The sequence below is a fragment of the Achromobacter sp. EG18 genome (assembly GCF_059759395.1).
Genome location: NZ_CM186213.1, coordinates 501,548 through 726,505, shown reverse-complemented (window position 1 = coordinate 726,505; position 224,958 = coordinate 501,548). Strand labels below are relative to the sequence as shown.

Genomic DNA, 224,958 nt, shown 5'->3' with positions numbered 1-224,958 from the left:
CTTTCGACCATGTCCAGGCATACCGCCTGGTCCTTGACGGCCACCAGCAGGCCGATGGTCTCGCCCGACGCCGCCGCCAGGGCGGCCATGTCCGGCTGCGCTTCGTGGATCAGGAAAGAGGACTGGTCGAAGCCCCAGGCCAGTTGCACGCACAGCGGGCCGGGGCCGTATTCACCCTCATGCTCGGCGACGAAGCCCCAGCGCTTGAGCAGCGCCACCTGGCGGTACAGGGTGCTCTGGGCCAGGCCGGTCTTTTCCGCCAGCGCGGCGATGCTCAGGGGGCCGTCGTGCCGGGCCAGCGTGGCCAACACGTACAGCACGCGGTCCGCGCCCGCCCCTACCGACTGATCCATCGAAAAGCACTCCAGATGTTGATGGCCGCCAGATTATCAATTCATGGTGCAAAAACGACCTATATTTCCCATAAATTGAGAATAACAAGGGAAAACCCCGAACAAAGGAGGCGAAAAATCCGACGCGGCACGGCTTGAGTCGGTCTCGCGGGGCCATGCGCGGGAAGCCGTCGATCCTCGCGCCCTCCCCGCGCACCGGCCGGACGGGCAAGAAAAAACCCGCCATCGGGCGGGTTTGCAAGGAAGCGGGACCGCAGGCGCTCAGGGCGCCGCAGGCTGGTCGTAGTTGTTCAACCGCACGCCCGACACGCCACCGACGCTGGGCGCGGACTTCGGGCTGGCGTCCTGCGCAGCGGGGGCTGGCGGGGACGCCTGCGCCGGCGCGGCGGGCGTTGCGTCCGTGGCAGCGGGCATCGCGGCGCCCGCGACGTCGCCGTCCGCGGCTCCCGGCACCGGCGTCTCGGGTTCGGGCGGCGCGCTGGCGCGGCGGGCCCGTTTGGCGTCCTCCTGCTGGGCGATCAGGGTCTTCAGTTCCGCGGCCAGCTTGGCGGACTTGCCCGTGGTCGCCCAATCGGACGCGTCCTGGCCCTTGGTGTCGCGCGTGGTGACGTCGGCCCCCGCCTTCAGCAGCAGGTCCACCATTGCCCTGTTGCCCGACAGCGCCGCCATCATCAACGGCGTCTCGCCGTTGGGCGCGGGTGCGTTCACCATGGCCTTGTTGTCCAGCAACAGCCGCGCCATCGCCAGCTGGCCCTTGGACGCGGCATAGTGCAGCGGCGTCCAGCCCAGGCGGTTGACCTGGGCCCCGCGCGCCATCAGGCTGCGGGCGCGGTCTACCTGGCCGGCGATGGCCAGGTACATCAGCGGGGTCTCGCCCGCCGGATTCTCGGCATTGACGTCGGTGCGCGGATTGGCCGCCAGCGCGTCGAAGACTTTCCAGGCGCCATCCACCACCGCCCGCATCAGGGCCGGCTGGCCGTTGCGGTAGCGCACGTTGGGATCGGCGCCCCGGGCCAGCAGTTCATTGATCTCGTCGGGGTAATCGTTGGCAACGTAGACCCACCAGTCCGAGGGATTGGCCGCCGCCTGGGCGGCCGGCGCCGCCACGGCGACACACAGCGCCAGCAGCGCGCCGCGGCAATGGGAAACAAGGCGGTGACGGGAGAACGCGTTGCGGGCAGCCATGGTCATCCTGATAAATTACTTTAGATATTCGACTTTAAATTATCTCTTTATCTTACTGAAAAGATTAAAGAAATTATCGGTTGACGCCCGCGCCACCTCGGCCACGCTGATACCCTTGAGCTCGGCGATCTTCTCGGCCACGTGGATCACCTTGGACGGATCGTTGAGCTTGCCCCGGTACGGCACCGGCGCCAGGTACGGCGAATCGGTCTCGATCAGCAGCCGGTCCAGCGGCACCTTGGCGGCGACCTCGTGCACCACGTGGGCGTTCTTGAAGGTCACGATGCCGGACAGGGAGATGAGGAAATTCTGGTCGAGCGCGGCCTGGGCCACTTCCCAGGTCTCGGTGAAACAGTGCATCACGCCGCCGACCTCGGCCGCGCGTTCCTCGCGCAGCATCCGCACCGTGTCCTCGGCCGAGGAACGCGTATGCACGATCAGCGGCAGCCCGGTGTCGCGCGCCGCGCGGATGTGGCGGCGGAAACGCTCGCGCTGCCAGTCCAGCGGCTCGGACAGGCGGTAATAGTCGAGCCCGGTCTCGCCGATCGCCACCACCTTGGGATGCGCCGACAGGCGCGCCAGTTCCTCCGGCTCCGGATCCGGCGTGTCTTCGTAATCGGGATGCACCCCGACCGAAGCCCACAGGTTGGGCTGCGGCTCGACCAGCGACATCAGGCCCGGCCATTCGGGCATGTTGACGCTGACCACCAGCGCGTGGGTCACCTGGTTGGCGGCCATGCGATCGAGGATCGCGGGCAGGTCGGCCGCCAGCTCGGGAAAGTTCAAATGGCAGTGTGAATCGACGTACATGAGGCTTGGATCAGGGATGGCGCGACGCCGCCGCGGCCACCCGGGCGGGGTGGCGGCCGGCGGCGTCACGACGGGTTATGCCTGGCAGGATAGCACCACGCGCTGCAGCGTCGCATGGGCGAAAAGCTTGCCGTTCAGGGGGTGCGTGGCCAGCGCGCGCTGGCGCGTGAGCCAGCGCGCCGCTTCGGCGGCACGCGCGGTGTTCATGCGCCCCGCCACCTCGGCCACGGCCGCCGCCAGCGTCGGGAAATAACGCACCGGCGCCCCGGCGGCGGCCAGCATCAGATCGGTGTACAGGCGCTGCAAGGCGTCGATCCACTCGGCGGGCGCGGCCTTTTCCAGGGCCTCGGCCAGGGTGCCGACGTCCGGCGTCTGGCCCTTGGCCAGGGGGCCGACCAGTTGCGTCAGCCATGGCGGGCAGGCCGTTTCCGCATGCTGCGCCAGCCGCAGCGCCGCCAGCGGCGCACCGCCCGCGGCGGCCAGCCATTCGCGCGCCGGTTCCACGTTCTGGTCGCGCAGCCATTGCAGCGCGGTGTCGGGATCGGGCGCCGGCAGCGGCAGGCGGCGGCAGCGCGACACCAGCGTCGGCAGCAGGCGATCAGGCGCGTCCGCCACCAGCAGGAACACGGTGTGCGGCGGCGGCTCTTCCAGCACCTTGAGCAGGGCATTGGCCGACACCACGTTCAGCGCGTGCGCCGGATACAGCAGCGCCACGCGCCAGCCGCCCCGGTGCGTGGCGGTGTTGAACCAGGATTCCAGCGAGCGGATCTGATCGATGCGGATTTCCTTGGACGGCGCCTTCTTGGCCGCGCCGGCGGCGGGTTCGGCGTCTTCCGAGACCTCGGCGGCGTCGGCCCCCTCCTCGACCGCCACGGCCTCGGGCCGGATGCGGCGCAGGTCGGGGTGGTTGCCGCTGGCGAACCAGGCACAGGCGGCGCAATGACCGCAGGCCAGGCCGTCCTGCGGCGTCTCGCACAGCAGGCTGGCGGCGGCGGCCACCGCGAAATCGAGCTTGCCGATGCCAGCCAGGCCATGCACCAGCCAGGCATGGGCGAAGCGCTCGCGGTTGCCGAGCCAGGCGCGCGCCGTCTCCATCTGCCAGGGCAGGAACTGGGGCGCGCTCATGGCCGGACCGCCACCAGTTCGCGCAGCCCGGCTTCGAGTTCGGCGCGGATCGCGGCAATCGCGCGGGTCGAATCGATCACGCGGATGCGGTCGGGTTCGGCCGCGGCGCGGGCCTGGTAGGCCGCGCGGGTGCGTTCGAAGAAGGCGGCGCCTTCGCGCTCGAAGCGGTCCGGCTCGCGGGCGTCGGCCAGGCGCGCGCGCGCCACCTCCAGCGGCACGTCGAACAGCCAGGTACGGTCGGGCCGGCCCGCCTGCATCCAGGTTTCCAGCGCGGCCACGCGTTCGGCGCCCAGACCACGGCCGCCGCCCTGATAGGCGTAGGTGGCGTCGGTATAGCGGTCGCACACCACCCACGCGCCGCGCGCCAGCGCCGGCTCGATGACCTGGTGCAGGTGCTCGCAGCGGGCCGCGAACATCAGCAATGTTTCTGTGTCCAGGCCCATCGGGTCGGTCAGCACCAGCGCGCGCAGCTTTTCGCCCAGCGGCGTGCCGCCGGGTTCGCGTGTGGACACCACCTCCAGGCCCTGGCCGCGCAGGAACTCGGCGATCCACTCGGTGTGGGTGCTCTTGCCGGCGCCGTCCACTCCCTCCAGCGTGATGAAACGTCCGCGTGAGGTCATTGCTCTTGTCCTTCTGCTGGCGCCGGATCGCTGTCCGGCGCGGGGGTGGATGCGGGTTCCGGGGCCGGCGCGCCCGAGGGCGCGGCTGGGGCCGGCGGCTTGCCGGCGGGGGCCGGCCGCGCCGCCGGCGTCTGGCCCAGGATATAACGGGAGACGTTGCGATTGTGCTCGGACAGGTTCACCGAGAACTCGCTGGTGCCATTGCCGCGCGACACGAAAAACAGGAACTTGTGCTGCTCGGGCTGCACCGCGGCCAGCAGCGCCGCGCGGCCGGCGGCCGCGATCGGCGTGGGCGGCAGGCCCGGACGCGTGTAGGTGTTCCAGGGCGTGTCGGTCTGCAGGTCGCGCTTGCGGATGCGGCCCTGGTAGGCATCGCCCATGCCGTAGATGACGGTGGGGTCGGTCTGCAGCAGCATGCCGATCTTGAGGCGATTGACGAATACCCCCGCCACGCGGCGGCGGTCGGGACCGTGTCCGGTTTCCTTCTCGATGATGGAGGCCAGCACCAGCGCCTCGTACGGCGTGGACAGCGGCAGGCCGGATTGGCGCTTGGCCCAGGTGTCGTCCAGGATGCGCTGGCCTTCCTGGTAGGCACGGCGCAGCAGGTCGTAATCGGTGCTGCCCGGCGTGAAGATGTAGGTATCGGGGAAGAACAGGCCTTCCGGATGCTTGATGTCCGAGCCCAGGCGTTCCATCAGCGCCTCGTCGCTGATGTCGCCCAGCGTCTGCTTGACGTCCGGGTTCTCGCGCAGCGCCTGGCGGATCTGGCGGAAGGTCCAGCCCTCCAGGAAGGTGATCTGGCGCTGGGTCATGTCGCCGCGCGCCATGCGTTGCAGCAGCAGCCACGGCGTATCGCCGTTGATGGCCTGGTAGCCGCCCGCCTTGAGCAGCTTGTCCTGTTCCGACAGGCGCGCCATCCACACGAACCCCGGCTCCCAGACCGGCACGCCGGCCGCATTGAGCGCGCGCGCGACCGTGCGCGGGCTGCTGCCCGGGTCCACCACGAAATCGATCCTGTCGGCCGACAGGGGAATGGGTCGGTGCATCCAGTGCCAGGCCGCGCCGACAGCCGCGGCGGCGGCCAGCACGATGAGCAGGAAAGACCACAGGACGTAAAAACGGAGTCGCTTCTTCATAAGTGTGGGAAGTTTAATGGATCGCGCGCCCCTGTCGCTGCAAAACAAGGGCCGGAGCGCGTCACGCGCCCCTTTGCCCGTCGCGGGCATGGGCCTGCCGGAATGAGAACACAGCTATCATCAAGCCTTTGATGACGAGTCTCGGGCCTACCCAGCCATGCATGCTTTCTTTGCTTCGATCCCGGCGCGCGCCGAAGGTTGCGCGCAATGCGCCCCCCTGGAGGATTTCGCGGTTTTCGGTGCCAGCGGCGCCGACGCGCTGACCTTCCTGCACGGCCAGCTGACGCAGGACGTCACCGGCTTGCCGGCCGACGCCGCCCGCCTGGCCGGCTATTGCACCGCCAAGGGCCGCCTGCTGGCCACGCTGGTCATGTGGCGCGGCGCCGATCCGGCCGAAGACGCGCCGCGTCTCTACGGCCTGGTGCGCCAGGACCTGGTCGCGGCCCTGGTCAAGCGCCTGTCCATGTTCGTGCTGCGCGCCAAGGCCAGGCTGGCCCCGGCCGCCCTGCACATCGCTGGCGTGCAGTCCGCGCCGGCGCAGGTGGCCGCGCTGGAAGCCGCCGCCGGCGCGCTGCCGCGCACCCCGTGGCAGCGCGCCGAGCTGCCCTCGGGCACCTGGATCGCCGCCCCCTCCGCCGATTCCGCGCTGCGCTGGTGGTGGATCGCCTCCGACGCGCAGCTGGCGGCGGCCGCGCCGCTGGCCGCCGTGCTCGGGCTGGCCCCGGCCGCCCAATGGCACGCCGCCGACCTGGCCGCCGGCATTCCCTGGATCACCACCGCCACCCAGGATGTCTTCATCCCGCAAACGGTCAACCTGGACCTGATCCAGGGCGTCAGCTTCACCAAGGGCTGTTATCCGGGCCAGGAAGTGGTGGCGCGCAGCCACTACCGCGGCACGGTCAAGCGCCGCATGGCCTTCGGCACCATTGCCGGCGCGGACCTGCCAGGCGCCGAGCTGGCCGGCAAGGACGTGTTCGACGCCACCCAGCCCGGCGAACCCGCCGGCCGCATCGTCGACGCTTCCCGCGCGCACGACACGGTATCAGTGCTGTTCGAAACCACGTTGGCCGCCCTGCCGGAAGGCGACCTGCGGCTGGGCGCGGTTGACGGCCCGCGCATCGCCACGGCGCCGCTGCCCTACGCCATCACGCCGTAACGGGCGTCAGACCACGGTGCCGAACAGGGCGCCGACGCCGGCGGTCACCGCCATCGCCAGCGCCCCGAGCACGGTCACGCGCAGCGCCGCCGGCGCCTTGGGCGCTCCCCCGGCCCCGGCGGCCAGGGCCCCCAGACAGGCCAGACAGGCCACCGACGCGGCGATCACCGAGCCGATCAACGGCGCCCCCGGCACCAGCGCGGCCACTACCAGCGGCAACGCGGCGCCGCCGGCAAAGGAAGCCGCCGACGCCACCGCCGCCTGCACCGGCCGGGCACGATTGTGCAGGGAAATGCCCAACTCATCGCGCGCGTGGGCATCGAGCGCGTCGTGGCGCGTCAACTGCCGCGCCACCTGTTCCGCCAGGTCGCGCGACAGGCCGCGTTCAACATAGATCTCGATCAGTTCCTCCAGTTCCTCGCCCGAATTGCGCTTGAGCGAGCGCTGCTCCATGCGCAGGTCGGCGGCCTCGATATCCGATTGCGACCGCACCGAAACGTATTCGCCCGCCGCCATCGATAGCGCGCCGGCCACCAGCCCGGCCAGGCCCGAGGTCAGCACCGCCTCGTGCGAGGCCTGGGCGGCCGCCACGCCGGTGATGAGGCTGGCGGTGGACACGATGCCGTCGTTGGCGCCCAGCACGGCGGCGCGCAGCCAGTTGCTGCGGAAAATCCGATGGTGTTCTTTGGAAGGCATTGCCGTAGACCCGATCAAGGTGCGACAAGGCTTGCGGCGGCCCCCGCCGCAAGCGGCTCACCGCGGCGTCACGCGCACCGCGGTGAGCAAGCCTATCACGCAAAGCGTGGCCTGTTCGCCCTCGTAGGCATGCACTTCGACCTGGCAGATCGACAGGCGCTTGCCCGGCTTGACCACGCGGCCGCTGGCCACGTAGCGCTCGCCCTTGGCCGGCGCCAGGAAGTTCATCTTGAATTCCGAGGTCAGCACGTCCTCGCCCGGCTGGAACAGGCTGAAGGCGGCGTAGCCGCCGGCCGAATCGGCAATGGTGGTGGAGATGCCGGCATGCAGGAAGCCGTTCTGCTGGCACAGGTCGGCGCGGTACGGCAGCACGATGTCCACCCTGCCCGGCTCGACCACGTCCAGGCTGGCGCCGAGCAGCCGCATGATGCTCTGCCGCTCGAAGCTCGCCTGGACCCGCCCGGCCGGATCGGCGCAAGTGGCGGGCGTGGCCATGTCAGTCCTGGTCGCGCTTGACCAGGTTGACGATGCTGGAGAAATCCAGCCGGCCCGAGCCGCCCGCGCTGTGCAGCGAATACAGGTTGCGCGCCAGCTCGCCCAGCGGGATCGAGGCGCGCGCCGACAGCGCCGCCTCGGCCGCCAGGCCCAGGTCCTTGAGCATCAGGTCGACGCCGAAGCCGCCGGCATAGCCCTTGGAGGCCGGGGCATGCTCCATCACGCCGGGCCACGGGTTGTACAGCTCGGTGGCCCAGTTGCGGCCCGAGCTCTTGGCGATGATGTCCGACAGCACCTTGGGATCCAGGCCGTTGGCCACGCCCAGCGCCAGCGCCTCCGAAGTGCCGGCCATGAGGATGCCGAGCAGCATGTTGTTGCAGATCTTGGCGACCTGGCCGGCGCCCGCGGGGCCGGCGTGGAAGATGTTCTTGCCCATCTTCTCCAGCACCGGGCGGGCGCGCTCCAGCGCCGCGGCCTGGCCGCCGACGATGAAGGTCAGCGTGCCGGCGGCGGCGCCGCCGGTGCCGCCCGAGACCGGCGCGTCGATCATGGCGATGCCGCGAACCTCGGCCGCCTGGGCCACCTTGCGGGCCGAGTCCGGCGCGATGGTGCTGCACTCGATCACCAGCGCGCTGGACGGGATCTTGCCCAGCAGGTCCTGGTCCAGGTACAGGCCTTCGACGTGCTTGCTGGCCGGCAGCATCGAGATCACCACCTCGGCGCCCTTGACCGCCTCGGCGGCCGAGGCCGCCGACTTGGCGCCCGCGTCGGTCAGCACCTTGACCGCCGCCGGCACCAGGTCGAACACCGTCAGGCTGTGGCCGGCCTTGACCAGATTCAATGCCATGGGCGCGCCCATGTTGCCCAAACCGATAAACGCGATACTGCTCATGATGTCCTGTCTCCTGTTGCTATTGCTGTAGGTATGAAATCAGTGATGCGACGCGATGCCGGCCCGCTCCGCGGCGGGCGTCAGCGGCCTTCCTTGCCCAGGTCGTCCAGCGGATGCGGCTGGCCTTCGGGCCAGGGCTCGTCGAAGAACTTCTGCACCCAGGCCTCGGTGGCCATGTCCAGCACCGCGGGGTTCCAGCGCGGCGTCTTGTCCTTGTCGATCAGCAGCGCGCGGATGCCCTCGGCGAAATCGCCATGCGCGGTGCAATGCAGCGCGGCGATGTATTCGGCGCGGAACACGTCGTCCAGCGACCGCAGCCGCATGCGCTGCTGCAGCGCGAACGACAGCCGCAGCGAGCCGGGCGAGCCGGCCAGCATGGTGCTGGCGGCGCGCGCCAGCCACGGATCGGCGTGGTCCTTCAGGCCGGCCAGTTCCTCGTAGATCTCGTCCAGGCGGTTGCCGCTGCACAGGCTGTTGATCAGGAACGAATGCTGGCGCAGGTTGCCGCCTTCCAGCGGCGCCTGCGGCTCCAGCGCAGTCAGGGCCCGGCGCAGCAGGCCGTCGTTGATCGAACGCGGTGGAATCGCGTCCTCGGCGCCGCCGCTGGCCTGGCCGGCCCAGGGTTGCTCTTCGAGCGAGGCCAGCAGCTTGGGCCAGTCTTCGTGGTTCAGGCGGAAATCCGCCAGCCCGGCGAAGAACGCGTCGGCGGTGTTGATCTGCGCGCCCGTCAGCGCCAGGAACACGCCAGTGCGGCCCGGCATGCGGTTCAGCAGCCAACTGCCGCCCACGTCCGGGAACAGGCCGATGGAGACCTCCGGCATCGCCAGCCGCGAGGTCTCGCTGACCACGCGGTGGCTGGCGCCCATCATCAGACCGATGCCGCCGCCCATGACGATGCCATGGCCCCAGCACAGCACCGGCTTGGGGTAGCTGTGGATGCGGTAGTCCAGGCGGTATTCGTGTTCGAAGAAGCGGCGCGCGTAGGCATTGCCCCAGGCGCCCTTGCCGGCGTTCTCGGTCATGCTGCGGTACAGGCCGTGCAGGTCCCCGCCGGCGCAGAAGGCCTTTTCGCCGGCGCCCTGCAGCACCACCAGCGCCAGGCCCGGGTCACGCGCCCAGGCGTCCAGGCGCTCGGCCAGCAGGTCGACCATCTCCAGCGACAGGCCATTCAGGGTCTGCGGCGAATTCAGCGTCGCGATCCCGAAGCGCATTCCATTGGCGGCGGCCCTTTCTTCGAACAGCACCGGTGCATTCATCTTATGTCGGCTCCTTTTTCCAACAATTGGCGGGCGATGATCACGCGCATGATCTCGTTGGTCCCCTCCAGAATCTGATGTACGCGAGTATCGCGCACCAGACGCTCCAAGGGATAGTCCCGCAGGTATCCGTAGCCGCCATGGATCTGCTGCGCGTCCAGGCAGACCTGGAAGCCCATGTCGGTGGCGAAGCGCTTGGCCATGGCGCAGTAGGTGGCCGCGTCGGGTGCGCCCGCATCCAGCTTGCAGGCCGCCAACCGCACCATCTGGCGCGCCGCCACCAGGTGGGTGGCCATGTCCGCCAGCTTGAACTGCAGCGCCTGGAATTCCGCCAGGCGGCGATTGAACTGGCGCCGCTCGTCCATGTAGCGGCGGGCCGCATCCAGCGCGCCCTGGGCCGCGCCGACCGAGCAGGTGCCGATGTTGATGCGGCCGCCGTCCAGGCCCTTCATGGCGATCTTGAAGCCCTCACCTTCTTCACCCAGCAGGTTGCCGGCCGGCACGCGCACGTTCTCGAACACGATCGGGCGGGTGGACTGGCTGTTCCAGCCCATCTTCTCTTCCTTGCGGCCGTAGCTGATGCCCTCGCTGTCGGCCGGGACGGCAAAGGCGCTGATGCCGCCCGCGCCCTCGCCGCCGCTGCGCGCCATCACCACCAGCAGGTCGGTGTCGCCGCCGCCCGAGATGAAGGCCTTGGCGCCGTTGAGCACGTAGTGGTCGCCCTGGCGCTGCGCCCGGGTCGAGAGCGAGGCGGCGTCGGAGCCGGCGCCCGGTTCGGTCAGGCAGTACGAGGCCAGCTTCTGGCCGCTGGCCAGCAGCGGCCCCCAGGTCTCGCGCAGGGCCGGCTGGCCCCACTTGCCGACCATCCAGGTGGCCATGTTGTGGATCGTCAGGAACGCGGTGGTCGAGGGATCGACGGCGGCCATTTCCTCGAACACCAGGGTGGCGTCCAGGCGCGGCAGCCCCAGGCCGCCGATGTCCTCGCTGGCGTAGATGGCGCAGAAGCCCATCTCGCCGGCGCGCGCGAACGCCTCCTTGGGGAAGATGCCCTCGGCGTCCCAGTGTGCCGCGTGCGGCGCCAGCTCGCCTTCGGCATAGTCGCGCGCGGCCTGCGCGAACGCGCGCTGCTCGTCGGTCAGTTCCAAGTCCACAGCCTGTCTCCTGATGTAATCGGTATTGTCTGTTGGCGTTGCTGCCGTCTCGTGAACGCCAGCCAGGCCATTTTGACATGACGTTGACGTAAACGTAAGTGTGCGGCGCAGTCAATCTTACGCCGGAAGCGCCGGCGCGATTTGTCCTATTGATGACAATGTGGCGGCGTCGACCTGCCGCCGCCGGGCACGGCCGCCCCGTCGCGCCGGCTACAGCAGCCCGGCCGGACGCACTCGCCCGTTGCGGGCGGTCCTGGCGCGGCGATGCTCGGCACGGCGGCGGCGCGATTCCTTGGGATCGAAGCTCAGCCCGCGATAGATCTCGACCCGGTCGCCGTCACGCAGCGGCGTGCCGGCCTCGACCACGCGGCCGAACACGCCCACGCCCCGCTCCCAGGGCTGGACCACCGGGAAGGCCTGGGCAAAGCCGCTCTCGCGCAGGGCGTCGGCCACCGTCGCGCCCGCCGGCAAGCGCAGTTCGCGCAGCCAGACCTGGGCTGGCAAGGCATAGCAGACCGATACCGCGATCCGCCCGTCCGCGCACGCCTCATTCCCCATACTTGGCCTGCGCGCGCTTGGTGAAGGAATCGATGAAACTGGTGGCAATGCGGTTGAACACCGGCCCCACCACCATTTCCAGCGCCCGGTTGGAGAACGCGTATTCCATGGTGAACAGCACCTTGCAGGCGTCCTCGGCCAGTGGCTGGAACTCCCAGTGCCCCACCAGGCTGGAAAAAGGCCCGTCGACCAGTTCCAGGTCGATGCGGTCGGGGTAGACATGCCGGTTGCGCGTGGTGAAGCGCTGCTTCATGCCCGCGAAGCTGATCAGGATGGACGCCTGCATGCCGTGCTCGTCGCGCGTCTGCACCTCGGCGCCGCCGCACCACGGCATGAACTCGGGGTACTTCTCCACGTCGGCCACCAGGTCGAACATCTGGGCGGCGCTGTAGGGCACCAGGACGGATCGCTGTACTTTGTGCATCGACTATCGCAAATGGCTAGAATGATAGGATTTTACCGGCACCGCGCCATCCGGGGCGCAAACGAGCACAAACGAAGAACAAACGGGCATATTGGGCCCCACAAGATGAGCATTATCGATAACCGCAAGGCCACGCACGACTACTTCATCGAAGACCGCTACGAAGCCGGCCTAGTTCTCCAAGGCTGGGAGGTCAAGGCGATCCGCGACGGCCGCGTGCAGCTCAAGGAAAGCTACGTCATCGTGCGCGATGGCGAACTGTTCCTGCTGGGCATGCACGTCAGCCCCCTGCCCACCGCTTCCACCCACATCCACCCCGACGCCATGCGCACGCGCAAGCTGCTGCTCAAGGCCGAGGAAATCAGCAAGCTGATCGGCAAGGTCGAGCAGCGCGGCTACACGCTGGTGCCGCTCAACCTGCACTACAAGAACGGCCGCATCAAGCTGGATTTCGCGCTGGGGCGCGGCAAGAAGCTGTTCGACAAGCGCGACACGGCGCGCGAGAAAGACTGGCAACGCGAGAAAGAACGCATCATGAAGCACGATACGCGCGCCTCGCGCAAGGACAGCTGAACCGTATCGCCACGCCGCCCCGCCGGGCGCAACGCCAGGTCAGGCGGCCACCGGCAGCGGCGCGCGCTCGGCCTGGTGCATGCCCGGCCCCAGCACGCGATTGCGTCCGGCCTGCTTGGCCGCGTACAGCATGCGGTCGGCGCGCTCGAAGAACGCCTGCAGGTTCTCGCCCGGCAACCAGTCCACCACCCCGGCACTGAAGGTATACGCAATGGTACTGCCGCCGTGGGCGCAGGGCGTGCGCCGCACCGAATCCAGCAGCCGTTGCGCCACCTCCAGCACCGCGTCGCTGCGCATGTCGGCGAACAGCACGCTGAATTCCTCGCCCCCCACCCGGCCCAGGTGATCGCCGGTGCGCAGCGTGGCCGTTGCCAGCAGGCCGAAATGGCGCAGCACGGCGTCGCCGGCGGCGTGCCCGTGGGTGTCGTTGATGCGCTTGAAATGATCGATGTCCAGCAACAGCAGCGACAGCGGCCGCCGCGTGCGCAGCGCCTGGGCGCAATAGCGTTCGGCCTGCAGCCACCACGCCTTGCGCGACATCAGCCCGGTCAGGAAGTCAGTGCTGGCCTCGTGCTCGCGATCGGCCAGCATACGGTCGTGGATGATCATGATGGTGCCCAGCGTCAGGCACGGCATCGCCAGCACGCCCAGTGTCATGAACACGATGTTCCAGGTGGTCGGCTGCAACAGGAAGTCGGCCTGCGCCACGCCCGTCGCGAACAGTATCGAACGCAACGCGCAGGTCAGGCCCGAGATCATCGCCACCGACCAGACGAAGTAATAGCTGTAGCGTGAGCGGTTGGCCGGCACACCGCGCGCCACCGCCACCGCCACGGCAAACATGAAGCCCATCTGCAACGTCGACATGGCGACGATGCGCGGCGCCACCTGGCTGTCCAGGTAGGTGTATCCCACCAGCGCCAGCCAGGCCGCGGCGCATGCCACGCCCATCAGGCGCCTCGGCACCCGTTGCCCCAGCAGGCGCCGCACGCCCGTGTAATAGGCGCACAACGCCAGGCTGATCAGCATGTTAGGCAGGAGGATCGAAGCCCAGCGCGGCGCCTCGGTGGCCTGCAGCCCGAACAGAAAAAACGCCAACAGCGTGAGCAGGTTGGCGCGTATGGTCTCGCGGATGCCGGCCATGCCACTGCGCGCCAGTGACCCCAGCACGCACAGCGACAGCACTCCCGTCAGTACTGCGATCGACAGCAAATGCACGGGAGCGATCATGGGCGGTGCGCCTTGCGGCGCGCGGTTCAGCTGTTGCGGGTGGATTTGACGATGGTCATGGCCGAGGCGATCATGCCGCCCACATCCGACAGGTTGGCCGGCAGGATCAGCGTGTTGCCTTCCTTGGCCACGTTGCCGAAGGCCTCCACGTAGCGCTCGGCCACCTTCAGGTTGACCGCTTCCATGCCGCCCGGCTGGCGCACCGCGTCGGCCACCTGGGTGATGGCCTTGGCGGTGGCCTCGGCGATCGCCAGCACCGCCGCGGCCTCGCCCTGGGCCTGGTTGATCTGCGCCTGCTTCTCGCCTTCGGAGCGGGCGATGGCGGCTTCACGTTCGCCCGTGGCGATGTTGATCTGCTCCTGGCGGCGGCCTTCCGAAGCCGCGATCAGCGCGCGCTTCTCGCGTTCGGCGGTGATCTGCGCCTGCATCGAGCGCAGGATCTCGTTGGGCGGCGTCAGGTCCTTGATTTCGTAGCGCAGCACCTTCACGCCCCAGTTCAGCGCCGCCTCATCCAGCGACGACACGATGGTGCTGTTGATGGCGTCGCGTTCCTCGAAGGTGCGGTCCAGTTCCATCTTGCCGATCACCGAGCGCAGCGTGGTCTGCGCCAGCTGCGTGATGGCCGAAATGTAGTTGGACGAACCGTAGGACGCGCGCATCGGGTCGGTCACCTGGAAGTACAGCACGCCGTCCACCTGCAACTGGGTGTTGTCGCGCGTGATGCAGACCTGGCTCGGCACGTCCAGCGGGATTTCCTTGAGCGAATGCTTGTACGACACGCGCTCGATGAACGGGATCACGAAACCGGCGCCCGGCGACAGCACGCGGTCGAACTTGCCCAGCCGCTCGACCACCCAGGCGTGCTGCTGGGGAACGATGGCGATCGCCTTGATGACGATCAGGATCGCCAGCGCGACGATGACGAGCAGGACGATAGTGGAAGTGTCCATCATGGTGTAGTGCCTCTTCTGGGTGAATGCGGTGACGCGCCTGCCCGCGAGAGCCAGGGCGCCTGCTGCGGCCGGCCCGCGTACCACCGGGCCGGGTCCTGCGCGGGGAATGCGAAGTCCGCTTCCCCTTTTGTCAGCGCGGAACGCCGGCCGCGCCGCCCTTGGGCGTCAGGACCAGGCGCGTGCCGCGCAGTTCGGTAATCGTGTGTTCGCCGCCATGGGCCGGCTGACCGGCCGCCAGCTCGGCCTGCCAGTGCGCGCCGCGGTACCAGACGCGTGCCGTGCCGTTGTCGGCCCAGGCCTCGACGTTGACCGTCTGGCCGATGTCCAGGTTGACGTCGGCATTGCTGGCCGCATCGACCTCGCGTTTTTTCAGCACGCGCGTCTTGCGCAGGACCAGCAGGCCCAGCAGCAGCACCGCGCCGCAAGCGACCAGTTGCCACTCCAGGCCCGCCAGCAACCACGCGGCGATGCCGCCGGCGGCCAGGCCGAGCGCCACCAACAGCAGATAGAACGTTCCCGTCGCCAGTTCGCCGATGAGCGCCAGCGCGGCAAGTCCAAGCCAGATCCACATAGTTGAGTTTTACCTGAAAGGATGAGTCGGTCAGCGGATTGTACGTATTTCCATGCCGCAGCGGTGACACCCGGCCTGCGCCTCGGACAATCGCCCTGGATTATGATGTGCCCTGGCATCCCGTCCGACCCGGTCGCGGCGCCCTGCATTTTCAACGCACATACCCCATGACCGCTGCAATACCCCCCGCCCGTCCCGTCCTCATCCTGCACACAGGAGACCCGGACGACACGCTCAAGAGCCAGTTCGGCGGCTATGCCGAACAACTGGCGCGGGCCTCGGGCCTGGCGCCGGACGACCTCGAAGTCGTCGCGGTGCACGCGGGCCAGCGTCCGCGCGCCCCGGACCAATACCGCGCCGCCCTGATCACCGGTTCCCCGGCCATGGTCACCGACCTGGAACCCTGGAGCGAAGACACCGCCGCCTGGCTGCGCGAGGCCGCCGCCGCGGGCCTGCCCATGTTCGGCATCTGCTACGGCCACCAGCTGCTGGCCCATGCCATGGGTGGCAAGGTCGGCTACAACCCCGCCGGCCGCGAAGTCGGCACCCAGACGGTCGAACTGCTGCCCGCGGCCGCCGGCGACAAGCTGCTGGCCGGCCTGCCACCCACCTTCCCGGCCCAGATGCTGCACGCGCAGACCGTGCTGCAGCCGCCGCCCGGCGCCGCCGTGCTGGCGCGTTCCGACCTCGACGCGCACCAGATGATCCGCATCGGCCGCAATATTTTCTCGACCCAGTTCCACCCCGAATTCGGCCCGGATTTCGTGCGCGCCCACCTGGAGCGCTTCGGCCGCCGCTATGCCGCCGAAAACCTCGACGTGCCGGGCCTGTCGGCCAACGTGCGCGCCACCCCGGTGTCCGGCGACCTGGTGCGGCGCTTCCTGGACGCCTACGCGCCCGCCTGAGGCGCACGCCGGGCAAAAACCGGAGTGCGGCGGCGGCCGGTCCCTGAGAACATTGCCGAAAGCGCGCGAACCTGCGCGCCCCAGGAGCCAGACATGACCCACGCCGCCCCCTTGAGCAAACAGCACACCGCCGCCGTCGAACGCGCCTGCCGGGCGCTGGAGGCCGAACAGCCGCCCGACCTGAACACCCTGGCCGAACAGGCCGGCATGAGCCGCTTCCACTTCCACCGCATCTTCAAAGCGGCCACCGGCATCACGCCCAAGGCCTACGCCAACGCGTTGCGGGCCGACCGCGCCCGCCAGCAGTTGCGCCAGAGCGCCAGCGTCACCGACGCCATGTACGGCGCCGGCTTCAATTCCAGTGGCCGCTTCTACGAAGCCGCCCCCGCCATCCTCGGCATGACGCCCACCGCCTTCCGCAAGGACGGCGAAGGCGTCGAGATCCGCTTCGCCGTGGGCCAGTGCGCGCTCGGCGCGCTGCTGGTCGCGGCCAGCGACACCGGCATCTGCGAAATCGCATTGCACGAGGATCCCGAACAGCTGGTGCGCAACCTTCAGGACCGCTTCAAGGCCGCCAGACTGATCGGCGCCGACCGCGAATTCGAGCAATGGATGGCCGCGGTGGTCGGTTTCGTCGAAAACCCGTCGGTGGGCCTGCACCTGCCACTGGACGTGCGCGGCACCGCGTTCCAGCGCCGCGTCTGGGAAGCGCTGCGCGAGATCCCCGTCGGCACCACCGCCACCTACACCGACATCGCCGAACGCATCGGCTCGCCCCGCTCGGTGCGCGCGGTGGCGCGCGCCTGCGCCACCAACAACATCGCCCTGGCGATCCCCTGCCACCGCGTGGTGCGCACCGACGGCTCGCTGGCCGGCTACCGCTGGGGCATCGAACGCAAGCGCGAACTGATCGAGCGCGAGGCCAAGGCGGCCTGACACCGCCTCCAGGCCCGCCGCGCCCCGCCTCCCCGCCGCCATCGTGGCGGCCCGAAAAAAAAGCCCGCGCCATCCCTGGCGCGGGCTTTTTGCATGGACGCGGGCGACTTACTGCTTCGCCAGGCGCTGCCAGGTGTCGACCACGGTGTCCGGGTTCAGCGACATCGACAGGATGCCTTCGTCCTTGAGCCACTGCGCGAAATCCGGATGATCGCTGGGGCCCTGGCCGCAGATGCCGACGTACTTGTTGGCCGCCAGGCAGGCCTTGATCGCGCGGCGCAGCATGAACTTCACGGCGTCGTCGCGTTCGTCGAAATCGGCCGCCAGCAGTTCCATGCCGGAGTCGCGGTCCAGGCCCAGGGTCAGCTGGGTCATGTCGTTCGAACCGATCGAGAAGCCGTCGAAGTACTGCAGGAACTCGTCGGCCAGGATGGCGTTGGACGGCACTTCGCACATCATGATCAGCTTCAGGCCGTTCTCGCCGCGCGCCAGGCCGTGCTTGGCGAGCAGGTTGACCACCTTTTCCGCCTGGCCCAGGGTGCGCACGAACGGCACCATGATTTCGACGTTGGTCAGGCCCATTTCATCGCGCACCTTCTTGAGCGCTTCGCATTCCATGCGGAAGCACTCGGCGAAGTCGTCGGCGATGTAGCGCGAGGCGCCGCGGAAGCCCAGCATGGGGTTCTCTTCCTCGGGCTCGTAGCGCGAACCGCCGACCAGCTTGCGGTACTCGTTGGACTTGAAGTCCGACATGCGCACGATCACGGGCTTCGGGTAGAAGGCCGCCGCGATGGTGGCCACGCCTTCGGCCATTTTCTCGACGAAGAAGGCGCGCGGGCTGGCATGGCCGCGGGCGGCCGATTCCACGGCCTTCTTCAGCTCGCCGTCGACGTTCGGGTAGTCCAGCACCGCCTTCGGGTGGATGCCGATGTTGTTGTTGATGATGAATTCCAGGCGCGCCAGGCCGACGCCGCCGTTGGGGATCTGGGCGAAGTCGAACGCCAGCTGGGGGTTGCCCACGTTCATCATGATCTTCAGGTCGATGGCGGGCATCTCGCCACGGCGCACTTCCTCGACCTCGGTCTCGATCAGGCCGTCATAGATGCGGCCTTCGTCGCCCTCGGCGCACGACACGGTCACGGCCTGGCCTTCCTTGAGCAGGTCGGTGGCGTTGCCGCAACCCACCACGGCCGGAATGCCGAGTTCGCGCGCGATGATGGCCGCGTGGCAGGTACGGCCGCCACGGTTGGTCACGATCGCCGAGGCGCGCTTCATGACGGGTTCCCAGTTGGGGTCGGTCATGTCGGTGACCAGCACGTCGCCGGGCTGCACCTTGTCCATGTCGGAGATGTCGCCCACCACGCGCACCGGGCCCGAGCCGATCTTCTGGCCAATGGCGCGGCCGGTGATCAGGACCTGGCCGGTGGCCTTCAGGCGATAGCGCTGCTGCACGTCGTTGGCGCCCTGCTGCGACTTCACCGTTTCCGGGCGCGCCTGCAGGATGTAGATCTTGCCGTCGACGCCGTCGCGGCCCCACTCGATGTCCATCGGACGGCCGTAGTGCTTCTCGATGATGACGGCGTAGCGCGCCAGCTCATTGACCTCGTCGTCGGTCAGCGAGTAGCGGTTGCGCTCGGACACCGGCACGTCGACCGTGCGCACGGCGCGGCCTTCCGGACGCTCGGGGTCGAATTCCATCTTGATCAGCTTGGAACCGATGCGGCGGCCGACGATGGGGAAATGGCCCTGGGCCAGCGTGGGCTTGAAGACATAGAACTCGTCGGGGTTGACGGCGCCCTGCACCACCGTTTCGCCCAGGCCGTACGACGAGGTGATGAACACCACGTCCTGGAAGCCCGATTCGGTGTCGATGGTGAACATCACGCCGGCGCTGCCCTTGTCCGAACGCACCATGCGCTGGATGCCGGCCGACAGGGCCACATCGGCGTGGGCATAGCCCTTGTGCACGCGGTAGGAGATGGCGCGGTCGTTGTAGAGCGAGGCGAACACGTGGCGGATCTTGTCCAGCACGTCGTCGATGCCGACGACGTTCAGGAAGGTCTCCTGCTGGCCGGCGAACGAGGCGTCGGGCAGGTCTTCGGCGGTGGCGGACGAACGCACCGCGAACGAGCCCTTGCCATCGGCGTCGAGCTTGGCGAAGGCGTCGCGGATCTGGGCTTCGAATTCGGCCGAGAACGGCGCTTCGACGATCCATTGGCGGATCTGCGCGCCGGCGTTGGCCAGCTCGCGCACGTCTTCGGGGTTCAGCGTGGTCAGGCGCTCGGCGATGCGCTTGTCCAGGCCCGAGGCCTTGAGAAAGTCGCGAAAGGCGTCAGCGGTCGTGGCAAAGCCGCCCGGCACGCGGACACCCGCGCCAGACAGCTGGCTGATCATTTCGCCTAATGATGCGTTCTTGCCTCCTACCGAGTCCACGTCCGTCATGCGGAGCTGCTCGAACAAAACAACATACGACATTGAAGTCACCTTTTACAATGGAATGAAAGCGAGTTTGGTCAATGCAGATTCGACGCCAGCTACCGCCTGGATTTCGCCGATCCGCCTGCGCTGACCAAACTGGCCTTGGACCGCCCTTGGGGTGACTTATAGGGGCCTGATTGTACTCGGAGGAGCACATCCGGCCATCCGCCTGGTTGGAATTTTTACATATGACATCTACCCCGATCGTACGCACGGTATACATCGTTTCCGACAGTACCGGCATCACTGCGGAAACCTTCAGCCAGTCGGTGCTTTCCCAGTTCGAGGAAGTCGATTTCAAGCCCGTGCGGCTGCCGTTTGTCGACACGCTGGAAAAAGCCGCCGAAGTGGCCATGCGCATCGACCGCAGCGCCCAGGAAGCCGGCGTTCCGCCAATCGTCTTCAGCACCCTGGTCAATCCTGACATTCTGGCGCGTGTTCGCCAGGCGAACGGAATTTTCCTGGACCTGTTCGGCACCTTCGTCAGCCACATCGAGCAGGCGCTGGGGCTCAAATCCAGCCATTCCATCGGCCGCTCGCACATGCAGGCCAATTCCGAAAAGTACCGCAACCGGATCGACGCCATCAACTTCAGCCTGGCGCACGACGACGGCCAGTTCGTCAACCAGCTCGACCAGGCCGACGTCATCCTGGTGGGCGTGTCGCGCTGCGGCAAGACCCCGACCAGCCTGTACCTGGCCATGCAGTACGCCATCAAGGCCGCCAACTTCCCCCTGACGCCGGACGATTTCGAGCGCGGCACCCTGCCCTCGACCATCGCGCCGCACCGCGCCAAGCTGTTCGGCCTGTCGATCCAGCCCGAGCGCCTGGCCGAGGTGCGCAACGAACGCCGTCCCAACAGCCGCTACGCGCAGCTGGAGCAGTGCCGTTACGAAGTGGCCGAGGCCGAACGCATGATGCGCCGCGAGGGTATCTCCTGGCTGTCCACCACCACCAAGTCGATCGAGGAAATCTCGACCACGGTGCTGCAGGAAGTGGGCCTGGATCGGGGCTGAAAACGATCAGGGCGCGCCGTTGGCGCGCCCTGACCCGCAAATCCGGCCGCGCGCGGCGGTCAGCGACGCAGCTTCACGCGTTCGCGCGAGCCGGCGCCCCAGTACTTCAGGGGCGCCATTTCCTGCTGCGCCAGCGTCTCCGAGTCTTCCATGCGCATGACCTGGGTGCCGACGCTGGACGAATTGCCGCCGACGCCCTCGATACTCAGGCGCACGTAGCGCGTCTGCCCCGGCGCCAGGTCGAAGGTCACGAATTCGTTCTCGCGCATCGTGTCGACGCGATAGGTACCGGGCGGACGGTTGATGAAAAAGAAACTGCCCGGCTTGGAACGCCCCACCTTGGCGCCGTTGACCCGCAGGTAAGGTTGGCTCGACAGCACGCTGCCCGGCGCCGGCGGCTGGTAGAAGTAAATCCGGCCGGTATCCGGCACCATGATCGGAATGTTCGCCGCCACATCCCGGTAACGCGCGCCACCGCACCCCGCCAACAACCCTACCGCGATCGCGGCGCTGGCCAACATCCTGATGCCGCGCTTCATATCCTTCCTTGTTTTGAGATTTACAGGCCTGACACCTGCTCCGACGAGGCCGCGCCCCAATAACGCAACCGGCGCATTTCACGCTCGGCCATCTCGGGAGGATCGACCAGCTCCATCATCAGCTTGCCCGACGCGCTGGTACTGCCGAGCGACTCGGCCATGATGCGCACGTAGCGCGTCTGCCCGGCATCCAGCATGAAGCTCACTCCATCGCCGGTCCAATACAGGTTGGTCACCGTGTAGCTGCCCGCCGGCCGGTCGACGAAGAAGAATGCGCCCGGCTTGTTGCGGCCCACCACCACCCCATTGACGCGCATCTTCTGCTGCACCGACGACATCATTTCGGGCTGCGGCTGATAGAAATAGATGCGGCCCTTGTCCTGCGGGACCGGCGGGAACCGCGTGACGGCGTTTTCGTACTTGGATCCGGCACACCCAACCAGGACCATTGCCGCCAGCATCATGGCGGCCATTCTCACCAGGCTCATTGGCGCATCTCCACCGGCAAGGTGACAGGGCGCGACAGCGCGATATAAGACCCCTCGCCGGGCAGGTAGAACCCCACCAGCTTGCCCGAAGCGGCCACCGGGTAGGCTTCGTTCTGCCGGCGTGTCTGGATCGTGAACAGGCGCCCCTGCGCACGGTAGACATCACCCTGCAATATGGCGCCGACTCGCTGCCATTGCGATCCCGACGGCAACGTCACCGCCCCCTCGTTGGGCAGCGTCGCGATCACCGCCCGCGACAGCTGGATCGTGCTCACAGGCTCCGAGGCGGCAACAGGCACCAGCGACACTCGTTCCGACCTCACGGCCATGCAGCCGCCCAGCACGATCACGCATGCGCCCACGACAAACCACACACGGACCATGTGGTCCATGTAGCCCAATATCCCGCCCTTGACCTGAGATGACGCCATGAATACCTCGAATGGCAAAAGCTCCGAGTATATATAAACGCGACATATTTTTACAGAATTTAGCGCCTCTTCCGACGGTGCAGTCGACAGCGAGCGCCCTACCCTACGTTAGTAGCGCAGCTTCTCGCGGTCGCGCCAGCCCGCGCCCCAATAGCGCAGGCCGCTCATGTCCTGCTGCGCCGTCTCGGCCGAGTCCTCCAGCCGCAGCACCTGAGTGCCGCTGACAATGTCCGTGCGCACATAGCGAGTCTGGCCGGCTTCCAGCGGCACCGGCAGCTCAGCCCTGCCCGCCCTCTTGTCGTGCGCTGTGGCGAGCGTGTGCGCTCCGGCCGGCCGGTCGACGAAGAAGAAGCGCCCCGGCTTGGAACGGCCGACCTTGCGGCCATCAACCAGGATTGGAGGCTCTGCCGCGCTGGGGCCATCGGCCTGGGCCGGCTGGTAGACGTAGATCCGTCCATTGCCGGCCTCGATCGCCGGGATCTGGGCCACGATCTCACCGTAGCGCGGTCCGGCGCAGCCTGCCAGCAACAACGCGGTGGTCGACATCACAAGCATCCTTCCGATCTTCATGCGGGCTCCTGGGGCTGTCGTGTTCGGAAGCCGATAGCGGCATCCGCATCATGAATATCGCGAAAGTATATGCGGGGACGGGCCCCGTTAGCGGCGCCGCGGTGAAGGTGGGACGGTATCAGCGCGCGCTGGCCGCCAGCGCCTGGCGGCGCTGTTCGAACAGGCAGATGGCGGCGGCCGCGCCCACATTGAGCGATTCGACCGCGGTCATGTCATGGGGAATACACAGCTTGAGCCGCGCCGCCGCCAGCAGATCGGCCGCCACGCCCTGCCCTTCATGACCGAAAACCCAAGCGCAGCGCTCGGGCAGGCTTCCCGCGTACAGGTCCCGGGCCCCATCCAGCGCAGTCGCCACCAGCGGCACGCGCAGGAGCCGCAGCAGCGCCTGCAAGTCCACGTGCTCGTGGATCGCCAGCGCGAAATGCGCCCCCTGGCCGCTGCGCAGCACCTTGGGCGACCAGGCGGCCGCGGTGCCGGTGGCCAGGAACACGCGCTTGATGCCGGCCGCGGCGCTGGTGCGCAGCAAGGTGCCGACATTGCCGGGATCCTGGATGCGATCGAACAGCACGCAATTCTCGTCCACCGCGGCGGGCAGGGACAACGGCGGCGGCGTCACCACGAAGGCAACGCCCTGCCCGCTTTCGACACTGGCCAGCGCCTGCATCAGGCGCGCATCCAGCGCCAGGCAGCGGACGTCCGGCACGGCGGCCGCCAGCGCCGCGATATCGGGCTGGGCCAGCCGTTCGACGTCGAAGATGGCATGGTCCGGCGCGCCATGATGCTGCAGCCAGGCCTGGCACAGGTGCACGCCGTCCAGCAGCACGGGCGCGCCGCGCTTGCCGGCGGTGCCGGCAAGCTTGACCAGCGCCTTGACCGCGGGATTGTCGCGGGAACTGATGTGCTTCATGGGATCAGGCCAAAGGCCTTGATGGGCGCGAAACTGCGGCGGTGCTCGGCGCAGGGGCCGTGTTCGCGCAGCATCTGCAGGTGCAAGGCGGTGCCGTAGCCCTTGTGCTGGTCGAACGCGTACTGCGGATACAGCGAATGCAGGCGCAGCAGGTCGGCGTCGCGCGCGGTCTTGGCCAGGATGGAGGCGGCCGAAATGGCGGGCACCAGGGCGTCGCCCTTGATCACGGTCTGCACCGTGCAGCCCAGCTTGGGCGCCTGGTTGCCATCCACCAGCGCCAGCTGGGGCGCCAGCGAAAGCCCCTCGACGGCGCGGCGCATGGCCAACAGGGTGGCGCGCAGGATGTTCAGGCTGTCGATCTCGGCCACGCTGGCGCTGGCCACGCACCAGGCCAGCGCGTGCGCCTGGATCTCCAGCGCCAACGCCTCGCGGGTGGCGGCCTTGAGCACCTTGGAATCGGCCAGTCCATCGATGGGCCGGGCCGGATCCAGGATCACCGCGGCGGCATACACGGCGCCGGCCAGGGGACCGCGGCCCGCCTCGTCGACACCGGCTGTAACCAAGGCCGGTTGGGCCGGCGCGGCAAACAGGTCAGGCTGCTCCACCCGCCACCTCCAGGATCGCCTGGGCCGCCAGCGCCGGCGTATCACGCAGCAGTTCCTGGTGCAGCGCCGTGAAGCGGGCCTCGATACGCGCCGCCAAGGCCTCGTCGGTCAACGCCGCCCAGGTGGCCTCGGCCAGCTTCTCGGGCGTGGCGTCGTCCTGCAACAGCTCGGGCACCGCGAAGTCCCGCAGCAGCACGTTGGGCAGCCCCACCCACGGCAGATAGGGCCGTTCCTGACCGGACTTCCAGGCCATGATGCGACGCATCAGCGGCGACAGCACGTAGGAAATCACCATGGGCCGCTTGTACAGCGCGGTTTCCAGGGTGGCGGTGCCGCTGGCCACCAGCACCGCGGTGCTGGCTTCCATCACCGACCACGCCACCGGCGCCTGGCGATCGCCATCCGCGCCGTGCAGATCCTGAGCGGTCACGCAGCGCAACCCCGGCACGGGATACTTGGCCAGGATCGCCTGGAATTCGGCACGGCGCTGGTCATTGACCATCGGCACCACGCATTGCAGCGCCGGATCGCGCTTCTGCAGCATCTGCGCGGCCTGCAGGAAGCGCGGCGCCAGCAGGCGAATCTCGGACGAACGGCTACCCGGCAGGATCGCCAGCACGCGCGCGTCCTGATCGATGCCCAGCCGCGCGCGCGCCGCCGCGCGGTCCGGCTGCATCGGCACCGCGCCGGCCAGCGGATGGCCGACATAGGTGACCGGGATGCCTTCCTTGCGGTAGATCTCTTCCTCGAACGGGAACAGCACCAGCATGTGCGACACCGAATCGCGGATCTTGTGGATGCGGTCGTAGCGCCATGCCCAGATCGACGGCCCGACGAAATGCACGGTGGGCGTGCCGGCCTGACGCAGCTGGTGCTCCAGGCGCAGGTTGAAATCGGGCGCGTCGATGCCGACGAATACCGACGGCGGCTCAGCCAGCCAGCGCCGCGATACGTCGCGGTAGGTGCGCAGCAGGCTGGGCAGGCGCTTGAGCGCGTCGACGTAGCCGAACACCGTCAACGCATGCATCGGATGCCAGGTATCGAAATCGCGGGCCTGCATCTGCGGGCCGCCGATGCCTTCGCACAGGACGCCCGGGGCGCGTTCCTGCAGACCGGCAATGATGCGGCCGGCCAGCAGATCGCCCGAGGGCTCGCCGGCCACCATGCCGATCCGCATGTTCATGGACGGATGATGCCGCGCGAAGCGACGTCGAGGAAATCCAGCAGCGTCTGCAGGTGCTCGGCGACTTCGGGCTCGGCCTGCTGGCGGGCGCGCAGTTCGGCGCGGGCCGTGTCCAGCGGCAAGCCGCGGCGGTAGATGATCTTGTAGGCGTCGCGCAGCGCCGACACCTGCGCCGGCGTGAAGCCGCGGCGCTTGAGGCCTTCGACGTTGACACCCACCGGACGGCAGGGATTGCCTGCGGCCAGCACGAACGGCGGCGTGTCCTGCATCAGCGAGCTGTTGCCGCCGGTCATGCTGTGCGCGCCGATGCGCGAGAACTGGTGCACGCCGGTCAGGCCGCCGACGATGGCCCAGTCGCCCACATGGACGTGGCCGCCCAGTTGCACGGAGTTGGCCAGGATGGTGTTGTTGCCAACGTGGCAATCGTGCGCGATGTGCACGTAGGCCATGATCCAATTGTCATCGCCCAGCGTGGTGGCGCCGCCATCCTGCACCGTGCCGGTGTTCAGCGTGACGAATTCGCGCACCGTGTTGCGGTCGCCGATGATCAGCCGGGTCGGCTCGCCCTTGTACTTCTTGTCCTGCGGCATCCCGCCGATCGAGCAATACCGGTAGAACCGGTTGTCGCGCCCGATGGTGGTCACGCCATCGACCATGCAATACGGGCCAAGCTCGGTGCCGGCGCCGATCGTCACGTCGGGTCCCACGACGCAAAAGGCGCCGATGACCACGCTGGGGTCGATTTTCGCCGCCGGATCGACGACGGCGGTAGGATGGATGTTTCCTGCCATTTACTCTTCCAGGCTGCGGATCGCGCACATGAGCTTGGCCGACGCCACTTCCTGACCGTCCACGGTGGCGCGCGCTTGGTATTTACAGATGCTGCGGCTCAGGCGTTCGGCTTCGACTTCGATGCGCAACTGGTCGCCCGGCACCACGGGACGGCGGAAACGCGCGCCGTCGATGCCCACCAGGTAGTACGCCGTCTTGGCGCCTTCGCACTTCAGGCCGCCGTTTTCGTCGGTGAACGAGAACAGCGCCGAGGCCTGCGCCATGGCTTCCACGATGAGCACGCCCGGCATCACCGGGTGGTGGGGAAAGTGGCCGTTGAAAAACGGTTCATTGATCGAGACATTCTTGATGGCGACGATGGACTTGCCAGGCACCATTTCGACGACGCGATCAATCAGCAGCATCGGGTAACGATGCGGCAGCCTCTCCATGATCCCCTTGATGTCGAGTTCCATTTTTCTGTGAATTCCTGCGAAATGAGATAAATCTTGCGGCGCCGGACGCGCCCAGGGCAGCGAGGGTGCGCCCTAGTCTTTTTCCAGCGTCCGCACGCGGCGGCGCAACTGCGCCAACTGTTGTATCACGGCGGCGTTGCGCTGCCATTCACCGTGATCCGCATACGGGTACACCCCGGTATAGCGTCCAGGTTTGGAAATATTGGACGTCACCGCAGTGCCGCCCGAAATGTGCACGTCATCGGCCAGGGTCAGGTGTCCCGAGAGCATGGCGGCGCCGCCAATGGTGCAGCGTTCGCCGATGGTGGTCGAACCCGCCACGCCCACGCACGCCGCGATGGCCGTGTATGCGCCGATGCGGCAGTTATGGGCCACCATGATCTGGTTGTCCAGCTTGACGCCGTTGCCCACGACGGTATCTTCGAGCGCGCCGCGGTCGATGGTCGTATTGGCGCCGATTTCGACGTCGTCGCCCACCGTCACCCCGCCCAGCTGCGGAATCTTGCCCCAGGCGCCCTGGCCCAGCGACGGGTCCGGCGCGAAACCGAAGCCGTCGGCGCCGAGCACCGCACCGCTGTGGATGATGGCACGTGCTCCGACCTTCACGCCTTCGTACAGCGTGACATGGGCATGCAGGCGGCTGCCAGGGCCCACCGAGGAGCCGGCGCCGATGACGCAGCCTGCGCCCAGCACGCTGCCGCGGCCGATGCGCGCGCCCGACTCGATCACGCAATTCGGACCAATACGCACGTCTTCCTCGATGTGCGCGTCAGGCGCGACCACCGCGGACGGATGCGTGGCGGCCGGCAGGGCCGGACGCCGAGCGGCGTCGAACCACTGGGCCACCCGGGCGTACAGCAGATAAGGATGCTTGCAGGCGACCAGCGTGAATCGCGGCCGGTCGGCGCCAGCGGCTTCCAGCGCCTCGGCCACGTCGGTCGAGACGATCACCGCTCCTGCCTGGGTGGCGGCGAGCTGGCTCTGGTACTTGGGATTGGCCAGGAAACTGATTTCCTGGCCGCTGGCCGACGCCAGCGTGCCGATGCCACGGACCCGCAAGGGCTCCGCGGCGCCAGCGGGCGCGCTGATACGCCAGCCCATGCCCTGCGTATCAGCCGCGCTCAGCAGCGCTTCAAGCGTCGGCGCGCGGGCAAGATCCAGTAGAACCGGCATACGGCGACTGCAGCTTACTTGCCCAGGCTCTGGATCACCTTGTCGGTGATGTCGATGCGCGGGTTGACCGTCACGGCGTCCTGGATGATCAGGTCGTAGTTTTCCTGCTCGGCGATGCGCTTGATGGCCTCGTTGGCCTTCGTCACGATGCTGGAAAACTCTTCGTTGCGGCGGCGGTTGAAGTCTTCCTGGAATTCACGGCGCTTGCGCTGCAGGTCCGTATCCAGGTTGGACAGTTCACGCTGGCGCTTGACGCGGTCGGATTCCGACAGCACCGGCGCGTCCTTGTCGAACTTTTCGGCTTGCGAGCGCAGGCTGGTGTTCAGGCGCTGCAGCTCGTCGTCGCGCTTCTTGAATTCGGCTTCGATCTTGCTTTGCGCCGTCTTGGCCGGACCGGACTCACGCAGGATCCGCTCGGTATTGACGAAGCCGATCTTGGTGTTCTGAGCCTGAGCGGGCACCGCCGCAACGGAACCGAGAATGAGCGCACCCACCAGGGCAATGGAGCCGCCCAGCTTGCCACGGCGCGTGGCGCGCAGCGAATTCGATGATTTAAGTGCGAAGTCAGACATCATGAAAATCTCACCTTCCAGTAAGGCAAAGCCAAAGTGTGTATTGTGCCACTAAACGGCAAAAGGGCCGGGCCGGCGGGCCCCTCCCTTGTTTTCAAGCGTAACGCCGATCAGAACCCGGTCCCGATCTGGAACTGGAAGCTCTGCTTGTCGTCGCCCGGCTTGGAATTGAGAGGACGGGCATACGACAGTTGCAGCGGCCCCATCGGCGACTGCCACGACAGGCCGATACCGGCCGAGAAACGCCAGCCGCAGGGATCCTCGACCTCGCTGCCCGGCTTGCCGTTGGTGCACGACAGGCCGCTGCCGGCGCTGACCTGGCCCGCGTCGCTGAATATGAACCAGCGTAGCGTGCGATCCTTGGATGCGCCCGGGAACGGCAGGTATAGCTGGGCGTTGGCCACGATACGGCGCGAACCGCCCAGGTAGTCGCCCGTGACCGAGTCGCGCGGACCCAGCGACGAACCCTCGTAGCCGCGCACCGTGCCGATGCCGCCGGCGTACACGTCCTTGATGATCGGGTAGTCCTTGCCGCCGTAGCTCTGGCCCCAATCGACCATGCCGTTCAGCGCCAGGGTGTACGAGTTGCCCAAGGGGATGAAGTACTGCTGTTGGCCCGTGAGCATGTAGTACTTCAGGTCGACCGTCGAGAAGTCGCTCTTCAGGCGGGTGTACGAACCCTTGGTCGGCGCCAGCGCACTGTCGCGGGTGTCGTTGGACCAGCCGGCGGTGAAGATCACCGAGTTGGTCGCGTCGCCGTACTGGTCGACAAAATTGCGATAGGCGAGCGGCGAGTTCGAGAACAGGTCGATCTGGTTGCGCTCGATGTTGGCGCCCAGGAAGATCCGGTCGTATTCCGAGATCGGCACGCCGAAGTTCATGCCCAGGCCCATCGACTTGACGCGGTAGTCGCCGTCGTTGTTGTTCCAGGGCTCGGTCACGCGGTAATAGGCGGACGTGGTGCGGCTGATGCCGTCCTTGGTCCAATACGGATCGGTGTGCGACAGCACGATCGCGCGGTTGGTCTTGCTGGTGTTCAACTGCAGCGTCAGGTTGGTGCCGCTGCCGAACACGTTGTCTTCGCTGATGCCGGCCGACAGGATCGCTTTTTCGGACGAACCGTAACCCACACCCAGGTTGATCATGCCGGTGGGCTTTTCCTTCACGTCGACGTTGACGTCGACCTGGTCGGGCGAACCCGGCACCGGATCGGTCTTGACGTTGACGTCGCTGAAGTAGCCCAGGCGGTCGACGCGGTCACGCGAGGTCTTGATGTCCTTGGCGTCGTACCAGGCGGCTTCCTGCTGGCGCATTTCGCGGCGCACGACTTCGTCGCGCGTGCGGGTGTTGCCACCGATCTGGATGCGGCGCACGTACACGCGGCGGCTCGGGTCGACGTAGAACGTCAGGTCGGCCTCGTGCTTGGCGCGGTCCAGCTGCGGGTTCGGGTTGACGTTGGCGAACGCGTAGCCCAGTTCGCCCAGGTAGTCGGTGATCGCCTTGGCCGAATCGTTGGCCTTGGCCGCCGAGAAGGTTTCGTCCGGCTTGATCTTGACCAGGTCGTTGATTTCCTTGTCCAGGCCGATCAGGTTGCCGGCCAGCTTGACGCTGCGCACCTTGTACGGCTCGCCTTCATGGACAGTGATGGTGATGCGGATGTCCTTGCGGTCCGGCGAGATCGTGACCTGCGGCGGCTCGACGGTGAATTCGAGGTAGCCGCGGTCGAGGTAGAACGAACGCAGGCGTTCGAGATCGCCCTCGAGCTTTTCGCGCGAATACTTGTCGGTATCGGTGTACCAGGTCAGCCAGCCCGGCGTGGTCAGCTTGAATTCGTCGAGCAGGTCGCTTTCGGAGAAGGCCTTGTTGCCGACGAAACGGATTTCCTGGATGCGGGCGACTGACCCTTCGAACACGTCGAAGCTGACGCCGACGCGGTTGCGCGGCAGCGGCGTGACGGTGGAGGTCACTTCCACGCCATACTTGCCCTTGGACAGGTATTGCTGCTTGAGTTCGTATTCGGCACGCTCGAGCATCGAGCGGTCGAAAATACGGCCTTCGGCAAAACCCACCTGCCCCAGCGATTTGGTAATGGCCTTGGAATCGAATTCGCGCATGCCGTTGAAATTCACGGATGCGATCGTCGGGCGTTCCTGCACCACCACGACCACGACATTATTGTCGGTCTGGATCTGCACGTCGGTGAAAAAGCCGGTGCCATACAGGCGGCGGATCGCCTCGGTGGCCTCTTCCTCGGTGAATTTCTCGCCCACCTTGACCGGCAGATAACCGAAGACGGTGCCGGCGTCGGTGCGCTGGATCCCCTCTACGCGGATATCCCGCACGACAAAAGGGTCGAAGGCGTGAGCCATGCCTGGCAGCAGCAATGCGGCGATCAGACTCGGCACTACGCCCGGCAGTACACCCTTTTTGTGATGAAACATCCGGCGAAAAGACATCCTTGAGTATCCTCGGTCGTGCAAATGGCGGGGGATTTTATGCTAATTGGCGCTTAAGTAAACAGGCGCGTGAAATCGTTGAACAGCGCAAGCCCCATCAGGCTTGCCAATAAACCAATGCCTGCGCGCTGTCCGATATCGATCCACCGTGCGGGCGGTGGACTGCCCCGCACAATTTCGACGAGATAGTACAGCAGATGCCCCCCGTCCAGCATAGGAATGGGCAGCAAATTTAGTACGCCCAGGCTGATACTGATCAACGCGATATAGGCGATGTACGCAACAATACCGATCCGGGCCGTCTGGCCGGCATAATCCGCGATGGTCACCGGACCGCTGACATTGCGCCAGGAAACGTCGCCCGTCACCATGCGGCCCATCATGCGCAACGAAAACAGTGCCGTGTCCCAGGTGCGGACCGCCCCGCGCCAGAGGCTGTCGAACACCCCGTAGCGCACGGTCACCATGGGCACGTCGCCACCCAGCTGGACGCCGAGGCGGCCGATGACCTGGCCGTTGACCGTTTCGGCGCGCGGCGTGACGTTGATCGAGATCTGGGCGCCGTCGCGCGCCAGGGTCAGGGCCAGGGGCTTGCCGGCGCTTTCCTGGATCTGCTTGACCAGCGCGCCGGTATCGGGGGTGGGCTGGCCGTCGACGGCCAGGATCAGGTCGCCCTGGCGCAGGCCGGCCGCCTGCCCTTCGCCGCCGTCGTTGACGACGCGCACGGCGGGCTTGGGCTGGGCCAGGCGGATGCCGGCGGCCGCCAGCGGATCGCCGCCAGCCGGATCCATGGCATTGGCCGGCAGGATCAGTTCGCGCTGCTGCGCGGAGCCGCCCGGCGTGCCGACCTCGACCAGCGCGCGGCCGCCCGTGGCCATCACGTCCATCAGGCGCCAGCGGGCATCGGACCACGACGCCACTTCCTGGCCATCGATGGCCAGGATGCGATCGCCAGCGGCCAGGCCGGCGCGCGCGGCGGGCGTATCGGCCGCGGGCGGCGCGATCACGGCCACCGGCTCCTCGGTGCCCGCCATGTTCAGGCCGGCATAAAGGAAGACCGCGAGGATGAGATTGAAAATCGGACCGGCCGCCACGATGGCGATACGCTTGCCAACCGGCTTGTTGTTGAAGGCGCCCGCGGCTTGTTCTGCGGTGGCGCCCGCCGGGGCATCGTCCTGCATCTTGACGTAGCCGCCCAGCGGCAGGGCCGACAGGGCCCATTCGGTGCCGTGACGGTCGGTGCGGCGCAGGACGACCTTGCCAAAGCCCACCGAAAACCTCAGCACCTTCACGCCGCAAAGGCGCGCCACCCAGTAATGCCCCAACTCATGGAAAATGATCAGGGAGCCAAGCGCGACGGCAAAGGCCAGCAGGGTGAAAAGCATCGGGGTCAGGAAATCCAGGAATCAGGGACGAGGCGGGCCGGAGCGCTGATACGCAATCGAGCGCGGTTACGCCAGGCCCAGATTGCCGGCATAGGCGCGCGCGGCGGCATCCAGCGCCAGCACATCGTCAAGACTGTTGAGCGTAACAGATGATTGCCCCCCCTGCCACTCCAGGGTCGCCTCGATGACGCGCGCAATCCAGGTGTAGGCCAGCCGCCCTCCCAGGAACGCCTCCACCGCCACTTCGTTGGCCGCGTTCAGCGCAATGCAGGCGGCCTGCCCGGCCCGCAGCGCCTCGAACGACAGAGCCAGGCACGGGAACCGCGCCAAGTCCGGTTTTTCAAAATCCAGACGTCCCAGGCGCGTCAGGTCCAGCGGCCCCACGCCGCTGTTCAGGCGTTCGGGAAAACCCAACCCGTAGGCAATCGGCGTGCGCATGTCGGGCTGACCCAGCTGCGCCAGGACCGACCCGTCGTCGTATTCGACCATCGAGTGCACCACGCTCTGCGGATGCACCACGACTTCGATGCGGTCCGGCGGCATGGCGAACAACCAGTGCGCCTCGATCACTTCCAGTCCCTTGTTCAGCATGGTGGCGGAATCGACCGAGATCTTGCGGCCCATGCTCCAGTTGGGATGGGCGCAGGCCTGCGCCGGCGTGACCTCATGCAGGTCCTCCAGGTCACGGCCACGGAACGGACCGCCGGACGCGGTCAGCAGCAGGCGGCGCACGCCCGGCGCGGGGGCATCGGGCGCGCCGGCGCGTCCGCCGTGCGGCATGCATTGGAAAATGGCGTTATGTTCACTGTCGATCGGCAGCAATTCGGCGCCGTTGTCGCGTATTGCCTGCATGAACAGCGCGCCCGCCGCCACCAGCGCTTCTTTATTGGCCAGCAACACGCGCTTGCCCTTGCGGGCGGCCGCCAACGCGGCCGGCAGGCCGGCGGCGCCGACGATCGCCGCCATCACCGAATCACACTGCGGATCCGCGGCCGTGTCGGCCAGCGCTTGCGCGCCCACGCGGATTTCCGGCGGGGTTTCACCGGCGGGCCAGGCGGCCACGAACCGGGCACGCGCCTCGGTATCCGGCACCACCACCACCGCAGCGCGACTGGCCAGCGCCTGTTCGGCCAGCCGCTGCATGCGGCTGTAGGCGGACAGCGCGTACACCGCCAGGCGATCCGGGTGGCGGGCGATGACATCCAGCGTGCTTTCGCCGATCGAACCGGTCGACCCCAGCACCACGACGCGTTGAAAAGCCGTCAAAACAACACTCCAGACAAAATGAATGCGAGCGGCGCAACCGGGAGGATCGCGTCGATCCGGTCATAGACCCCGCCATGGCCGGGCAGCAGCGCGCTGGAATCCTTGCGGCCGGCGCGGCGCTTGAGCAGGGACTCGAACAGGTCGCCGATGATCGACAGCACTCCGAGCAAGGCGGCGATCGGCAGGGCCAGCCAGAAGCTCCAGCGCGCGACCAGGGCGTGGCCATAGGTGCCGTCCCACAGACTGGACAGGCCGATCCAGATCACCGCGCCCAATACGCCGGCCACCGCGCCCGCCACTGTCTTGCCGGGGCTGACCCGCGGCGCCAGTTTACGCTTGCCGAACGCGCGGCCGGCAAAATAAGCGGCGATGTCGGCCACCCAGACCAGCGCCAGCAGCGACACCACGAAGCCGGCGCCATGGGTCATGAACATCTGCGCCAGCACCGCCCAGGCCGTGAAGGCGGCCGGCACGGAAAACAGCGACCAGGCCAGGCTGGCCGGCGCCGCGTCGGAACGGCCGCGCATCACCGCGGCGGTGGCGCCCAGCAGCCATACCGCGGCAACCAGCGGCGCCGCATAGCGCAGGACCCAGGCGGGGTCGGTGACGCCTTCGCGTCCGCCCGAGAGCCAGGCCGACGTCAGTGCCAGCATGGCCGCGAACAACAGGACCGGGATACCGGCGGCGATCAGCGGCGACGGCGGCTGCGGCAACGTCAGGCGCAGCCACTCCCAATTGGCGCAGGCGGCGGCCAGCGCGAGCAGCGCCACGAACCACCAGGGATTGGCACTCATCATCGCCGCCGCCAGGATGGCGAGCAGGATGACGGCGGTAACGATACGCTGACCCAACATGTGACGGTCTCCTCGAGGTCGGCTCAGGGCCGCCGCGCGCCGCGCGGCTGGCGGCAAGCCGTTATTTGTCGCCGCTTGCGGCGAGCTGTGCGCTGGTGCGGCCGAAGCGGCGCTCGCGCGTGCGGTACCAGTCGAATGCCTCGCGCAACTCGTCGGCGCCGAAGTCGGGCCAGTAGCGGTCGGTGAAATAGAACTCGGCGTACGCCATCTGCCAGATCAGGAAATTGGAAATGCGCTGCTCGCCGCCGGTGCGGATGAACAGATCGGGCTCGGGGGCCCAGGACATGGACAGGTGCCGCGCCAGCCGCTCTTCGTCGACCAGCTGGGGCTGCGTCGCGAGGGCCGGCTCGGCCGCCAGCATGGCGCGGGTGGCCTGCAGGATGTCCCAGCGGCCGCCGTAGTTGGCAGCCACCGTCAGGTGCAGGCGGTCATTGTGGGCGGTGCGGGCCTGGGCCGCGAAGATCAGTTCCTGCAGGCGCGGCTCGAAGGCCGACAGGTCGCCGATGACGTGCAACCGCACCCCCTGCTCTTCCAGCTTGCCGACCTCGCGCTCCAGCGCCTGCACGAACAGGCGCATCAGCAGCGACACTTCCTCGGCGGGCCGGCGCCAGTTCTCGGAACTGAAGGCGAACAGCGTCAGGTAGCGCACCCCGGCGCGACCGCAGGCCTCGACCACGCGCCGCACCGCCTGCACGCCCTTGGCATGGCCCGCCGTGCGCGGCAGCAATCGCCGCGTCGCCCAGCGACCGTTGCCATCCATGATGATGGCCACGTGCTCCGGGATATCGCGGGTAGCGGGAACCGCCTGGGTAGAACTGGTTGCCATGGGTCTGGGGAGCGCCGTCGACCGGCGTAAAACAGGGAATACGGGAAAAATCCGCGCCGTCGATCCACTGCTGCGCCAGCGACCTGCGAGGCAATGGATGGGACGGCGCGCGAAGGCAGCAATCCTGGCGCCGGGCGTGGCTAGCCGCCCCTGCCCGGCACTGCAAGGATTATACGGTCATGATTTCCGCTTCTTTTTGCGTGACCATCTTGTCGATGTCGGCCACGCTGCGGTCCGTCAGCTTCTGGACGTCATCCTGCGCGCGACGCTCGTCGTCCTCGGAGATTTCCTTGTCCTTGACCAGCTTCTTCAGCCCTTCGTTGGCTTCGCGGCGCAGGTTGCGCACGGCCACCTTGGCGTCCTCGCCCTCGCTGCGCACGACCTTGGTCAGGTCGCGGCGGCGCTCTTCGGTCAGGGCCGGCATCGGCACGCGGATGCTGTCGCCCATGGACATCGGGTTCAGGCCCAGGTCCGATTCGCGGATGGCCTTCTCGATCGCGGCGGCCATGCTCTTTTCGTAGGGCTGGACGCTGATGGTGCGCGCGTCGATCAGGTTCACGTTGCCGACCTGGCTGATCGGCACGGGCGAACCGTAGTACTCGACCTGCACATGGTCCAGGATGCCGGTGTGGGCGCGGCCCGTGCGGATCTTGGCCAGGTTGGTCTTGAGCGTGTCAAGCGACTTGGCCATCCTGGCTTCGGCGGATTTGCGGATTTCTGCGACGCTCATGGATTTTCCTTTTCTTTAAACGTGTACCAACGTGCCTTCGTCTTCGCCGCTGACGACGCGCTTGAGCGCGCCCGACTTATTGATCGAAAACACCTTGATCGGCAGCTTCTGGTCGCGGCACAGGGCGAACGCCGTGGCGTCCATCACTTCCAGGCGACGGACGATGGCCTCGTCGAAGCTGATGCGCGCATAGCGCGTGGCGGAAGGATCCTTGTTGGGATCCGCGCTGTAGATGCCGTCGACCTTGGTGGCCTTCAGCACGATCTCCGCGCCGATCTCGGCGCCACGCAGGGCGGCCGCGGTGTCGGTCGTGAAGAAGGGGTTGCCGGTGCCCGCGGCGAAGATGACGACCTTGCCTTCTTCGAGATAACGCAGGGCCTTGGGGCGGATGTACGGTTCGACGACCTGATCGATGTTCAGGGCCGATTGCACGCGGGTGTCGATACCCTTGTGCTTGAGCGCGTCCTGCAGGGCAAGCGCGTTCATGATGGTGGCCATCATGCCCATGTAGTCGGCGGTGGCACGGTCCATGCCCTGCGCACCCGGGGCGACGCCACGGAAGATGTTGCCACCGCCGATGACGATGGCCAGCTCGACGCCGGTGGCGGCGACTTCGGCGATCTCATCGGTCATGCGGACGATGGTGGCGCGATTGATGCCGAATGCATCGTCGCCCATCAGCGCCTCGCCGGAAAGTTTGAGAAGAACCCGTTTGTATGATCTGCTGCTCATAGGTGATATCCCGAAGAACAATCCGACGAAAGTTTAAGACAAGAAATAGGCCGGACTAGAAAATATCTAGCGCCGGCCTGTAAGGACTACCCTGAGATCAGGCGCGGCCGGCGGCGGCGGCGGCAACCTCAGCGGCGAAGTCGCTGGTCTTCTTCTCGATACCTTCGCCGACGACGAACAGCACGAACTTGCTGATCGAGGCGCCCTTGGCCTTGAGCATCTGTTCGACGGTGTTCTTGTCGTCCTTGACGAACGGTTGCGACAGCAGCGTCACTTCCTTCAGGAACTTCTGCACCGAGCCTTCGACCATCTTGGCGACGATTTCAGCCGGCTTGCCCGATTCGGCGGCCTTCTGCTCGGCGACCGAGCGTTCGGCGGCGATGTCGGCCGGGTTCACGCCGTCGGCGTTCAGGGCCTTCGGCTTGGTCGCGGCGATGTGCATCGCCAGGTCCTTGCCCACTTCCTCGGCGCCGGCGTATTCCACCAGCACGCCGATCTTGCCGCCGTGCACGTAGCTGGCCAGGGCGTTCGGGGTCTGGATGCGCTCGAAGCGGCGGATCGAGATGTTTTCGCCGATCTTGCCGATCAGGGCGGTACGGGTCGATTCGATGGTGCCGTCGCCGTAGGGCAGCGCCGACAGGGCGGCCACGTCGGCGGGGTTCTGGGTGGCGACCAGCTCGGCCAGCTTGTTGACGAAGGCGACGAAGTCGTCGTTCTTGGCCACGAAGTCGGTTTCGCAGTTCACTTCGATGACGGCGCCTTGCTTGGCGTCGGCCGAGATGAACAGGCCGATCAGGCCTTCGGCGGTGACGCGGGCGGCAGCCTTGCTGGCCTTGTTGCCCAGCTTGACGCGCAGGATTTCCTCGGCGCGGGCCAGGTCGCCTTCGGCTTCCGTCAGGGCCTTCTTGCACTCCATCATGGGCGCATCGGTCTTTTCGCGCAGTTCCTTGACCAGGGCGGCGGTAATTTCAGCCATGTTAGCTCCAAATTTTGCTAAGACATGCCCCGGCGGGCCGGGGCATTGGTGTGATTCGATGAGACGTCCGCAAGCAGCGGATGAGGAAGGCGGGAGTCCGCCTTCGCACTGCCGGCGAGGCGGGGGCACGCCGCTTTCCGCGACCGCCCCCAGACACTAACCGCCGGACATGACAGCAGGCTTTAGGCCTGGTTGTCCTGCACTTCGACGAACTCTTCCTGGCCTTCACCGATTTCCTCGACCAGACCGTTCAGGTTCTGTTCGCGGCCTTCCAGCACGGCGTCGGCGATGCCCTTGGCGTACAGCGCGATGGCCTTGGCCGAGTCGTCGTTGCCGGGGATCACGTAATCGATGCCTTCGGGCGAGTGGTTGGTGTCAACCACGGCGACCACGGGGATGCCCAGCGTCTTGGCTTCGGCGATGGCGATCTTGTGGTAGCCGACGTCGATCACGAACATGGCATCGGGCAGGCCGTTCATGTCCTTGATGCCGCCGATCGACTTGTTCAGCTTTTCCAGTTCGCGCTGGAACAGCAGGCCTTCCTTCTTGATCATGCGCTCGGCGCCGCCTTCGGCGACCACGGCTTCCATGTCCTTCAGGCGCTTGACCGAGGTCTTGACCGTCTTGAAGTTGGTCAGCATGCCGCCGAGCCAGCGGGCGTCGACGAAAGGCATGCCGCAACGGGCGGCTTCGGCGGCGACCAGCTCGCGGGCGGCGCGCTTGGTGCCGACGAACAGGATGTTGCCACCGCGAGCAGCCAGCTGCTTCACGAACTTGGTGGCTTCCTGGTACTTATCAACCGTCTTTTCCAGGTTGATGATGTGAATCTTGTTGCGATGGCCGAAGATGAAGGGGGCCATCTTGGGGTTCCAGTAGCGGGTCTGGTGACCGAAGTGGACACCCGCTTCCAGCATTTCGCGCATCAAAGACATAACTTTCTCCAAGGGTTGATTTCTTGCGCCGCACCTGCATCAGCCTGTGGCTGACACCCTGGGTGGTGTTGCGCGCGATTTCCCGCACCTGCGGGATGAACAGAATTTTAACCGGGCCGGCCGATCACTGCCGCACTACTCCGACGTGCCGGGCATGTGCCCCGCGCGCCTTGCTGCCACGCTGCCGCGATAAACCCAGACGGCCGCCACGACGAAGCGCCTTGCCCCGCCTGCACGCATCGCGCCGTCCGACCCGCCAGGAAATCCCTGGCAGTTTCTTCCAGCGCACCCGGACCTGTTTTGTTGGCAGCGAAATCCAGTTCCCTCGCGTCCTGGTTTTCAACCAGGATCTTTCAACCCTGGTTTCAATCATCACGCGCATCAGTCGCCGGAGGCATTTCTTCAGGAAAACAGGGTTTCAAAACCCGGGTTTTCCAAGAACTTAGACCGGCAGCCACATCGAACCTGCATCGCTGCTCGAAAACATGACCGGGCTTGCGAGCACGCAGCGCCCCAGCCTGAGGGATGTACACGCCCAACCTTCCCGGCCCGCCGCCCTCGCCCGCCTGCCGCGCCGCCTCGCCCCCGGAACCTCGCGACTGGCCCGAATTCCCACCACAACCTTCGCTTGCGATGAAACTCCAGGACCCGCCACCGATCTCACAAGATGCGGTGCGACCCAACATGCAGGGTCGAACAACCAACCGGGTGGCCAGGATGATTCCATCCCCACCCGCCGGGATCGGCGCTTGCCGCTACCCAGATTGCTCCCCAAAATTTTAGGGAAGCCTATAATTCTACTATTCTTTCAAGCAGACATTCAAGCGAGATCCGTCAGTCATTCCATGGGCACCATTACCAATCCGGCCGACCTGGCCAAAATGCGCGCGGCCTGCCAGGACGCCGCCAAAGTCCTCGATTTCATCACTCCCTACGTCAAGCCTGGCGTCACCACCGGGGAACTGGACCGCCTCTGCCTGGAATACCTGACCGACGAGCTCAAGGTGAAGTCCGCCACGGTGGGCTACGCCCCGCCCGGCTACCCGCCCTTCCCCGGCGCCATCTGCACCTCGGTCAATCACCAGGTGTGCCACGGCATCCCGGGCGACAAGGCGCTGAAAAACGGGGACTCCCTCAATATCGACGTCACCATCATCAAGGACGGCTGGTTCGGCGACACCAGCCGCATGTACGCCGTGGGCGAGCAGTCGATCCTGTCGCGCCGCCTGACCGACATCACCTTCGAGTGCATGTGGAAAGGCATCCAGCAGGTCAAAAACGGGGCCACACTGGGCGACGTCGGCAACGCCATCCAGAAGCACGCCGAGGCCAACGGCTTCTCGGTGGTGCGCGAATTCTGCGGCCACGGCATCGGCCAGCGCTTCCACGAAGACCCGCAGGTGCTGCATTATGGCAAGCCGGGCACCGGCGTGGAATTGGTGACGGGTATGTTGTTCACCATCGAGCCCATGATCAACGCCGGGCGCCGCGAGATCCGCCAGTTGTCCGACGGCTGGACGGTCGTGACGCGCGACCATAGCCTGTCGGCGCAATGGGAGCATGCTGTCTGCGTCACCGACACCGGCTACGAGGTCCTGACCCTGTCGCCCGGCATGCCCAAGCCGCCCGCCTTCATCACCGAACCGATCGTCATTCCCGCCGTCTGACCCCGGCCAGTCCGCCACCATGACCGCCGATATCCTCAGCACCCTGCGCGAACGCATCCAGGAATCCCGGCGGGCCGCGGTGGCCCAGTTCCGCGAACACGAGCGCCCCGACACCCTGCTGGGCGACCTGCGCCGCATCGTCGACGCGGCGCTGCGCGACCTGGTCAAGCACACCCCCCTGCCGGCCGGCGCCACGCTGGCGGCGGTCGGCGGCTACGGCCGCGGCGAGCTGTATCCGCATTCGGACGTCGACCTGCTGATCCTGCTGCCGCACGCGCCCACCGCCGAAGACGAGTCCGCCATCGAGCGCCTGGTCGCCGCGCTCTGGGACCTGGGTCTGGAACCCGGCCATAGCGTGCGCACCATCGAGGACTGCGAACGCGAGGCCGACGCCGACATCACGGTCGAGACCGCGCTGCTCGAATCGCGCTGGCTGGCGGGCAGCCGCGCGCTGATGAAGAAGTTCGAAACCGCCACCCAGTCGCGACTGGATGCGCGCGCCTTCTTCCGCGCCAAGCGCGTCGAGATGCAGCAGCGCCACGCGCGCTACCAGGACACGCCCTACGCGCTCGAACCCAACTGCAAGGAATCGCCCGGCGGCCTGCGCGACCTGCAAGTGATCCTGTGGATGGCGCGCGCGGCCGGTTTTGGCGAGAACTGGCGCGCGGTGGCGCAAGCCGGCCTGTTGACGCCGTCCGAGGCGCGCGACCTGCGCAAGGCGGAACAGGCCTTCAAGCGCCTGCGCATCGAATTGCACCTGCTGGCCAACCGGCGCGAGGACCGCGTGCTGTTCGACCTGCAACCGGCCCTGGCCGAGGTCTACGGCATCCACGCCACCGCCACGCGCCGCGGCAGCGAGCTGCTGATGCAGCGCTACTACTGGGCCGCGCGCCTGGTGACCCAGCTGAACGGCATCCTGGTGCAGAACATCGAGGAACGCCTGTTCCCGCGCCCGGACAGCGACGCGCGCGACATCGACGACGATTTCCGCAACCTGCGCGACCGCCTCGACATCATTCGCGACGATGGTTTCGAGCGCAATCCCACGCTGCTGCTGCGCGCCTTCCTGGTGATGCAGCAGCACCCCGAGCTGACCGGCATGTCGGCGCGCACGCTGCGCGCCATCTGGCATTCGCGCCATCGCATCGACGCGCAGTTCCGCCGCAATCCGGTCAACCGCAAGCTGTTCCTGCAGATCCTGCAGCAGCCGCGCGGCATCGTGCATGAACTGCGCCGCATGACCATGCTGAACATCCTGCCGCGCTACCTGCCGGTGTTCCGCCGCATCGTCGGCCAGATGCAGCACGACCTGTTCCACGCCTACACGGTGGACCAGCACACGCTGGCGGTGGTGCGCAACCTGCGCCGCTTCACCATGCCCGAGCATGCCCAGGAATATCCGCTGGCCAGCCAGTTGATCGCCGGCCTGGACCGCCATTGGCTGCTGTATGTGGCGGCGCTGTTCCACGACATTGCCAAGGGCCGCGGCGGCGACCATTCCGAGCTGGGCGCGCGCGAGGTGCGCAAGTTCGCCCACGACCACGGCATGGAACCCGAGGACACCAGGCTGGTGGAATTCCTGGTGCGCCAACACCTGCTGATGTCGGCCGTGGCGCAGAAGCGCGACCTGTCCGACCCGACCGTGATCCAGGAATTCGCCGCCACGGTCAAGGACGAACGCCACCTGACGGCGCTCTACCTGCTGACGGTGGCCGATATCCGCGGCACCAGCCCCAAGGTCTGGAACGCCTGGAAGGGCAAGCTGCTCGAGGACCTGTACAAGCTGACCCTGGCCGCGCTGGGCGGCGCCCATGCCGACGCCCACACGGTGCTGACCGAGCGCAAGGAAGAGGCCGCGCGCCTGACGCGCCTGGCCGGCCTGCGCGACGACGCCCGCGAAGCCTTCTGGAACCAGCTCGACGTGGCGTATTTCCTGCGCCACGACGCTTCCGACATCGCCTGGCACACGCGCCATCTATATCACCAGGTGACGCCGGCCCATGCGGTGGTGCGGGCCCGCCCCACCGAGCAGGGCGAAGGCCTGCAGATCATGGTCTATACGCGCGACGTGCCGGACCTGTTCGTGGCGATCTGCGGGTATTTCGACGCCAAGTCGCTGTCGGTGCAGGACGCCCGCATCCACACCACGCGCCACGGCTGGGCGCTGGACAGCTTCATCGTGCTGCTGCCCGAGGGCGCCAGCGACCTGCGCGCCCAGGCCACGCTGGTCGAACACGAACTGGCCGAGCGGCTCAAGGACATCCAGGCCGCCGCCCAGGCCACCACGGGGCGCGGCGGCTACTACGGCCGCGGGCGCCAGTCGCGCATGTCGCGCGTGTTTCCCATCATGCCGCAGGCGGAACTGCAACCCGACGAGCGCAGCACCTCCTGGCGGCTGTCGGTCACGGCGACCGACCGTCCCGGCCTGTTGCACGCCCTGGCGCGGGTCTTTGCCCAGCACGAAGTCAACCTGCTGATGGCCAAGATCATGACGCTGGGCGACCGGGTCGAAGACGTTTTCATCGTCGACGGCGCGGCGCTGGCGCGCCCGCGCAGCCAGATGCAGTTCGAGCGCGACATCCTGGACGCGCTGGCCGGCGACGAGGCCCGGCAACAGGCCGCCTGAGGCTCGCCCGCGGGCCGTCGCCAGACGGCCGCCGACCGCATACAATCCGGTTTTCGGCCTGGCGATACGGTGCGATGGAGCTAAACGAATACTTGCGGGTACTGGGGACCAGCTTCTTCTTCGCGCTGGCCACGCTGTTGCCGTTCCTGAATCCGCCCGCGATCGCCCCCATCTTCCTGTCGCTGACCGAAGGCGCCTCGTCGTCGACCCGCACGGTGCTGGCCAAGCGCGTCGCCATCAATGTCGGACTGATGCTGATCGTGGCGATGGTGGCGGGCAACGTGCTGCTGAGCTTTTTCGGCATCTCGCTGTCGATCGTGCGCGTGGGCGGCGGCATGCTGGTCATCGCCAGCGCCTGGCGGCTGGTCAATTCCCCCGACGCCGACACCGAGCGGGTCGCCCGCATGGCGGAATCGTTCACCCCGGAAATGGCCAAGACGCGGGCCTTCTACCCGCTCACCTTCCCCATCAGCTGCGGCCCCGGCTCGATCGCGGCGGCCATCACCGTGGGCGTGTCGCTGCGCGACCAGAACCACGTGCTGAGCCTGCTGCGGCTGGGCGGCTCGATCCCCGGCATCGTGGTCGTTTCGCTGACTTTGTACGTCTGCCTGCGCTTTGCCGCGCAGATGCTGCATCGGCTGGGCGATAATGGCACCGCCGTGTTCATGCGCATGTCCGCCTTCATCATGCTGTGCCTGGGCGTGCAGATCTTCTGGGAAGGCTCGCGCGAACTGCTGCTCGGCGTGTTGCAGCAGGTCATGCAACCAATTCCGATTCCCAAGGCCTAACGCCTGGCGGCCGGACTGGCCATCCCCGGGGGCCACGCCCCTGCGAACCCTTATCTTGCAACAACCATGACTTCTCGCTCAGAACGCCTGCTCCGCCTGATCGCCCTCTTCTGCTTCGGCGCCGTCGGCATCGCCCTGGTTTCCCAGTATGCCTTTGACATGCCGCCTTGCGCCTGGTGCGTGCTGCAGCGCCTGATCTACCTGGTGATCGGCGTCATCGCCCTGGTCGGTGGTTTCGGCGGCGGCCGCGCGCTGACGCGCGTTTGCGCGTCCCTGGCCGCCCTGCTGTCGATCAGCGGCATCGCCGCGGCCTGGTACCAATACACCGTGGCCGCCAAGATGCTGTCGTGCGACCAGACCTTCGCCGACCGCTTCATGACCGGCATCGGCCTGGACGGCGGCGTGCCGTGGCTGTTCGGCATCTACGCCACCTGCATGGACGCGGTGGTGCCGGTGCTGGGCATCGAGTACGCCCTGTGGAGCCTGGCGCTGTTCGTGATCCTGCTGTTCATGGCCCTGCCCGCCGCCTTTGGCCGCGGCCGCGCCGCCTGAGCCGCGCCCCCGCCGTTGGACGGCCCCCACGCCAGACGCCTGCGCGCCACGGACGGCAACGGAAAATGGCCGGGCCCGCGCGGGCGGGCCTCGATCCATGCCTGACATCATGAAATACCTGACCGGTTATCCGGAATCGCTGCTGGCGCAGGCCCGCGCGCTGCTCGACCAGGGCAAGCTCGGGCCGGCGCTGCGCGCCCGCTATCCCGCCGGCGCGCACGACGTGCGCACCGACAAGGCGCTGTACGACTACGTGGTGGACCTGAAGAACACCTATATCCGCAACGGCGCGCCGCTCAGCAAGATTGCCTTCGACAGCAAGATCCACGTGATCCAGCATGCGCTGGGCCAGCACACCTTCATCTCGCGGGTGCAGGGCGGCAAGCTCAAGGCCAAGCACGAGATCCGCGTCGCCACGCTGTTCAAGGCGGTGCCGCGGGAATTCCTGAAGATGATCACGGTCCACGAACTGGCGCACCTGAAGGAAAAGGACCACAACAAGGCCTTCTACAACCTGTGCCGGTTGATGGAGCCGCAATACCACCAGTATGAGTTCGACCTGCGACTCTACCTGACCCATCTGGAGGCCACCGGCGAGAGCCTGTGGTGAAGCTCCCAGCCGCGCGAGCCGACGGACAAAAAAAAGCCGCTCCCCAGGGAGCGGCTTTTGCATGGGGCGCGTCGACTTCAGGCGTCGTTGGCGGCGTAGCCCATGTTGAATTGCAGGCCGCTGGCGCCTTCGCCGTCGCCCGACTCCGCGCGCGACTGGCCCAGGCGCGCCAGGTATTCCGCGGTGATGTCGCCGGTGATGTACTCGCCATCGAAGCACGACGCCTCGAAGCGCGACAGCTTCGGGTTGAGGTCGCGCACCGCCTGCTGCATGTCGTGCAGGTCCTGGTAGACCAGGCTGTCGGCGCCGATCGCGCGGGCGATTTCCTCGTCGCTGCGGCCGGTGGCGATCAGTTCGCTCTGCGTCGGCATGTCGATGCCGTAGACGTTGGGGAAGCGCACCGGCGGCGCGGCCGAGGCGAAGTACACCTTGTTGGCGCCGGCAGCGCGCGCCATGTCGACGATCTCGCGGCTGGTGGTGCCGCGCACGATGGAGTCGTCCACCAGCAGCACGTTCTTGCCCTTGAACTCCATGCCGATGGCATTGAGCTTCTGGCGCACCGATTTACGGCGCACGGCCTGGCCGGGCATGATGAAGGTGCGGCCGACGTAGCGGTTCTTGATCAGGCCTTCGCGGTAGTCCAGGTTCAGGCGCGCGGCCAGTTGCATGGCGGCCGGGCGCGAGGAATCGGGAATCGGCATGACCACGTCGATGTCGCCCAGGCGCATGTTGCGCGCGACTTTGTCGGCCAGGTATTCACCCATGCGCAGGCGCGCGTCGTACACCGACACGCCGTCGATCAGCGAATCGGGGCGGGCGAAATAGACGTATTCGAAAATGCAGGGCACCAGCTGCGGATTGTCGGCGCACTGGCGGCTGACGAAGCGGCCGTCCAGGTCGACGAAAACCGCTTCGCCCGGCTCGACGTCGCGCACGAAGGCGAAGCCGCTGCCTTCCAGCGCCACCGATTCCGACGCCACCATCCACTCGACGCCTTCGTCGGTTTCCTGGCGGCCGATGCACAGCGGACGGATGCCGTTGGGATCGCGGAAAGCCAGCAGGCCGTAGCCCGAAATCTGCGCCACCACCGCGTAGGCGCCGCGCACGCGCTTGTGCACGGCGGCGACGGCGCGGAACATTGCGTCGTCGTCGAGCGAGACGCCGCTGGCGGCCGACTGCAGCTCGTGGGCCAGCACGTTCAGCAGCACTTCCGAGTCGGAATTGGTGTTGATGTGGCGGCGGTCGACGCGGTAGAGCGATTCACGCAGCTCGCGCCAGTTGGTCAGGTTGCCGTTGTGGGCGAACATGATGCCGAACGGCGCATTGACGTAGAACGGCTGGGCCTCTTCCTCGCTGGCGCTGGAGCCGGCGGTGGGATAGCGCACCTGGCCCACGCCCGAGGTACCCGGCAAGGCGCGCATGTTGCGCGTGCGGAATACGTCGCGCACCAGGCCGTGCGCCTTGTACATATTGAACTGGTTGCCTTGCGACGTCGCAATGCCCGCGGCGTCCTGCCCGCGATGCTGCAACAGCAGCAAGCTGTCATAGAGCAGCTGGTTGACCGGCCCGCGCCCGATGACCCCTACGATTCCACACATGGTGAGATTTCCTGGTTGATGTAAAGCCAATCAATACGGCAGCCACGTCGCCAGGGATGGCGGCAGCCACGTCTTGATATGTTTGATGGCCTCGATGGCCGAATGCGAAAACATGGCGTCCTGCCACCACGGCTCCTGCGGCAGCGGCGTGTAGCCGGCGGCGGCGACCAGCGCCAGCACGATCAGCAGACCCCGAGCCAGCCCGAACATGCCGCCCAGGCCGTGATCGGCCGGGCTCAGTCCGGTGCTGCGGATCAAGGCGGCAAGCGTCATGTTGACCAACCCCACGCCGAGCAGCACGATAATGAAGACCACCGCGTACGAGACACCCATGCGCAGCAGCGTTGTTTCGATATAGGGCTCCAGCCAGGTATAGACCGTGGGCCCCCACCAGATCGCGGCCACGAAGGCCAGCAGATACGCGACCAGCGACAGCACTTCCTTGAGCAGGCCGCGCACCAGGCCCAGCACACCCGATACCACCAGGATGGCCAGCACGACGAAGTCGAAGCCGGTCACTACTGGGCGGCAATGAAACCGTTGTCATAGCCCAGGGTGCGCAACCGCGCCTGGGCCGCCTGCGCCGCCTCGCGCGAGGGGAACGGCCCCACCCGCAGACGGTACTGCTGCTTGCCTCCGATGGAAGCCTGCTCGACGAATGCGTTGGTCACCCCGGCCTGGTGCAGCTTGCTGCGCCGCGACTGGGCGTCCTCGGACGTGGTGTAGGCCGCGATCTGCAGCACGAAATTGCCCTTGGCGGCCTGCGGCTTGGGGGCAGGCGTGGCGGCGGGCGCCGAGCGGCCTTCCAGCAGCGCCAGGGCGCGGGCGCCGTCATCCGAGCGGGTCTCGGGCTTGGGCGTGGCCGGCTTGGGCTCGGGCTTGGGTTCCGGCTTGGGCGGCGTGGCCGGCTGCGTGCGCGGCGGCGTGGTGGCGGCGACCTGCGGCGGCGTGGCCGCGGGCGGCGTCACGGCCGGCGGGGTGGCAGTGGCGGGCGGCGTGGTGGCCTGCGGCTGCGCCGAGGTGACCGGCGGCGGCGTCTGAACGGCGGCCGGATCGGTGGGCGCGGCGCCCGGGGCCGGCGTGGCGGCGGGCGCGGTGGCCTGCGGTTCGCTCACTTGCGGCTGGAACGGCGTGTTGCGCTCCGGCACCTTGATGGGAATGTTGTCGGCAACGGGCACCGGCTGCGAGTCCAGCACCATGGGCAGGATGATGACGGCGGCCAGCACCAGCGCGATGGCGCCGGCCAGCCGGCGCCGGGCGCGCCCGCGCAACTCCGCCGCCTGGACCTCGCTGGGCACCGCCGCTCGCTTGGAGGGCTGCGCCTGGTCGGCAGGATCTTTGCGTTTGAAAAAACCCATGGGAGAGAATTCCTTGCGGCGCCTTGCGGCGGGGCGGGTATGGCGGCGGACCGCCACGACGCTGCACCCGGTTTTGCTATGCCGCTTTTACCTACGCCTTGCGACCCAGAGACTGCAAAACCGAGGCCACGGTGAGAAATGATCCGAACACCACGATTCTATCATTCTCGCCCGCCCGTTCGCGCGCCGCGGCGAAGGCCTGGGCGGGATCCGCGTAGGCCGAGACACCCGGCGCCTCGGCCCCGGCGGGCGCCGCCGGCAGCGCGGCAGCCACCTGCTCGGCCAGGCGTTCGCCCGTGCCGCCGCGCGGCCCCGGCAAGCCGGCGCAGAACCAGTGGTCGACCCGGGTGCCGAGCTTGGCCAGCACACCGGCCAGGTCCTTGTCGTTGAGCATGCCGAACACCGCATAGGTGTAGGGATGGAAACCCATGTTGTCCAGGTTCTGGGCCAGCACGGCGGCGGCGTGGGGGTTGTGGGCGACGTCCAGGATCACGGTAGGCTGGCCCGGCAGGATCTGGAACCGGCCCGGCAACGAGGCCTGCAGCAGCCCCTGGCGCACCGCCTGCTGCGGCACCGGCAGGCGGTCGCGCACCGATTCCAGCGCGGCCAGCGCGGCCGACGCGTTCAGCAGCTGGTTGGCGCCACGCAGCGCCGGATAGGCCAGCGCGCTGCGGCGCTGTTCGCGCCCGCCATAGGCCCATTGCTGGCGATCGCCCGAATAGTTGTAGTCGCGGCCGAACAGCCAAAGGTCGGCGCCGATCTGCTCGACATGGTCCAGCAGCGATTGCGGCGGCACCGGGTCGGCGCACACGGCGGGCCGGCCGGGACGGTAGATATGGGCCTTCTCGAAGCCGATCTTCTCGCGCGTGTCGCCGAGATAGTCGATGTGGTCCAGGTCGACGCTGGTGACGATGGCACAGTCGGCGTCGACGATATTGACCGCGTCCAGGCGGCCGCCCAGGCCGACTTCCAGCACCACAGCGTCCAGCCGCGATTGCGAGAACAGGCGCAGGATCGCCAGCGTGGTGAATTCGAAGTACGTCAGCGAAGTGTCGCCGCGGGCGGCCTCGACCGCGGTGAACTGTTCGATCAGGGCCTCGTCCGAGGCGATCTGGCCGTTGACACGGGCGCGTTCGTTGAAATCGATGAGGTGCGGCGAGGTGTACAGGCCGACCTTGTAGCCCGCGGCCAGCAGGATGGCCTCGAGCATGGCGCAGGTCGAGCCCTTGCCGTTGGTGCCGCCGACCACGAACTTCACGCCGGGCAGTTCCAGGTTCATGCGCGCCGCCACTTCCCGCACGCGCTCCAGGCCCATGTCGATCGCGACGGCGTGGATGGATTCCAGGTACTGGAGCCAATCGGACAGGGAGGCGCCTGCGGCAGGCTTGAGGGCAGAAGGCATGACGGGATCGCAAAGATGGACAGCCCGTGATTTTAGCAGCGCGTGCCCGGTGTTTTCCCTAATCCCCCAGGGCGCGGCACGGGTTCTCCGGGAAAAACCGCTTGCCGATGTTTTTCTCATACGTAAAAATGAATTCACATATGAGAATTCAAAAGGAAGGAACATGACGCAGCAGAAGACCCCGGCCTGGCTGGTCCGCGAAGCCGACGTGCCCGGCTACCACCCGGCCAACCACACCGGCACCCTGAACCGCCGCCTGATCGGTCCCGACACCGTGGGCGCGCGCGGCGTGGAGGTGCTGCTGGGGGTGATCGACAAGGGCAAGGGGGCACTGCCGCACGCCCACCCCGGCATCGAGCAGGTCTGTTACCTGCTTTCCGGCACGGCCCGCGCCCAGGTCCAGGACGAATGGGCCGACATGGGGCCGGGCGATTGCTGCTACTTCCCGCCGGACATCCCGCATGTGTTCACCGTCACCAGCGACGAGCCGGCGCGGCTGCTGGTGATCTACACGCCGCCCTACGAAGAATCGCCCGACCGCGTCATCCGCGGTTTTCCCGCGCCCGCAACCGGCGCCTGAGGCGCCGGAGCCACCGGCATCCCCGGGCAGCGGCCGCAGAAGCCGCGCCCGGTTTCCCACCATCTGGAGAGACAAACCATGCAACTTCACCGCCTGTTGCGCGCCGCCCTGCTTGGCGGCGCCAGCCTGCTGGCCTTGCCCGCGGCCCATGCCGCGGACTATCCGAACAAACCCATCACGCTGATCGTGCCGTTCCCGGCCGGCTCGGGCACCGACGCCGTCGGGCGCATCTTTGGCGCCGAGCTGTCGACCATCCTGGGACAGCAGATCGTGGTCGAGAACAAGCCCGGCGCCAACGCCACCATCGCCGCCAGCTACGTCGCGCGCGCCAAGCCGGACGGCTACACGCTGTTCGTCACCACCAACACCTCGCACTCGGCCGCGCCCTGGCTGATGAAGAACATTCCCTACGACCCGGTCAAAGACTTCACGCCCATCGCGCGCGGCGGCAACCTGCCCTTCATCCTGGTGGCCAACCCCAAGCGGCCCTGGAAGACCGTGGCCGACCTGGTGGCCGATGCGCGCCAGCACCCGGGCCGCATTACCTACGCCAGCGGCAACAGCACCGGCATCGTGGCCGGCGCCACGCTGGCCAACCGCGCCAGGATCGACATCCTGCACGTGCCCTACAAGGGCACGCCGCAAGGCCTGACCGACGTGGTCGGGGGCCAGGTCGACTTCATGTTCACCGACCTGGCATCCGGCCTGCCGTTCGTGCAATCGGGCCAGTTGCGGGCGCTGGCGGTGTCCACCGCCGAGCGCAGCGCCATCGTGCCGGACCTGCCGTCCATGGCGGAGTCGGGCGTGCAGGATTTCGACCTGAACTCCTGGAACGGCTACTTCGGTCCGGCCGGCATGCCGCCCGAAGTGGTGGCCAGGCTCAACGACGCCATCAAACAGGTAGTGGCCAAGCCCGACGTGCGCAAGCGCCTGGCCGGCCTGGGCTTTGACGCCTTCTCCAGTTCGCCCGAGGCCTTCGCCCAGTTCGTCAGCGAGCAGCGCGACCTGTGGGGCAAGCTGATCCGCGACGCGGGGATCGAGCAGCAATGACGACGCCCCACGCAACGCCCCCGCAGGCCGCCGGCCCCCTCGCCGGCGTGCGCATCCTGGACCTGAGCTCGGTCGTGATGGGTCCCTACGCCACCCAGGTGCTGGCCGACCTGGGCGCGGACGTCATCAAGGTGGAGTCGCCGGCGGGTGACAACATGCGCGCCGTCGGCCCCATGCGCAACCCGGGCATGGGGCACCTGTACCTGCACCTGAACCGCAACAAGCGGTCGGTGGTACTGGACCTGAAGACGCCCGAGGGCCGCGAGGCCTGCCTGCGACTGGCCGAGAGTTGCGACGCCCTGCTCTACAACATCCGCCCCCAGGCCATGGCGCGCCTGGGCCTGTCGTACGAGGCGGTGGCCGCGCGCAACCCGCGCATCGTCTACCTGGGCGCCTACGGCTTCGGCGAGACCGGCCCCTACGCCGGCCGCCCGGCCTACGACGACCTGATCCAGGGCCAGACCGGCATCGCCGCGCTGTCCGCGCAGCAAAGCGGCGACGTGCCGCGCTATGCGCCGCTGACGCTGGCGGACCGCGCGGTCGGCCTGCACGTGGGCATCGCCCTGGTCTCGGCGGTCCTTCACGCCCGCGCCAGCGGCCAGGGCCAACAGGTTGAAATCCCCATGTTCGAAGGCATGGCCCACCTGGTGCTGGGCGACCACCTGGGCGGCGCGACCTTCGAACCGCCGCTGGGCCCCACCGGCTATGCGCGGCTGCTGGCGCCGCACCGCCGCCCGTACGCCACGGCCGACGGCTACATCTGCCTGCTGATCTACAACGACAAGCACTGGCGCAACTTCTTTGCCCTGATCGGCCAGCCCGAACTGGGCCAGGACCCGCGCTTCCACACCCACGGCGCGCGCGCGGCGCACATCGACGAGGTCTACGCCTTCGTCGCCGACGTGATCCGCACCCGTCCCAGCCAGGACTGGCTGCGGGACCTGGCGCAAGCCGACATCCCCGCCTCGCAGCTCTACACGGTCGACGACCTGCTGGGGGACGAACACCTGGCGGCCACCGGCTTCGTGCAGCAGCAGGACCACCCCACCGAAGGCCGCCTGCGCACCCCCGCCCCCCTTGGCCGCTACCAGGGCACGCCGACCTCCATCCGCCGCCCGGCGCCCACGCTGGGCCAGCACAGCCGCGAAGTGCTGGCCGAGGCCGGCTACGACGACGCGGCCATCGACGCCCTCTTCTCCCATCGCATCACCCAGGACGGAACCCACTGATGGACTTCGAATTCACCCCCGACCAACTGGCCCTGCGCGACGCCGTGTCGCGCATCTGCGAACGCTATCCCGACGACTACTGGCTGGAACGCGACCGCGAGGGCGGTTTCCCCGAGCCGCTGCACGCCGACCTGGCGCGCGACGGCTGGCTCGGCATCGCCATGCCGCAGGAGCACGGCGGCGCCGGCCTGGGCATGACCGAGGCCGCCCTGATGATGCAGACCATTGCCGCCTCGGGCGCCGGCTTCACCGGCGCCTCGGCCGTGCACATGAACATCTTCGGCCTGAACCCGGTGGTGGTGTTCGGCAACGACGAGCAGCGCGCCCGCTGGTTGCCGCCGTTGATCTCGGGCCGCGAGAAGGCCTGCTTCGCCGTGACCGAGCCCGATGCCGGCCTGGACACCACCAAACTCGGCACCCGCGCCGTGCGCCAGGGCGACGAATACGTGGTGCATGGCCGCAAGATCTGGATCTCGACCGCCCAGGTGGCCGACAAGATGCTGCTGCTGGCGCGCACCACGCCGCTGGCGGACGTGGCCAAGCCGACCCAGGGGCTGTCGCTGTTCTATACGGACCTGGACCGGGCCAAGGTCGAGGTGCGCGAGATCGAGAAGATGGGCCGCAAGGCGGTGGACTCGAACATGCTGTTCATCGATGGCCTGCGGATTCCGGTCGCCGACCGCATCGGCGAGGAAGGCCGCGGCTTCGAATACATCCTGCACGGCCTGAATCCGGAACGCATCCTGATCGCCGCCGAGGCGGTCGGCATCGGCCGCGCCGCCCTGGAGCGGGCGGTGCGCTATGCCGGCGAGCGCAAGGTGTTCGGCCGGCCGATCGGCCAGAACCAGGGCATCCAGCATCCCCTGGCGCAGGCCTGGATGCAGTTGGAGGCCGCCGACCTGATGGTATTCAAGGCCGCCAGCCTGTACGACGCCGGCCAGCCCTGCGGCCCCGCCGCCAACGCCGCCAAGTACCTGGCGGCCGAAGCCGGCTACAACGCCTGCCAGACGGCGGTGATGACACTGGGCGGCATGGGCTACGCCAAGGAATACCACGTGGAACGGCTGTTGCGCGAAAGCTTCATTCCGCGCATCGCGCCGGTCAGCCCGCAGCTGATCATGTGCTTCATCGCGGAAAAAGTGCTGGGGCTGCCGAAGTCCTATTGAACCCGCGCCCGTTCGAGCCGGCCGGCCACGGCCGGGCTCAGGATTGCTGTTCCAGCCCGGTGCAGGCCGAGCGCAGAATGCGGGCGTATTCCTCCTGGCACGGCTCGATCCGGTAGATCGGGCCGCCCACCGAGATGGCGTAGTGCTCGCCCGACAGCGTCACCGGCCAGGCGATGGCGCCGACATCGGGAATCGATTCGCCGCTGTTCATGAACCAGCCGCGCTGGCGCGACCGGTCGATGTCCTGCAATACCGCGTCGCGGGTGACCAACGTGCGCTCGTTGTAGCGCGTCAGCGGCGTGGCCGCCAGGAGCGCGTCGCGGGCCGGCTCGTCCATCAGCGACATGAGCGCTTTTCCCAGCGAATTGGCGTGTACGTCCTTGAACTCGCCGGCAACCGGCGCGTATCGGATCGTATGGGGCGAGTCCAGCACATCCAGGTATACCACCCGGCCGTCCTGCGCCAGCTTGGCGAACACGACGGTTTCGCGGGTCGCGTCGCGCAGCTCGACCAGGCTGGGGTAGACCCGGTCCAGCACCGGATCGGCGCGGGCGATGCGCTGCGCCATCGCCAGCAGGCGGCCGGTCGGATAGTACCCCTGGCGGCGGCCGGTTTCATAGAGATAGCCCAGCCCGGTCAGGGTGCGGATCAGCGCCAGGCAGCTGGATACCGGCACGTCCAGCAGCCGGGCCAGTTCCGACAGGGGCAATGCGCGCTTCTCCCGGGCGTAGGTTTCGATGATTTCTATGACTCGCAACGCCGTCTTGACACTCATTGCCCGATCCCAACTTGTTAGCACATGAAACATCCGTCCGCGCCCGGGCCTAAAGTTCCCTGCGGGACTGCCGTAATCGTAGCTGAGAATTCCCTGAAAACAGCGCGTTCCTCCGAGACGCCCACATCGCCGTTGGAGTGATCATGGCCGTAACCCCCTTAGCCCCCGCTACGTTCGCGCCGACGCCGGTCGCGCCCGTGCCGGTCGCCGTCGATCCGTCGGTCACCGTCGCGCCGCCGGTCGCCGGCAGCCAGAGCGGCGGCGCCGACACCGCCACGTCGGAGCAGTCGACTTCCCAGAAGCTGCCCCTGGATAAGGCGCTCGATGAAATCAACGAGCAAATGAAGGCCTGGTCCACCCAGCTGCAGTTCGAGGTCGACCCCGACGTGCACCAGGTGGTGGTGTCCGTGGTTGACGCCGAATCAGGGGACGTCATACGCACCATCCCGAGTGAAGCCGTACTGAAGATCGCCAAAATGATCGTCAACATGCAAGGAAACGGCATCAAAACCACGGCTTGATATGGCACCCGATATTTTCTGCTGTGCCCGTTTTGGCGCCAATCGATGATGGAAGCATCGAATTAGGCCCGCCTTATGCCCTTACCCGGCCAATCGCCGGCACCCTATTTTTGACAGAATCGCATCGCTAGGAAGGAATTTCACATGGCCTCTATCACTAACCTCGGTTCGGTTTCCGGTCTGCCCCTGGAAAAGATCCTGTCCGACCTGCAGACCGCCGAGGATAAGAAGCTCTCGATCTACACCACCCGCGCCGAAAGCTACAAGACCCGCATCGACGCCTACGCGCAGTTGCAAAGCGCGCTGGAAGCCCTGCAGAAGTCGGCCGGCGTGCTGGGCAAGACCGAGACGATGGCTGCCATCAAGGGCAGCGTGACCGGCGGTAACGCCTTGACGGCCACCGTGGCCGCCGAGGGCGCCGTCGCGGGCCAGTACACCATCACCGTGAACAACCTGGCCCGTGCCCAGAGCCTGCAATCGGGCGCCGTGGCCGACCGCACCGCCAAGCACGGCGACACCGGCTCGTTCGAGATCGAACTGGCCGACGGCACCAAGCGCACCATCGACCTCAAGGGCGACACCTCGCTCAACGGCATCGTCAAGGCCATCAACGCCGACGACAAGTCCGGCCTGCGCGCCACCGTCATCAACGACGGCAACGGCAACAACTACCTGATGCTGACGGCCAAGGACACCGGCGTCCAGGCCTCGGTCAAGAACATCACCGTCACCGGCGACCAGTCGCTCAAGGACATCCTGTCCTTCAGCACCGCCGCCGACGGCACCACTACCGGCATGGCCAACACCAAGGCCGAAGACGCCGAAGTGGTCATCAACGGCATCACGGTCAAGAGCGGTTCGAACAACGTGTCCAAGGCCATCGACGGCGTCACGCTGAACCTGACCGAGAAAACCGAGGCCGGCAAGCCGATCACGCTCAAGCTCGAATCCGACACGTCGGTCGCCAACAAGGCCATCCAGGACTTCGTCAAGACCTACAACGCGCTGCAGACGACCATCAAGAACCTGACGGCCTTCGACGCAAAGGCCGCCACCAACCAGCCGCTGACCGGCGACGGCACCACGCGCTCGATCCAGTCGTCCGTGACCAACGCGCTGCAGGCCGTGCTGGGCGAAGGCACCGTCCGCTCGCTGGCCGACCTGGGCATCACCACCGACCCGCAGACGCGCCAGCTCAAGCTTGACCAGACCAAGCTGGACAAGGCGCTGACCGGCAACCCCGCCGACGTCACCAAGCTGCTGACCGGCGAACACGGCCTGGCCAAGAACTTCGAAGCCGCCTTCAAGGACGTGCTGGGCAGCACCGGTTCGCTGAAGACGCGCACCGACGGCCTGGCCAAGACGATGAGCGACCTGGACGCCCAGCAAAAGCGCGCCAAGGCCGCCAGCGACGCGGAAATCGACCAGATGCGCACGCGTTTCGTGGCGCTGGACAAGTTCTACATGCAGATGCAGACCACCGCCAACTACCTGACCCAACAATTTGCGGCGATGAACAAATCGAGCAAATAACCTGTAGAAGATGCATTAATGACTTACGCCGCCCGCCGCCCCACAGGGTCCCAATCCGTCCGCTCCTACGCCGATATTGGCCTGGAAACCCAGGTGCTGGGCGCGAGCCCCGAGCGGCTGATCACCCTGCTGTACCTGGGTGCCCGGGCAGCGATCGGGCAGGCGCGCATCCACCTGCAGGAAGGTCGGGTCGCCGAGCGCGGCGCGGCTATCTCGAAAGCGATCAAGATCGTCGATGAAGGCTTGAAGACCGGGTTGAACATGGAGGCCGGCGGCGACATCGCCGCCAACCTCGCCCGGCTCTACGATTACATCGTCCGCACCTTGCTGACGGCAAATCTGAAAGCGGATACCGAGCAACTCGATATCGCCGACCGCCTGCTGGCGGACCTGGCCGAGGCTTGGCAGACCTCCATCGACCGACCGGCTGGCATAGCGCAGCCCTGATGGCCCAGAAACACAAATCCAGCCAGCCATCGAACGCCCGAGATTTCCATGACGTCCCTTACCCAGTACTCATCCCCCATTCTGGAACACTACCAGGAGATCGCTCTCATCACGGGCGAGATGTTGACGGCCGCCCAGGCCGGCGACTGGGATACGGCGATGGCCCACGGGCAGCAATACTGCGAGCTGGTCGAACGCCTGCGCATCGCGGAACCGACCGCGCCGCTGGATGAGGCCGGCCGCGCCATGAAATACGACCTGCTGGTGCGCATCCTGGAAAACGACGCCATGACGCGTGACCTGGCGCTGCCGCAACTGGCCCGGCTGGGCGAACTGCTGGGCCGCATGAAGCGCCAGCAGACCCTGCTCTCGGCCTACGGCTACCAGGCGCCTGAAGCATGAGCGTAGGTCCCGCGGCACTCGGCAATGTCCTAGTGCAGCGGTTGGACGCCGTGCTTGGCACGACGATGTCCGCCGCCAGCGCCAACCAGGTGTCCGGCGCGCGGCCGGATGCGGTCAGCCAGCCAGGCAACCTGGACAAGCCCGGCTCGGCCGACGGCTCCAATCGCGACCCCCGGCAAGGCATCCAGACCGGCGGCGCCCGCGGCGATCGCCCGGCCACCGTCATCGATGCCAAGACCGCGGCCGCCCTGGCGCTGGCCGCGCGCGGCCTGGTCACCAGCAGTGACACCACCGCCTCGGCGCCCACCACCCTCGGCACCACCGCACGCGCGATCCTCGCCCTGCTGGCCCAGTACCCCGAAGCCGCGCCCGCCGTGCAAGGCCGCGCCCCCCTCTGGACGGCGCCCCCCTCTGCGCAACCGACCGGCGCGCCGGCCCCGCAGGCCGGCCAACCCGCCAGCCAGCCGGGAGCCCCCGGACAACCCACGGCCGCCCCCGCTGCCGGACAGGCGGCAGCGCCAGCGCCTGCCCCCACCACCGCGGCGGCACTGGCCGCGGCTGCCGCGGCCAGTGCCGACCCCGCCGCCGAGACACCGTCCACCAACCGGCCCGCGCGCCCAGCCGGATCGGGCGAAGGCGCCACCGGCGCCAGGAACGCCGAAGCCACGACCCACGCCACCCTGGCTCCTGGCGCGCCGTCGGCCAAGATCCTGGGCCAGGCGTTACGCGCCGCGTTGCAGACCAGCGGCCTGTTCTACGAATCGCACCTGACCGACCTGGTCTTTGGCCGCAGCAACCCGTCCCAGCTGCAGCAGGAACCCCAGGCCCGGCTGACTCGCAGCGGAGTCCCCACGGACGCGGATACCGCGCGTCCGCGCGCCGAGTCCCAGGCCGGCGGCGGCCGCGCCGGCGACGCCAACGCGGCGCCCGGCAACACCAATGCCCCGGCGCCCGGCACGCCGGTCAGCGGCATCCACCAGGACCTCACCCTGCTGGTGCGCCAGCAACTGGACGTGCTCGCCAACCAGGCCCTGACCTGGCAAGGCGAGGCCTGGCCCGGCACGCCGATGGAATGGGAGGTGGAACGCGACCCCTACGGCGGCGATCCGGAATCGGCGGTGTCCACCTGGGCAACCCGCCTGAAACTCGATCTGCCGCGGCTGGGCCTGGTGGACGCGCGCTTGAACCTGGCCGGCGACCAGATCGTGCTGCAACTGGTCGCGCCCCATAGCGCCGCCGAAATCAACGACTCCTCGGACCAGCTGCGCTCACGCCTGCTGGCTGCCGGCCTCACGCTCAGCCACCTGGTGGTGAACGTGGTGGACCCGCGTCCCGTCATACCCGCGGATATCTGATGCGCACCGCTCCGCCCCCCGAACAGGGCCCCAACGCCAACCGCAACGCCGCGGTCGCCATCTCGTATGACGACAAGGACGCCGCCCCGCGGGTGGTGGCCAAGGGCTACGGCCAGCTGGCCGACACCATCGTGCGCGCCGCCGAAGAGAACGGGCTGTACGTGCACGAATCGCGTGAACTCGTCGGCCTGCTGATGCAGGTGGACCTGGACGCGCATATTCCTCCCCAACTCTACGTGGCGGTGGCAGAATTGCTGGCCTGGCTCTATCGCCTCGAATCGCGCGAACTCCCCGAGGCCGCGCCGCCCGCCCCCACTCTCTAAGGACAAGCACCGTGTTGGACGCCAGCGATCCGGAATTCCTGCTCACCCGGCCGGAAGACATGCGCGCCGCCCTCTTCGAACTGACGCACCCCGACAGCCACATCCTGGTGCGCGACGCCGCGGACCGCGAAATGGCCGTGCTGGTGCTGGGGGCGGACAAGCAGACGCGGCAGTTCTTCTGGCGTCCGCGCGACTATGCCGGCGCCGATTTCGAGCAGTCGGACAGCATGGGCCTGCTGAGCGGCACCACCTTCCATTTCAACGCCACCGCCTATGGCGGCGTACAGATCCGCTTCCGGGTCTCGCGCCCGGAGGTCATCCACTTCGATGACGGCAGCGCGGCGCTGATGTCGCCCTTCCCCGACCGCCTGGCGCGCATCCAGCGCCGCAAGATGTTCCGGGCCTCGCTGGTCTCCAGCGCCAGCCGCTGCCACGCCTCGTGGCGTCCGGCGCCCGCCGCGAAACCCATCAGTTTCTCGGTGCGCGACATTTCGGTGGATGGCGTCGGCCTGCGGGTGGAACTGGCGGTGCCGACGTTGCCGCAACGCGGCGCGGTACTCGAGGACGTGCAGCTCGACTTTGGCGAGCTGGGCAAGCTCAACGCGAACCTGGAAGTGCGCAATGTGTATCCGGTGTCGGGCCAACCCATGATCCAGGCCGCCAGTCCGGACGAACCCGCGCCAACGCATGTGTCGCTGACCGGCGAGCCGCCCCTGAGCCATGTGGGCGCGGTGTTCCTGAACCTGGATGCGCGGCAGGAAAACTGGCTGCAGCAGGTGGTCTGGCGCCTGGAGAAAAACGCCCGATAGGCGCACTGCGAGCCAGGAGCGCCGCCGGACGGTTGCTTGTGCCGGAACGGCTGAAGATGCGGCGGATCCAACGCCGCTGGCGGATCCGCTTGGCGGGGCTGCGGCATGATCCGCCACCCCGCTGTCCTGCCCGTGGTTACACGGCCATCGACGAGATTTCCTTGTAGGCCGCAACCAGCTTGTTGCGCACCTGCACGGCCGTCTGGAAGCCGATGCTGGCCTTCTGCAGGTCGATCATGACATCGTTGAGCGAAACGTCGGGCGCGCCCAGTTCGAAGGCCTTGGCCTGCGCGGTGGCGGCGTTCTGCGCCGAGGTGACGCGGCGGATGGAACGCTGCAGTTCGGCGGCGAAACCATCGGGCTGGGCCACGGCTTCGCCCGCGGCGAGATTGCCGGTTTCCGCCTTGGTCACCGCCACGCGCATCTGCTGGAGCATGCTCTCGATGCCGGACAAGCCTGATACAGCCATTACGTTATTCCTTGCTGGTAGGACGAGGGACTACGCCCAGGATGGATGCAGCGTAACCCGGCATCGTCCGCGCCATAGCGCCTAAAAGCCGCCAAAACACCCGATATTTCCGCGAATGCGGCGAGCCCGCCGGCACGGTCCGCGAGCCGCTCCGGGGGGCCGGCGCGCCCGCTTGTCGACATAGGGGATAAGTAACGCCAAAAAACCGCTGTTTTCGACGATTGGGTTTGCTAACTCAGCAGCAATAATCCAGGCTCTCCCCAGACCAGAAGCACGTTGCATGTGTAATCTGCCCTACCCGAACATGAAGTCATTTTCCCTGCTCCGCGAAGCCAGCGGGAGCCGCCAATGAATCAGCAGGCTACCCTGAGCGCGTCGCTTCTGGCGAAGTTTCCCGTGTTGGAAAAGATACGCGCCCTGCCCAAGCCGGTGCTGCTTGGCGCGGCCGCCGCGCTGGTCGCGCTGATCGTCGCCGTGGCGATGTGGAGCAGCGAGCCCAAGTACAAGGTGCTGTTCTCGAACCTGGACGACCGCGACGGCGGCGCCATCGTGACCGCCCTGGGCACCATGAACGTGCCCTACAAGTACAACGACACCGGCACCGCTCTGCTGGTGCCGGCCGACCGCGTCTACGACGCCCGCCTGCAGCTGGCCTCGCAAGGCCTGCCGCGCGGCGGCTCGGTCGGCTTCGAACTGATGGACAACGCCCGTTTCGGCGCCAGCCAGTTCGCCGAGCAGATCAACTACCAGCGCGGCCTGGAAGGCGAGCTGGCGCGCTCGATCGAATCCATGCACACCGTGCAGCACGCCCGCGTGCACCTGGCCATGCCGCGCCAGTCGCTGTTCGTGCGTGAACGCCAGCCGCCGACCGCCTCGGTGCTGCTGAACGTCTACCCCGGCCGCAGCCTGAGCGATGCCCAGGTCTCGGCCATTTCCTGGCTGGTCGCCTCCAGCGTGCCGGAACTGACCGCCGAAAACGTCTCGATCGTCGACCAGAACGGCCGCCTGCTGTCCGCCCCCACTGGCGAAGGCCGGGGCATGGACGCCGACCAGATGCGCATGGTCCGCGAGACCGAGCAACGCACCGTCGAACGCATCCTCACCATCCTCAATCCGCTGGTCGGTCCGGGCAACGTGCACGCCCAGGCCAGCGCCGAAATGGACTTCTCGCGCCGCGAGGAAACGTCCGAGGTCTACCGCCCCAACCAGGAGCCCGGCCAGGCCGCCATCCGCAGCCAGCAGACCAGCGAATCGAACCAGCGCGGCATCAATCCCGCGCAGGGCGTGCCTGGCGCGCTGTCCAACCAGCCGCCGGCCAACGCCCAGGCGCCGATCGCCAATCCGCCGCAGACTCAACCGCCCCGTCCCGGCCAGCCGCAGCAGCAGGGCCAGCAGCAACAGCAACAGACCGCCACCGGCGCCGGCGCCCAGGGCGCCGGCGGCACCGTCAGCGATCGCCGCGACGCCACCACCAACTACGAAGTCGACCGCACCATCAGCCACATCAAGCAGCCTGTCGGCATGCTCAAGCGCCTGTCGGTGGCCGTGGTGGTCAATTACGTGCGCGACAAGGACGGCGAACCCCAGGCCTTGCCGCCCGAGGAACTGAGCAAGCTCACCAACCTGGTGCGCGAGGCGATGGGCTATTCCGAAAGCCGTGGCGATTCGCTGAACCTGGTCAACAGCCAGTTCAACGACGGCCCGCCGGCCGTGCCGATGTGGCGCGATCCGGAAATGATCTCGCTGTTCAAGACCATCCTGGCCTGGCTGGTGGGTGGCGTGCTGGCCCTGTGGCTGTACCGCAAGGTCCGCCGCTCGGTGGGCGACTACCTGTACCCGCCGGTCGATCCCGAAGTGGCCGAGGCCGAGCGCATCGAAGCCCAGCGCGAGGCCCAGGACCTGGCCCGCGCCAAGGAAACCGACCGTTACCAGGACAACCTGGAACGCGCCCGCACGATGGCGAACAAGGATCCGCGCGCCGTCGCGATGGTCCTGCGCACCTGGATGACCAAAGATGAAAAATGATTCCAAGCCCATGGACGGCATGACGCGCAGCGCCGTCCTGATGATGTCGCTGGGTGAAGACGCCGCGGCCGAGGTCTTCAAGTACCTCACCGCCCGCGAAGTCCAGCAGGTCGGCGCCGCCATGGCCAGCCTCAAGCAGGTCACCCGCAACGACGTGGCCGTGGTGCTGGAGGAATTCCGCCAGGAAGCCGACCAGTTCATGGCCGTCACGCTGGGTTCGGACGACTACATCCGCACCGTGCTGACCAAGGCGCTGGGCAGCGACCGCGCCGCCGGCCTGATCGAAGACATCCTGGAAGCCGGCGAAGGCGGCAGCGGCATCGACGCCCTGAACTGGCTCGATCCGCATACCGTGGCCGAGCTGATCGGCGACGAACACCCGCAGATCATCGCCACCATCCTGGTGCACCTGGAACGCGACCGCGCCGCCGGCGTGCTGGCGCTGCTGACCGACCGCCTGCGCAACGACGTCATGCTGCGTATCGCCACCTTCGGCGGCGTGCAGCCCGCGGCCCTGTCGGAACTGACCGAAGTGCTCAATTCCGTGCTGGCCGGCCAGGGCGCCAAGCGCAGCAAGATGGGTGGCGTGCGCACCGCGGCCGAGATTCTCAACATGATGAATTCGGCCGAAGAGGAAACCGTGGTCGCCAGCCTGCGCGAACGCGACAACGACCTGGCGCAGAAGATCATCGACGAGATGTTCGTGTTCGACAACCTGCTCGACATCGAAGACCGCGCGATCCAGCTCATCCTCAAGGAAATCGACAACGACACGCTCATGGTCGCGCTCAAGGGCGCCCAGGAAGAACTGCGCGCCAAGTTCCTGCGCAACATGTCCAGCCGCGCCGCCGAAATGCTGCGCGAGGACCTGGAAGCGCAAGGCCCGATCCGCATGTCGAAGGTCGAGACCGAGCAGAAGAAGATCCTGCAGATCGCCCGCCGCCTGGCCGAGAGCGGCCAGATCGTGCTGGGCAACTCCGGAGACGACGCGTATGTCTGAAGCGGATACCGGCCAGTCGACGCTCATCTCGCGCAGTGCCGCCTGGCGGCGCTGGCAGATGCTGTCGTTCGACGAGCCGCCGCCCGTCGAAGTCGAACCCGAGCCCGAACCCGACCCGGGCCCCGACCCGGAAGTGGTGATGGCCCAGTTGCGCGCCCAGGCCATCGCCGAAGGCCGCGAGGAAGGCTACGCGCAGGGCCATGCCGCCGGCCTGGAAGCCGGTCGCGCCGAAGGCCATGAAGCGGGCCTGGCCGCCGGCCGCGAAGCCGGCTACGCCGAGGGCCTGGCCCAGGCGCGCGAACAAGGCGCGCAGGAAGCGCAACACCTGCACGCGCTGGTGCAGGCCTGCGCCGAATCGGTCGGCTCGCTGGAAGAAAAGATGGGCCAGAGCCTGCTGACGCTGGCCCTGGACATCGCCCAGCAAGTCGTGCGCACCACCCTGGCCGAACAGCCCGAGACCGTCGCCAGCGCCGTGCGCGAAGTGCTGCACATCAATCCCACCGCCGGCGGCCAGATGCGCCTGTGGGCCAACCCCGCCGACATCGAACTGATCCGCCTGCACCTGGCCGACGAGCTCAAGGAAGGCCACTGGCGCGTGCTGGCCGACGAATCCATCGCCCGCGGCGGTTGCCGCGCCGAGACGCCGTTCGGCGACATCGACGCCACCCTGCAGACCCGCTGGCGCCGCGTCGCGGCCTCGCTGGGCCGCAACGTCAACTGGGAGGAGCCGGCGTGAGCGCCAATCCGGCCCCCGCGCAGCCCGGCCAACCGGCCGTGCCCGTGATCGACCGCTGGCAGACGCAGCTGCAGATCGGTTCGATCCGCGCCGCCTCGACCGACCCCTGGCTGGTCAGCGGCAAGATCACGCGCGCCACGGGCCTGGTGCTGCACGCCACCGGACTGCGCCTGCCCGTGGGGGCCGCCGCCCGCATCGAGATCGCGCGCGGCCACGACCACTGGGCCGATGCCGAAGTGGTCGGCTTCGACGGCCACACCCTCTACCTGATGCCGCAGGCCGACATTTCCGGCCTGCCGCCCGGCGCCCGCGTGGTGCCCGGCGAACCGCCGGTGCAGCGCCAGATCCCGCTGCCGCGCAAGGCCGAACTGAACGGCAACGCCAAGCCGCAGCTGGGCCGCCACCTGCCGGTGGGCAACGCCCTGCTCGGCCGCGTGCTGGATGGCGCCGGCCGGCCGCTGGACGGCCTGGGCCCGCTGACCGGCGCCGAACTGGCGCCGCTCTCGGCCCAGCCGATCAATCCGCTGTCGCGCGCCCCGATCGACACCGTGCTCGACACCGGCGTGCGCGCCATCAACGGCCTGCTCACCGTCGGCCGCGGCCAGCGCATGGGCCTGTTCGCCGGCTCCGGCGTGGGCAAGAGCGTGCTGCTGGGCATGATGGCCCGTTACACCAAGGCCGACATCATCGTGGTCGGCCTGATCGGCGAACGGGGCCGCGAAGTCAAGGAATTCATCGAGCACAACCTGGGCCCGGAAGGCCTGGCGCGCTCGGTGGTGGTGGCCGCCCCGGCCGACGTCTCGGCGCTGCTGCGCCTGCAGGGCGCGGCCTACGCCACGCGCCTGGCGGAACACTTCCGCGACCAGGGCCTGGACGTGCTGCTGATCATGGATTCGCTCACCCGCTACGCCATGGCGCAACGGGAAATCGCGCTGGCTATCGGCGAGCCGCCCGCCACCAAGGGCTATCCGCCTTCGGTGTTCGCCAAGCTGCCGACCCTGGTCGAACGCGCCGGCATGGGCGCGCCCGGCCCGAACGGCAAGGCCGGCTCGATCACCGCGTTCTATACCGTGCTGGCCGAAGGCGATGACCAGCAGGACCCGATCGCCGACTCGGCCCGTGCCATCCTGGACGGCCACGTGGTGCTGTCGCGCCACCTGGCCGAAGCCGGCCACTACCCCGCCATCGACATCGAGGCGTCGATCTCGCGCGCCATGACCTCGCTGATCACGCCGCAGCAGTTCTCGGTGGTGCGCCGCTTCAAGCAGACGCTGTCGCGCTACCAGCGCAACCGCGACCTGATCGCCGTGGGCGCCTACGCCGCCGGCAATGACCCGCAGCTGGACGATGCCATCGCGCGCTACCCGCGCCTGGAAGCCTTCCTGCAACAGGATATCGGCGAAAACGTCGGCTACGAGGATGCGGTGGAACAACTGCGCGCCAGTTTCGAATTGAGGGATACCTATGCCTAGCCAATTGCCCCTGGACATGCTGATCAACCTGGCCAAGGAAAGCACGGACGAAGCCGCGCGCCTGCTGGGCCGGCTCAGCACCGAGCGCACCAATGCCGAACGCCAGCTCGGCATGTTGCAGGACTACCGCCAGGACTACCTCGAACGCCTGCAGCAGGCCATGACGACCGGCATGTCGGCCAGCGACTGCCACAACTACCAGCGCTTCATTGGCACCCTGGACGATGCCATCGGCCAGCAGCAGAACGTGCTGCGCCAGGCCGACGAGAACCTGGCCAAGGGCCGTCTGTACTGGCAGCAGGAAAAGCGCAAGCTCAACTCGTACGACGCCCTGGCGCAGCGTGAATTGCGCGCCCAGGCCGTGGTGGAATCGCGCCGCGAGCAGCGCGCCAACGACGAATACTCCGCCCGCCTGGTCCAGCGCCAGGCCGGAATGCATTAATTGCCCACAGGAAGCCCGATATGACCGCTCCCCTGCCCACCCCCGCCATCGCGCCCGCCGCGCCGGTCTCGATCGCCGACACGCTCGGCGCCAAGTCCGCGGCCGCCTCGACCAAGAAGGGCCCGTCGTTCTCCGACGTGCTGGCCCAGCAGCGTCCCAACCCGTCCGCCGACGCGCGACCGGCCAATAACAACGGCGTCAAGACACCCGCGTCCGGCGGCAAGACCTCCGGCGATGCCGCGGGCAACGCCGAAGACGCCGCCGCCTCGGCCATCGACAACGCCGTGCAGACCGCGGCCCAGGCCGAGGCCGGCGCGCTTGCCGTCGCCGCCACGCAGCAACCGGCCACGCCGGTCGTGTTGCCGGAGCAGGCGCTCGAGATCGCCGCCCAGGCCGCCGAGCAGGTCCAGTTGGCGCGGGGCAATGCCCAGGCCGCCGCCACGGCCATCGGCAGCGGCGCCGCCGTGGTGCAGGCCGCGCTCACCGCCAACGATGCCATCGCAACGCCGCGCACGCCGGTGCCGGCCACCGCGCAGCAGGCCGAGGCCGCGGCCGCCCTGGCCAGCCGCGACGCCCAGGTCGCGCAGCCGGTGATCACCGCCGCCGTCAAGGCGGGCTCCGCGCCCGCCGTCGAAGCAGCCCCCGTCAAGACTGCGCCGGCAGCCGAGCTGCCGCGTCCGGCGCCCGAAGCCGCCGCCCCGCGCGCGGCCAACCCGCGTGTCGCCGCGCCCGAAGCCGCGCCCGCCTTGCCGCAACACGCCCGCACCGAAGAAGACCCGGCCGCGCCGTTGCCCAGCACCGCGCAACAGTTCCAGCTGCCGCAGCACGCCACCAACGCCCAGGATCACCTGGCGCAGGCGATCGCCGCTGCCAGCCAGCGCCAGCAGCCGGCTCCCGTCTCCAACCCCGCCAGCGTCGCCGTGCCCAACGTGCCGGTCATGCTGCAGGTCGCCACGCCGGTCGGCGGCACCCATTGGGGCACCGAACTGGGCCAGCAGATGGTGGTGATGAGCAACAACGTGCGCCAGGGCACCCAGACCGCCGAACTGCGCCTGGACCCGCCCGACCTCGGCCCGCTGCGCGTCAGCATCAACCTGGCCGACGGCGTCGCCAGCGCTTCGTTCGTGTCGGCCCACGCCTCGGTGCGCCAGGCCATCGAAACCGCGATTCCGCAATTGCAGCAGGCGCTGGCCCAGGCCGGCATCTCGCTGGGCCAGACCAGCGTCGGCGAACAGGCCGCGCAGCAGGAATTCGCCCAGCACAATGGCGGCGGTTCGCAACGCCAGGGCGGCGGCAATGGCGCCGCGGTGGCCGATGCCGCGATCGATGGCCAGGCGGCCACCGTGACGGCTGCGCGCAACGCCAATGCGCTGGTCGACACCTTCGCGTAACAATCACGCGGCCCGCGGCTGGCAACGGTTGCGGGCGGTGCAGCAATAGCTTGAGATACACGGCTTTCGCCCTGTTTTTCGCCTCCAATCGGGGGCGCGATTTCGGGCAGAATGCTTTCATCCACTAAGAATCCGTTTTCATCAGCGGCAAAACACGCATCGACACCGAGATGGCGACTTCCAAACCCACAACCATGCCGCCGCGCGGCCCGCTTCCGACACGCTCCGGCGGCATAGGCCGCATTCTTCGTCCGCTGCTCATGATCCTGGTGCTGCTGCTGGTGGCCGCCGCCAGCGCCGGCGCGACCTGGTTCATCGCGCAGCGCATGCAGCCGCAAGGCGGTGGCGCGCCGGTGCAACTGGGCGTGGGCCAGACCGGCAACCAGCCGGGCCAGCCCGGCGCCGCCGGCCCGCAGGCCACGCCGACCACGTTCGTCGCCCCGCCCACGACGCCGGCCGCCGTGCCGGCGCCGATCTTCGTGCCGATCGAGGCCTTCACGGTCACGTTGCAGAACGCCGACACCGAACGCATCATGCACGTCGGCCTGACCCTGCGCGTGAGCGACGAACAGACCCGCATCCGCCTGGAAAAGTACATGCCTGAAGTGCGCAGCCGCATCCTGATGGTGCTGTCTTCGCAATCGCCCACCGGCGTGCAGACGCAACAGGGCAAGACCGACATGGCCAACGCCATCAAGCAAGCCGTCAATCGCCCGTTCGCGCCCCTGCCGGACGGCCAGTATGTCACCGACGTACTGTATACGGCGTTCGTGGTGCAATAAGCATGGCCTACGAGGCGTTTCTTTCGCAGGACGAAGTCGACGCGCTGCTGGCCGGCGTCACGGGCGAGAGCGACAGCAAAAAGGAATCCGCGGGCCCCAACGACGGCGCCCGCGCCTATGACCTGAGCTCGCCGGACCGCGTGGTGCGCCGGCGCATGCAGACGCTGGAGCTCATCAACGAACGTTTTGCGCGGCAGATGCGCAGCGTGCTGTTGAACTTCATGCGCCGCAGCGCCGACATCACCGTCGGTTCCATCAAGATCCAGAAGTACGCGGACTTCGAACGCAACCTGCCGGTTCCCAGCAACCTGAACATGGTGCAGATGAAGCCGCTGCGCGGCACCGCCCTGTTCACCTATGACCCGAACCTGGTGTTCCTGGTCATCGACAGCCTGTTCGGCGGCGATGGCCGCTACCACACGCGCGTCGAAGGCCGCGACTTCACCACCACCGAGCAGCGCATCATCCGGCGCCTGCTCAACCTGACCCTGGAAAGCTACGGCAAGTCCTGGGATCCCGTCTATCCGATCGAATTCGACTACGTGCGCTCGGAGATGCACACCAAGTTCGCCAGCATCACCGGCAACAATGAAGTGGTGATGGTCACCTCCTTCCACATCGAATTCGGCGCGACCGGCGGCGACCTCAACATCTGCCTGCCCTACTCCATGATCGAGCCGGTGCGCGACCTGCTCACGCGGCCGCTGCAGGAAACCACGCTCGAGGAAGTCGACCAGCGCTGGTCGCAGCAGCTCTCGCGCCAGGTGCGCAGCGCCGACATCGACGTGGTCGCCGAATTCGCCCGCATTCCGTCCAGCATCCGCGAACTGATGCGCATGAAGGTCGGCGACATCCTGCCCGTGGATGTGCCGCAGACCGTCATCGCCCACGTCGACGGCGTGCCGCTGATGGAATGCGGCTACGGCGTCTTCAACGGCCAGTACGCCCTGCGCGTGCAAAACATGTTTACCCACGATACCGAATCAAACGAGGCCCCCGACCATGACTGACAAGAACGAGCCCGGCTCCGGCTCGTCCCCGGCCGACGACTGGGCCGACGCGCTCGCCGAACAATCCCGCGCCAATCCGCCCACCCAGGCGGACGGCCTGAAGCCCGCCCAGGACGACTGGGCCGCCGCCATGGCCGAGCAGACCGCGGCCACGCCGCCCGCGGCCGCCGCGCCGGCGCCCGCTGCTGCTGCTCCGGCCGCACCGGCCCCCGCCGCGCCTGCCGCCCAATCAGCCGCGCAATCGGTGTTCAAGCCGCTGGCCGGATCGGCCGCCGGCAATGGCACCGACATCGACCTGATCATGGACGTGCCCGTCCAGCTGACGGTGGAACTGGGCCGCACCCGCCTGACCATCAAGAACCTGCTGCAACTGGGCCAGGGCTCGGTGGTGGAGCTGGACGGCCTGGCCGGCGAACCGATGGACATCTTCGTCAACGGCTACCTGATCGCCCAGGGCGAAGTGGTGGTGGTGGAAGACAAGTACGGCATCCGCCTGACCGACATCATCACCCCGTCCGAACGCATCAACCGCCTCAACAACCGCCGTTGAAGCCACGCCCGTGATGAACGATTCCGCCCTGCTGCGCGTCATCATCGGCCTGGTGCTGGTGCTGGCGGCCATCCTGGCCGCGGCCTGGCTGGCGCGCCGCGCCGGCCTGACGCAGCGCGGCGGCGGCAACCTGCTCAAGCAGGTCGCCAGCCTGCCGATCGGCGCGCGGCAGAGCATCGTCGTCGTCGAGATCGAGAACACCTGGGTGGTCGTGGGCGTCAGCCCCGGCCAGCTCAACACCCTGCATACCCTGCCCGCCGGCGAACTGCCGCAGGCCGCGCCCTTGCCCACCGCCGCCTTCGCGGCCAAACTGGGCCAGGCGCTCAAGCGCCGCTAGCCGGCGCGCGCGTTTTCACACCATGAGCTTGCCCAACTCCCCTCGCGCCCGCCGCGGCGCGCTGCCCCTGCTGGGCGCCGCCGCCCTGCTGGGCCTGGCCCTGTTCCCCGCCGGCGTGGTGGCGCAGGCGACGCTGCCGGCCCTGACCGCGACGCCGGGCCCGGGCGGTTCCGAAACCTATTCGCTCAGCATGCAGACGCTGCTGCTGATGACGTCGCTGTCGTTCCTGCCCGCGGCGCTGCTGATGATGACCGGCTTCACCCGCATCATCATCGTGCTCGGCCTGCTGCGCAGCGCCATGGGCACGGCCATGTCGCCGCCCAACCACGTGCTGATCGGCCTGGCGCTGTTCCTGACCTTCTATACGATGTCGCCGGTGTTCGACAAGATCTACACCGACGCCTACAAGCCGCTGTCCGAGGGCTCGATCCAGTTCGAGGCCGCGGTCGAGCGCGCCGCCGGTCCGCTGCGCACCTTCATGCTGCACCAGACCCGCGAGAACGACCTGGCGCTGTTCGCCAACCTGGCCAAGCAGCCGGCGCTGGAAGACCCCTCGCAGGTGCCGCTGCGCATCCTGGTGCCGGCCTTCATCACCAGCGAACTCAAGACCGCCTTCCAGATCGGCTTCACCATCTTCATTCCGTTCCTGATCATCGACCTGGTGGTGGCCAGCGTGCTGATGGCGCTGGGCATGATGATGGTGCCGCCCGTCACCGTGGCGCTGCCGTTCAAGCTGATGCTGTTCGTGCTGGCCGACGGCTGGAACCTGCTGATGGGCTCGCTGGCCCAGAGCTTCTACCAATAGGGAATCGCCATGACCGCCGAAACCGTCATGACCATGACCTACCAGGCGATGAAGATCGCGCTGGCGATGGCGGGTCCGTTGCTGGTCATCACCCTGATCGTGGGCCTGGTGATCAGCATCTTCCAGGCGGCCACCCAGATCAACGAAATGACCCTGTCGTTCATCCCGAAGCTGCTGGCCATGTGCGGCGTGCTGGTGCTGCTGGGTCCGTGGCTGATCGGCATCATGGTCGACTACATCCGTCAGTTGATCGGCCAGATTCCCGGCCTGGTGTCGTAGCGGCGCGCGCCGCCGCACTCCGGGACGCGCCCGCATGTTTTCCTTCACCATCGAACAGCTCAATGGCTGGATCGGCCAGTTCCTCTGGCCGTTCGTGCGCATCCTGGCGCTGGTGGGCACCGCTCCCCTCTTCTCCGAATCCACCGTTCCCGTCAAGGTCAAGATCGGCCTGGCCTTCGTGCTGGCCGTGGCCGTCAGCCCTGCGCTCGACCCGGCGCCGCCAATCGCGCCCGGCTCGTTCGCGGGCCTGTGGATGGTGATGCAGCAGGTGCTGATCGGCATCGCCATGGGCTTCACGATGCGGCTGGTGTTCGCGGCGGTGCAGACCGCCGGCGAATTCGTCGGCCTGCAGATGGGCCTGTCGTTCGCCTCGTTCTTCGACCCCAGCACGGGCGCCAACACCGCCGTGCTGTCGCGTCTGTTCAACATCGTCGCCATGCTCACTTTCCTGGCGCTGGACGGCCACCTGCTGGTGCTGGCGGCCCTGGTACGGTCGTTCGACACGCTGCCGGTGGCCGCGATCCAGCTGCACCAGAACGGCTGGGGCGTGGTGGTGGAATGGGGCAAGACCGTGTTCGTATCCGGCCTGCTGCTGGCGCTGCCGCTGATCTGCGCGCTGCTGACCATCAACCTGGCCATGGGCATCCTGAACCGCGCCGCGCCGCAGCTGTCGGTGTTCTCGGTGGGTTTCCCCGTCAGCCTGATCGTCGGCGTGGTGCTGCTGACCGTGGTGCTGCCGAACTCCGGCCCCTTCCTGGAATCGTTGTTCGAATCCGGACTGTCGGCCATGAGCCGGGTGACCGACGCGCTGGCGGGACGCTAGCTTCCGGCGACACGCCGGCAAGTTCGGCACGGATTCCCGGCCGCCTTGGCGGGCGCATAAAAAAAAAGGCCCGCGCGGGCCGTTTTTTTCGATGGCGCAGACGTCACTGCTGTCCGGTCAGGCGGAACACCCGGATGGTCTCGCGCAACGCGCCCGACTGGTTGCCCAGTTGCAGCACCGCCCCGCCCAGCTCCTGCACCAGCGCCGTGTTCTGCACCGTCATCACGTCCATTTGCGACACGGCGCTGTCGACCTGCTCGATGCCGCTGGACTGCTCCTGCGAGGCCTGCGAGATCTCGCCGATGATGTCGGTGACGCGATGCACCGCATCGACGATCTCCTGCATCGTCGCGCCCGCCTGCTCGGCCTGCGCCGAGCCTTCGCTGACGCGCTCGACGGAGTCCTCGATCAGGCCCTTGATCTCCTTGGCGGCTTGCGCGCTCTTCTGCGCGAGGCTGCGGACCTCCCCTGCCACCACCGCGAAGCCCTTGCCGGATTCGCCGGCGCGCGCCGCTTCCACCGCCGCGTTCAGCGCCAGGATGTTGGTCTGGAAGGCAATGCCCTCGATGATGCTGACGATGTCGACGATCTTGCGCGAGCTGTCCGAAATGCCATGCATGGTGTTGACCACCTGCCCCACCGCCACGCCGCCGCGCCGCGCCACGTCCATGCTGCTGGCGGCCAGTTGGTTGGCCTGCCGCGCATTGTCCGCGTTCTGCCGCACGGTGGAGGTCAGCTGTTCCATGCTCGCCGCCGTCTGTTGCAGCGAGGCGGCCTGGCCTTCGGTGCGGCCCGCCAGTTCCTGGTTGCCGCGGGCGATATGCACCGCCGCCTGCGTGGTGCCTTCGATGCCGCGGTACACGTCCTGGGCGATGCCGACCAGGCTCTTGCGCATGACTTCCAGCGAGAAATTCAGGCTGCCGATCTCGTCGTCGGACTCGGCCACGATCTGGGTGGTGAGGTTGCCCGCGGCAACCTGGCGCGCCATGTTCGCGGCCTCGACCATGGGATCCAGCAGCGACCGGCTCAGGCGCCAGCCCAGCGCGAAGATCCCGGCCACGCCCAGCGCCAGCAGTCCACAAGCCACCCCGGCGCCGGTCGCGTCCAGCGTATCCCAATTGGCCCGCAGGCCATAGACGCCCGCCGCCACCACGATACCCGAGGACAGCAGCGCGTGGCGGAACATGCGGCCGCGCACATTGCGCCGGAACGGGAAGGCCAGCAAGTCCAACCCGCGGCGCCAGCCCGCCCGCACCGGGCGGCCGCGCAGGATGCGCACGCCACGGGCGCGGCCTTCGCGCATGCGCGCGTAGAGTTCCTCGGCCATTTCGATCTGGGCGTCGCTGGGCCGCACCCGCACCGACGAATACGCCACCACCTCGCCGTTCTCGACGATCGGCGTGGCGTTGGCCAGCACCCAGTAGTAGCCGCCGTCCTTGCGGCGATTCTTGACCAGGCCCAGCCAGGATTCACCCGCCTGCAGGGTACGCCACAGGTCCGCGTAGGCTTCCGGCGGCATGTCCGGATGGCGGACGACGTTGTGAGCCTTGCCGATCAGTTCCTCGCGCGAAAAGCCGCTGACTTCGATAAAGGCCGGATTCGCGTAGAGGATGCGACCCTTGGTATCGGTGCGTGAGATCAGGTATTGATCTTCGCGCAGCTTGGTTTCCACATCATTGACAGGAAGGTTCACACGCACAGCGGGTCTCCGTTACATCGTATGGGGCGGCGAACGGTCAGCCACGGCGGGCGTCGGGCCTGGCGCCCGGCCGCTATCCACCCGTCCGGCCTCGCGACGTGCGCATGCCGATGCCGTGCGGTCCTGCCGAAATTTTTCGCCGCCCGTATTTTGGGCGTTATGACTATGAACGGCAATATTTTCGAAAACTTAAGCCATCGAGGTATAAGGTCCGACCGGCGGACAGCATTCGACCCGGCGTCCGCGAACGGGCGTCGGGTCGGCTGGGGTGACGGCCGTTGCGGCCGCGCGCCTTGTCCGACGGGGCGCCGGCCCCGTCTGGATCAGTCTTGCGTCAGGGTCGGAGCCTGATAGCCGCCCAATTGCTGGGCCGGCACTTCGATGACCTCACCGGCGTTGATCTTGAACACCGCCACGGCTTCGGCCAGGCGCTGCGCCTGCTCCTGCAGCGAACCGGCCGCGGCCGCCGCCTCTTCCACCAGCGCCGCGTTCTGCTGCGTCACTTCGTCCATCTGCGACACCGCGCGGTTCACCTGGTCGATGCCGCTCGATTGCTCCTCGGACGCCGCCGAGATCTCGCCCATGATGTCCGTCACACGCTTGACCGACGCCACGATCTCCTGCATCGTCGCGCCCGCGCGCTCGACCTGCTGCGAACCGGCGCCCACCTTGCTCACCGAGTCCTCGATCAGGCCCTTGATCTCCTTGGCCGCCTGCGCGCTGCGCTGCGCCAGCGAGCGCACTTCGCCCGCCACCACCGCGAAGCCCTTGCCCTGCTCGCCCGCGCGAGCCGCTTCCACCGCCGCGTTCAGCGCCAGGATGTTGGTCTGGAACGCGATGCCGTCGATCACCGACACGATTTCCGAGATCTTGCGCGAGCTGGCCGAGATGCCCTGCATCGTGTTGACCACCTCGGCCACCGCCGAACCGCCGCGCTCGGCAACGTCCGACGCGCTGGCCGCCAGCTGGTTCGCCTGGCGCGCGTTGTCGGCGTTCTGCTTGACCGTCGAGGCCAGCTCTTCCATCGAGGCCGCGGTTTCCTCCAGCGAAGCCGCCTGCTCTTCGGTGCGGCTGGACAGGTCGGTGTTGCCGGCCGAGATCTCGCGCGAACCGACCGTGATTTCATCGACGCCGCGGCGCACCGTGGATACGGTGCGGGTCAGGCTTTCCTGCATGCGCTTGAGGGCCGCGAACAGCTGGCCGATCTCGTTGTGCGAACGCACCTCGACGCGGCTGGTCAGGTCGCCCGCGGCGATCTTGTCGAAATGCTGGCCAGCCTCGACCAGCGGGCGCACCACCAGGCGGCCAAACAGCACCCGGCAGAACACCATCAGCGCCAGTGCCAGCGCCACCGCAACCGCCACGGCAACCATGGCACGGTTGAAATTGGCCTCGGCCTGGTCGATCGTGGCCTGCTGCTGGGCGTCGATGTACTTGCTGAACTCGGCGATGGCCTCGATGAAGGCCGCGCTGCGGGGCGTACCGTACTCGTTGTTCACCATGTAGAAAGTGGAATAGTCCTCGCTGCGCAGCGCCTCGACCATGGTGTCGACGCCGTCATCGATATACGAGCGGTAGCGGCGGACCAGGTTCATCGACAGCTGGCGGCCGGTGTCGTCCTGCAGCATGTTCTTCTGGAATTCCGCGAAACGGCTGCGCACGCCCGTCAACAGATCGGTGGCGCCCTTGAGCGCGGCGGCGGCGTCGCGCGCCGAGTTCTCGCCACTGCCCCAGCCGGATTCCTGCAGGTGGCGGGCGGCGACCATCAGGCTGACGCGGGCGCGCAGCATGTCGCTGTTGATGACTTCAACCTGCTTGGCGCGTTCGGTCAGCTCATTGACCTGGCGGATCGATTCATAGTTGTGCTGCAGGAAGAAGGCAGCCAGTCCGCCCACAGCCGCGATCAACACGGCGAAGAACGCCATCACCCACAGCAGCATCGTGCCGACGCGGGCATCGCGCAGCCTCATCTTGCGTTTCACCTTGGGCGCGCGCGCGGCCTTTTTCTTACCGACCTTGCCGGACTTCGCTCCGGATTCCAGACTCGCTTCCATATTCTTTCCCCATCCCTCAGGTACAGCTCTGACCAAATGAAAAACCACCCTGGCGCGCCATCCTTGCGGAGCGGGCACGCTTCAGGGCGACGTACGCGCCGGCCCGGGGGCCGGCACGCTCTCCGCGGAACGGGGCCTATCGCCCCTGGCGCGTCGGTTCGGGCGGCGCAGCCGGCACCGGAATGACGATGGTTTCCACCTGGGGGGCCGGCGCCGGCTGCTGCGCCCATTCCTGACTGGCGTCAGGCGCGGGCGCGGGGCCGAGCAGTTTCTGGCGTTCCCAGGGTTCCAGCAGAATATTGGTGCTGTCGACGAGGCGCATCAGGCGGCCGTCCGGGCCGAACTGCAGCAGCGCTTCCTTGCGGCTGTACAAGCCGTCGGCGACAAACGTGATCTTGAAGGACCAGAGGGCGAGGAAGGTGCCGTCGGTCTGTTTGTAGAACTTGTCAGGAGGCGCGGTAAGCGCCCGCGAGGCCTCTTCCAGCGTCGTCTGCCCGGGGGTCAGCGTCGACAGCTTGCCCGGGTCGAAATTGTGGCCCGTCGCCGCGCAGCCCGTGATCAGCGCCGTGATCGCCGCTGCTGCCAGAAGATGTTGTAGATAGCCTCGCATACCTGCCCATTTACCGGTCTCGACCGGCGTCAAAAAGATTCCCAGTCATCGTCGGCCGGCGCCTGGCGGCGGGTGGCCGCCGGCGCCGGCTTGGCGTCGTTGGCCGCCGCGCGGGGGGCCGGGCGGCGCGGCGGACGCGCCGCGCTGGCCGCCTCCGCCGTCGCCGTCTTGGCGCGCGGCGCGCTGTGCGTCAGGCGCGCCGCGGGCGCGGTCTGGCGTGCCGCGGGTGCGGCGGCTGTCGGGGCCGGCGCCGGCGTCGGCGCAACCGTTTCAGCTTGCGGCGCGGCAACCCGCGGCGCACTGCGGTGCTGCGCCAGTTGGCGCGCCGGCACCTCGATCACGTCGCCCGCGTTGATCTTGAACACCGCCACCGCCTCGGCCAGGCGCTGCGCCTGTTCCTGCAGCGAACCGGCCGCGGCCGCCGCCTCTTCCACCAGCGCCGCGTTCTGCTGCGTCACTTCGTCCATCTGCGACACCGCGCGGTTCACCTGGTCGATGCCGCTCGATTGCTCCTCGGACGCCGCCGAGATCTCGCCCATGATGTCCGTCACCCGCTTGACCGAGGCCACGATCTCCTGCATCGTCGCGCCCGCGCGCTCGACCTGTTGCGAACCGGCACCCACCTTGCTCACCGAGTCCTCGATCAGGCCCTTGATTTCCTTGGCCGCCTGCGCGCTGCGCTGCGCCAGCGAGCGCACTTCGCCCGCCACCACCGCGAAACCCTTGCCCTGCTCGCCGGCGCGGGCCGCTTCCACCGCCGCGTTCAGCGCCAGAATGTTGGTCTGGAACGCGATGCCGTCGATCACCGACACGATTTCCGAGATCTTGCGCGAGCTGGCCGAGATGCCCTGCATCGTGTTGACCACTTCGGCCACCGCCGAACCGCCGCGCTCGGCAACGTCCGACGCGCTGGCCGCCAGCTGGTTCGCCTGGCGCGCGTTGTCGGCGTTCTGCTTGACCGTCGAGGCCAGCTCTTCCATCGAGGCCGCGGTTTCCTCCAGCGAGGCCGCCTGCTCTTCGGTGCGGCTGGACAGGTCGGTGTTGCCGGCCGAGATCTCGCGCGAACCGACGTTGATCTCGTCCACGCCGCGGCGCACGGTCGCCACGGTGCGCGCCAGGCTTTCCTGCATGCGCTTGACGGCAGCCATCAGCACGCCGATCTCGTTGGTCGACTGGACATCGACGCGCGTGGTCAGGTCACCGCCGGCGATCCGGTCGAAGCTCTCGCCGACCATACGCAACGGACGCAGCACCACGCGGTTCATGAACAGGAACGCGCCCAGCGAGACCGCCAGGATCACCAGCACCAGCGCCAGATACACATAGGTCATGACCGCGCCATTGGCGCGCGACGACGCCACCTGCTCTTCGCTGTAGGCGGTGATCGTGTTGGCGAATTCGGTCAGCTGCTTGGAGAACGCGCCGCTGGCCGCGGCGGTCTTGGTGTTCTTCAGCTTGAGGTACTCGGCATTGTCGCCGCGGTCCAGGGCGCCCAGCATGGCCTGCAGGCCTTCGGCAAAGCCATTGAACGACGCCAGCAGCTGCCCTTCGGCCTCGCGGCCGATATCGGTGGTTTTCGGAATGGCCTTGAAACGTTCGAGCTTGGCTTTGCCATCCGTCAGCAGTTGCTGCACGATGCGCGTGTTCTCGGCGGCCCCCGCCTTGTCACCGGCCGCCCGCTGCGCGGCGGCGATGTCGGCACGGATGGTGGCGCGCAGCATCTGCACGTAAGAGTCCTTGACCAGATTGCTCTGTTGGACACTCAGGCTATCCAAAGCGTTGATCGCTTCGGCGTTGGATCGCATGCTGCTCCAACCCAGGGCAATGGCAACCAGCGCGGCCACGGCAACTGCCAATTGGGCAAGCATCAAGCCCGTGCGCACCTTCAGATTGCTTAACATTTTCCGATATTTCCGGTAACCGTCGGGGCGACACGCTGTCGTCGCCCCGCCGTAAAAGGGATGTGTTTTCTACTGCCTATTCAATGCATTGCAATACACCGGCGGATCACTCCGTCAGAAGGACTCCCAATCGTCGTCGGCCGGCGGCGCACGGCGGGCAGCCGACGGTGCCGGTTTGACGGGTTTGACATCGGTGGCATCGGAGGTCTTGACGACCGGCCGGCGCAGGGGCCTGGCCGCCGTCGCGCCGCTGTTGGCCGTCGGTCGGGCACGGACCGGCTGGGCCAGCCGCGGCGCCGGCGCCGCGGGCGGCGTCACCGGGGAATGATCCGGCTCTGCCGCGGGTTCCGGCTTGGCAGCCGCCTGAGCGGCAGGCTTGGCGGTCCTGGCGGCCGAAACCTGCGCTTCGGTCTGCGCTGCGGCAACCCGCGGCGCACTGTGTTGCTGCGCCAGCTGGCGCGCCGGCACCTCGATCACGTCGCCCGCGTTGATCTTGAACACCGCCACCGCTTCGGCCAGGCGCTGCGCCTGTTCCTGCAACGAACCGGCCGCGGCCGCCGCCTCTTCCACCAGCGCCGCGTTCTGCTGCGTCACTTCGTCCATCTGCGACACCGCGCGGTTCACCTGGTCGATGCCGCTCGATTGCTCCTCGGACGCCGCCGAGATCTCGCCCATGATGTCCGTCACCCGCTTGACCGAGGCCACGATCTCCTGCATCGTCGCGCCCGCGCGTTCGACCTGTTGCGAACCGGCGCCCACCTTGCTCACCGAGTCCTCGATCAGGCCCTTGATCTCCTTGGCCGCCTGCGCGCTGCGCTGCGCCAGCGAGCGCACTTCGCCCGCCACCACCGCGAAACCCTTGCCCTGCTCGCCGGCACGGGCCGCTTCCACCGCTGCGTTCAGCGCCAGGATGTTGGTCTGGAACGCGATGCCGTCGATCACCGACACGATTTCCGAGATCTTGCGCGAGCTGGCCGAAATACCCTGCATCGTGTTGACCACCTCGGCCACCGCCGAACCGCCGCGCTCGGCAACGTCCGACGCGCTGGCCGCCAGCTGGTTCGCCTGGCGCGCGTTGTCGGCGTTCTGCTTGACCGTCGAGGCCAGCTCTTCCATCGAAGCCGCGGTTTCCTCCAGCGAGGCCGCCTGCTGCTCGGTGCGGCTGGACAGGTCGGTATTACCCGCCGAAATCTCGCGCGAACCGACGTTGATTTCGTCCACGCCGCGGCGCACGGTCGCCACCGTACGGGTCAGGCTCTCCTGCATGCGCTTGATGGCGGCGAACAGTTGGCCGATTTCATTGGTGCTGCGCACCTCGATACGGCCGGTGAAGTCACCGCCCGAGATCTTCTCGAAATGATCACCCGCCTCGTGCAGGGGCTTGAGCACCGTGCGGTTGATGAATATCCAACAGCCGATCGCCAACACCAATGCGATCACCAGCAAGGCGATGGTGACGCTGCGAGATACGCCGTGGTCGACCGCTGCCTGCGCCGCGAACTCGTCGGTGCGCTTGTCGATGAAGCTGAGGTAGTTATCGACAGCTTCGCGGAACTTGGTATTGACGTTGCTGGCGGAGTCATTCAGGTTCAGATAGTCCTGTATCGCCATATTGGACAGCGCGGCCGCCTGCCCCTTGAGGACGGTGTCGTACTCCTTGAGCGCGGCTTCCAGCGCCTGGCCGAGCGCTTCCGTGCCCTCCAGCGGCGGCGCCTTGCGGAAGGCATCCATCATCTTGAAGGCATCCTGCATCAGGCCTTCGGAACGCTTGGCCTGCGCGGCCGCCTGTTCGGTCTTGCCCTGCTGCATGTCCATCAACGACGTGGACAACAGCAGGCGCGCGCGCAGGAACACGGTGTAGGCGCGGTTGAGCGGCACCGCCCGGTCCGTATAGGCGCTGTTGATCTGGTCCAGCTTGGTGTTGCTGGAATTCAAGCCCATCCAGGCCACGCCATTGGACAGGAACATGGCACCCGTGAAGAGCAACAACACCAGAATGATGCAGGTGCGAACTTTCAAATTGACAAGCATGAAATACCCGACGTTATGCGAGGTGAAACGACAAAATTCCTACCCTGTACGCACACACGGACGCTCCGGTATCCACCGGAAGCGTCCGTAAGGGCGCGCAACATGCCGCGCCCATGGGCACGGCCTATGGACTCACCGCGTTATTTGCGGCTGAACAGACTGGATCCTTGAATGGTCATGAACGCGGCCGACGCGGCCTGCAAGGCCACCTGGCGCAGCGCCAGCTGGCTGGCGCCGGAGTAGTAGTCCAGGTCCTCGAGATCCGACAGCGACTTCGAATAGGACAGGCCCTTCTGCGTGCCGGTGGCGTCCAGCGCGTCCAGTTCGTTCATGCGGGCGCCCACCGACGCCGCGACCGTCTGCACGTTGTCGTAGTTGGTGGACAGCTTCTTGTTGGCCGTGGCCAGTTCGTTGTTCAGCTTGGCCAGGGCGACCGGGTCGCCGGCAATCGGCGAATCCAGCGTCTTGATGAGGCTGTCCAGCGTATTGAACATGTCCACGTCGGCCGACTGCACGCTCTGCACGTCGATCACGTCGCCGTTCTGGGGCGTGCCTTTGATCACCACCGACACGCCGCCGAAATCGATGGCGGCATCCGGCGTGTACACGGTCGGCGCGGCCGGCGGCGCCGGCGTGGTGACGGGCGGCACCGGCGGGTTGGCATTGGGATCGGTCGTGATGACGCGGTAGCCCATGTTGCCGGTGGCCGGATCCGATTCGAACTGCAGGCGGAAATCCTTGCCGATGTTGGGGCTGCCCGGCGTCACCGACACGGTGCTGAACTGGGCGGTGCCGGTGTTGGCCTGCGCGGCGGTGCTGACGTAGGCCTGCGAACCCGGGTTGGCGCGGTTGAAGATGTCGCTGCCGATGTCGCTGGTGGACATCTGGCGCGACTGGTCGACCTGCACGGTGCGTTCGCCCGTGGCGCCGCTGTAGACGATCTTGCCGTTGGTGTCCTGCGAATAGGGCACCACGCCGCCCTGGTAACCCGAGAACAGGTATTGGCCGTTGCCATCCGTGCTGTTGGCCAGGCCCAGCAGTGCGTCGCGGGCGTTCTTCAGGGCGGTGGACAGCGCCTGGCGGTCGCTGTCGGCGAAGGTGCCGTTGCCGGCTTGCACCACGCGGGTACGCACGTCGGCCAACGCCGTCGTGATGGAGTCCAGGACGTTGTTTTCCTGGCCGAGGTTGGTCTTCGCCGTGTTGCGGTTGAGCTGGTACGTCGAGTTCATGCTCTGCGTCTGCGCCACGTTGATCGCCAGCGAGGCGGACAGCGGATCGTCGGCCGGCGTCAGGAATTTCTTGCCGCTGCCCACCTGCTCGACCAGGCGGTTCATGTCGGATTCCTGAGCGAGGACGCCCTTCAGGCCGTTCGAATACATCATGGAGGTGCTCAGGCGCATGGGGAAGCTCCGATTTTTTCTTGATAGGTCACGATTTCAACGATCCGATCAGCCGCGCAGGCCCAGCAGCGTATCGAACAGCGTGCTGGCGACGTCGATGATGCGGGCGCTGGCCTGGTATTGCTCCTGGTAGAGCGACAGGCTCACGTATTCTTCGTTCAGGTTCACGCCCGAAACGGCCTGCTGCGCGGCGGTCTTCTGGGCGATGAGGTTCTTCTGCGCGGTGTTGGCCGATTGAATCTGCGCGGTCTGCACGCCGACGGTGTTGACCACCTGCCCGAACATCTCGGTGATGCTCATGGTGCCGTGGCCCAGCACCTTGGTGTTCTGCAGTTGCGCCAGCTTGAGCGCGTTCTTGCCGTTGGCGTCACCGCCCTCGGTGTCGGCCGCGGCCACTTTCTCCGGGTCGGTGATGATCACCTTGATGTCGCGCGCGGCATCGCGGGTGGGCGACAGCGCCCACTTGTCGCCAGCCTGCGGCGGCGAGTCGATCGTCAGCGTGACGCCCATCTCGGCGTTCAGGTCCAGGGTGGCGGTGGGCGGCGTGCCGGTGGCCGGGCCGTTGTAGACCTGGGTGCCTTCCGGCAGGCGCGTCACCATGTAGTTGGTGCCGTCGAAACTGATTTCGTAGTCTTTGGCGTTGATATTGTTCACGTTGGTGAACTCGCCGCTGATCTGCGCGCCGCTCTTGTTGCCGGCGTTCGGCACGCCTTGCGGCTTGCCGATGCTGAAGAAATCGGTGCCGGGATTGCCGGCGGTGTCCAGGCCCTGGCGGTGCTGCTCGTTGAACGACAGCGCCAGGCCCACGGCCATCTGGCCCAGTTGCGCCTGCATGAAGTCCAGCGAGGTGGCGCGGAACTGCAGCAGACCGCCCAGCTTGCCGCCGGTGACTTCGGCGTCGTTCAGCTCAACCGCCACGGTCTTGCCGCCGGAACCGGCCGGCAACGTATAGGCGATGACGGTGCGGCTGACGTCCTTGGCGGACGACACGGCCTGCAAGGGATAGACGGTGTCGCCCGACAGCAGCGCCTGGCCGCCCGAAGCCAGCGAGATGCTGAGCTTGTCGCCCTGCTCGTAGGTGGTGACGCCGATCAGCTGGTTCAGTTCCGACACGGCCTGGTCGCGCTGGTCCAGCAGGTCGTTGGGCGGATTGCCGCCGGCCTTGGCGCGGGCGGTGGAAATCTGGCTGTTCAGGTCGTTGATGCGGGTCAGGTAGCTGTTGACCTGTTCGACCGTGGTGGTGATCTGCGTGTTCAGGCCCAGGCGCTGGTTCTGCATTTCCTGGTAGGCCGAACGGATCTGGGTGGTCAGGCTGTTGGCCTTGCCCAGCAAGTCCTGGCGCGCGGCGGGATCCGCGGGCTTGCTGGCCACGGTATTCATGCTGGTGAAGAAATTGGTCAGCCCCGGGGCGATGCCCACGGTGCGGTCGGCGAACAGGTTGTTGACCTGCGACACCTGGTCGAGCTGCGCCTGCAGCTGGGCGCCGCTGCCCTGCGCGCCCACCAGTTGCTTGTACAGGAAGCTGTCGTAGCTGCGCACGACGGTGTCGACCTGGACGCCGCGGCCGATGTAGCCGTTGGTGGTGGCCTGGGCGCCGGCGGTCGAGATCATGACGCGCTGGCGGTTGTAGCCGACCGTGGTGGCATTGTTGATATTGTGGCCGGTGGTCGCCAGGCCTGCCTGGGACGCATTCAGCCCGCCCAACGCCAATTTATACAGATTCATGCTGACAATGCCCCGTATGTAACCGCAACTGATATGTCTGGATACCCGGTTAACGGCAACCGGCCGTCCAAATTTAGAGTCCTTCCAACATCTGGCGCGAAATATCCACCTTGGCGGCGGCGCCACGCAGCTGGCTCATGACACCGATCAATTTCTGCGCATACTGCGGATCGGTGGCATAGCCGGCGCTCTGGATGCGGCGGGCCGCCTCGATCTCGTTGCGCGCCTGCGTCACGGCTTCGTAGCGCGGGCTGTTGCCGATCAGGCGGGCGTAGTCGGCGAACGATTCCTCGTAGGACGAATAGGCCCGGAAAGGTTGCGTCACTTTTTTCGCGACACCGTCTTCGTATTCGGTGGTCAGCACGTTGACGACCTTGCCCTTCCAGCTGGGGCCGGCCTTGATGCCGAACAGGTTGTAGCTGGTGCGGCCATCCTCGTGCTTGATTTCGCGCTGGCCCCAGCCGGACTCCAGGGCCGCCTGGCCCATGATGAGGCGGGCCGGCACGCCGCTTTGCTGCGAGGCCAGCGTGGCCGCGCGCGACATCTTCGAGACGAAATTGATGACGTGCTCGGGCGCGCCCTCGGCCGCGGCCAGGGCGCGGTCGCTGGCGCGGTTGTTGCGCATCACGTCCATCAGCGCCGACACCTGCCGCGAGCCGCCGGTCTGGAAGTCCAGGTCGGTGCCCTGCCCCAGGCGCTGCACGGCCTCGGCCGGCAGATCGCCCGGCTTGCCCTGCTGCATCTGCGCCAGGATCGATTGCGACAGACCGATGCCGGGCGTGGCCAGGTGCAGCGCCAGCTGCTCATCGGCCATGGATTGCAGCATCTGCGTCTGCTGCGAGTCGAACAGCCCCTCTTTCGGGGTCGCCTCGCGCATGCGCTTGAGCATCATCTGCAGGAACAGCGCCTCGAACTGCTTGGCGACCTGCTTCTGCTGTTCGGTCCCGGGATTGGCCGGGTCCTTGGTCACATCGCGCTTCAGGTCCGACAGGCGCCCCATGTCGAACACGGAATCCTGGCGGCTGCCCAGGCGCGCGCTGTTGTTGGTGTACGCCATGGCGGTCAGATGATCTCGAGCTCGGCGCGCAAGGCGCCGGCGGTCTTCATGGCCTGCAGGATCGCCAGCAGGTCTTGCGGCGTGGCGCCCAGGGCGTTCAAGCCCTTGACCACGTCGGCCAGGTTGGCGCTGGTGGTGACGCGCTGCAGCGAGCCGTTGTCCTGGCGCACTTCGATCTGGGTATTCGGCACCACCACCGTCTGCCCTTCGGTGAACGGCGTGTCCGGCTGCGACACCTGGTTCTGGCGATTGATGATGACCGACAGGTTGCCGTGCGCCACGGCGGCCTCTTCGATCATGACCGTGCGGTTCATGACCACCGAGCCGGTGCGGGCATTGATGATGACCTTGGCCACGGTGGGCGCGCGCGTCACCTGAAGGTCCTCGACCTGCGACAGGAAGCGCGCCTGCGACGCCTGCTCCATCGGCGTGCGCACCTGCACCACCCGGCCATCCAGCGCGGTGGCGGTGCCCTGCCCGAACTTGCGGTTCAATGCGTTGACCACGTTCTGGGCGGTGCCGAAGTCGGTGTTGTTCATCTCCAGGTAGATGTAGCCGTCGCGCGCGAAGGTGGTCGGCACGCCGCGCTCGACGATCGCGCCGCCGCTGATGCGGCCGCCGTTGAGCTGGTTGATCTGCACGCTGGAACCGCCAGCCGAGGCGCCGGCGCCGCCCACAAGGATGTTGCCCTGGGCGATCGCGTAGACCTGGCTGTCGGCGCCCTTGAGCGGCGTCATCAGCAGCGTGCCGCCGCGCAGGCTCTTGGCGTTGCCCATGGACGACACCACCACGTCCAGCGTCTGGCCGGGCCGGGCGAAGGCCGGCAGGGTCGTCGTCACCATGACGGCCGCCACGTTCTTGAGCTGCATGTTGCTGCCGGCGGGCACGGTGATGCCCAGCTGCGACAGCATGTTGGTCAGGCTCTGCTGCGTGAACGGGGTCTGGCGCACCTGGTCGCCGCTGCCGTCCAGGCCCACCACCAGGCCATAACCGATCAACTGGTTGCCGCGCACACCCTGGATGGAAGCCAGGTCCTTGAGCCGTTCGGCATGCGCCGCCGAAGCGCCGGCCAACAGCCCCGCCGCGACACAGACGCGCGCCAGCAGGGACAGCAAGGCGGAAATCGGAGTGGGTTGTTTCATGTTCAGAACGGCGAAGCGATCAGGAAGAAGCGTTGCAGCCAGCCCATGGTCTGGACCTCGTCCATGACGCCCTTGCTGCGGTATTCGATACGGGCATCGGCCACCTGGGTGGACGACACGGTGTTCGTCCCGGTGATCGAGCGCGGATCAACCACGCCCGAGAAGCGCACGTATTCGCTGCCGCGGTTGATGGCGATCTGCTTTTCACCGGCCACCTGCAGGTTGCCGTTGGACATCACCCCCACCACGGTGGTGGTGATGGTGCCGGTGAAGGCATTGTTGGCGGTGCTGTCGCCCTTGCCCTGCGCCACGTTGCCGCCCTTGGCGTCGGTGTTCAGGTTGGCATTGGCCCAGCTGTCCATGAAGGACGGCGCGGCCGTGATGCCCAGGCTGGCGCTGCCGCTGCGGTTGGTGTTGGTGGCGACGTTCTTGGAGGCGTTGGTCTTTTCGTTCAGCACGATGGTGACGATATCGCCAACATTGCGCGGACGGCGGTCCTCGAACAACGGGTAATTGCCGTAAGTCGTGGGCTGGTAGATCGAACCGGTGGGCTGCGCCGCCGGCATCGGCGGCGGCGGCGGCGCCGCCGTCGTCGGCCCGGTCACGATGGGTTCGGGCGGGATCATGGCGCAACCGGCCACCAGCAAAGCCAGGGCAGCACTCGAAACCAGACGCAGGACAGACGACATGGGCATCACAGTTGGGTCAGGCGGGCCAGCATTTCGTCCGAGGTCTTGACGGCCTTGCTGTTCATTTCGTAGGCGCGCTGGGTCGTGATCATGTTGACCAGTTCCTCGGCGACGTTCACGTTGGAAGTTTCGACGTAGTTCTGCATGAACGTGCCGGCGCCGTCCACGCCGGGCTGCAACAGGTTGGCCGGACCCGAGGCGTCGGTTTCCAGGTACAGGTTCTCGCCCACGCTCTGCAGGCCCGTGGGGTTGATGAAGGTGGCGATCTGCAACTGGCCGATCTGCACGTTGACGCCGGCCGCGCCCGGCTGCGTCACCGAGACGATGCCGTCCTTGCCGATGGAGATCGACAGGGCGTTGTCGGGCACGTTCATGGGCGGCTGGATCACGTAGCCGCTGACGGTGGTCAGCTGGCCGTTCTGGTCGCGCTGCAGCGCGCCGTCGCGCGTATAGGCCTGGGTGCCATCGGGCAGCTCGACCTGCAGGAAGCCGCGGCCATTGATCGCCACGTCCAGCTCGCCGCCGGTGTTGTTCAGGCCGCCGGTGGTGTGGATGCGCTCGGTGGCGGCCACGCGGGCGCCGGTACCGAGCTGCAGGCCCGACGGCAGCTGCGTCGCGTCGCCGACCTGGGCGCCGGGCTGGCGCAGGGTCTGGTACATCAGGTCCTGGAACACGGCGCGGCCACGCTTGAAGCCGTTGGTCGCGACGTTGGCCAAGTTGTTGGAAATCACGTCCATCGAGGTCTGTTGACCTTCCAGGCCCGTCTTGGCAATCCACAGCGAACGCATCATGATGAAGTACTCCTGGTGCGGCGGCCCGGCCGCGCGCGAAAATTATTTGGTTCGGATCGGCTGACCGGATCAGGAAACCGAGAGGATGCCGTTGGCGCGTTCGGCGTTGCGATCCGCCTGCTGCACCACCTGCATCTGCTGCTCGAAGCGGCGGGCGTTTTCGATCATGCCCACCATCGCCGCCATGGGATTGGTATTGCTGCCTTCCAACACGCCCGACAGCACCCGCAGGCTGGGATCGGCCGGCACCGGCGGGGCCGGCTGGCCGTTGACCGGCGCCAGGCGGAAGACGCCGTCGTCGCCATGCACCAGTTGCGCCTCGGGCGGGTTGGCCAGCTTGATGCGGCCCAGGTTGAGGATGTTGTTGGGCGCGTCGCCGGCGCCGATGGCGGTGATGGTGCCGTCCGAGGTGATCGTCAGCGCGGCCTGGTCGGGCACGTCGATGATGCCGTTCTGGTCGGACATCACCGGCTGGCCCAGCGAGGTCTGCAGCAGGCCGTTCACGCCCACCTGCAGGCTGCCGGCGCGGGTATAGGCCTCGCCCTGCGGGGTCTGCACCGCGATCCAGCCGTTGGAGCTGGCCAGGGCCACGTCCAGGTCGCGGCCGGTGGTCTGCATATTGCCCATTTCGAAGTTGTTGCGGGGCGTCGACGCCACCGTCGAGACACGCGTCGGCAGGCTCACGCCGTCATTCACCGGAACCGACCGGTACAGCGCGATCTGCTCGCGAAAGCCCGGCGTGTTCACGTTGGCCATGTTGTTGGAGAGCGCGGCCTGGTGCTCCGTGATCCGCGCTGCGCCATTCATGGCGGTGTAGATGATTCGATCCATTGCCTATTCCGTCGGTGTCGTCGCGTGCCCGTCAGGCATTACTTCAGGTTCATCAGGACTTGCATGATCTCGTCCTGGGTCTTGATGGTCTGCGAGTTGGCCTGGTAGGTGCGCTGGGCGATGATCATGTTGACCAGCTCCTTGCTCATGTCGACGTTGGACGACTCGGTCGCCTGGCCCACCACCTTGGACAGGCCGTTGCTGCCCGGCTGGCCGAGGATCGGCTGGCCCGACGTGGCGGTTTCCTTCCAGGCGTTGTTGCCCACCGGCTGCAGGCCCTGCAGGTTGGCGAAGTCGGCCAGCACGATGGTGCCGACGATCGAGGTCTCGCCGTTGGTGTATTGCGCCACCAGGCTGCCGTCGGCGCCGATGTTGATGCCGCGGAATTCACCCGAGGTGTAGCCGTCCGGCACGGCCTTGAGCGCGTAGGCGCTGCCGTACTGGGTGGTGCCGGCATAATTCACGGAGACAGCCAGCGGATCGGCCGGCGTGGTGCCGCCGCCCGGGGCCGCGAACGACAGGTTGACCGTGGTGGCGCTGGTCATCACGCCCGCCTTGTTGAAGGTGAACTGGGTCGGGTTGCCCCACACGCCGCCCGTCTCGGTGGTCGGCGCCATGGCCTGGCCGTCAATCGAGTAATAGACGTCGTAGACGCTGTTGCCCGCGGCGTCGGCGGCGCGCTTGACGAAATACTGCATCACCTGGTGCGAGTTGCCCAGCGAGTCGTAGACCGTCATGGGCGAGGCGTTGGTGTAGCTGGTGGTGACCTTGGGGTCGAACGGCTTGCCGACCTCCGTCACGGCCGCGGTGTAGTCCTTGTAGCCGGGCACCTGGGCCAGGTTGCCGGTCGTGACGGCGCCGGCGGCGTCGATCGTGATCAGGTTGGGCGCGGCGCCATAGGTGCCGGCCGGCGGCTGGTTCACCCAGACGATGTTGCCGGTTGCGTCGCGCGTGAAGTTGTATTGCGTAGCGGGCGACGGCGGCGTGTCGCCGGTCATCGTCACCGAGCCGTTCACGGCCGGCGCGGTCACCGTGTCGACCTGGTAGATGACCTTGGCGTTGGCGTCCAGGTTGGCGACCGTGGTGGCCGTGGTGGTAGCCTTGGGCGCGACGTTGGCGGTCGGCAACTGCAGTTCGACCGGGTTGGCGCCGATCGCGCCCGCGGGGTAGCCGGTCAGGCGATAGCCCTGCGCGTTGACGATGAAGTTGTTCTTGTCGACCAGGAATTCGCCGTTGCGCGTGTACATGATCGCGCCGCTCTCGTCCGTGACGCGGAACATGCCCTTGGCGCCATCGATGGCGATGTCGTATTCGCCGCCACCGCCGTTGACCGTGCCCACCGTGAAACGCTGGGTGATGGCCGCCACCTTGGTGCCCAGGCCGACGCGCGAACTGGCGTAGACGTCGGCGAACGAGGCGGTCGACGACTTGAAGCCGACGGTGCCCGAGTTGGCGATGTTGTTGCCGATGACGTCCAGGTTCTGCGCCGCGGCGTTCAAGCCGCTCAATCCTTGTCCGAAGCCCATGTTTTCTCTCGCTGATCTCTAAATTTTGAAACCGCCGCCGTGGCGCCGGCTGATAATCAAACCGGCCCGCTTCAGCCGATCACCTTGCGCACGTCCAGCATGCTGGTCTGGCCATCCAGGCCCATGTCCAGGCGCAGGCCGTTGGTGGAGTACGCCACGCTCTTGACCTTGCCGTACTTCAGTACTTCGGCGGCCACCTTCTTGTCGTCGCCGTCCGTGGCCAGGACGGACACGGTGTACGCGCCCGCGTCCAGCGCCACGCCGGCGTCGTTCTTGCCGTCCCAGTCCAGCGTGTACACGCCGGCCTTCTGCTCGCCCAGTTCGATGGTGCGCACGACCGCGCCGTTGCTGTCGGCAATGCGCACCTGCACCTTGACCGCATCCTTCTGCAGATCGATGCCGTAGGGCGTGACCACGCGCTCGGCGGGATTCTCGGTACTGACGCCCACCTTGACGTTCGAGCCAGGCACCAGCACGCCCTTGCCGATCATCGCCACGGCGTTCATCGATTGCGACACGTCGATCTGGCCGCTGATGGCCAGCATGGTGTTCTTGAGATTGGTGATGCCTTCCACCGTGGAGATCTGCGCCAGCTGCGAAGTCAGCTCGGCGTTCTGCATGGGGTTCAGCGGATCCTGGTTCTTGAGCTGCGTCACCAGCAGCTTCAGGAACTGGTCCTGCAGGCCCTGCGCGGTACTGGCGCTGTTGGCGCCGGTTTGCGCCAGGCCCATGGCGGTCTTGCTTGTGGTTTGGTCGACAGTGGTCATGAGTTCGCTTGATCAGGAGTCATTTCCGCGCGGGCGGCGCGGGCGCGCAGAGTTCTTGAATCAGGATTGGCCGATGGTGAGCGTCTTCTGCATCAGGCTCTTGGCGGTGTTCAGCACCTCGACGTTGGCCTGGTACGACCGCGACGCCGCGATCATGTTGACGGTTTCCGCCACGGGGTCGACGTTGGGCATGCTGACATAGCCCTGGGCGTCGGCCAGCGGATGCTTGGGGTCGTAGACCTGCTTGAGCGGAGACTGGTCCACCACCACGCCGGCCACCCGCACGCCGCCGATCTCGCGGCCCAGCGCCTGACCGGCCGGCGGATTGACCTGGAACACCACCTGGCGGGCGCGGTACGGCTGGCCGTCCGGGCCGACCACGCTGTCTGCGTTGGCCATGTTGCTGGCCGCCACGTTCATGCGCTGCGATTGCGCGCTCAGCGCCGAACCGGCGATATCGAAAATGCTCAACAAGGACATTGCCTGCGGTTCCCTATGAAAATCAATCCTGGATGGCGGCCATCATGGTGCGGATACGCCCCGACAGCAGCTGCATCGTGCTTTGGTAGTGCAAGGTGTTGTCGGCGAACTGGACCCGTTCGATGTCCATGTCGACCGTGTTGCCGTCCATGCTGGGCTGGTAGGGCAGCCGGTACAGCATCTGGGTCGGCCCTTCGGACACGGCCTTCGCCGGGATGTGCCGCGCCGAGGTCAGCGTCAGCGACGTGTCGGGCAGGCGCTTGGAGCCTTCCATGGCGTTCTGCATCGCCGCCTTGAAATCAAAATCGCGCGCCTTGTAGTTCGGCGTGTCGGCGTTGGCGATGTTCGAGGACAGCACTTCCTGGCGCTGCGCGCGCAGCCCCAGGGACTGCTGGAAGAAGCGGAAATCTTCGTTAAGCCGGTCTAGCATCGGGTCGCCTTCAATACGGATGAAACCCGGGACAGCGGACGCACCGTTATCCCATTGGATGACGGCATCATAGGGTCGGGTGGCACAACACAATCAGCCAAATAACCCGTCATTTCTCATCCAATTCACGTATTGCCAAGCGACGCGGCCTTCTACAATTCAGACATCATGAAATCCCCCGCAAACCTCCGCGCGCGCGCCGCCTGCCTGGCCGCCCTGCTGCTGGCTCCCGTTGCCGCGGCCCGGGCGCAAGAGGCCGCCGTCCAGGCGCCCGAGGCCATCACCATCGCCGCGCGGGCCTATTTGCTGGAACAACTGGCCGGCCTGCCCGGCGAGCCTTCGGTCGCCATCGACCCGCCCCGGGCCGAACGGCTGGCCCCTTGCGATGCATTGTCCCCATTTATGCCGTCAGGCATGAAGCTCCGTTCGCGCATGACGGTGGGCGTGCGCTGCAACGGCCCCAAGGCCTGGACCACCTATGTGCAGGCCACGGTCAGCGTGCCGGGCCATTACTATGTCGCCTCGCGCATGATCGCGGCAGGCCAGGCCCTGACGCCCGCCGACCTCGCCCCGCGCGACGGCGACCTGGTGGCCCTGCCCCCTGGCGTCATCACCAATCCCCAGACCGTGGTCGGCATGACGGCGGCCTACCGCATCAATGCCGGCCAGCCAGTCAAGGGCGCCGCGCTGCGCAATGCCCAGTCGGTGGTGCGCGGCTCGAATGTGCGCATCAACGCCCGCGGCAAGGGTTTCGTGGTCAGCAGCGAAGGCCAGGCGCTGGACAATGCGGCGCCCGGCGCCACGGTCCAGGTGCGCACGGCCAGCGGACAGGTGGTCAGCGGCGTGGTGCGCAACGCGGGGTTGGTCGAAATACAACTATAGGTACTGTTACATATCGCGTTGCGGCCAGGCGCCGCCTACCCTAAAGTTCCTTCCGACCTTGTCGTTACAGAGGCATAAGTAGGCGGATCCGTCGCAAATCGACCCAGGACGCCCTGCGGAGAAAACCTTGAAAATCAATTCGACCACCAACCGGCCCATCTCGGCCGACGCCGTCAGCCCTCGCGCCGAATCCTCGGTCGCCCAGGCCTACGGCGCCGGCGGCGGCAGCGGCGCCAGCAGCTCGCAAGTCGCGCTGAGCTCGGCCTCGCGCAAAATGCTCGCCCTGCAGGACGGCTCGAACGACATCAACGTCGAACGTGTCGCGGCCATCCGGGCGGCCATCGCCTCGGGCCAGCTCAAGATCGACACCAGCCGCATCGCCGACGGCCTGATCGCCAGCGCCCGCGACCTGCTGAAGTAACCCCATCGCCTTCCGACCGTACGCCAGAGCATGACCATGAGCCCAGTCGAGTCCCTGCAAGCCTGCCTGCGGCAGGAAGACACCTTGATCACCGAGTTTTCTTCCATCCTCGAAGAAGAGACCAAAGTGCTGGTCGGGCCGGGCAACGTCGACGCGCTGCATGACATCACCGAACGCAAGAGCCAGGTCGCCCAGCAGCTGGTCGACCTGAGCCAGACGCGCGACGGCCTGCTGGCCGAGATCGGCCTGCCCGCCGGGCACGCCGGCACCGAACAGGCCGCCGTACTGCATCCGCAGCTGTCCGGCGTCTGGCAGGCACTGCTGGCCAAGTCCGCCTCCGCCAACGAGATCAACCTGCGCAATGGCGCCCTGATCGACGTGCACCTGCGCTACACCCAGCAATCGCTGGACGCGCTGCGCAACCTGGGCGGCATGGGCGGCCCGTCCACCTACGACGCGCAGGGCCGCGGGGCCCGCGCCACGCCGGGCCGCAAGTCGATCGTCGCCGGCTAGCCTCTCCCTGCTTCAAAAACAAACAGCCCGCATCCGCGGGCTGTTTGCTTTCGAGGCCCCGCAGGGCATGCGGGAACCGTTCAAACGCCTCCGGCCATTTCCAGCATCGCGAACATCTTCAACAGCGCCACCGGCAATAGCCGGCCCGTGAGCTTGCGCTCCGGACTGACCACGCCCGACAGGGTGGCGCGCACGCCGTCCGCCGTCGGCGCGTGCGCCAGCTGCCAGCAGGCCGCGCCGAGCTGGCCTGCCATGAGCGACTGCCGCGCCAGCGTGTGGGCGCCGTCGACCGCGGGCAACGCCTGCCAGGCGTTGGCCATGTAGCGAAAGCCCGCGCGCGCTTCTTCCTGCAGCACCAGCCAGCGGGCCACCGTGGCGGCATCCGCCTGGCTGGCCGCAAGGTTGGTCAGGCCGAACAGCTGGCCCGCGACCTCGCCGCTGGCGGTATCGATCAGCCGCGCGCACACCAGGCGCAGGCGTGTTTCTTCGCCCCGGCCGGGCAGGCCGATCTCAGTGCCCGAGGCCCACAGCGCCAGCGGCGCCGGGCGGGTGCCCGGCACGGCCCGCAGGCCCGGCATGTCGCCCGGCTGCCCCACCGGCAGGTAGCCGACGCTCTTGCCGACCGCATTCAGGTTGGTCGGACATTCATCCTGGATCACGCGCATGCCGCCCGGACTGCGCGCCACCCATGAGGCCCCCTGCCCGCTCAGGCTCTGCCACAGGGCCGAGGTGCCCGCTTCCAGCATATGCACCAGCGGCAGGCGGGCCAGTTGCTCGCCCAGCCAGCGCACCCGCGCCTCCAGCGCCAATGCCGTATCCGGCTGCGCCGCCGCCGCCGGCGCGAACGAGGACAGCATGCCATGCGGCAGCACCAGTTGCTGCGCCGGCGCCGCCAAGGCCGCGCCCCGGTCGCTCATCAGCATCGTGCTGAGCAGCGTGCCACCGGGCAAACCCTCGCCCTTCATGCTGGTCTTGCCGTGCATCGCCAGCAGATGCCGGCCGCAGGCCGTGGGGAACTCGCGCCGCGCCATCGCCAGCGGCGTTTCACCCAACGCCGCCAGGCTGGAGCCGGCGCCGTCGCTGACATACTCGCGCCAGGAAGCGCGCGCCTGCACGCAGGCCGGATCGCTATCGAGCCAGCCCAGGGTGTCGTCCAGGTTCTGGGCGGCTTCGATCGAGCCCGCGCCGGCTTGCGGACGCAGGATGGCGGACGCCAGCAGTTGCCGCCGCCGCGCCGGATCGACGGCCTCGGTCTCGCGCGGCGTCGACCACAGCGACGCCATGTCGGCCTCGCTGGGCGCATACAGCGCGCGGGCGCGCTCGACCATGGCGAAGGCCCGGTCGATCAGCGCATCGGCGCGCGCCAATTCAAGGTGCTCGGGCACCTTCTGGCCGATCGACGAATAATGGATCGGCAGCCGGTGGCGGATCGCCGTGTCCAGCGCCGCGCCCAGGCGCGAGGCCTCGTCCAGCTTGGTGATGATGCAGCCGGCCACGTCCTCGCCCACGCCATTGCGGTAGGCATGCGCGACTTCGTCCAGCGTATCGCCCTGGCTGGCGGCATTGAGCACCAGCAGCCGGCGCACCGGCTTGCCGGCGTTACACAGCATCGAGGCCTGCTCCGCCACCTGGCGATCGCGCTGACTGATACCCGTGGTGTCGATCAGCACGATCTTGCGGTTGCCCAGTTCGCCCAGGATGCGGCGCAGTTCGCCCGCGTCGCGCACCGAATGCGCCGGCACGCCCATCAGGCGGCCATAGATCTGCAATTGCTCGAGGGCGCCGATCCGGAAATTGTCGGTGGTCAGCATCGCCACCTGTTCGCGGCCCTCGCGCGCCACGCAGCGCGCCGCCAGCTTGGCCAGCGTGGTGGTCTTGCCCACGCCGGTCGGTCCGACCAGCGCATACACGCCACCGCCCAGGAATTCATCTTCCGAACCCAGCACGGGCAGGTGCGTGACGAGTTCATTGCGGGCCCAGGCCAGCGCCGCCTCGGGCGTCGCGCCCGCCGGCATGCGTTCGACCAGCGTGCGCACCAGCTTGGTGCTGAAGCCGGCATCCAGCAGGCTGCGGAACAAGGCGGCGCCCGCCGGCTCGCGGCCAGGCCCCTGCCGGCCGCCCCAGAGCAGCCCGTCCATACGGCTTTCCAGCGCGCCGCGCAACGCGCTGATGGCGTCCTGCAATCCGGCCGCCGCGTCGTTGGGCAGGGCCGCGGGCGGCATCGCCGGGCCATTGCGCAACGGCGCGTCCGGCATGCGCGCCATGGGCGATGGCCCAACCGACGGCGCCGGGCGTTCCATTGGCGCAGGCGCCGCGGGCGGCGCCGGGCGCGCCGGCGGCAAGGCCGGCATCTCCATCCGCACCGGCCCGGCGGGGGCCGGAGCCGCCACGACCGGCGCCGCCGGCGGCACGGCTGCGGGCGGCGCCTGGCGGGCGACGGGCTCCTGCAGGACTTCCTGCTCCGGCACGCCTGGCGTGGCGTAGGCCGACTGATAGGCGGCAATCGAGCGCGACGGCACGGCGTAACCGGGCTGCGGCGCGGCGGGCGGCGCGATCGACGCGTTATGGGGAGGAGGCGCCATGGCGGCATGCGCGCCCAGGCCATAGGACGCGGGCATGGCCGGCGGCGGTTGCAGGCGCGGCGCGGCCGGGGCCGGCGGGACCTGCGGGGCGGGCGTGCCGGCCGCGCGCGCGTAGCCGTCGGCGTAGCCGCGCGGCGCGGGTTCCTGCGCGTGCTGCTGCGCATCATCGAAAGCGCCTTCGACGGTGGCCAGCACTTCGATGCCGCCATCGACACTACGGTTCGACACGATCAGCGCGTCGGGTCCGAGCACCTGGCGCACCTGGCGCATCACGTCCCGGCTGTTGGCTCCAAAGAAGCGGCTTATTTTCATTGCCCATTACCTCCGCCGATGAGCGCGGTCACGCGGACCATGCGTTCATCGGGAATTTCCGTATTCGACAGCACGCCCAGCTGCGGCAGATGGTGGCGCAGGAAGCGCGACAACGGCGCGCGCAGCACCGGCGACACCAGCAGCACCGGCGCGTTGCCCTGCGACTCCTGGCGTTCGACCGCCGCCTGGGTTTCGCGCAGCAGCGTATCCGCCAGGCCTGGTTCGAGGCCGCCGCTGGTCGTCAGCGCCTGCGACAGCACGCGTTCGAGCTTGACGTCCAGGCCGATCACGCGCAACTCGCCCTCGCCCGGGAACCACTGCTGGGTGATGGCGCGGCCAAGCGAGCGGCGCGTCAGCGCGATCAGCTCGTTGATGTCGGGTTGGCCGCCCGAACCCGCCGCCAGCGCCGCCAGGCGCGGCCCATGCTCGGACAGCGTATCGATGATGGTGCGCATGTCGCGGATCGGCACTTCCTCGGCCAACAGACCCTGCAGCACCTTCTGCAGCGCCGTGAGCGACAGCGTCTTGGGCACCAGGTCCTCGACCAGCTTGGGCGCGTCGCGGCCGATGCGGTCCAGCAACTGCTGCACTTCCTGGCGGCCCAGCAGGTTGGAACCGTGGCGGTGCATCAGGTGGTTCAGGTGGGTGGCGACCACGGTACCGGCATCCACCACCGTGTAGCCCACCACCTGGGCCTGGTCGCGCAGGCTGCCGTCGATCCACAGCGCCGGCAGGCCGAAGGCCGGATCGGTGGTGGGCGTGCCCTTGATCTGCATGGTCACGCCGCCCGGGTCGATCGCCAGCCACTGGCCCGGCATGGCCACGCCGTGGCCGATCTCGACGCCGGACAGCAGGATGCGGTAGTCGTTGGGCTTGAGTTCCAGGTTGTCGCGGATGTGCACCACCGGCGGCAGGAAGCCCACGTCCTGGGCAAATTTCTTGCGCAGGCTGCGGATGCGGTGCAGCAGTTCGCCGTTCTGGGCGTGGTCGACCAGCGGGATCAGGCGGTAGCCGACTTCCAGTCCAAGCTGGTCCACCATCGAAACGTCATCCCAGCTGGCTTCGGCCGCTGCCGCCTGCGCCTGCGTCACGGCCTGCTGCGGCACCTCGCTGGCCGCCACCTCGGCGGCCTTGCGCCGCTTGTGCATGGCCCAGCCGCCCCAGGCCAGCGCGCCGGCCAGGGTCAGGAAGGCGATGTGCGGCATGTTGGGGATCAGGCCCATGATGCCGATGATGCCGGCGGTCAGGAACATCACGCTGGGGTTGGAGAACAGCTGGCTGATGATCTGCTGGCCGATGTCCTGGTCGGTCGACACGCGCGACACCACCACGCCGGCGGCGGTCGAGATCACCAGCGCCGGGATCTGCGCCACCAGGCCGTCGCCGATGGTCAGCAGCGTGTAGACGCGGGCCGAATCGCTCATCGACATGTCGTGCTGGGCCACGCCCACGATCAGGCCGCCGATGATGTTGATGGCCATGATCAGCAGGCCGGCGATGGCGTCGCCGCGCACGAACTTGCTGGCGCCGTCCATCGAGCCGAAAAAGTCGGATTCCTGCGACACCTCGGCGCGGCGCTTGCGCGCCTCGTCCTCGCCGATCAGGCCGGCATTCAGGTCGGCGTCGATCGCCATCTGCTTGCCGGGCATCGCGTCCAGCGTGAAGCGCGCGCCGACTTCGGCGATCCGCCCGGCGCCCTTGGTGATGACGATGAAGTTGATGATGGTCAGGATGATGAAGACGATGATGCCGACGGCGAAGTTGCCTCCCACCAGGAAGTGGCCGAAGGCCTCGATCACCTTGCCCGCCGCGTCCGGGCCGGTGTGGCCGTGCAGCAGCACCACCCGGGTCGAGGCGACGTTCAGCGACAGGCGCAGCAGCGTGGCGAACAGCAGCACGGCCGGGAAGGCGGCGAAATCCAGCGGCTTGCGGGTGAACATGGCCACCAGCAGGATCATCACCGACAGCGCGATGTTGAAGGTGAACAGCAGGTCCAGCAGGAAGGTGGGCAGCGGCAGCACCATCATGCCCAGCACCATCACGATCAGGATGGGGCCGGCCAGAAGCCGCGCGTGCGTGGCTCCGTTGCTTTTCAACATGGTGAGCAGAGCGCTCATTCCTTAAGCTCCTTGTGCTGCGGTTTTGGCCTGCGGGTCCAGCGCGGCCGGCACGGCCAGGGACGTCGGCGCCGTCGGTTCGGCCCCCCATCCCGAGCGCCACGAGCGCAACTGGAATACCCACGCCAGCACTTCCGCGACCGCGGTGTATAGCTCGGCCGGGATTTCCTGCCCCAGCTCGACGTGTTGATACAGGGCGCGCGCCAGCGGCGGCGCCTCCAATGTGGGAATGCGATGTTCGGCGGCCAGTTCGCGGATCTTGGCGGCGATCAGCCCGGTGCCCTTGGCCAGCACCCGCGGCGCGCCGTTCTTGTCTTCCTCGTACTTCAGCGCCACGGCGTAGTGGGTCGGGTTGGTCACCACCACGTCGGCCTTGGGCACTTCGGACATCATGCGGCGGCGCGCGGCCTGGCGCTGCTGCTGGCGGATGCGGGCCTTGGTATGCGGGTCGCCTTCGCTTTCCTTGTGTTCCTGGCGCACGTCTTCCTTGGACATGCGCAGCTTCTTGAGGTGGCTCCAGATCTGCCATGGCACGTCCAGCAGCACGATCACCAGCAACGAGGCGACGATGAAGGCGCAGCACATCGCCACCAGGCTCAGCGCCTTGGTCAGCGCGGCCGATGGCGCCACGTGCATCAGGCCCAGCATGTCGTCGTGGTAGCGCCACAGGATCCACACCGCCACGCCACCCACCAGCATCGCCTTGGCCAGCGCCTTGATGAGCTCGACCACGGTCTGGGCCGAGAACATCCGCTTGAGTCCGGCGAACAGGCTCAGCTTGGAGAAATTCGGCGACAGCGGCTTGCCCGAGATGACGATCCCGCCCAGCAGCACGCTGGACAGCACCGCGATCACTGCCAGCAGGCCGAAGATCGGCAGGATCACCATCAGCGCATGGCCGAAGCCGTTGACGGCCTGTTCGACCATCACGCCCGGGTCGGCCACCACGCGCTGGTCGAACGCCAGCCCGTTGCGCAGCACCCCGCTCAGTCCCTTATAAATCGTGCCGCCGCCGGCCCAGATCGCCCCGACACCGACGGCCAGCATCATGAACGTGCCCAATTCCCGGGAACGCGCAATCTGCCCCTCCTCGCGCGCCTTTTCCAGGCGCCTGGGAGAGGCGGCTTCGGTTTTCTCGAGGTCGCTTTCTTCGGCCATGCTCTGCGGTATCGTTGCGGCTCGCGGATTTTCGGATTACGAGCTGCCCGCCGAGATTCTAGGAGGCCTGGCCCTTTGGCGATAAGCCAAGAAACGGGGGGAAAGCGGCGCTATTCCCGGATGCGCCAGGCCTGGCCCCGGCCCGGGCGCCGGCGGACTCGTCCGCCCCACCCCGCCCGTCCCGCAACGGCGCCGCTCAGCCGGTCGCCGCCACCGCGCCGCGGGGCGCCGCGCCGGCCTCCAGCGCGGCCTGGAAACGCACGTAATCCAGCCCGATGCGCACCGCGCCCCAATGCTCCCCGTCCAGATACAAAGGCATGGAAATATCGTTGACGATCTCCCCCGTGTCACGGGAGTAGGTCTGAAACAGCAGGGTGTCCGTGTTCGCGGCCAGGCGCGCCCCGACCGGATCGTCGAAGATCCGCTTGTGCCGCACCCGCGCGATATCCTGCGCCGGATCGCCGCTGGGAGGGTGCGAATAGCGGCTGTTGTGGGCCGGCGCATAGCCCCGCGCATCCACCAGCAGCGCGTAGCTGCCGCCAGGCACCGCCTCCAGCACGCTGTCCAGCAACTGTGTCAGCGCCTCGTCGATGCCGCGGTCATAGGCCGTGTGGTAGCGCGGCGGCTCGCTGCCCGCGATCCGCTGGTAGTGGCGATCGAACACATCCAGGCCGCGCGCCCGCGCCTGTTCCAGCAGCCGGGTCGCGGCCGCTCGGAAGGCGTCCAGCGCCTCGGACAGGCGGTCGAACGCGGTATTGCCGGTCCGCATGTCCGACAGCACCTCCTGCACGCTTTCGGTCTGGCGCCGGATCCGATCGATCTCACCGGACATGCTCGCCACCCGCTCGCGCACGTCGGCGCTCAGCGCCGCGATACGGCTCACGTCCTGGCTCATTCCGTGGTTGGTGGCATCGACCTCGCCGATGGCCTGCACCACCTCGCCCACCTGGCGATTCATGCTGTCGAAATCCCGCACGAAATGCTGGAAATCCTGGCGCGTCTTGTCCAGCACCGCGCCCGAGGCGTCCACATCCTCGCGCAGCGTGCCGGTCTGGCGCTGGGTCGAATCCACCAGCCCCAGCATTTCACCGGTGTGGCGGCCGATATCGCTGGTGGCCGCATTGACCCGTTCGGCCAGGCGGCCGACCTCGCTGGCCACCACGGCGAAGCCGCGGCCGGCGTCGCCGGCGCGGGCCGCCTCGACCCCCGCGTTCAGGGCCAGCAACTGCGTCTGCAACGCGATGTCCTTGATCAGCTTGCTGATATCTCCCACCGACCGGGCCCGATCGGTCAGCTGGCCCACCACATCGGTGAAGGCGGCCATCTCCCGGGTCATACGGTCGACCCGCTCCTTGACCTCGGACAGCTCCGCCAGCGCCTGCTCGGCGGCGCGCAGATTCTGGCCGGACACGTCGGCGATCTCGCGCGCGTGGGTGGACGTGGATGCCGACAGCGCCGCGATCTGCGCGCCGCTGGCCGCCAGCGCCTCGGCCGCCCGCGCCTGTTCCTGCGCCAGTTGCGCGCAGCGGCCGGCCTGGAACTGGGTCCGGGCGGTATTCAAGGCGATCTCGATGCTGGATTGCCGCACCGTGGCGATCCGGCCGCGGATGCCGGCCAGGAAGCGATACAACGGCCATGCGGCCGGACTGAACGACAGCGGGCGTTCCGAGAGCGTGGCGCGGCCGTGGTTGAGCCGGCGCAACAACCCCCAGATGCCTCCGAATCGGAATGTGGATCTGGCCAAGATGGCACCTCCTTGTGCGGCCCGGATCGTCTTCTATGGACATCCGTTGCCTGGGCGCGCGCGCCCGTCTCCTACTGCTGGGCCCCGATTCTTATTGTTTTGCAGTCTACCCAAGGGCGCCGCTTCGCACCCTTAGGGAATACGTCCATGCCCGGCCTCGCGGCGGTGGCCGGCGGGCCCTGGCGGCCCGCCCTCGCCCGCCGGATCAGAAGCCCAGGCTGGCCAGCAGGTCGTCGACCTGGTCCTGGCTGGTGACCACGTCGGTCTTGCCCTGCGGGCTGACCTGCGGGCCGTTGAGCAGGCTGTTGGCCTCGTCGCGGCGTTCCTGCGGCACGTTGTCCAGCAGCACCTGCAACAGCTCGCGCTCGATCGCGCCGACCACGTCCATCATGCGCATGATGACCTGGCCGGTCAGGTCCTGGAAGTCCTGGGCCATGATGATTTCCATCAGCTTGGACTGGGTCTGCTGCGTCTGCTTGGGCACGTCCTGCAGGAACGCGCGCGTGTCCTTGACCAGTTCACGGGCCTCGGGCAGTTCCAGCGGCTGGTCGTACCATTGCTGCCAGCGGCCATCGAGCGCCTGCGCCGAGCGCGACATGCCGTCCTGGATCGGGCCCGCGGCCTCGGTCGCGTTCAAGACCCGGTTGGCGGCCTGCTCGGTCATCTGCGCCACGTAGCGCAGGCGGTCGCGGGCATCGGGAATCGCGTTGGCGGCGTCCTTGATCGCCTGGTCCAGGCCCAGTTCGCGCATGCTGTCGCGCAGCATGCGCGTCAGCGAGGCGATACGGTGAATCAGGTCGGGCGATTCGGTCGAGTCATCATTCTGCGTCGTGCTCATTGCACACCTCAGCCGCCAATTTTCTCGAAGATCTTGACCAGCTTCTCTTCCAGCGTCGCCGCGGTGAAAGGCTTGACCACGTAACCGTTGGCGCCGGCCTGGGCCGCCGCGACGATGTTTTCCTTCTTGGCCTCGGCCGTCACCATCAGCACCGGCAGCGAGGCCAGGCTGGCGTCGGCGCGGATCTGCTTGAGCATTTCCAGGCCGTCCAGGTTGGGCATGTTCCAGTCGGACACCACGAACTGGAAGCCGCCGTTGCGCAGCTTCTCCAGGCCGATCGCGCCGTCCTCGGCCTCGTCCACGTTCTCGAAACCGAGTTCCTTGAGCAGGTTGCGGATGATCCGCCGCATGGTGGGGAAGTCATCCACCACCAGAATCTTTATGCCCTTGTCTACCATCTTTTACTCCAGAAGAAATTTGCTTGAGATCGATCGGGACCGCATCCGCGTCACACGCGGTGCCCCCGGTCGCCCAGGCGAGTCAGAATGCGCTCACTCATCGCCGACAGCGGCACTACTTCGTCAGCCGCACCGATTGCGATGGCCTCCCGGGGCATGCCGAAGACCACGCAACTGGCTTCATCCTGCGCGATGGTATGGGCGCCGGCGCGGTGCATGGCCAGCATGCCGGCCGCCCCGTCCTTGCCCATCCCGGTCAGGATGACACCGATGGCGTTCTTGCCCGCCGCCACGGCGGCGGAATTGAACAACACGTCCACCGACGGGCGGTGGCGATTGACCGGTTCGCTGGCCTCCAGCTCGATCACGTAGTTGGCGCCGCTGCGCCCTAGGCGCATGTGCGTGTCGCCGCCCGGCGCCAGGTAAACGTGGCCCGGCAGCACGCGTTCGCCATGCACTGCCTCGCGGACGGTGACGGCACAGAGCGCGTCCAGCCGCTGCGCGAACGAACGGGTGAAGCCCGCCGGCATGTGCTGCGTGATGAGAATCGCCGGGCTGTCCGGCGGCAGCGGTTGCAACACCTCGCGGATGGCCTCGGTGCCGCCCGTGGAAGCGCCCACGATCACCAGCTTTTCCGAGCTGGACAGCGGGCGGCGCAACATCGGCGCGGGCGCCGCGGCCGGCGCGTGCGGGCTGGGCGCGCGCAGCTTGGCGCGCGAGGCCGCGCGGATCTTGTCGGCGATGATCTCGGTGTATTCGAGCAGGCCGTCGCGGATGCCCAGCTTGGGCTTGGTCACGAAGTCGATGGCGCCCAGTTCCAGCGCGCGCAGCGTGATTTCGCCGCCGCGCTCGGTCAGCGACGACACCATCACCACCGGCATCGGCCGCAGGCGCATCAGCTTCTCGAGGAAATCCAGCCCGTCCATGCGGGGCATTTCCACGTCCAGCGTCAGCACGTCGGGATTGTGCTTCTTGATCAGCTCGCGCGCCACCAGGGGGTCGGGCGCGGTCGCAACCACTTCCATATCGGGCTGGCTGTTGATGATCTCGGTCATCAGTCCGCGCACGAGCGCGGAATCATCCACACATAAGACTCTGATTTTCTGCATTTTTTACCGCCTAAGTCTGGCCGCAAGCTCGCCGCAAGGGCGCGCCTAGGCCTTACCTGCGCATTCGTAGACTGTCTGCCCGCGCAGACGGAAATCCCGACTGATATAGGTGAAGTTCTCGGAATGGCCCGCAAACAGCAGCCCGCCCGGCTTGAGCAACGGCACGAACCGCTCAAGGATCTTCGCCTGGGTCGGCTTGTCGAAATAAATCATGACGTTGCGGCAGAAGATCACGTCGAACTTCTCGCTGATCGGCCAGGACGGCGCCAGCAGGTTCAACGTTTCATACCGCACCATGTCGGCAATCTCGGGGCGCACCCTGACCTGCCCGGCATTGGCGCCGCGGCCCTTCAGGAAGAAGCGCTTGAGCCGGCTTTCCTCCATCTTGGCCACGCGTTCGGCCGGATAGACGGCGGTGCGCGCCCGGTTCAGCACATTGGTGTCGATGTCGGTCGCCAGCACCGAGCAGGCACTGGCCCGCGGTCCCAGCGCTTCGGCCAGCGTGATGGCGATGGAGTACGGCTCTTCGCCCGTCGAAGCGGCGCAGCACCACACCGACACCGGACCGCCGCGCTTCTGCGCGAAATCGGCCAGGATCGGAAAGTGATGCGACTCGCGGAAAAACGCTGTCAGGTTGGTCGTCAGGGCGTTGACGAAATCTTCCCATTCAGCCGCGTCGGGCTCGTTTTCGAGCTGGTCCAGGTAGCTGCCGAAGTCCTGCCGCCCCAGCGCGCGCAGGCGCCGCGCCAGGCGGCTGTAGACCATTTCCCGCTTGTGCGCGCCCAGCGAAATGCCGGCGCGCGCGTGGATCATCTTGCGGACACGGGTGAAGTCCGCATCCCGGAAATCGAATTGGCGGTCCACCGGAATGGACGGCGCCATGTTTGCCGCTGTTGCCACCGCCGCCCTCAGTGTCCAAGGGCAAGCGCGTCAGGCGCTTGCAGCCGCGAGTCATCGGCGGCGGAGGATCGGCCCGAGGACAGGCGCTGGGCCGGCACCTCGATGACTTCACCGGCGTTGATCTTGAACACCGCCACGGCTTCGGCCAGGCGCTGCGCCTGTTCCTGCAGCGAACCGGCCGCGGCCGCCGCCTCTTCCACCAGCGCCGCGTTCTGCTGCGTCACTTCGTCCATCTGCGACACCGCGCGGTTCACCTGGTCGATGCCGCTCGATTGCTCCTCGGACGCCGCCGAGATCTCGCCCATGATGTCCGTCACCCGCTTGACCGAGGCCACGATCTCCTGCATCGTCGCGCCCGCGCGCTCGACCTGCTGCGAACCGGCGCCCACCTTGCTCACCGAGTCCTCGATCAGGCCCTTGATCTCCTTGGCCGCCTGCGCGCTGCGCTGCGCCAGCGAGCGCACTTCGCCCGCCACCACCGCGAAACCCTTGCCCTGCTCGCCGGCGCGGGCCGCTTCCACCGCCGCGTTCAGCGCCAGAATGTTGGTCTGGAACGCGATGCCGTCGATCACCGACACGATTTCCGAGATCTTGCGCGAGCTGGCCGAAATACCCTGCATCGTGTTGACCACCTCGGCCACCGCCGAACCGCCGCGCTCGGCAACGTCCGACGCGCTGGCCGCCAGCTGGTTCGCCTGGCGCGCGTTGTCGGCGTTCTGCTTGACCGTCGAGGCCAGCTCTTCCATCGAAGCCGCGGTTTCCTCCAGCGAGGCCGCCTGCTGCTCGGTGCGGCTGGACAGGTCGGTGTTGCCGGCCGCGATCTCGTGCGAACCGGTATTGATTTCGTCAACGCCGCGGCGCACCGAAGAAACCGTGCGCGTCAGGCTTTCCTGCATGCGCTTGAGGGCCGCGAACAACTGGCCGATCTCGTTGGTGTTGCGAACCTCGACACGGGCGGTCAGGTCGCCGCCGGCAATGCGGTCGAAATGATGGCCGGCGTCCTTGAGCGGCTGCAACACGCGGCGGCGCAGGAACACGTAGGTGGCGAAAACCAGCAACGCGGCGATCACGCCGCCCGCCCCGACCGCCATCAACACGAACTGGTAGCGCACCTGGGCCACTTCGAAAGCGTCCAGCATCTTGCTGGCGCGCCAGAAATCGAAACCTTCGACGGCGCGGGCGAAACGCCCTTCAAGCGCGTCCTGCACCTTCTGCACCTGCGTCTGGTAGGCCGGCATGTCGGCCTTTTCCAGCGCCGCCGTCAGCGGCAACAGGCCTTGCTGGACCAGCGCGCCGTAGGACTCCTCGACCTCCTTGAGCGAGTCGGCCGCCTCGGCCGGCTTGGGCAAGGTCTTGAAATAATCGAACTCGGCCTGGCCCTTGTTCTGCGACGCCTTGGCGCGCTCGAGCAGCCCGGCGGCCTCGCTCGACAGGCCCTGGGTCAGCACCGTCGGCTGGCCGACGCTGCGCACGATATCGGCGTAGTTCGCCGACGCCGCGCGCCCCAGCCCGTTCAGGCTGTCCTTGTAGCTGGACACGACGCGGCCGAGCGCGTCGTTCAGTTCTTGCGATTGCTTGATTTCCGCCAGTGTCGTGTTGCTGATACGCAACGACAGCACGCCCAGCGCCGCTCCAATCACCAACATGAATGAGAAGAACGCCAGCACCCACAACAGGCTGCTGCGTATCGTCATGTTCGCGAAAAACTTGCGCATCACAAGCACCACTCCAGACAGAAATCGTTAACAAAAGCGCCATATCGAATCCAATATGGCGCGCCCATCTTCCTGGGGTGCGCAACCGCCATGGCCTCTCGCCTGGCCGGCCGCGCGCCCGGACCCCGCAGCTCCGATCAGGAGGCGACCTTCTCCACCAGGGCCATTTCATCGCTGGTCATCATCTTTTCGATGTCGACCAGGATCAGCATGCGTTCGTCGACCGTGCCCAGCCCGGTCAGGTATTCGGTGGACAGGGTGGCGCCGAACTCCGGCGCCGGACGAATCTGGCCGGCGTTGAGCATCAGCACGTCAGAGACGCCGTCGACCACGATGCCGACCACGCGGCGATCGAGGTTGAGGATGATGACGACGGTCTGCTCGTTGTATTCGACGCTGCCCAGGTTGAACTTGATGCGCAGGTCCACGATCGGCACGATGATGCCGCGCAGGTTGGTCACGCCCTTGATGAACGGCGGAACATTGGCGATACGGGTCACCGTGTCGGCGTCATAGCCGCGGATTTCCTGCACCTTCAGGATGTCGATGCCGTACTCTTCATCGCCCAGCGTGAACACCAGGAACTCGTTGCCGACATCTTCATTGCGCGCGGCTTGCGCTTGCGGTTTGGCTGCCATGGGGCTATTTCTCCATCAATTCAGAATGGCTTCGGGCTGCGACCAACGCTCACGGTTGGCGCGCGCAAGCGCAAATACGTCGACGATCAGCGCCACGCTGCCATCGCCCAGGATGGTGGCGGCGGAGATGCCGGGGACCTTGCGGTAATTCGACTCGAGATTCTTGACCACCACCTGGTGCTGACCAATCAGGTGATCCACCAATAGTGCAAAGCGGCGGTCCTCGGCCTGCATGATGACGGCAATGGCCTGCGTGGGATCGGTCTGCGCATCGCTGACCGAGAACACGCGATGCATTTCCACCAGCGGCAGGTATTCGCCGCGCACGTGCATGACGCGCTCGTTGCCGGCCACCGAGTAGATCTGGTCATTGGTCGGCTGCAGCGATTCGGTCACGTGGTTCAGGGGCAGGATGAAGGTTTCCTCGCCCACCCGCACCGACATGCCGTCCAGGATCGCCAGCGTCAGCGGCAGCACGATGCGCGTGGTGGTGCCGTTGCCCGGCTCGCACGAGAGCTGCACGTGGCCGCCCATGTCCTGGATGTTCCGGCGCACCACGTCCATGCCGACACCGCGGCCGGAAATGTCGGTGACCTTTTCAGCCGTGGAGAAGCCCGGCGCGAAGATCAGCTGCCAGATTTCGTCGTCGGGGGAATTCTCGTTGACCGGCAGGCCCTGGGCCATGGCCTTCTTGAGGATCTTCTCGCGGTTCAGGCCGGCGCCATCGTCGCTGACCTCGATCACGATGTTGCCGCCGTTGTGCTGGGCCGACAGCACCAGTTGGCCGACCGGGTCCTTGCCGGCGGCGACACGCTTCTCGGGCGTCTCGATACCGTGGTCCAGGCTGTTGCGCACCAGGTGCGTCAACGGGTCGATGATGCGTTCGATCAGGCTCTTGTCCAGTTCGGTGGCGCGGCCGTAGGTCTGCAGTTCGATCTGCTTGCCCATCTTGCCGGCGATGTCGCGCACCAGGCGGGGGAAGCGGCTGAACACGTAGTCCATGGGCATCATGCGGATGGACATGACGGCTTCCTGCAGGTCGCGCGCGTTGCGCTCGAGCTGCTCCATGCCGTTGAGCAGGCGGTCGTGCAGCACCGGATCCAGCGTCGACGCGGTCTGCGCCAGCATGGCCTGGGTGATGACCAGCTCGCCCACCAGGTTGATGACCTGGTCGACCTTTTCCACGCCCACGCGGATCGAGGTGGACTCCTTGTCGGCGTGGGCCGGTGCGGCGGCGGCGCGGCTGGTGCGCGCGGCCTGCGAGATGGCCTCGGCGGCGGCGGCGGACTCGGCCACGGCGGGCGCGGCCGCGACCGGCGCGGCCTCGGGTGCCGCGGCGACCGGCGCAGCGGCCACGGCGGGCGCCGCCGCGGCAGGTTCGTCCGCGGCGGCCGGAGGCGCTTCGCGCGCAATGCTGAGCTGGTCGGCGTCGACGATGAAGCAGCAGACGGCCTCGATGTCATCCGGGGTGCAGGTGCTGTCGACCCAGACGGTCAGCACGCCGTTGGCGCGCTCGCTGGCCTTGACCTGCCCCAGGTTGCCCATTTCCTCGAGCAGCGAGGCTGCGTCCTTGTCGGACACCTTGGTGATGCGCACGCGCAGCGGCAGGCCGGCGGTGTCGGCGGACTCGGCCACCGGAGCCGCCTCGGCCACGGGCGCGGCCGCCGCCACCGGCTCGGGTTCGGGCGCGACCTGCGCCACCGGAGCAGGTGCGGGGGTGGGGGCCTGCGCCGGCGCGGCCGCCGCGGCGGGGTCCTTGTGCTCCAGGGCGAGCTGTCTCAACACCGCGCAGATACGCTCAAACACGGCTTCATCGGGCTCTTCGGAGGCCCGGTAGGCATCCAGTTGGCTTTTGAGCACGTCTTTCGTTTCCAAGAAAATATCAATCATGTCCGTGCGCAGCGCCATTTCGCCGCGACGGATCGCATCCAGCAGGTTTTCAAGCAGGTGGGTGGTGCCCGCCAGCTGGTTGAAACAGCCGAACGTCGCCGCGCCGCCCTTGATGGAGTGCGCCGCGCGGAAGATGGCATTGAGCTGTTCGATGTCGGGCGCGCCCACGTCGAGCTCGAGCAGAAGCTGCTCCATTTGCGCGAGCAGCTCGTCCGCCTCGTCGAAAAAGGTCTCGTAAAACTGACTGAGGTCCAATCCAGAACTCATGACCCGTACGCCTTCATAAATGAACTCGCCTATGCGCCGGACTGCTCGTCGAGCAGTTCAGACGCCAATTCCACCAGCACATCGGGATCGACCGGCTTCGAGAGCCAGCCGCATACGCCCAGATCCCGCGCGGCCATCTTGCTGTCCACGTCGTCCTCGGTGGTCAACACCAGCACCGGCACATCCAGGTACTGTTCCTGTTCGCGCAGGCCCTGGATCAGCTGCAGTCCGCCCATCACGGGCATGTTCCAGTCGCTCACCACCAGGTCGACGGGATGGCTTTTCGCCACTTCCAGCGCCTCCTGGCCGTTGCCGGCCGTCAACACCTTCCATCCCGCGCCCGTCAGCGTGGCCTGGACGATCATTCGCATCGTCGCCGAATCGTCCGCCACCAAAATCGTTGCCGCCATTGCTATCGAGCCCCTTCGGCCACCGGCGTCGCCGCCGGTTCGCCTTGCTTGGTTGCCGTCGTGGCCTGGGCGGCGGCATTCACCGCCTCCACGGCCGTCCCAACCTCGCGGGCATCCTTGGCGCTGACGTCCGCGGCCGCGGCGTTCTCGTTTTCGATGCGCCGCTGGGTGCTCTGATTGAGCACCACCAGGCTGATACGTCTATTAACGGCCGCATACGGATCATCTTTAACCAGGCTCATGCTCGATGACAGGCCCTGGATGCGCATGACCTTGCTTTCGTTCATGCCGCCGGCCACCAGTTCCTGGCGCGAGGCATTGGCACGATCGGCCGAGAGTTCCCAGTTGCTGTAGGCGCGTTCGCCGCGCGCATACTGCGACGCGTCGGTGTGGCCCGAGATGCTGACCTTGTTGGGCAGCTCGTTCAGAACCGGCCCCAATTCCCGCAGGATGTCGCGCATGTACGGCTGCACTTCGGCGCGGCCGGTGGCGAACATGGGGCGGTTCTGGTTGTCGATGATCTGGATCCGCAGGCCTTCGGTGGTCATGTCGATCAGCAATTGGGGCCGGAAGCTTTTCAGCACCGGGCTGTTCTCGATGACGTTTTCCAGCCGCTTCTTGAGGTTTTCCAGCCGATGCTGGTCGCGCCGCTCGGCATCGCCCTTGGGCTGGGCCTCGACCCGGTTGCCCTGGGCGCGGCGCTCGTCGCCGTCGTTGCGCAGGGGGTCGCGTCCGCCGCCGGGAACCGCGCTGGTCTCGGCCGAGCTGCTGGGGCCGCCGGTCAGCGCCACGCGCAGGGGCATGCGGAAGTACTCGGCAATGCCCTTCAGTTCCTCGCGCGGCACGATGCTGATCAGCCACATCACCAGGAAGAACGCCATCATCGCCGTGATGAAGTCGGCGTAGGCGATCTTCCAGCTGCCGCCGTGGTGCCCGCCGCCGTGGACCTTCTTGCGGCGGATCACCACACGGTGGTTGTTTACCGTGCTCATGGCCCGCTCCGTCAGGCCTTGGCGGTGGACTTGGTCTGCCGGACGTGTTCTTCCAGCTCACCGAAAGTCGGACGCACCGACGAGTACAGCACCTTGCGGCCGAATTCCACCGCCAGCTGGGGCGGATAGCCGTTCATGCTGGCCAGCAGCGTGGTCTTGATACATTCCAGCACCTTCATGGCCTCGTCGGTGCGGCGCTCGATGCGCGAGGCCAGCGGGCCGACGAAGCCGTAGGCCAGCAGGATGCCCAGGAAGGTGCCGACCATGGCCTTGGAGATCAGGTCGCCGAGAATCGCGGGCGGCTGGTCCACGGCGGCCAGCGCCTTGATCACGCCCAGCACCGCGGCCACGATACCGAACGCGGGCAGGCCGTCGGCCATCTGCCGGATCATGCTGGCAGGCACTTCACGTTCGTGGCGGTAGGTTTCGATCTCCTCGTCCATGAGCGTTTCGATCTCGAACGAGCTCATGTTGCCGCTGATCATGATGCGCAGGTAGTCCGTGATGAACTCCATGAGCTTCTCGTCCTTGGCGATGCGCGGATACTCGCTGAAGATCGGACTGGAGGCCGGATCCTCGATGTGCGATTCGATCGCCATCAGGCCTTCGCGGCGCGCCTTGTTCAGCAACACGTACAGGAGCGCCATGAGCTCCATGTAGACGTCCTTGCCGTAGCGCGAGCTTTTCAGCGTGTCGGGCAGTGCCTTCTTGACGAGCATCAGCGATTTCTTGCTGTTGCCGGCCAGGAAGGCGCCGAAGGCCGCGCCGAAGATCAGCGTCAACTCGAACGGCTGGTAGAGCGCGCCCATGTGGCCGCCCAGCGCTACGAAGCTGCCGATGACCGACACGATCACCACTAGAAAACCGATAACAATCAACACATCAGGCCCCTGCCAACGAAGTCTAAAACCGGCGTCAATGATCCCCTGTTCCCCCCGTCCCAAAAAGGCGGGTTACGGGGAGTTTTCCAGGGCTTTTGATGTATTTGGACGCGCCGCTCAGGAACGGGCGGCGTCTACGGCTGGCACGGATCGGCTGCCCGCGCGCGCCTTGGCGGCGGCGCGGGTCTTGCCGGCCCGGGGTGGCGGACGGCAGATCGCGCACACGAAATCCGACTGGGGATCATGCGCATGCGCGATGAAATGCCCGCCGCACTGGCGGCAGGCGGAAAGTTGCAGCATGCCGCTGTCGAAAAATCGCACCAGCATCCAGGCGCGGGTGAAACTGAGCACCGGCTCGGCCGATTCGGCGTTGTCGACGCCGGCGTTCTCGAGATACAAGCGGTAGGCGTCGATGATGGCGCGGATACCCTTGCTGCTGGTACGCGCGTTCAGGAACGAATACACGTTGTAGAACAACGACGAATGAATGTTCGGCAACCAGGTCATGAACCAGTCGACCGAAAAAGGCAGCATGCCCTTCGGTGGCGAGCAGCCGCGGATTTCGCGGTAGAGACGGGCCAGGCGGTCATGGCTGAGGCTGGTTTCCGCCTCCAGCACCTGCAGCCGCGCACCCAGGGTGATCATGGAGCTGGCTAGCAGGATGTCATCCGCTTCCTGCGAAACGCTCTTGGTGGCCATTGCACGTATCCGAGTGGGAGTCGACCGGCCGTCAGGCCAGTTCTTCAACAGGTTGCTTGGCCAGCAGGATCGTCGCGTGCGCTTGCTGCAGCGCACCACCCAGCACGTCGTGCGTCAGGGCAGACAGCAGGCTGTAGTCGTCGAAACGGAAGCGGCACAGGAGCGAACTGGAGCTGGCCAGCTTCACCAGCTGGGCCGGAGAAAGACGCATCAGGATATCGGCAACCTCGTTGCTGAAACCCAGGCGGAACATCGATGCAGCATAGTCATCGCGCAGCATGCGCTGCGCGAGAAGTAGATAGGACAGATTCACTTCACGGATATCTGCCAGCAAAGAATTTTCGACTTGTTGCACGCCCGACTCCCTATTCCCTATCCCACCGAAGGGGCTTGATAACCAAAAGCATTTGGCAACATCTGTTGCACCCTGCCCGCTGCATCCTGTTTTAATGCGAAATGTATCATTTGTTCGCAATTTAAGTAAAATTTACCACAGGTCATGTCATTTTCTATGACTTATATGACAAATCTTTGTTGATATTGCGCAACTTGAGACTTTAGATACACCTTGACATAGAAAGTCCTCACAAATGTACGTCAATTTGGCAAATAAGCATTCAAAACGTTGCGTGCTTTAAGGAATGAAATACCGTCTTTTACCGACAATGACACCTTGCCGATGACAGAATCTTGCTAGCTTTAGCGCAGCCGCGCGTTTGTCGACAATGTCGCAAATTGACAACAACCGACAATGCGTCACGATGGACACCGCCTGACACTCCCGCAATGCCCCACGCAGATGACAGCTTGGTCGAATATGCCCCGCTAGTGCGGAAGCTGGCCCTGCAATTGCTCGCCCGGCTGCCCGCCAGCGTCGAACTGGACGACCTGATCCAGGCCGGCATGATCGGCCTGCTGGACGCCGTGCGGCGCTACCAGGAAACGGCCGACGCGCAGTTCGAGACCTACGCCACCACCCGCATCCGCGGCGCCATGCTCGATGAGCTGCGCGGCCAGGATTGGCTGCCGCGCAGCGTGCGCGCCAAGGCCCGCAAGATCGAACAGGCCATCCAGTCGCTGGAACAGCGACTGATGCGCGCGCCCACGGAAGCCGAGATCGCCCAGCAGATGGAGATCCCGCTGAACGAATATCAGACGCTTCTGCACGACGCGCAGGGTGTGCAGATCGTTCACTACGAGGATTTCGCGACCGAACCCGATACGGGCTCGGGCTCCGGCCAGTCCGACTGGACCGCCACGCTGAACCACGGCGCGGCCAGCGGCAATCCGCTCGATTCCCTGCTGGCCGGCGATTTCCGCCAGGCGCTGATCCACGCCATCGACTCGCTGCCCGACCGCGAGAAGCTGTTGTTGTCGTTGTGCTACGAGCAAGGCCTGAACCTGAAGGAAATCGGCGCGATCATGAACGTGACCGAGGCCCGCGTCTGCCAGTTGCGCTCGCAGGCCACCGCCCGCATCCGCGCCAAGCTGCGCGAACAGGCCTGGCAGGACCTGCCCCAGGAAGGGCAGATCGCGCAGATCATCTGAGGCGCGACGGCCCGCCCCTTTTTCGGGCCGGTGCGCCACGCCCGGCCAGGCACGGCGCCAGCCAGGCCGGATCGCCCTACCCCGCCGGCCACTCCTTGACAGAGACGGCAAGCGCATCCGCCCCAGGGCGCGACACTCGCCGTCAGGCGGTTCGGCCGGGCAAGGCACCCCGCCCCGCCTCCAGGGAAGTCGGCCAGTCCTCCCGAATGCGCTCAAAAAAAACAAATACTCAAAAAAACTCCTAAAGATTGTTTTTGGCCTGCCGTAATCCTGGCAACGGAGAAATTCGCAGACGCAAGAACCCGAATTCTTCCCGTTACAACGATGGGCGGCCCCGCTGCCCGGTTTGAAGAAGCCTTTCTCTCTTGGGAGCCTAAACATGGCTGCAGTTATCAACACCAACTACTTGTCGCTGGTTGCTCAGAACAACCTGAACAAGTCGCAATCTTCCCTGGGTACCGCCATCGAACGCCTGTCGTCGGGCCTGCGCATCAACAGCGCCAAGGACGACGCAGCCGGTATGGCCATTGCCAACCGCTTCACCGCCAACGTGAAGGGTCTGACCCAAGCCGCTCGTAACGCCAACGACGGCATCTCGCTGGCCCAGACGACGGAAGGCGCCGCCTCCGAAATCAACACCCACCTGCAGCGCGTTCGCGAACTGTCGGTGCAAGCCGGTAACGGCAGCTACTCGCAAGAGCAGCTGAACTCGATGCAAGACGAAATCAAGCAACGCCTTGACGACATCGACCGCATCTCGCAACAGACCGACTTCAACGGCGTGAAGGTCCTGTCGGCCAACGCCAAGCCCCTGACGCTGCAAGTCGGCGCCAACGACGGCGAAACCATCACCCTGAACCTGTCGGAAATCAGCGTCAAGACGCTGGGTCTGGACGGCTTCAACGTCAACGGCTCGGGCGTGACCCAGAACCGTTCGGCCACCGTGTCCGACCTGCAAGCCGCTGGTGGCACGACCGTCGCCGCCAACGAATGGCAAGTGACGACCACGCACGCCGCCGCCACCGCCGACCAAGTGTTCGGCAAGCTGGAAAACGGCAACAAGGTCACCGTCGGCACCGCCACGAGCGGCACGACCTACACCTACGACGCCGCCAACAAGAACTTCACGTTCACCGACAAGTCGGCCTCGGACGCCGCCTCCGTCAACGCCCTGGCTGACAAGCTGCGCCCGGCCACCGGCACCACCACCGGCACCTACACCCACAGCAACGGCGCCGCTTCGACGTCGTTCGAAGTGGATGCGACCGGCAAGGTCACCATCGGCGGCCAAGCTGCCTTCCTGGACGCCGCCGGCAACCTGACCACCAACAGCGCCAGCGGCACCGCCGCCACCATCCGTGGCGTCATGACGGCTGCTGCCCAGAACACCGGCGCCGCCGGCACCTCGTCGGTCGCCATCGGCGGCAAGACGTACTCCAACGTTGGCGGCGCGGGTGGCGCAGACCAGCTGCAATTCACCAACACCATCGCTTCCGACGCACTGCTGGCCAACGTCAAGGCCAACACCACCGCCGGCGACGTGACGATCACGCTGGGTTCGGGCATCACCAGCGCGACGGTTGCCTTCAACGCCGGCAACTCGACCAACACGTACGTCGACGACAAGGGCACGTTCACCTCGACCCAGACCTACACCACCAACTACCTGGTCGACCCCAACACGGGCAAGGTCACGGTCAAGAGCGGCACGGGCACGGGCGACTACGCTCCCAAGATCGGCGCCGAAGCCAAGGTCAACAGCTCGGGCAAGCTGACCACGGAAGACACCAGCAAGGGCACGCTGACCGCCGACCCGCTCAAGACGCTGGACGCCGCCTTCACCAAGCTGGACAAGCTGACCGGTGAACTGGGTGCCGTGCAGAACCGTCTGGAATCGACGATCGCCAACCTGAACAACGTGGTCAACAACCTGTCCAACGCCCGTTCGCGCATTCAAGACGCCGACTACGCGACGGAAGTGTCGAACATGTCCAAGGCTCAGATCCTGCAACAGGCTGGCACCTCGGTTCTGGCGCAAGCCAACCAAGTGCCGCAAACCGTGCTGTCGCTGCTGCGTTAATTCACGGCAAGCAGTACGGACGGCTGGGGAAGCTCCGGCTTCCCCTCCCGGCCAGCCGGCCACGGCCCTCGCGCCCTGGCCGGCCACCCCGAACCCGCCTCACGGCGGGTTTTTTCATGTCCGCGGCTGCACGCGGTTTCAACCAAACTGGCGGCGAATTGCCATGCTGATTCGCTGAATGGACGCTCCCCCGCGTCCATAGAATGAGCGCAATAGTCTCCCGAGGCTCGTCCCTCCTTCGCAAGCCACATGTCTTATCCGGCCCATACCCACCGACAAGCCAACGCCGATCCCGGACGCCTGGCCCCCAGCCATTCCCCTGCCCGGTTGCGCGCCACCGCCTACCTCTACGGGGTGGAAACCACTCCCCTGGAAAACGCCCGTGTGCTGGCCATTGGCTGCGGCGACGGCGCCGGCCTGCTGCCCTTTGCCCTGGCCTATCCGCAGGCGCAGGCCGTCGGCATCGATACGGCCGAGGCTCTGGTCTCCCAAGGCACGGTCGCGGCCGAGCGACTGGGCGCGGCCAACCTGAAACTGTACGTGGGCGAGGCCGCCGACATCGGCACCCAACTGGGCCTGTTCGACTACGTCATCGTCACCGGCCTCTATAGCTACCTGCCCGCGCCGGCCCAGCAGGCGTTGCTGCAGACTTGCGGACAACTGCTGTCGCCACACGGCATCCTGTACCTGGACAGCCACGTGTATCCGGGCGCCAAGTCGCTGGAAGTGGTGCGCGACGCCATCATGCTGCATGGCCACGCCGCGCAGGACGACACGGAATTGCGCCAGAGCGCCACGGCGACACTGTCGCTCTTCAAGAACGGCATGGCGGCGACCAATCCCCACGCCTCGACGCTGGCGGCGGCGGCCGAACAATTCGCGCGCGCCCTCGGCGACACCGCGACCGGCGTCAACCCGCTGGCCTGCAACCCCAGTTATTTCGTCGAACTGGCCGGCGCCGCCGCCGAGGCCGGGCTCGCCTACCTGGGCGACGCCCAGCCGCTCAGCGAATTGCCACTCTCGTTCGGCCAGGCGGTTTCGCTCAATCACAGCCTGTTGGCCATGGGACAGCCGGCCACCGTCCGCCAGCAGTACCTGGATTTCGCCACGGGACGCGGGTTCCGCCAAGGCCTGTGGCTGCGCGAGGAACGGGCCGGCGAGGTCCGGCGGCCAGACCTGACCCGGCTGCGGGACCTGCGCTTCGCATCCGGCCCGGTCCGGCTTGCCGCCAACGGCCAGGAACAGGGCGCAACCTATGTGAACCACCTCGGCCGCGCCTTGATCACGCACGACGTCGACACGGTGACCGTGGTGGATACGCTGGCGCATGCCTGGCCTGGCTCGTTGCCCTACAGCACCCTGCAGGCGGTCTTGCTGTACCGCAACCAGATCGACAGCGACGCCGCGGACAAGATCCTGAGCCGCATCCTGCAGACTTTGCTGGAACATGATCTGGTGCACTATTGCCTGGATCGCGGTCCCTATGAAACCGAGGGTGGCGGCGCCTTCCACCTGTTGCCGTTCCTGACGCAACCGGCGGCCGTGGGTGACGAACCCGCGTTGCCCCGCTTCAATCTGTGGCACGAAACCGTCAATTACATGCCACCGCCTGAGCAGGCGGCCGTCGTGGCCAACCTGGCGGCGGGCCGCCTGCCCAGCGCAGCCGCCGACGGCAGCCCCGCCCCCGAGCCGATGGAAGTGGCGGAAACCCTCGCCCTGCTCAAACGCTATGCGCTGACCCAGGGGGGGGCCAAGGCCTGGGCCGACCTGCTGCGGCGCACGCTCGAAGCCGCGGCGGAGAGCTACATGCCGCTCGTGGGCATGTACGCCAGCGCCCTGGCCTGCCTGAGCCTGAATTCGCGCGTGCTGCAGGCCAGCGGACACCAGCCCAAACCGCCCGCCGCCATCATGGCGCCGGTCAAGCGCATGCATGAGTTGATGCTGCAGAAGGCCTACCTCGAGGCAGAGCCGGTTGCGCGTCAGCTGACCAAACTGTCTCCGCGCTTCTGGGACGCCTGGGAAGCGCTGACGGTCGCCTTGTTCAGCACCTTCCGTAGCCCCCAGGCCCTGCTGCCGGGCCTGACCATGCTGGACCTGGCTCCCGCCGACCCCCAGAGCCACATCGTGCTTGCCGCCGTGCTGACCCAGTTGGGGCGCACCTCCGAGGCGATCGGCGTGGCCCGCCGCGCAATCGAGCTGGACCCGCGCAGCGCCGAAACACACTCCGCCCTGGCCGACGCGCTGGCGGCCGAGCGCCGCTACAAGGAAGCCGAGACCTGCAACCTGAAGGCTCTCTCCCTCAATCCGACCCACCGCAAGGCGCTCATCAACCTAAGCAAGATCTACATCGATTCGGGCGAGGTGACGCTGGCCGAGCAGATGACCCGCAAGACCCTGGAGCATTACCCCACGGCGGCCGTGCCCCGCAACAACCTGCTGTTCGCAATGAACTATTCGGACGACCGCACGGCCGAGGAAGTATTCCAGGCCTACCGCGATTACGATACCGACCTGTGCGTGCCACTGCGTTCGACCTGGAAGCCGCATACCAACAGCCGCCAGCCGGGGCGCAAGCTCAAGGTCGGCTATGTATCGCCCGACTTCCGCCAGCATTCCGGCAACTACTTCATCGAGCCGGTGTTCGCACACCATGATCGCGAGCGCTTCGAATTGACGGCGTACGCGGAGCTGGTGACCGAGGATGCGACCACGCCCCGGCTGAAGGCCTATTTCGACCACTGGGTACCCACGGCGGCGCTGACCGACGCGCAATTGGCCGAACGCATCCGCGCCGACGGCATCGACATCCTGATCGATGTGGCGGGCCACACCGCGGGCAACCGCCTGGGTGCGTTCGCGCGCAAACCGGCGCCGGTATCGCTGACCTGGCTGGGCTTCGGCTACACGACGGGGCTGTCGGCGATCGACTACATCATGACCGACGCGGTCATGCTGCCGGAAGGCTACGAACACCTTTTCTCGGAAAAACCCTGGCGCCTGCCGCAAGGCAATTTCATCTATCGACCGGCCAACGACATGGGTGATCCGGGCCCGCTGCCTGCCCAATCCAACGGTTACCTGACCCTGGGAACGCTGACCCGCGCCATCCGCATGAACGACCGCACGGTACGCGTGTGGTCCGAGATCCTGCGTCGGCTGCCGACCGCGCACCTGGTGGTCAACAGCACCAGCTACCGCGACGGTCCCATGTGCGAGCAGTTGATCCGCCGCTTCGAGGCCCATGGCATCGAACGCCAGCGCCTGGAAATCGGCTGCACCAGTCCGGCCTGGGACGTGCTGCGCGCCATGGACATCGGCCTGGACTGCTTCCCCCACAACTCGGGCGTGACGCTGGTTGAAACCCTGTACATGGGCGTTCCCTACGTGACGCTGGCCGACCGCCCCAGCGTCGGCCGCATCGGCGCGTCGGTGCTGCAGAGCATCGGCCATCCGGAATGGATCGCCGACAACGAAGATGCGTATATCCGCAAAGTGGTGGAACTGGCCAGCGACCTTCCCGCCTTGCAGGCGACCCGCAATACGCTGCGCGCCGAAATGCACGCCAGCCCCCTGATGGACGAACCGGCATTCGCCCGCAAGTTCGAAGCCGCCCTGCGCGGCATGTTCACGAATTGGTGCGAGACCCAAAAATGAAAGCAATCATCCTGGCCGGCGGCCTGGGCACCCGCATTTCCGAAGAAACGCATACGCGCCCCAAGCCGATGATCGAGATCGGCGGCCGTCCGATCCTGTGGCACATCATGAAGACCTACTCCGCCCACGGCGTGAACGAGTTCGTGATCTGCTGCGGCTACAAGGGCTACATGATCAAGGAGTATTTCGCCAACTACTTCCTGCACATGTCCGACGTCACCTTCGACATGGCCGACAACCGCATGGAAGTGCACCAGCGCAAGGCCGAGCCGTGGCGCGTGACGCTGGTCGATACCGGCGAGAACACCATGACCGGCGGCCGCCTCAAGCGCGTGGCCGACTACGTCAAGGAAGAAGAGGCGTTCTGCTTCACCTACGGCGACGGCGTGGCGGACATCGACATCAGCGCCCTGCTCGCGTTCCACCGCCGCCATGGCGGCCAGGCGACCGTCACCGCGGTGCAGCCCCCCGGCCGCTATGGCGCCCTGCGGCGCGAAGGCGACCGGGTCACCGGCTTCACCGAGAAGCCGCGCGGCGATGGCGGTTTGATCAATGGCGGCTTCTTCGTGCTATCGCCCAGCGTGCTGTCGCTGATCGAAGGCGACGACACCAGCTGGGAAGCGGCGCCGCTCGAAGCCCTGAGCCGCGACGGCCAGTTGCACGCCTACGAACACCTGGGCTTCTGGCAGCCGATGGACACGCTGCGCGAAAAGAACCTGCTGGAATCGCTGTGGAACACGGGCAAGGCGCCCTGGAAGGTCTGGTGAAAAGGCGGGCGCCCGCTTTTCACTTGATCACCATGCCCTGCCCGGTGGGCAGTTCCAGCACCCGGTAGCCGCGCCGCGCAAACCAGGGGTCCTCGACGTCCTTCTGCGCCCGGTAGTACAGCCAGCCATAGTCGTCCAGGATCAGGACCGCCCCCGGAACCATGCGGTCGAACAGCATGTCCAGCGCGCCGATTTCGGCCTCGGCATTGTTCAAGTCCAGATGCATGAAGGCGATCTGCCGGGGGGCCGCCTCGTGCAGCACTTGCGGGACCTTGCCCTGGCTGACCGTGACGTTGGGCAGATCCGAAAACCGCTGCCGCACCCAGCCATACAACTGCTTGCTGTGCTCGGGCATGGCGTGATGCGGCAGGGACGGATCGTAATCGAACAGGTCATAGAGGTAATAGCGCCGATCGGCCTGCGTCCCAAAATCGACCGCGTCGCAAACTATCCGCGCCGTCGTCCCCTTGTAGCAGGCGCATTCGACGAAATCCCCCGCCAGGCGCAGGCCGTTGCGCACGCCCCAGAGCACGACGGCGATCCGCCACAGCACCGCCTGTTCGACGTCGGTGGCCGCGTGACGGCGGAACGCCTGCATCAGGGCCTCGTCCTCCAGGAACCCGAGGTTGCGATGGTAGGTAAAGATATTATCGCCGGCATAGGCGCCCCCGCCCGGCCCGATGGCATCCAGCGCCGACTGGATCCCCCGGTAGAACAATGGCTGGTCCCTCAGCCCGAAGAAAACCGATTTGATGTGATTGTTGGCCATGATGGAAATGTTCAAAGTGAGTCATTGATACTGGCATCCGACCTTACGGAAAATTGCATGGTCCCGTGCCTGAAAATGCCCCGACTCAAGTGGCAACTGGCCCATCGCGAAACTGGAAGCAAAACTAAGGGGCGATTTCTCGCCTGATCTTTCTATTGCTGCGCATATGGGTCTCTAGAATGGACAGCATCCCGAAAAACGTCTCTGGCCCCCATCGTCACCACTTCCCGCATTTGATCTTTCATTGGTACCCATGAGCGGCTCTGCCCTACCTTCCCCCGCCTTTTGGCGCCAAAAGCGCGTCCTGCTGACCGGCCACACCGGCTTCAAGGGCAGCTGGCTGGCGCTGTGGCTGCAGCGCCTGGGCGCCCAGGTCACCGGCGTGTCGTTGCCGCCGGCCACCGCCCCCAGCCTGTTCGAGGCCGCCCGTCTCAAGCTGGCCGTCGACCATCATGAAATCGACATCCGTGACGCAGCCGCGCTGCGGGCTCGGGTGCGCGATGCGCGACCTGAAATTGTGCTGCACCTGGCGGCGCAGGCACTGGTGCGGCCCAGCTACGCCGAACCGGTGGACACGTTCGCCACCAATGTGATGGGCACCACGCACCTGCTGGACGCGCTGCGATCGGCGCCGGACGCCAAGGTGGCCGTCATGGTCACCACCGACAAGGTCTACCGCAACAACGAATGGCCCTACCCGTACCGCGAGCACGACACGCTGGGCGGTCACGACCCCTATAGCGCCAGCAAGGCGGCCAGCGAACTGGTCATCGCCTCGTACCGCGACGCCTTCCTGAAACAACAGGGCCTGGCGGTCGCCAGCGCGCGCGCCGGCAACGTGATCGGCGGCGGCGACTGGTCGATCGACCGCCTGCTGCCCGACGCCGTGCGCGCCTGGCGCGATGGCGGCGAGTTGCTCGTGCGCCGGCCCCAATCGGTGCGGCCCTGGCAACACGTGCTGGAACCATTGGCCGGCTACCTGACCCTGGCGGAGACGCTATGGCGGGATCCGGCGCTTGCCGACGCCTACAACTTCGGACCCGATGCCGCCGAGGCCGCGCCGGTGCGCACGGTCATCGATCTGGCGCAGGCCGCCTATGGCCGCGGCCGCACGGTCTATGCCGAGCAGCCGCAGGGTCCGCACGAAGCCGGCCTGCTGACGCTGGATACCTCGAAGGCCCGCGCCGTGCTTGGCGTGGCGCCGCGCTGGCCGCTGGCCACGGCGGTGACGCGCAGCATGGACTGGTACCGCCGCTTCGACGCGGGCGAGGACGCGCTGGCGCTGTGCCAGGCCGACATCGACCGCTACGCGGGGCCGCGATGAGCCTGGAAATCCACGACACGCCGCTGGCCGGCCTGAAACGCGTGCGGCGCCACCCGCGCGGCGATACGCGCGGCTTCCTGGCGCGCGTGTTCGATGCCGAGGCCCTGCGGGCCGCCGGCTGGGACGGCGCCATCGCGCAGGTCAACCACACCCATACCGCCCAGACCGGCACGGTGCGCGGCATGCACTACCAGTTGCCTCCGCACGCCGAGATGAAGCTGGTCAGCTGCATCCGCGGCGAAGTCTGGGACGTGGCGGTGGACCTGCGCCGTGGCTCGCCCACCTTCCTGCAATGGCACGCCGAACGCCTGTCCGCCGACAACGGCTGCGCCCTGCTGATCCCGCGGGGTTTTGCCCATGGCTTCCAGACGCTAGCCGACGACGTCGAGATGCTGTATTGCCATTCCGCGGCCTATGCCCCGCAGGCCGAGGCCGGCCTGCATTTCCAGGATGCCCGCCTCGGCATAGCCTGGCCCCTGCCCCCTACCCTGGTGTCCGAACGCGATCTGAACCATCCGCGCCTGGACGCCGCCTTCCCGGGAGTCGCACTGTGAAGTGCCGCCACTGCCAGGCCGAATTGAGCCTGCCCTTCCTCGACCTGGGCCACGCGCCGCCGTCCAACGCCTACCTGAGCGCGGACGCGCTACGCGGCCCGGAGACCTGGTTCCCGCTGCGCCTGCTGGTCTGCGAATCGTGCTGGCTGGTCCAGACCGAGGACCACGCCGGCCGCGAAGCCCTGTTCACCGACGACTACGCCTACTTCAGTTCGTTCTCGTCGTCGTGGCTGGCGCATTCGCGTCACTACGTCGACGCCATGATCGGCCGCTTCGGCCTGGGCCCGCAGAGCATGGTGTGCGAGATCGCCGCCAACGACGGCTACCTGCTGCAATACGTCAAGGCCGCCGGCATCCCCTGCTACGGCGTCGAACCCACCGCCAGCACGGCGCAGGCCGCGCGCGAACGCGGTATCGACATCGTGCAGCGCTTCTTTGGCATCGAACTGGGCGACGAGCTGGCCAGCACCGGCCGCGCGGCCGACCTGATCGCCGCCAACAACGTGCTGGCGCACGTGCCCGACATCAACGATTTCGTCTCGGGCTTCGCCGCGCTGCTCAAGCCCCAGGGCGTGGCCACCTTCGAATTCCCGCACCTGCTGCGCATGGTGCGCGAGAGCCAGTTCGACACGGCCTATCACGAACACTATTCCTATCTGTCGCTGACCGCGGTCGCGCGCATCTTCCAGGCCAACGGCCTGGCGGTGTTCGACGTCGAGCACCTGCCCACCCACGGCGGCAGCCTGCGCGTGTATGCCCAGCGGCTCGATACCGGCAAGCACGAGGTGACGGCGGAGGTGGCGCGCACGCTGGACGAGGAGCAACAGGCCGGCATGACCGGCGCGGCCTTCTACGAGCGCTTCCAGCAGCAGGCCGAGCGCATCAAGAACGACCTGCTGGCGCTGCTGGTGGAGCTGCGCCGCAACGGCAAGCGGGTGGCCGCCTATGGCGCCGCCGCCAAGGGCAACACGCTGCTGAACTTCGCCGGCGTGCGGCCTGACCTGCTGCCCTACGTGGTGGACCTGAACCCGGCCAAGCAGGGCAAGTACCTGCCGGGCAGCCATATCCCCATCGTCGCCGAGGAAGTCCTGCGGCAGGACCAGCCCGAGTACATCGTGGTGCTGCCCTGGAACCTGAAGACGGAGGTCTCGCAACAGCTGGCCTACGCGCGCGAGGGCTGGCACGCCAAGCTGGTCACGGCCGTGCCCGGCCTGGCGATCGACGGCGGCCACGACGCATGAACACCGCGCCGGTCACCGTCCTGGGGGCAACCGGCTTCATCGGCCGCCACCTGCTGGCGCGCCTGCGCGCCGACGGCATCGCCTGCGAAGCGCCGGGGCGCAATGACGCCGGGCTGTTCGACCGCCCCCTGGGGCACGTGATCTACGCCATCGGCCTGACCTCGGATTTCCGCGGCCGGCCGCTGGAGACGGTGGAAGCCCATGTCTGCCTGCTGCGGCGCCTGATCGCGGGGGGCAACTTCGACAGCCTCACCTACCTGTCCAGCACCCGCGTGTACGCCGGCGCCAGCGACACCCGCGAGCAGGCCGCGCTGACGGTCAATCCGAACCACGCCAGCGATCTCTACAACCTGTCCAAGCTGATGGGCGAATCCCTGTGCCTGCACGGCGGCCATCCGCGGGCCCGGGTGGCACGCCTGTCCAATATCGTGGGCCTGCGCGACGCGCCCGACAGTTTCATCGACCAGTTGCTCGAGGAAGGCGCGCGCGACGGCCGGATCACGCTGCACACCACGCTGTCCTCGCGCAAGGATTACCTGTACATCGACGACGCCGTGGACCAGATCCTGGCCCTGGCGCAATCGGATGCCACCGGCATTTTCAACGTGGCGCACGGCCAGGGCGTGGACAACCGCGCCATCGCCGACTGCCTGGAAGCTGCCCTGGGCTACCGCGTCACCGAAGCGCCCGACGCGCAGCCCTGGGCCTTCGCCGATATCGACACCCAACGCATGCGCACCCGCTTCGGCCTCGCGCCGCGCGCGTTCGCCGACTATTTCCCGCTTTTTCTGGCGCAGTACCGCCAACGCAAAGGAATCTGAATGTCCTACCTTGAAACCACGCCCGACGCGCATCCCGAATACCGCCAGGAAAAGGCCGCTCGCATCGGCTCGTTCGCGACCGACCAGGAATTCCGCGAACTGTCGATCGCCTGGCGCCAGATGGCGCTGGAGCGCAAGTACATGAACAATTTCTCGTGGGCCGGCCGGCCGCTGATCCAGCTGCCCATGGACGCCATGGCCATGCAGGAACTGATCTGGGCGGTCAAGCCGGACCTGATCATCGAGACCGGCATCGCCCATGGCGGCTCGCTGATGCTGTCGGCCTCGATGCTGCAGCTGCTGGGCGCCGGCGAGGTGGTGGGCGTGGACATCGAGATCCGCGAACATAACCGCCGCGCCATCGAGGCCCACCCGCTGGCCGGCCGCATCCACCTGATCGAAGGCTCCAGTATCGATCCGGCCACCATCGCCCAGGTCCGCGCCCATGCCGAGGGCAAGAAGAACATCATGGTGTGCCTGGATTCGAACCACACGCACGACCACGTGCTGGCCGAACTGAACGCCTATGCCGACCTGGTCAGCGTGGGCAGCTACTGCGTGGTGTTCGACACCTTCGTCGAGGACATGCCGGCCGACTACGAATGGCCGGGCCGCCACTGGGGCAAGGGCAACAACCCCAAGACCGCCGTCTGGGAGTGGATCAAGAGCCACCCGGAATTCGAGATCGACCGCTCGGTCGAGGACCGACTGCTGGTGACCTCGGCGCCCGACGGCTTCCTGCGCCGCAAGGCCTGACCAAGCCAAAGGCCGCACCATGATCGAGATTGCCCCGAGCGCCCGCGTGTCGCCGTTGGCTGACATCGAGGATTCCACCCGCGGCACGCGGATCGTGATCGGGCCCGGCGCCGTGGTGGATTCCTTCGTCAAGATCAAGCCCGCTGGCGGCGCGGGCGACGTCATCATCGGCCCCGACTGCGTCATCAATTCCGGCTGCGTGCTCTATACCGGGCACGGCATCCGCATGGGCGCGCGCGTCGCGGTCGCGGCCAACTGCACCTTCGCCCCCGCCAACCACGAGTTCCGCCGGCGCGACCTGCCGATCCGGCAACAGGGATTCCGCCCCAGCAAGGGCGGCATCGTCATCGAGGACGACGTCTGGATCGGCGCCAACTGCGTGCTGCTGGACGGCGCCATCCTGCGCGAAGGCTGCGTCATTGCCGCCGGCAGCGTGGTGCGCGGCGAAATCTCCGCCTTCTCGATCCAGGGCGGCAACCCCATGAAAGTCCTGGGCTGGCGCGAAGAAACCGGCGACTGAGACAGGCCGGCAACAGGCGATCCTTCCGTACAGACTGCAACAGAAAAACGAGCGAACGCATATGCGCGAAAGATTTGAAGCCGACGGTTATCTGGTCCTGAAGGACTTCTGGCAACACGGCGAACTCGACGAACTGGAAGAACAGCTGGGCGAACTGGGGCGGCGCATCGTCGGCCCGCAATTCAACATGCACGATTTCGACCGCTACGAACTGGACCCGGCCACGCAGTCGCTGCTGTATGACCGCCTCAAGTACCTGCCCGCGCTGTCTCGCCTGTCGGGCAGCGCTGCCGTGGACCGGCTATGCCGCGAACTGGGCCTGGCCCACCCCGGCCTGATGGGCTGCTGCAACATGCGCCTGGACAAGCCGGCCGACGCCCGCCACCTGTTCGCCTGGCACCAGGACACGCTCTACCTGCTGGGTTCGGAGAACGCGGTAACGCTCTGGATACCGTTCCAGGACGTCAACCTGGCGTCGGGCACCATCCAGGTCATTCCCGGCAGCCACAAGCGCGGCCTGTATCCGTTCAAGCGCATCAGCGACAAAGTGATCGCGCCCTACGTGCCGTTCCTGCAGCGCGACCTGAGCCTGGACTATGACGTGACCGAAACGCCCGAAACCATCACTGCCGCGCGCGGCGACGTGGTCATCTTCAAGCAATTGCTGCTTCATCGCAGCACGCCGAACCTGGGCCGGCAGATTCGTTGGACCACGCAACTGCGCATCACGGACCTGGCCGATGCCGAATACCGTCGCCAGCGCTATCCCACCGGCGACCGCAGCAACATCTTCTATGTCGACTACCCCGGGCACGATGCCCAGCGTCGTCGCGAACAGGAATCCGAGAGAACCGCAGCATGAACGACACCACCGATCCCTCCCGCTTCCGCCAGGATGGCCGCAGCACCACCCGCGAAGTGGGTTACCGCGCGGAACTGGGTGCGCTCTTCGACGCGGCGGGCGGCAGCACCGTCGAAAAGCTCGAGAACTTCGCCAATTTCGTGCCACGCCAGAGCCTGGCGCGTTTCCTGTGCCTGACCGAGCTGTTCAAGATGGCCTTGCATGTGCAGGGCGACATCATGGAATGCGGCGTCAACTGGGGCGGCGGCCTGATGACCTTCGCCCAGTTGAGCGCCACGCTGGAGCCGGTCAATCTGCAACGCCGCATCGTCGGCTTCGACACTTTTTCCGGCTTCACCGGAATCGCCGACCAGGATCGCCATGCCGTGGTGCAGACCACCGAGCGCCGCGAACACGGCTACCAGGCCGACAGCTACACGGATTTGCAGCGCGCCATCGCGCTGTTCGACGCCAACCGCTTCATCGGCCACATCCAGAAGGTCGAACTGGTCAAGGGCGACGTCGCCCACAGCGTGCCCGAGTACCTGGCGCGCGAGCCGCAGACTGTGGTGTCGCTGCTGCATCTGGACCTGGACCTGTACGAACCCACCAAGATCTGCCTGGAGCATTTCCTGCCGCGCATGCCCAAGGGCGGCGTCATTGTCTTCGATGAACTGAACAATCGGACCTGGCCAGGCGAGACGCTGGCCGTGATGGAAAAGCTGGGCCTGAACCGACTGCGGATCCAGCGTTTCACCTACGAACCGCATATCAGCTACGCCATCCTGGAATAGTCGGCTGGCGCGCGCCGCGACATGATTGGTCGGAAGCCGGCATTTTTGCCGGCTTATTCCTTTTTTGCCCGGCGTGACAGGCGGTCATAATTGCATTCGTACGCTTTTGTATCTATATTTTTCGTAACATGACCACCACGCCTCCCGATCCACTCGCTACGCGGCATGACGGCACCACGGATCCAGACGACCAGGCGCCGGTGGATGTGCACACCCAGCGCCTGCGCGAAGAAAACCGCGCCTTGCGCGAGCTGTTGGCCGCGCAGGTCCAGGCCTCGATCCCGCGCCCCGGTCCGCTCAAGCGGCTGGGCTGGTGGCTGATCAGCGCGCCGGGCGCCGCGCTGGTCGGGTGGCGCAGCCTGGTGGGCCGTGAAGATACCACGCCGATCACCGGCAAACGGGTGGGCTACGCCACGCTGACGGTGCTCTACACCCTGGCGATCTATGGCGCCCTGGTGCTGTTGGTGGTTTCCTGGAGCACGCCCGATGCCGGGCGCACGGGCGCATCCGCCGCCGGTCCGGTGCGCGTACCCCTGGGCGCGCCGCCGGGCGTGGGACCGGAGGCCGCCCGGCCGTCGGACCCGCGCTCGCCCGCGGCTCCGATTGCGCCGCGCACCGCCGATGCGCCCCCGCCGCAGCCGGGCGCCACGGACAGCGTCCCCCCTTCCGCCGCGCCGTCGCCTGACGACGCCGCGCCGACGCCGCACACCCAGGGCCAGTCCGCCGCGAGCGCGGCGCCCGCCGCAGCCGCCATCCCGGCCCGCGAAGGCGCCGCTCCACACGCGGACAGCCCCGCCATGCCCAAGCCCACGTTGCGCATCACCGAGATCCCCGCCGAGAATCCGCATGCCTGGGTCGACAACCTGAAAGCCGAACTGGCGCGCTGCGCCACGCTGGGTTTTTTCGAACGCCCCGATTGCGCCTGGGCGGCGCGCAAGCTGTATTGCGGCCCGAACCAGGGCTGGGGCGCCGTCAAGGAGTGCCCGGCCCAACCCTGACCCTGCGCAATCTTCGTCCGAGAATTTCACCGCGAGACGTTGAAGTACGCAATAATCACGCATAATCCATCTGTCCCGGACGCCGTCCGGCAAGCCTCACAGGACTCCCCACCATGGATCTTTCCGTCAGCAACACCGTGAACACCGGCCTGGCCATGCGTGATGCGCAGCTGATGCAGGAAGTCCAGGCCCGCGTCACCAAGAAAGCCATCAACGCCCAGGCCGACACGGTCGCCACGCTGATGCAGTCCCTGCCGGTCGTCGCCATCGACGGCAAGATCGGCACCCGCATCAATACCCAGGCATAAATCGCCCTGGCGCGCGGCAACGATTGCCGCGCTCCCTTCGCTTTGGCGCGCCCTCTTCGTGCGCAACCCTTTCGCGCCGCCCTTTCGCGCCCCCTTTCGCCTCCCCTGTCAGCCCCGGCTCACGCCGTCAGGCCTCCAGGTGCCTGCGCATCAATTCCTCGAACCACTCCAGGAACACCGCCAACCGGCGCGAACGCTGCCGCCGGTGCGGATACAGCAATGCCACCGGCATGGGCGCGGCGCGATGCGCCGGCATGACTTCCACCAGTTCGCCCGCTTCCAGCAGGTCCTGCACGTCGAAGCGCGGAATCTGGATCAGCCCCAGGCCCGCCAGGCAGCAGGCGATATAGCTTTCGGCGTTGTTCACCACCACCCGGCTGGGCACCGCGATGAGCCGGCGGCCGCCGTCGTCGGCCACCACCTCCCAGGGTAGTTCGCGCCCCGTGGTGGGCGAGGCGTAGCCCACCATCCAATGCCCCGCCGGCAATTCGTCCGGCGCATGGGGCACGCCCTGGTCGCGCAGATAGGCGGGACTGGCGCAATTGACCAGGCCGATATTGCCCAGCGGCCGCGACACCAGGCTGCTGTCGTGCAGCGCGCCGACGCGCACCGCGCAGTCGACGCCTTCCTGGATCAGGTCGATGGCGCGGTCGCTGGACCCCAGCGCCAGTTGCAATCGGGGGTGGCGCCGCAGCAGGCCCGGCAGCGCCGGCGCCACCAGGCGGCGCGCGATGCGGCTGGGCACGTCGACGTTGAGCCGGCCGGACACCTGGCGCTGGCTTTGCTGGAACAGGTGGTCGATGTCCTCGACTTCGGACAGCAGCGGCCGCAAGCGCTCCAGCAACTGGGCGCCATCGGCGGTCAGGCGCACCTGGCGCGTGGTCCGGTGCAGCAGCCGCGCGCCCAGTTGCGCTTCCAGCTGCTGGACGGCGGCCGAGACGGAAGCGCGCGGCAGCTCCAGCGCGTTGGCGGCCTTGATGAAACTGCCCATCTCCGCCACTTGCGCGAAGACGCGATACTGTTCGAACCTGTCCATGCTCCCCCGGTTTGCGGCAGTGCCGGCGGCACCCCGCCGCCCGTGACAGCATAGCCGCTCCGGCAGCCGTCGCGGGCATCCGACGGCGGCTTCGCCCAGCATGCTTCGCCCAGCACGCGGCGCCAGGCACGCCCCAAACCGGCGCGTGGGCGGCGGCCCGGGGCTCGATGGTTACTTGGTGGTGTAGCCGCCGTTGATCAGGATGGTCTGGCCAGTGATCCACCAACCGTCGCTGACCAGGTGGCGGATGAACGGCACCACGTCCTCGATGTCGGTCAGGCCGGTCTTGGAGAACGGCGACAGCGCGGCGGCGGTCTTGTGGTACGCCACCGCGTCGGCGCCTTCGGCCGGATAGAAGAACGGCGTATCCATCGGGCCCGGCCCGACCGCCGTGACCGAAATGCCGCGCGCGCCGAACTCCTTGGAGGCCGCGCGGGTGTAGTGCTCGACCGGCGCCTTGGTGCCGGCATAGGCGGCGTAGAACGGCGTGAACGCGCCCAGCAGCGAGGTCACCAGGGTGCAGACCTTGCCGTTGTCGTTGACGTGGCGGCCAGCCTCTTTCAGGAAGAAGAAGGCCGTCTTGGCGTTGACCGCGCTCATCTCGTCGTACTCGGCCTCGCTGATCTCGGTCAGCGGCTTCTTCAAGACCTTGCCGACGGTATTGATGGCGATGTCGGGCCGGCCCACCGCCGCCACCGCGTCGGCGAACAGCTTCTCGACCGCGCCGGCGGTGGTCAGGTCGGCCTGCAGCGCCACCGCCTTGGCGCCGGCGGCCTGGATCGCGGCCACGGTGGCGTCGGCGTCTGCCTTGGACGCCGCGCTGTTGTAGTGGATGGCGACGGCCTTGGCGCCGTGCTGCGCCAGGTCGCGGGCGATCAGGCCGCCCAGGTTCTTGGCGCCCCCGGCGATCAGTACGACTTTGCCCTTGATGGAATGGTCTGCCATGGAAAATCTCCCGCATGTGTCGATGGAGATTCGATTCTAGGCAGCCGCGCGGGCCGGATCAGCCGGGTGCGACCGGATAGATTATCCAGAAAACCGTACCAATCATGGCCCGGCCGGCGGGTGGTTCGCGGCTCGCGCCTCGCCCTGCGCGCGGTGATCGCGGGCGTCACGGCAAGGGGACCCCAATGAAAACAGCCCGAAGGCCGTTGGGCGCTTCGGGCTGCGGTGCCGGCGTCCGGATCCGAAGATCCGGCAAGCCCCGGCGATCTACTTCTTCTTCATCGGCGGCAGGTCGGTGCACACGCCTTCGGCCACTTCGGCCGCCATGCCCACCGATTCGCCCAGGGTCGGGTGCGGGTGGATGGTCTTGGCGATGTCGATGACGTCCGCGCCCATTTCCACGGCCAGCGCCACTTCGCTGATCAGGTCGCCGGCATGGGTGCCGACGATGCCGCCGCCCAGGATGCGGTGCGTCTCGGCGTCGAACAGCAACTTGGTGAAGCCTTCGTCGCGGCCGTTGGCGATGGCGCGGCCGGAAGCGGCCCACGGGAACACGCCCTTCTCGACCTTGATGCCCTGCTTCCTGGCTTCGTCTTCGGTCAGGCCGACCCAAGCCACTTCCGGATCGGTGTAGGCCACCGACGGAATCACGCGGGCGTCGAAGAACGACTTCTGGCCGGCGGCGGCTTCGGCCGCCACGTGGCCTTCATGCACCGCCTTGTGCGCCAGCATCGGCTGGCCGACGATGTCGCCGATGGCGAAGATGTGCGGCACGTTGGTGCGCATCTGGCGATCGACCTCGATGAAACCGCGGTCGGTCACGGCCACGCCCGCCTTGTCGGCGCCGATCTTCTTGCCGTTGGGGCTGCGGCCCACGGCCTGGAGCACCAGGTCGTAGCGCTGCGGTTCCTTCGGCGCGCCCTCGCCCTCGAACGTGACGTAGATGCCGTCCTTCCGGGCCTCCGCGCCGACCGTCTTGGTCTTGAGCATGATGTTGTCGAAGCGGCCGGCGTTCTTCTTCTGCCAGACCTTGACCAGGTCGCGGTCGGCGCCCTGCATCAGGCCGTCCAGCATTTCCACCACGTCCAGGCGCGCGCCCAGCGTGGAGTACACCGTGCCCATTTCCAGGCCGATGATGCCGCCGCCGATGATCAGCATCTTCTTGGGGATTTCACGCAGCAGCAAGGCGCCGGTGGAATCGACGATGCGCTCGTCCTGCGGCAGGAACGGCAGCTTCACCGACTGGCTGCCGGCGGCGATGATGGCCTGCTTGAAGCGGATGGTCTGCGACTTGCCGTCGGCGCCCTTGACCGCCAGGTGGTTGGCATCGGCGAATTCGCCCACGCCGGTCACCACGGTGACCTTGCGCGCCTTGGCCATGCCGGCCAGGCCGCCGGTCAGCTTGGCGACCACGCTGTCCTTGTAGCCGCGCAGCTTGTCCAGGTCGATCTTGGGTTCGCCGAAGCTGATGCCGTGGGCGGCCAGCTCGCGCGCCTCGTCGATGATGGCGGCGTTGTGCAGCAGCGCCTTGGACGGAATGCAGCCCACGTTCAGGCAGACGCCGCCCAGCGTGGCGTAGCGTTCGACCAGCACCACGGACAGGCCGAGGTCGGCGGCGCGGAAGGCGGCCGAATAGCCGCCGGGGCCCGCGCCCAGCACCAGCATGTCGTATTCGGCGTCGACCGAGCCCTTGAAGGTCGCGGCGGCGGGGGCCGCTGCGGCCGGCTTGGCCTCGGCCTTGGGGGCTTCGGCCTTCGGCGCGTCAGCCTTGGGCGCTTGCTTGGCGGCCGGTGCGGCGTCGGACGCCTCGACTTCCAGGACCACCGAGCCTTCGGCGACCTTGTCGCCGACCTTGACGTTGATGGACTTGACCACGCCGCCCGTGGAGGCGGGAATTTCCATCGAGGCCTTGTCGGACTCGACCGTGATCAGGCTCTGCTCGGCTTTGATCGTATCGCCCACGGCGACCAGCACCTCGATGACCTCGACTTCCTTGAAGTCACCGATGTCCGGCACTTTGATTTGAACGGTATTGCTCATGGGGCTCCCCGTTTACAGCGCGATGCGGCGGAAGTCGGCCAGCAAGGCGCCCAGATAGGCGTTGAAGCGGGCAGCGGCGGCGCCGTCGATGACGCGGTGGTCATAGGACAGCGACAGCGGCACGATCAGGCGCGGCACGAATTGCTTGCCGTCCCAGACGGGCTTGTGCGACGAACGCGACACGCCCAGGATGGCCACTTCGGGCGCATTGATGATGGGCGTGAACGACGTGCCGCCGATACCGCCCAGCGACGAGATCGAGAAGCAGCCGCCCTGCATTTCGGCGGGCGAGATCTTGCCTTCGCGCGCCTTCTTGGACAGGTCGGTCATTTCCTGGGCGATCTGCAGGATGCCCTTCTTGTCGGCATCGCGGATCACCGGCACCACCAGCCCGTTGGGCGTATCGGCGGCAAAGCCGATGTGGTAGTACTGCTTGAGCACCAGGTTGTCGCCGTCCAGCGAGGCGTTGAACTCGGGGAACTTCTTCAGGGCCGCGACCACGGCCTTGATCAGGAAGGCCAGCATCGTGACCTTGATGCCCGACTTCTCGTTTTCCTTGTTCAGCGTGACGCGCAGCGCTTCCAGGTCGGTGATGTCCGCTTCGTCGTTGTTGGTGACGTGCGGGATCATGACCCAGTTGCGGTGCAGGTTCGCGCCGGAGATCTTCTTGATGCGCGACAGCGGCTTGGCTTCGATCGGGCCGAACTTGGTGAAGTCGACCTTGGGCCACGGCAGCAGGCCCAGCGCGGCGCCATCGGCCGAACCGCCGGCGGCGGCCGGGGCGGCGCCCGAGGCCAGCGCGGTCTTGACGAAACCGCGCACGTCGTCGGCGGTGATGCGGTCCTTGGGACCGGTGCCCTTGACCTTGCTCAGGTTCACGCCCAGTTCGCGGGCGAACTTGCGCACCGACGGCGAGGCGTGCGGCAGCTGGCCGGGCTTGAGGTTGGCGTCTTCCAGCGCGGCGGCCGGGGCCGGGCGCGAGCCGACGGCGGGCGTGGCCGGGGCCGCGGGCGCTTCCGCCTTGGCGGCCGGGGCTTCCGACCTGGCCGGCGCGGCTTCGGCCTTGGCGGCCGGCGCGGCCGCGGCGGCGGGCGCGCTGCCTTCCACCACGACCACGACCGAGCCCTTGGCGACCTTGTCGCCGACCTTGACCTTCACTTCCTTGACCACCCCGCCCTGCGAGGCCGGGATCTCCATCGAGGCCTTGTCGGACTCGACGGTGATCAGGCTCTGCTCGGCCTTGATCGTGTCGCCCACGGCGACCATGACTTCGATGACTTCCACTTCCTTGAAGTCGCCGATGTCCGGCACTTCGATCTCGACCGGACCGCTGCTGGCGGCCGGCGCGGCGGCCTCGGCCTTGGCGGCGGGCGCGGCGGCGGCAGCCTGCCTGGGCGCCTCGGCCTTGGGTTCTTCCTTGGCGGCCGGGGCAGCGGCGGCGTCGGCCGCTTCCACCTCGAGCACCACGGCACCTTCGGCGACCTTGTCGCCGACCTTGACCGCGATCGACTTCACCACCCCGCCCTGCGAGGCGGGGATTTCCATCGAGGCCTTGTCGGATTCGACGGTAATCAGGCTCTGCTCGGCCTTGATCGTGTCGCCCACCGCCACCAGCACTTCAATGACTTCCACTTCCTTGAAGTCGCCGATGTCGGGAACCTTGATTTGCACGACGTTGCTCATGTCTCTTTACCCTCAGGCGTATTGCGGGTTGGCTTTGTTCGGGTTGATGCCGTACTTCTTGATGGCTTCGGCCACCTTGGCAACCGGCACCTTGCCTTCGTCGGCCAGCGCGCGCAGGGCGGCGACCACGACGAAGTGGCGGTCCACTTCGAAGTGCTCGCGCAGCTTGGCGCGGAAATCCGAACGGCCGAAACCGTCGGTGCCCAGCACCTTGTACTCGCGGCCCTTGGGCACGAACGGACGGATCTGGTCCGCAAACAGCTTCATGTAGTCGGTCGACGCGATGATCGGGCCTTCCGTCTTGGCCAGCTGTTCCGTGACGTAGGCCACCTGCGGCTTCTTCTCGTCAGGGTGCAGCATGTTGTGGCGCTCGGCGTCCAGGCCGTTGCGGCGCAGTTCGGTGAAGCTGGTGACGCTCCACAGGTCCGAGGCCACGCCCCAGTCGGCTTCCAGCAGTTCCTGGGCCGCCATGACTTCGCGCAGGATCGTGCCCGAGCCCATCAGTTGCACGCGGTTCTTGCCCTTGCCGTGCGACTTGAGCTTGTACATGCCCTTGATGATGCCTTCCTCGTCGCCGGCGGTCAGGCCAGGCTGCGGGTAGTTTTCGTTCATCACCGTCAGGTAGTAGTAGACGTTTTCCTGGTCTTCCACCATGCGCTTGAGGCCATGCTGGATGATCACGGCCAGTTCGTGGCCGAAGGTCGGGTCGTACGAGACGCAGTTGGGGATGGTCGAAGCCAGGATGTGGCTGTGGCCGTCTTCGTGCTGCAGGCCTTCGCCGTTGAGCGTCGTGCGCCCGGCGGTGCCGCCCAAGAGGAAGCCGCGCGCCTGCATGTCGCCGGCCGCCCAGGCCAGGTCGCCGATGCGCTGGAACCCGAACATCGAGTAGTAGATGAAGAACGGGATCATGATGCGGTTGTTCGAGGAGTACGACGTGGCCGCCGCGATCCACGAGCTCATCGCGCCCGCTTCGTTGATGCCTTCCTGCAGGAGCTGGCCGTCGGCCGCTTCCTTGTAGTACATGACCTGGTCCTTGTCGACCGGGGTGTACTTCTGGCCTTCCGGCGCGTAGATACCGATCTGGCGGAACAGGCCTTCCATGCCGAAGGTGCGCGATTCGTCGGCCAGGATCGGCACGACGCGCGGACCCAGCTGCTTGTCGCGCAGCACCTGGTTCAGGATGCGCACGAAGGCCTGGGTGGTGGAGATCTCACGGCCTTCGGCGGTGGGTTCCAACACGGCCTTGAAGGCGTCCAGCGCCGGCGCCTTGAGCTGTTCGTCGGCCTTGGCGCGGCGGCGCGGCAGGTAGCCGCCCAGCGCGGCGCGGCGCTCGTGCAGGTACTTCATTTCGGGCGAGTCGTCGGCCGGCTTGAAGTACGGCAGGTCGGCCAGCTTGTCGTCCGGGATGGGGATGCCGAAGCGGTCGCGGAATTCGCGGATCGAGTCCAGTTCCAGCTTCTTCTGCTGGTGGGTCGGGTTCTTGGCCTGGCCCACGTGGCCCATGCCGTAGCCCTTGATGGTCTTGGCCAGGATGACGGTCGGCTGGCCTTCATGCTTGGAGGCGGCGTCGAACGCGGCGTAGACCTTGTGCGGATCGTGGCCGCCACGGTTCAGGCGCCAGATGTCTTCGTCGCTCATGCGCGACACGGCTTCCAGCAGCTTGGGGTGCTTGCCGAAGAAATGCTCGCGCACGAACTTGCCGTCGTTGGCCTTGTACGCCTGGTACTCGCCGTCGACGGTTTCTTCCATGATCTTGCGCAGAATGCCTTCCTTGTCGTGCGCCAGCAGCGGATCCCAGTAGCCGCCCCAGATCAGCTTGATCACGTTCCAGCCCGAACCGCGGAAGTCGCCTTCCAGTTCCTGGATGATCTTGCCGTTGCCGCGCACCGGGCCGTCCAGGCGCTGCAGGTTGCAGTTGATGACGAAGATCAGGTTGTCGAGCTTTTCGCGGGCCGCCAGGGCGATGGCGCCGAGCGACTCGGGTTCGTCCATTTCGCCGTCGCCGCAGAACACCCAGACCTTGCGCTTGCTGGTGTCGGCGATGCCGCGGGCGTGCAGGTACTTGAGGAAACGGGCCTGGTAGATGGCCATCAGCGGGCCCAGGCCCATCGACACCGTGGGGAACTGCCAGAAGTCCGGCATCAGCTTCGGATGCGGGTACGAGGACAGGCCCTTGCCGTCCACTTCCTGGCGGAAGTGGTTCAGTTGGTCTTCGGTCAGGCGGCCTTCGAGGTAGGCGCGGCCGTACATGCCGGGCGAGGTGTGGCCCTGGAAGTAGACCAGGTCGCCGCCGTGGTTTTCGTCTTCGGCGTGCCAGAAGTGGTTCTGGCCGCAGCCGATCATGGTGGCCAGCGAGGCGAACGAGGCGATGTGGCCGCCCAGGTCGCCGCCGTCCGGCGGATTGTGCTTGTTGGCCTTGACCACCATGGCCATGGCGTTCCAGCGCACGTACGAGCGGATGCGCGATTCCAGTTCCAGGTTGCCCGGGTGCGCCGGCTCCAGGCCGGGCGGAATCGTGTTGACGTAAGCGGTGTTGGGCGAGAACGGGATGTGGGCGCCGGAACGACGGGCTTCGTCGATCAGGCGTTCCAGCAGGTAGTGCGCGCGCTGCGGTCCTTCGCGATCAAGGACTGCCGCCAGGGCTTCGAGCCACTCCTGGGTTTCTAGGGTGTCTTCGTCGTTGGCAGCCTGCACGGCGCCAGCCTGGGCGAAAGAGGACATCGTGTGTCTCCTGTTGGGGTTCGTTCGTGACCGCACCCGCTTATTTATCTACTCGCGGACATGCCATGGTAGTCGGGATCATCCGGGCTACCATGCCATGCATGGGTCGGGGTGTTGTGCTAGAGACCAGCTACTCGGGAGCGGTTTCCCTATCAGCCGGCATTCTAAGAAAGAAGATTAACCGGTCGCAAGGAAAATTTCATGTTGCGGTACGGCATTTCATAATGCGAAAATATGAACAGAAGCTGAAAAGGATGGAAGGCACTTTTTTAGCCCATCTCCCTTCTGAAGGGCTTGATTCCCGGCAATTCCCGCCGACACGCACTAAAATGCCCCCCACGCCGCGCCTTCGGCTTGCTGCCCCGCGGGGCCGTTTTCATCTTGAGGCGGCCTGGCGATGAAAAATGCCCGGCCTATCCGGCCCAAATTACATGTCCAGCGCGCCCAAGTCCAATATACCCACGCCGTTCCACGACCACGCCCGCACGCGCCGCCGCGGGGTGTACTGGGTCACGCCCGCGATGGTGCTGATCCTCTATATCTGTGTGATGGGGGTGTTCTTCTGGTTGCAGCGCATCCATGACGACAGCGTCATGTTCGTGACCATCGACCAGGAAATGCGGCAGCAGCGCCTGATCTGGGTGGTGCTGGCGCTGTCGTGCGTGATCGTCATCAGCCTGCTGATGCTGTGGCGCTATACGCGCTTCCGTTCCGCCGCCGAGGCCGCCCTGATCGCCGAGACCGGTTTCCGCCGCGCCATGGAGAACTCCATGTCCACCGGCATGCGCGTGCTGGACATGGAAGGCCGCATCGCCTACGTCAATCCGGCCTTCTGCCGCATGATCGGCTGGAACGAGGCCGACCTGATCGGCCGCAGCCCGCCCTTCCCCTACTGGGTGCCGGGCCGCCATGAACAGCACCAGCACACCCTGGACGTGCTGATGTCCGGCAAGACGCCCAGCAGCGGCCTGGAAGTCGAGGCCCAGCGCCGCGACGGCTCGCGCTTCACGGCGCGCATGTACGTGTCGCCGCTGCTGGACCCCAACGGCAACCAGATCGGCTGGATGACGTCGATGACCGACATCACCGAGCCCAAGCGCATCCGCGAGGCCCTGACCGCCGCGCACGAGCGCTTCATGACGGTGCTGGAAGGCCTGGACGACGCCATCTCGGTCACCGCCGACACCCACGACGGCCTGGAGCTGCTGTTCGCCAACCGCACCTACCGCCGCGTGTTCGGCGCCCAGACCGGCGGCCACGACGAGCTGCTGGCCGGCCGCCGCGGCCGCTTCACGGATGAATCCGTGGAAGTCTTCGCGCCTTCGGTGCAGCGCTGGTTCGAGGTGCATCACCGCATGCTGGCCTGGACCGACGGCCGCCGCGTGCGCATGCAGGTGGCGCGCGACATCACCGAGCGCCGCACCCACGAAGAAGCCTCGCGCGTGCAGCAGGAAAAGATCCAGCTCACCAGCCGCCTGACCACCATGGGCGAGATGGCCTCGTCGCTGGCGCACGAACTGAACCAGCCGCTGACCGCCATCGCCAACTACAGCATGGGCGCGGTGGCGCTGGTCAAGGCCGGCCACACCAGCCCCAACATGCTGCTGCCGGCGCTGGAAAAGGCCGCCTCGCAGGCCGAGCGCGCCGGCAAGATCATCAGCCGCATCCGCGAATTCGTGAAGCGCAGCGAGCCGCGCCGCCAGCGCGTGGCGATCGGCCGCATCGTCGACAACGCCATCGGTTTCGCCGAGATCGACGCCCGCAAGCGCCGCATCCGCATCGACAGCTTCGTGCCGTCGAATGCGCCGGACGTGCTGGCCGACCCGATTCTGATCGAACAGGTGCTGCTGAACCTGCTCAAGAACGGCCTGGAAGCCATGGAAAAGAGCGAGTCCGACGAGCTCAAGGTGGCCGTGATCCTGCACGAGCAGCACATCGAGGTCGCGGTGGTCGACCGCGGCCATGGCCTGGCCGAGCCGGAACGCCTGTTCGAACCCTTCTTCAGCACCAAGACCCAGGGCCTGGGCATGGGGCTGAATATCTGCCGTACCATTATCGAATCGCACCACGGCCGCCTGTGGGCGGACCCGAACCCCGCCGGCGGTACTATTTTCCGCTTTACCCTGCCCTGCGCTGCGTCCCAGACGCAGGCCCAGAATGACCAGTCAGAGGAGTTGCACGCATGAACACGCCCCACCTGTCGAGCACGGTATTCATTGTTGATGACGACGAAGCGGTCCGCGATTCGCTGCGCTGGCTGCTTGAAGCCAACGGCTACCGCGTTCGCGCCTACGCCAGCGGCGAGTCGTTCCTGGAAGACTACGACCCCAGCCAGATCGGCGTGCTGATCGCCGACGTGCGCATGCCGGGCATGAGCGGCCTGGAGCTGCAGGAACAGCTGATCGCCCGCAACGCCCCCCTGCCCATCGTCTTCATCACCGGCCACGGCGACGTGCCGATGGCCGTGTCGACCATGAAGAAGGGCGCCGTCGACTTCCTCGAGAAGCCGTTCAACGAATCCGATCTGCGCGAAATCGTGGCGCGCATGCTGGAGCAGGCCACGCAGCGCGTGAGCAAGCACCAGGCCCAGAAAGACCACGAAGCCATGCTGGCGCGCCTGACCGCGCGCGAGCAGCAGGTGCTGGAGCGCATCGTCGCCGGCCGCTTGAACAAGCAGATCGCCGACGACCTGGGCATCAGCATCAAGACCGTCGAGGCGCACCGCGCCAATATCATGGAAAAACTTGAAGTGACCACCGTTGCCGATCTGATGAAAGTGGCCCTGGCCAAACCCGAGGCACACGCATGAGCCGCCGGGCCGTTCCCAAGGCGAATACCGTAGCGCACCGCGCGGAGGTTGCCTGATGTCCGCCAGGATCATTGACGGCGCCGCCCTGTCGCAGCGCATTCGCGAAGAAGTCGCCCAACGCGTCGCCGCCCTGGCCGCCAAGGGCACCCGCCCCGGCCTGGCCGTGGTGCTGGTGGGCGAAGACCCCGCCTCCCAGGTGTACGTGCGCAATAAAGTCGCGGCGTGCGAGAAGGCCGGCCTGCATTCCGTCAAGGAACAGTACCCCGCCGACATGACCGAGGCCGAACTGCTGGCCCGCATCGACAAGCTGAACCGCGATCCGTCCATCCACGGCATCCTGGTGCAGCTGCCGCTGCCCAAGCACATGGACGCGCACAAGGTCATCGAAGCCATCGCCGCCGAGAAGGACGTGGACGGCTTTCACGTCAGCAACGCCGGCCTGCTGATGACCGGCCAGCCGCTGTTCCGCCCCTGCACGCCGTACGGCGTGATGAAGATGCTGGAATCGGAAGGCGTGGCCCTGCGCGGCGCCGAGGCCGTGATCGTCGGCGCCAGCAACATCGTCGGCAAGCCCATGGCCATGCTGCTGCTGGCCGCCGGCGCCACCATCACCATCTGCAACTCCAAGACCCGCGACCTGGCGGCGCAGACCCGCCGCGCCGACGTGCTGGTGGTGGCCACCGGCAAGCCCGGCATGATCAACGGCTCGATGATCAAGCCCGGCGCGGTCGTCATCGACGTGGGCATCAACCGCGGCGCCGACGGCAAGCTGTGCGGCGACGTCGACTTCGCCTCCGCCAGCCAGGTGGCCGGCGCCATCACCCCCGTGCCGGGCGGTGTCGGCCCCATGACCATCGCCATGCTGCTGGTCAACACCGTCGAAGCGGCGGAACGGGCCGCGGCCTGAAGACCGGTCCTGCGGCCCGCCGTGGCACCCCTGTGGGTTTGCCCCGCGCCCTTTCGGGGGCCAGTGGGGCAAACCCACAGTCGTCTCTGGACGCGGCGCGCGGAACCGGCCGCTCCTGGGGACTGCACTTGCTTTTCGGCCTGCCGCCCCAACCTGATCCCTTATGCCCGCCGGCGCGCTCGCGTGCTGCCCGCTCTCCTCTCACGCTATTGGTAACACCATGACCCAGAATCCCCTGCTCGCCCCCGTCTCAGAACTGGTCGACTACCAGGCGGTCAAGCCCGCCCACGTGGTGCCCGCCATCGAGGAACTGCTGGGCATCGCCCGCCAGGCCGTGGACCGCGCCGCCGATCCCGCGCTGGCGCCCACCTGGGAAGCCGTGGTCGAGCCGCTGGATACCGCGTCCGAGCGGCTGTGGCGCGCCTGGTCGGTGGCCGGCCACCTGAACGCCGTGGTCAACACGCCCGAACTGCGCGAGGCCTACAACGCCGCCCTGCCGCTGGTAACCGAGTTCTCGACCTGGGTCGGCCTGCACGAAGGCCTGTACCAGCAGTACCAGCGCCTGGCCGCCGCGCCCGATTTCGCGTCGTGGTCGCCGGTGCGCCGCCGCATCGTCGAGATGGCCCTGCGCGACTTCCGCCTGAGCGGCGTCGAACTGCGCGGCGCCGACCGCGAGCGCTACGCCGCCATTTCCGACCGCGAGGCGCAGGCCTCGCAGAAATTCTCCGAGAACGTGCTGGACGCCATCGACGCCTGGTCGCTGCTGATCGAGGACGAGGCCCGCCTGGCCGGCATTCCCGCCGACGTGCGGGCCGCCGCCCGCGCCGCCGCCGAGGAAGACGGCAAGCCGGGCTGGAAACTGACGCTGAAGATGCCCTGCTACCTGCCCGTCATGCAGTACGCGCAGGACCGCTCGCTGCGCGAAGCGCTGTACCGCGGCTACGGCACGGTGGCGTCGGAACAGGGCGATGCCCGGTTCGACAACTCGCCCCTGATCGAGGAACTGCTGTCGCTGCGCGCCGAGGAATCCACCCTGCTGGGCCTGGGCACCTTCGCCGCGCTGCGCCTGCAGACGCGCATGGCGCGCGACGCCAAGGAGGTCACCACCTTCCTGCGCGACCTGGCCGCGCGCGCCAAGCCGTATGCCCAGCGCGACCTGGCCGAGCTGAAGGCCTACGCCGCCGCCGAACTCGGCCTGGCCGAATTGCAGCCGTGGGACGTGGCCTATGCTTCCGAGCGCCTGCGCGAGTCGCGCTACGCCTACTCCGAAGACGAGGTGAAGCAGTACTTCACCGAGCCGCGCGTGCTGTCCGGCCTGTTCGAAGTAATCGAGACTCTGTTCGACGTGCGCCTGGCCGAAACGCCGGTGTCGTCGTGGCACCCCGACGTGCGCGGCGTGCGCGTCGAGAGCCCCAAGGGCGACTTGATCGGCTACCTCTACCTGGACCTGTACGCCCGCGCCGGCAAGCAGAGCGGCGCCTGGGTCGACAGCGAGCGCACCCGCCGCGTGGTCGCCGGCCGCGTACAGACGCCGATCGCCTACCTGACCTGCAATTTCTCGCGCCCCAACGGCGACCGCGCCGCCGTGCTGACGCACGACGACGTCATCACCCTGTTCCACGAAACCGGCCACGCCCTGCACGCGCTGCTGTCGGAAGTGGACGAGCCCGGCGCCGCCGCCTTCGCCAGCGTCGAATGGGACGCCATCGAACTGCCCTCGCAATTCATGGAGAACTTCTGCTGGGAATGGGCGGTGGTGCAGAAGCTGTCGGCCCACGTCGACAGCGGCGAACCGCTGCCGCGCGCGCTCTACGACCGCCTGGTCGCGGCCCGCAACTACCAGAGCGGCATGCAGACCGTGCGCCAGATCGAGTTCGCGCTGTTCGACATGCTGATGCACGACCGCGCCAAGGGTGCCAGCATCGACGAAGTGCTGGCCCTGCTGCAGGAAGTGCGCGCCGAGGTCGCGGTGCTGTTCCCGCCCGCCTGGCACCGCCTGCCGCATGCCTTCTCGCACCTGTTCGCGGGCGGCTACGGCGCCGGCTACTACAGCTACAAGTGGGCCGAGGTGCTGTCCGCCGACGCCTACGAGGCATTTGAAGAAGCCGCGGCAAGGCAGGCCGGCAACGCCCTGGGCACGCTCGATCCGGCCACCGGCGCGCGTTTCCGCCGCGAAGTGCTGGCCGTCGGCGGCTCGCGCCCCGCCGCCGAATCGTTCGCCGCCTTCCGCGGCCGCGCCCCGCGCATCGACGCGCTGCTGCGCCACAGTGGCATGAGCGCGGGCTGAGCGATTCGCGCATGATTCATGGCCCGCTTGCGAGCGGGCCATTTTTTTTGGCTGGCCGCGCTAGCGCTCCCCCGGCCGGCGCGCCGATACCACCAGCCAGTTCCCATGCGCCGACGGTTCCGAACCGGCCTGGCGCCAGAAGTGGCGGCTGTCCTCGTCCTGCGCGTGTTTCAAGCGCGCCTGGCAATAGCGCCGCGCGGGCCAGGCCAGCAGATGATCTAGCCAGCGCGCTTGCCCGGTTTCGACCACGGAATGCAGGGTGATGTCGTGGAATCCATGATGCGCCAGCAATTGATGCAGCTGGGCAAAACCCAGGGGGAACAGCGCGCCTTCCGTGCGCGCCGCGGCGCTCCAGGGATCGACATGCACACCGCGCAGCAGCGCCCGCAGGCGGACCCGCACACGGCCCGCGTTGGGCGTGGTCAGAACCAGCGTGCCGCCTGGGCGCAGCGCGTCATGAAAGCCGCGCACCAGCAGGCCGGGGTTGGACGCCAGGTGGATCGCTTCGCTGCAGACCACGGCGTCGTAGGGGGCGGCCGCGGGCAGCGGCGTTTCGAGGTCATGCACGGTCAGGCGCCGGTAGCCATTGGCCGACGCCGGCAACCCGGCCGGACCGACGCCATCGAGTTCGACATCGCGTCCGGTCGCCGGGCGCACCATGTCGCCCAGCCAGCCGCGGCTGCAAGGCGCTTCCAGCACACGCTCCGCCAGGCGGCTGCGCAGGATGTCGAGCACCACGGGGTAATACGGAAAATAGGGGTAGCCCAGCGCGTGGCTGGCCGCGGTGTTCATAGGGTGGCACCTCGCCGGTAACTGACAATATCCTGACTGTAGCTGTCAACAACCGTTCGCATGGCCCGATTTGCCACTTCTCCAACAATATTTCGACAAAGCTTCACAAGTGCGCCGCGCGCGCCTTGCGCCGGGACAAACCGCACCGTTGGCGGCGCACGGCCAGCGCGCCGCCAACGGGTAGAATCGACGGGTTTATCCCTCCAACCGGCGATGGAACCCATGCGACACCTGCTTACCGGACGCGCCTGGCGCGGTCTCTTCCTGGCCCTGTGCATGCTGCTTGCCGCCTGCGGCGACCGCAATGTCGATTGGACGCTCTACAACGTCAAGGGCCACCTGCCCGACCTGAAGTTCTCGCTACCGGGCGCCGGCGGCAAGACCGTCAGCAGCGACGACCTCAAGGGCAAGACCGTGCTGCTGTTCTTCGGCTACGCCAGTTGCCCGGACATCTGCCCCACCACCATGGCGCAGTTGACGGCGGTGCTGCAGAACCTGGGCGACAAGGCGCGCGACGTGCGCATCGTGTTCGTCAGCGTCGATCCGCATCGCGACACCCCGGACATCCTGCAGGCCTACGTCAATGCGTTCAACAGCCAGGCCATCGGCGTCACCGGCAATGAAAAGCAGGTGGCCGACCTGGCGCGCCGCTACCGCGTGGCCTACCAGATCGAAAAGCCCCGGCCCGGCGACGACGCCGACCAGTACGAGGTGACGCACAGCCGCGGGGTGTACATTTTCGACAATCAGGGCCGCGCCCGTCTGCTGGCTTCGGACACCGACAGCATCGAGGCGATGACCAAGGACCTGCGCCAGCTCATCGACCTGACCTCTTAGGGGCGCCTTGCAACATTGCTGCACGGACGACGCGGCGCAGCATGTTGCGTGCTTGCCCCACACACCAGTTGTTACAGCCCCGGCGGCACGCGCGTGAGTAATATCAGGGCACATCGCCCTTTACCCTCGCAAGGAGTACGCGCATGAGCATCATCATCATGATCATCGTCGGCTTCATCGTCGGGCTGATAGCCCGCGCGATCATGCCCGGAGACCAGAACATGGGGATCATCATGACCACCATACTGGGCATCGTGGGCGCGGTCGTGGCCGGCTTCCTCGGCCAGAACCTGGGCTGGTATGCCCCGGGCGAACCGGCCGGCTGGATCGGCTCGGTGGTCGGCGCGATCATCGTGCTGTTCGTGGTCGGCCTCATCGCCAAGAAGCGCGGCTGACGCGCTGGCGCGCGCCACGCAAAGCGGGCCGATCGAAAGATCGGCCCGCTTTTTTTGCCACTGCCGGCGCGCCGCGAGGCTCAGCCCGGCTGCCCGCCAGGCGCGACCGCCGCGTCCGGCGCGGGCTGCGCCGCCGTGACGGTGCGCTCGGTCCAGCCACCGCCCAGCACCTTGTACAAGGTGACCAGGTTGGACAGGCGCGACAGGCGCGTATCGACCAGCGCCTGCTGCGCGGTGTAGAGCGAGCGCTGCGAATCCAGCACCGTCAGGTAGTCGTCGATGCCCTGGCGGAAACGCTGCTCGGACAGGTCATAGGCGCGCTGGTTGGCGGCCACCAGCAGTTGCTGGGCCTGGATCTGTTCGTCCAGCGTGCCGCGGCCCGCGAGCGCGTCGGCGACTTCGCGGAAACCGGTCTGGATCGTCTTCTCGTACTGCGCGACCTGGATGTTCTTCTGCACCTTGGCCAGGTCCAACCCAGCCAGCAGCGAGCCGCCGGCGAAGATCGGCACCGTGATCTGGGGCACGAAACTCCAGGCGCCCGAGCCCGCGTCGAACAGCCCGCCCAGGCTGGCGCTGGCGGTGCCGGCGTTGCCCGTCAGGCTGATGGTCGGGAAGAACGCGGCGCGGGCCGCGCCGATGTTGGCGTTGGCGCCCTTGAGCTGGTGCTCGGCCGCGCGGATGTCCGGGCGGCGCGCCAGCAGTTCGGACGGCAGACCGGCCGGCAGCGCGGTCGGCAGCATGCCGTCGTCGAGCTTGACGGCGTTGTCCAGCGCCGCCGAGATTTCCGGCGACAGCGGCTGGCCCACCAGCAGCACCAGCGCGTTGCGGTCCTGCGCGGCCTGGCGCGTGTACTGCGACAGGTTGCGCTGGGCGGTGCGCAGCGACACTTCGGCCTGGCTCAGGTCGAGCGCCGTGGACAGGCCCTGGTCGTAGCTCTGCTTGGTGAGCTTGTAGGAGTCGTCCTGGCTCTTGAGCGTGTCGCGCGTCAGGCTCAGCAGCTCCTGGTCGGCGCGCAGCGTCAGGTAGGCGTTGGCCACTTCGGCGATCAGCGTCAACTGGGTCGCGGTGCGGGTTTCGTCCAGCGCCAGGTACGATTCCAGCGCCTTGTCGCTCAGGCTGCGGATGCGGCCGAACAGGTCCAGCTCCCACGAGGACAGCGCGGCGCCGACCTGGTAGTTGTGGCTGGTGCTGGCCTGGCCGCTGGGCGACAGGTCGGCCGGTGTGCGCTGGGCGGTTTCCTTGCCGGCGATGCCGACGCTGGGCAGCAGGTCAGCGCGCTGGATGCGGTACTGCGCCCGCGCCGCCTCGACGTTCAGGGCCGCCACGCGCAGGTCGCGGTTGTTGGCCAGCGACTGCTCGATCAGTTGCTGGAGCAAGGGATCGGCGAAGAAGTCGCGCCAGCCGATGTCGGCGGTGGCCACCGGACCGGCGGCATCGGCCTTGTAGGCCGGGCCGGCCGGATAGGCCGCCGAGACCGGCGCGTCGGGCCGTTCGTAGGTCGGGGCCAGCGAGCAGCCCGCCAGGGCCGCCGCCAGGGAAAGGGAAACCAGGGTTCTCATCTGCAGCTTCATTGCGGTTTTCCTTCGACGGACACGTCCTGCGCATCGTTGGCGCTGGGGTCGTGCGGATCGCGCCGCGCGCTCATGCGTTCCACCTTGAACAGGCGCAGCATGATCACGAAGAACGCGGGGACGAAGAAGATGGCCAGGAAGGTCGCGGTCAGCATGCCGCCGATCACGCCCGTGCCGATGGCGTTCTGGCTGCCCGAACCGGCGCCCGAGGAGATCGCGAGCGGCACCACGCCCAGGATGAACGCCAGCGACGTCATCAGGATCGGGCGCAGGCGCTGGCGGGCGGCGTGGATCGCCGACTCCGTCAGGCTCGCCCCAGCCTCGTAGTGCTCCTTGGCGAACTCCACGATCAGGATGGCGTTCTTTGCCGCCAGGCCGATGGTCGTGAGCAGGCCCACCTGGAAGTACACGTCGTTGGACAGGCCGCGCAGCATGGTCGCGCCCAGCGCCCCGATGATGCCCAGCGGCACCACCAGCATGACCGCGGACGGGATCGTCCAGCTTTCATACAGCGCCGCCAGGCACAGGAACACCACGATCAGCGAAATCGCGTACAGCGCCGGCGCCTGGGCGCCCGACAGGCGTTCTTCGTACGACATGCCGGTCCATTCGAAGCCCACGCCCACCGGCAGCTTGCTGGCGATGCGTTCCATTTCCTCCATCGCCGCGCCCGAGCTGTAGCCCGGCGCCGCCTGGCCCTGGATGTTGTAGGACGGCACGCCGTTGTAGCGGTTCAGCTTCTGCGGGCCGAAGCTCCAGGTGGCCTTGGCGAAGGCCGAGAACGGCACCATGTCGCCATCCTTGTTGCGCACGTACCATTTGTCCAGGTCTTCGGGCAGCATGCGGGCCGAGGCCTCGCCCTGCGCGAACACCTTCTTGACGCGGCCGCGGTCGATGAAGTCGTTGACGTACGACGAGCCCCAGGCGGTGGACAGCGTGCTGTTGATGTCCGACACGGCCACGCCCAGCGCCCGCGCTTTCTCGCGGTCGATGTCGAGTTGGTACTGCGGCGCGTCCTCGATGCCGTTGGGGCGCACGCCCTGCAGGATCTTGCTTTGCGCCGCCTCGCCCAGCAGCTGGTTGCGCGCGGCCAGCAGTTTTTCATGGCCCACGCCGGCGCGGTCCATCAGCTGGAAGTCGAAACCATCGACGTTGCCCAGTTCCATCACCGAGGGCGGCGGCACCACGAACAGCATGGCGTCGCGCTCGGTCTTCCTGAAGTGGGCGTTGGCGCGCGCCGCCACGGCGGCCGCCTTGAGCTTGGCGTCGCCGCGGTCTTCCCAGTCGCGCAGCTTGATGAACAGGATCGAGGCGTTCTGGCCGCGGCCGCCGAAGTTAAAGCCATTGACCGCGAACACCGAGGTGACCGCGTCCTTCTCTTCGGTCAGCAGGTAGTTGGTGGCCTCGTCGATGACGGCCTTGGTGCGCTCGGCGGTGGCGCCGGCGGGCGTCTGGATCTGGGCGAACAGGATGCCCTGGTCCTCGGCCGGCAGGAACGCGGTCGGGATGCGGGTGAACATCCAGCCCATGGCGATGACGATGGCCAGGTAGACCACCATCAGGCGCTTGGTGCGGCCCAGGCCGCGCGCCACGGTATTGGCGTAGCCATGGCTGCTGCGGTCGAAGGCGCGGTTGAACCAGCCGAAGAAGCCGCGCTTGGTGCCGTGGTGGCCCTTGGGAATCGGCTTGAGCAGCGTGGCGCACAGCGCCGGCGTGAAGACGATGGCGACGATCACCGACAGCACCATCGAGGACACGATGGTGATGGAGAACTGGCGATAGATCACGCCGGTCGAGCCGCCGAAGAACGCCATCGGGATGAACACGGCGGCCAGCACCATGGCGATGCCGATCAGCGCGCCGGTGATCTGGCTCATGGACTTGCGGGTGGCCTGCTTGGGCGTCAGGCCCTCTTCGGCCATCACCCGCTCGACGTTTTCCACCACCACGATGGCGTCGTCCACCAGCAGGCCGATGGCCAGCACCATGCCGAACATGGTCAGGGTGTTGATGGAATAGCCGAATGCGGCCAGCACGCCGAAGGTGCCCAGCAGCACCACCGGCACCGCCAGCGTCGGGATCAACGTGGCGCGGAAGTTCTGCAGGAACAGGTACATCACCAGGAACACCAGGATGATGGCTTCCACCAGCGTCTTGAACACTTCCTCGATCGACAGGCTGACGAACGGCGTGGTGTCGTACGGATAGACCACGTCCATGCCCGGCGGGAAGTACGGCTTCAGGTTATTGATGGTGTCGCGCACCGCCTGCGCCGTGTCGAGCGCGTTGGCGCCCGGGGCCAGCTTGATCGCCAGGCCCGAGGCGGGCTTGCCGTTGTAGTAGCTGTCGATGGCGTAGGTCTGGCCGCCCAATTCGATGCGGGCGACGTTGGCCAGGCGCACCTGGGAGCCGTCGGCATTGACCTTGAGCAGGATGCGGCCGAAGTCTTCCGGCTTTTCCAGGCGCGAGGGGCCGATGATGGTGGCGTTCAACTGCTGGCCGCGCACCGCGGGCAGGCCGCCCAACTGGCCGGACGAGACCTGGACGTTCTGTTCCTTGATGGCGTTGACCACGTCGACCGTGGTCAGGCCGTAGTTCACCAGCTTGGCCGGATCCAGCCAGATGCGCATGGCGTACTGCGAACCGAACAGCTGGAAGTCGCCCACGCCCTGCGTGCGGCTGATGGGATCCTGGACGTACGAGGCGACGTAGTCGGCCAGGTCGTCCTTGGTCATCGTGCCGTCGGTGGACACGAAGCCCGCCACGATCAGGAAGTTCTTGGTGGCCTTGGTGACGCGGATGCCCTGCTGCTGCACTTCCTGCGGCAAGAGCGGCTGCGCCAGCGACAGCTTGTTCTGCACCTGCACCTGGGCGGTGTCGGGGTTGGTGCCCTGGCGGAACGTCAGCGTGATGGACATGCTGCCGTCGGAGTTGCTTTCCGAGGAAATGTACTCCAGGCCGTCAAGGCCGTTCATCTGCTGCTCGATCACCTGCACCACGGTGTCCTGCACCGTCTGCGCCGAGGCGCCCGGGTAGGTCACCGCGATGCCGATGGCCGGCGGCGCGATGTTCGGATACTGCGAAACCGGCAGCTTCAGGATGGACAACGCGCCGGCCATCATCAGCACGATCGCGATCACCCATGCGAAAACCGGTCTATCGATAAAAAACTTTGCCATGCAAGGCTCCCTGACTACTGCTTGGCCGCCGCGGCGCCCGCCTGCGGTTGCTGCGCCGGCTTGGCGCTGGCTTCAGAGGCAACCACCTCGACGCCCGGGCGCACCATCTGCACGCCTTCCACGATGACCTTGTCACCGGCCTTCAGGCCGTCGGTGACCAGCCACTGGTCGCCGATGGCGCGGTCGGTCTTGATTTCACGCAATTCCACTTTGTTCTCGGCATTGACCACCAGCGCCGTCGGCAGGCCGCGCTGGTTGCGCGTCACGCCGCGTTGCGGCACCAGCAGACCGTCGGCGGCAACGCCGTCGACCAGGCGGGCGCGCACGAACATGCCCGGCAACAGGCGGCGGTCCGGATTGGGGAACACCGCGCGCAGCGTGACCGAGCCGGTGCCCGGGTCGACGGTGACTTCGGAGAACTGCAGCTTGCCCTGCTGGGTGTATTGCGAGCCGTCTTCCAGCGTCAGCGTGACCAGCGCGGCCTGCTCGCCCTCGGCCTTCTTGAGCTGGCCGCTGGAGAGCGCGTTCTGCAGGCGCAGCAATTGCACGCTGGACTGGGTCACGTCGACGTAGATCGGGTCGATCTGCTGCACGGCGGCCAGGGCCGTGGCCTGGTTGGCCGTGACCAGCGCGCCCTCGGTGACCGAGGAACGGCCGATGATGCCGCTGATCGGCGACAGCACCTTGGTGTAGACCAGGTTGATGCGCGCGGTGTCGAGCGCGGCCTTGGCCGACAGCACGTCGGCGACGGCCTGGTCGCGCGCGGCCACGGCGTTGTCATAGGTCTGTTGGCTGACGGCGCGGGTGGCCACCAGCGGCTTGTAGCGCTCGGCCAGCAGCGCGGCGGTCTTCTGCTGCGCCTGGGCGCGCGCCAGGGCGGCCTTCTGGCTGTCGAAGCTGGCCTGGTAGAGCGCGGGGTCGATCTGGTAGAGCTGCTCGCCCGCCTTGACCTCGCCGCCCTCGGTGAACAGGCGCTTCTGCACGATGCCGTTGACCTGCGGCCGCACTTCGGCGACGCGGAACGGCGAGGTGCGGCCCGGCAATTCAGTGGTCAGGGAAACCGGCTTGGTGGTGAGCGTGACGACCGTCACCTGCGGCTTGCCCGCCTGGGGTGCTTCCTGCTTCTTGCCGCAAGCGGCCAACGTCAGGGCCGATGCCGTCAGCGTGACCACCGCCGCGCCGCGCCACATAGCGCTTTTCTTGTTCATAGATTGCATTCCCGATTTCCAACTAAAAAGGTAGCCCTCACACCCGCCCACCGGGGCCTGCGCCCGCCGGGATTCCGGCGACAACGACGGCGCAAGCCGAACCATGCATCGGTTCGGCTCGTGAGGATTGACTGGGGTGGTTTCGCCTCAGACATTCAGGCAGGGCTTCGACGCTTTGCTGCATTGCAGAATCGGCATTTTGCGTTATCCCGCCCGAGAAACAAAGAGGCATATTACGAAAACATCATTCCAGATATGGGACAATAATTCGCCCCGCCATGTGACAGAATTCCTTCCATGAAACGCTTACAAGGCATGGAGCTCTTCGTGGAGGTCGCCAAGACGCACAGTTTTAGCCGTGCGGCGGCTGCCCTGGGAGTGCCCAAATCAACACTGTCTCGCCAGGTGGCCGAACTGGAACGGTCGGTCGGCCTGCGCCTGCTCAGCCGCACCACCCGCAAGGTCGAGCTGACCGACGCCGGCCGGCTGTACTTCGAACGCTGCCAGCGCATCGTGGCCGAGGCCCAGATCGCCCACGAGGAGTTGCAGAAGCTGGTCGACACGCCGTCGGGGCCGCTGCGGGTGAACATGCCGGCGGATTTCGGCACGGACTTCCTGGCTGAATCGTTCATGGAGTTCTCGCGCCGCTATCCCGACGTCACCTTTTTCCTGGACCTGGCCAATCCCGACCACGCGCAGCGCGTGTTCCAGACCAGCGATATTTCCATCGAGATCGGCGAACTGCCCGATTCGACGCAGATCGCAAGGCTGCTGGGCATGCTGCCGGCCCATTTGTACGCCTCGCGCGAATACCTGGAGAAGCACGGGGAGCCGAAGCACCCCAGTGACCTGACCCGCCACGAGTGCATCGAGTTCCGCGCCGAAGGCGCCGGCCGCGTGACCCGCTGGCCGCTCAACAGCGGCGACCAGCACATCCAGTTCACGCCCGGCAACCGCTTTTCCGTCAATGGCGTGGCGATGGCCCGGCGCCTGGCGATGCTGGGCGCGGGGATCACCGTGCTGGTGGGAGGCCAGACGGCCGAGCAGAAATCGGGCCAGCTGCGACGGGTGCTGCCGGACTGGCAACTGGGCCCGTTCCCGGTCTATGCCGTCACGGAAACCCGGTTGTTGCCCGCCAAGACCCGGATCTTCATCGAATTCCTGATGGAGCGCCTGGGCGGCGACGGGCAGGCGAAGGATACCGCGCCCTTCATGAAATGAAGGGCGCTCGGAAACAGACTGAAAAATCTGTACGCGGCCTGCAAGGGCCGGGCCCGCAAGCGTGCGGCGGCATTGCGCCGCCGCGCCCGTCAGAAGCGTTCGTCGTCGCGCAGGTAGCGCCACTGGCCCAGCGGCAGCTCGCCCAGGGCCACGCGGCCGATGCGCACGCGCTTCAGGCCCACCACCTTCAGGCCCACCAGTTCGCACATGCGACGGATCTGGCGTTTCTTTCCTTCGCGCAGCACGAAGCGCAATTGGTCGTGGTTCTGCCAGCGCACCTGGGCCGGCTTGAGCGCCTTGCCATCGAGCGACAGGCCGTGGTTGAGCAGCGCCAGGCCGTTCTCGGACAGGTCGCCCTGCACCCGCACCAGGTATTCCTTGTCGATGCTGGAGTCCTCGCCGATCAGCAGCTTGGCCACGCGGCCGTCCTGCGTCAGCACCAGCAGGCCCTGCGAATCGATGTCCAGCCGCCCGGCCACGGCCAGACCGTCCAGGTGGCCGCGCTCGAAGCGCTGCGGGCTGCGGTCGCCGGCAAAGCGCGAGCGCGCGTCGATCAGCGCGACCGCGGGGGTATAGCCTTTTTCCGCCTGGCCCGAGACGTAGCCGACCGGCTTGTTGATGAGGATGGTGACGCGGGAAGTCTGGCGCGCCTGCGCGGCGCGTTCCAGCGTGATGACCTGGTTGGGGAAGGCGCGCGCGCCCAGTTCGGACACCACTTCGCCGTCGACCCGCACCCAGCCGCGTTCGATATAGCTGTCGGCCTCGCGGCGCGAACAGAGTCCACGCTCGGACATGAGCTTGGAGATTCGTACTTTTTCCATGGGCGGTATTGTATGCGCAGGCCCCGCCGGCGCCCCCGCCTCGGGGCCTGCGCCGGCGCGCCTGCGGCAATCGGCCACAGGGCATCGCGCCCGGACGGCGCGCCGGCCTTGGCATAATACGCAGCCATGATGAATCTAGCCGCAGCACATCACCCTCCCCTCGCCGCGGGCTGGCTGGCCAGCGCGCCGCCCGTCCTGACACTCACGCAGCGCCACTGGCTGTTCCGCCCGGGCGCCCTGACCGCCGGCCTGCGCCAGGTCGGACAGGTGCGCCTGCGGGTGCTGGCCGAATATGCGGACGGCGCCCCCGCCGACGAGGCCCATGCCATGCGTATCGCGCCCGGCGCGCCCGTATGGGTGCGCGAAGTCCTGATGTCGGTCGACGGCATCGACAGCGTGCCGGCGCGCAGCCTGACGCCCTTGCGCGCTTCGCACGGCGCCTGGCAGGGCATGCGGCGGCTGCTGACGCGACCGCTGGCCGACATGCTTTACCACGACAGCACGGTGATCCGCTCGCCTTTCGCCTGTCGCCGCCTTGCCTCGCCGGTGCCGTTCCACGCCACCGCCCTGGGCGCCCTCGCGGCCAATGGCAAGGCGCGCGAGGCTGGCCGCGTGTGGGCGCGGCGCTCGGTATTCTGGCGCCAGGGCCAGCCGCTGCTGGTGGCCGAGTGTTTCCTGCCGGACTTCTGGAAGCTGCTGGCGGGCCGCGCGGCGCCGCCGCTGGTGCCGCACCAGCGCACGCCGCGCTAGGCGCGGCGCAATGCCGCGGGCGCGGCCGCCCGCGCGCCATCCCACGCCTTGCAATCCCGCGCCCTTGCCCCCGGGCCGCCGGTCACGCATGGGCCGGCGCCGGACGCGGCCGCGTGTCCACCGCCAGGCACAGCAAGCCCGTCAGCAACGCCAGGCCAACGTGGCCGATGTACAGCGGGTCGAAATCCGCGTGACTCAGCGCGCCCTTGCCCAGCAGCAGCACCGTCAACGCCACGCCAAGCACCGCGCCGATCTGGCGCGTGGCCTGGTTGACCGCGCTGCCCACCGCATAGTGCTGCGGCGGCAGCCGATTGACCGCCGCGCCAGCCAGCGAGGGCAGCACCATGCCCACGCCCAGCCCGCTCAGCAGCAGGCCCGGCAGCCAATGCGCCAGGTAGGCGGGCTCGGCGCCGGGCACCAGCAGGAACCACAGGCCGCTGGCGGCATAGACCAGCGCGCCGCCCACCAGGAACGGCCGATGCCCCATGCGCGCGGCCAGCTTGCCGGTGATGATCGCGGTCGGCATCACCAGCAGCGGACCCGGCGTGACCGCCAGGCCGGCGCGCGGCAGGCTGTAGTGCCAGACGCCCGTCATGTAGAAGAAGAAAGCGAAGAACATCATCGCGAAGGCAATGCCGAAGCTGAGCGTGGCCAGGTTCACGTAGCGATAGGTGCGATGCTTGAACAGCGCCAGGTCGACCAGCGGATGCGGCGTGCTGCGGGCCCAGCCCACGAAGGCCGCCAGCGACACCAGCCCCACGGCCGCCACCATCCACAGCTCGCCACGGCTCCAGTGCGGCGATTCCGACTGCACGATGGCCAGCGCCAGCGCGCCCACGCCCACCATCAGCAGCGCCATGCCGACGCCATCGACGCGCCGGCGCGCTTCGGGCCGCACCGATTCCAAGAGGCGGGCGGCGCCGAACCACAGCGACAGCGCGCCCAGCGGCAGGTTGATGTAGAAGGCCCAGGGCCAGCCGGCGGCATCGACCACGAACGCGCCCAGGCTGGGGCCGACCGCGGCGGCAAGCGCCGCCACGGCGCCCCACAGGCTCACCGCCACCGAGCGCTGCGCGGCCGGGAACGCCGCCAGCACGATGGACAGCGAGGCCGGCGTCAGCAACGCCGCGCCGACCGCCTGCGCCACGCGCGCCGCGATCAGCCAGCCGACGGTGCCGGCCAGGCCGCAGGCGGCCGAGGCCGCCAGGAACAGCAGCACGCCGATCATGAACATGCGCTTGCGCCCGTGCGTGTCGGCCAGCCCGCCGGACGGGATCAGCATGGCCGCATAGACCACCGTGTAGGCGTTCAGCACCCAGGACATGTCGGCGGCCGAGGCCTCGGGAAAGCCGGCGCGCATGGCGCCGAACGCGGCGTAGAGCATGGTCGCGTCGAGGGAAACCAGGAACACGGCCACGCTGGCGATCCAGAAGATCGGCCAGGGGGATTCGGCCGCGGACGGCGCGGCGGCGGCTTGGTGAGCCGCGGGGGTGGCATTGGAATGCATGTCGATCGGACTCGGAAATGGCGTCGGGAAGGTCGCGAAGGCGTGGCGCCCGCGGTTCATGCCTGCAGGTAGACGGGCGGCTCGGCCGCCAGGCCTTGCTTGACCTGGCGCGTGGCGTCGTCGGCCAGCACTTCCTCGGCGCCAGCTTCCAACGCGTCGAAGGCCTGGCGCACCACCGATTCGGGCGTGCTCTTGGGCGCGTCCAGGCCGCGCGTCAGGTCGGTATCGACAAAGCCCATGTGCAGGCCCAGCACCTGGGTGCCCTGCTCGCGCAGTTCATGGCGCAGGCCGTTGGTCAGGGCCCAGGCGGCCGACTTGCTCATGCCGTACACGCCCAGCAGCGGCCGGTTGATCCAGCTCGCGATCGACAGCACGTTCAGCAGCGCGCCGCCGCCGTTGGCGGCCAGCACCGGCGCGAACGCCTGCGCCACGCGCAGCGGGCCCAGCAGGTTGGTCTCCAGGTGCCGGCGGGCCGACTCGATGCTGTCGCCGGCCAGGAAGCCGCCGGTCGCGGCAATGCCGGCGTTGTTGATGACCAGCGTCACGTCCTTGGCCAGCGCGGCCGCGGCGGCCACGTCCTCGTCGCTGGTGACGTCGAGCTTGATGGCCTGCAGGCCCGGCAGCGAGATGCTGGCCGGATCGCGCGCGCCGGCGTAGACCTTGCGCGCGCCACGGGCCAGCGCCTCGCGGGCGAAGGCCAGGCCGATGCCGCGGTTGGCGCCGGTGATGAGGACGGTAGCGTTCTTCAGTTCCATGATGTCTTTCCTTGGGTGCTGCGTTCTGGCTGTGGCCGGTGACACCGGCCGGTTATATAAATATGATGATCATCATATTTATGGAATGAAGAAAGGCCGCGCAATGCGGCCCGAAAAAGGGGGCTTCAGTGGGCGGCCTGGCGGCCCTCGCTGTCGTATTGGTCGAGAATGGACTGGCGCGCGGCCGCCAACATGGCGTGGCCCTGCGCGTTGTCGCCGAGCGCGCGGGCCAGTTGCATGGCGCCCACCAGGCTGCTGGTGATCGCCATCGCGGCGTGCGGGCCGGCGTCGGCCGGCAGCGCCTGTTGCACCACGCCGACCAGCCCGGTCACCCGGCTGGCCGAGATGTCCCGCACCTCGGGCGACTGGCGCGGCATCTCCGAGGCCAGCGCCGAAATCGGGCAGCCCCCTTCGCAACCGACCAGGTGGCCCTCTGACAGATAGCTCTCGACCAGGGCGCGCAGCGGGCTGGCGCCTTCGGCGCGGCGCCGCGCCATGCCTTGCGCCATGCGGGCGGCGCCATCGCGGCCGGCGCGTTCCATCGCCGCCACCAGCATGGCGTCGCGCGACGGGAAATGCGCATAGAAGCCGCCGTGCGTGAGCCCGGCCTCTTTCATGACGTCCGCCACGCCCACGCCGGCATAGCCTTCCCGGCGAATCGCTCGCGCGGCCGCTTCCACGATGCGGTCATGGGAGAGCTCTTTGCGGGAAGCGGGGCCGGCCATGGTCGGGACTCCTGAATATGATGATCATAATATAAACCCGCCCCGGACGCTTTGCACGCTTTTTTTGTTGCGGCGCACTACAGCGTCGCGATCACCCGCGACAGCAGGCGTTGCGCGCCTCGCGGCCCGAACGAACGGGCATCAAAAGGAGACGGGTTTGGCCATCAGCGCCAGATTTCGGGCTCGATGCTGACTTCGCCCTTGTCGGCCGAGAAATACACCACCCCGTCCGAGATATTGGCATTCAGCTGCATGGTGCGCTCGGCCAGGTTGGCGAGGGCGCGGGTCTGCTCGGATGGCAGGTTGATGACCTTGAGGTTGCGGGTGCGCTCCAGCTTGTTGCGCACGCCGTCCCACCAGATCTTGCTGGCGGAACCGCCGTAGCAGTAGACGATGACCTGCTCGGCGCGGCCGCAGGCGCGCAGGATGCGGCGTTCTTCGGGTTGGCCGACTTCGATCCACAAGGTGATGGCGCCGGTCAGGTCCTTGACCCACAGGTCCGGCTCGTCGGTGTCGCTCAGGCCCTTGGTGAAGGCCAGTTCTTCCTGGGCCTGCAGCGCGTAGGCCACCAGGCGCACCATCATGCGCTCGTCGGTTTCGGAGGGATGGCGGGCGACCGTCAGCGAGTGGCTGCCGTAGTAGTGCCGATCGGTGTCGGCCACGTTGAGGTCGGCCTTGTAGATAGTGGCGCGCAGGGCCATGGCGAGAAAATCCGTTGAATGGGGCGAATGACTGAAGGCCGCCATGATACCGCCTGTGGCGCGGCCGGCCCCGCGCAACGGCCGCCGCCCGCCGCCGATGCGGCGGGCGATCAGGCAGTGGCTCAGTACACGCCGACGGAATGGCGCGCGACGTAGTGCCCTTCCCCGACCCGCACCAGCGGCTCGACCAGCGGATCGTCGCCCAGTTTGCGCATCGGGCTGGGGATTTCGTCGACCAGCAGCGAGCGCTCGCGGTGCCGGCGCTGCGGATCGGCGATCGGCACCGCCGCCATCAGCTTCTTCGTGTAGGGATGCTGCGGGTTCTCGAAGATGGCGCGGCGCGGACCGATCTCGACGATCTGGCCCAGGTACATCACCGCCACGCGGTGGCTGACGCGCTCGACCACCGCCATGTCGTGCGAAATGAACAGGAACGACACGCCCAGCTCGCGCTGCAGGTCCAGCAGCAGGTTGACGATCTGCGCCTGGATCGACACGTCCAGGGCCGACACCGATTCATCGGCGATCACCACCTTGGGGTTCAGCGCCAGGGCGCGCGCGATGCAGATGCGCTGGCGCTGGCCGCCCGAGAACTCGTGCGGATAACGGTCGATCATCTCGGGCGCGAGGCCGCACTTGTCCATCAGCCAGCGCACCCGTTCCTGGGCCTTGGCGCCGCTGGCCACGCGGTGGATCAGCAGGGGTTCCATGATGGAATAGCCGACCGTCATGCGTGGGTCGAGCGAGGCGAACGGATCCTGGAAGATGAACTGGATGTGGCGGCGCAGCGTCTGCATGGCGCTGCCGCGCAGCGCGCCGATGTTCTGGCCGTCGAACTCGATCGTGCCGCTCTTGCTCTTGACCAGTTGCAGCAGCGAACGGCCGGTGGTGGTCTTGCCGCAGCCGGATTCGCCCACCAGCGACAGGGTCTCGCCCGGATACAGGTCGAAGCTGACCTTTTCGACCGCATGCACGCGCTTTTGCACCCGGCCGAAGATGCCGCCGGTGATGTCGAAGCTGGTGGTCAGGTCGCGCACCTTCAGCACCGGGCCGTTGTCGCGGCGCACGGTGGACGGCTGCGCCACCGGGGCGGCGGCCGGCTCGGCCTGGCGCGCGGCCTCCTCGACCTTGAGCAGCGGGAACGGCGCCGGCTCGTCGGTGCCATGCATGGCGCCCAGGCGCGGCACGGCCGACAGCAGCGCGCGGGTGTAGGCATGCCGGGGACGGGCGAAGACGTCGTCGGAACCGCCCTCCTCGACCTTGTCGCCGCGGTACATGACCAGCACGCGGTCGGCCACTTCGGCCACCACGCCCATGTCGTGGGTGATGAAGATGACGCCCATGTCCATTTCTTCCTGCAACTGGCGGATCAGTTGCAGGATCTGGGCCTGGATGGTGACGTCCAGGGCCGTGGTGGGTTCGTCGGCGATCAGCAGCTGCGGCTTGCAGGACAGCGCCATCGCGATCATGACGCGCTGGCGCATGCCGCCGGACAACTGGTGCGGATAGCGGTCGAGAATGGCGCGGGCCTCGGGGATGCGCACGCGTTCGAGCATGCGCAGCGTTTCGGCGCGCGCCGCGGCCGCGTCCAGCCCCTGGTGCAGTTGCAGGGCCTCGGCGATCTGGTTGCCGGCCGTGAAACTGGGGTTGAGCGAGGTCATCGGCTCCTGGAAGATCATGGCCACGTCGGCGCCGCGCACGCGTTGCAGCGTGCTGTCGGGCGCGTTGACCAGGTCCAGCACGTCGCCGTTGCGCCGGCGCAGCAGCATGCCGCCGTTGACGATGCGGCCGCCGCCGTATTCCACCAGGCGCATCAGCGCCAGCGAGGTGACCGATTTGCCCGAGCCGGACTCGCCCACGATCGCCAGGGTTTCGCCGCGGTCGACGTGGAACGACACGTTGCGCACCGCTTCGACGACGCGCTCGGGGGTTTTGAAGCGCACGGTCAGGTCGTTGACCTGGACGACGCGTTTTGGGTCCATGGTTGCCATGATGATTACTTGTCCTGACGGGGATCCAGCGCGTCGCGCAGCCCGTCGCCCAGCAGATTGAAGCCCAGCACCACCAGGAAAATGGCCGATCCGGGGAAGATCGACATCCAGGGCGCCTGGGTCATGAAGTTCTTGGCGGTGTTCAGCATCGAGCCCCACGATGGGTTCGGCGGCTGCAGGCCCAGGCCCAGGAACGACAGGCTGGCCTCGGCGATGATGGCCGTGGCGATGGTAATGGTGGCCTGCACGATCAGCGGCGGCATGACGTTCGGGAAGACGTGGCGGCAGATGATGCGCAGGTCCGAGGCGCCCAGCGCGCGGGCGCTCTGCACGTAGTCCTCGCTCTTGACCGCCAGCACCTGCCCGCGCGTGAGCCGGATGAACTTGGGCGCGGCCGACACGCCGATGGCGATCATGGCGTTGGTCAGGCTGGGGCCGAGGAAGGCGGCCAGCGCGATGGCCAGGATCAGGAACGGGATCGCCAGCAGCGCCTCGGTGGCGCGCGAGACGCAGCTGTCGGTCCAGCCGCCAAAGTAACCGGCGGCCAGCCCGAACGGCACGCCCACCACCAGCGCGATCAGCACCGACACCAGGCCGGCCATGAGCGAGGCGCGGGCGCCATAGACCATGCGGCTGAAGATGTCGCGGCCAAGCTCGTCGGTGCCCAGCCAGTAGGAGGCCGACGGCGCCTTGCGGATGGTGGTGAAGCTGGTCTGGAACGGGTCGTGGTTGGCGACCAGCGGCGCCACCAGCGCCACCAGCACGAAGAACAGCACGATGCCCAGGCCCAGCATGGCGACGTGGTTGCGTTTGAACTTGGCCCAGGCGCGGCTGCGGCTGCGGGGCGGCGTGACGGCGGCGGCCGTTGCGGGAAGTGCGCTCATGCGTGCCTCAGACGGGGATTGACCAGGATGTACAGGATGTCGGCCAGCAGGTTCATCAGGATGAAGCCCACCGCGACGCAGAGCACCACGCCCTGCACCACCGCGTAGTCACGCGTGAAGACGGCGTCGACCACCAGCTTGCCGAAGCCCGGGATGGTGAAGACCTGTTCGGTCAGCACGGCGCCGGCCATCAGTTCCCCGAACAGCAGCGTCACCAGCGTGACGATCGGCATCAGGGCATTGCGCAACGCATGGCGCAGCACCACGCGGCGCGGCGACACGCCCTTGGCGCGCGCGGTGCGCACGTAGTCGGCCGACAGGGCCTCGAGCATGGCCGAGCGGGTGTGGCGCATCAGGTAGGCGGCGATCGCGGTGGACAGCACCAGCGCCGGCATCAGCATGGTCTTGATCGACAGCCAGAAGTCCTCGGTCGGCGACACGTAGCCGGATGCCGGCAGCAGCTTCCACTGCACCGACACCACCATGATCAGGATGATGCCGAGCCAGAAATTGGGTATCGACATGCCGGACAGCGCCGCGATGTTGGCGCCCATCTCGACCGGCTTGCCCTTGCGCACCGCCGCGACGATGCCCATGGGAATGCCGATCAGCAGCGCGAAGAACATCGCCATGGCGGCCAGTTGCAGCGTGACCGGCAGCTTCTGGCCGATCAGGGTGGTCACCGGCACGTCGGTGCGCAGCGACTTGCCCAGGTCGCCCTGCACCACCTGGGTGGCCCAGGCGACGTACTGCACCGGCAGCGGGTCGTTGAGGCGGTATTTTTCGCGCAGGTAGTCCAGCACGGCCGGGTCGCGCTCTTCGCCGGCCATGGTCAGCACCGCGTCACCGGGCAGGATTTTCTGCAGCATGAAGACGATCATCGACACCAGTATCAGGGTCGGTATCGCGACGATCACGCGGCGCAAGATGAGTTTGAGCATGAGGGAAAACCGTAGAACGAAAGCGGCGGACGGAGCCGGCCCGTCAGGGCACGGCGCGCGGCCGCCGCGGGAAACGACCGGCCGCGTTCAGGCAGCCGGCGGGCGCGGCGGCGAACCGCCGCGCCGCGATCACTTCTGCGCGAACGTCACGCCCTTCAGGCGGATCATGCCGTCCGGGTACGGCACGAAGCCCTTGACCTTCTTGGCCAACGCGAACGGCCATGGCTGGTAGTAGTTATACACGCCGGGCAGCTCGTCCTGGATGATCGCCTGCGCCTGGTCGTAGATGGCGCGGCGCTTGGTTTCATCGGGCACCGTGCGGGCCTCGTTGAGCAGCTTGTCGACGTCCGGGTTGCAGTAGTGGCCGTCGTTCAGCGCGCCCTTGCAGGTCACGAAGCTGTGGATGTTGCCGTCCGGATCGACCCGGCCCGACCAGCCCAGCATCACCACCTGGAAGTTGCCGCCCGCGGATTCCTTCTGCAGCGCGGCGTACTCGGTGGGCCGCAGCGACAGGTCGAAGCCGGCCTCGGAGGCCATGGCCTGGACCATCTCGGCCACCGACGAGGTGGTGGTGTTGTTGCCGAACATGACCTCGGCCTTGACGCGCTCGAAGCCGGCCTGCTTGAGCAGCGCGCGAGCCTTGGCCACGTCGCGCTTGGTCACGGGGAACTTGTCGCTGTGGTAGGGGCTGGCGGGCGGGAACGGCTGTTGCGCCGGCTCGAAGATGCCGCCGCCGGCCACTTCGTTGATGGCGTTGCGGTCGATGGCCAGCTGGAATGCCTGGCGCACCAGCTTGTTCTTGAAGGGATTGTCCTCGGCGCGCTTGCCGTTGGCGACGTTGAACATGAACTGCTGGAAGCCCAGGCCGGCCACCGGCGCGAAGGTCAGGCTGGCGTCGCCCTTGACCTGCGCCGCGTCGGACGGGTTCAGGCGCTCGAGCAGGTCCAGGTCGCCGGCGCGCAGGTTCGACAGGCGCACGGTGGTGTCCGGGATCGGCAGGAAGGTGATGCGCTTGAAGGCGTAGTCCTTGGCGTCGTAGTACTGGTCGAATTTCTCCAGCACGACGCGGTCGTTCTGGATGCGCTCGACGAACTTGTACGGACCCGAGCAGATCGGCTTGCGGCCGACCGAGGCCACGTCGGCGTCGGCGAACGACTTGGGCGACAGCATCATGCCGGCGCGGTCGGACAGCTGCGCCAGCAGCGTGGCGTCGGGCTGCTTGAGGGTCAGCACCAGCGTCGCGGCGTCGGGCGCCTCGACTTTCTCGACCGAGGCCAGCTCGCCCTTGCGCAGGCTGTCGGGCAGCGTCATGGCGCGTTCCAGGTTGGCCTTGGCGGCGGCGGCGTCGAACTTGCTGCCGTCATGGAACAGCGCGTCTTCGCGCAGCTTGAAGGTCAGCACCTTGTTGTCCGGGCTGAACGACCACGAGGTGGCCAGTTGCGGCACGAAGTGCAGCTTGGGATCGATGTCCACCAGCTTGTCGCACAGCGAGGTGAAGACGATGCGGCCGACGTAGGTGCGGGCGCGGTGCGGGTCCAGCACGTCCGGATCTTCCTGCAGGCCGATGCGGATGTTCTGGGCGCACGCGGCGCCGGCGGCCAGCGCCAGCACGCTGGCGCCGAAGGTCATGGTCAAGCGTTTCATTGTGTTTATTCCCCTTGTGGCTGCAATGCCCGGCTGCAAGGCCGGGCCGCGATGCGTGACAGCAATGCCCGCGTCAGAAACCCACGGCCTGGCCGTCACGGCGACTGTCGCTGGCGGCGACGTAGCCGAGCTCGTTGTCGCTTTCGGACATGCGCCAGATGAATTGGCCGGCGCCGAAATCCATGTACGGATCGTCCACGGATTTCAAAGCATGCCCCAGGTCTTTCAGGCCCGCAATAGTGGAAGCCTTCATATTGGTCTCGATGTCCAGCGAGAAATCGCGGTTGACCTTCCAGCGCGGCGCGCAGCAGGCGGCCTGCGGGTTCTGGTGGTAGTCGATCATGCGCACCACGGTCTGCAGGTGGCCCTGCGGCTGCATGTCGCCGCCCATCACGCCGAAGCTCATGACCGGCTTGCCGCCGCGCGTCAGGAAGCCCGGGATGATGGTGTGGAACGGCCGCTTGCCACCCTCGACCACGTTGGCCGACTTGGGATCCATCGAGAAGCCGACGCCGCGGTTCTGCAGGCTGATGCCGGTGCCCGGCACCACCACGCCCGAACCGAAGCCCATGTAGTTGGACTGGATGAACGAGATCATCATGCCATTCTCGTCCGCGGCGGTCAGGTAGATGGTGCCGCCGGCGGCCGGACGACCGGCGCTGAAATGGGTGGCCCCGTCCAGGCGGATCAGCTTGGCGCGGCTGTCCAGGTAGTCATCCGACAGCATCTGCTCGGGCGTGACCTCCATCGAGCGCGGGTCGGCCACGTACTTGTAGAGGTCGGCGAAGGCCAGCTTCATGGCCTCGATCTGCACGTGCTGCGACTGCACCGAGTCGACCGGCATGTCGGCGATGTTGAAGCGCTCGACGATGCCCAGCGCGATCAGCGCGGCGATGCCCTGCCCGTTCGGCGGGATCTCGTGCAGCTCGTAGCCGCGATAGGACCGCGAGATCGGCTTGACCCATTCCGGGCGGTAGCCGCGCAGGTCTTCCAGCGTCATGGCGGCGCCGCATTCCTGGCTGAAGGCGGCGATGCGCTCGGCCAGCTCGCCTTCGTAGAAATCACGGCCCTTGGTGGCGGCGATGCGTCGCAGCGTGTAGGCGGCGTCCGGAAAGCGGAAGTGCTCGCCGACCTTGGGCGCGCGGCCCTCGGGCATGAAGGCCTGGGCGTAGCCCGGCTGGCTGCTCAGTTCATTGGCGGCGGCGGCCCATTTGTGCGCCACCACCGGCGGCACGGCGTAGCCGCGCTCGGCGATCTCGATGGCCGGCTCGAACAGTTGTTCGAAGGGCAGCTTGCCGAGCTTTTCGTGCAGCGCGGACCAGCCGGCCACCACGCCCGGCACCGTGACCGCGTCCCAGCCGCGCTTGGGCTGGATCGCCAGGCCGTCGGCGCCGACGCCGTATTTGCGCTTGAAGTATTCGACATTCCAGGCGGCCGGGGCCACGCCCGAGGAATTCAGGCCATGCAGTTCCTTGCCGTCCCAGACGATGGCGAAACAGTCGCCGCCCAGGCCGCAGGAGACCGGCTCGACCAGCACGATGGTGGCGGCCGCGGCGATAGCGGCGTCGACCGCGTTGCCGCCCTTGAGCAGCATGCGCAGGCCGGCCTGGGCGGCCAGCGGGTGCGAAGTCGACACCACATTGCGCGCGAACAGCGGGATGCGGATGGAGGGATACGGGTTGACCCAGTCGAAGGATTTCATGGCGCTTGTCTCATAGAGGTAAGCAGGCGAAGGTACTCCCGTGATCTAATTAAATCAATTTGATTTTTTGTTCGGTAATAAAAGAAATTTTTGTGAATTGATCCCATGAGCACCATCCGATTTCTGCGCACCTTCCTGGCCGTGGCGCACCATGGTTCGTTCTCGGAGGCGGCCGAACAGGTGGCCCTGACGCAGGCCGCCGTCAGCTTCCAGATGCGCTCGCTGGAGGCGGAATTGGGGCGCGAGCTGTTCGACCGCAGCGGGCGGCTGGCCATCCTGAACGCGGCGGGCCGGGAATTGCTGCCGGAAATCAAGCACTTGCTGGATTTATACGACCGCATGCGACTACCGCGCACGGTGCCGGGCGAACTGGCCGGGTCGGTCTCGGTGGGCAGCATCGTGTCCTGCATGGGCACCTTGTCCAAGGTGGTGTCGGGCATGAAGAAGTCGCATCCCAAGCTGGACGTGCGCATCCTGTCGGGCAAGGCCAGCGAGCTGGCCGGCAAGGTCGAGGACGGCGAACTGGACGCGGCCTTCCTGGTGGAGGCCGGCCGCAAGATGGCCAGCACCCGCTGGACCCCGCTGTATGAAGAACCGCTGGTGGTGATCGCCCCGCCCTCGGCCGCCGGGCGCGACGCGCGCCAGGTGCTGGCGGGCAACCCCTTCCTGCGCTTTGACCGCACCCAGCGCACCGGACTGCAGATCGACCGGTTGCTGCGGCGGCTGGCCGTGCCGCTGGAAGAGTTCCTGGAATTGAACGCGATCGAGACCCTGGTCGAGCTGGTGCGCCAGGAGGTTGGCGTGACGCTGCTGCCGCTGATCAACGGCTCGAACTGGAGCGACAGCCCGCAGTTGCGCATCCTGCCCCTGCCCGACGACCTGGGGCCGGCGGCGCGCGCCATCGGCATGCTGGAGCGGCGCGAGCACGCCCGCCAGGGCATCACGACGGCCATCTGCGAAGCCTGCGCCGCGGCCTTTCGGGCGCGTGACGCGCAAGAGCCGGCGCAGGTCCGCCTCTAACGACAACGCCCCGCGTCGTCTCCCGGGCGGAAGCGACACGAGGCGTTGCGCCGGGCGCGGCGGACCTTACTGGCCCATCGCCGGATCGGTGACCGAGGCCTTGCCCGTCTCCACCCGGCCGGCAAAGCGGCGGATGTAGGCCGGGTCCTCGTTCAGGCGCGCCGTGAAGTCGTACCAGTTGCCGCTGGCCTTGAGCGACCACGACTGCTCGACCTGGCTGCCCGCCGGCACCGTGATCGTCCACTTCTCATTGTTGGTGTAGTAGGCGTTCGGCGTGATGACGAAGGTGCAGGGCCTGGTGCCGCTATTGATGAAGCTGGTGTAGACGTCGCCGTTGGCGATGTCGTAGCAGACACGGATTTCCGCGCCCAGCCCTTCGGTGCGGGCCAGCGCCAGGTCGCCGGCGAAATGGCGCAGGTAGCCGTTCGGGCCCATCACCCACAGGTCGTACTTGCCGCCGTCGGCGGCCGCGTCCCAGCTACCTTCCAGCTGCTTGTTGGGCTCGACCGCGTAGCGGCGCGGCAGGCGGTCCAGGTGCAGGCGGTCGTACACGTGGAACACGCCGGCGGCGCTGCCGGTGTTGGCGAACACCAGCCACATGGCGCTGCTGCCGGGCTGGGCGCGGCCGCTGGTATGCATCTCGTAGGGCAAGGCGCGCGACGGACGCACGCCGGTTTCCTGCCTGGGCTTGGCCTGGGTGGTGGTGTCGGGCAGCGGCACCTGGGCCAGCGCCTGCTGGTCGGCGCGGGCCTGGTCCGCCGTGGCCTTGGTCCACATGGTCAGGTCGGGCAACTGCTCGCTGTTGGGCGTGGCGAAGTTGAAGGCCGAGGTCAGGTCGCCCAGCACCGCGCGGCGGTAATCACTGATGTTGGTTTCCTTGACGCCGAAGCGCGCTTCCAGGAAACGCAGCACCGAGGTGTGGTCGAAGGCCTGCGAATTGACCCAGCCGCCGCGGCTCCAGGGCGAGACGACGTACATCGGCACGCGCGGACCGGGGCCGTAGACGCGCTTGTCGGCTGCATCCTGCAGCGACGGCTTGATGTGGCGCTCCAGGTCGGTGTTGATGGTGGATGCCCCCGCCATCGAACCGTCCGGGTTGAGCGACGGCGCGGCCGGCGACGGCACGTGGTCGAAGAAGCCGTCGTTCTCGTCGAAGTTGATCAGCAGCACGGTCTTGCTCCAGACGTCCGGATTGGCCGTCAGGGCGTTGAGCGTTTCCTGGATGTACCAGGCGCCCTGCACCGGGCTCGACGGGCCGGGGTGCTCGGAATAGTTGGCCGGCGCCACGATCCAGGACACCTGCGGCAACGAGCCGTTCAGCACGTCGTCGCGGAACGACTGCAGCAGGCCGTTGTCGCCGGCCATGGTGTTGGCCACGCCCTTGTACAGCGGATTGCCGCTGTCGGCCGCGGGCGTCCAGGCGGGCGGATTGGGGTTGCTGGCGGTCGGGTCGTTGCCGGACAGCTCATAGGCCTTGCGGAACTGGCGGAAGCCCGCCAGCGGGTTGTCGGTGAAGTTGTCGGGCAGGTTCTGGTAGACCTTCCAGCTGACGCCGTTCTCCTGCAGCTTCTCGGGATAGGTCTTCCAGGTCCAGCCGATGGTCGAGGCGCCCAGGCCGTCCCACTGGTTGCGGGTCGAAGGGCCGTTGCCCTGCGCCAGCGGATCGTTGGTGCCGGTCCAGTGGAACAGGCGGTTGGTGTTGGTGCCGCCGTGCGAGGAGCAATGGTAGGCGTCGCACAGAGTGAAGGCCTCGGCCAGCGCGAACTGGAACGGCAGCTCCTGGCGGGTGTAGTAGCCCATCGACTGGTTCTGCTTATAGCGCGGCCATTGGTACAGGCGCCCGCCGTCCCAGGCGTTCTGCGCATCCGGGTAGTCGTGCGGCGTGCCGGACACGCGCTGGGCGTTGCCCTTGGTGCTGTCCAGGTGGTACGGCAGCACCACGCGGGTGCCGTTGGTCTGTTCCCAGACCGAGCGGTTCTGCGGCAGCGGCACGGTGATGCGGTCGCCGAAACCGCGCACGCCCTTGAACGTGCCGAAGTACATGTCGAACGAGCGGTTTTCCTGCATCAGGATGACCACGTGCTCGACGTCGTTGATGGTGCCGGTGCGGTTGTTGGCGGGAATCGCCAGCGCGCGGCGGATGGCGGGCGGGAACATCGACAAGGCGGTCAGGCCGGCGGTCGAGGCAGCGGCGTTGCGCAGGAAGCGGCGCTTGCCGGCGTGGATCGGGTCTTTGGCGGACGTCACGGATACTATTCCTTGGATTCTGGAGAAGGCGCGGCGTCAGGGCGCGCAACGCAACTGGGGCTTGGCCGGCTGGGTCGGCGTTTCGGGCTGGTTGCCGGGGTTGCCGGCATCGTCGTCGTCATCCTTGTCGCCGCCGCAGGCGGTCAGGACGGCGGTCACCATCAGGGCGGCGCCCATGCGCAGGCAGGCGCGCAGGATCGGGTTGGCGGTATTCATGGGGTGTCTATCCTCGGACATCAGGGAATCAATTCGGAAACGGACTTGCCGGACATGGCCAGCGACTTGACCTCGGCTTCGGTCAGGGCGCGCGACCAGAAGGCCAGGTCGTCGAAATACATGGTGTAGGGCCCCTTGGTGCCGGCGCAGCACACGCCGTAGGTGCCCTTGCCGTCTTCGTTCAGTCCCAGGTGCGGACCGAACAGGCCGGCGATCTGGGCGAAGTTGACGGTGCCGGTGGAGATCGAGCGGCTGAACCAGCCCATTTCGGTGTCGTAGACGTAGGCGGCCATGGTCTTGGCGGTCTTGTTGACGACCATCGCCACGTAGACCGGCTTGTTGGCCGTGAACTTGACGCCGTTGATGTCCACGCGGCTGCCGCCGGCCAGGTTGAAGCGCAGCTCGGGGCCGGCCCACTGGGCGATGGTGATGCCCGGGTTGCCGCCGGAGTTGTAGTCCTTGTTGCCCAGGATGGAGCGGTCGTTGGCGGTGCCGTCGGACTGGTACCAAAAGCCGATGGTGAACGCCTGGACGCTGTCGAGCAGGCCCGCCGGGTAGTCCAGCTTGAAGGCGCCGATGGGATCGCCGCTGCGCTCGTTGCGGAACATCTTGCCGAACACGCCCTTGTCGGCGAACGCCGGCGCCTGCACGCCGTCATAGGGCGTGATCACGCCGCCGCCGGCGGCCTTGTCGGTCAGGTTGCCTTCGAACGGGAACAGCATCGTCAGGCCGGAACTCAGCGACGGCAGCAGCGGCACCGGCGCGGTGTAGACCACCGTGGCGCGCACCGCCGTGACGGCGCCGCCCACCGCGATGGCGTAGTTCAGCTCGTGCACGCCTTCGGTGGTGAAGGTGAAGCCGGTGTCGACGTAGTCCGTGGCGGTGCCCGGCAGGCGCGCGATTTCCTTGGCGTCGCGCGTGATCACGATCTCGCCCGTGGGCGTGCCCACGCGGCTCCAGCTGAGCGACACGCTCTTGTTGTCCATCGAGGTGCGGCTGGCGCCGCGGCGCAGCGCCACCGCTTCGAACAGCGAGGTTCCGGCCATGTCGTACTGGCCCGGGGCCGGCAGCGCGCCCAGGTGCGCCAGCAGCGTCGGCGCCGCGTCGGCCGCGCTCGGCAGGCCGTACCACGCGGTGTCCCAGACGCCGTCGACCGCGGCATCGTCGGCGCTGCCGCCGAGCAACGGCGCGCGGTTCAGCGCCAGCAACGTGGTCTTGTTCAGCGACAGCGGCAGGCCGTCGCTGCCGCCGGTGCGATCCAGGCCGTGGCTGGAAGCCACCACCACCAGCCAGTTCTCATCCGGATGGGCGGCGCGGCGGTCCGCGACCTGCTTGAGCAAGGCGCCGATGGCGCTGTCGGCCTGCCGCAGGGTGGCGCGATAGCCCTCGCCGAAACCGGCGCTGGCGGCCGCGCGCTCGGCGGCGCCGAACTGCGCCACCACCACGTCATAGCCTTCGGTGATGCGGTCGCGCGCCTGGCTGGCGACGCAATCGTCGACGCCGGCACAATCGGTCAGGCTTTGCAGGTAGCCGGCATCGCGATCGCCGCCCACCAGGCCCGCCAGCAGCGACGAATTGAAGGCCGCCGCGGCGCGCGTGGCCGGCCTGGCGGCCTTGATGCGCTGGAACAGCGTGGCCGACTTGGGCGCCTGGCCCGGCGCGTTGCTGCGCACGCCGTGCTGGTCGGCCCATTGGCCGGTCAGCAGCGTGGCCCAGCCCGGCGCCAGCAGCGTCGGTTGCTGCGTCACGCCGCCAATGACCCCGCCGGTCCAGGAACGGGTCGCCGTCAACTGGGCCAGGTTGGGCAGGGACTTGTCCGTCATGCCCTGGCGGTAGGCATCGTAAGTGATGCCATCCATGCCGATGAACAGCACCTTGGCGTTCGCGCCGCTGCCCGGTTGCACGGTCGGCGGCGCCGCCGTGTCGTCGTCCTTGTCGTCGTCGCCGCCACAGCCGGCCAGCGCGCCCAGGGCCGCCAGCGCAGCGCACCAGCGCTTCCACTTCAATAACTGCATGCTCTTTCCCTTTCGAAACCCGCTTTGTGGGTGGCCCACATAGTGGCGACGCAAGGTGAAAGACCCATGAAGCGAAGAAAGGAATCGTTGATCGATGGATCAGTTTTTTTCTGCAGCGCTACAGACCGCAACAGGAAGGTGCCTGCCTGCGCCTGGCCGAAGCGCCCGATGCGGCGCGCCATCGCGCGGTTGTCATGATCGGCTGCTAGAGTCGGGCGCATTCCCGCCGTACCGCCATCGCCCGACCATGCCCCTGTCTTTGCGCCCGTCCCTGCCCGCCGCCCCCGCCGCGTTCCGTGTCCTCGCCATCCTGGCACTGGCCGCCGGCCTGGGGGTGTGGGGCGCGATACTGTTGGCGCCCGCGCCGGCCGCCCTGCCCGCCGCGGTCTCGGCGCCCGCCCCGCGCGCCGCCGACAACACGCCGGTGGCGCTGTGGTTCGGCCGCGATGAAGCGCTGCGCACGCAGATCAGCGTGCTGGGCGTGATCGCGGCCGGCCCCGACGGCGCCGCGGTCTTCAGCGTCGACGGGGGCCCGCCGCTGGCCTGGCGCGTCGGCGACGAGGTCGCGCCCGGCATCGTGCTCAAGGACATCGGCGCCGACGCCGTCACCGTCGAGCAAGGCGGCCGCGCCAGCCGCCTGGCCACGCCGGCCTCGCCCGCGCCCGATGGCGGCATCGCGCGCGCCGCGCCGTGAGCCGCGCGCCTCATATTGCTGTCATATTTCATGTCCACAATCGCACGCTTCTCACTGAAATACCGGAGTCGTGAAGTGCGCCAGTCATCGCGTGGGCTCGCCCGCCAGCAGGGTTTCACCCTGATCGAGATCATGGTGGTCATCGTGATCATGGGGATTCTTGCCGCCCTGATCGTGCCGCGCGTGCTCGATCGCCCCGACCAGGCGCGCCAGGTCGCCGCGCGCCAGGACATCGGCGGCATCATGCAGGCGCTCAAGCTGTACCGACTGGACAACGGCCGCTATCCGACCACCGCGCAAGGCCTGCGCGCGCTGGTGGAAAAGCCCGAGGGCGCCTCCAACTGGCGCGGCTACCTGGACAAGCTGCCCAACGACCCCTGGGGCCACCCCTACCAATACCTGAGCCCCGGCGTCAAAGGCGAAATCGACGTGTTCTCGTTCGGCGCCGACAACAAGCCCGGGGGAGAAGGCGGCGATGCCGACATCGGTTCGTGGGAACTCTGAGCGCGGTTTCACGCTAGTCGAAGTCATGGTGGTGCTGGTGATCGTCGCCATCGCCGCCAGCATGGTCAGCCTGTCCGTCGGCAAGGGCGCCGATCCGTTGCGCGACGATGCCCAGCGGCTGCTCGACGCCTTCACCGTGGCCGAAGGCGAGGCCCGCAGCGACGGCCGCGCCCTGCGCTGGTCGCCGGCCAGCGGCGGCTGGTCGTTCGAACGCGCCGGCCGCTCCGATGCGCCGACCGCGCAGGACGACAGGCCCCTGCCCATGGACCGGCTGGAACACGACGCGGCCCTGCGCCCGCAGTCCTGGCGCGCCGGCCAGGTGCAGTGGCGCCTGGATCCCGACCGCCCGCTGGTCTTCAACACCGAATGGGTCGCCGATCCATTCAGCCTGCGGCTGCGCGCGGGCGATTCGCATGTGACGCTGACGCGCGACGCCGCCGGACACTATGACATCCGCTGAATTGCCGCCCCTTCCCGCGCGCCGGCGCGGCCGCCAACGCGGCTTCACCCTGATCGAAGTGCTGGTGGCGCTGGCCATCATCGCCGTGGCGATGGGCGCCGCCCTGCGCGCAACCGGCGTCATGGCGGCCAACAACCGCGCCTTGCAGGACAAGACCCTGGCGCTGCTGGCGGCGCAGAATGCGCTGACCCAGCTGCGCCTGGAACAGACGCTGCCGCGGGCCGGCTCCCAGACCGTGGCCTGCCCGCAAGGCGGCCTGGCGCTGCAATGCGAACTGGTGTTCACCAACTCGCTGAACCGCAGCTTTCGCCAGGTCTCCGTCAAAGTGCGCGACGGCGCCAACGGCGCATCCCTGCTACAGCTGGACGGCCTCCTGTCGAGCCTGCGATGACACCTCGCCGCGTTGCCTCCCACGCCCAGGCCGGCTTCACCCTGATCGAAGTGCTGGTGGCGCTGGCGCTGATGGCGCTGGTCAGCCTGATGGCCTGGCGCGGCCTGGACAGCGTCTCCAGCGCGCGCGACTGGATCGCGCGGCAGGCCGACGACACCGATGCCATCGTCCGCGCGCTCGGCCAGATGGGGCGTGACGTGGAGATGGCCTACAACGGCCCCTCGTTCGCCGCCCCCGGCATCGACGCGCGGGTATTCACGTCCGGCGTGCGCCTGCTGCGCGGCGCGGCCGGCACGCAGATCCTTGAAATCCTGCGCCCCGACCCGGACGGCGACGGCCGCTGGCAACGGGTACAGTGGTCGGTGCGCCAGGACGGCCTGTGGCGCGCCAGCGGCGTGCCGGCCGAACAGGGGCCCCTGCCGCCGGTCAACGAGGGCGTGCTGCTGCTGTCCGGCGTGCGCGCGCTGACGCTGCGCGGCTGGGTGACAGGCACGGGCTGGTTGGACACGCGCGCGCCCTTCCCCGCCACGCCGGCCGGCATCGAGATCACCCTCGAGCGCGGCCCGGCCGGCGACCTGCGGCGCTACAGCCGCATCCTGGAGCTGCCATGAGGCCGTCCCTGCCGCGCGAACGCGGCGCCGCGGTGGTCAGCGCGCTGATCATCGTCGCCATCGTCGCCGCCTTGACCACCAGCCTGTTCCAGCGCCAGACCGCCAGCACCCGGCGCATCGAGAACGAAATGGCGCGCGTCCAGGCGCGCATGCTGCTGGCCGGCGGCATCGACTGGGCGCGCCTGGTGATACGCGACCATGGCCGGCGCGAATCCACCACCCGCGGCGACCAGATCTGGGCCACGCCGGTGCTGGACACCCGTATCGAGCGCCCGGGCGACGATCGCGTGGCGGTGTTCTCCGGCAAGGTGGAGGATGAACAGGGCAAGTACAACCTCGGCAACCTGGCCAGCCACGGCGCGCCCCAGCCCGAGCAGGAAAAGGTGCTGCGGCGCCTGCTGGGCGTGATGGGCCTGCCCGATACGCTCGCCGGCCGCATCATCGACATCATCGCCGCCAGCCAGCCGCCGGCGCCAACCGCCGGCGCGCCCACGCCGGCCCAGGGCGGCCAGACGCCGGACGCGCGCGCGCCGCAACCGCGCGGCATCGACGACGTCGCCGCCCTGCTGGGCCTCGAGCCGGCAGTGCGCGGCGAACTGCGACGCACCATGACGGTGCTGCCGGTCGCCACCAGCGTCAACGTCAATACGGCGCCGCCCGAAGTCATCGCCGCGCTGGTGCCGGGCCTGTCGCTCAGCCAGGCGCGCGCCCTGGCTGGCGAACGGGACCGCGGCAACTGGTTCAACAACAGCGGCGATTTCGCCAACCGGCTCGCCGCCACCGGCGTCAAGACGCCGGCGCCCGCGGTCGCCACCGCCAGCGGCTGGTTCCTGGCCAGCGGCGCAGTGGTCTACGAACGGGCCCGGGTATCGATGCAGGCCTTGATACGCAGCGCCCCGCCCACTGCGCCCGACACCATCTGGACGAGAGAGAACCCTTGAAAAATTCCTTGCGCATCGCGCTGGCCCCGCTCGCCGAACTCGGTCCCGGCTCGCCGCTGCCCTACGCCTGGTTCGACCGCCGCGGGCGCTGCGCGCGCCAGGGCGAATTGACGCTGCAGGCCCTGGGGCAGGCCTACCCCCAGGCCGCCTGTGAAGCCGTGCTGCATCCGAGCGACGTGATCGCCACCACGGTGCAACTTCCCGCCGTCGCCAAGGCGCGCTTGAATGCCGCCGTGCTCGGCGCGCTCGAACCGCTGGTGTTGAGCGACCTGGACGACCTGGCGATCGGCCACGGCCCGCGCGGCGCCGATGGCAATGTGGCATTGGCCTGGGCCCCGCGCGAGCCCGTGCGCCGGGCCTGGAGCCTGCTGCACGCGCAGGGGCTGCGCGCCCACGCCCTGGTCGCGCCCCAGGCGCTGGCGCCGCACGAGGCCACGCCACTGCGCGACCCCGCGGACCCGCGCTGGCTGGCGCCGTCGCCATCCTGGTCGCTGGCCATGCCGCAACTGGCGCCTGCGCGCGTATCGCGCTGGCGCCCTGCCTGGCGCTGGAGCGCGATCGCCGCGGCGGTGTGGATCGGCGGACTGAACCTGCATGCGGCGCAATTGCGCGGCGAGGCCCAGGCCTTGCGCGACGGCATGCGCCGGCAAGTGCTGGCGGCCTTTCCCGAAGTGCCGGTGGTGCTCGACCCCGCCCGGCAGGCGCAACAGGGACTCGAGGCGCTGCAAAGCCGCCGCGGCGGCGCCCATGCCGGCGATTTCCTGCCGCTGGCGCGGGCCGCCGCCAAGACCCTGCCGTTTGCCGCCGACAACGTGGCGCAACTGGGCTACGCCGACCAGGCGCTGACGCTGCAATTGGCCGACAGCGGCGCCCAGGCGCAGCGCGTGGCCGAAACGCCCGCCTTGGTCAAGCAGGCGGCCGCCCAGGGCCTGAAGCTCGAGCGCGGCGACACCGACAACACCTGGCGCATCACGCGCACGCAACCATGAAGCCCATCGAACGCCTGAGCGCCGGCTGGCGCGCCGCCGTCCTTCCCCTGGCCCCCGCCGCCCGGCGCGCGCGCCAACGCTACCAGGCATTGGCCCCGCGCGAGCGGCTGCTGGTCAATGGCGCCGCCGCCCTGCTGGGCGCGGCCCTGGTGTTCACGGTGCTGATCGAACCGGCGCTGGATTCGGTGCGCAAGCTGCGCGACGAACTGCCGCGCCTGCGCGGTCAGGCCGCCATGGTGGCCGACCTGACCACGCAGGCCGCGACGCTGCGCGGCAAACGCACGGGCCCGGCCGCGACCCTGCCGACCGCGGCGGATATCGGCGCCAGCCTGGATCGCGCCGGGTTGCCGGCCGACCATTGGAAAGTGGCGGAGCCCGGTCCGGGCGACAGCATCACCGTGGCCGTGACCGAGATCCCGTCGTCGGCGCTGCTGCGGTGGCTGGAAAACACCGCCGGCGACTGGGGCCTGATGGTCAAGACGGTAGCCCTGACGCGCGCCACCAATGCCAACGGCCGTCCTTTGCCCGGCCTGGTGAACGGCAGCGTGACACTGGCCTTGCCCGGCCCGCAGGCGCGTTCCTGATGCGCCTGCCCCGCCTGTCCAAGCGCGCCGGCCTGGCGCTGGCCTGCGCCGCCAGCGCCCTGGTTTTCGGTAGCGCCGTACTGCCGGCCCGCTGGCTGCTGGCCCTGCAGCCGGACGATGCCCCGCTGGTCCTGGCGGATGCCGCCGGCACCCTCTGGAACGGCGCCGCCTGGATCGCGCTGGGTCCGCCCGGCGCGCGCCGCATGCTGCCGCAACCGCTGCATTGGCAATGGCGCTGGTCGTCGCTGACGCTGGAGCTGTCGCATCCGTGGCTGCAGGGGCCACTACGCGCCGGCCTGGGCTGGGACGGCGTGGCCGTGTCGGCGCAATCGCTGCGGCTGCCGGCCACGGTGTTGCCGGCATTGGGCGCGCCCTGGAATACGCTGGCGCCCGAGGGCACGCTGGAAATCAGCTGGCAGGCATTGCGCCTGGGCGCCGCCCTGCCGCAAGCGCCCCTGGCCGAGTTGCGCTGGCGCGATGCGGCCACCGCCCTGTCGCCGGTGGCGCCCGTGGGCACCTATGTGCTGCGGGTGCGCGGCGACGGCCGCGCCGGCGCCACGCTGGCGCTCAGCACCGACAGCGGCCCGCTGGCGGTCACCGGCCAGGGCAGCCTCAACGCCCGTGGCGTGCGCTTCCAGGGCCAGGCCACCTTTGCCGCCGGCGCCACCGAGGCCGAACGCGGCGCGCTCGACGGCCTCATGTCCGCGCTGGGGCGGCGCAGCGACGACACGGTGGTCTTCGGCACCGGCAAATAGCGCCGGGATAGCCCCGGACGCCGGCCGCCGCGTTGCGCGCCGGCCACGTCGCGCCCAATACCAGACCGATTCACGTGCCGTCGCGCGCTCCCGCCACGGCCCCTCGCGCAGTCCGCGCCACGCCCCGCCTGCCGGCACGCAGCCGGCCCGCGCGGCCATCCCGCGGCCACACCCTAATCTCGGACCGGCTCGCGATTGACGCAAAAATTCATAAAACATAACGTTTTGAATTGTTTTTACCTTCACCGTGTTGCTTCGCTCGCGCCATGCCACATTCCCCCGCCTCTCCCGCCGACATCCGCTACGCCCCTCTTTCGCCCGGCGCCGCGGCGCGCGGTCTCGCAACGGCCGGTTCCTGTATCAACTGACGCGCCATGGCCCGGGCTCGTCGCCCGTGGCGCCTGGCGCGTCGCTCCTGGAACCTGCCCATCAGATGCCCTGCGCCATGCCTTCCGTCTTTGCCCCCCGTACGCCGCTGCGCCTCGCCGTGCTGGCGGCGTCCCTGACCACCGCCTGGACCGCCCAGGCGCAGAATGTTGGAACCGCTGGCGTCCCTGCCCCCACACTGGCCCCGATCACCGTCATTGACCGCTCCAACCAGGGCTCGATGCGCCCCGGCGCATTGCGCGACGAACTGGTCAAGACCGAATCCATCAGCGAACGCGCCATCGCCAAGGCAGGCGCCACCAACGTCAACGAAGCGCTCGACAAGAATCCCGGCATCGCCGTCCAGGTCGAATGCTCGATCTGCAACGTACGCAACATCCTGCTCAACAACCTGCCGGGCCGCTACACCACGCTGATGATCGACGGCGTGCCGATCTTCTCCTCGGTGTCCTCGGCCTACGGACTGGACAGTGTCAGCGTCTATGGCGTCGAACGCATCGACGTGGCGCGCGGCGCCGGCGCCAGCCTGATCGCGCCCGAGGCGCTGTCCGGCTCGGTCAACATCGTCACCAAGCGCCCCACCGAGGCCGAGAACCGCGCCCGCGCGCAGATCGGCAGCTACGGCTCGCGCCAGGGCGACGCCTACCTGGCGCGGCCGTTCGAAGGCGGCGCCATCACCGCCACGCTCAACTACAACAAACACGATTCCGTCGACGCCGACCACAACGGCATCTCCGAATACACCGGCTACGACCGCCGGCTGGGCGGCATCGGCTTCTTCCTGGACGACGCCGGCGGCTTCAAGGTGCGCGGCCGGCTCGACGTGGTCAACGAAAAACGCGGCGGCGGCGCGCTCGGCACGGACTACTCCGCCATCAAGCACAGCACCACGGGCAATCCCTTCGACTGGCGCGGCGGCGTGCACGGCTCGCCCGACCGCGACGGCTGGGTCAATCCGGCGGACGGCAGCGTCATGGCCTACGACGACGGCCGCGGCGGCATGTCCGAGATCATCTTCACCGACCGCGTGCAGTTCATCTCCACCGGCGAAAAACGCTTCGGCGACAGCCTGCTGCGGCTGGCCGTGGGCGCGGCCGAGCACAAGCAGGACAGCTTCTACGAACTGGCCACCTACGTCGCCCGCCAGAAGCAGTACTACGCCGAGGCCAGCTGGCAGACGCCCATCGCGGGCTGGTTGACCACCCTGGGCACCAACTTCCGCTACGAAGATTTGAGAAGCCACGGCAGCATGGAAGACGGCACGCCGGTACGCGGCGTCGACGACTACACCTACCGGACCCCGGCGCTGTTCCTGCAAGCCTATCGCTCCCTGTTCGATGACGCGCTTGAAATCAATGGCTCGGTGCGCTACGACCACCACAACGTCTTCGGCAGCATCACCTCGCCGCGCCTGAACGCGCTCTGGCACCACACCGAGCGGCTCTCCAGCCGCTTCAGCGTCGGCAAGGGGTTCCGCGCGCCCACCAGCTTCTTCGAGCAGGAACATGGCATCCTCAACACGATCCGCATCGATCGCCAGATCAGCAAGCCCGAAGAATCGCTCAACGCCAGCTATGCGCTGAACTACGCCGACGACCGGCTGGCCGTGACCGGGTCGTACAACTACAACCACATCAAGAATTTCGCGACGCTCGATCCCGGCCAGACCGACGCCGACGGCAAGCCGATCACGGTGTTCGGCAGCGCCGGGCAGCCTGTCATCGTGCAGGGTGTCGATGTGACGCTGTCCTACCTGGTCACGCCGGCGCTGACGGTCATGGCCGCTGCCGAGGGCTTCAACTACAGATTCCCCGCGGGCACGCTGATCTTCGCCCGTCCCAACGCCAAGGCCTATCTTGGCCTGGACTACGACCGCGGCGATCTCGACCTGAACGCCAAGCTGGTCTGGACTGGCCCGATGAACCTGCGCAAGTTCCACGACGACGGCTCGGGCCAGCAGGATCGCTACAACCTCGACGGCACGCCCAAGCGGGACAAGAGCCCGGGTTTCTTCACCCTCGATGTGCGCGGCGAGTACGCCATCAACAAGCATTTCACGGTCTACGCCGGGGTCGACAACGTGTTCGACTACAAGCAGTCGGACAAGGAAAGCCCGCTTTTCGTCAATGGCGACGGCGGCTTCGACGTGACCCAGCTGTGGGGGCCGAGCCGCGGGCGCTACCTGTACGCCGGCACCAAGCTGAGCTTCTGATGCGTCGATTGCTGCTGTGGCCATGCCTGGCGCTGTGCGCCCCGCCCATCCTGGCGGGCGCCCAGCCGGCCGGCCGCCCGCAGGCGGGCCTGGCCTGGGACTTCTCGCTGCCGGCGCTGGACGGCGGCCGCTTCGTGCGGCTGTCGGACCAGCAAGGCCCGGTCCTGGTGAATTTCTGGAGCCGAGACTGCCCGCCCTGCGTCACCGAGTTGCCGCGCCTGCAAGCATTCGCCGACGCCCATCCCACGTGGACGGTGTTGCTGGTCAGCACCGATACCCCGGCCGCCGCCACCGAATTCGTCCGCGCCCATGCGATCACGCTGCCGGTGCTGCGCCCCGGCGGCAATGTCGCGGCCCTGATGCGCAGCGCCGGCAACCGCGTCGGCGCCCTACCCTTCACCGTGGCGACCCGGGCGGCCCGCGTCTGCGACGGACAGCTGGGCGCACTGTCAGCCACGGACCTGCGGCGCATCGCCGGCGCCTGCGCGGACGCGCAGGCGCCGGCCAAAGCGACGCCCTGAGCGCGCGCGATCACGCTCCGCCGCGCGCGGCTACGCGTCGCGGGTCACGCGCAGGATTTCCTCGGGCGAAGTCTCGCCGCTTTCCACCCAGCGCGCGCCGTCCTCGCGCATGCTGAGCATGCCGGCGGCGCTGGCGGCGCGGCGCAGTTCGCGCTCGTCGCTGCCTTCGTGGATCAAGCGGCGCGCCTCGTCGTCGACCGTGAACAATTCGTGGATGCCGGAACGACCCGCGTAGCCGGTGTGATTGCAGGCCTCGCAGCCCACCGGCTGGAACACCCGCGCGCCATCCTGCGTCGCCGGCTTCTTGCAGGCGGGGCACAGCTTGCGCACCAGCCGCTGCGCCAGCACGCCGAGCAGCGAGGACGACAGCAGGAACGGCTCCACCCCCATGTCGGTCAGGCGCGTCACCGCCGACACCGCGTCATTGGTATGCAACGTGGCCAGCACCAGGTGGCCGGTGAGCGAGGCCTGCACCGCGATCTGCGCGGTTTCGAGGTCGCGGATTTCACCGATCATGATGACGTCCGGGTCCTGCCGCAGGATCGCGCGTAGCGCCAGCGCGAAACTCATGTCGATCTTGGCGTTGACCTGCGTCTGGCTGATGCCAGCCAGGTCGTACTCGATGGGATCCTCGACGGTCAGGATATTGGTGGTGGCGGCGTCCAGCCGGCTCAACGCCGCATACAGCGTGGTGGTCTTGCCGCTGCCGGTGGGTCCGGTCACCAGCACGATGCCGTGCGGCTGGCGGATCAGGCGATCGAGCTGGCGCAGCACGCCCGGCGCCATGCCCAGCTTTTCCAGCTGCAGCCGGCCGGCCTCCTTGTCCAGCAGGCGCAGCACCGCCCGTTCGCCATGACCGGTCGGCAGGGTCGACACGCGCACGTCGATCGGACGGCCGCCCACCCGCAACGCGATGCGGCCATCCTGCGGCAGGCGCTTTTCGGCGATGTCCAGGTGCGCCATGATCTTGATGCGCGAAATCAACGCCGCATGCAGCGCCTTGCGCGGCGACACCACGTCGCGCAGCGTGCCGTCGACGCGGTAGCGCACCACCGAATGGGTCTCGAACGGTTCGATGTGGATATCGCTGGCGCCATCGCGCGCGGCCTGGGCGAACAGCGCGTTGATCATGCGGATCACCGGCGCGTCGTCCTGCGCGTCCAGCAGGTCGGCCACCTCCGGCATGTCCTGCAGCAGGCGGTCCAGGTCGATCTCGTTTTCGGCCACGCCCATCACCGAGGCGGCGTCCTCGGCGTGGCTGTAGGCCGCCGCCAGCAATGTCTCAAGCGCCTCGTCGTCCACCTGCGCCACGGCGATGTCGCCGTGGCAGCGCCGGATCTCGCGCACCGCCCATTCCGGCGTGCGCGGGCTCACGGTCAGTTGCGCATGGCCGGCGCGCAGCGACAGCACCGCCCGCTGCGCCCGCGCCCACGCGTACGGCAAGGGATGCGCGCTCATAGGTGCGACACCAGCTCGCCCTTGAAGCCCAGCTCGCGCAGCAGCGCGGTGGCCGTGGAGATGGTGCCGGGGTCCTTGGACACCTGGCTGCGCACCACATAGCCCATGCCGCCTGGACCGGTCTGCACATAGGCCTGCAGGCCGCTGGCCTGGACGCGCTGGGCAATGCGATCGGCTTCGCCGCGGGTCTTGACCGAGGCGAACTGCAGGGTCGCGCTGGTGGTGTCGGCTTCGCCGTAGAGCGAGGCGGGATCGCGCGCCACGCTCACGCCCAGCGGCAGGTTGGCGCGGATCGGCAGCGACGGATCGCTGGTCTGGGGCGCCGCCGGATACTGGCGCACCGCGAACGACTCGACCGTGGTGGGCGGCGGCCGCCGCATCGTTTCGGCCAGTTGCTCGGGCCGCATGTCATAGACGTTGTTGGACACCGACGGCGCCGAGCCCGGCGGCGGCAGCATCGGCGCCTGCATGTTGGGCAGCAGCCAATGATTGCCCGGCTGCGCGCCGCCCTGGGCGCGGCGCATGTAGTCGTAGCGGTCCATCGTCACGCTGGCGCTCTGGCGCGCGTCGCGCACCACGTAGGGACGCAGGAACACCATCAGGTTGGTCTTGGTGCGCTTGCGGCTGTCGTACTTGAACAGCGAACCCAGCACCGGAATCGAGCTCAGGCCCGGCACGTTGTTGGAGGTCAGCGTCACGTTGTCTTCGAGCAGGCCGCCCAGCACGATGATCTGGCCGTCATCGATCAGCACGCTGGTATCGATGGCGCGCTTGTTGGTGACGATGCCCGTGGTGGCCGACGAACGGCTCTCGTCGATGCTGCTGACTTCCTGGTAGATGTCGAGCTTGACCGCGCCGCCCTCGGAGATCTGCGGCCGGATGTTCAGCTTCAGGCCGACGTCCTCGCGCTGGATGGTCTGGAACGGGTTGTTGTTGTTGCCGCCGTTGGTGACGTACTGGCCGGTCACGAACGGCACCGTCTTGCCCACCAGGATGCTGGCGGACTGGTTGTCCAGCGTCAGCAGGTTCGGCGTGGACAGGATGTTGGCCTCGCCGGTGTTCTGCATCGCGCGCGCCAGCACCCCCAGGTTGATGACCTTGTTGCCCAGCACGTCCACCGTGCCCTTGACCACGCCCAGGCTCAGGCCGCTGCCGAGCGCGTCGATCGAGGTGGGGCCGGTGCCCGTCAGGCCGCTGCCGCCCAGGTTGGTGCCGCCGATGAAGCTGGTGCCGCCACTGTTGATGTTGCCGGCGCCGGTCATCCACTGGATGCCGAATTCGGCCGCCGCCTGCTCGCTGACCTCGACGATCAGGCTTTCCACCAGCACCTGCGCGCGGCGCTGGTCGAGCTGGTCGATCACTTCGCGCAGGCTGCGGTACAGCGGCTCCGGCGCGGCAATGATCAGCGAGTTGGTGGCCGGATCGGCCTGGATGGTGGCGCCGCCCGCGGAATACGACACCGCCTGGTTGCCGGAATCGTCGCGCGCGATGCGCTCCTGGTCGCCCGACAGGCCGCCCTTGGCGTTGCCGGACGCATTCGTCGAGCTGGACATGCCCAGGCCGGTGCCGGTATTGCCGCCGGAACCCTGGGGCGACCGGTTGCCGCCGGCCTGGCCGGGACCGCCGCCAGCGCCGCCCGAGGGATTGGCTCCCGGCGCCGAATTGGCCTGGCCAGCCAGCAAGCCGCCCAAGACTTCGGCGATGCGGGTGGCCTGCGCGTTGCGCATGTAGACCACGTGCAGGTTGCCCGCGCGGTTCTGCTGCGCGTCCAGCTTCATGATCAGGTCCCGCGCCAGCCGGGTGCGCGCCGGGCTGCCCGCGCGGATCAGGACGCTGTTGCTGCGCGGGTCCGCCACCACCGCGATGCGCTGCGTCGGATCGCTGCTCTGCGTATCCAGCAGCTGCGAGGCCAGGATGGCGATGTCGGACGCGATGCCCGAACGGATCGGCACCACATCGGTGTCGATCGAACTGGGCACATCGATACGGGCGATCACCGCCGCGATGCGGTCCAGGTTGTCGGCGTAGTCGGTCACCACCAGCGTGTTGTTGCCCGGATACGCATTGATCGGGTTGTTGGGCGGCACCATCGGGCGCAGCACCGGCACCAGGTTGGCCGCGTTCTCGTACTTCAGCGGGAATACGCGCGTCAGCATCTCGCCGCTGTTGCCCGATGCGCCACGCGCGAACGCCGCCACCGGCACCGGCCCCTTGGCCGCGCCGGCCGGGGTGGCCGCCGGGCGCGGATCGCCCACCACCGCGCTGCCCTGCAGCTTGGCATCGGCCTCCGGCACCACCCGCGTCACGCCGTCCACCTCGACGATCGCAAAGCCCTGCAGCCGCAGCGCGCCGGTAAGCATCGACAGCGCCTGGCCGCTATCGACCGGCCGGTCGGACACCAGCGTGAGCTTGCCCTTCACGCGCGGATCCACCAGGAAATTGCGCTTGGTGAACAACGACAGCGCACGCAGCACGGCGGGGATGTCCGTGTCGACGAAGTTCAGGCTGACGCGATTGTCCGCCTGTTGAGCATGGGCCTGGTTGGCCGCGGGTCCGAGTTGGCTTGCCGCGAGCAAAACCGCTAGGCTGAGTTGCGCGATATGACGCATGACGGGATGTGCCTGAGACGTGAAGTCGTGTGAAAAAACGTGAAAGCGCGTCGGAGTATACGGGGTGACACTGCAACACTACGGTCATAATCCAAAGGCAAGGTGACGGGCTGCAAAGCCTTGATTTACGGGCCTTTGCGCCGATCGGCGCGGAGCCCGAACCACCTCCCACCATGCCATCCTTTCGTTACGAAGCGACTGACGCGCTCGGCAAAATCGTGCACGGCACGATCGACGCCGACAGCGAGCGCGGCGCCCGCAACCAGCTGCGCGGCCGCGGCCTGCTGCCCCTGTCGACCTCTCCCGCCGCGCGCGCCGAAGGCCTGGGCGCCGCCCTGCGCACGCGCCTGTCCGACGCCGACCTGGCCTGGCTCACGCGCCAGCTCGCCAGCCTGCTCGCCGCCCGCCTGCCGCTGGACGCCGCGCTCGGCGCCACGCTCGAACAGGCCGAGAAGAAACACATCGCCGCCACGCTCGAAGGCGTGCGCGACGATGTGCGCGCCGGCCATCGCCTGTCCACCGCGCTGGCCTCGCGTCCGCGCGACTTCCCCGAGATCTACCGCGCCCTGATCGGCGCCGGCGAGGAATCCGGCGACCTGGCGCAGGTCATGGAAAAACTGGCCGACTACATCGAGGAACGCAATACGCTGCGCAGCAAAGTCATGACGGCGTTCATCTACCCCGCCGTGGTCGCCTGCGTCTCCGTCATCATCGTGGTCTTCCTGCTGGGCTACGTGGTGCCGCAGGTGGTGTCCGCCTTCAACCACGCCAAGCAGCAGCTGCCGCTGCTGACCCGCATCATGCTGGCGCTGTCCGACTACGTGCGCGAATGGGGCCTGGCCACCGGCGCCGTCATCGCGCTGGCCATCGTGCTGTGGCGTTACTCCCTGCGCGTGCCCGCCGCCCGCCGCGCCTGGCACGCCCGCGTCCTGCGCCTGCCCCTGGCCGGCCGCTTCGTGCTCGGCGTCAACGCCGCCCGCTTCGCCTCGACCCTGGCCATCCTCTGCGGCAGCGGCGTCGCCCTGCTCACCGCCCTCGAAGCCGCCCGCCGCACCCTCGGCAACGACGTCCTGCGCGGCGCCGTCGACGAAGCCGCGGCCCGCGTGCGCGAAGGCGCCTCGCTATCGGCCTCGCTGGCCGCGCAAAAAGCCTTCCCCTCGCTCCTCATCCACCTCATCGCCAGCGGCGAAAAGACCGGCCAGCTCCCCGAATTGCTGGACCGCGGCGCCCAGAACCTGTCCCGCGACCTCGAACGCCGCGCCATGGCCATGACCGCCCTGCTCGAACCCGCTCTCATCCTGCTGATGGGCGGCTTCGTCCTGCTGATCGTGCTGGCCGTGATGATGCCGATCCTGGAAATGAATCAACTGATCCGCTAGACGCACAAAAGGAAAAGGCCCGCGTCCACCCGCGGGCCTCGGAGAGTCGATGACGGACGCCAACAGGGGCGGCGACCAACCGCTAAACATTCACGACGAACAACACGCAAACCATCAGGCAAAACGCGCATCAAAGACGCCGCCAGTCAAAGCCGCAGCCACTCCCCCTCTCTACCCCAGCGCGAAGCGACACCGGTCGACGCCTGCCACCGCGTATGCCCGAGGCGGCCGCCCGCGCGGCCGTCTCGGGCGGGCCCCGCAAGTCCTCCGCAGGCAGCCGCCGCAGCAGCGCTTCATTTCTCAAAGGTGCGAGCCCGGCGCGCTGGCGTGACGGGTGCGGGCGCCGTCGATGCGCCCGAGGGAATCTGAAGGCAGTCGCCGCAGGCGACAACGAAGATGACGAAGGGGCAGTCCGGAGCGAACGCTCCGGACCGCAATCGTTGGCGCCCGCACCCGTCGCGTCAGCGCGCCGGGCGGCCCAAGAACACAACACCTGCCAAAAAAACTTCGGGGAGACCATAACGATCCCCCCGACAGTCAACCCAAAACCGAATCCAGCGCAAATTCAAAGCGCCTCTTCGTCGCTCTCCCCCGTCCGAATCCGGATGGCCTGTTCCACCGGCGTCACGAAGATCTTGCCATCGCCGATCTTGCCGGTACGGGCCGCCTTCACCACCGCCTCGATCGCTGCCTCGACCTGGTCATCCGGCAGCACCACCTCGACGCGGATCTTCGGCAGGAAATCCACCACGTATTCCGCCCCGCGGTAAAGCTCGGTATGCCCCTTCTGGCGCCCGAACCCCTTCACTTCGGTCACGGTCAGCCCGCTGACGCCGACCTCGGCCAGCGCTTCGCGGACTTCGTCGAGCTTGAAGGGTTTGATGATGGCGGTGACTTGTTTCACGTTGGTCGTCCTGATTGTTCGATCTGTTGCGGCGCCCCGGGGTACATATCGGACCAGGGCACGATGATTGAGAGAATACCACCGGCGCCCGGCCCGCCAAGCCCGGCGCCTGGCCTGCCGGGAAAACCCGCAGACCGGTCAGGCCGGCGGCGTCTGGTCGGGAATCCGGTCGGCGTCGCGCATCCACACCACCGACTCGGAATCGCTCGGCGCGCGCCAGTCGCCACGCGGCGACAGCGACCCGCCCGAGCCCACCTTGGGCGCGTTCGGCACGCAAGTGCGCTTGAACTGGCTGAGACGGAAGAACCGGTCCAGGAAGATCTTCAGGTTGCGCTTGATGGCCGCCAGGTCGTACTGGTTGCGCGCCACGTGGCCGCCTTCCGGCCAGGCGCCGGCATCGCGGTCGCGCCAGGCCGCCAGCGCCAGGAACGCCACCTTGGTCGGCGCGAAACCGTAGCGCAGCGTGTAGTACAGGTTGAAATCCTGCAGCTCGTAGGGCCCGATCGTGTCTTCGCTCTTCTGGGTCGGCTTGCCGTCGTCGCCGCCCGGCACCAGTTCGGGGCTGACATCCGTGCCCAGCACGTCCAGCAGCACCGCCGCGCCCGCCTCGCCCAGGCGGCCGGATTCGGCCACCCAGCGCACCAGGTGCGTGATCAGCGTCTTGGGCACGCTGGCGTTGACGCTGTAATGGGACATGTGGTCGCCCACGCCATAGGTGCACCAGCCCAGCGCCAGCTCGCTCAGGTCGCCCGTGCCGATGACGATGGCGCTGTTGAAATTGGCGATGCGGAACAGATGGTTGGTGCGCTCGCCGGCCTGCACGTTCTCGAACGTGATGTCGTACACCGGCTGGCCGTCGGCATAGGGATGGCCGAGGTCCTTGAGCATCTGCAGGCAGCTGGGGCGGATGTCGACCTCGGAGGCCGTGCAGCCCACCACCGCCATCAACTGGCGCGCCTGCTGCAGGGTGCGCGTACTGGTGGCGAAACCCGGCATGGTCACGGCCAGGATGTTGGCGCGCGGCAGTCCCAGCGTGTCCATGGCCTGGGCGCAGACCAGCAGCGCGTGGGTCGAATCCAGCCCACCCGAGATGCCGATGACCACCTTGGACATGCCGCTGGCCGAGAGCCGCTGCGCCAGCGCCTGCACCTGGATGTTGTAGACCTCCTTGCAGCGCTCGTCGCGGCGCCGGGGGTCGGCCGGCACGTACGGAAAGCGCGCCACGCGCCGCTCCAGCGGCAGCTCGGCGTCCTCCAGCGGCGCCGCGACCGGCACCAGCACCTGGCGGAACTTGCGCACTTCATCGCGGTGGCGCCGCGCCGACTGGCCGAAGGTGGTCTGGTGCATGCGCTCGCGCGACAGGCGCTCCAGGTCGACGTCGGCAAACAGCAGGTGCGACTCGTTCAGGAAGCGCTCGGACTCGCCCAGCAGCTCGCCGTTTTCGTAGATCAGCGCCTGGCCGTCCCAGGCCAGGTCGGTGGACGACTCGCCGCGGCCGGCCGAGGTGTACATGTAGGCCGCCAGGCAGCGCGCCGACTGCTGCGCCACCAACTGGTGGCGGTAGGCAGACTTGCCGACCACGATGTTCGAGGCCGACAGGTTCACCAGCACCGTGGCGCCGGCCAGCGCCGCGAACGAGGACGGCGGGATCGGCACCCAGACGTCTTCGCAGATCTCGACGTGGAACTGGAACAGCGGCAGCTTCTCCATCTGGAACAGCAGCTCGGGGCCGAACGGCACCGTCTGGTCCAGCAGGCGGATCTCGGTGGCGACGGCGCAATCGGCCGCGCTGAACTGGCGCGCTTCGTAGAATTCGCTGTAGTTGGGCAGGAAACTCTTGGGCACCACGCCCAGGATGCGGCCGCCGGCAATGACCACGGCGCAGTTGTACAGCTGGTGCGCCACCCGCAGCGGCGCGCCGACGATGACGGCGATATCCAGCTCGGCCGTGGCCCGCGCCACCTGGTCCAGCGCCGCCTCGCAGGCGTCCAGGAGGGCCTTCTGGTGGAACAGGTCGTCGCAGGTATAGGCCGACAGGCCCAGTTCGGGGAACGCCACCAGCACGGCGCCGCCCTGGGCCGCCTGCTGCGCCAGCGCGATGGTCTGCGCGGCATTGAAGGCCGGGTCCGCGACCTTGCACTCGGGCACGCCCACGGCGACCCGGGCGAAGCCATGGGAATACAGGTTGAAAAACGGGTTCGACATCGGATCCATCGCCTGGGGCGCCTTGATACGGAACTGCACGAAACGGGCCTGCTGCAGGCCCTGGGAATCCTACCGGGCGATTATCTCACGGCGTCATGCGCCGGACGGCGGCGTCAGGCGCTCAGGATCGGCCCGGTGATGCGCGCCTTCGGCAGCCATCGCGGCCTGGACGGCGCCCTCGCGCAGGTAGTTGCCCATGGCGCCGATGTCCGCGCCAGACGGCTGCTGGTACAGCCGCAGGCCCAGTTCCGGCAGGATCGCCAGCAGATGGTCGAAGATGTCGCCCTGGATGCGCTCGTACTCGACCCAGGCGGTGACGGCGGTGAAGCAATAGACCTCGACCGGGATGCCGTCGGCGGTGGGTTCCATCATGCGCACCATCATCGCCATGTCCTGGCGCACCTCGGGGTTCTGCTTCAGGTAGGCCAGGCCGTAGGCGCGGAAAGTGCCGATGTTGGTCAGGCGGCGGCGGTTGGCCGGCACGCTGGCCAGCTCGCCCATGGTCTGGTTGGCCTGGGCAATGTCCTGCGTCTTGACCCGCAGGTAGTCGTGCAGCAGCCGGAAGCGCATCAGCCGCTGGGCCTCGTCGTCGGTCAGAAAGCGCACGCTGCTGGCGTCGATGCGCAGGGTGCGCTTGATGCGCCGGCCGCCCGATTCGAACATGTGGCGGTAGTTGCGGTAGCTTTCCGAGAACAGCTTGTAGGTCGGCACCGTGGTGACGGTGTTGTCCCAGTTCTGCACCTTGACCGTATGCAGGGCGATGTCCTTGACGAAGCCGTCGGCGTTGGACTGCGGCATCTCGATCCAGTCGCCGATGCGCAGCATGTCGTTGCTGGTGAGCTGGGTGCTGGCCACCAGCGACAGCAGCGTGTCCTTGAACACCAGCAGCAGCACCGCCGACAGCGCGCCCAGGCCGGAGATCATCCACAGCGGCGAGCGGTCGATCAGGATGGAAAGCACCAACACGGTGCATACCGCCATCAGGATCAGCTTGCTGATCTGGATATAGCCCTTGATCGAGCGGGTCTGCGCCCGGGTGGTGGCCGAATAGGTGTCCTGCCAGGCGCTCAGCACCCCGGAAAACGCCACGAACACGCAGATCCAGGCGCCGGCGTGGGCCAGCCGCCCGACCAGCGTGGCGGCCTTCTCGACGTGCGGCACCAGTTCGATGCCCACCGACACCACCGCGAATGGCACCGCGTACCACAGGTTCTGATAGGCGCGACGGCGCTGCAGCGCCTTGTCCCAGTCCTCGTGGCCGCTGACCACCAGCAGCCGGTGCGCCAGCAGCAGCACCACCCGCGCGACCACCCACTGGACGAACAACGCCGTCAGGATCAGCACGCCGATGCCGACCAGCGTCTGCGCCCACGGCTGGTGCGGCATATAGGTATCGAGTTCGGTGGCCAGCTGTTCCCATTCCATGGGCATAGGTCGTGTGCTCTCTTTCGGGTGACGGGGGGACGTTTTCATCTTGAGGCGGCTCGGCGATGAAAAAACGCCGTAGACCGCCGGATATGACCCTGAATTATCCGACAACTCGCGCCGCCGCGAGTTTCCAGCCGCAACAGCGGGGCGTCCCTGCCTCGCACCGGATTCGTCAGGCGCCCGGGGCAGGCCCTATAATCCCCGCCATCATGGCAAACACTCCCTCCCCCGATCAAAACCAGTTCGCCAACAAGGCGCAGGCCTGGTCCGCCCGGTTCTCGGAACCGGTTTCCGAACTCGTCAAACGCTACACGGCGTCCGTGGACTTCGATAAGCGCCTGGCGCGCGTCGACATCCAGGGTTCGCTGGCGCACGCCGACATGCTGGCGGCCCAGGGCATCATCGGCGCCCAGGACCTGGCCGACATCCAGCGCGGCATGACCCAGATCCTGTCGGAAATCGACGCCGGCAGCTTCCAGTGGCTGCTCGACCTCGAAGACGTGCACCTGAACATCGAGAAGCGCCTGGTCGAGCTGGTCGGCGATGCCGGCAAGCGCCTGCACACCGGCCGTTCGCGCAACGACCAGGTGGCCACCGACATCCGCCTGTGGCTGCGCGGCGAAATCGACACCCTGATCGACCTGCTGCGCCAGCTGCGCCACGCGCTGGCCACGGTGGCGCTGGACAACGCCGCCACCATCATGCCGGGCTTCACCCACCTGCAGGTGGCCCAGCCCGTCACGTTCGGCCACCACCTGCTGGCCTACGCCGAGATGTTCGGCCGCGACGCCGAGCGCCTGGCCGACTGCCGCCGCCGCGTCAACCGCCTGCCGCTGGGCGCCGCCGCCCTGGCCGGCACCTCGTTCCCGATCGACCGCGAACGCGTCGCCAAGACCCTGGGCTTTGACGGCGTCTGCCGCAATTCGCTCGACGCCGTCTCCGACCGCGACTTCGCCATCGAGTTCTGCGCCGCCGGCGCGCTCATCATGACGCACGTCTCGCGCCTGTCCGAAGAACTGGTGCTGTGGATGAGCCCGCGCGTCGGCTTCATCGACCTGGCCGACCGCTTCTGCACCGGCAGCTCGATCATGCCGCAGAAGAAGAACCCCGACGTGCCTGAACTGGCGCGTGGCAAGACCGGCCGCGTCAACGGCAACCTGGTCGCCCTGCTGACCCTGATGAAGGGCCAGCCCCTGGCCTACAACAAGGACAACCAGGAAGACAAGGAAGGCCTGTTCGACACCGTCGACACCGTGCGCGACACGCTGACGATCTTCGCCGACATGGCCGCCGGCATCAAGGTCAAGGCCGACAACATGCGCGCCGCCGCGCTGCAGGGCTTCGCCACCGCCACCGACCTGGCCGACTACCTGGTCAAGCGCGGCGTGCCGTTCCGCGACGCCCACGAAGTGGTGGCCCACGCCGTGCGCGACTGCGAACAGCGCGGCTGCGACCTGGCCGACCTGTCGCTGGATGAGCTCAAGGCCTATCACCCGACCATCGGCGACGACGTGCACCAGGTGCTGACGCTGGAAGGCTCGGTGGCCGCGCGCAAGCACGTGGGCGGCACCGCCCCCGAGCGCGTGGCCGAGGAAGCCCGCCGCGTGCTGCAGGAGACGGCGGCGTAACACGCCGGCGATTCCCTGGCGGGTAAACAAGCGGCCCCGGATTTCCGGGGCCGTTTTTCATGGGTGGATACGCTCGCGTGACGAACGCAATCAGGCCAGCGACACCTCCAGGCGCCGCCCAAGCTGCTCCAACGCCGACTCGACCTGCTCGATCCGGGATGCGTGCCGCACATCCAGCAGACGATCCACTTGCGGCATGTGCACGCCCATGCGGCGAGCCAACTCCGCCTTGCGCACACCTTGCTGGATCATCTCGTTGGACAGGAACACCTTGCTGGTGATCAGTGCCGGCAAGGTCACCGACGCCTGCCCCGCCGATACGGGCGACGGCAGCGGAATGGGGCGGCGCGCGTCAAAGTAGATTTCCAGCGCAGCCTCAAGCGCTTCCCTGGCGTTGATCGCGGCCTCTTGCTCGTCGTCACCAACCGTCAACGCTTCCGGAATATCTGGAAATCGAACGAGCCAGGTGCGATTGGAATCAAGCGTCAGGGTGAACGGATAGGTCAGCATGTAAGCCTCCCGGTTACCGAACTGGGGAAAAGTGCAGAGCACAGGGCGTGAGCGTCGATCGCATTGAATCCGTCATTATTTCAATCCGAGCTGCTTCTTGATTTCATGTTCAAGGTGTTTACCCATTTCCTTGGAGCCATGGTACGGAAAGATCGTCGTGGCGCCGTTCAACGTGACCCGAAAATGGCTGCTTCCGGAACGATGCGCAACAAAAACCGCTCCTTGCCGCTCAAGCCATTTTTTGAATTCGCTGTATTTCATGGCCCGCGCGTCGTGCAGACAAGCTTAAGCAATAAAGTTGTCTAAGAAAACATAAATGTTGTCTCCGCCAGATGTTGCCATGACGGACTGTCGGAGCGTATCCCCTGGCAAGGCATCCAAGAAGATTGGGCGCCGTTTAGCGGAACAAATTACCTGTCACGGCGTGTCATTCCTCGTTTCCGATCTCGCACGAGCGGCGGGGACGGGTTCGCTATGATGGGCGCTTTTCCCCTCAGCCCCTGCCCCATGCCAGCCCTGCGCGCGTCCTGGTTTCCGTCGCCCCTGTCCCGTCCAGCCATCCTGACGGCCGCCTGCCTGCTGGCGCTTGCCGCCCTCCCCGCCGCCCAGGCGCAGACGGCGCGCAAGCCGTCGCCGTACGAAAACAACGTCATCGAACCCCTCAAGCCCCCCCGGCCGCTTACCCCCGAGGAGATCGCGGCGCGCAAGGCCGAGGATGCGCGACGCGGCGGCCCGGCCTTCATGGCCCGGGTCGAAAACGAAGCCGCGTTCCGCCAGCTGGCCCGGGTCTACAACGCCGGCACGCCGCTGGAAATCCCGCACGTACTGTTCGTGATCGACCGCCAGCGCGGCAATCGCATCCATTACCTGGACACGCCGCGCTACGGCCTGCACGAGACCTTCGCGCGCGAGCGGCGCCTGCTGCCCGGCAAGGACAAGGCCGTGCTGATCGCGCAGTACAAGGACCCCAACCGCCGCCTGCTGTTCGGCACCCTCAGCTGGCAGCGTGACCTGCCGGGATATACCTATGAATTCTGGGAAGGCGACCGCCTCACCCCCGAGCTGTTGAAGCTGGCCGACGAGGTGGTCGCCAAGAGCTTTTACGCCCCGGTCCGCTTCAAGACCAACTCGACCCTGCACGAACAGGCCGCCACCACGGCCGGCCTGACCTTCGTGACCCAGGAAGCCCTGCTGCGCGAACAGGCCTTCCTGCCGCTGAATCCCGGCAGCGCGCAGGGCCGGCTGCGCATCGTCGCCTCGATCGAGGCCACGCCCGACCTCCAGCGCGACGACATCGTGGTGCTGGACGAGGTGCCGATCGCCATCCCGCCCGTGGCCGGCCTGATCACGCAGCGGCCATCCACGCTGCTGTCGCACGTCAACCTGCTGGCCAAGGGCTGGGGCATTCCCAACGCCTACGTGCGCGACGCCACCACCGCGCTGCGCCAGTACGACGGCCAATGGGTCACCTTGACCGTCAGCGGCAACGACTACCAGGTGCGGCCCAGCGACAAGCCCGCCAGCCAACCGCCGGCCACGCCGCCCAAGCCGCGCGCGCAACTGCCCAAGCCCGACCTGAGCGTGCAGGCGCTCAAGCCGCTCGATGCCCTGGCCGTGCGCGACAGCCGCCATTGCGGCGTCAAGGCCGCCAACCTGGGCGCGCTCCGGTCCGCATTGCCGCCGGCCGCCAGCGTGCCCGACGGCTTCTGCATCCCGTTCGCCCAGTACGCCGCCTTCATTAAGCGGCTGAATGTGGCGCAACGGGTGGCCGCGCTGGAACAGCGCCCGGACTTCATCGCCGACGCCGAGGTGCGGCGCAAGGAACTGACCGCCCTGCGCCAGGACATCATGCAAGCCGCCGTCGACCCGGCACAGGCCGAATCCTGGCGCGCGCTGTGGCAATCGCGCCTGAAGGGCGCGGGCGTGTTCGTGCGCAGTTCCTCCAATTCCGAGGACCTGCCCGGCTTCAGCGGCGCCGGCCTGTACACCACCGTGCCCAACGTCACCCAGCCCGACGCCTTGGCCAAGGCGGTGCAGACGGTATGGGCCTCGGTCTACAACTTCGACGCCTACGAGGCGCGGCGCGCAGCCGGCATTCCCCAGGACGCGGTGGTGATGGCCGTGCTGGTGCAATTGGCGGCGCCGTCCGACAGCTCCGGCGTCATGATCACGCGCGATCCGTTCGACGCCAGCCGCCGCTACGTGACCTACATCTCGGCCAAGCGCGGCCTGGGCATCAAGGTGGTGGAAGGCAAGCGTCAGGCCGAGCAGGTGATGTATTCGAGCTGGTCCAAGGCGGTGCAGGTGCTGAGCCGCTCGGCCGAGGACACGCAGTTGGTGGCGGACGCCGGCGGCGGCGTGCGCGAAGTGCCGATCGCGCCGGACGCGCGCCAGGTGCTGAACGACGCGCTGGTCGCGCGGCTGGCGGCCGTGGGCCGGCAGGTCAAGCAGCGCCTGGGCCAGGTCGACCAGGACATCGAATGGGCGGTGGTCGGCGACAGGATCATCATCTTGCAGGCGCGGCCCTACATCGACGCGCGCCGCTAGCGAGCACGAACGCGGGCGTTCAAGGCCTGTTGCCTTGAACGCGCGTGCCGCGCCGCGTGTCCTGCGCGCATCACGGGCAACCCATGCCGTCCGGCAAACGGGCCCACACAGGAAAAAGCCGCGGCGGCGGGCAGGATGCCCACCACCACGGCTTCGGATACACCACGACAGCTTCTAGATGTGCAGCGCGTGCCCCAGCGCCTTGAGCGCGGCTTCCTGCACCGCTTCGCCCAGGGTCGGATGGGCGTGGATCGTGCCCGCCACGTCCTCCAGCGTCGCGCCCATTTCGAGCGACTGGCCGAACGCCGTCGACAGTTCCGACACCCCGCGCCCCACCGCCTGCCAACCCACGATCAGGTGGTTGTCGCGGCGCGCCACCACCCGCACGAACCCGTCGGTGGATTCCAGCGTCATGGCGCGGCCATTGGCGGCGAACGGGAACGACGCCGCCAGGCAGTCCAGCCCGGCCGCCTCGGCCTCGGCCGGCGACAGGCCGGCCACCACGACTTCGGGATCGGTGAAGCACACGGCCGGGATCGCGGCCGGCTGGAAGTGGCGGCGCTTGCCCGCCACCAGCTCGGCCACCATCTCGCCCTGCGCCATGGCGCGGTGCGCCAGCATCGGTTCGCCGGCGATGTCGCCGATGGCCCAGACGTCGCGCATGGAGGTGCGGCACTGGTCGTCGATGCGCAGCGCGTTGCCCTTGCGGTCCAGTTGCAGGTTTTCCAGGCCCCAGCCCTGCGTGCGCGGACGCCGGCCGACGGCGATCAGCACCCGGTCGGCGGGCAGCGCGGTCTCGGCGCCGCTGGCGTCCTGGATCCGCACCGCCGTGCCGGCGCCATTCAGCCCCAGCACCTTGCGGCCCAGGTGCAGCTCGACGCCCAGCCTGGCCAGCGCGGCGGCCACGGGCTTGGTCAGCTCGGCGTCATAGGTCGGCAGGATGCGGTCCTGCGCCTCGACCACGGCCACCTCGGCGCCCAGCTTGCGGTACACCGTGCCCAGCTCCAGGCCGATATAGCCGCCGCCCACCACCACCAGCTTCTTCGGGATGTCGGCTGGCGACAGCGCCTCGGTCGAGGACACCACCATGCCGCCGAACGGCACCGAAGGCAGCGGCGTCGGTTCGGACCCGGCCGCCAGCAGCAGGTGCTCGCACTGGATGCGCTGGCGGCTGCCGTCGGCGCTCTCGACCTCGACGGTCTTGCCGTCCAGCAGGCTGGCCCAGCCCTGCACCACCTGCACGCCGTTCTTCTTGAGCAGCGCGCCGACGCCGCCGGTCAGCTTGCCGACGATGCCGTCCTTCCAGGCCACCGTGCGGCCAATGTCGATGGCGGGCGCCGACACCGAGATGCCCAGCGCCGACTGGCCGGCGTAGTGCCGCGCCTTGTCGAATTCCTCGGCAGCGTGGATCAACGCCTTGGACGGAATGCAGCCGATGTTCAGGCAGGTGCCGCCCAGCCGGTCGCCCTCGACCAGGATGGTGGGCACGCCCAGTTGCCCGGCGCGGATCGCGGCCACGTAGCCGCCAGGCCCGCCGCCGATCACCAGCAGGGTTGTCGTCTTGGTAGTCTGGCTCATGCTTACTCCACGAAAAGCAGCGCGGGTTGTTCCAGCAGCGCGCGCACGGCCTGGATGAAGCGGGCCGCGTCCATGCCGTCGACCACGCGGTGGTCGAACGAGGACGACAGGTTCATCAGCTTGCGCGCCACCACGGCGCCATTGCGGAAGGCGGGGCGCTCGACGATGCGGTTCACGCCCACGATGCCGACCTCGGGATGGTTGATGACCGGCGTGGTGACGATGCCGCCCAGCGGCCCCAGGCTGGTGATGGTGATGGTCGAGCCGGACAGCTCGTCGCGTCCGGCGCTGCCGGCGCGCACCGCCTGCGCCAGCCGGCCGATCTCGGCCGCCATCGACCACAGGTCGCGGGTTTCGGCGTGGCGCATCACCGGCACCATCAGGCCGCCGTCGCTCTGCGTGGCGATGCCGATGTGCACCGCGCCATAGCGCGTCACCTGGCCGGCCTCGTCGTCATAGCGGGCGTTGATCTGCGGGAAGTCGCGCAGGGCGATCACCATGGCGCGCGCCAGCAGCGGCAGCAGCGTCAGCTTGCCGCGCGACTCGCCGAACTTCGCGTTCAGGCTGGCGCGCAGGTCCTCGAGCTCGGTGACGTCGATTTCCTCCACGTAGCTGAAATGCGGAATGCGGCGCTTGGACTCGGCCATCTTCTGCGCGATCTTGCGGCGCAGGCCGATCACCGGCACCTGCTCTTCGTCGTTGCGCTCGGCGTACGCCGGGCCGCGCGCGGTCGTGACCGCGCCCTGCCCTTGCAGATAGGCGTCCAGGTCCTCGTGCATGACGCGGCCGGCCGGGCCGCTGCCGTGCACGTAGCGCAGCTCGATGCCCAGGTCCCAGGCGCGCTTGCGCACCGCCGGCGAGGCCAGCGGCTTCTCGCCGGGTTGGCGGGCCGCGGCGGGCGACTGGCGCGCGGCGGCCGGACGGCTGGCCGGCGCGGATGGCGCTTGCGGCGCGGCGGCGGCAGGTTGCAGCGACGCGGCGATCTGGCCGGCAACGCCGCCGGCCGGGGCCTTGTCGGCCTTGGCCGGCGCCGGTGCGGCGGCCGGCGCGCTTGCCGCCGGCGCGGGCGCGGCCTGCGGTTTCTGCGCCGCCGCCTCGCCCTTGACGTTACCCTCGCCTTCCACTTCCAGGCGGATCAGTTCGCCGCCCACGGCCATCACCTGGCCGACTTCCCCGCCCAGCGCGACCACGCGGCCGACCACGGGCGACGGAATCTCGACCGTGGCCTTGTCCGTCATGACGTCGGCCAGCGGCTGGTCCTCGGCGACGGTGTCGCCCACCTTGACGTGCCAGCCCACCAGTTCGACCTCGGCAATGCCTTCGCCGATGTCGGGCATCTTGATGACATGAATACCCATCTCACACCTCCATCGCGCGTTTGAACGCTTCGCCGACCCGGCGCGGGCCGGGGAAATACGCCCATTCCTGCGCGTGCGGATAGGGAGTATCCCAACCGGTCACGCGCTCGACGGGCGCTTCGAGGTGATGGAAGCAGTGTTCTTGCACCAGCGCGATCAGCTCGGCGCCATAGCCGCAAGTGCGCGTGGCTTCGTGCACCACGACGCAGCGGCCGGTCTTCCTGACCGAGTTGACGATGGTTTCCAGATCCAGCGGCCACAGGCTGCGCAGGTCGATGACCTCGGCGTCGATGCCGGTTTCCTCGGCCGCGGTCAGCGACACGTGCACCGTGGTGCCGTAGGTCAGCACCGTCAGCGCGTTGCCGGGCCGCACGATGGCGGCGGTGTCCAGCGGCACGGTGTAGTAGCCGGTCGGCACCACGCTGCCCGGGCGTCCGGTCCACGGCGTCACGGGACGGTCATGGTGGCCGTCGAACGGACCGTTGTACAGGCGTTTAGGCTCCAGGAAGATGACCGGATCGTCGTTCTCGATGGACGCGATCAGCAGGCCCTTGGCGTCGTAGGGGTTGGACGGCATCACCGTGCGCAGCCCGCAGACCTGGGTGAACATCGCCTCGGGGCTCTGGCTGTGGGTCTGGCCGCCGTAGATGCCGCCGCCGCAGGGCATGCGGATGGTCATGGGCGCGATGAATTCGCCCACCGAGCGGTAGCGCAGGCGCGCCGCTTCCGACACGATCTGGTCGGAGGCCGGATAGAAATAGTCGGCGAACTGGATCTCGCACACCGGCCGCAGGCCGTAGGCGCCCATGCCCACCGCCACGCCGACGATGCCGCCTTCGGAGATCGGCGTGTCGAACACGCGCGAGCTGCCGTACTTGGCCTGCAGGCCCTCGGTGCAGCGGAACACGCCGCCGAAATAGCCCACGTCCTGGCCGAACACCACCACGTTGCCGTCGCGCTCCAGCATCACATCCATGGCCGAGCGCAAAGCCTGGATCATGGTCATCGGCGCGGACGCCGGACCAGCATTGTTATCGATAGCCATGACTCACACTCCGAGCTGCTGACGTTGCCGGCGCAGGTGCTCCGGCATGTCCTTGTAGACGTCTTCAAAGATGCTGGCGGCGCTGGGGACGTGGCCGTCCACCAGGGTGCCGTAGCTTTCCGCTTCCTTCTGCGCCGCCTGGATCTCGGCGTCGAGCTCGGCGCGCACCGCGTCGTGCTCGGCCTCGGACCAGATGCCACGCAGGATCAGGTGCTTCTTGAAGCGCTCGATCGGGTCGCCCAGCGGGAAGTGGCTCCAGTCGTCGCCGGGGCGGTACTTGGAGGGATCGTCGGAGGTGGAGTGCGGGCCCGCGCGGTAGGTCACCCATTCGATTAGGGTGGGGCCGAGGTTGCGGCGGGCGCGCTCGGCGGCCCAGCGCGAGGCGGCGTAGACCGCCAGGAAATCGTTGCCGTCCACCCGCAGCGAGGCGATGCCGCAGCCCACGCCGCGGCCGGCGAAGGTGGCGCCCTCGCCCCCGGCGATGGCCTGGAATGTCGAAATGGCCCACTGGTTGTTGACCACGTTCAGGATCACCGGCGCGCGGTACACGTGCGCGAAGGTCAGCGCGGTGTGGAAGTCCGCCTCGGCGGTAGCGCCGTCGCCGATCCAGCCCGACGCGATGCGGGTGTCGCCCTTGATGGCCGAGGCCATGCCCCAGCCCACCGCCTGGATGAACTGCGTGGCCAGGTTGCCCGAGATGGTGAAGAAACCGTTCTCGCGGTCGGAATACATGACCGGCAACTGGCGCCCCTTGAGCGGGTCGCGCTCGTTGGACATGAGCTGGCACATCATGGTCACCAGCGACACGTCGCGCGCCAGCAGGATGCTCTGCTGGCGGTAGGTCGGGAAACACATGTCGCCCTGCTCCAGCGCCAGCGCGTGGGCCGAGCCGATGGCCTCTTCGCCCAGGCTCTGCATGTAGAAGGAGATCTTCTTTTTGCGCTGGGCGGTCAGCATGCGGCCGTCGAAAATGCGCGTCTTGAGCATGGTGCGCATGCCACGGCGCAGCAGCTCGTCGCTGATCTCCGGCGCCCACGGGCCGACGGCGCGGCCGTCGTCGTCGATGACCCGCACCAGGCTGTAGGCCAGGCTGCCGGTGTCGATCGCGGCGACGTCAATGGGGGGTTTGGGCACCTCGCCGGGCGGCGACAGGCGCAGGTAGGAAAAGTCGGTCTTGCAACCCGGACGCCCGGTAGGCTCGGGGACGTGCAACTTCAGCGGCCCATATTGGCTCATGAATTGTCTCCACGCTTGATCGTGTCATGCGCATTCTTCTTACCAAGACACTGCCCAGGGGGGTGACCTCGGACATTGCCATCGTCGGCCTGTGCAAAGGGATAAACATGCACGGCCGGGAGCCAGAGTAGCACAGGGCGCGGCCCCGAGACAGGGGCCGCGCCAGGCCTCGCTCGCCGCACAGGCCCAGGGCCGGCCGGCGCGCGCGGCGGGAGGTTTTCCCCCTCCTGCCCGTCCGGTTTTACCAGCGGTAGGTCGCCGTGCCGATCACCCGCCGCGGCTCGCCATAAAAGCAACCGTAGGTGCAACTGCCGATGTAGGTCTTGTCGGCCAGGTTGGTGGCGTTGAGCGCGAATTTCCACGGCCCGGTGGTGTAACTCACCATGGCATCGAACAGCGTGAAGGACGGCACCTCGACCGCCGTGCCATGCGCCAGGCCGCGCGTGCTGCCGACGTAGCGCACCCCCGCGCCGACCCGCAGCCCCGGCAGGCCGAAGGCGCCGAAGCCGTAGTCGCCCCAGACCGAGAACTGGTTGAACGGCACCGAGTTCAGGCGCTTGCCGACCTCGTCCGGTTGCAGCGGGCTGGCCTTGAGGGTGCGCGCATCGGTGTAGGCATAGGCGGCGATCAGGTTGGCGTGGCGGCCGACGCGGGTGCGCGCCTCCAGCTCCAGCCCGCGGGTGCGCGCCTGGCCGGCCTGGATCTCGTAGTTGGTATCGAACGGGTCGGCCACGTTCACGTTCTTGCGCGTCAGTTGGTACACCGCCGCCGACAGCATGGTGTCCGACCCGGCCGGCTGGTAACGCAGCCCGGCTTCGTACTGCTCGCCGGTGGTGGGCTTGAAGCGGCTGCCCTGGCGATCCTGGCCGCTGGTCGGCTCGAACGATTCGCTGTAGCTCAGGAACGGCGCCAGGCCGTTGTCGGCCAGATAGACGACGCCGGCGCGGCCGGTGAAGGCCTGGCTCCTTTCGTCGTCCGCGATCTTTTCGCCGGTGAAGAAATTGCGTTCGTTGACCGTGACCCAATCGTGCCGGCCGCCCAGCAGCAGCACCCACTTATCGGCGATCTTGACCTGATCCTGCAGGTAGACCCCCAGGCGCTTCATGTCGGTTTTCGAGGACGACCACGGGAACGGCGTAGCCGGTCCCAGCGGGACGCCATAGACGGGGTCATAGAGATCGATGTTGGTGTTGCCGCGCAGGTAGCGCTCGGTCTCGTGCCTGGGCAGCGAGTAGTCCAGGCCCGCCAGCAGCGTGTGGCGCAGCGGGCCGGTGGTGGCGTCGTACTGCAGCGATGTATCGGCCACAACCGCCGAAGACCGGTCCCAGCGCGGCATCGCGCCGCGATCGGCGGTGTGGCGCTGGTCGGCCTGCAACTGCCAGATGTCGGTGGAGAAATAAGTGCTGTCCGCGTGGAAGTAGCGCACGCTGTTGCGCAGCTTGAACTGGTCCGTGAACGCGTGTTCGAACAGGTAGCCGATCGAATAGCGCTTCATGATGAACTTGTCGAAGCCCGGTTCGCCCGTGAAGCGATTGCGCGGAATCCTGCCATTGGGATTGGGCAGCACCGTGCCCTGGCCAGGCAGGCCGTAGACGTAGACCGTGCGGTCCTCCTGGTACTCCGCCAGCAGGGTCAGCGAAGTGGCGTCGCTGGGTTGCCACTTGAGGGCCGGGGCCACGTAGGTCCGATCGTCCGGCACGTGATCGATGAAGGTATCGCTGTCGCGCTTCAGGGCGGTCAGGCGGTACGACCATTTTCCCTCGTCATCGAGCGCGCCGCCGAAGTCGCCGGAGATCTGCTTGCGGCGGAAGTTGCCCGCCTCGACATTCAGTTCATGCAACGGCTCGGTGGTGGGACGCTTGCTGACCGTATTGATGACGCCCCCCGGCGGCGCCGCGCCGTAGAGCACCGAGGCCGCGCCCTTGAGGAACTCGACCCGTTCCAGCCCGTACAGTTCCTGCCGTCCGTTGTAGATGTTCACGGTGTACAGCGTGCCATCGCGATAGTAGCTGCCCTGGGTGCCGCGAAAGCCGCGCAGGAACAGGCTGTCGGACGTGCGGTCCTGGCCCTCGGCGCGGCTCACGCCCGCCACGTAGCCCAACGCGTCCTGCAGGCTCTGCGCCTTGAGCGTCTCGATTTCCTCGGCGCCGACCACCGTGATCGACTGCGGCGTCTCGATGATGGGCGTGTCGGTCTTGGTGCCGGTGGCGCTGACACGGGCGGCGTAGCCATGCAGCGGGCCTGTGGCCGATTCCGCCGCGCCGGTCACGCGCACCGGCTCCAGCAGGGCCGCCCCGCCCGTCTGCGGCAGGGGCCGCGCGCTGAAGGTGCCGTTGGCGGTGATGCGCAATTCCAGGCCGCTGCCCGCCAGCGCCTGGCGCAAGGCCTGCTCGGTCGTGTAGGTGCCGGCCACGGCTGGCGCCTGGCGGCCCGCCACCAGCGCCGGATCGACCGACACCGCGCGGCCGCTCTGGCGCGCGATGCGGGTCAGGGTCTCGGCCAGCGGCGCGGCGGGCAGATCGTAGCGCTGCGCCAGGGACGCGCCCGATTGGGCGCCCGCCTGCGCCTGGGCGATAGCGGCCGGCGCGGCCAGGGCAATGAGGAACGCGGCCGCCAGCTGCGGCGCGGGACGAACGGGGAACATGGAATCTCCTGCGACAAGGGGGTGCTTCAGGAGGTATGTCCAGCGAGCCCGCCGCAAGCGATCATTTTTTTTCGGCGGCATCGGCGCGCAGGTCGATGCTGACGAGCCAGCCGCCCAGCCCGCCGACCTCGATCGGCAAGGTCTGGCGCAGGGATTCCAGTACCCGATCGGTATCGTCCAGCGGAAAGGCGCCCAGCACCCGCAACCGCGCGGCCTCGGGTGAAATGCGCAGGAAGCCGCGCCGGTAGGGCCGCAACGCCGCCACCACCGCGCCCAGCGGCTGGTCGCGCACCACCAGCATGCCGTCGTGCCAGGCCGCGGTTTCGGCCAGCGCGGCATCCGACGCGCCGATGCCATCCGCCCCGAAGCGCGCGCCCTCTCCCGCCGCCAGGACGCGCCGCTGGCCCGCCGCGCGGACTTCGACGCTGTGCTCGATCACACAGGCGACGCTGCCCTGCTCGTCGCGCGCCACGCCGAACACCGTGCCCAGCGCCTGCACCTCGCCATCGGGACTGGCGACGATGAAGGGCCGCGCGGCGTCGGCCGCGACCCGCACGTACACCGCGCCCGCGCGCAGCCGCAGCACGCGCGCGCGGCCGTCGAACGCCAGGTCGACGGCTGAACGCGCGTTCAGCGTGACTTCGCTGCCGTCCGGCAGCGGATAGGTATGGCGTTCGCCCGTCCCGGTGCGCAGGTCGGCGGCCAGGGTCCGCAACGGCGTCTGGCGGTCGACCAGGGCAGCGAGTCCGCCAGCCGCCAGCGCCAGCAGCAGGGCATTGCGCAGCGCGCGGCGTCGCGATACCGGCGCCAGCAGCGCCGCGCCCGCGGCCTGGATCGAGGCGCCGTCGCCCAGCGGCGCAAAAGTGGTTTTGACGGCGCCGGCAACCGCCTCCCAGGCGGCGGCGTGACGGGGATCGGCCTGGAGCCAGGCCTCGAAGCGGACGCGATCGGCCTCGGCCGCCTCGCCCGACGACAGCAGCACCATCCAGTCGACCGCGGCCTCGACGACGGCCGGCAGCGCGGGCACGCTCATGCGGCCAGGCGCGCCGCCACGCACAGCGTGATGGCCTGCTTCATGCCGCGGCGGACGGTGATGGCGGATACGCCAAGGCGTTCGGCGATCTGCGGATAGGTCAGCTCGTGCAACTGGCTCAGGAGAAAGATCTGCCGGACGCGCGCCGGCAGGCGCTGCAAGGCCCGGTCGATCTGCATCAGGGCCTCGACCACCAAGGCGCGCTGCTCTTCGCTGGGAACGCTGGCATGCGGCAGGGCCTCGAGGCTGTCAAGATAGGCGCGCTCGAGTTCGCGGCGGCGCCAGAACGTGTACAGCGTGCGTTGCGCCAGCGTGGTCAGGAACGCACGGGGTTCGTGGATCGGCTCGGTCGGGCGGCCGGCCAGTACCCGCACGAAAGTGTCGTGCGCCAGGTCGGCGGCATCATGGCGGCAACCCAGCCGGCGACGCAGCCATTCCAGCAACCACGGATGATGGGCCTCGTACAGCTGGGCGGCGGTGTGCGGCGTCGGCTGCGCAGGATGGGACATGGAGGGAATGGGAGGGCGGGCTAATCAACAATAAGAATTATTGTCATTTATTGATGGCCGCGCAAGCCTGCTCCGTGAAGCCGGACGGCGAGCAACGCCGGCCGGGGTCGACGGCCTGCGCCAGGGCGACCTCTATACTTGCACCTTCCGATTTCCCAGGAAACCGACGTGCCTCGATTGACCGCCTCGAAATGGTTCAGCTGGACCGGCATCGTGTTTGCCGCGCTTTACCTCGCCGTCGTCATCCTTTGCATCGCCGGCGCGCTGTCGGCCGACGGCGACGACAAGGGCCGCTTCATTCTGCTGCAACTGCCCTTGGCCTTGCAGCTTGCGCTGCTGCACGACCTGAACCTGGACCGGCTGCTGGGCGACCTGTCGTGGACCGGCGGCTACCTGCTGATCGGGCTGCCCACGCTGGCCCTCTTCTATTTCGTGGGATGGGGCCTGGAGAAACTGGTGCGCGCGGCCTTCCGGCCCATCGCGTCGCAACGGTAGGCCACGCCGCTCGCAACACGAAAAAAAACGGCCAGCGGCCGGTTTTTTATCGAACCACGACGCGCCTCAGGCCGGACCGGTCCACTCGGTGACGAACTCGCGGTAGTCCGGGCGGTTGGCCGGCGGCACCGCGCACGCCGGGGTGCCGATCGCCAGGAAGCCGAGGAAGCGGTAGTCCAGCGAATCCAGGCCCAGCGCCGCCTGCACGTCTTCGACGTAGGTGCCGATGCCGGTGCTCCAGAACGCGCCATAGCCCAGCATGTGGACGGCATTCAGGATGTTCATGGTGGCGCAGCCAGTGGCCAGCAGTTGCTCGGCCTCGGGGATCTTGGTGTTGTCGTGGGCGATCTTCTGCGCCACGGCGACGAACAGCGGCACGCCGGCCATCCACTCGCGCACCGACTTTTCCTTTTCCGGCGTCATGCGCGGGTCGCCGCTGCGCTTGACGGCTTCCAGCGCCACGTCGGCCAGCTTGCCGATGGCCTCGCCTTTGATCACCACGAAACGCCAGGGACGCAGCGCGCCGTGGTCGGGGGCCGACATGGCGGCCTGCAGGATCTGTTCGAGTTCGTCGGGCTTGGGCGCCGGCGCCCGCAGGAACTTGACGGAACGGCGCGAGGTGATGGCGTGCAGGGGCGTGGCGGTGGCGGTCTGGGTCATGGAGTCAGGCACAAGTTACGGAATTCTGGCGGTTTCCCAAATGGGAAAGAGAAGGGTTCTCATATTACGCCATGGCCGCGCCGGGGACGGCTATCCCCCTGCCCGGCGCATGGCGACTAGGACGTTCAACCCAGGTGGGTATGGCGCTCCTGGCGTTCCTCGACCTGCATTTCCGACAGGCCGTGCAGGATGCCGCAGTCTTCCGCGTCGGGCCGCGCCGACAGGCAACGCTGGCGCAGATCGGTCAATTGCGTCTTCAACTGGGTCAGCTCGGCGATGCGCTCGTCCACGTGGGAAATGTGTTCGTCGAACAGTTCATTGATGGGGCCGCATCCTGCCTGGTGATTGTCGGCCAGCGACAGGATCGCGCGGATCTCGTCCTGGGTCATGTCCAGCGCGCGGCAGTTGCGGATCAGCCGCAGGCGCTCCAGGTGGGGCTGGCCGTAGCTGCGGTAGTTGTTCAGTCCCCGTTCCGGGGCGGGCAGCAGCCCTTCCTTCTCGTAATACCTGACGGTTTCGACCGTGGTGCCGGCCGCCATGGCCAATTCGCCGATACGCATCGTGCCTCCCGGACGCATCCGATGGATTTAGGGGGTTGACCCTATAGTAACTCCAAGGTGTGCAATGCGGTCAATGGCTTACGAAAAGGCAACGAGAATGTCTTCAGCATCGACCCGACACCCCGAACACTCCGCCACCGCCGGCGCCTGCTGCGGTGGACACGCGCCCGCCGCCAAGCGCGCCGGCCCGGGCTACGGCCACGACCATGGCCAGGCCCAGGGCCAAGATCACGACCATGGTCAAGGTCACGACCACCGCCACGATCACGACCATGGTCAAGACCACGACCACGGCCACGGCCACGCGCACGACCATGAGCATGGCCACGCCGCCACGGCCTGCTGCAGCCACGACGCCGGCGCCATCCGCATGTCGGGCGGCGCGGCCGCGCTGCAGGCCGGCCCGGGCCAGTTGCTGGCGCGCCTGCGCATCGGCCAGATGGACTGCCCGACCGAGGAAACGCTGATTCGCAAAAAGCTCGACGGCGTCGCCGGCGTGCACGCGCTGGACTTCAACCTGATGCAACGCATCCTGACCGTGGTGCACGCCGAAGGCGCGCTGGACCGCATCACGGCGGCCATCAAGTCGCTGGGCATGACACCCGAGCCTTTGGCCGACGACGCGCCGCGCACGCCGGCCCCGGCCGCCGCGCCCGTGAACTGGTGGGCCATCGGCGGCGCCGGCGTGCTCGCCGCGCTGTCCGAAGCGTCGCACTTCGCCGGCATGCACTGGGGCGTCACCGCCGCGCTGGCGGTGGCCGCCATCCTGGCCTGCGGCATCAGCACCTACCGCAAGGGCTGGATCGCCGTGCGCAACGGCAACCTGAACATCAACGCGCTGATGAGCATCGCCGTCACCGGCGCGGTGCTGATCGGCCAGTGGCCGGAAGCGGCCATGGTGATGTTCCTGTTCAATGTGGCCGAACTGATCGAGGCCCGTTCGCTGGACCGCGCCCGCAACGCCATCCGCGGCCTGCTCGACCTGGCGCCCGAAACCGCCACCGTGCGCCAGGCCAACGGCGCCTGGAAACAGGTGCCGGCGGCACAATTGCAGATCGACGATGTGGTGCGGGTGCGACCGGGCGAACGCATCGCCGCCGACGGCATCATCGTCAGCGGCCGTTCGGCGGTGGACCAGTCCCCCATCACCGGCGAAAGCCTGCCGGTGGAAAAGGCCGAGGGCGACCAGGTCTACGCGGCCACCGTCAACACGGCCGGCTCGTTCGACTACCGCGTCACCGCCGCCGCCGGCAACACCACGCTGGCGCGCATCATCCACGCGGTCGAACAGGCCCAGGGCGCGCGCGCGCCGACCCAGCGCTTCATCGACCGTTTCTCGCGCATCTACACGCCCGCCGTGGTCGGCGTGGCGCTGCTGGTGGCCGTCGTGCCGCCGCTGCTGTGGGACCAACCCTGGTTCGACGCGATCTACCGCGCGCTGGCGCTGCTGATCATCGCCTGCCCCTGCGCCCTGGTGATCTCCACGCCGGTCAGCATCGTCAGCGGCCTGACGGCGGCCTCGCGCCGCGGCATCCTGGTCAAGGGCGGCGTGTACCTGGAGGAAGGCCGCAACCTGAAGTGGCTGGCGCTGGACAAGACCGGCACGCTGACCCACGGCAAGCCGGTGCAGACCGACCTGCAGGACTGGGACGTCTCCGACCTGGCGCGCCAGCCCGCGGCGCAGGTCGCCGCCAGCCTGGCGGCTCGCTCCGACCACCCGGTGTCGCTGGCCATGGCCAACGCCGCGCGCGACGCCGGCCAGGCCCTGCTGGAAGTGGACGACTTCACCGCCCTGCCCGGCCGCGGCGTCAGCGGCAAGGTGGACGGCGTGCTGTTCCAGTTGGGCAACCGCCGCCTGATGCGCGAGCTGGGCGTGTCGGACGAAAAGCTGGAAGCCCGCTTCGACGAACTGGAACAGCAGGGCAAGAGCGCTATCGCGCTCAGCGATGGCCAGCGCGTGCTGGCGCTGGCGGCGGTGGCCGACACGGTCAAGCCCACCAGCGCGGCCGCCATCGCCGACCTGCACGCGCTGGGCGTGCGCACCCTGATGCTGACGGGCGACAACACGCCCACGGCGCAAGCCATCGCGCGCCAGGTCGGCATCGACGAAGCGCGCGGCGACCAGCTGCCGGAGGACAAGCTGGCCGCCATCGAAAGCAAGCTGGCGCCCGCCGGCAAGGTCGGCATGGTCGGCGACGGCATCAACGACGCCCCGGCCCTGGCCCGCGCCGATATCGGCTTCGCCATGGGCGCGGCCGGCACCGGCACCGCCATCGAGACGGCCGACGTGGCGCTGATGGACGACGACCTGCGCAAGATCGGCACCTTCCTGCGCCTGTCGCGCGCCACCCACCGCGTGCTGGTGCAGAACATCGCGCTGGCGCTCGGCATCAAGGTGGTGTTCCTGGCGCTGGCGATGACCGGCAACGCCACGCTGTGGATGGCGGTGTTCGCCGACGTCGGCGCCAGCCTGCTGGTGGTGGCCAACGGCTTGCGGCTGCTGCGGGCCGCCCCGGCGGCGAACTGAAGCGCCGCCCTGATGCAAAACGCCCCGGCGGGAATCTCCTGCCGGGGCGTTTTTCCACATCGGCGCGGCGTCGCGCTTTCGCGCCGTCCGATCGTTCAAGGCGCACTGCGCGGGAAGGCGGCCTCGGCCGCCCTGATCATGCGGGGATGCAACGCCGAATGCGCCGCGCGTCAGCCGGTCTGTTCTTCCTGCGGCCAGTCGCGCAGCACCGGCGCGTCCGGCGCGCCCGGTCCGACTTCGCGCAGGTGATCGTGCTGCAGCAGCGCCATTCGGTAGGCATCGCGGTAGGCGCCGTTGGAAAAGAACTCTTCCTTGAGCAGCCCTTCGATCTGGAAGCCGCAGCGCTCGTAGATGTGCACGGCGGCGCTGTTGTCCTTGTCCACCACCAGGTAGACCTTGTGCAGGTTCAGCACGCGGAAGGCGTAGCCCACCGCGATGCGGGTGGCGGCCTTGGCGTAGCCGCGGCCCTGGTAGCTGGGCGCGATGATGATCTGGAATTCGGCGCGGCGGTGGATGTAGTCGATTTCCACCAGTTCCACCAGGCCGGCCGGCTGGCCGGTGTCGTGCTCGATGATGAAGCGCCGCTCGTTCTGGTCGTGCAAGTGGCGGTCATAGAGGGCAACCAGTTCGTCGTAGGCCTCGTAAGGCTCTTCGAACCAATAACGCATGATGACGTCGTTATTGTTGATCTTGTGGACGAAGTGCAGGTCGCCGCGCTCCAGGGGGCGTATTTTGATATCGGATATTACCGACATAGAAACCTCCGAAAGTGCCGCCATTGTAGCTTACGCTGCCCTGAAACGCCCTTTACATGGCACTCTCACGGCAAGGATGGCTTGTTCATTGACCTACAGCAGAAAAATGCCTGAAAAAGCGCATGGATGCTTGAACCTTTCAAAACCAGGCCCCATCCCCGGTAACGAAATGCGCCCGCGCATCGCCCCGCGCCGAGGTTGCCCCGCCCCGGGCGTGGCCGGCGCCGTCACGGCGCCGCGAACGCCGGCAGGCGCTGCTCGATGCGGCGCACCACCTCGTTGGCGGCCGACGACAGCGGCCGCCCCAGGCGCAGCAGCATCTGGCACTCGGGCGCGCTCAGGATCGGATGCGCGATCGGCAGCGCCACCAGTTCGCCGCTGGCCAATTCGTGGTGCACGCCCAGGTTCGGCATCAGCGTCACCCCGGCGCCGCTGATGGCGTACTGCTTGAGCACCCGCAGCGAATTGGTGGTCAGGCTCGGCGTCAGGTGGATGCGTTCGGTGAACTCCAGCAGGTCGACCGCCTGGCGCAACCCGTAAGGCGCGGACATCAGCGCGAACGGATACGGCAGGATGTCGGCAATGGTGAGCGGGGCGCGATGGCGCGCCAGCGCGTGGCCGCGCGCCGCCAGCAGGCAGACCGGATGCTTGCGGCTGGCGCGGCAGCGCAGCCGCGGGTCCACGGGCGGGTTGTAGGCCAGGCCGATGTGCGCGGCATCCGTGGCCACCGCCTCGACCACCTCGTTGACCGAGCCGACGTTGACGCTGACGTTGATGCGCGGGTGTTCGATGCAGAACGGCCCGACCACGTGCTCCATCAGGCTGTCGATGAAGCCCTCGCTGATCATCAGATGGACGTTGCCGCGCCGCATGCCGCGCAGTTCCTGCAGGCGCGTGTTCAGGTGTTCCTGCTGCGCGCGGCAGGCGCGGTGGTATTCCAGCAGCATGTCGGCGGCCTCGGTCGGCGTCAGGCCGCGCGCGCGCCGTTCGAACAGCGCCACGCCCAGTTCCTTTTCCAGCAACTGGATCTGGCGGCTGATGACCGAGGGCGCGGTGCCGAGCTTGTCGGCGGCGCCGCGGATCGAGCCACAGGCCACGACCTCGTTGAAGTATTTCAGCCGCGTCTGGCTGATTTCGGCCATCGCTTCCCCTGTATGTTTTGTCATGAACGCCCAGACGCCGGGCAGCATGGCCGCGGCATCGTTTTTCCGTTGCCCTGAAGGCAACGATAATTTATCACCCAGGTCATTGTTTCGAACACTGCGTGCTCGCAATATGGACGCCGCGCGGACCCGCCCCCGGGAACCGCCGCCATCCCAACCACCGCGGCGGGCGCAGACCCGCCCGCGAGGAGACACGCAATGCCCCATCAGGCCACGCCAGGCGCCGATCCGCGCTTGGCTCCGCTATACCGCAAGATCACCTGGCGGCTGCTGCCGTTCCTGCTGCTCTGTTATGTGTTCGCCTACCTGGACCGCATCAACATCGGCTTCGCCAAGCTGCAGATGCAACAGGACATCGGCATCTCGGACGCCGTCTACGGCCTGGGCGCGGGCATCTTCTTTCTCGGCTATGTGATGTTCGAGGTGCCCAGCAATCTGCTGCTGACGCGCATCGGCGCACGCCGCACCATCAGCCGCATCATGGTGCTATGGGGCCTGACCTCGGCCTCGATGCTGTTCGTGCAGGGCGAATGGAGCTTCTACGTCCTGCGCTTCATGCTGGGCGTGTTCGAGGCCGGCTTCGCCCCCGGCATGATCTTCTACCTGACCTACTGGTATTCGCAGTCGCGCATGGCGGGCGTCATGGCGGTGGTGATGCTGGCCGGCCCGATCGGCGGCATCGTCGGCGGCCCGGTCTCCGCCTGGATCATGACGGCCTTCTCCGGCGCGCATGGCCTGGACGGCTGGCAATGGATGTTCCTGCTGGAAGGCCTGCCCTGTGTGCTGCTGGGCGTCATCGCCTTCCGCTACCTGGACGACAAGCCGGCCGAGGCGCGCTGGCTCAGCGCCGAGGAAAAGGCGCTGCTGGCCGCCGACCTGGACAGCCGCGGCGCGCACAAGAAGCACGCCTTCGCCCAGGTGCTGCGCGATCCGGCCATCTACGGCATGGCGCTGACCTACTTCTGCCTGATCTGCGGCATCTATGCCGTCAGCTTCTGGCTGCCGACGCTGCTCAAGCTGGCCGGGGTGCAGGACACCATGCAGATCGGCCTGTACTCGGCGATCCCCTACGTGGCCGCGGCGGTCTTCATGCTGTGGTTCGCGCGCAGCTCCGACCGCATGCGCGAACGCCGCTGGCACACGCTGGTGCCCGCCCTGCTGGCCGGCGTGGCGTTGTGCATCGCCACCGCGGCGCCGACGCAATTCGCGCTATCCCTGACGGCCATCACGCTGGCCACCGGCTTCATGTGGGCCGCCTACACGGTATTCTGGGCGATTCCGTCGCAGTACCTGCAAGGGGAAGCCGCGGCGGGCGGCATCGCGCTGATCAACAGCATCGGCTTGCTGGGCGGCTTTCTCAGCCCGTCCATCATCGGCTGGGTCAAGGAATCCACCGGCAGCCTGGCCGGCGGCCTGTACGCGATCTCCGCCCTGCTGGTGGCCGGCGCCCTGCTGCTGCTGGTGAATCGTCCCCCCCAATCCGCGCCCGCGCGCGCCTGACGCTCAAAGGAATCGATCATGCATATTCTGGTGGCTGGCTTCCAGCACGAGACCAATACCTTCGCGCCGTCCAAGGCGGCCTACGAGAACTTCGTGCGCGGCGAGGGCTTTCCCGCCATGGTGCGCGGCGAGGACATGCTGGCGCTGCGCGAGGTCAACATCCCCGCCGGCGGCTTCATCAACGCCGCGCTGGCGCAGGGCCACACCGTGCGCACGGTGATCTGGGCCGGCGCCAGCCCGTCGGCCCACGTCACCCGCGACGCCTACGAACGCATCGCCGGCGAGATCGTCGACGCGGCGCGCGCCGGCGGCTTCGATGCCATCTACCTGGACCTGCACGGCGCCATGGTGGCCGAGCATCTGGACGACGGCGAAGGCGAACTGCTGGCCCGGGTGCGCGCGCTGGTCGGCCCCGGCGTACCGGTGGTCGGCAGCCTGGACCTGCACGCCAACGTCACCGCGCGGATGCTGCGCGAGGCCGACGGCCTGGCCGCCTTCCGCACCTACCCGCACGTGGACATGGCAGTGACCGGCGAGCACGCCGCGCGCCTGCTGGCCGCGCGCGTCGCGGCCGGCGACAAGTGGGTGCGCGCCGAACGCCGCCTGCCGTTCCTGATCCCCATCAACGGCATGTGCACGATGCTGCAGCCGTCGCAAGGGGTGTATGAAGAACTGGAGCGCCTGGAACGGACGCCGGGCGTGGCCTCGATCTCGTTCGCGCCGGGCTTTCCGGCGGCGGACTTTCCCGAATGCGGCCCGGTGGTTTGGGCCTACGGCACCGACGCCGACGCGGTCGAACGCGTGACCGAGGCGCTGTACCAGCGCGTGCTGGAACTGGAACCGCAATGGTCGCCCGACTTCCTGGCGCCGGCCGACGCCGTCAAGCGGGCCCAGGCGCTGGCGGCCGGCGCCTCGCGCCCCGTGGTCATCGCCGACACCCAGGACAACCCGGGCGCGGGCGGCGACGCCAACACCACCGGCATGCTGCGCGCGCTGGTCGAGGCCGACGCGCAGAACGCCGCGCTGGGCCTGTTCTACGATCCCGAGGCCGTGCGGCAGGCGACCGCCGCCGGCATCGGCGGCAAGGTGAAGCTGCGCCTGGGCGGCCAGTCCGGCGTGGCCGGCGACGCGCCGTTCGAGGGCGAATTCGTGGTCGAGACGCTGTCGCCGGGCAAGCTGCGCTTCGATGGCCCGATGATGAACGGCATGGACGTGGACCTGGAGGCGGTGGCCGGGCTGCGCCTGGGCGGCGTGCGCGTGGTGGTCAGCGCCACCAAGTCGCAGATGCTGGACCGCAACCTGTTCCGCGTCGGCGGCGTGCAGCCCGAGGAGATGGCGATCCTGGTGGTGAAAAGCTCGGTGCACTTCCGCGCCGACTTCCAGCCGATCGCGCATGAGGTGCTGGTGGCCAAGGCCCCGGGCCCGATGCAGGCCGATCCCGCCGACCTGCCCTGGACCCGGCTGCAACCGGGCATCCGCATCAAGCCGCTGGGGCCGGCATTCGCGGCTTGAATTCGCGGCCTGGTCTTGAACGGAACGCGGATGGAAGGCGGACGGCCGCGTCCTACTTGAGCTTGCCCCGCGGGCTGACGAAATCTTCCAGCGTCAGCCCTTTTTCCTTGAGGATGGCTTCCAGCAGCGGCTGCAGCTTGCCCAGGCTTTCCTGGACGGTCTCGCGCACCGTGTCCACCACCACCTGGGTGCTGCGCTCGATCTCGATGTTGACGTGGTCGCCCACCTGCTTGTCCTCGAACACCGTCATGCGGCGGGTCTCGGGGATCAGCCAGACTTCGAACCAGCCCTCGGCGCGGTTCACCTCGGACACGGTCAGGCTGGCGCCGTTGATGGCGATGTAGCCCTTGGCGAACACGTACTTGCGGAACGCCTCGGGGATGCTGAAGCGCATCAGGCGATTGGTGTCCGACGACTTCACCATCACCACTTCCGAGGTGAAATCGACGTGGCCGGACAGCGGATGGCCGCCGATCTCGGCGCCATCCCTGGCGGCGCGCTCGACGTTGGCGCGGTCGCCTTCCTGGTAGCTGCCCAGCGTGGTAATCGCCAGGCTTTGCAGCATGACGTCGAAGGTGGCGTGGTTGGCGTCGAGGATTTCGGTGACCGTCAGGCAGACGCCGTCGGTCGAGACGCTGGCGCCGACCGCCAGATCCTTGCAGAAGCCGTCGGGAAACGCCAGCGTAAACGTGCGCAGGCCTTCGCGGTCCGCGATGTTCGCGATCTTCGCGGTGCCTTGGACAATACCGGTGAACATGCTGATCCTGGATACGGGGCGTGGCGCCCCTGGCAAAACATCAAAGGTAACCGATATTTTGCCACCGGGCGCCCGCCCCTGCCGGGGCGGCACGCCCGGCCGCCGCCGGATCAGTGGCGGATGGCGATGGTCTTCAGGGTGGTGAAGCCATACAGCGCCTCGAAGCCCTTTTCACGGCCGTAGCCCGACTGGCGCGAACCGCCGAACGGCAGTTCCACGCCGCCGCCGGCGCCGTAGTTGTTGACGAACACCTGGCCGGCGCGCAGCTTGCGCGCCAGGCGCAGCTGGCGGCCGCCGTCGCGGGTCCAGACGCCTGCCACCAGGCCGTAGAGCGTGCCGTTGGCGATTTCCAGCGCTTCTTCCTCAGTGTCGAACACCATGGCGGCCAGCACCGGGCCGAACACTTCTTCCTGCGCCAGGCGGCTCTTGGGCGGCACGTCGCGGAACAGCACCGGCGGCTGGTAGAAGCCGCTGTCGGGCGCGCCGTCCTTGAGCTGGCCGCGCGCCGCGACCTTCAGGCCCTCGGCTTCGGCCTCGGCCAGGAAACCGCGCACGCGGTCGTGCTGGCGGGCGCTGATCAGGGGGCCGACGTCCAGGTCCTGCGCGGCGGGGCCGGTGACGGTGGCCGCGAACGCCTCGCCCAGGCGCGCCAACACTTTCTCGTAGACGCCGCGCTGGATCAGCACACGGCTGCCGGCCGAGCAGGTCTGGCCCGCGTTCTGGATGATGGCGGCCAGCAGCACCGGCATGGCGGCGTCCAGGTCGGCGTCGTCGAACACGATCTGCGGCGACTTGCCGCCCAGCTCCAGCGTCACCGGCACGTGGTTCTCGGCGGCGGCGTGCGCCACCATCTTGCCGGTCTGCGGCGAGCCGGTGAACGAGATGTGGTCGATGCCGGGATGCGCCGACAGCGCCGCGCCGGCCTCGTGGCCATAGCCCGTGCAGATGTTCAGCGCGCCGGCGGGCAGGCCCACCTCGGCGGCGATCTCGGCCAACTTGAGCAGCGACAGGCAGGCGTCCTCGGCCGGCTTGACCACGCAGGCGTTGCCCGCGGCCAGCGCCGCGCCGACGCTGCGGCCGAAGATCTGCAGCGGGTAGTTCCAGGGAACGATGTGGCCGGTCACGCCATGCGCTTCGCGCACGGTCAGCACGGTGAAGCCCGGGGTGTAGGGAATGGTCTCGCCGTGCAGCTTGTCGACCGCGCCGGCATAGAACTCGAAATAGCGCGCCACGGCGGCGGCGTCGGCGCGGGCCTGCTTGATCGGCTTGCCGGTGTCGGCGGACTCCAGCTGCGCCAGTTCTTCCTGGCGGTCGAGCAGCGCGAAGGCGATGCGCATCAGCAGGCGGCTGCGGGCGGCCGGGGCCATCTGCCCCCACTCGCCCTCGAAGGCCTGGCGCGCGGCGACCACGGCGCGGTCCACGTCCGCCTCGCCCGAGCGCGCGATGGCCTCGAACACCTTGCCATCGGACGGGTTCAGCACGGGGATGGTTTCGCCGCTGGCGGCGGGCACCCATTGATTGGCGATAAAGTTCTTCTGAGTCACGGTGTGCGGAGTAAAGTAACGGCCGGTTGGCCGGTTGCGGAACGCGCGGATGCGGGGGTCTCCTGGCGCGCCCGGTGCAGCCGGATCGCGCCACCCGGGCGTCGATGGCGCGCGGTGTGGTTATAAGGATGCGTCCAAGGTAAGGGAGCGCCTCGCAACTTGTCAATTGAATTGACAGCTTTTATCCCAAGCTTCAGGATATTTTGATGCCGACTCGGGTTATCCCTAGGGTCCCACGCCATGCCGCCATGCGCTCCAACGCCGACAGCCGTTTTCCGATTTGTCATGACCATTAACAAACCCGGCGTTCGCGCCATGGGAGCAAGGCAATGAGCAAGGTGCGCGATCCGCAACTGGACAAGCTGCTCACCGCGGCCAGCCGGCCGCGGCCCGAGCTGGACGTCCTGGCCGAAGTGGCCTCGGGCCTGGGCTACGTGCGCGCCGAACGCTTCGCCGAGCGGGTCTACGAAAGCCTGTTCTACGCCATCGCCACCGGCAAGATCGCGCCCGGAGCCAAGCTGCCGACCGAACTGGAACTGGCCGCGCTGTTCGAAGTATCGCGGCCGGTGGTGCGCCAGGCGCTGGACCGCTTGCGCGAAGACCAGTTGGTCGAGTCGATGCGCGGTTCGGGCAGCTACGTGCGGGCCAAGCCCGACCTGATGGGCGGCATGCCCGCGGTCGACCCGGCGCGCCGCGTCGGCCACATCCTGGAAGGCCTGGAACTGCGCATGGTGATCGAACCGGAATGCGCCTATCTGGCCGCCCTGCGCCGCACCGACGACGACCTGGCCGAAATGGACCGCATGCTGGCCGGCTACGAGGCCGCCGATGCGGCCGGCGCCATCGCCCACCACCACGACTACGGTTTTCACCGCGCCATCGCGGCGGCCACCGGCAACCAGCGTTTCGTGCAGGTGCTCAAATCGCTGGAGTACGACGTCAGCCATGCCGTCAACGTGATGCGCCACCTGGTGCACAGCGAACCCTGGAAGCGCACCCGCGCCGCCATCGACGAGCACCGCCAGATCTATCGGCTGATCCGCGAACAGGACGCCGAGGGTGCCCGCAACATCATGCGCGCCCACATCGAGAAGGCCCGCAGCCGCATGCTCAACAGCGGCTCGGAACAGTGAACCACCCTTCTTGCGACGTCGCGCCGGGATAGCCTCCGGGCGCCGGCCCTTTCCGCTTCACCCTGTCCATCCGATTCATCGCCCGTTTTCCTGCCTGATCACCGCCATGCCCAGCACCGCCCTCCCCCTGGACCAGCAACTCGTCATCGTCACCGGCGCCAGCCGCGGCCTGGGCGCGGCCATCGCGCGCGCCTTCCTGCGCGAAGGCGCGCGGGTCGTCGTCAACTACCTGAACAGCGAAGCCGCGGCGCGCGGCGCGAAGTGACCACGCCGGAACAGTTCGCCGACGCGGTGCTGTTCTTCGCCAGCCCGTGGTCGCGCGCGGTGACGGGACAGAATTTGATCGTGGATGGGGGGCTGGTGAAGGGGTGAGGCGGCCGCGTCGCGTCGACGAATGTGGTCAATGCGAGGGCGCCTCGCTGTCGACACCAAGACGCTGGTCCAGGACGCGGAAATAAGGGTGTTGGCGCCAGGCGGCACGATCGCCGATGACATACAGGCGGGCCTTGGCCCGGCTGACCGCCACATTGAGCAGGTTGGGGCTTTGCGCGGCCCAATCCTTGGCGCCCGGGCGCTGGGGATTGCCGCCCAGCACCAGGATAACGACTTCGGCCTCCTTGCCCTGGGTCGTGTGCACCGTCCCGGTCTTGGCTGGATCGAGTCCCAGCATCCTGGCCATCGCGCGCAGTTGCGTTGCCGCATCCTTGAACGGCGAGATCAGGAAAATGTCCTTGGGCGCGACCTGGTGCTCAGCCTGCAACGACCGCAACAGCTTCCTGGCAGCCTCCCCTTCCTCAGGCACCCAATTGCCCGCACTGGTTTGCGCGCGCACGTCGATCCAATGGCAACGCGGCCACGAATGGGCGGACGGCGATTTCCCTTGAACCATCAGCCCGTCATAAGCAATGTCGTTGCTGATGGAAAACATCGGATCATCGCAACGGCGGTGTACACGCAAAGGCGATCCGACCCAGACTTTCCCGTTCTCCTTGCCCGGCAGCCAGGTCCCCATCGACATGCTCTGATCCGACAGGCGCTGCGCCGATGTGAAACTGGGCCACCAATCCCGAGATACGTCATAGTGCCGAGCCAATGCGCCCTCGACCGCCGCCGGCATGCCCAGTACGGGTTCAAGCTGGTTGGGATCGCCCACCACGACAGTGCGCGCCGCGCGCCAGATGGCGCCGGCGGCCTGTTGGGGCAATGCCTGGCCGGCTTCGTCGATCAAAAGCCAGCCGATCGACTCCCGCCCAAGCGAATGGAACATGCGAGGAATCGAGGCGAAGGTCGTGGAAATCACCGGCACCACGAGTGCGAGGCTACCGAGCGCCACGCGCGCCATGTCTTCGGGCATGCCCTTACCCTGGAGCCAGTTCGAAGCCAGGCCAAGGTTGTCGATGATCTCCTGGGGATGGGACTCGATGAAAGCACGATGCACATCCAGTCCGGCCAGAAACAGATCTTGCCGCGCGCGGCGCCAAGCCGGCGTCGACCAGGGCGAAGACAATTCGCGGACGGCGTCATCGGCGCTCGATTGCGGCCAGTGCGTCCCCAAGCGTTGCATCGCCTGCCGACATGCGTGTCTGGCCGCTTCAAGCCGGCCCAGTGCTTCCTGATGAGCGACCTGCTTTTGCCGCAAGGCCGACCTCAGCCTCTCATCCCCACCGGCCGCCTCCTGATGAGTGGCCTTGGCCTTCTTGCACTCTGGGGCCAGGGCATCGTGATCGGCCCTGGATTGCCTGACTTGGGCATCGATCTGGTTGCGCCTGTTCCACCATTCGCGGTGTGAGCGTCCCCAGGTCGAAAGCCAGATCAGCAATCCTGGCCTGGCCCGATCGTGGCTGGCCAATTCAGCTTGCGCCGCAGCACACTGCTTGAGCACGCCGGCCATCCGCGCTTGCAGGTTGTCGACGCGCTCCTGTAGCGTCGGCAGCGCGGCTTGTCGCGCCGCGAGTTCGGCCTGGATAGTTTGCGCGCCACGCTCCAGTTCCTCGGCCTGGGCGCGCGCCTTGAGGGCAGCCTCCGGAAGTCTCGCGCTCGCCTCCAGGACGCTTCGGCATTGACGCTCGGCCTCCTGCGCCTGTTCGAACCGGGCCACGGCCTGTGTCCAACCGATCGCTGGCTTGCGCCCGCCCTCGATGATCCGGCTCAGGTGATAGCGTAGCCCTTCCCCACCCTCAGCAAAGGGATTGGCGTCGCACCGAGCCAGAAGCGCCGCTTGCGTGGGATCGTCTTGCGCGTCCGGCTGATTCTTCCTGGAATGGACGCCTGATGGATTCTTCCACCAGAAGCTGTTCATGAACGCGCCGCGGTTGGCCTTCGATCCCATGCGCGCGGCCAGGAGGCCCCAGGCGACATTGCCCAGGACGTTGCCGGCCAGGCACTTGTAATAACCATCCGGATGCGCACTGCGCCCGACCGCATCGGCGGGTACGGCCTTGATGCCAGGCAGTTCCAGCGAAATGTTCTCCACCGCGCCGTTGTTGGCGGAGGCCACAACGATGGCGAACCCGCTCAGGTCAGCGTGCAACGGTCGATAGTTGCACCAGAATTCACCCAGCTTCTTTTTCGTCCGCCCGGCAAAGGCCTGCCCTCCCAACCGCGCCAGGTGCGCCGCGCGCGCAGTGACAACCGCCGCCACCACATCGCGTAGCAAGGTGGTCTTGCCCGTGCCCGGCGGTCCATTGATCGCAAAAATTCCAGGCCTGGCTTCGAGCTGGCGCCACAGTTCGTTGACGGCCAGTTGCTGGCTGAACGCAAGCGGATGATCCGAAGGCCAACTGCCCGCAGGAAAAGCCGCGGGATTCAACGCCGCGAAGGCAGTCGCCACCCCATGTGCCTCGCGCAGATCCACGCGCGCGGGATCCACCCTTGCCACCGCCTGGATATACTCGGCCAGCCCTTTCCCGACATTGCCATTGGTCCAGGCATGGCTGAGCGCGTTGAGATCGCCAACAAAGAAACTATTCAGCAGATCATCGCCCGGCTGGGGATCGGACGCGCCCTGATCGCCCGTCGCTTCGGCTCTCTTGACCTGGACGCATTTGGCGACGTGGGTCGCCGAGATCATCCCCTCGGGCAGTAGACACAAGGCGGCAATGCGCCCGCTCAACGCATCGAGCCAGGCACGGGTGGGCGGCGCTTTTTCCTCTCGGGCCGCGGCCGTGGCGTCAACGAGCCACTGGATAAGTCGGCGGACCAGCATGTCGAAGCCCGCATAGCCGCTGTTCGGACTCGGGATCTCCGGGTTGGCCTCTGGCAAGCCGGTCGTGACGATCCTGCCACCGTCTTCCAGCACCGCGATGCCGTCAGGGTAATGCAGGATCTGCCCTGCCGCCCAACACGCCAGGGACAGCACGAAATTCTGCGGCAGAGGATAGCCGTCCTCGTCGAAAGCCAGGTCAAAGAGACGGGCTTGGCCACTGGGACGGCGCTCGTCGAACACATCCTCGTGCGAACCAAGCTTGACTTCCAGCGATGCCGCAAACCGCTCGATATCGTAGAGCCCCGCCTGCAGCGTGTAGCGCCAGGCAAGGCGCGGTGCAATGCGTTTGGCCTGGTGTTTCGGATCGAACCAGGGCAAGGACTCGTCCGCGCGTAATCGGTAGACAGGCTCGGTGAGGTGGGCGGGGTTGGCTTTCTCGGCCTTTTGCGGGACGCACGCCTCGACGGCGCGCCAGAACCCTAGTATTTGCGGTGCTTGAGATATTGCAGGCTGCCGGCCCTGCTGTTGTTCTGCCATTGTTTTGTTCTCTTTCAGGACTGCGGAACTTCCGATGGAGGTCGGATATTGGCGTTTGAAAAATTATACAAATTGATAACAATTTGTACGAATGCGGTGGCTTCCGGTTCGGCCGGGCACGCTTTTTCGTTCACACAGATTGCAGAAAAGAGTGAACCATGCGTGAAGCGCTGCCCGTCGATGCTTCCCATGGTTTCGGACGTACAGAAGGTGCCGACTCGCCAAGCCTCCTGCTCCCCTTGCTAGACTGCTGACACGACCTTAATGCCTGAAGGTTCAGCGCCTCGGCTCGCTCATTCGCCACGCCTCGAGTCACGCGCGACGCATCCGGGCACTACCCGCAGGCATGTCGCGCACGTCAAGCACCGGCATCACTTCGCCGATCCGCTTGTCAAAATAGTATCCGATCGAATACAATAATCATGTACCACATAAAGCCGCTGCCAGAGTTCGACGCTTGGTTCGACACCCTGACAGACCCGGCTACGCGAGCCCGCCTGATCCGCAGGCTTGAAAAGGCCGCGCGGGGTTTGCTGGGCGATGTGAAACCGGTCGGAGAGGGCGTGAGCGAAATGCGCGAGTTCTTTGGCCCTGGTTGGCGCATGTATTACGCCGAACGGGGCAACGTGCTGATCGTCATGCTGGGCGGCGGTACGAAGGGCACGCAAAGCCGTGACGTCAAACACGCCAAGGAATTGGCGCGGGCCCTGAGAAACGACGAAGAAGACCAATCATGAGCAAGAAAGCGATCAAGATTTCCGAACTGCCCACCTTCGACCCCGCGCGTTACCTGCGCGACGACAAGGACATCGCCGCCTACTTGACGCAGGTGATCGAGGACGGAGACTTCGGTGAGCTTGCCCAGGCGCTGGGAGTTGCCGCGCGCGCTCGTGGCATGACGCAAATTGCCGAGACTACCGGCATTGGCCGAGAATCCCTGTACAAGGCCCTGCGCGCAGGCGCCAGCCCGCGCTTTGACACCATCGCCAAGGTCTGCAAGGCACTGGGCGTGCGTCTCGTCGTCCAGGCCGAGCATCCGGCCTAGGCACGTATGACGAACGTGGCCGGACCAGTAGCCGGAAGCCAGGATTTCCTAGAGAATCCCTCCCAACCCTCTAAAACAATAAGCTGCATCTTCCCCATGAAACTCGCCACCTGGAACGTCAACTCCCTCAACGTGCGCCTGCCCCAGGTGCTGGACTGGCTGGCCGCCAATCCCGTCGACGTGCTCTGCATCCAGGAACTGAAGCTGACCGACGACAAGTTCCCCGAGGCCGCCTTCAAGGAGGCCGGTTACCACGCGGTCTGGGCTGGCCAGAAGACCTACAACGGCGTTGCCATCGTGTCGCGCGTGCCCGGCACGTCCATGGTGCGCAACCTGCCCACCTACGAAGACCCGCAGCAGCGTGTGCTGGCGCTGACCTTCCCCAGCGCGGACGGCGACGTGCGCGTGGTCTGCGCCTATTGCCCCAATGGCCAATCGGTCGGCTCGGACAAGTACGCCTACAAGCTCGAATGGTTTGCCGCCATGCGCGCCTGGCTGGCCGACGAGATCAAGCAGTACCCGCGCCTGGCGGTGCTGGGCGACTACAACGTCGCGCCGGCCGACGAGGACGTGCACAATCCCGAGAAATGGGAAGGCCAGGTGTTGGTCTCCGAGCCCGAGCGCCAGGCGCTGCGCGACCTGATCGACCTGGGCCTGGCCGACTCGTTCCGCCTGTTCGAGCAGCCCGAGAAGTCGTTTTCGTGGTGGGATTACCGGCAGTTCGCGTTCCGCCGCAACGCCGGCCTGCGCATCGACCACATCCTGCTGTCGCCGCCGCTGGTCAAGCGCTGCACCGCCTGCGTCATCGACAAGGAACCGCGCCGCAACGAGCAGCCTTCCGACCACGCGCCGGTGGTGGCCACGCTGACGTTCGATTGAGCCAAAAATCTTGCGCACCGGCTTGCACGGCGCGCGGAAATTCCTGTATAGTTGCGCTCTTGCTTGATTTGGGGCGGTAGCTCAGCTGGGAGAGCGTCGCGTTCGCAATGCGAAGGTCGGGAGTTCGATCCTCCTCCGCTCCACCAATTCAAGCTCCAGAGCGATCTGGGAAAGTACAAGACAGCGCCTTAGGGCGCTTTTTTGTTTGGCGTTGTTGTTTGGCGCTGTTTTTTTTGGCCTTGCGGCGGGCGCGGCCCGCGGATTCAAGACTGCAGCAAGGAGATGCGGGGCCTGCCGTATTCCTGCCGGTAACACACGCATAGCAGCACTCTGCCGACCCGCTCGCACCGCGCGACGAAGCTCCAGCGGCTGAATACCAGGCCGATTTCCGCCCCGCCCAGGCCGAGCGGCCTCGCCCCGGTGATGGACAGGCGCGGCAGCGCATGCAGCAGCCCCAGCCCCACGCTTTTCGCGCAAGCCTCGCGGGCGACCCAGCCGGCCAGGAAATCCACCACGACGCGATCCCGCCGCGCCAGCCACGCCGCCAGGCGCTGCTGGCGGACGGCCAGATCGGGCCGATCCAGATGCTCGATGTCTATGCCCACATACTTGCGGTTGGCGTATAGCCGCGCCTGCATGCCGGCACTGTCGCTCACGCCGAAACCGGCAAGGCCGGGAAGGTACGGCTTGCCCAAGCGCGTGCGCGCGGCCCGTCCGGAAAGAGCCGGGTCCAAAGCGCCCAGCGCCACCGTGACGTCAAAGCTCGACGAGGGTACGGTCATGCGTGCCGGTCGCGATCAGGGTGTCGGCATCGCCCGTCACGGCGTGCGCGCTGAACCGCAGGGAATTGCCGAACATGGCCGCCACCGTGATCGTCAGCCGCACCGCGCTGCCCGGATGCGCGGGCGCCACGTGCCGCACGCTGACCGCGTGTCCGACCGACCCGCAACGCCCGCCGCCCGCCAACCGGATGCACTCGGTCGCATAAGACTCGATCCAATAGACAATAACCGGGGTGGCCAGCACGTCCAGGTCTCCGCCATAGCTCAACGCGCTTGCGGCGGCATCGACCACGCAGGTTTTCTGGAACTGCTGGCCTGTCTGAAACAGCGCCTGCGCCTGTAGCGTCGGGCGATCCATCTAGGCGCGCTCCAGCGCGGCGAGCGTATCCGCCGCGTTGCCGAAACGATCCTTGAACATGGAGATCCAGCGCTCCAACCCGAACGCGACACAACTGGTATGCACGAAGTTGCCCGCCAGGCGGATATCGAATTTTTCACCGAAGTAGTTGCGGTGATAGTTCAGCGAAGACACGGCGTGGCCGTCGAACACCAGTTCACGCTTGGTGGGCGTCAGCGCCGACAGGCGCGCCACGGCGCTGCCTGAATCAAAGAAGGGATCGTTGGCTTCTTCACAACCCGCGCTGATCCCCAGTTGCGCGAACAAGGAGAACAGGCGGTCGTAACCCGCTTCCAGGTGCGCCTGCGCGCCCTCCGCGGTGCCCAGGTACACGTATTCCTTCATGGTGAAATTAAAGGCACGGTAACGATCCAACGCCTTGTCCTCGTGCCGGAAGCAACGCGCGATGCAGGATTCCACGCGCGCCCCGTCCAGATGCTGCCCTTGCAACCCCAGATAGACCTTGTAGCAGGTCGCCGGCAACAGCGCCACGTCGGCGACAAGCGCCTTGAAATCCTGGTCCAGCTTGCGCTGGCCGCGCGCGAACCCCAGCAACTCCCCTTGCTCTATCGAGCACATGACGCAGGTCAGGTGCGGGAAATTACGCACGTAACCCAGTGCATTGATCTCTTCATGGGCCAGCAAGCTGTCGAATTCCGTGGTGGCGTCGGGCGCAATCGAGAATATGTCGTCCAGCTTGCCCTGCAGCACGGTCTTTACCTGGTGCCATTGCTTTTCGATGATCACGATGAAATCTCCTGGAAAGCCCTAAAAGCACTTGAAGAATGCGGACAGGACCAAGCCTTACGACGTCAAGTCAGCCAGCACCTGCCGCACGGTTCGGATGGAATGCGTGTCCTTGCAGGACGTGCCGCAATACAACGCCATGTCCTCGATCAAACCCTCGGTGTGGACGGTGGGCACCGCGACGCTGTACCGCAGGATGGGATAACGCTTTCCAAAGTAATACGCAGAGCCGATGACGCCCGCCGGCAGCGACTCCTCGCAACTGGCATTGCGGATGACCCGGTGGCGATGGGTATGCCACCCCACGCTGAAGCGGTCGGTGACCACGGTATCGCCGGGCGTGGCGTTCACGATCGCCTGCTTGTAGCGCTCGTGCGCCGCGGACTCCCGGGTGGCCGCGAAGACCGTGCCGCACAGCACGCCGGAAAATCCTGCCTGCATCACCTGGCGCAATTCCACCGCGTTGCTGATGCCGCCGCTTATGAACACCATGCGCTTGTCGACGCCATGGCGGGCGGCCTGGTCCAGCGCCTGCTCGCGCGCGGTCGAACCCAGGTGATGGCCGCCCGCTTCCGTGGTCTGCAATACGCCAAAACGCGCACCGGCATCGAACCCCGCTTCCAGCTCGTCCCAGTTTCCCCCTTGCACGCCATATTCCATCCCGACCGGCAAGGCCCGCAGCACGGTGGCATCCGGCAGACCGAAGAAGGTCACGATCGGCCGCTCCGGACGGTCCGCCAGGAAAGCCAGCCGGTCGAGCAACGCGTCCGCGTCCAGCACGAAGGGCACCAGATTCACGCCAAAGCGCGCCCGGGTCAGCGTGGCGGTCTGCGCGAGCAACACGCCGATTTCGTCCAGCGTGTGGCGATACAGGCCAATCATGCCGAACGCGCCCGCCTCGCACACGGCGGCCGCCAGCTCCGGCTGCGCGACGCCGCCCATGCCGGCCTGCAGAATGGGCAAGCGCGCGCCAAAAAGCGCTTCCACCTTGGAACTGCTGGCAATCTGCGCCATGGTGTGCCTCCGCCCTATAGCGCGGCCAGGTTCAGGTCCGTCACCAGCCCCTGTTTGGTGAAGTAGGCGGCGCTACGCTTGAACCATTGCTCGTGGACGGCCTTGCGCGCCGGATGCGAGCGCAGCGCGTTGCGCATGGCGTTGCCGTTGCGAAACCCCAGCGGCTCGTAGATCTTGGCGTCGTCATAGACGGCGGGGTTGTACATCAGGCTGATGAAGTACCGGAACATATTGGTCACCGTGCGCGCCACCTCCGCCCGCGTCGCGTCGGGATCGCCGCTGCGCTCCAAGGCCAGCTGGTACAGGCGCGGCACCATTTCCCGGCCGAAGGACACGTGGCGGGACTCGTCCACATGATGCTGGTAATTGATCTGCTTGAGGATCTCGGTGATGCCGTCCGTGGTGCCGACCTTGTGGTTGTAGTAGTCGACGAACTCTTCGAAGATCAGGGTGCTGGCGAACATGTACAAGTCATCCAGCTCTGGCGTGGACGCCTGCGCATCGCCCTGCAACTGAATGGACGGATATATTTTTCCCGCATAATCGAGACAGGCCTTGGCGAAATACCACATATGGAAGTTCTCTTCGCCCATGAAGATATGCAGGTATTCGGATACATCGGCATAGCGCTCTTCATAGATGCATCGGCTGACAAAGCCCAGCACTCCTTTGATGCCGTGCACGTTCAGGCTGAAGAAATTGACCGCCTCCCATTTGCTGAGCCGTATCTGCTGCGCGGCGTCCAGTTGCTCCTGCAGGGGCGTTCCATAGGTGGTGAGCAAGTCATTGCTGCACCAGGGCTGGTCATCCGGAATATGGGCGGGCCACTCGAAACGCTCGTAGGGATCATGCGAACGCCCCTTGGACAGCGTCTTCAGGCGGTCGATTCTTGAGTAGTCGAATGTCATGGCGGGTTCCTTGGACTAGCGCTGTGCCTGGACGAAGTTGACGATGGCATCCACCGTGCGCAGGTCGTCGACGGTGATGGCGGTCGAGACATCACGCCCCACCAGTTCGCCCAGGAACATGATGAAATCCAGGAACTGCATGCTGTCCAGGATGCGCTCTTCGATCAGGTTCTTCTCCTTGATGCCTTCGATCTGCGCATTGCGGTTTTCCTTCAGCCAGGCGATCACTTCGGCTTCGGTATCGGTATCGGTGACGGTCTGTGTGGACATAGGGACTCCGGTTCAATGGGT

General features: G+C 67.4%; 209 protein-coding genes, 1 tRNA gene and 1 pseudogene (1 of these 211 running past the window's edge). 85 read left to right on the top strand and 126 right to left on the bottom strand.

The window, feature by feature from the left end; all coding sequences use genetic code 11:
- The 6 genes from AC6CR5_RS03470 to mltG form a co-directional block, all read right to left on the bottom strand.
- On the bottom strand, positions 1-353 hold the 5' portion of the coding sequence (locus AC6CR5_RS03470) for an IclR family transcriptional regulator (RefSeq protein WP_006385305.1). The gene continues 385 nt to the left of window position 1, outside the view; 353 of the gene's 738 nt are visible here — the first part of the coding sequence; it begins with the start codon at positions 351-353; the stop codon falls past the left edge of the window.
- A 261-nt stretch (positions 354-614) separates the two neighbouring features.
- Positions 615-1,538 (bottom strand): ankyrin repeat domain-containing protein, encoded by a 924-nt coding sequence (locus AC6CR5_RS03465; protein ID WP_020927397.1) that lies wholly within the window; start codon positions 1,536-1,538, stop codon positions 615-617.
- Positions 1,539-1,577: 39 nt separating this feature from the next.
- Positions 1,578-2,348, bottom strand: a complete 771-nt coding sequence (locus AC6CR5_RS03460; RefSeq protein ID WP_020927396.1) for a TatD family hydrolase — start codon at positions 2,346-2,348, stop codon at positions 1,578-1,580.
- 75 nt (positions 2,349-2,423) lie between these two features.
- Positions 2,424-3,473, bottom strand: a complete 1,050-nt coding sequence (gene holB / locus AC6CR5_RS03455) for a DNA polymerase III subunit delta' (protein ID WP_020927395.1) — start codon at positions 3,471-3,473, stop codon at positions 2,424-2,426.
- Positions 3,470-4,093: a dTMP kinase gene (gene tmk / locus AC6CR5_RS03450; RefSeq protein ID WP_006384542.1), complete on the bottom strand. Its 624-nt coding sequence runs from the start codon at positions 4,091-4,093 to the stop codon at positions 3,470-3,472. Before tmk ends, holB begins: the two co-directional genes overlap by 4 nt.
- Positions 4,090-5,229, bottom strand: a complete 1,140-nt coding sequence (mltG, locus tag AC6CR5_RS03445) for an endolytic transglycosylase MltG (protein WP_020927394.1) — start codon at positions 5,227-5,229, stop codon at positions 4,090-4,092. The genes tmk and mltG overlap by 4 nt, the downstream gene beginning before the upstream one ends.
- A 157-nt stretch (positions 5,230-5,386) precedes the next feature.
- On the opposite strand from mltG, the gene ygfZ reads away from it, so the two are divergent.
- Complete coding sequence (gene ygfZ / locus AC6CR5_RS03440) at positions 5,387-6,385, top strand: CAF17-like 4Fe-4S cluster assembly/insertion protein YgfZ (RefSeq protein WP_020927393.1); 999 nt, start codon at positions 5,387-5,389, stop codon at positions 6,383-6,385.
- Positions 6,386-6,391: 6 nt separating this feature from the next.
- Here ygfZ and AC6CR5_RS03435 read toward each other — a convergent pair whose 3' ends face one another.
- The 7 genes from AC6CR5_RS03435 to AC6CR5_RS03405 form a co-directional block, all read right to left on the bottom strand.
- Positions 6,392-7,081, bottom strand: coding sequence for a VIT1/CCC1 transporter family protein (locus AC6CR5_RS03435; protein WP_020927392.1), 690 nt, complete (start codon positions 7,079-7,081; stop codon positions 6,392-6,394).
- A gap of 57 nt (positions 7,082-7,138) precedes the next feature.
- Entirely contained in the window at positions 7,139-7,576 is a 438-nt protein-coding gene (locus AC6CR5_RS03430) for a PaaI family thioesterase (RefSeq protein WP_020927391.1), read from the bottom strand.
- A gap of 1 nt (position 7,577) precedes the next feature.
- A complete protein-coding gene (mmsB, locus tag AC6CR5_RS03425; RefSeq protein WP_024068660.1) occupies positions 7,578-8,468 on the bottom strand; it encodes a 3-hydroxyisobutyrate dehydrogenase in 891 nt (296 codons plus the stop codon).
- An 80-nt stretch (positions 8,469-8,548) separates the two neighbouring features.
- Positions 8,549-9,724: an enoyl-CoA hydratase/isomerase family protein gene (locus tag AC6CR5_RS03420; RefSeq protein ID WP_020927389.1), complete on the bottom strand. Its 1,176-nt coding sequence runs from the start codon at positions 9,722-9,724 to the stop codon at positions 8,549-8,551.
- Positions 9,721-10,875: an acyl-CoA dehydrogenase family protein gene (locus AC6CR5_RS03415; RefSeq protein WP_020927388.1), complete on the bottom strand. Its 1,155-nt coding sequence runs from the start codon at positions 10,873-10,875 to the stop codon at positions 9,721-9,723. Before AC6CR5_RS03415 ends, AC6CR5_RS03420 begins: the two co-directional genes overlap by 4 nt.
- A 210-nt stretch (positions 10,876-11,085) precedes the next feature.
- The gene (locus AC6CR5_RS03410; protein ID WP_020927387.1) at positions 11,086-11,433 is read right to left on the bottom strand and encodes an RnfH family protein; all 348 of its coding nucleotides are present in this window, start codon (positions 11,431-11,433) and stop codon (positions 11,086-11,088) included.
- Positions 11,423-11,857: a type II toxin-antitoxin system RatA family toxin gene (locus tag AC6CR5_RS03405; protein ID WP_006385176.1), complete on the bottom strand. Its 435-nt coding sequence runs from the start codon at positions 11,855-11,857 to the stop codon at positions 11,423-11,425. The genes AC6CR5_RS03410 and AC6CR5_RS03405 overlap by 11 nt, the downstream gene beginning before the upstream one ends.
- Positions 11,858-11,962: 105 nt before the next feature.
- Between AC6CR5_RS03405 and smpB the strand changes: the two genes are divergently transcribed.
- On the top strand, positions 11,963-12,430 hold the full coding sequence (smpB, locus tag AC6CR5_RS03400; protein WP_006385177.1) for an SsrA-binding protein SmpB: 468 nt from the start codon (positions 11,963-11,965) through the stop codon (positions 12,428-12,430).
- Positions 12,431-12,469: 39 nt separating this feature from the next.
- Here smpB and AC6CR5_RS03395 read toward each other — a convergent pair whose 3' ends face one another.
- The 3 genes from AC6CR5_RS03395 to AC6CR5_RS03385 all read right to left on the bottom strand — a co-directional run bounded on the left by AC6CR5_RS03395 (position 12,470) and on the right by AC6CR5_RS03385 (position 15,184).
- Entirely contained in the window at positions 12,470-13,660 is a 1,191-nt protein-coding gene (locus AC6CR5_RS03395) for a GGDEF domain-containing protein (RefSeq protein ID WP_006385178.1), read from the bottom strand.
- 26 nt (positions 13,661-13,686) lie between these two features.
- Positions 13,687-14,613: an SPFH domain-containing protein gene (locus AC6CR5_RS03390; protein ID WP_006385179.1), complete on the bottom strand. Its 927-nt coding sequence runs from the start codon at positions 14,611-14,613 to the stop codon at positions 13,687-13,689.
- Positions 14,614-14,743: 130 nt separating this feature from the next.
- Complete coding sequence (locus tag AC6CR5_RS03385; protein ID WP_026384637.1) at positions 14,744-15,184, bottom strand: NfeD family protein; 441 nt, start codon at positions 15,182-15,184, stop codon at positions 14,744-14,746.
- 167 nt (positions 15,185-15,351) lie between these two features.
- Between AC6CR5_RS03385 and AC6CR5_RS03380 the strand changes: the two genes are divergently transcribed.
- Positions 15,352-16,089 carry a glutamine amidotransferase gene (locus AC6CR5_RS03380; protein WP_006385181.1) on the top strand — a complete coding sequence of 246 codons (738 nt, stop codon included), beginning with the start codon at positions 15,352-15,354 and terminating at the stop codon, positions 16,087-16,089.
- A gap of 93 nt (positions 16,090-16,182) precedes the next feature.
- On the top strand, positions 16,183-17,025 hold the full coding sequence (locus AC6CR5_RS03375; protein WP_053074820.1) for a bifunctional transcriptional activator/DNA repair enzyme AdaA: 843 nt from the start codon (positions 16,183-16,185) through the stop codon (positions 17,023-17,025).
- A gap of 108 nt (positions 17,026-17,133) precedes the next feature.
- Here AC6CR5_RS03375 and ppsA read toward each other — a convergent pair whose 3' ends face one another.
- Positions 17,134-19,500: a phosphoenolpyruvate synthase gene (gene ppsA, locus AC6CR5_RS03370; RefSeq protein WP_024068653.1), complete on the bottom strand. Its 2,367-nt coding sequence runs from the start codon at positions 19,498-19,500 to the stop codon at positions 17,134-17,136.
- Between the two features lie 191 nt (positions 19,501-19,691).
- Here ppsA and ppsR point away from each other — a divergent pair, with 191 nt between their 5' ends.
- A complete protein-coding gene (ppsR, locus tag AC6CR5_RS03365; protein ID WP_006385184.1) occupies positions 19,692-20,519 on the top strand; it encodes a posphoenolpyruvate synthetase regulatory kinase/phosphorylase PpsR in 828 nt (275 codons plus the stop codon).
- Between the two features lie 59 nt (positions 20,520-20,578).
- On the opposite strand, the gene AC6CR5_RS03360 is transcribed toward ppsR, so the two are convergent.
- The 20 genes from AC6CR5_RS03360 to rpsB form a co-directional block, all read right to left on the bottom strand.
- Entirely contained in the window at positions 20,579-21,058 is a 480-nt protein-coding gene (locus AC6CR5_RS03360) for a DUF2846 domain-containing protein (RefSeq protein ID WP_047992739.1), read from the bottom strand.
- 20 nt (positions 21,059-21,078) lie between these two features.
- Complete coding sequence (locus tag AC6CR5_RS03355) at positions 21,079-21,546, bottom strand: DUF2846 domain-containing protein (RefSeq protein ID WP_047992740.1); 468 nt, start codon at positions 21,544-21,546, stop codon at positions 21,079-21,081.
- Positions 21,543-21,977: a hypothetical protein gene (locus tag AC6CR5_RS03350; RefSeq protein ID WP_269879090.1), complete on the bottom strand. Its 435-nt coding sequence runs from the start codon at positions 21,975-21,977 to the stop codon at positions 21,543-21,545. Before AC6CR5_RS03350 ends, AC6CR5_RS03355 begins: the two co-directional genes overlap by 4 nt.
- 108 nt (positions 21,978-22,085) lie before the next feature.
- Positions 22,086-22,547, bottom strand: coding sequence for a DUF2846 domain-containing protein (locus tag AC6CR5_RS03345; RefSeq protein ID WP_047992741.1), 462 nt, complete (start codon positions 22,545-22,547; stop codon positions 22,086-22,088).
- A gap of 118 nt (positions 22,548-22,665) precedes the next feature.
- A complete protein-coding gene (locus AC6CR5_RS03340; protein WP_047992742.1) occupies positions 22,666-23,454 on the bottom strand; it encodes a TrmH family RNA methyltransferase in 789 nt (262 codons plus the stop codon).
- Entirely contained in the window at positions 23,451-24,059 is a 609-nt protein-coding gene (gene rnhB, locus AC6CR5_RS03335; protein WP_047992743.1) for a ribonuclease HII, read from the bottom strand. The genes AC6CR5_RS03340 and rnhB overlap by 4 nt, the downstream gene beginning before the upstream one ends.
- Complete coding sequence (gene lpxB, locus AC6CR5_RS03330; RefSeq protein ID WP_047992744.1) at positions 24,046-25,242, bottom strand: lipid-A-disaccharide synthase; 1,197 nt, start codon at positions 25,240-25,242, stop codon at positions 24,046-24,048. The genes rnhB and lpxB overlap by 14 nt, the downstream gene beginning before the upstream one ends.
- Complete coding sequence (gene lpxA, locus AC6CR5_RS03325; RefSeq protein ID WP_026384630.1) at positions 25,239-26,033, bottom strand: acyl-ACP--UDP-N-acetylglucosamine O-acyltransferase; 795 nt, start codon at positions 26,031-26,033, stop codon at positions 25,239-25,241. The genes lpxB and lpxA overlap by 4 nt, the downstream gene beginning before the upstream one ends.
- Positions 26,034-26,489 carry a 3-hydroxyacyl-ACP dehydratase FabZ gene (gene fabZ, locus AC6CR5_RS03320; RefSeq protein WP_006385190.1) on the bottom strand — a complete coding sequence of 152 codons (456 nt, stop codon included), beginning with the start codon at positions 26,487-26,489 and terminating at the stop codon, positions 26,034-26,036.
- Positions 26,490-26,561: 72 nt separating this feature from the next.
- Complete coding sequence (gene lpxD / locus AC6CR5_RS03315; RefSeq protein WP_047992745.1) at positions 26,562-27,662, bottom strand: UDP-3-O-(3-hydroxymyristoyl)glucosamine N-acyltransferase; 1,101 nt, start codon at positions 27,660-27,662, stop codon at positions 26,562-26,564.
- Between the two features lie 14 nt (positions 27,663-27,676).
- Positions 27,677-28,237 (bottom strand): OmpH/Skp family outer membrane protein, encoded by a 561-nt coding sequence (locus tag AC6CR5_RS03310; protein WP_024068647.1) that lies wholly within the window; start codon positions 28,235-28,237, stop codon positions 27,677-27,679.
- A 107-nt stretch (positions 28,238-28,344) separates the two neighbouring features.
- Entirely contained in the window at positions 28,345-30,690 is a 2,346-nt protein-coding gene (bamA, locus tag AC6CR5_RS03305) for an outer membrane protein assembly factor BamA (protein WP_054443497.1), read from the bottom strand.
- A 53-nt stretch (positions 30,691-30,743) separates the two neighbouring features.
- Positions 30,744-32,075 (bottom strand): RIP metalloprotease RseP, encoded by a 1,332-nt coding sequence (gene rseP / locus AC6CR5_RS03300; RefSeq protein ID WP_026384628.1) that lies wholly within the window; start codon positions 32,073-32,075, stop codon positions 30,744-30,746.
- A 66-nt stretch (positions 32,076-32,141) separates the two neighbouring features.
- Entirely contained in the window at positions 32,142-33,341 is a 1,200-nt protein-coding gene (locus AC6CR5_RS03295; RefSeq protein WP_200221201.1) for a 1-deoxy-D-xylulose-5-phosphate reductoisomerase, read from the bottom strand.
- Positions 33,338-34,195 (bottom strand): phosphatidate cytidylyltransferase, encoded by an 858-nt coding sequence (locus AC6CR5_RS03290; protein WP_020927371.1) that lies wholly within the window; start codon positions 34,193-34,195, stop codon positions 33,338-33,340. Before AC6CR5_RS03290 ends, AC6CR5_RS03295 begins: the two co-directional genes overlap by 4 nt.
- A gap of 61 nt (positions 34,196-34,256) precedes the next feature.
- Positions 34,257-35,021, bottom strand: coding sequence for a polyprenyl diphosphate synthase (gene uppS, locus AC6CR5_RS03285; RefSeq protein WP_026384626.1), 765 nt, complete (start codon positions 35,019-35,021; stop codon positions 34,257-34,259).
- Between the two features lie 169 nt (positions 35,022-35,190).
- Positions 35,191-35,751, bottom strand: a complete 561-nt coding sequence (frr, locus tag AC6CR5_RS03280) for a ribosome recycling factor (protein ID WP_006385198.1) — start codon at positions 35,749-35,751, stop codon at positions 35,191-35,193.
- Positions 35,752-35,766: 15 nt separating this feature from the next.
- Positions 35,767-36,483 carry a UMP kinase gene (gene pyrH, locus AC6CR5_RS03275; protein ID WP_006394495.1) on the bottom strand — a complete coding sequence of 239 codons (717 nt, stop codon included), beginning with the start codon at positions 36,481-36,483 and terminating at the stop codon, positions 35,767-35,769.
- A 97-nt stretch (positions 36,484-36,580) separates the two neighbouring features.
- Positions 36,581-37,459, bottom strand: a complete 879-nt coding sequence (gene tsf, locus AC6CR5_RS03270; protein WP_006385200.1) for a translation elongation factor Ts — start codon at positions 37,457-37,459, stop codon at positions 36,581-36,583.
- Positions 37,460-37,641: 182 nt separating this feature from the next.
- Positions 37,642-38,391 carry a 30S ribosomal protein S2 gene (rpsB, locus tag AC6CR5_RS03265; protein WP_006385201.1) on the bottom strand — a complete coding sequence of 250 codons (750 nt, stop codon included), beginning with the start codon at positions 38,389-38,391 and terminating at the stop codon, positions 37,642-37,644.
- Positions 38,392-39,236: 845 nt separating this feature from the next.
- On the opposite strand from rpsB, the gene map reads away from it, so the two are divergent.
- The 5 genes from map (at position 39,237) to AC6CR5_RS03240 (ending at position 44,634) form a co-directional block, all read left to right on the top strand.
- On the top strand, positions 39,237-40,058 hold the full coding sequence (gene map / locus AC6CR5_RS03260) for a type I methionyl aminopeptidase (protein ID WP_006385202.1): 822 nt from the start codon (positions 39,237-39,239) through the stop codon (positions 40,056-40,058).
- A gap of 19 nt (positions 40,059-40,077) precedes the next feature.
- Complete coding sequence (locus AC6CR5_RS03255; protein WP_173001236.1) at positions 40,078-42,684, top strand: [protein-PII] uridylyltransferase; 2,607 nt, start codon at positions 40,078-40,080, stop codon at positions 42,682-42,684.
- A 74-nt stretch (positions 42,685-42,758) separates the two neighbouring features.
- Positions 42,759-43,472, top strand: coding sequence for a MarC family protein (locus tag AC6CR5_RS03250; protein ID WP_006385204.1), 714 nt, complete (start codon positions 42,759-42,761; stop codon positions 43,470-43,472).
- A 66-nt stretch (positions 43,473-43,538) separates the two neighbouring features.
- The gene (locus tag AC6CR5_RS03245; RefSeq protein ID WP_006385205.1) at positions 43,539-44,024 is read left to right on the top strand and encodes a disulfide bond formation protein B; all 486 of its coding nucleotides are present in this window, start codon (positions 43,539-43,541) and stop codon (positions 44,022-44,024) included.
- 97 nt (positions 44,025-44,121) lie between these two features.
- Positions 44,122-44,634, top strand: a complete 513-nt coding sequence (locus AC6CR5_RS03240) for a M48 metallopeptidase family protein (protein ID WP_006385206.1) — start codon at positions 44,122-44,124, stop codon at positions 44,632-44,634.
- A 77-nt stretch (positions 44,635-44,711) separates the two neighbouring features.
- Here AC6CR5_RS03240 and purF read toward each other — a convergent pair whose 3' ends face one another.
- The 4 genes from purF to folC all read right to left on the bottom strand — a co-directional run bounded on the left by purF (position 44,712) and on the right by folC (position 48,992).
- Positions 44,712-46,232, bottom strand: coding sequence for an amidophosphoribosyltransferase (purF, locus tag AC6CR5_RS03235; RefSeq protein ID WP_006385207.1), 1,521 nt, complete (start codon positions 46,230-46,232; stop codon positions 44,712-44,714).
- Positions 46,233-46,262: 30 nt separating this feature from the next.
- Positions 46,263-46,751, bottom strand: a complete 489-nt coding sequence (locus AC6CR5_RS03230; RefSeq protein ID WP_006385208.1) for a CvpA family protein — start codon at positions 46,749-46,751, stop codon at positions 46,263-46,265.
- Positions 46,751-47,590, bottom strand: coding sequence for an SPOR domain-containing protein (locus AC6CR5_RS03225; protein ID WP_173001235.1), 840 nt, complete (start codon positions 47,588-47,590; stop codon positions 46,751-46,753). Before AC6CR5_RS03225 ends, AC6CR5_RS03230 begins: the two co-directional genes overlap by 1 nt.
- A 91-nt stretch (positions 47,591-47,681) precedes the next feature.
- The gene (gene folC, locus AC6CR5_RS03220) at positions 47,682-48,992 is read right to left on the bottom strand and encodes a bifunctional tetrahydrofolate synthase/dihydrofolate synthase (RefSeq protein WP_026385330.1); all 1,311 of its coding nucleotides are present in this window, start codon (positions 48,990-48,992) and stop codon (positions 47,682-47,684) included.
- Positions 48,993-49,155: 163 nt separating this feature from the next.
- On the opposite strand from folC, the gene AC6CR5_RS03215 reads away from it, so the two are divergent.
- The 4 genes from AC6CR5_RS03215 to AC6CR5_RS03200 all read left to right on the top strand — a co-directional run bounded on the left by AC6CR5_RS03215 (position 49,156) and on the right by AC6CR5_RS03200 (position 53,017).
- Positions 49,156-49,572, top strand: a complete 417-nt coding sequence (locus tag AC6CR5_RS03215) for a cupin domain-containing protein (RefSeq protein WP_026385329.1) — start codon at positions 49,156-49,158, stop codon at positions 49,570-49,572.
- Between the two features lie 78 nt (positions 49,573-49,650).
- Positions 49,651-50,622, top strand: coding sequence for a Bug family tripartite tricarboxylate transporter substrate binding protein (locus tag AC6CR5_RS03210; protein ID WP_053500695.1), 972 nt, complete (start codon positions 49,651-49,653; stop codon positions 50,620-50,622).
- A complete protein-coding gene (locus AC6CR5_RS03205; RefSeq protein WP_058664233.1) occupies positions 50,619-51,851 on the top strand; it encodes a CaiB/BaiF CoA transferase family protein in 1,233 nt (410 codons plus the stop codon). The genes AC6CR5_RS03210 and AC6CR5_RS03205 overlap by 4 nt, the downstream gene beginning before the upstream one ends.
- The gene (locus AC6CR5_RS03200; RefSeq protein ID WP_006385213.1) at positions 51,851-53,017 is read left to right on the top strand and encodes an acyl-CoA dehydrogenase family protein; all 1,167 of its coding nucleotides are present in this window, start codon (positions 51,851-51,853) and stop codon (positions 53,015-53,017) included. Before AC6CR5_RS03205 ends, AC6CR5_RS03200 begins: the two co-directional genes overlap by 1 nt.
- A gap of 37 nt (positions 53,018-53,054) precedes the next feature.
- Here the strand turns inward: AC6CR5_RS03200 and AC6CR5_RS03195 are convergent, their stop codons facing one another.
- Entirely contained in the window at positions 53,055-53,792 is a 738-nt protein-coding gene (locus tag AC6CR5_RS03195) for an IclR family transcriptional regulator (RefSeq protein WP_006385214.1), read from the bottom strand.
- Between the two features lie 143 nt (positions 53,793-53,935).
- On the opposite strand from AC6CR5_RS03195, the gene AC6CR5_RS03190 reads away from it, so the two are divergent.
- The 7 genes from AC6CR5_RS03190 (at position 53,936) to AC6CR5_RS03160 (ending at position 59,182) form a co-directional block, all read left to right on the top strand.
- Complete coding sequence (locus tag AC6CR5_RS03190; protein WP_026385327.1) at positions 53,936-54,313, top strand: flagellar protein FlaG; 378 nt, start codon at positions 53,936-53,938, stop codon at positions 54,311-54,313.
- A gap of 144 nt (positions 54,314-54,457) precedes the next feature.
- Positions 54,458-55,846: a flagellar filament capping protein FliD gene (fliD, locus tag AC6CR5_RS03185; RefSeq protein WP_006385216.1), complete on the top strand. Its 1,389-nt coding sequence runs from the start codon at positions 54,458-54,460 to the stop codon at positions 55,844-55,846.
- An 18-nt stretch (positions 55,847-55,864) separates the two neighbouring features.
- On the top strand, positions 55,865-56,293 hold the full coding sequence (fliS, locus tag AC6CR5_RS03180; RefSeq protein WP_006385217.1) for a flagellar export chaperone FliS: 429 nt from the start codon (positions 55,865-55,867) through the stop codon (positions 56,291-56,293).
- A gap of 48 nt (positions 56,294-56,341) precedes the next feature.
- Positions 56,342-56,695, top strand: a complete 354-nt coding sequence (locus AC6CR5_RS03175) for a flagellar protein FliT (protein ID WP_006385218.1) — start codon at positions 56,342-56,344, stop codon at positions 56,693-56,695.
- Positions 56,692-58,050 carry a flagellar hook-length control protein FliK gene (gene fliK, locus AC6CR5_RS03170; RefSeq protein WP_054472221.1) on the top strand — a complete coding sequence of 453 codons (1,359 nt, stop codon included), beginning with the start codon at positions 56,692-56,694 and terminating at the stop codon, positions 58,048-58,050. The genes AC6CR5_RS03175 and fliK overlap by 4 nt, the downstream gene beginning before the upstream one ends.
- Positions 58,050-58,373, top strand: a complete 324-nt coding sequence (locus AC6CR5_RS03165) for an EscU/YscU/HrcU family type III secretion system export apparatus switch protein (protein WP_006385221.1) — start codon at positions 58,050-58,052, stop codon at positions 58,371-58,373. Before fliK ends, AC6CR5_RS03165 begins: the two co-directional genes overlap by 1 nt.
- Positions 58,374-58,384: 11 nt before the next feature.
- Positions 58,385-59,182, top strand: coding sequence for a flagellar brake protein (locus AC6CR5_RS03160; protein ID WP_049054048.1), 798 nt, complete (start codon positions 58,385-58,387; stop codon positions 59,180-59,182).
- 136 nt (positions 59,183-59,318) lie between these two features.
- On the opposite strand, the gene fliE is transcribed toward AC6CR5_RS03160, so the two are convergent.
- Positions 59,319-59,651, bottom strand: a complete 333-nt coding sequence (gene fliE, locus AC6CR5_RS03155) for a flagellar hook-basal body complex protein FliE (protein ID WP_006385223.1) — start codon at positions 59,649-59,651, stop codon at positions 59,319-59,321.
- A gap of 348 nt (positions 59,652-59,999) precedes the next feature.
- Between fliE and fliF the strand changes: the two genes are divergently transcribed.
- The 13 genes from fliF to fliR all read left to right on the top strand — a co-directional run bounded on the left by fliF (position 60,000) and on the right by fliR (position 71,303).
- Complete coding sequence (gene fliF, locus AC6CR5_RS03150) at positions 60,000-61,676, top strand: flagellar basal-body MS-ring/collar protein FliF (protein WP_006385224.1); 1,677 nt, start codon at positions 60,000-60,002, stop codon at positions 61,674-61,676.
- The gene (gene fliG / locus AC6CR5_RS03145) at positions 61,666-62,676 is read left to right on the top strand and encodes a flagellar motor switch protein FliG (RefSeq protein ID WP_006385225.1); all 1,011 of its coding nucleotides are present in this window, start codon (positions 61,666-61,668) and stop codon (positions 62,674-62,676) included. The genes fliF and fliG overlap by 11 nt, the downstream gene beginning before the upstream one ends.
- Complete coding sequence (fliH, locus tag AC6CR5_RS03140) at positions 62,669-63,412, top strand: flagellar assembly protein FliH (protein WP_006385226.1); 744 nt, start codon at positions 62,669-62,671, stop codon at positions 63,410-63,412. The genes fliG and fliH overlap by 8 nt, the downstream gene beginning before the upstream one ends.
- Positions 63,409-64,884, top strand: coding sequence for a flagellar protein export ATPase FliI (gene fliI / locus AC6CR5_RS03135; RefSeq protein WP_020927356.1), 1,476 nt, complete (start codon positions 63,409-63,411; stop codon positions 64,882-64,884). Before fliH ends, fliI begins: the two co-directional genes overlap by 4 nt.
- Positions 64,877-65,326 carry a flagellar export protein FliJ gene (gene fliJ / locus AC6CR5_RS03130; RefSeq protein ID WP_006385228.1) on the top strand — a complete coding sequence of 150 codons (450 nt, stop codon included), beginning with the start codon at positions 64,877-64,879 and terminating at the stop codon, positions 65,324-65,326. Before fliI ends, fliJ begins: the two co-directional genes overlap by 8 nt.
- 20 nt (positions 65,327-65,346) lie before the next feature.
- Entirely contained in the window at positions 65,347-66,717 is a 1,371-nt protein-coding gene (locus tag AC6CR5_RS03125; RefSeq protein WP_112957521.1) for a flagellar hook-length control protein FliK, read from the top strand.
- A gap of 170 nt (positions 66,718-66,887) precedes the next feature.
- Complete coding sequence (locus AC6CR5_RS03120; protein WP_026385346.1) at positions 66,888-67,499, top strand: flagellar basal body-associated FliL family protein; 612 nt, start codon at positions 66,888-66,890, stop codon at positions 67,497-67,499.
- 2 nt (positions 67,500-67,501) lie between these two features.
- Positions 67,502-68,509 carry a flagellar motor switch protein FliM gene (fliM, locus tag AC6CR5_RS03115; RefSeq protein WP_498085261.1) on the top strand — a complete coding sequence of 336 codons (1,008 nt, stop codon included), beginning with the start codon at positions 67,502-67,504 and terminating at the stop codon, positions 68,507-68,509.
- Complete coding sequence (gene fliN, locus AC6CR5_RS03110; protein WP_038503373.1) at positions 68,502-69,059, top strand: flagellar motor switch protein FliN; 558 nt, start codon at positions 68,502-68,504, stop codon at positions 69,057-69,059. Before fliM ends, fliN begins: the two co-directional genes overlap by 8 nt.
- 13 nt (positions 69,060-69,072) lie before the next feature.
- On the top strand, positions 69,073-69,396 hold the full coding sequence (fliO, locus tag AC6CR5_RS03105) for a flagellar biosynthetic protein FliO (RefSeq protein ID WP_006384758.1): 324 nt from the start codon (positions 69,073-69,075) through the stop codon (positions 69,394-69,396).
- Positions 69,397-69,418: 22 nt separating this feature from the next.
- Entirely contained in the window at positions 69,419-70,201 is a 783-nt protein-coding gene (fliP, locus tag AC6CR5_RS03100; protein WP_020927351.1) for a flagellar type III secretion system pore protein FliP, read from the top strand.
- 9 nt (positions 70,202-70,210) lie between these two features.
- Positions 70,211-70,480, top strand: coding sequence for a flagellar biosynthesis protein FliQ (gene fliQ / locus AC6CR5_RS03095; protein ID WP_006385233.1), 270 nt, complete (start codon positions 70,211-70,213; stop codon positions 70,478-70,480).
- Positions 70,481-70,514: 34 nt separating this feature from the next.
- Positions 70,515-71,303 (top strand): flagellar biosynthetic protein FliR, encoded by a 789-nt coding sequence (fliR, locus tag AC6CR5_RS03090; RefSeq protein ID WP_006385234.1) that lies wholly within the window; start codon positions 70,515-70,517, stop codon positions 71,301-71,303.
- Positions 71,304-71,406: 103 nt separating this feature from the next.
- On the opposite strand, the gene AC6CR5_RS03085 is transcribed toward fliR, so the two are convergent.
- The 16 genes from AC6CR5_RS03085 to flgB all read right to left on the bottom strand — a co-directional run bounded on the left by AC6CR5_RS03085 (position 71,407) and on the right by flgB (position 90,436).
- Entirely contained in the window at positions 71,407-73,002 is a 1,596-nt protein-coding gene (locus tag AC6CR5_RS03085) for a methyl-accepting chemotaxis protein (RefSeq protein WP_054444993.1), read from the bottom strand.
- Positions 73,003-73,325: 323 nt separating this feature from the next.
- A complete protein-coding gene (locus AC6CR5_RS03080; RefSeq protein WP_006385236.1) occupies positions 73,326-75,056 on the bottom strand; it encodes a methyl-accepting chemotaxis protein in 1,731 nt (576 codons plus the stop codon).
- A 136-nt stretch (positions 75,057-75,192) separates the two neighbouring features.
- A complete protein-coding gene (locus tag AC6CR5_RS03075) occupies positions 75,193-75,666 on the bottom strand; it encodes a hypothetical protein (RefSeq protein ID WP_020927348.1) in 474 nt (157 codons plus the stop codon).
- 29 nt (positions 75,667-75,695) lie between these two features.
- Positions 75,696-77,567: a methyl-accepting chemotaxis protein gene (locus AC6CR5_RS03070; protein WP_045953120.1), complete on the bottom strand. Its 1,872-nt coding sequence runs from the start codon at positions 77,565-77,567 to the stop codon at positions 75,696-75,698.
- A gap of 114 nt (positions 77,568-77,681) precedes the next feature.
- Positions 77,682-79,598 (bottom strand): methyl-accepting chemotaxis protein, encoded by a 1,917-nt coding sequence (locus AC6CR5_RS03065; RefSeq protein ID WP_054504917.1) that lies wholly within the window; start codon positions 79,596-79,598, stop codon positions 77,682-77,684.
- Positions 79,599-79,738: 140 nt separating this feature from the next.
- On the bottom strand, positions 79,739-80,998 hold the full coding sequence (flgL, locus tag AC6CR5_RS03060) for a flagellar hook-associated protein FlgL (protein WP_020927344.1): 1,260 nt from the start codon (positions 80,996-80,998) through the stop codon (positions 79,739-79,741).
- A 48-nt stretch (positions 80,999-81,046) separates the two neighbouring features.
- Positions 81,047-82,723: a flagellar hook-associated protein FlgK gene (gene flgK / locus AC6CR5_RS03055; RefSeq protein WP_020927343.1), complete on the bottom strand. Its 1,677-nt coding sequence runs from the start codon at positions 82,721-82,723 to the stop codon at positions 81,047-81,049.
- Positions 82,724-82,796: 73 nt separating this feature from the next.
- The gene (gene flgJ / locus AC6CR5_RS03050; protein ID WP_054473800.1) at positions 82,797-83,780 is read right to left on the bottom strand and encodes a flagellar assembly peptidoglycan hydrolase FlgJ; all 984 of its coding nucleotides are present in this window, start codon (positions 83,778-83,780) and stop codon (positions 82,797-82,799) included.
- A 5-nt stretch (positions 83,781-83,785) separates the two neighbouring features.
- Positions 83,786-84,922, bottom strand: a complete 1,137-nt coding sequence (locus AC6CR5_RS03045) for a flagellar basal body P-ring protein FlgI (RefSeq protein WP_006385242.1) — start codon at positions 84,920-84,922, stop codon at positions 83,786-83,788.
- 2 nt (positions 84,923-84,924) lie between these two features.
- Positions 84,925-85,617, bottom strand: a complete 693-nt coding sequence (locus tag AC6CR5_RS03040) for a flagellar basal body L-ring protein FlgH (RefSeq protein WP_006385243.1) — start codon at positions 85,615-85,617, stop codon at positions 84,925-84,927.
- A complete protein-coding gene (gene flgG / locus AC6CR5_RS03035; RefSeq protein ID WP_006385244.1) occupies positions 85,617-86,402 on the bottom strand; it encodes a flagellar basal-body rod protein FlgG in 786 nt (261 codons plus the stop codon). The genes AC6CR5_RS03040 and flgG overlap by 1 nt, the downstream gene beginning before the upstream one ends.
- A gap of 69 nt (positions 86,403-86,471) precedes the next feature.
- Positions 86,472-87,233, bottom strand: a complete 762-nt coding sequence (locus AC6CR5_RS03030) for a flagellar basal body rod protein FlgF (RefSeq protein ID WP_006385245.1) — start codon at positions 87,231-87,233, stop codon at positions 86,472-86,474.
- 38 nt (positions 87,234-87,271) lie between these two features.
- A complete protein-coding gene (locus AC6CR5_RS03025; protein WP_047992760.1) occupies positions 87,272-88,759 on the bottom strand; it encodes a flagellar hook-basal body complex protein in 1,488 nt (495 codons plus the stop codon).
- 71 nt (positions 88,760-88,830) lie between these two features.
- Positions 88,831-89,526 carry a flagellar hook capping FlgD N-terminal domain-containing protein gene (locus tag AC6CR5_RS03020; RefSeq protein ID WP_020927338.1) on the bottom strand — a complete coding sequence of 232 codons (696 nt, stop codon included), beginning with the start codon at positions 89,524-89,526 and terminating at the stop codon, positions 88,831-88,833.
- Between the two features lie 60 nt (positions 89,527-89,586).
- A complete protein-coding gene (gene flgC / locus AC6CR5_RS03015; RefSeq protein WP_006385248.1) occupies positions 89,587-90,006 on the bottom strand; it encodes a flagellar basal body rod protein FlgC in 420 nt (139 codons plus the stop codon).
- Positions 90,007-90,028: 22 nt separating this feature from the next.
- Positions 90,029-90,436 (bottom strand): flagellar basal body rod protein FlgB, encoded by a 408-nt coding sequence (flgB, locus tag AC6CR5_RS03010; protein ID WP_006385249.1) that lies wholly within the window; start codon positions 90,434-90,436, stop codon positions 90,029-90,031.
- 168 nt (positions 90,437-90,604) lie between these two features.
- Between flgB and flgA the strand changes: the two genes are divergently transcribed.
- From flgA to AC6CR5_RS02995, 3 genes are all read left to right on the top strand, one after another.
- Entirely contained in the window at positions 90,605-91,318 is a 714-nt protein-coding gene (gene flgA, locus AC6CR5_RS03005) for a flagellar basal body P-ring formation chaperone FlgA (RefSeq protein ID WP_047992805.1), read from the top strand.
- Positions 91,319-91,445: 127 nt separating this feature from the next.
- Positions 91,446-91,739 carry a flagellar biosynthesis anti-sigma factor FlgM gene (flgM, locus tag AC6CR5_RS03000; protein ID WP_006385251.1) on the top strand — a complete coding sequence of 98 codons (294 nt, stop codon included), beginning with the start codon at positions 91,446-91,448 and terminating at the stop codon, positions 91,737-91,739.
- Between the two features lie 36 nt (positions 91,740-91,775).
- A complete protein-coding gene (locus AC6CR5_RS02995; protein WP_026385116.1) occupies positions 91,776-92,252 on the top strand; it encodes a flagella synthesis protein FlgN in 477 nt (158 codons plus the stop codon).
- 80 nt (positions 92,253-92,332) lie between these two features.
- Here the strand turns inward: AC6CR5_RS02995 and flhF are convergent, their stop codons facing one another.
- The 16 genes from flhF to flhD form a co-directional block, all read right to left on the bottom strand.
- The gene (flhF, locus tag AC6CR5_RS02990; protein ID WP_148319475.1) at positions 92,333-95,146 is read right to left on the bottom strand and encodes a flagellar biosynthesis GTPase FlhF; all 2,814 of its coding nucleotides are present in this window, start codon (positions 95,144-95,146) and stop codon (positions 92,333-92,335) included.
- Entirely contained in the window at positions 95,143-97,263 is a 2,121-nt protein-coding gene (gene flhA, locus AC6CR5_RS02985; protein ID WP_006387521.1) for a flagellar biosynthesis protein FlhA, read from the bottom strand. Before flhA ends, flhF begins: the two co-directional genes overlap by 4 nt.
- Before the next feature lie 3 nt (positions 97,264-97,266).
- Positions 97,267-98,421, bottom strand: coding sequence for a flagellar biosynthesis protein FlhB (flhB, locus tag AC6CR5_RS02980; RefSeq protein ID WP_076469356.1), 1,155 nt, complete (start codon positions 98,419-98,421; stop codon positions 97,267-97,269).
- 196 nt (positions 98,422-98,617) lie between these two features.
- Positions 98,618-100,165: a methyl-accepting chemotaxis protein gene (locus AC6CR5_RS02975; protein ID WP_498085260.1), complete on the bottom strand. Its 1,548-nt coding sequence runs from the start codon at positions 100,163-100,165 to the stop codon at positions 98,618-98,620.
- Between the two features lie 205 nt (positions 100,166-100,370).
- Complete coding sequence (gene cheZ, locus AC6CR5_RS02970; RefSeq protein ID WP_006387518.1) at positions 100,371-101,003, bottom strand: protein phosphatase CheZ; 633 nt, start codon at positions 101,001-101,003, stop codon at positions 100,371-100,373.
- Between the two features lie 8 nt (positions 101,004-101,011).
- The gene (gene cheY, locus AC6CR5_RS02965) at positions 101,012-101,401 is read right to left on the bottom strand and encodes a chemotaxis response regulator CheY (RefSeq protein WP_006387517.1); all 390 of its coding nucleotides are present in this window, start codon (positions 101,399-101,401) and stop codon (positions 101,012-101,014) included.
- Between the two features lie 50 nt (positions 101,402-101,451).
- On the bottom strand, positions 101,452-102,510 hold the full coding sequence (locus AC6CR5_RS02960) for a protein-glutamate methylesterase/protein-glutamine glutaminase (protein WP_006387516.1): 1,059 nt from the start codon (positions 102,508-102,510) through the stop codon (positions 101,452-101,454).
- 45 nt (positions 102,511-102,555) lie between these two features.
- On the bottom strand, positions 102,556-103,392 hold the full coding sequence (locus AC6CR5_RS02955) for a CheR family methyltransferase (RefSeq protein WP_020927331.1): 837 nt from the start codon (positions 103,390-103,392) through the stop codon (positions 102,556-102,558).
- Between the two features lie 26 nt (positions 103,393-103,418).
- Positions 103,419-105,125, bottom strand: a complete 1,707-nt coding sequence (locus AC6CR5_RS02950; protein WP_020927330.1) for a methyl-accepting chemotaxis protein — start codon at positions 105,123-105,125, stop codon at positions 103,419-103,421.
- Between the two features lie 137 nt (positions 105,126-105,262).
- The gene (gene cheW, locus AC6CR5_RS02945) at positions 105,263-105,763 is read right to left on the bottom strand and encodes a chemotaxis protein CheW (protein WP_006387513.1); all 501 of its coding nucleotides are present in this window, start codon (positions 105,761-105,763) and stop codon (positions 105,263-105,265) included.
- A 15-nt stretch (positions 105,764-105,778) separates the two neighbouring features.
- Positions 105,779-107,920 carry a chemotaxis protein CheA gene (gene cheA, locus AC6CR5_RS02940; protein WP_241060579.1) on the bottom strand — a complete coding sequence of 714 codons (2,142 nt, stop codon included), beginning with the start codon at positions 107,918-107,920 and terminating at the stop codon, positions 105,779-105,781.
- 29 nt (positions 107,921-107,949) lie between these two features.
- A complete protein-coding gene (locus AC6CR5_RS02935) occupies positions 107,950-108,330 on the bottom strand; it encodes a response regulator (protein WP_006387511.1) in 381 nt (126 codons plus the stop codon).
- A 2-nt stretch (positions 108,331-108,332) separates the two neighbouring features.
- Positions 108,333-109,322, bottom strand: coding sequence for a flagellar motor protein MotB (gene motB / locus AC6CR5_RS02930; RefSeq protein ID WP_251200299.1), 990 nt, complete (start codon positions 109,320-109,322; stop codon positions 108,333-108,335).
- Between the two features lie 11 nt (positions 109,323-109,333).
- On the bottom strand, positions 109,334-110,203 hold the full coding sequence (gene motA / locus AC6CR5_RS02925) for a flagellar motor stator protein MotA (RefSeq protein WP_006387509.1): 870 nt from the start codon (positions 110,201-110,203) through the stop codon (positions 109,334-109,336).
- Positions 110,204-110,320: 117 nt separating this feature from the next.
- A complete protein-coding gene (gene flhC, locus AC6CR5_RS02920) occupies positions 110,321-110,902 on the bottom strand; it encodes a flagellar transcriptional regulator FlhC (protein WP_006387508.1) in 582 nt (193 codons plus the stop codon).
- Positions 110,903-110,933: 31 nt separating this feature from the next.
- Positions 110,934-111,257 carry a flagellar transcriptional regulator FlhD gene (gene flhD / locus AC6CR5_RS02915; protein ID WP_006219025.1) on the bottom strand — a complete coding sequence of 108 codons (324 nt, stop codon included), beginning with the start codon at positions 111,255-111,257 and terminating at the stop codon, positions 110,934-110,936.
- A gap of 431 nt (positions 111,258-111,688) precedes the next feature.
- Here flhD and AC6CR5_RS02910 point away from each other — a divergent pair, with 431 nt between their 5' ends.
- From AC6CR5_RS02910 to rfbF, 4 genes are all read left to right on the top strand, one after another.
- A complete protein-coding gene (locus AC6CR5_RS02910; protein WP_006387507.1) occupies positions 111,689-112,450 on the top strand; it encodes an RNA polymerase sigma factor FliA in 762 nt (253 codons plus the stop codon).
- A gap of 379 nt (positions 112,451-112,829) precedes the next feature.
- Positions 112,830-114,530, top strand: a complete 1,701-nt coding sequence (locus AC6CR5_RS02905) for a flagellin N-terminal helical domain-containing protein (RefSeq protein ID WP_150100320.1) — start codon at positions 112,830-112,832, stop codon at positions 114,528-114,530.
- A 249-nt stretch (positions 114,531-114,779) separates the two neighbouring features.
- Positions 114,780-118,184 carry an O-linked N-acetylglucosamine transferase family protein gene (locus AC6CR5_RS02900; RefSeq protein WP_498085259.1) on the top strand — a complete coding sequence of 1,135 codons (3,405 nt, stop codon included), beginning with the start codon at positions 114,780-114,782 and terminating at the stop codon, positions 118,182-118,184.
- On the top strand, positions 118,181-118,951 hold the full coding sequence (gene rfbF, locus AC6CR5_RS02895; protein ID WP_054444269.1) for a glucose-1-phosphate cytidylyltransferase: 771 nt from the start codon (positions 118,181-118,183) through the stop codon (positions 118,949-118,951). The genes AC6CR5_RS02900 and rfbF overlap by 4 nt, the downstream gene beginning before the upstream one ends.
- Before the next feature lie 19 nt (positions 118,952-118,970).
- On the opposite strand, the gene AC6CR5_RS02890 is transcribed toward rfbF, so the two are convergent.
- Positions 118,971-119,720 (bottom strand): class I SAM-dependent methyltransferase, encoded by a 750-nt coding sequence (locus AC6CR5_RS02890; RefSeq protein WP_131728553.1) that lies wholly within the window; start codon positions 119,718-119,720, stop codon positions 118,971-118,973.
- Positions 119,721-119,973: 253 nt separating this feature from the next.
- Between AC6CR5_RS02890 and rfbG the strand changes: the two genes are divergently transcribed.
- From rfbG to AC6CR5_RS02840, 10 genes are all read left to right on the top strand, one after another.
- Positions 119,974-121,044 carry a CDP-glucose 4,6-dehydratase gene (rfbG, locus tag AC6CR5_RS02885; RefSeq protein ID WP_054444267.1) on the top strand — a complete coding sequence of 357 codons (1,071 nt, stop codon included), beginning with the start codon at positions 119,974-119,976 and terminating at the stop codon, positions 121,042-121,044.
- Positions 121,041-121,598, top strand: coding sequence for a dTDP-4-dehydrorhamnose 3,5-epimerase (gene rfbC / locus AC6CR5_RS02880; RefSeq protein ID WP_150100317.1), 558 nt, complete (start codon positions 121,041-121,043; stop codon positions 121,596-121,598). Before rfbG ends, rfbC begins: the two co-directional genes overlap by 4 nt.
- Positions 121,595-122,839, top strand: a complete 1,245-nt coding sequence (locus AC6CR5_RS02875) for a methyltransferase domain-containing protein (RefSeq protein WP_498085258.1) — start codon at positions 121,595-121,597, stop codon at positions 122,837-122,839. The genes rfbC and AC6CR5_RS02875 overlap by 4 nt, the downstream gene beginning before the upstream one ends.
- Positions 122,836-123,660: an NAD-dependent epimerase/dehydratase family protein gene (locus AC6CR5_RS02870; RefSeq protein WP_150100315.1), complete on the top strand. Its 825-nt coding sequence runs from the start codon at positions 122,836-122,838 to the stop codon at positions 123,658-123,660. The genes AC6CR5_RS02875 and AC6CR5_RS02870 overlap by 4 nt, the downstream gene beginning before the upstream one ends.
- A complete protein-coding gene (locus AC6CR5_RS02865) occupies positions 123,661-124,416 on the top strand; it encodes a cephalosporin hydroxylase family protein (protein WP_054431990.1) in 756 nt (251 codons plus the stop codon).
- A 19-nt stretch (positions 124,417-124,435) separates the two neighbouring features.
- Entirely contained in the window at positions 124,436-124,936 is a 501-nt protein-coding gene (locus AC6CR5_RS02860; protein ID WP_054444263.1) for an acyltransferase, read from the top strand.
- 61 nt (positions 124,937-124,997) lie between these two features.
- On the top strand, positions 124,998-125,798 hold the full coding sequence (locus AC6CR5_RS02855) for a phytanoyl-CoA dioxygenase family protein (RefSeq protein ID WP_150100314.1): 801 nt from the start codon (positions 124,998-125,000) through the stop codon (positions 125,796-125,798).
- A complete protein-coding gene (locus tag AC6CR5_RS02850) occupies positions 125,795-126,571 on the top strand; it encodes a TylF/MycF/NovP-related O-methyltransferase (protein WP_498085257.1) in 777 nt (258 codons plus the stop codon). Before AC6CR5_RS02855 ends, AC6CR5_RS02850 begins: the two co-directional genes overlap by 4 nt.
- A gap of 128 nt (positions 126,572-126,699) precedes the next feature.
- Entirely contained in the window at positions 126,700-127,569 is an 870-nt protein-coding gene (locus AC6CR5_RS02845) for a hypothetical protein (protein WP_498085256.1), read from the top strand.
- 113 nt (positions 127,570-127,682) lie between these two features.
- Positions 127,683-127,877, top strand: coding sequence for a putative motility protein (locus AC6CR5_RS02840; RefSeq protein ID WP_006387491.1), 195 nt, complete (start codon positions 127,683-127,685; stop codon positions 127,875-127,877).
- A 127-nt stretch (positions 127,878-128,004) separates the two neighbouring features.
- On the opposite strand, the gene AC6CR5_RS02835 is transcribed toward AC6CR5_RS02840, so the two are convergent.
- From AC6CR5_RS02835 to aceE, 5 genes are all read right to left on the bottom strand, one after another.
- Positions 128,005-128,913 carry a LysR family transcriptional regulator gene (locus AC6CR5_RS02835; RefSeq protein ID WP_006387490.1) on the bottom strand — a complete coding sequence of 303 codons (909 nt, stop codon included), beginning with the start codon at positions 128,911-128,913 and terminating at the stop codon, positions 128,005-128,007.
- A 171-nt stretch (positions 128,914-129,084) separates the two neighbouring features.
- Positions 129,085-129,858 (bottom strand): SDR family oxidoreductase, encoded by a 774-nt coding sequence (locus AC6CR5_RS02830; RefSeq protein ID WP_006387489.1) that lies wholly within the window; start codon positions 129,856-129,858, stop codon positions 129,085-129,087.
- Positions 129,859-130,125: 267 nt separating this feature from the next.
- Complete coding sequence (gene lpdA / locus AC6CR5_RS02825; protein ID WP_054497834.1) at positions 130,126-131,898, bottom strand: dihydrolipoyl dehydrogenase; 1,773 nt, start codon at positions 131,896-131,898, stop codon at positions 130,126-130,128.
- 12 nt (positions 131,899-131,910) lie between these two features.
- Positions 131,911-133,581: a dihydrolipoyllysine-residue acetyltransferase gene (aceF, locus tag AC6CR5_RS02820; protein WP_054444260.1), complete on the bottom strand. Its 1,671-nt coding sequence runs from the start codon at positions 133,579-133,581 to the stop codon at positions 131,911-131,913.
- Positions 133,582-133,593: 12 nt separating this feature from the next.
- Positions 133,594-136,302 carry a pyruvate dehydrogenase (acetyl-transferring), homodimeric type gene (gene aceE, locus AC6CR5_RS02815; RefSeq protein ID WP_006387485.1) on the bottom strand — a complete coding sequence of 903 codons (2,709 nt, stop codon included), beginning with the start codon at positions 136,300-136,302 and terminating at the stop codon, positions 133,594-133,596.
- Between the two features lie 431 nt (positions 136,303-136,733).
- On the opposite strand from aceE, the gene AC6CR5_RS02810 reads away from it, so the two are divergent.
- From AC6CR5_RS02810 to AC6CR5_RS02795, 4 genes are all read left to right on the top strand, one after another.
- Positions 136,734-138,488, top strand: coding sequence for a PAS domain-containing sensor histidine kinase (locus AC6CR5_RS02810; RefSeq protein ID WP_020927319.1), 1,755 nt, complete (start codon positions 136,734-136,736; stop codon positions 138,486-138,488).
- Positions 138,485-139,111 (top strand): response regulator transcription factor, encoded by a 627-nt coding sequence (locus tag AC6CR5_RS02805; protein WP_020927318.1) that lies wholly within the window; start codon positions 138,485-138,487, stop codon positions 139,109-139,111. The genes AC6CR5_RS02810 and AC6CR5_RS02805 overlap by 4 nt, the downstream gene beginning before the upstream one ends.
- Before the next feature lie 55 nt (positions 139,112-139,166).
- Positions 139,167-140,018 (top strand): bifunctional methylenetetrahydrofolate dehydrogenase/methenyltetrahydrofolate cyclohydrolase FolD, encoded by an 852-nt coding sequence (gene folD / locus AC6CR5_RS02800; protein ID WP_047992770.1) that lies wholly within the window; start codon positions 139,167-139,169, stop codon positions 140,016-140,018.
- Positions 140,019-140,238: 220 nt separating this feature from the next.
- Complete coding sequence (locus tag AC6CR5_RS02795; protein WP_498085255.1) at positions 140,239-142,305, top strand: M3 family metallopeptidase; 2,067 nt, start codon at positions 140,239-140,241, stop codon at positions 142,303-142,305.
- A gap of 60 nt (positions 142,306-142,365) precedes the next feature.
- On the opposite strand, the gene AC6CR5_RS02790 is transcribed toward AC6CR5_RS02795, so the two are convergent.
- Complete coding sequence (locus AC6CR5_RS02790; RefSeq protein WP_080969387.1) at positions 142,366-143,097, bottom strand: class I SAM-dependent methyltransferase; 732 nt, start codon at positions 143,095-143,097, stop codon at positions 142,366-142,368.
- 222 nt (positions 143,098-143,319) lie between these two features.
- On the opposite strand from AC6CR5_RS02790, the gene AC6CR5_RS02785 reads away from it, so the two are divergent.
- The gene (locus AC6CR5_RS02785) at positions 143,320-143,934 is read left to right on the top strand and encodes an SCO family protein (protein WP_047992772.1); all 615 of its coding nucleotides are present in this window, start codon (positions 143,320-143,322) and stop codon (positions 143,932-143,934) included.
- A gap of 143 nt (positions 143,935-144,077) precedes the next feature.
- Positions 144,078-144,329 carry a GlsB/YeaQ/YmgE family stress response membrane protein gene (locus AC6CR5_RS02780; RefSeq protein ID WP_006387478.1) on the top strand — a complete coding sequence of 84 codons (252 nt, stop codon included), beginning with the start codon at positions 144,078-144,080 and terminating at the stop codon, positions 144,327-144,329.
- A gap of 80 nt (positions 144,330-144,409) precedes the next feature.
- Here AC6CR5_RS02780 and adeC read toward each other — a convergent pair whose 3' ends face one another.
- From adeC to AC6CR5_RS02765, 3 genes are read right to left on the bottom strand one after another with little or no spacing between them, the layout of a single operon-like run.
- Positions 144,410-145,900 (bottom strand): AdeC/AdeK/OprM family multidrug efflux complex outer membrane factor, encoded by a 1,491-nt coding sequence (gene adeC, locus AC6CR5_RS02775; protein WP_020927312.1) that lies wholly within the window; start codon positions 145,898-145,900, stop codon positions 144,410-144,412.
- Complete coding sequence (locus AC6CR5_RS02770; protein WP_020927311.1) at positions 145,897-149,079, bottom strand: efflux RND transporter permease subunit; 3,183 nt, start codon at positions 149,077-149,079, stop codon at positions 145,897-145,899. The genes adeC and AC6CR5_RS02770 overlap by 4 nt, the downstream gene beginning before the upstream one ends.
- Positions 149,080-149,093: 14 nt before the next feature.
- The gene (locus AC6CR5_RS02765) at positions 149,094-150,287 is read right to left on the bottom strand and encodes an efflux RND transporter periplasmic adaptor subunit (protein WP_498085254.1); all 1,194 of its coding nucleotides are present in this window, start codon (positions 150,285-150,287) and stop codon (positions 149,094-149,096) included.
- A gap of 315 nt (positions 150,288-150,602) precedes the next feature.
- Between AC6CR5_RS02765 and AC6CR5_RS02760 the strand changes: the two genes are divergently transcribed.
- Positions 150,603-151,508: a LysR family transcriptional regulator gene (locus AC6CR5_RS02760; protein WP_026382680.1), complete on the top strand. Its 906-nt coding sequence runs from the start codon at positions 150,603-150,605 to the stop codon at positions 151,506-151,508.
- Between the two features lie 89 nt (positions 151,509-151,597).
- Here AC6CR5_RS02760 and AC6CR5_RS02755 read toward each other — a convergent pair whose 3' ends face one another.
- Positions 151,598-152,329 carry a pseudouridine synthase gene (locus tag AC6CR5_RS02755; RefSeq protein WP_006387473.1) on the bottom strand — a complete coding sequence of 244 codons (732 nt, stop codon included), beginning with the start codon at positions 152,327-152,329 and terminating at the stop codon, positions 151,598-151,600.
- A gap of 129 nt (positions 152,330-152,458) precedes the next feature.
- Here AC6CR5_RS02755 and AC6CR5_RS02750 point away from each other — a divergent pair, with 129 nt between their 5' ends.
- A complete protein-coding gene (locus AC6CR5_RS02750; protein ID WP_038504796.1) occupies positions 152,459-153,079 on the top strand; it encodes a chorismate--pyruvate lyase family protein in 621 nt (206 codons plus the stop codon).
- A gap of 82 nt (positions 153,080-153,161) precedes the next feature.
- On the opposite strand, the gene AC6CR5_RS02745 is transcribed toward AC6CR5_RS02750, so the two are convergent.
- The 9 genes from AC6CR5_RS02745 to ggt form a co-directional block, all read right to left on the bottom strand.
- Complete coding sequence (locus AC6CR5_RS02745; RefSeq protein ID WP_173001192.1) at positions 153,162-154,586, bottom strand: DHA2 family efflux MFS transporter permease subunit; 1,425 nt, start codon at positions 154,584-154,586, stop codon at positions 153,162-153,164.
- A gap of 56 nt (positions 154,587-154,642) precedes the next feature.
- Complete coding sequence (locus tag AC6CR5_RS02740) at positions 154,643-155,341, bottom strand: SDR family oxidoreductase (protein ID WP_020927303.1); 699 nt, start codon at positions 155,339-155,341, stop codon at positions 154,643-154,645.
- Positions 155,342-155,466: 125 nt separating this feature from the next.
- Complete coding sequence (locus tag AC6CR5_RS02735) at positions 155,467-156,066, bottom strand: TetR/AcrR family transcriptional regulator (RefSeq protein ID WP_024068607.1); 600 nt, start codon at positions 156,064-156,066, stop codon at positions 155,467-155,469.
- 164 nt (positions 156,067-156,230) lie between these two features.
- Positions 156,231-156,767: a YaeQ family protein gene (locus tag AC6CR5_RS02730; RefSeq protein WP_006387468.1), complete on the bottom strand. Its 537-nt coding sequence runs from the start codon at positions 156,765-156,767 to the stop codon at positions 156,231-156,233.
- 122 nt (positions 156,768-156,889) lie between these two features.
- Positions 156,890-158,749, bottom strand: coding sequence for a dipeptide ABC transporter ATP-binding protein (locus tag AC6CR5_RS02725; protein ID WP_104414233.1), 1,860 nt, complete (start codon positions 158,747-158,749; stop codon positions 156,890-156,892).
- Positions 158,750-158,763: 14 nt separating this feature from the next.
- Positions 158,764-159,642 (bottom strand): ABC transporter permease, encoded by an 879-nt coding sequence (locus AC6CR5_RS02720; protein ID WP_241060571.1) that lies wholly within the window; start codon positions 159,640-159,642, stop codon positions 158,764-158,766.
- Positions 159,639-160,583 carry an ABC transporter permease gene (locus AC6CR5_RS02715; RefSeq protein WP_006387465.1) on the bottom strand — a complete coding sequence of 315 codons (945 nt, stop codon included), beginning with the start codon at positions 160,581-160,583 and terminating at the stop codon, positions 159,639-159,641. The genes AC6CR5_RS02720 and AC6CR5_RS02715 overlap by 4 nt, the downstream gene beginning before the upstream one ends.
- A gap of 129 nt (positions 160,584-160,712) precedes the next feature.
- Positions 160,713-162,227 carry an ABC transporter substrate-binding protein gene (locus AC6CR5_RS02710; RefSeq protein WP_006387464.1) on the bottom strand — a complete coding sequence of 505 codons (1,515 nt, stop codon included), beginning with the start codon at positions 162,225-162,227 and terminating at the stop codon, positions 160,713-160,715.
- Between the two features lie 73 nt (positions 162,228-162,300).
- Positions 162,301-163,929, bottom strand: coding sequence for a gamma-glutamyltransferase (ggt, locus tag AC6CR5_RS02705; protein ID WP_006387462.1), 1,629 nt, complete (start codon positions 163,927-163,929; stop codon positions 162,301-162,303).
- Between the two features lie 105 nt (positions 163,930-164,034).
- Between ggt and AC6CR5_RS02700 the strand changes: the two genes are divergently transcribed.
- Complete coding sequence (locus tag AC6CR5_RS02700; RefSeq protein WP_006387460.1) at positions 164,035-164,949, top strand: LysR family transcriptional regulator; 915 nt, start codon at positions 164,035-164,037, stop codon at positions 164,947-164,949.
- Between the two features lie 66 nt (positions 164,950-165,015).
- On the opposite strand, the gene AC6CR5_RS02695 is transcribed toward AC6CR5_RS02700, so the two are convergent.
- Genes AC6CR5_RS02695 through AC6CR5_RS02680 form a run of 4 tightly spaced genes read right to left on the bottom strand, consistent with a single transcriptional unit; the run spans position 165,016 to position 169,648 of the window.
- Positions 165,016-167,196, bottom strand: a complete 2,181-nt coding sequence (locus AC6CR5_RS02695) for a phosphocholine-specific phospholipase C (RefSeq protein WP_047992779.1) — start codon at positions 167,194-167,196, stop codon at positions 165,016-165,018.
- 36 nt (positions 167,197-167,232) lie between these two features.
- Positions 167,233-167,412 carry a hypothetical protein gene (locus AC6CR5_RS02690; RefSeq protein ID WP_235442379.1) on the bottom strand — a complete coding sequence of 60 codons (180 nt, stop codon included), beginning with the start codon at positions 167,410-167,412 and terminating at the stop codon, positions 167,233-167,235.
- Positions 167,413-167,432: 20 nt separating this feature from the next.
- Complete coding sequence (locus AC6CR5_RS02685) at positions 167,433-169,427, bottom strand: alkaline phosphatase family protein (RefSeq protein ID WP_153228292.1); 1,995 nt, start codon at positions 169,425-169,427, stop codon at positions 167,433-167,435.
- Positions 169,415-169,648 (bottom strand): hypothetical protein, encoded by a 234-nt coding sequence (locus AC6CR5_RS02680; protein ID WP_131728715.1) that lies wholly within the window; start codon positions 169,646-169,648, stop codon positions 169,415-169,417. The genes AC6CR5_RS02685 and AC6CR5_RS02680 overlap by 13 nt, the downstream gene beginning before the upstream one ends.
- A 26-nt stretch (positions 169,649-169,674) precedes the next feature.
- Here AC6CR5_RS02680 and AC6CR5_RS02675 point away from each other — a divergent pair, with 26 nt between their 5' ends.
- The 11 genes from AC6CR5_RS02675 to AC6CR5_RS02625 all read left to right on the top strand — a co-directional run bounded on the left by AC6CR5_RS02675 (position 169,675) and on the right by AC6CR5_RS02625 (position 178,476).
- Positions 169,675-170,121 (top strand): general secretion pathway protein GspC, encoded by a 447-nt coding sequence (locus AC6CR5_RS02675; RefSeq protein WP_047992781.1) that lies wholly within the window; start codon positions 169,675-169,677, stop codon positions 170,119-170,121.
- Positions 170,122-170,196: 75 nt separating this feature from the next.
- Positions 170,197-170,625, top strand: coding sequence for a type II secretion system major pseudopilin GspG (gene gspG, locus AC6CR5_RS02670; protein ID WP_020927290.1), 429 nt, complete (start codon positions 170,197-170,199; stop codon positions 170,623-170,625).
- On the top strand, positions 170,597-171,085 hold the full coding sequence (gene gspH, locus AC6CR5_RS02665; protein WP_006387454.1) for a type II secretion system minor pseudopilin GspH: 489 nt from the start codon (positions 170,597-170,599) through the stop codon (positions 171,083-171,085). Before gspG ends, gspH begins: the two co-directional genes overlap by 29 nt.
- Entirely contained in the window at positions 171,072-171,476 is a 405-nt protein-coding gene (gene gspI, locus AC6CR5_RS02660; RefSeq protein WP_047992782.1) for a type II secretion system minor pseudopilin GspI, read from the top strand. The genes gspH and gspI overlap by 14 nt, the downstream gene beginning before the upstream one ends.
- Entirely contained in the window at positions 171,473-172,087 is a 615-nt protein-coding gene (locus tag AC6CR5_RS02655) for a type II secretion system protein GspJ (protein WP_006387452.1), read from the top strand. Before gspI ends, AC6CR5_RS02655 begins: the two co-directional genes overlap by 4 nt.
- Positions 172,084-173,028, top strand: a complete 945-nt coding sequence (gene gspK / locus AC6CR5_RS02650; RefSeq protein ID WP_047992783.1) for a type II secretion system minor pseudopilin GspK — start codon at positions 172,084-172,086, stop codon at positions 173,026-173,028. Before AC6CR5_RS02655 ends, gspK begins: the two co-directional genes overlap by 4 nt.
- Positions 173,025-174,017 (top strand): type II secretion system protein GspL, encoded by a 993-nt coding sequence (gene gspL / locus AC6CR5_RS02645; protein ID WP_054444251.1) that lies wholly within the window; start codon positions 173,025-173,027, stop codon positions 174,015-174,017. Before gspK ends, gspL begins: the two co-directional genes overlap by 4 nt.
- Entirely contained in the window at positions 174,014-174,601 is a 588-nt protein-coding gene (locus tag AC6CR5_RS02640; protein ID WP_047992785.1) for a type II secretion system protein M, read from the top strand. The genes gspL and AC6CR5_RS02640 overlap by 4 nt, the downstream gene beginning before the upstream one ends.
- Complete coding sequence (gene gspN / locus AC6CR5_RS02635) at positions 174,601-175,356, top strand: type II secretion system protein N (RefSeq protein ID WP_024068598.1); 756 nt, start codon at positions 174,601-174,603, stop codon at positions 175,354-175,356. Before AC6CR5_RS02640 ends, gspN begins: the two co-directional genes overlap by 1 nt.
- Positions 175,357-175,801: 445 nt before the next feature.
- The gene (locus AC6CR5_RS02630; RefSeq protein ID WP_200221186.1) at positions 175,802-177,955 is read left to right on the top strand and encodes a TonB-dependent receptor plug domain-containing protein; all 2,154 of its coding nucleotides are present in this window, start codon (positions 175,802-175,804) and stop codon (positions 177,953-177,955) included.
- Positions 177,955-178,476, top strand: a complete 522-nt coding sequence (locus tag AC6CR5_RS02625) for a TlpA disulfide reductase family protein (RefSeq protein ID WP_047992786.1) — start codon at positions 177,955-177,957, stop codon at positions 178,474-178,476. The genes AC6CR5_RS02630 and AC6CR5_RS02625 overlap by 1 nt, the downstream gene beginning before the upstream one ends.
- A 30-nt stretch (positions 178,477-178,506) precedes the next feature.
- Here AC6CR5_RS02625 and gspE read toward each other — a convergent pair whose 3' ends face one another.
- Together gspE and gspD are read right to left on the bottom strand one after the other, a co-directional pair.
- Positions 178,507-179,934, bottom strand: coding sequence for a type II secretion system ATPase GspE (gene gspE / locus AC6CR5_RS02620; RefSeq protein ID WP_020927279.1), 1,428 nt, complete (start codon positions 179,932-179,934; stop codon positions 178,507-178,509).
- Complete coding sequence (gene gspD / locus AC6CR5_RS02615) at positions 179,931-182,543, bottom strand: type II secretion system secretin GspD (protein WP_054444248.1); 2,613 nt, start codon at positions 182,541-182,543, stop codon at positions 179,931-179,933. The genes gspE and gspD overlap by 4 nt, the downstream gene beginning before the upstream one ends.
- Positions 182,544-182,716: 173 nt before the next feature.
- Between gspD and gspF the strand changes: the two genes are divergently transcribed.
- A complete protein-coding gene (gene gspF, locus AC6CR5_RS02610) occupies positions 182,717-183,922 on the top strand; it encodes a type II secretion system inner membrane protein GspF (protein WP_020927277.1) in 1,206 nt (401 codons plus the stop codon).
- A gap of 565 nt (positions 183,923-184,487) precedes the next feature.
- Here the strand turns inward: gspF and AC6CR5_RS02605 are convergent.
- The 3 genes from AC6CR5_RS02605 to AC6CR5_RS02595 form a co-directional block, all read right to left on the bottom strand.
- Entirely contained in the window at positions 184,488-184,826 is a 339-nt protein-coding gene (locus AC6CR5_RS02605) for a P-II family nitrogen regulator (RefSeq protein WP_006386376.1), read from the bottom strand.
- Positions 184,827-184,964: 138 nt separating this feature from the next.
- Positions 184,965-187,031 carry an NAD(+) synthase gene (locus AC6CR5_RS02600; RefSeq protein ID WP_498085253.1) on the bottom strand — a complete coding sequence of 689 codons (2,067 nt, stop codon included), beginning with the start codon at positions 187,029-187,031 and terminating at the stop codon, positions 184,965-184,967.
- A 93-nt stretch (positions 187,032-187,124) separates the two neighbouring features.
- Positions 187,125-188,456, bottom strand: a complete 1,332-nt coding sequence (locus AC6CR5_RS02595) for a mechanosensitive ion channel family protein (protein WP_150100299.1) — start codon at positions 188,454-188,456, stop codon at positions 187,125-187,127.
- A gap of 212 nt (positions 188,457-188,668) precedes the next feature.
- On the opposite strand from AC6CR5_RS02595, the gene argH reads away from it, so the two are divergent.
- Positions 188,669-190,087: an argininosuccinate lyase gene (argH, locus tag AC6CR5_RS02590; RefSeq protein ID WP_006386379.1), complete on the top strand. Its 1,419-nt coding sequence runs from the start codon at positions 188,669-188,671 to the stop codon at positions 190,085-190,087.
- A 90-nt stretch (positions 190,088-190,177) separates the two neighbouring features.
- On the opposite strand, the gene AC6CR5_RS02585 is transcribed toward argH, so the two are convergent.
- Both AC6CR5_RS02585 and AC6CR5_RS02580 read right to left on the bottom strand, forming a co-directional pair.
- Positions 190,178-190,597 (bottom strand): type II toxin-antitoxin system HicB family antitoxin, encoded by a 420-nt coding sequence (locus AC6CR5_RS02585; protein ID WP_006386380.1) that lies wholly within the window; start codon positions 190,595-190,597, stop codon positions 190,178-190,180.
- A gap of 75 nt (positions 190,598-190,672) precedes the next feature.
- Complete coding sequence (locus AC6CR5_RS02580; protein ID WP_006386381.1) at positions 190,673-190,858, bottom strand: type II toxin-antitoxin system HicA family toxin; 186 nt, start codon at positions 190,856-190,858, stop codon at positions 190,673-190,675.
- Between the two features lie 246 nt (positions 190,859-191,104).
- Between AC6CR5_RS02580 and AC6CR5_RS02575 the strand changes: the two genes are divergently transcribed.
- The gene (locus AC6CR5_RS02575) at positions 191,105-193,144 is read left to right on the top strand and encodes a PEP/pyruvate-binding domain-containing protein (protein ID WP_498085252.1); all 2,040 of its coding nucleotides are present in this window, start codon (positions 191,105-191,107) and stop codon (positions 193,142-193,144) included.
- Between the two features lie 174 nt (positions 193,145-193,318).
- On the opposite strand, the gene lpdA (AC6CR5_RS02570) is transcribed toward AC6CR5_RS02575, so the two are convergent.
- From lpdA (AC6CR5_RS02570) to AC6CR5_RS02540, 7 genes are all read right to left on the bottom strand, one after another.
- Entirely contained in the window at positions 193,319-194,722 is a 1,404-nt protein-coding gene (lpdA, locus tag AC6CR5_RS02570) for a dihydrolipoyl dehydrogenase (protein WP_020927271.1), read from the bottom strand.
- A gap of 2 nt (positions 194,723-194,724) precedes the next feature.
- Entirely contained in the window at positions 194,725-196,080 is a 1,356-nt protein-coding gene (locus tag AC6CR5_RS02565) for a dihydrolipoamide acetyltransferase family protein (RefSeq protein ID WP_498085251.1), read from the bottom strand.
- A 1-nt stretch (position 196,081) separates the two neighbouring features.
- Complete coding sequence (locus AC6CR5_RS02560) at positions 196,082-197,125, bottom strand: alpha-ketoacid dehydrogenase subunit beta (protein ID WP_020927269.1); 1,044 nt, start codon at positions 197,123-197,125, stop codon at positions 196,082-196,084.
- Between the two features lie 3 nt (positions 197,126-197,128).
- Positions 197,129-198,361, bottom strand: coding sequence for a 3-methyl-2-oxobutanoate dehydrogenase (2-methylpropanoyl-transferring) subunit alpha (locus tag AC6CR5_RS02555; RefSeq protein WP_006386387.1), 1,233 nt, complete (start codon positions 198,359-198,361; stop codon positions 197,129-197,131).
- Positions 198,362-198,602: 241 nt separating this feature from the next.
- Positions 198,603-201,005, bottom strand: coding sequence for a TonB-dependent siderophore receptor (locus AC6CR5_RS02550; RefSeq protein ID WP_026382700.1), 2,403 nt, complete (start codon positions 201,003-201,005; stop codon positions 198,603-198,605).
- Between the two features lie 61 nt (positions 201,006-201,066).
- Complete coding sequence (locus AC6CR5_RS02545) at positions 201,067-202,038, bottom strand: FecR family protein (protein ID WP_024068586.1); 972 nt, start codon at positions 202,036-202,038, stop codon at positions 201,067-201,069.
- Positions 202,035-202,547: a sigma-70 family RNA polymerase sigma factor gene (locus tag AC6CR5_RS02540; RefSeq protein ID WP_006386389.1), complete on the bottom strand. Its 513-nt coding sequence runs from the start codon at positions 202,545-202,547 to the stop codon at positions 202,035-202,037. Before AC6CR5_RS02540 ends, AC6CR5_RS02545 begins: the two co-directional genes overlap by 4 nt.
- Positions 202,548-202,715: 168 nt before the next feature.
- Between AC6CR5_RS02540 and AC6CR5_RS02535 the strand changes: the two genes are divergently transcribed.
- Positions 202,716-203,042 carry a hypothetical protein gene (locus AC6CR5_RS02535; RefSeq protein ID WP_024068585.1) on the top strand — a complete coding sequence of 109 codons (327 nt, stop codon included), beginning with the start codon at positions 202,716-202,718 and terminating at the stop codon, positions 203,040-203,042.
- A gap of 66 nt (positions 203,043-203,108) precedes the next feature.
- On the opposite strand, the gene AC6CR5_RS02530 is transcribed toward AC6CR5_RS02535, so the two are convergent.
- Both AC6CR5_RS02530 and cadR read right to left on the bottom strand, forming a co-directional pair.
- The gene (locus AC6CR5_RS02530; RefSeq protein WP_150100291.1) at positions 203,109-203,702 is read right to left on the bottom strand and encodes a nitroreductase family protein; all 594 of its coding nucleotides are present in this window, start codon (positions 203,700-203,702) and stop codon (positions 203,109-203,111) included.
- Positions 203,703-203,827: 125 nt separating this feature from the next.
- The gene (cadR, locus tag AC6CR5_RS02525) at positions 203,828-204,262 is read right to left on the bottom strand and encodes a Cd(II)/Pb(II)-responsive transcriptional regulator (protein ID WP_150100290.1); all 435 of its coding nucleotides are present in this window, start codon (positions 204,260-204,262) and stop codon (positions 203,828-203,830) included.
- Positions 204,263-204,359: 97 nt separating this feature from the next.
- Here cadR and AC6CR5_RS02520 point away from each other — a divergent pair, with 97 nt between their 5' ends.
- The gene (locus AC6CR5_RS02520; protein WP_233639360.1) at positions 204,360-206,789 is read left to right on the top strand and encodes a heavy metal translocating P-type ATPase; all 2,430 of its coding nucleotides are present in this window, start codon (positions 204,360-204,362) and stop codon (positions 206,787-206,789) included.
- Between the two features lie 170 nt (positions 206,790-206,959).
- On the opposite strand, the gene speG is transcribed toward AC6CR5_RS02520, so the two are convergent.
- Positions 206,960-207,544 carry a spermidine N1-acetyltransferase gene (gene speG / locus AC6CR5_RS02515; RefSeq protein ID WP_006386394.1) on the bottom strand — a complete coding sequence of 195 codons (585 nt, stop codon included), beginning with the start codon at positions 207,542-207,544 and terminating at the stop codon, positions 206,960-206,962.
- Between the two features lie 227 nt (positions 207,545-207,771).
- Positions 207,772-208,686, bottom strand: coding sequence for a LysR family transcriptional regulator (locus AC6CR5_RS02510; protein ID WP_047992815.1), 915 nt, complete (start codon positions 208,684-208,686; stop codon positions 207,772-207,774).
- A gap of 219 nt (positions 208,687-208,905) precedes the next feature.
- Here AC6CR5_RS02510 and AC6CR5_RS02505 point away from each other — a divergent pair, with 219 nt between their 5' ends.
- Positions 208,906-210,207: an MFS transporter gene (locus tag AC6CR5_RS02505; RefSeq protein WP_054416003.1), complete on the top strand. Its 1,302-nt coding sequence runs from the start codon at positions 208,906-208,908 to the stop codon at positions 210,205-210,207.
- 18 nt (positions 210,208-210,225) lie between these two features.
- Entirely contained in the window at positions 210,226-211,719 is a 1,494-nt protein-coding gene (locus AC6CR5_RS02500) for a M81 family metallopeptidase (RefSeq protein ID WP_006386397.1), read from the top strand.
- Between the two features lie 52 nt (positions 211,720-211,771).
- On the opposite strand, the gene AC6CR5_RS02495 is transcribed toward AC6CR5_RS02500, so the two are convergent.
- Together AC6CR5_RS02495 and AC6CR5_RS02490 are read right to left on the bottom strand one after the other, a co-directional pair.
- Positions 211,772-212,476 carry a riboflavin synthase subunit alpha gene (locus AC6CR5_RS02495; RefSeq protein WP_448684874.1) on the bottom strand — a complete coding sequence of 235 codons (705 nt, stop codon included), beginning with the start codon at positions 212,474-212,476 and terminating at the stop codon, positions 211,772-211,774.
- Positions 212,477-212,586: 110 nt separating this feature from the next.
- Positions 212,587-214,020 carry an aldehyde dehydrogenase family protein gene (locus tag AC6CR5_RS02490; protein WP_026382705.1) on the bottom strand — a complete coding sequence of 478 codons (1,434 nt, stop codon included), beginning with the start codon at positions 214,018-214,020 and terminating at the stop codon, positions 212,587-212,589.
- Between the two features lie 329 nt (positions 214,021-214,349).
- On the opposite strand from AC6CR5_RS02490, the gene AC6CR5_RS02485 reads away from it, so the two are divergent.
- The 3 genes and pseudogenes from AC6CR5_RS02485 to AC6CR5_RS02475 form a co-directional block, all read left to right on the top strand.
- On the top strand, positions 214,350-215,153 hold the full coding sequence (locus tag AC6CR5_RS02485; RefSeq protein WP_020927258.1) for a FadR/GntR family transcriptional regulator: 804 nt from the start codon (positions 214,350-214,352) through the stop codon (positions 215,151-215,153).
- A 106-nt stretch (positions 215,154-215,259) separates the two neighbouring features.
- Positions 215,260-215,418, top strand: coding sequence for an SDR family NAD(P)-dependent oxidoreductase (locus AC6CR5_RS02480; protein ID WP_233639359.1), 159 nt, complete (start codon positions 215,260-215,262; stop codon positions 215,416-215,418).
- A pseudogene (locus AC6CR5_RS02475) lies at positions 215,409-215,525 on the top strand (SDR family oxidoreductase); the annotation flags it as partial. The gene AC6CR5_RS02480 and the pseudogene AC6CR5_RS02475, both read left to right, overlap by 10 nt.
- Positions 215,526-215,553: 28 nt before the next feature.
- Here the strand turns inward: AC6CR5_RS02475 and AC6CR5_RS02470 are convergent.
- Positions 215,554-218,895, bottom strand: coding sequence for a DEAD/DEAH box helicase (locus tag AC6CR5_RS02470; RefSeq protein WP_269877686.1), 3,342 nt, complete (start codon positions 218,893-218,895; stop codon positions 215,554-215,556).
- A gap of 422 nt (positions 218,896-219,317) precedes the next feature.
- On the opposite strand from AC6CR5_RS02470, the gene AC6CR5_RS02465 reads away from it, so the two are divergent.
- From AC6CR5_RS02465 to AC6CR5_RS02450, 4 genes are all read left to right on the top strand, one after another.
- On the top strand, positions 219,318-219,632 hold the full coding sequence (locus tag AC6CR5_RS02465; RefSeq protein ID WP_054505594.1) for a type II toxin-antitoxin system RelE/ParE family toxin: 315 nt from the start codon (positions 219,318-219,320) through the stop codon (positions 219,630-219,632).
- Positions 219,629-219,940, top strand: coding sequence for an addiction module antidote protein (locus tag AC6CR5_RS02460; protein ID WP_054508121.1), 312 nt, complete (start codon positions 219,629-219,631; stop codon positions 219,938-219,940). The genes AC6CR5_RS02465 and AC6CR5_RS02460 overlap by 4 nt, the downstream gene beginning before the upstream one ends.
- Positions 219,941-220,036: 96 nt before the next feature.
- Positions 220,037-220,819, top strand: coding sequence for an exodeoxyribonuclease III (gene xth, locus AC6CR5_RS02455; protein WP_006386403.1), 783 nt, complete (start codon positions 220,037-220,039; stop codon positions 220,817-220,819).
- 70 nt (positions 220,820-220,889) lie between these two features.
- A tRNA-Ala gene (locus AC6CR5_RS02450) sits at positions 220,890-220,965 on the top strand.
- 117 nt (positions 220,966-221,082) lie between these two features.
- Here the strand turns inward: AC6CR5_RS02450 and AC6CR5_RS02445 are convergent.
- From AC6CR5_RS02445 to AC6CR5_RS02420, 6 genes are read right to left on the bottom strand one after another with little or no spacing between them, the layout of a single operon-like run.
- A complete protein-coding gene (locus AC6CR5_RS02445) occupies positions 221,083-221,601 on the bottom strand; it encodes a 4'-phosphopantetheinyl transferase family protein (protein WP_006386404.1) in 519 nt (172 codons plus the stop codon).
- Positions 221,576-221,959 (bottom strand): thioesterase family protein, encoded by a 384-nt coding sequence (locus AC6CR5_RS02440; protein ID WP_054438909.1) that lies wholly within the window; start codon positions 221,957-221,959, stop codon positions 221,576-221,578. The genes AC6CR5_RS02445 and AC6CR5_RS02440 overlap by 26 nt, the downstream gene beginning before the upstream one ends.
- Positions 221,960-222,745 (bottom strand): class-II aminoacyl-tRNA synthetase family protein, encoded by a 786-nt coding sequence (locus AC6CR5_RS02435; RefSeq protein ID WP_006386406.1) that lies wholly within the window; start codon positions 222,743-222,745, stop codon positions 221,960-221,962. It abuts the gene before it with no gap.
- Between the two features lie 57 nt (positions 222,746-222,802).
- Positions 222,803-223,759 carry an NAD(P)H-dependent flavin oxidoreductase gene (locus AC6CR5_RS02430; protein ID WP_006386407.1) on the bottom strand — a complete coding sequence of 319 codons (957 nt, stop codon included), beginning with the start codon at positions 223,757-223,759 and terminating at the stop codon, positions 222,803-222,805.
- A gap of 14 nt (positions 223,760-223,773) precedes the next feature.
- Positions 223,774-224,667 carry a diiron oxygenase gene (locus AC6CR5_RS02425; RefSeq protein ID WP_238920393.1) on the bottom strand — a complete coding sequence of 298 codons (894 nt, stop codon included), beginning with the start codon at positions 224,665-224,667 and terminating at the stop codon, positions 223,774-223,776.
- A gap of 15 nt (positions 224,668-224,682) precedes the next feature.
- Positions 224,683-224,937 carry an acyl carrier protein gene (locus AC6CR5_RS02420; protein WP_054482462.1) on the bottom strand — a complete coding sequence of 85 codons (255 nt, stop codon included), beginning with the start codon at positions 224,935-224,937 and terminating at the stop codon, positions 224,683-224,685.
- Positions 224,938-224,958: the final 21 nt, after the last annotated feature.

What these genes read in the sequence shown, in the direction of transcription:
- fliD (WP_006385216.1), top strand. Translation starts at nt 54,458, where the DNA reads ATGGCCTCTATCACTAACCTCGGTTCGGTTTCCGGTCTGCCCCTGGAA.
- AC6CR5_RS02730 (WP_006387468.1), bottom strand. Translation starts at nt 156,767, where the DNA reads ATGGCCCTGCGCGCCACTATCTACAAGGCCGACCTCAACGTGGCCGAC.
- AC6CR5_RS03200 (WP_006385213.1), top strand. Translation starts at nt 51,851, where the DNA reads ATGGACTTCGAATTCACCCCCGACCAACTGGCCCTGCGCGACGCCGTG.
- AC6CR5_RS02910 (WP_006387507.1), top strand. Translation starts at nt 111,689, where the DNA reads ATGCCCCACGCAGATGACAGCTTGGTCGAATATGCCCCGCTAGTGCGG.
- AC6CR5_RS03165 (WP_006385221.1), top strand. Translation starts at nt 58,050, where the DNA reads ATGCGCACCGCTCCGCCCCCCGAACAGGGCCCCAACGCCAACCGCAAC.
- AC6CR5_RS02550 (WP_026382700.1), bottom strand. Translation starts at nt 201,005, where the DNA reads ATGTTCCCCGTTCGTCCCGCGCCGCAGCTGGCGGCCGCGTTCCTCATT.
- cheZ (WP_006387518.1), bottom strand. Translation starts at nt 101,003, where the DNA reads ATGAGCACGACGCAGAATGATGACTCGACCGAATCGCCCGACCTGATT.
- AC6CR5_RS03065 (WP_054504917.1), bottom strand. Translation starts at nt 79,598, where the DNA reads ATGCTTGTCAATTTGAAAGTTCGCACCTGCATCATTCTGGTGTTGTTG.
- fliH (WP_006385226.1), top strand. Translation starts at nt 62,669, where the DNA reads ATGTCTGAAGCGGATACCGGCCAGTCGACGCTCATCTCGCGCAGTGCC.
- AC6CR5_RS03190 (WP_026385327.1), top strand. Translation starts at nt 53,936, where the DNA reads ATGGCCGTAACCCCCTTAGCCCCCGCTACGTTCGCGCCGACGCCGGTC.
- AC6CR5_RS02750 (WP_038504796.1), top strand. Translation starts at nt 152,459, where the DNA reads ATGAATCTAGCCGCAGCACATCACCCTCCCCTCGCCGCGGGCTGGCTG.
- AC6CR5_RS02585 (WP_006386380.1), bottom strand. Translation starts at nt 190,597, where the DNA reads ATGCTGACCTATCCGTTCACCCTGACGCTTGATTCCAATCGCACCTGG.
- AC6CR5_RS02500 (WP_006386397.1), top strand. Translation starts at nt 210,226, where the DNA reads ATGCATATTCTGGTGGCTGGCTTCCAGCACGAGACCAATACCTTCGCG.
- AC6CR5_RS02760 (WP_026382680.1), top strand. Translation starts at nt 150,603, where the DNA reads ATGGAGCTCTTCGTGGAGGTCGCCAAGACGCACAGTTTTAGCCGTGCG.
- AC6CR5_RS02675 (WP_047992781.1), top strand. Translation starts at nt 169,675, where the DNA reads ATGCCCCTGTCTTTGCGCCCGTCCCTGCCCGCCGCCCCCGCCGCGTTC.
- AC6CR5_RS02445 (WP_006386404.1), bottom strand. Translation starts at nt 221,601, where the DNA reads ATGACCGTACCCTCGTCGAGCTTTGACGTCACGGTGGCGCTGGGCGCT.
- tsf (WP_006385200.1), bottom strand. Translation starts at nt 37,459, where the DNA reads ATGGCTGAAATTACCGCCGCCCTGGTCAAGGAACTGCGCGAAAAGACC.
- AC6CR5_RS03250 (WP_006385204.1), top strand. Translation starts at nt 42,759, where the DNA reads ATGGAGCTAAACGAATACTTGCGGGTACTGGGGACCAGCTTCTTCTTC.
- purF (WP_006385207.1), bottom strand. Translation starts at nt 46,232, where the DNA reads ATGTGTGGAATCGTAGGGGTCATCGGGCGCGGGCCGGTCAACCAGCTG.
- AC6CR5_RS03350 (WP_269879090.1), bottom strand. Translation starts at nt 21,977, where the DNA reads ATGGCGTCATCTCAGGTCAAGGGCGGGATATTGGGCTACATGGACCAC.
- rpsB (WP_006385201.1), bottom strand. Translation starts at nt 38,391, where the DNA reads ATGTCTTTGATGCGCGAAATGCTGGAAGCGGGTGTCCACTTCGGTCAC.
- AC6CR5_RS03430 (WP_020927391.1), bottom strand. Translation starts at nt 7,576, where the DNA reads ATGGCCACGCCCGCCACTTGCGCCGATCCGGCCGGGCGGGTCCAGGCG.
- AC6CR5_RS03435 (WP_020927392.1), bottom strand. Translation starts at nt 7,081, where the DNA reads ATGCCTTCCAAAGAACACCATCGGATTTTCCGCAGCAACTGGCTGCGC.
- AC6CR5_RS03040 (WP_006385243.1), bottom strand. Translation starts at nt 85,617, where the DNA reads ATGCCCATGTCGTCTGTCCTGCGTCTGGTTTCGAGTGCTGCCCTGGCT.
- gspD (WP_054444248.1), bottom strand. Translation starts at nt 182,543, where the DNA reads ATGCGTCATATCGCGCAACTCAGCCTAGCGGTTTTGCTCGCGGCAAGC.
- AC6CR5_RS03125 (WP_112957521.1), top strand. Translation starts at nt 65,347, where the DNA reads ATGACCGCTCCCCTGCCCACCCCCGCCATCGCGCCCGCCGCGCCGGTC.
- AC6CR5_RS02655 (WP_006387452.1), top strand. Translation starts at nt 171,473, where the DNA reads ATGACACCTCGCCGCGTTGCCTCCCACGCCCAGGCCGGCTTCACCCTG.
- AC6CR5_RS02465 (WP_054505594.1), top strand. Translation starts at nt 219,318, where the DNA reads ATGTACCACATAAAGCCGCTGCCAGAGTTCGACGCTTGGTTCGACACC.
- AC6CR5_RS02950 (WP_020927330.1), bottom strand. Translation starts at nt 105,125, where the DNA reads ATGCGCAAGTTTTTCGCGAACATGACGATACGCAGCAGCCTGTTGTGG.
- flgB (WP_006385249.1), bottom strand. Translation starts at nt 90,436, where the DNA reads ATGCTAGACCGGCTTAACGAAGATTTCCGCTTCTTCCAGCAGTCCCTG.
- fabZ (WP_006385190.1), bottom strand. Translation starts at nt 26,489, where the DNA reads ATGGAACTCGACATCAAGGGGATCATGGAGAGGCTGCCGCATCGTTAC.
- AC6CR5_RS03375 (WP_053074820.1), top strand. Translation starts at nt 16,183, where the DNA reads ATGACCCACGCCGCCCCCTTGAGCAAACAGCACACCGCCGCCGTCGAA.
- AC6CR5_RS02510 (WP_047992815.1), bottom strand. Translation starts at nt 208,686, where the DNA reads ATGGCCGAAATCAGCCAGACGCGGCTGAAATACTTCAACGAGGTCGTG.
- fliK (WP_054472221.1), top strand. Translation starts at nt 56,692, where the DNA reads ATGAGCGTAGGTCCCGCGGCACTCGGCAATGTCCTAGTGCAGCGGTTG.
- flgK (WP_020927343.1), bottom strand. Translation starts at nt 82,723, where the DNA reads ATGAATCTGTATAAATTGGCGTTGGGCGGGCTGAATGCGTCCCAGGCA.
- AC6CR5_RS02935 (WP_006387511.1), bottom strand. Translation starts at nt 108,330, where the DNA reads ATGGCGGCAACGATTTTGGTGGCGGACGATTCGGCGACGATGCGAATG.
- smpB (WP_006385177.1), top strand. Translation starts at nt 11,963, where the DNA reads ATGAGCATTATCGATAACCGCAAGGCCACGCACGACTACTTCATCGAA.
- AC6CR5_RS02530 (WP_150100291.1), bottom strand. Translation starts at nt 203,702, where the DNA reads ATGACCCAGACCGCCACCGCCACGCCCCTGCACGCCATCACCTCGCGC.
- AC6CR5_RS02485 (WP_020927258.1), top strand. Translation starts at nt 214,350, where the DNA reads ATGAGCAAGGTGCGCGATCCGCAACTGGACAAGCTGCTCACCGCGGCC.
- flgG (WP_006385244.1), bottom strand. Translation starts at nt 86,402, where the DNA reads ATGATGCGTTCGCTGTGGATTGCCAAGACGGGCCTGGAAGGTCAACAG.
- AC6CR5_RS03025 (WP_047992760.1), bottom strand. Translation starts at nt 88,759, where the DNA reads ATGGGCTTCGGACAAGGATTGAGCGGCTTGAACGCCGCGGCGCAGAAC.
- rfbG (WP_054444267.1), top strand. Translation starts at nt 119,974, where the DNA reads ATGAGCGGCTCTGCCCTACCTTCCCCCGCCTTTTGGCGCCAAAAGCGC.
- folD (WP_047992770.1), top strand. Translation starts at nt 139,167, where the DNA reads ATGTCCGCCAGGATCATTGACGGCGCCGCCCTGTCGCAGCGCATTCGC.
- flhF (WP_148319475.1), bottom strand. Translation starts at nt 95,146, where the DNA reads ATGAAAATAAGCCGCTTCTTTGGAGCCAACAGCCGGGACGTGATGCGC.
- AC6CR5_RS03465 (WP_020927397.1), bottom strand. Translation starts at nt 1,538, where the DNA reads ATGGCTGCCCGCAACGCGTTCTCCCGTCACCGCCTTGTTTCCCATTGC.
- AC6CR5_RS02630 (WP_200221186.1), top strand. Translation starts at nt 175,802, where the DNA reads ATGCCTTCCGTCTTTGCCCCCCGTACGCCGCTGCGCCTCGCCGTGCTG.
- AC6CR5_RS02790 (WP_080969387.1), bottom strand. Translation starts at nt 143,097, where the DNA reads ATGAACACCGCGGCCAGCCACGCGCTGGGCTACCCCTATTTTCCGTAT.
- adeC (WP_020927312.1), bottom strand. Translation starts at nt 145,900, where the DNA reads ATGAAGCTGCAGATGAGAACCCTGGTTTCCCTTTCCCTGGCGGCGGCC.
- gspE (WP_020927279.1), bottom strand. Translation starts at nt 179,934, where the DNA reads ATGAGCGCGCATCCCTTGCCGTACGCGTGGGCGCGGGCGCAGCGGGCG.
- AC6CR5_RS02580 (WP_006386381.1), bottom strand. Translation starts at nt 190,858, where the DNA reads ATGAAATACAGCGAATTCAAAAAATGGCTTGAGCGGCAAGGAGCGGTT.
- AC6CR5_RS02960 (WP_006387516.1), bottom strand. Translation starts at nt 102,510, where the DNA reads ATGCAGAAAATCAGAGTCTTATGTGTGGATGATTCCGCGCTCGTGCGC.
- AC6CR5_RS03175 (WP_006385218.1), top strand. Translation starts at nt 56,342, where the DNA reads ATGACGTCCCTTACCCAGTACTCATCCCCCATTCTGGAACACTACCAG.
- AC6CR5_RS03405 (WP_006385176.1), bottom strand. Translation starts at nt 11,857, where the DNA reads ATGCACAAAGTACAGCGATCCGTCCTGGTGCCCTACAGCGCCGCCCAG.
- AC6CR5_RS03460 (WP_020927396.1), bottom strand. Translation starts at nt 2,348, where the DNA reads ATGTACGTCGATTCACACTGCCATTTGAACTTTCCCGAGCTGGCGGCC.
- rseP (WP_026384628.1), bottom strand. Translation starts at nt 32,075, where the DNA reads ATGCTTTTCACCCTGCTGGCCTTTGCCGTCGCGCTTGGCTCCCTGATC.
- AC6CR5_RS02685 (WP_153228292.1), bottom strand. Translation starts at nt 169,427, where the DNA reads ATGCAGTTATTGAAGTGGAAGCGCTGGTGCGCTGCGCTGGCGGCCCTG.
- ggt (WP_006387462.1), bottom strand. Translation starts at nt 163,929, where the DNA reads ATGAAATCCTTCGACTGGGTCAACCCGTATCCCTCCATCCGCATCCCG.
- map (WP_006385202.1), top strand. Translation starts at nt 39,237, where the DNA reads ATGGGCACCATTACCAATCCGGCCGACCTGGCCAAAATGCGCGCGGCC.
- AC6CR5_RS03355 (WP_047992740.1), bottom strand. Translation starts at nt 21,546, where the DNA reads ATGAGCCTGGTGAGAATGGCCGCCATGATGCTGGCGGCAATGGTCCTG.
- AC6CR5_RS02425 (WP_238920393.1), bottom strand. Translation starts at nt 224,667, where the DNA reads ATGACATTCGACTACTCAAGAATCGACCGCCTGAAGACGCTGTCCAAG.
- AC6CR5_RS03120 (WP_026385346.1), top strand. Translation starts at nt 66,888, where the DNA reads ATGGCGACTTCCAAACCCACAACCATGCCGCCGCGCGGCCCGCTTCCG.
- AC6CR5_RS02595 (WP_150100299.1), bottom strand. Translation starts at nt 188,456, where the DNA reads ATGGAATGGGAACAGCTGGCCACCGAACTCGATACCTATATGCCGCAC.
- AC6CR5_RS02440 (WP_054438909.1), bottom strand. Translation starts at nt 221,959, where the DNA reads ATGGATCGCCCGACGCTACAGGCGCAGGCGCTGTTTCAGACAGGCCAG.
- AC6CR5_RS02865 (WP_054431990.1), top strand. Translation starts at nt 123,661, where the DNA reads ATGTCCTACCTTGAAACCACGCCCGACGCGCATCCCGAATACCGCCAG.
- AC6CR5_RS02735 (WP_024068607.1), bottom strand. Translation starts at nt 156,066, where the DNA reads ATGGCCGGCCCCGCTTCCCGCAAAGAGCTCTCCCATGACCGCATCGTG.
- gspI (WP_047992782.1), top strand. Translation starts at nt 171,072, where the DNA reads ATGACATCCGCTGAATTGCCGCCCCTTCCCGCGCGCCGGCGCGGCCGC.
- holB (WP_020927395.1), bottom strand. Translation starts at nt 3,473, where the DNA reads ATGAGCGCGCCCCAGTTCCTGCCCTGGCAGATGGAGACGGCGCGCGCC.
- AC6CR5_RS02680 (WP_131728715.1), bottom strand. Translation starts at nt 169,648, where the DNA reads ATGCGCCCGACTCTAGCAGCCGATCATGACAACCGCGCGATGGCGCGC.
- AC6CR5_RS03195 (WP_006385214.1), bottom strand. Translation starts at nt 53,792, where the DNA reads ATGAGTGTCAAGACGGCGTTGCGAGTCATAGAAATCATCGAAACCTAC.
- AC6CR5_RS02905 (WP_150100320.1), top strand. Translation starts at nt 112,830, where the DNA reads ATGGCTGCAGTTATCAACACCAACTACTTGTCGCTGGTTGCTCAGAAC.
- AC6CR5_RS02995 (WP_026385116.1), top strand. Translation starts at nt 91,776, where the DNA reads ATGAGCCCAGTCGAGTCCCTGCAAGCCTGCCTGCGGCAGGAAGACACC.
- AC6CR5_RS02740 (WP_020927303.1), bottom strand. Translation starts at nt 155,341, where the DNA reads ATGGAACTGAAGAACGCTACCGTCCTCATCACCGGCGCCAACCGCGGC.
- AC6CR5_RS02755 (WP_006387473.1), bottom strand. Translation starts at nt 152,329, where the DNA reads ATGGAAAAAGTACGAATCTCCAAGCTCATGTCCGAGCGTGGACTCTGT.
- AC6CR5_RS02540 (WP_006386389.1), bottom strand. Translation starts at nt 202,547, where the DNA reads ATGTCCCATCCTGCGCAGCCGACGCCGCACACCGCCGCCCAGCTGTAC.
- AC6CR5_RS03210 (WP_053500695.1), top strand. Translation starts at nt 49,651, where the DNA reads ATGCAACTTCACCGCCTGTTGCGCGCCGCCCTGCTTGGCGGCGCCAGC.
- mmsB (WP_024068660.1), bottom strand. Translation starts at nt 8,468, where the DNA reads ATGAGCAGTATCGCGTTTATCGGTTTGGGCAACATGGGCGCGCCCATG.
- aceE (WP_006387485.1), bottom strand. Translation starts at nt 136,302, where the DNA reads ATGTCCTCTTTCGCCCAGGCTGGCGCCGTGCAGGCTGCCAACGACGAA.
- AC6CR5_RS03045 (WP_006385242.1), bottom strand. Translation starts at nt 84,922, where the DNA reads ATGAAACAACCCACTCCGATTTCCGCCTTGCTGTCCCTGCTGGCGCGC.
- AC6CR5_RS03290 (WP_020927371.1), bottom strand. Translation starts at nt 34,195, where the DNA reads ATGTTGGGTCAGCGTATCGTTACCGCCGTCATCCTGCTCGCCATCCTG.
- AC6CR5_RS02780 (WP_006387478.1), top strand. Translation starts at nt 144,078, where the DNA reads ATGAGCATCATCATCATGATCATCGTCGGCTTCATCGTCGGGCTGATA.
- argH (WP_006386379.1), top strand. Translation starts at nt 188,669, where the DNA reads ATGGCAAACACTCCCTCCCCCGATCAAAACCAGTTCGCCAACAAGGCG.
- AC6CR5_RS02805 (WP_020927318.1), top strand. Translation starts at nt 138,485, where the DNA reads ATGAACACGCCCCACCTGTCGAGCACGGTATTCATTGTTGATGACGAC.
- AC6CR5_RS02420 (WP_054482462.1), bottom strand. Translation starts at nt 224,937, where the DNA reads ATGTCCACACAGACCGTCACCGATACCGATACCGAAGCCGAAGTGATC.
- AC6CR5_RS03345 (WP_047992741.1), bottom strand. Translation starts at nt 22,547, where the DNA reads ATGAAGATCGGAAGGATGCTTGTGATGTCGACCACCGCGTTGTTGCTG.
- gspK (WP_047992783.1), top strand. Translation starts at nt 172,084, where the DNA reads ATGAGGCCGTCCCTGCCGCGCGAACGCGGCGCCGCGGTGGTCAGCGCG.
- AC6CR5_RS03225 (WP_173001235.1), bottom strand. Translation starts at nt 47,590, where the DNA reads ATGGGTTTTTTCAAACGCAAAGATCCTGCCGACCAGGCGCAGCCCTCC.
- rfbF (WP_054444269.1), top strand. Translation starts at nt 118,181, where the DNA reads ATGAAAGCAATCATCCTGGCCGGCGGCCTGGGCACCCGCATTTCCGAA.
- frr (WP_006385198.1), bottom strand. Translation starts at nt 35,751, where the DNA reads ATGAGCGTCGCAGAAATCCGCAAATCCGCCGAAGCCAGGATGGCCAAG.
- AC6CR5_RS03080 (WP_006385236.1), bottom strand. Translation starts at nt 75,056, where the DNA reads ATGGAAGCGAGTCTGGAATCCGGAGCGAAGTCCGGCAAGGTCGGTAAG.
- fliE (WP_006385223.1), bottom strand. Translation starts at nt 59,651, where the DNA reads ATGGCTGTATCAGGCTTGTCCGGCATCGAGAGCATGCTCCAGCAGATG.
- fliJ (WP_006385228.1), top strand. Translation starts at nt 64,877, where the DNA reads ATGCCTAGCCAATTGCCCCTGGACATGCTGATCAACCTGGCCAAGGAA.
- AC6CR5_RS02890 (WP_131728553.1), bottom strand. Translation starts at nt 119,720, where the DNA reads ATGGCCAACAATCACATCAAATCGGTTTTCTTCGGGCTGAGGGACCAG.
- AC6CR5_RS02470 (WP_269877686.1), bottom strand. Translation starts at nt 218,895, where the DNA reads ATGGCAGAACAACAGCAGGGCCGGCAGCCTGCAATATCTCAAGCACCG.
- AC6CR5_RS02785 (WP_047992772.1), top strand. Translation starts at nt 143,320, where the DNA reads ATGCGACACCTGCTTACCGGACGCGCCTGGCGCGGTCTCTTCCTGGCC.
- speG (WP_006386394.1), bottom strand. Translation starts at nt 207,544, where the DNA reads ATGTCGGTAATATCCGATATCAAAATACGCCCCCTGGAGCGCGGCGAC.
- AC6CR5_RS02850 (WP_498085257.1), top strand. Translation starts at nt 125,795, where the DNA reads ATGAACGACACCACCGATCCCTCCCGCTTCCGCCAGGATGGCCGCAGC.
- xth (WP_006386403.1), top strand. Translation starts at nt 220,037, where the DNA reads ATGAAACTCGCCACCTGGAACGTCAACTCCCTCAACGTGCGCCTGCCC.
- AC6CR5_RS02505 (WP_054416003.1), top strand. Translation starts at nt 208,906, where the DNA reads ATGCCCCATCAGGCCACGCCAGGCGCCGATCCGCGCTTGGCTCCGCTA.
- AC6CR5_RS02545 (WP_024068586.1), bottom strand. Translation starts at nt 202,038, where the DNA reads ATGAGCGTGCCCGCGCTGCCGGCCGTCGTCGAGGCCGCGGTCGACTGG.
- gspN (WP_024068598.1), top strand. Translation starts at nt 174,601, where the DNA reads ATGCGCCTGCCCCGCCTGTCCAAGCGCGCCGGCCTGGCGCTGGCCTGC.
- AC6CR5_RS02855 (WP_150100314.1), top strand. Translation starts at nt 124,998, where the DNA reads ATGCGCGAAAGATTTGAAGCCGACGGTTATCTGGTCCTGAAGGACTTC.
- cheW (WP_006387513.1), bottom strand. Translation starts at nt 105,763, where the DNA reads ATGGCAGCCAAACCGCAAGCGCAAGCCGCGCGCAATGAAGATGTCGGC.
- AC6CR5_RS02430 (WP_006386407.1), bottom strand. Translation starts at nt 223,759, where the DNA reads ATGGCGCAGATTGCCAGCAGTTCCAAGGTGGAAGCGCTTTTTGGCGCG.
- AC6CR5_RS02765 (WP_498085254.1), bottom strand. Translation starts at nt 150,287, where the DNA reads ATGAACAAGAAAAGCGCTATGTGGCGCGGCGCGGCGGTGGTCACGCTG.
- AC6CR5_RS02900 (WP_498085259.1), top strand. Translation starts at nt 114,780, where the DNA reads ATGTCTTATCCGGCCCATACCCACCGACAAGCCAACGCCGATCCCGGA.
- fliS (WP_006385217.1), top strand. Translation starts at nt 55,865, where the DNA reads ATGACTTACGCCGCCCGCCGCCCCACAGGGTCCCAATCCGTCCGCTCC.
- bamA (WP_054443497.1), bottom strand. Translation starts at nt 30,690, where the DNA reads ATGTCTTTTCGCCGGATGTTTCATCACAAAAAGGGTGTACTGCCGGGC.
- AC6CR5_RS02640 (WP_047992785.1), top strand. Translation starts at nt 174,014, where the DNA reads ATGAAGCCCATCGAACGCCTGAGCGCCGGCTGGCGCGCCGCCGTCCTT.
- AC6CR5_RS02725 (WP_104414233.1), bottom strand. Translation starts at nt 158,749, where the DNA reads ATGGACCCAAAACGCGTCGTCCAGGTCAACGACCTGACCGTGCGCTTC.
- gspH (WP_006387454.1), top strand. Translation starts at nt 170,597, where the DNA reads ATGCCGACATCGGTTCGTGGGAACTCTGAGCGCGGTTTCACGCTAGTC.
- AC6CR5_RS03410 (WP_020927387.1), bottom strand. Translation starts at nt 11,433, where the DNA reads ATGGGGAATGAGGCGTGCGCGGACGGGCGGATCGCGGTATCGGTCTGC.
- AC6CR5_RS02845 (WP_498085256.1), top strand. Translation starts at nt 126,700, where the DNA reads ATGACCACCACGCCTCCCGATCCACTCGCTACGCGGCATGACGGCACC.
- uppS (WP_026384626.1), bottom strand. Translation starts at nt 35,021, where the DNA reads ATGGCAACCAGTTCTACCCAGGCGGTTCCCGCTACCCGCGATATCCCG.
- AC6CR5_RS03385 (WP_026384637.1), bottom strand. Translation starts at nt 15,184, where the DNA reads ATGTGGATCTGGCTTGGACTTGCCGCGCTGGCGCTCATCGGCGAACTG.
- fliM (WP_498085261.1), top strand. Translation starts at nt 67,502, where the DNA reads ATGGCCTACGAGGCGTTTCTTTCGCAGGACGAAGTCGACGCGCTGCTG.
- AC6CR5_RS02560 (WP_020927269.1), bottom strand. Translation starts at nt 197,125, where the DNA reads ATGGCTATCGATAACAATGCTGGTCCGGCGTCCGCGCCGATGACCATG.
- AC6CR5_RS03390 (WP_006385179.1), bottom strand. Translation starts at nt 14,613, where the DNA reads ATGATGGACACTTCCACTATCGTCCTGCTCGTCATCGTCGCGCTGGCG.
- AC6CR5_RS03255 (WP_173001236.1), top strand. Translation starts at nt 40,078, where the DNA reads ATGACCGCCGATATCCTCAGCACCCTGCGCGAACGCATCCAGGAATCC.
- AC6CR5_RS03075 (WP_020927348.1), bottom strand. Translation starts at nt 75,666, where the DNA reads ATGCGAGGCTATCTACAACATCTTCTGGCAGCAGCGGCGATCACGGCG.
- mltG (WP_020927394.1), bottom strand. Translation starts at nt 5,229, where the DNA reads ATGAAGAAGCGACTCCGTTTTTACGTCCTGTGGTCTTTCCTGCTCATC.
- lpxD (WP_047992745.1), bottom strand. Translation starts at nt 27,662, where the DNA reads ATGCCGGTTCTACTGGATCTTGCCCGCGCGCCGACGCTTGAAGCGCTG.
- AC6CR5_RS02710 (WP_006387464.1), bottom strand. Translation starts at nt 162,227, where the DNA reads ATGAAACGCTTGACCATGACCTTCGGCGCCAGCGTGCTGGCGCTGGCC.
- flgA (WP_047992805.1), top strand. Translation starts at nt 90,605, where the DNA reads ATGAAATCCCCCGCAAACCTCCGCGCGCGCGCCGCCTGCCTGGCCGCC.
- cheA (WP_241060579.1), bottom strand. Translation starts at nt 107,920, where the DNA reads ATGAGTTCTGGATTGGACCTCAGTCAGTTTTACGAGACCTTTTTCGAC.
- AC6CR5_RS02955 (WP_020927331.1), bottom strand. Translation starts at nt 103,392, where the DNA reads ATGGCGCCGTCCATTCCGGTGGACCGCCAATTCGATTTCCGGGATGCG.
- flgL (WP_020927344.1), bottom strand. Translation starts at nt 80,998, where the DNA reads ATGCGCCTGAGCACCTCCATGATGTATTCGAACGGCCTGAAGGGCGTC.
- AC6CR5_RS02770 (WP_020927311.1), bottom strand. Translation starts at nt 149,079, where the DNA reads ATGGCAAAGTTTTTTATCGATAGACCGGTTTTCGCATGGGTGATCGCG.
- AC6CR5_RS02520 (WP_233639360.1), top strand. Translation starts at nt 204,360, where the DNA reads ATGTCTTCAGCATCGACCCGACACCCCGAACACTCCGCCACCGCCGGC.
- motB (WP_251200299.1), bottom strand. Translation starts at nt 109,322, where the DNA reads ATGAGCACGGTAAACAACCACCGTGTGGTGATCCGCCGCAAGAAGGTC.
- AC6CR5_RS02715 (WP_006387465.1), bottom strand. Translation starts at nt 160,583, where the DNA reads ATGCTCAAACTCATCTTGCGCCGCGTGATCGTCGCGATACCGACCCTG.
- flhA (WP_006387521.1), bottom strand. Translation starts at nt 97,263, where the DNA reads ATGAGCGCTCTGCTCACCATGTTGAAAAGCAACGGAGCCACGCACGCG.
- AC6CR5_RS02575 (WP_498085252.1), top strand. Translation starts at nt 191,105, where the DNA reads ATGCCAGCCCTGCGCGCGTCCTGGTTTCCGTCGCCCCTGTCCCGTCCA.
- tmk (WP_006384542.1), bottom strand. Translation starts at nt 4,093, where the DNA reads ATGACCTCACGCGGACGTTTCATCACGCTGGAGGGAGTGGACGGCGCC.
- fliF (WP_006385224.1), top strand. Translation starts at nt 60,000, where the DNA reads ATGAATCAGCAGGCTACCCTGAGCGCGTCGCTTCTGGCGAAGTTTCCC.
- flhB (WP_076469356.1), bottom strand. Translation starts at nt 98,421, where the DNA reads ATGGCCGAAGAAAGCGACCTCGAGAAAACCGAAGCCGCCTCTCCCAGG.
- fliR (WP_006385234.1), top strand. Translation starts at nt 70,515, where the DNA reads ATGTTTTCCTTCACCATCGAACAGCTCAATGGCTGGATCGGCCAGTTC.
- AC6CR5_RS03215 (WP_026385329.1), top strand. Translation starts at nt 49,156, where the DNA reads ATGACGCAGCAGAAGACCCCGGCCTGGCTGGTCCGCGAAGCCGACGTG.
- AC6CR5_RS03395 (WP_006385178.1), bottom strand. Translation starts at nt 13,660, where the DNA reads ATGATCGCTCCCGTGCATTTGCTGTCGATCGCAGTACTGACGGGAGTG.
- AC6CR5_RS03240 (WP_006385206.1), top strand. Translation starts at nt 44,122, where the DNA reads ATGCCTGACATCATGAAATACCTGACCGGTTATCCGGAATCGCTGCTG.
- AC6CR5_RS02480 (WP_233639359.1), top strand. Translation starts at nt 215,260, where the DNA reads ATGCCCAGCACCGCCCTCCCCCTGGACCAGCAACTCGTCATCGTCACC.
- lpxA (WP_026384630.1), bottom strand. Translation starts at nt 26,033, where the DNA reads ATGGCAGGAAACATCCATCCTACCGCCGTCGTCGATCCGGCGGCGAAA.
- AC6CR5_RS02860 (WP_054444263.1), top strand. Translation starts at nt 124,436, where the DNA reads ATGATCGAGATTGCCCCGAGCGCCCGCGTGTCGCCGTTGGCTGACATC.
- folC (WP_026385330.1), bottom strand. Translation starts at nt 48,992, where the DNA reads ATGCCTTCTGCCCTCAAGCCTGCCGCAGGCGCCTCCCTGTCCGATTGG.
- fliN (WP_038503373.1), top strand. Translation starts at nt 68,502, where the DNA reads ATGACTGACAAGAACGAGCCCGGCTCCGGCTCGTCCCCGGCCGACGAC.
- AC6CR5_RS02745 (WP_173001192.1), bottom strand. Translation starts at nt 154,586, where the DNA reads ATGCATTCCAATGCCACCCCCGCGGCTCACCAAGCCGCCGCCGCGCCG.
- fliG (WP_006385225.1), top strand. Translation starts at nt 61,666, where the DNA reads ATGAAAAATGATTCCAAGCCCATGGACGGCATGACGCGCAGCGCCGTC.
- AC6CR5_RS02625 (WP_047992786.1), top strand. Translation starts at nt 177,955, where the DNA reads ATGCGTCGATTGCTGCTGTGGCCATGCCTGGCGCTGTGCGCCCCGCCC.
- AC6CR5_RS03070 (WP_045953120.1), bottom strand. Translation starts at nt 77,567, where the DNA reads ATGTTAAGCAATCTGAAGGTGCGCACGGGCTTGATGCTTGCCCAATTG.
- AC6CR5_RS03020 (WP_020927338.1), bottom strand. Translation starts at nt 89,526, where the DNA reads ATGACCACTGTCGACCAAACCACAAGCAAGACCGCCATGGGCCTGGCG.
- AC6CR5_RS02690 (WP_235442379.1), bottom strand. Translation starts at nt 167,412, where the DNA reads ATGAATACCGCCAACCCGATCCTGCGCGCCTGCCTGCGCATGGGCGCC.
- AC6CR5_RS03340 (WP_047992742.1), bottom strand. Translation starts at nt 23,454, where the DNA reads ATGAAGCACATCAGTTCCCGCGACAATCCCGCGGTCAAGGCGCTGGTC.
- fliO (WP_006384758.1), top strand. Translation starts at nt 69,073, where the DNA reads ATGAACGATTCCGCCCTGCTGCGCGTCATCATCGGCCTGGTGCTGGTG.
- ppsA (WP_024068653.1), bottom strand. Translation starts at nt 19,500, where the DNA reads ATGTCGTATGTTGTTTTGTTCGAGCAGCTCCGCATGACGGACGTGGAC.
- cadR (WP_150100290.1), bottom strand. Translation starts at nt 204,262, where the DNA reads ATGCGTATCGGCGAATTGGCCATGGCGGCCGGCACCACGGTCGAAACC.
- lpxB (WP_047992744.1), bottom strand. Translation starts at nt 25,242, where the DNA reads ATGAACATGCGGATCGGCATGGTGGCCGGCGAGCCCTCGGGCGATCTG.
- gspF (WP_020927277.1), top strand. Translation starts at nt 182,717, where the DNA reads ATGCCATCCTTTCGTTACGAAGCGACTGACGCGCTCGGCAAAATCGTG.
- aceF (WP_054444260.1), bottom strand. Translation starts at nt 133,581, where the DNA reads ATGAGCAACGTCGTGCAAATCAAGGTTCCCGACATCGGCGACTTCAAG.
- AC6CR5_RS02795 (WP_498085255.1), top strand. Translation starts at nt 140,239, where the DNA reads ATGACCCAGAATCCCCTGCTCGCCCCCGTCTCAGAACTGGTCGACTAC.
- pyrH (WP_006394495.1), bottom strand. Translation starts at nt 36,483, where the DNA reads ATGAGCAGCAGATCATACAAACGGGTTCTTCTCAAACTTTCCGGCGAG.
- rfbC (WP_150100317.1), top strand. Translation starts at nt 121,041, where the DNA reads ATGAGCCTGGAAATCCACGACACGCCGCTGGCCGGCCTGAAACGCGTG.
- lpdA (WP_054497834.1), bottom strand. Translation starts at nt 131,898, where the DNA reads ATGAGCAATACCGTTCAAATCAAAGTGCCGGACATCGGTGACTTCAAG.
- fliP (WP_020927351.1), top strand. Translation starts at nt 69,419, where the DNA reads ATGAGCTTGCCCAACTCCCCTCGCGCCCGCCGCGGCGCGCTGCCCCTG.
- flgJ (WP_054473800.1), bottom strand. Translation starts at nt 83,780, where the DNA reads ATGGCGTACACCAACAACAGCGCGCGCCTGGGCAGCCGCCAGGATTCC.
- AC6CR5_RS03030 (WP_006385245.1), bottom strand. Translation starts at nt 87,233, where the DNA reads ATGGATCGAATCATCTACACCGCCATGAATGGCGCAGCGCGGATCACG.
- AC6CR5_RS02600 (WP_498085253.1), bottom strand. Translation starts at nt 187,031, where the DNA reads ATGTCGAACCCGTTTTTCAACCTGTATTCCCATGGCTTCGCCCGGGTC.
- AC6CR5_RS03205 (WP_058664233.1), top strand. Translation starts at nt 50,619, where the DNA reads ATGACGACGCCCCACGCAACGCCCCCGCAGGCCGCCGGCCCCCTCGCC.
- AC6CR5_RS02810 (WP_020927319.1), top strand. Translation starts at nt 136,734, where the DNA reads ATGTCCAGCGCGCCCAAGTCCAATATACCCACGCCGTTCCACGACCAC.
- flgC (WP_006385248.1), bottom strand. Translation starts at nt 90,006, where the DNA reads ATGTCCTTGTTGAGCATTTTCGATATCGCCGGTTCGGCGCTGAGCGCG.
- AC6CR5_RS02830 (WP_006387489.1), bottom strand. Translation starts at nt 129,858, where the DNA reads ATGGCAGACCATTCCATCAAGGGCAAAGTCGTACTGATCGCCGGGGGC.
- AC6CR5_RS03360 (WP_047992739.1), bottom strand. Translation starts at nt 21,058, where the DNA reads ATGAAGCGCGGCATCAGGATGTTGGCCAGCGCCGCGATCGCGGTAGGG.
- AC6CR5_RS03420 (WP_020927389.1), bottom strand. Translation starts at nt 9,724, where the DNA reads ATGAATGCACCGGTGCTGTTCGAAGAAAGGGCCGCCGCCAATGGAATG.
- AC6CR5_RS02720 (WP_241060571.1), bottom strand. Translation starts at nt 159,642, where the DNA reads ATGAGCGCACTTCCCGCAACGGCCGCCGCCGTCACGCCGCCCCGCAGC.
- AC6CR5_RS02460 (WP_054508121.1), top strand. Translation starts at nt 219,629, where the DNA reads ATGAGCAAGAAAGCGATCAAGATTTCCGAACTGCCCACCTTCGACCCC.
- lpdA (WP_020927271.1), bottom strand. Translation starts at nt 194,722, where the DNA reads ATGAGCCAGACTACCAAGACGACAACCCTGCTGGTGATCGGCGGCGGG.
- flhC (WP_006387508.1), bottom strand. Translation starts at nt 110,902, where the DNA reads ATGGCCACCAAGAGCGTTTCGCAGGAAGCGGATGACATCCTGCTAGCC.
- AC6CR5_RS03380 (WP_006385181.1), top strand. Translation starts at nt 15,352, where the DNA reads ATGACCGCTGCAATACCCCCCGCCCGTCCCGTCCTCATCCTGCACACA.
- ygfZ (WP_020927393.1), top strand. Translation starts at nt 5,387, where the DNA reads ATGCATGCTTTCTTTGCTTCGATCCCGGCGCGCGCCGAAGGTTGCGCG.
- AC6CR5_RS02565 (WP_498085251.1), bottom strand. Translation starts at nt 196,080, where the DNA reads ATGGGTATTCATGTCATCAAGATGCCCGACATCGGCGAAGGCATTGCC.
- ppsR (WP_006385184.1), top strand. Translation starts at nt 19,692, where the DNA reads ATGACATCTACCCCGATCGTACGCACGGTATACATCGTTTCCGACAGT.
- cheY (WP_006387517.1), bottom strand. Translation starts at nt 101,401, where the DNA reads ATGGTAGACAAGGGCATAAAGATTCTGGTGGTGGATGACTTCCCCACC.
- AC6CR5_RS02495 (WP_448684874.1), bottom strand. Translation starts at nt 212,476, where the DNA reads ATGTTCACCGGTATTGTCCAAGGCACCGCGAAGATCGCGAACATCGCG.
- AC6CR5_RS02835 (WP_006387490.1), bottom strand. Translation starts at nt 128,913, where the DNA reads ATGGACAGGTTCGAACAGTATCGCGTCTTCGCGCAAGTGGCGGAGATG.
- fliQ (WP_006385233.1), top strand. Translation starts at nt 70,211, where the DNA reads ATGACCGCCGAAACCGTCATGACCATGACCTACCAGGCGATGAAGATC.
- AC6CR5_RS03310 (WP_024068647.1), bottom strand. Translation starts at nt 28,237, where the DNA reads ATGATGTCTGACTTCGCACTTAAATCATCGAATTCGCTGCGCGCCACG.
- AC6CR5_RS02555 (WP_006386387.1), bottom strand. Translation starts at nt 198,361, where the DNA reads ATGAGCCAATATGGGCCGCTGAAGTTGCACGTCCCCGAGCCTACCGGG.
- AC6CR5_RS02840 (WP_006387491.1), top strand. Translation starts at nt 127,683, where the DNA reads ATGGATCTTTCCGTCAGCAACACCGTGAACACCGGCCTGGCCATGCGT.
- AC6CR5_RS02870 (WP_150100315.1), top strand. Translation starts at nt 122,836, where the DNA reads ATGAACACCGCGCCGGTCACCGTCCTGGGGGCAACCGGCTTCATCGGC.
- AC6CR5_RS02700 (WP_006387460.1), top strand. Translation starts at nt 164,035, where the DNA reads ATGAGCACCATCCGATTTCTGCGCACCTTCCTGGCCGTGGCGCACCAT.
- AC6CR5_RS03245 (WP_006385205.1), top strand. Translation starts at nt 43,539, where the DNA reads ATGACTTCTCGCTCAGAACGCCTGCTCCGCCTGATCGCCCTCTTCTGC.